Source organism: Klebsiella sp. GL120222-02, assembly GCF_003097195.1.
Lineage (GTDB): Bacteria > Pseudomonadota > Gammaproteobacteria > Enterobacterales > Enterobacteriaceae > Klebsiella > Klebsiella variicola.
Genome location: NZ_QEQO01000002.1, coordinates 372939 through 603624, shown reverse-complemented (window position 1 = coordinate 603624; position 230686 = coordinate 372939). Strand labels below are relative to the sequence as shown.

At 57.7% G+C, this 230686-nt stretch carries 202 protein-coding genes, 3 tRNA genes and 3 pseudogenes (2 of these 208 only partly in view); 88 read left to right on the top strand and 120 right to left on the bottom strand.

The features are described from left to right. From cobB to N438_RS27895, 6 genes and pseudogenes are all read right to left on the bottom strand, one after another. On the bottom strand, positions 1–417 hold the 5' portion of the coding sequence (gene cobB / locus N438_RS08170; RefSeq protein ID WP_008806007.1) for a Sir2 family NAD+-dependent deacetylase. It extends 414 nt beyond the left edge of the window; 417 of the gene's 831 nt are visible here — the first part of the coding sequence; the start codon lies at positions 415–417; the stop codon falls past the left edge of the window. Positions 418–431: 14 nt separating this feature from the next. Next, positions 432–1343 carry an N-acetylglucosamine kinase gene (gene nagK / locus N438_RS08165; RefSeq protein ID WP_008806006.1) on the bottom strand — a complete coding sequence of 304 codons (912 nt, stop codon included), beginning with the start codon at positions 1341–1343 and terminating at the stop codon, positions 432–434. Positions 1344–1391: 48 nt separating this feature from the next. Then, positions 1392–2636 carry a lipoprotein-releasing ABC transporter permease subunit LolE gene (gene lolE / locus N438_RS08160; RefSeq protein ID WP_116696211.1) on the bottom strand — a complete coding sequence of 415 codons (1245 nt, stop codon included), beginning with the start codon at positions 2634–2636 and terminating at the stop codon, positions 1392–1394. After that, entirely contained in the window at positions 2636–3337 is a 702-nt protein-coding gene (gene lolD / locus N438_RS08155; protein ID WP_002900798.1) for a lipoprotein-releasing ABC transporter ATP-binding protein LolD, read from the bottom strand. Before lolD ends, lolE begins: the two co-directional genes overlap by 1 nt. Next, a complete protein-coding gene (gene lolC, locus N438_RS08150) occupies positions 3330–4529 on the bottom strand; it encodes a lipoprotein-releasing ABC transporter permease subunit LolC (RefSeq protein WP_012542228.1) in 1200 nt (399 codons plus the stop codon). Before lolC ends, lolD begins: the two co-directional genes overlap by 8 nt. Positions 4530–4665: 136 nt before the next feature. Then, positions 4666–4794 (bottom strand): annotated as a pseudogene (locus N438_RS27895) (hypothetical protein); the annotation flags it as partial. 39 nt (positions 4795–4833) lie between these two features. On the opposite strand from N438_RS27895, the gene mfd reads away from it, so the two are divergent. Both mfd and N438_RS08135 read left to right on the top strand, forming a co-directional pair. After that, positions 4834–8280 (top strand): transcription-repair coupling factor, encoded by a 3447-nt coding sequence (mfd, locus tag N438_RS08140; protein ID WP_116696210.1) that lies wholly within the window; start codon positions 4834–4836, stop codon positions 8278–8280. Positions 8281–8443: 163 nt separating this feature from the next. Beyond that, the gene (locus tag N438_RS08135; protein ID WP_012542231.1) at positions 8444–9403 is read left to right on the top strand and encodes a L,D-transpeptidase family protein; all 960 of its coding nucleotides are present in this window, start codon (positions 8444–8446) and stop codon (positions 9401–9403) included. Positions 9404–9531: 128 nt separating this feature from the next. On the opposite strand, the gene bhsA is transcribed toward N438_RS08135, so the two are convergent. Then, positions 9532–9789: a multiple stress resistance protein BhsA gene (bhsA, locus tag N438_RS08130; protein WP_002900788.1), complete on the bottom strand. Its 258-nt coding sequence runs from the start codon at positions 9787–9789 to the stop codon at positions 9532–9534. Between the two features lie 133 nt (positions 9790–9922). On the opposite strand from bhsA, the gene N438_RS27890 reads away from it, so the two are divergent. Next, entirely contained in the window at positions 9923–10042 is a 120-nt protein-coding gene (locus tag N438_RS27890) for a hypothetical protein (RefSeq protein WP_046622381.1), read from the top strand. Next, positions 10039–10674 (top strand): TetR/AcrR family transcriptional regulator, encoded by a 636-nt coding sequence (locus tag N438_RS08125; protein ID WP_008806001.1) that lies wholly within the window; start codon positions 10039–10041, stop codon positions 10672–10674. The genes N438_RS27890 and N438_RS08125 overlap by 4 nt, the downstream gene beginning before the upstream one ends. A 52-nt stretch (positions 10675–10726) precedes the next feature. Here N438_RS08125 and N438_RS27885 read toward each other — a convergent pair whose 3' ends face one another. Then, entirely contained in the window at positions 10727–10849 is a 123-nt protein-coding gene (locus tag N438_RS27885) for a hypothetical protein (RefSeq protein WP_012542233.1), read from the bottom strand. A 69-nt stretch (positions 10850–10918) separates the two neighbouring features. Here N438_RS27885 and N438_RS08120 point away from each other — a divergent pair, with 69 nt between their 5' ends. Beyond that, positions 10919–13108, top strand: a complete 2190-nt coding sequence (locus N438_RS08120; protein ID WP_022065355.1) for a TonB-dependent siderophore receptor — start codon at positions 10919–10921, stop codon at positions 13106–13108. A gap of 57 nt (positions 13109–13165) precedes the next feature. Here the strand turns inward: N438_RS08120 and N438_RS08115 are convergent, their stop codons facing one another. The 22 genes from N438_RS08115 to yceD all read right to left on the bottom strand — a co-directional run bounded on the left by N438_RS08115 (position 13166) and on the right by yceD (position 32139). Further along, positions 13166–13705 (bottom strand): glycine zipper 2TM domain-containing protein, encoded by a 540-nt coding sequence (locus tag N438_RS08115; RefSeq protein ID WP_008805999.1) that lies wholly within the window; start codon positions 13703–13705, stop codon positions 13166–13168. A gap of 192 nt (positions 13706–13897) precedes the next feature. Further along, positions 13898–15202: an NAD(P)/FAD-dependent oxidoreductase gene (locus N438_RS08110; protein WP_008805997.1), complete on the bottom strand. Its 1305-nt coding sequence runs from the start codon at positions 15200–15202 to the stop codon at positions 13898–13900. A gap of 243 nt (positions 15203–15445) precedes the next feature. Further along, on the bottom strand, positions 15446–15988 hold the full coding sequence (ycfP, locus tag N438_RS08100; protein WP_002900775.1) for an alpha/beta hydrolase YcfP: 543 nt from the start codon (positions 15986–15988) through the stop codon (positions 15446–15448). 35 nt (positions 15989–16023) lie between these two features. Further along, positions 16024–17034, bottom strand: a complete 1011-nt coding sequence (gene nagZ, locus N438_RS08095) for a beta-N-acetylhexosaminidase (RefSeq protein WP_162494430.1) — start codon at positions 17032–17034, stop codon at positions 16024–16026. A gap of 23 nt (positions 17035–17057) precedes the next feature. Beyond that, positions 17058–17885, bottom strand: a complete 828-nt coding sequence (gene thiK / locus N438_RS08090; RefSeq protein WP_016160619.1) for a thiamine kinase — start codon at positions 17883–17885, stop codon at positions 17058–17060. Further along, entirely contained in the window at positions 17866–18504 is a 639-nt protein-coding gene (gene lpoB / locus N438_RS08085) for a penicillin-binding protein activator LpoB (protein ID WP_162493324.1), read from the bottom strand. Before lpoB ends, thiK begins: the two co-directional genes overlap by 20 nt. A 21-nt stretch (positions 18505–18525) precedes the next feature. Next, positions 18526–18900, bottom strand: a complete 375-nt coding sequence (locus N438_RS08080) for a YcfL family protein (protein WP_116696209.1) — start codon at positions 18898–18900, stop codon at positions 18526–18528. Between the two features lie 4 nt (positions 18901–18904). Further along, positions 18905–19261 (bottom strand): purine nucleoside phosphoramidase, encoded by a 357-nt coding sequence (hinT, locus tag N438_RS08075; RefSeq protein ID WP_004204571.1) that lies wholly within the window; start codon positions 19259–19261, stop codon positions 18905–18907. A 261-nt stretch (positions 19262–19522) separates the two neighbouring features. Beyond that, positions 19523–20956, bottom strand: coding sequence for a PTS glucose transporter subunit IIBC (gene ptsG, locus N438_RS08065; protein ID WP_008805993.1), 1434 nt, complete (start codon positions 20954–20956; stop codon positions 19523–19525). A gap of 296 nt (positions 20957–21252) precedes the next feature. Next, the gene (locus N438_RS08060; protein ID WP_008805992.1) at positions 21253–22047 is read right to left on the bottom strand and encodes a metal-dependent hydrolase; all 795 of its coding nucleotides are present in this window, start codon (positions 22045–22047) and stop codon (positions 21253–21255) included. Positions 22048–22057: 10 nt separating this feature from the next. Next, positions 22058–23062 carry a DNA polymerase III subunit delta' gene (holB, locus tag N438_RS08055; RefSeq protein WP_008805991.1) on the bottom strand — a complete coding sequence of 335 codons (1005 nt, stop codon included), beginning with the start codon at positions 23060–23062 and terminating at the stop codon, positions 22058–22060. Further along, positions 23059–23700 carry a dTMP kinase gene (tmk, locus tag N438_RS08050; RefSeq protein ID WP_008805990.1) on the bottom strand — a complete coding sequence of 214 codons (642 nt, stop codon included), beginning with the start codon at positions 23698–23700 and terminating at the stop codon, positions 23059–23061. Before tmk ends, holB begins: the two co-directional genes overlap by 4 nt. After that, entirely contained in the window at positions 23690–24712 is a 1023-nt protein-coding gene (yceG, locus tag N438_RS08045) for a cell division protein YceG (protein ID WP_016160617.1), read from the bottom strand. Before yceG ends, tmk begins: the two co-directional genes overlap by 11 nt. 1 nt (position 24713) lies before the next feature. Continuing rightward, positions 24714–25523 (bottom strand): aminodeoxychorismate lyase, encoded by an 810-nt coding sequence (pabC, locus tag N438_RS08040; RefSeq protein ID WP_101138974.1) that lies wholly within the window; start codon positions 25521–25523, stop codon positions 24714–24716. Positions 25524–25648: 125 nt separating this feature from the next. Further along, positions 25649–26890 (bottom strand): beta-ketoacyl-ACP synthase II, encoded by a 1242-nt coding sequence (gene fabF / locus N438_RS08035; protein ID WP_012542241.1) that lies wholly within the window; start codon positions 26888–26890, stop codon positions 25649–25651. An 89-nt stretch (positions 26891–26979) separates the two neighbouring features. Next, positions 26980–27216, bottom strand: a complete 237-nt coding sequence (gene acpP, locus N438_RS08030; RefSeq protein ID WP_000103754.1) for an acyl carrier protein — start codon at positions 27214–27216, stop codon at positions 26980–26982. A gap of 210 nt (positions 27217–27426) precedes the next feature. Continuing rightward, complete coding sequence (gene fabG, locus N438_RS08025) at positions 27427–28161, bottom strand: 3-oxoacyl-ACP reductase FabG (RefSeq protein ID WP_002899294.1); 735 nt, start codon at positions 28159–28161, stop codon at positions 27427–27429. A 12-nt stretch (positions 28162–28173) separates the two neighbouring features. Further along, the gene (gene fabD / locus N438_RS08020; protein ID WP_072126175.1) at positions 28174–29103 is read right to left on the bottom strand and encodes an ACP S-malonyltransferase; all 930 of its coding nucleotides are present in this window, start codon (positions 29101–29103) and stop codon (positions 28174–28176) included. Between the two features lie 15 nt (positions 29104–29118). Further along, positions 29119–30072 carry a beta-ketoacyl-ACP synthase III gene (locus tag N438_RS08015; RefSeq protein ID WP_008805985.1) on the bottom strand — a complete coding sequence of 318 codons (954 nt, stop codon included), beginning with the start codon at positions 30070–30072 and terminating at the stop codon, positions 29119–29121. A gap of 54 nt (positions 30073–30126) precedes the next feature. After that, positions 30127–31224: a phosphate acyltransferase PlsX gene (gene plsX / locus N438_RS08010; protein WP_012542244.1), complete on the bottom strand. Its 1098-nt coding sequence runs from the start codon at positions 31222–31224 to the stop codon at positions 30127–30129. Between the two features lie 203 nt (positions 31225–31427). Further along, positions 31428–31601, bottom strand: coding sequence for a 50S ribosomal protein L32 (gene rpmF / locus N438_RS08005; RefSeq protein ID WP_000290724.1), 174 nt, complete (start codon positions 31599–31601; stop codon positions 31428–31430). 16 nt (positions 31602–31617) lie between these two features. Then, a complete protein-coding gene (yceD, locus tag N438_RS08000) occupies positions 31618–32139 on the bottom strand; it encodes a 23S rRNA accumulation protein YceD (protein WP_008805983.1) in 522 nt (173 codons plus the stop codon). Positions 32140–32280: 141 nt separating this feature from the next. On the opposite strand from yceD, the gene N438_RS07995 reads away from it, so the two are divergent. Next, positions 32281–32865, top strand: a complete 585-nt coding sequence (locus N438_RS07995; RefSeq protein WP_008805982.1) for a nucleoside triphosphate pyrophosphatase — start codon at positions 32281–32283, stop codon at positions 32863–32865. 37 nt (positions 32866–32902) lie between these two features. Here the strand turns inward: N438_RS07995 and rluC are convergent, their stop codons facing one another. Further along, positions 32903–33856, bottom strand: a complete 954-nt coding sequence (rluC, locus tag N438_RS07990) for a 23S rRNA pseudouridine(955/2504/2580) synthase RluC (protein WP_116696264.1) — start codon at positions 33854–33856, stop codon at positions 32903–32905. A gap of 699 nt (positions 33857–34555) precedes the next feature. Here rluC and rne point away from each other — a divergent pair. Continuing rightward, a complete protein-coding gene (rne, locus tag N438_RS07980) occupies positions 34556–37786 on the top strand; it encodes a ribonuclease E (RefSeq protein WP_116696208.1) in 3231 nt (1076 codons plus the stop codon). A gap of 38 nt (positions 37787–37824) precedes the next feature. Here rne and N438_RS07975 read toward each other — a convergent pair whose 3' ends face one another. Then, positions 37825–38853: a LysR family transcriptional regulator gene (locus N438_RS07975; protein ID WP_162499987.1), complete on the bottom strand. Its 1029-nt coding sequence runs from the start codon at positions 38851–38853 to the stop codon at positions 37825–37827. Positions 38854–38869: 16 nt separating this feature from the next. Between N438_RS07975 and N438_RS07970 the strand changes: the two genes are divergently transcribed. Then, entirely contained in the window at positions 38870–40084 is a 1215-nt protein-coding gene (locus N438_RS07970) for an MFS transporter (RefSeq protein WP_008805977.1), read from the top strand. 53 nt (positions 40085–40137) lie between these two features. On the opposite strand, the gene murJ is transcribed toward N438_RS07970, so the two are convergent. From murJ to rimJ, 4 genes are all read right to left on the bottom strand, one after another. Continuing rightward, on the bottom strand, positions 40138–41673 hold the full coding sequence (murJ, locus tag N438_RS07965) for a murein biosynthesis integral membrane protein MurJ (protein WP_008805976.1): 1536 nt from the start codon (positions 41671–41673) through the stop codon (positions 40138–40140). 111 nt (positions 41674–41784) lie between these two features. Then, positions 41785–42696, bottom strand: coding sequence for a Gfo/Idh/MocA family oxidoreductase (locus tag N438_RS07960; RefSeq protein WP_155870612.1), 912 nt, complete (start codon positions 42694–42696; stop codon positions 41785–41787). 14 nt (positions 42697–42710) lie between these two features. After that, on the bottom strand, positions 42711–43364 hold the full coding sequence (locus N438_RS07955; RefSeq protein ID WP_049157723.1) for a YceH family protein: 654 nt from the start codon (positions 43362–43364) through the stop codon (positions 42711–42713). Between the two features lie 9 nt (positions 43365–43373). Continuing rightward, a complete protein-coding gene (gene rimJ, locus N438_RS07950) occupies positions 43374–43958 on the bottom strand; it encodes a ribosomal protein S5-alanine N-acetyltransferase (protein ID WP_008805973.1) in 585 nt (194 codons plus the stop codon). Positions 43959–44186: 228 nt separating this feature from the next. Here rimJ and mdtH point away from each other — a divergent pair, with 228 nt between their 5' ends. The 7 genes from mdtH to N438_RS07910 all read left to right on the top strand — a co-directional run bounded on the left by mdtH (position 44187) and on the right by N438_RS07910 (position 49558). After that, positions 44187–45395: a multidrug efflux MFS transporter MdtH gene (gene mdtH, locus N438_RS07945; protein WP_012542248.1), complete on the top strand. Its 1209-nt coding sequence runs from the start codon at positions 44187–44189 to the stop codon at positions 45393–45395. A gap of 115 nt (positions 45396–45510) precedes the next feature. After that, positions 45511–46071 carry a lipoprotein gene (locus N438_RS07940; protein WP_012542249.1) on the top strand — a complete coding sequence of 187 codons (561 nt, stop codon included), beginning with the start codon at positions 45511–45513 and terminating at the stop codon, positions 46069–46071. A gap of 125 nt (positions 46072–46196) precedes the next feature. Then, positions 46197–47243 carry a dihydroorotase gene (gene pyrC / locus N438_RS07935; protein WP_008805970.1) on the top strand — a complete coding sequence of 349 codons (1047 nt, stop codon included), beginning with the start codon at positions 46197–46199 and terminating at the stop codon, positions 47241–47243. A 73-nt stretch (positions 47244–47316) separates the two neighbouring features. Beyond that, entirely contained in the window at positions 47317–47568 is a 252-nt protein-coding gene (gene dinI / locus N438_RS07930) for a DNA damage-inducible protein I (RefSeq protein ID WP_002898994.1), read from the top strand. A gap of 304 nt (positions 47569–47872) precedes the next feature. Next, a complete protein-coding gene (gene bssS / locus N438_RS07920) occupies positions 47873–48127 on the top strand; it encodes a biofilm formation regulator BssS (RefSeq protein ID WP_008805969.1) in 255 nt (84 codons plus the stop codon). 126 nt (positions 48128–48253) lie between these two features. Next, positions 48254–49372, top strand: coding sequence for an N-methyl-L-tryptophan oxidase (solA, locus tag N438_RS07915; protein WP_008805968.1), 1119 nt, complete (start codon positions 48254–48256; stop codon positions 49370–49372). 72 nt (positions 49373–49444) lie between these two features. Next, positions 49445–49558 carry a DUF2770 family protein gene (locus N438_RS07910; RefSeq protein ID WP_002898988.1) on the top strand — a complete coding sequence of 38 codons (114 nt, stop codon included), beginning with the start codon at positions 49445–49447 and terminating at the stop codon, positions 49556–49558. On the opposite strand, the gene N438_RS07905 is transcribed toward N438_RS07910, so the two are convergent. After that, positions 49544–50608, bottom strand: a complete 1065-nt coding sequence (locus N438_RS07905; protein ID WP_008805967.1) for a rhodanese-related sulfurtransferase — start codon at positions 50606–50608, stop codon at positions 49544–49546. The two genes, N438_RS07910 and N438_RS07905, sit on opposite strands and share 15 nt — an antisense overlap. A 205-nt stretch (positions 50609–50813) precedes the next feature. Between N438_RS07905 and N438_RS07900 the strand changes: the two genes are divergently transcribed. From N438_RS07900 to N438_RS07885, 3 genes are all read left to right on the top strand, one after another. Then, on the top strand, positions 50814–51734 hold the full coding sequence (locus tag N438_RS07900) for a Kdo(2)-lipid IV(A) acyltransferase (RefSeq protein ID WP_116696207.1): 921 nt from the start codon (positions 50814–50816) through the stop codon (positions 51732–51734). 170 nt (positions 51735–51904) lie between these two features. Beyond that, the gene (mdtG, locus tag N438_RS07890) at positions 51905–53143 is read left to right on the top strand and encodes a multidrug efflux MFS transporter MdtG (protein WP_008805966.1); all 1239 of its coding nucleotides are present in this window, start codon (positions 51905–51907) and stop codon (positions 53141–53143) included. A gap of 91 nt (positions 53144–53234) precedes the next feature. Continuing rightward, positions 53235–53621: a MysB family protein gene (locus N438_RS07885; RefSeq protein WP_012542251.1), complete on the top strand. Its 387-nt coding sequence runs from the start codon at positions 53235–53237 to the stop codon at positions 53619–53621. Here N438_RS07885 and N438_RS07880 read toward each other — a convergent pair whose 3' ends face one another. The 3 genes from N438_RS07880 to mdoG all read right to left on the bottom strand — a co-directional run bounded on the left by N438_RS07880 (position 53622) and on the right by mdoG (position 57990). Further along, positions 53622–53849: a YceK/YidQ family lipoprotein gene (locus N438_RS07880; protein WP_008805964.1), complete on the bottom strand. Its 228-nt coding sequence runs from the start codon at positions 53847–53849 to the stop codon at positions 53622–53624. It lies immediately after the preceding gene. A gap of 66 nt (positions 53850–53915) precedes the next feature. Next, complete coding sequence (gene mdoH / locus N438_RS07875) at positions 53916–56444, bottom strand: glucans biosynthesis glucosyltransferase MdoH (RefSeq protein WP_008805963.1); 2529 nt, start codon at positions 56442–56444, stop codon at positions 53916–53918. Next, the gene (gene mdoG, locus N438_RS07870; protein WP_012968580.1) at positions 56437–57990 is read right to left on the bottom strand and encodes a glucans biosynthesis protein MdoG; all 1554 of its coding nucleotides are present in this window, start codon (positions 57988–57990) and stop codon (positions 56437–56439) included. The genes mdoH and mdoG overlap by 8 nt, the downstream gene beginning before the upstream one ends. Before the next feature lie 251 nt (positions 57991–58241). Here mdoG and mdoC point away from each other — a divergent pair, with 251 nt between their 5' ends. Beyond that, positions 58242–59402, top strand: a complete 1161-nt coding sequence (mdoC, locus tag N438_RS07860; protein ID WP_012968581.1) for a glucans biosynthesis protein MdoC — start codon at positions 58242–58244, stop codon at positions 59400–59402. A 34-nt stretch (positions 59403–59436) separates the two neighbouring features. On the opposite strand, the gene N438_RS07855 is transcribed toward mdoC, so the two are convergent. The 6 genes from N438_RS07855 to ghrA form a co-directional block, all read right to left on the bottom strand. Further along, positions 59437–60030 (bottom strand): TetR/AcrR family transcriptional regulator, encoded by a 594-nt coding sequence (locus N438_RS07855; RefSeq protein ID WP_012968582.1) that lies wholly within the window; start codon positions 60028–60030, stop codon positions 59437–59439. Between the two features lie 66 nt (positions 60031–60096). Then, positions 60097–60624 (bottom strand): O-acetyl-ADP-ribose deacetylase, encoded by a 528-nt coding sequence (ymdB, locus tag N438_RS07850; RefSeq protein WP_008805959.1) that lies wholly within the window; start codon positions 60622–60624, stop codon positions 60097–60099. A 152-nt stretch (positions 60625–60776) separates the two neighbouring features. Then, the gene (locus N438_RS07845) at positions 60777–61259 is read right to left on the bottom strand and encodes a DUF1097 domain-containing protein (protein ID WP_016160611.1); all 483 of its coding nucleotides are present in this window, start codon (positions 61257–61259) and stop codon (positions 60777–60779) included. A gap of 103 nt (positions 61260–61362) precedes the next feature. After that, positions 61363–61917, bottom strand: coding sequence for a molecular chaperone (locus N438_RS07840; protein ID WP_008805957.1), 555 nt, complete (start codon positions 61915–61917; stop codon positions 61363–61365). A 22-nt stretch (positions 61918–61939) separates the two neighbouring features. Next, the gene (locus tag N438_RS07835; protein ID WP_008805956.1) at positions 61940–62677 is read right to left on the bottom strand and encodes a phosphatase; all 738 of its coding nucleotides are present in this window, start codon (positions 62675–62677) and stop codon (positions 61940–61942) included. 88 nt (positions 62678–62765) lie between these two features. Next, positions 62766–63704 (bottom strand): glyoxylate/hydroxypyruvate reductase GhrA, encoded by a 939-nt coding sequence (ghrA, locus tag N438_RS07830; protein WP_008805955.1) that lies wholly within the window; start codon positions 63702–63704, stop codon positions 62766–62768. 268 nt (positions 63705–63972) lie between these two features. Here ghrA and N438_RS07825 point away from each other — a divergent pair. The 3 genes from N438_RS07825 (at position 63973) to N438_RS07815 (ending at position 66120) form a co-directional block, all read left to right on the top strand. Continuing rightward, a tRNA-Ser gene (locus N438_RS07825) sits at positions 63973–64060 on the top strand. 529 nt (positions 64061–64589) lie between these two features. After that, a complete protein-coding gene (locus tag N438_RS07820) occupies positions 64590–65453 on the top strand; it encodes an arginase family protein (protein ID WP_032735182.1) in 864 nt (287 codons plus the stop codon). A gap of 94 nt (positions 65454–65547) precedes the next feature. Then, entirely contained in the window at positions 65548–66120 is a 573-nt protein-coding gene (locus tag N438_RS07815) for a TetR/AcrR family transcriptional regulator (protein WP_086070752.1), read from the top strand. A 189-nt stretch (positions 66121–66309) separates the two neighbouring features. Here N438_RS07815 and N438_RS07810 read toward each other — a convergent pair whose 3' ends face one another. Further along, a complete protein-coding gene (locus tag N438_RS07810) occupies positions 66310–67215 on the bottom strand; it encodes a LysR family transcriptional regulator (protein WP_004141420.1) in 906 nt (301 codons plus the stop codon). A gap of 114 nt (positions 67216–67329) precedes the next feature. Here N438_RS07810 and N438_RS07805 point away from each other — a divergent pair, with 114 nt between their 5' ends. The 3 genes from N438_RS07805 (at position 67330) to N438_RS07795 (ending at position 69118) form a co-directional block, all read left to right on the top strand. Continuing rightward, on the top strand, positions 67330–68190 hold the full coding sequence (locus N438_RS07805) for a pirin family protein (RefSeq protein ID WP_008805952.1): 861 nt from the start codon (positions 67330–67332) through the stop codon (positions 68188–68190). Positions 68191–68208: 18 nt separating this feature from the next. After that, on the top strand, positions 68209–68886 hold the full coding sequence (locus tag N438_RS07800; RefSeq protein ID WP_086070753.1) for an isochorismatase family protein: 678 nt from the start codon (positions 68209–68211) through the stop codon (positions 68884–68886). 144 nt (positions 68887–69030) lie between these two features. Continuing rightward, positions 69031–69118: transfer RNA gene (locus N438_RS07795), tRNA-Ser, on the top strand. A gap of 456 nt (positions 69119–69574) precedes the next feature. On the opposite strand, the gene phoH is transcribed toward N438_RS07795, so the two are convergent. From phoH to efeU, 4 genes are all read right to left on the bottom strand, one after another. Further along, a complete protein-coding gene (phoH, locus tag N438_RS07785; RefSeq protein WP_002898923.1) occupies positions 69575–70363 on the bottom strand; it encodes a phosphate starvation-inducible protein PhoH in 789 nt (262 codons plus the stop codon). 504 nt (positions 70364–70867) lie between these two features. Continuing rightward, a complete protein-coding gene (gene efeB / locus N438_RS07780; RefSeq protein ID WP_040975248.1) occupies positions 70868–72151 on the bottom strand; it encodes an iron uptake transporter deferrochelatase/peroxidase subunit in 1284 nt (427 codons plus the stop codon). A gap of 4 nt (positions 72152–72155) precedes the next feature. Further along, positions 72156–73283 carry an iron uptake system protein EfeO gene (gene efeO / locus N438_RS07775; RefSeq protein ID WP_080928804.1) on the bottom strand — a complete coding sequence of 376 codons (1128 nt, stop codon included), beginning with the start codon at positions 73281–73283 and terminating at the stop codon, positions 72156–72158. 51 nt (positions 73284–73334) lie between these two features. Further along, positions 73335–74165, bottom strand: a complete 831-nt coding sequence (gene efeU / locus N438_RS07770) for an iron uptake transporter permease EfeU (RefSeq protein WP_008805948.1) — start codon at positions 74163–74165, stop codon at positions 73335–73337. A 270-nt stretch (positions 74166–74435) separates the two neighbouring features. Between efeU and N438_RS07765 the strand changes: the two genes are divergently transcribed. Then, positions 74436–75620 (top strand): nucleoside transporter C-terminal domain-containing protein, encoded by a 1185-nt coding sequence (locus tag N438_RS07765; protein ID WP_012968585.1) that lies wholly within the window; start codon positions 74436–74438, stop codon positions 75618–75620. A 31-nt stretch (positions 75621–75651) separates the two neighbouring features. Here N438_RS07765 and N438_RS07760 read toward each other — a convergent pair whose 3' ends face one another. Further along, a complete protein-coding gene (locus tag N438_RS07760; protein WP_008805946.1) occupies positions 75652–76086 on the bottom strand; it encodes a DUF3574 domain-containing protein in 435 nt (144 codons plus the stop codon). A 134-nt stretch (positions 76087–76220) separates the two neighbouring features. Next, positions 76221–77729 (bottom strand): sodium/proline symporter PutP, encoded by a 1509-nt coding sequence (putP, locus tag N438_RS07755; protein ID WP_008805945.1) that lies wholly within the window; start codon positions 77727–77729, stop codon positions 76221–76223. A 421-nt stretch (positions 77730–78150) separates the two neighbouring features. Here putP and putA point away from each other — a divergent pair, with 421 nt between their 5' ends. Further along, the gene (gene putA, locus N438_RS07750; protein ID WP_110220574.1) at positions 78151–82113 is read left to right on the top strand and encodes a trifunctional transcriptional regulator/proline dehydrogenase/L-glutamate gamma-semialdehyde dehydrogenase; all 3963 of its coding nucleotides are present in this window, start codon (positions 78151–78153) and stop codon (positions 82111–82113) included. Positions 82114–82295: 182 nt separating this feature from the next. After that, positions 82296–82691, top strand: a complete 396-nt coding sequence (locus tag N438_RS07745; RefSeq protein WP_072125329.1) for a lysozyme inhibitor LprI family protein — start codon at positions 82296–82298, stop codon at positions 82689–82691. On the opposite strand, the gene rutR is transcribed toward N438_RS07745, so the two are convergent. Beyond that, a complete protein-coding gene (gene rutR, locus N438_RS07740; RefSeq protein WP_002898883.1) occupies positions 82688–83326 on the bottom strand; it encodes an HTH-type transcriptional regulator RutR in 639 nt (212 codons plus the stop codon). The two genes, N438_RS07745 and rutR, sit on opposite strands and share 4 nt — an antisense overlap. A 285-nt stretch (positions 83327–83611) precedes the next feature. Between rutR and rutA the strand changes: the two genes are divergently transcribed. From rutA to rutG, 7 genes are read left to right on the top strand one after another with little or no spacing between them, the layout of a single operon-like run. After that, the gene (rutA, locus tag N438_RS07735) at positions 83612–84703 is read left to right on the top strand and encodes a pyrimidine utilization protein A (RefSeq protein WP_004204507.1); all 1092 of its coding nucleotides are present in this window, start codon (positions 83612–83614) and stop codon (positions 84701–84703) included. Beyond that, on the top strand, positions 84703–85413 hold the full coding sequence (gene rutB / locus N438_RS07730) for a pyrimidine utilization protein B (protein WP_008805941.1): 711 nt from the start codon (positions 84703–84705) through the stop codon (positions 85411–85413). The genes rutA and rutB overlap by 1 nt, the downstream gene beginning before the upstream one ends. Beyond that, the gene (rutC, locus tag N438_RS07725) at positions 85406–85798 is read left to right on the top strand and encodes a pyrimidine utilization protein C (RefSeq protein ID WP_004204505.1); all 393 of its coding nucleotides are present in this window, start codon (positions 85406–85408) and stop codon (positions 85796–85798) included. The genes rutB and rutC overlap by 8 nt, the downstream gene beginning before the upstream one ends. Beyond that, entirely contained in the window at positions 85795–86598 is an 804-nt protein-coding gene (rutD, locus tag N438_RS07720) for a pyrimidine utilization protein D (protein ID WP_023339873.1), read from the top strand. Before rutC ends, rutD begins: the two co-directional genes overlap by 4 nt. Further along, on the top strand, positions 86595–87185 hold the full coding sequence (locus N438_RS07715; RefSeq protein ID WP_023339872.1) for a malonic semialdehyde reductase: 591 nt from the start codon (positions 86595–86597) through the stop codon (positions 87183–87185). Before rutD ends, N438_RS07715 begins: the two co-directional genes overlap by 4 nt. A gap of 10 nt (positions 87186–87195) precedes the next feature. Continuing rightward, positions 87196–87690, top strand: coding sequence for an NADH-dependent FMN reductase RutF (rutF, locus tag N438_RS07710; RefSeq protein ID WP_012968592.1), 495 nt, complete (start codon positions 87196–87198; stop codon positions 87688–87690). 21 nt (positions 87691–87711) lie between these two features. Continuing rightward, positions 87712–89034: a pyrimidine utilization transport protein G gene (rutG, locus tag N438_RS07705; protein ID WP_008805937.1), complete on the top strand. Its 1323-nt coding sequence runs from the start codon at positions 87712–87714 to the stop codon at positions 89032–89034. Between the two features lie 686 nt (positions 89035–89720). On the opposite strand, the gene N438_RS07695 is transcribed toward rutG, so the two are convergent. Both N438_RS07695 and N438_RS07690 read right to left on the bottom strand, forming a co-directional pair. After that, positions 89721–90659, bottom strand: a complete 939-nt coding sequence (locus tag N438_RS07695) for a DMT family transporter (protein ID WP_116696206.1) — start codon at positions 90657–90659, stop codon at positions 89721–89723. Between the two features lie 162 nt (positions 90660–90821). Continuing rightward, the gene (locus N438_RS07690) at positions 90822–90995 is read right to left on the bottom strand and encodes a general stress protein (RefSeq protein WP_002898708.1); all 174 of its coding nucleotides are present in this window, start codon (positions 90993–90995) and stop codon (positions 90822–90824) included. A gap of 117 nt (positions 90996–91112) precedes the next feature. On the opposite strand from N438_RS07690, the gene N438_RS27865 reads away from it, so the two are divergent. From N438_RS27865 to N438_RS07680, 3 genes are all read left to right on the top strand, one after another. Beyond that, positions 91113–91214, top strand: coding sequence for a hypothetical protein (locus tag N438_RS27865; protein ID WP_224224868.1), 102 nt, complete (start codon positions 91113–91115; stop codon positions 91212–91214). A gap of 217 nt (positions 91215–91431) precedes the next feature. Next, complete coding sequence (gene wrbA, locus N438_RS07685) at positions 91432–92028, top strand: NAD(P)H:quinone oxidoreductase (RefSeq protein ID WP_008805935.1); 597 nt, start codon at positions 91432–91434, stop codon at positions 92026–92028. A 20-nt stretch (positions 92029–92048) separates the two neighbouring features. Further along, positions 92049–92276 carry a YccJ family protein gene (locus N438_RS07680; RefSeq protein WP_008805934.1) on the top strand — a complete coding sequence of 76 codons (228 nt, stop codon included), beginning with the start codon at positions 92049–92051 and terminating at the stop codon, positions 92274–92276. Between the two features lie 67 nt (positions 92277–92343). Here N438_RS07680 and agp read toward each other — a convergent pair whose 3' ends face one another. Next, entirely contained in the window at positions 92344–93591 is a 1248-nt protein-coding gene (gene agp / locus N438_RS07675; RefSeq protein ID WP_116696205.1) for a bifunctional glucose-1-phosphatase/inositol phosphatase, read from the bottom strand. A gap of 152 nt (positions 93592–93743) precedes the next feature. Here agp and N438_RS07670 point away from each other — a divergent pair, with 152 nt between their 5' ends. Both N438_RS07670 and N438_RS07665 read left to right on the top strand, forming a co-directional pair. Beyond that, positions 93744–94193 carry a helix-turn-helix domain-containing protein gene (locus N438_RS07670; protein WP_012542276.1) on the top strand — a complete coding sequence of 150 codons (450 nt, stop codon included), beginning with the start codon at positions 93744–93746 and terminating at the stop codon, positions 94191–94193. A 115-nt stretch (positions 94194–94308) separates the two neighbouring features. Further along, positions 94309–95097: an SDR family oxidoreductase gene (locus tag N438_RS07665; RefSeq protein ID WP_008805931.1), complete on the top strand. Its 789-nt coding sequence runs from the start codon at positions 94309–94311 to the stop codon at positions 95095–95097. Positions 95098–95117: 20 nt separating this feature from the next. Here N438_RS07665 and N438_RS07660 read toward each other — a convergent pair whose 3' ends face one another. After that, entirely contained in the window at positions 95118–95339 is a 222-nt protein-coding gene (locus tag N438_RS07660; RefSeq protein WP_116696204.1) for a hypothetical protein, read from the bottom strand. 256 nt (positions 95340–95595) lie between these two features. On the opposite strand from N438_RS07660, the gene N438_RS07655 reads away from it, so the two are divergent. After that, complete coding sequence (locus N438_RS07655; RefSeq protein WP_002898600.1) at positions 95596–95718, top strand: small membrane protein; 123 nt, start codon at positions 95596–95598, stop codon at positions 95716–95718. A 119-nt stretch (positions 95719–95837) separates the two neighbouring features. On the opposite strand, the gene N438_RS07650 is transcribed toward N438_RS07655, so the two are convergent. Beyond that, positions 95838–97229 carry an APC family permease gene (locus N438_RS07650; protein ID WP_008805929.1) on the bottom strand — a complete coding sequence of 464 codons (1392 nt, stop codon included), beginning with the start codon at positions 97227–97229 and terminating at the stop codon, positions 95838–95840. A 353-nt stretch (positions 97230–97582) separates the two neighbouring features. After that, entirely contained in the window at positions 97583–99004 is a 1422-nt protein-coding gene (locus tag N438_RS07640; protein WP_008805927.1) for a glutamine synthetase family protein, read from the bottom strand. 225 nt (positions 99005–99229) lie between these two features. Between N438_RS07640 and puuD the strand changes: the two genes are divergently transcribed. The 4 genes from puuD to N438_RS07620 all read left to right on the top strand — a co-directional run bounded on the left by puuD (position 99230) and on the right by N438_RS07620 (position 103656). Then, the gene (puuD, locus tag N438_RS07635; protein WP_162493279.1) at positions 99230–99982 is read left to right on the top strand and encodes a gamma-glutamyl-gamma-aminobutyrate hydrolase; all 753 of its coding nucleotides are present in this window, start codon (positions 99230–99232) and stop codon (positions 99980–99982) included. 25 nt (positions 99983–100007) lie between these two features. Next, positions 100008–100565, top strand: a complete 558-nt coding sequence (puuR, locus tag N438_RS07630; protein ID WP_002898590.1) for an HTH-type transcriptional regulator PuuR — start codon at positions 100008–100010, stop codon at positions 100563–100565. A 320-nt stretch (positions 100566–100885) separates the two neighbouring features. Then, complete coding sequence (gene puuC / locus N438_RS07625) at positions 100886–102373, top strand: aldehyde dehydrogenase PuuC (RefSeq protein WP_116696203.1); 1488 nt, start codon at positions 100886–100888, stop codon at positions 102371–102373. A gap of 2 nt (positions 102374–102375) precedes the next feature. Next, positions 102376–103656, top strand: a complete 1281-nt coding sequence (locus N438_RS07620) for an FAD-binding oxidoreductase (RefSeq protein ID WP_039103053.1) — start codon at positions 102376–102378, stop codon at positions 103654–103656. Here N438_RS07620 and N438_RS07615 read toward each other — a convergent pair. After that, positions 103653–104615, bottom strand: a complete 963-nt coding sequence (locus tag N438_RS07615; protein WP_008805923.1) for a LysR substrate-binding domain-containing protein — start codon at positions 104613–104615, stop codon at positions 103653–103655. The two genes, N438_RS07620 and N438_RS07615, sit on opposite strands and share 4 nt — an antisense overlap. A gap of 82 nt (positions 104616–104697) precedes the next feature. On the opposite strand from N438_RS07615, the gene N438_RS07610 reads away from it, so the two are divergent. The 5 genes from N438_RS07610 (at position 104698) to N438_RS07590 (ending at position 111638) form a co-directional block, all read left to right on the top strand. After that, entirely contained in the window at positions 104698–105783 is a 1086-nt protein-coding gene (locus N438_RS07610; RefSeq protein WP_060619940.1) for a tartrate dehydrogenase, read from the top strand. A 597-nt stretch (positions 105784–106380) separates the two neighbouring features. Beyond that, a complete protein-coding gene (locus N438_RS07605) occupies positions 106381–107988 on the top strand; it encodes a BCCT family transporter (RefSeq protein ID WP_060619939.1) in 1608 nt (535 codons plus the stop codon). 36 nt (positions 107989–108024) lie between these two features. Next, the gene (gene yeaW, locus N438_RS07600; protein WP_110198367.1) at positions 108025–109149 is read left to right on the top strand and encodes a carnitine monooxygenase, oxygenase subunit YeaW; all 1125 of its coding nucleotides are present in this window, start codon (positions 108025–108027) and stop codon (positions 109147–109149) included. A gap of 18 nt (positions 109150–109167) precedes the next feature. Then, a complete protein-coding gene (locus tag N438_RS07595; protein WP_060619937.1) occupies positions 109168–110616 on the top strand; it encodes an NAD-dependent succinate-semialdehyde dehydrogenase in 1449 nt (482 codons plus the stop codon). A 56-nt stretch (positions 110617–110672) separates the two neighbouring features. Beyond that, positions 110673–111638: a PDR/VanB family oxidoreductase gene (locus N438_RS07590; protein ID WP_039103051.1), complete on the top strand. Its 966-nt coding sequence runs from the start codon at positions 110673–110675 to the stop codon at positions 111636–111638. Positions 111639–111675: 37 nt separating this feature from the next. Here N438_RS07590 and ptsP read toward each other — a convergent pair whose 3' ends face one another. Then, positions 111676–114177, bottom strand: coding sequence for a phosphoenolpyruvate--protein phosphotransferase (ptsP, locus tag N438_RS07585; RefSeq protein ID WP_080928798.1), 2502 nt, complete (start codon positions 114175–114177; stop codon positions 111676–111678). Positions 114178–114486: 309 nt separating this feature from the next. On the opposite strand from ptsP, the gene N438_RS07580 reads away from it, so the two are divergent. From N438_RS07580 to N438_RS07560, 5 genes are read left to right on the top strand one after another with little or no spacing between them, the layout of a single operon-like run. Further along, a complete protein-coding gene (locus N438_RS07580) occupies positions 114487–115563 on the top strand; it encodes a PTS fructose transporter subunit EIIC (protein WP_008805917.1) in 1077 nt (358 codons plus the stop codon). Positions 115564–115583: 20 nt separating this feature from the next. Then, on the top strand, positions 115584–115904 hold the full coding sequence (locus tag N438_RS07575; RefSeq protein ID WP_004179264.1) for a PTS fructose-like transporter subunit IIB: 321 nt from the start codon (positions 115584–115586) through the stop codon (positions 115902–115904). Between the two features lie 49 nt (positions 115905–115953). After that, positions 115954–118251 (top strand): formate C-acetyltransferase, encoded by a 2298-nt coding sequence (locus tag N438_RS07570; protein WP_060619935.1) that lies wholly within the window; start codon positions 115954–115956, stop codon positions 118249–118251. Further along, positions 118217–119092: a [formate-C-acetyltransferase]-activating enzyme gene (locus N438_RS07565; RefSeq protein WP_032735162.1), complete on the top strand. Its 876-nt coding sequence runs from the start codon at positions 118217–118219 to the stop codon at positions 119090–119092. Before N438_RS07570 ends, N438_RS07565 begins: the two co-directional genes overlap by 35 nt. A gap of 15 nt (positions 119093–119107) precedes the next feature. Further along, entirely contained in the window at positions 119108–119449 is a 342-nt protein-coding gene (locus N438_RS07560) for a PTS fructose-like transporter subunit IIB (RefSeq protein WP_004179260.1), read from the top strand. Positions 119450–119462: 13 nt separating this feature from the next. Here the strand turns inward: N438_RS07560 and N438_RS07555 are convergent, their stop codons facing one another. After that, on the bottom strand, positions 119463–120230 hold the full coding sequence (locus N438_RS07555; protein ID WP_004183607.1) for a phytanoyl-CoA dioxygenase family protein: 768 nt from the start codon (positions 120228–120230) through the stop codon (positions 119463–119465). A gap of 261 nt (positions 120231–120491) precedes the next feature. On the opposite strand from N438_RS07555, the gene N438_RS07550 reads away from it, so the two are divergent. Continuing rightward, positions 120492–121325 carry an AraC family transcriptional regulator gene (locus N438_RS07550; protein ID WP_023297344.1) on the top strand — a complete coding sequence of 278 codons (834 nt, stop codon included), beginning with the start codon at positions 120492–120494 and terminating at the stop codon, positions 121323–121325. Here the strand turns inward: N438_RS07550 and N438_RS07545 are convergent. The 4 genes from N438_RS07545 to N438_RS07530 form a co-directional block, all read right to left on the bottom strand. Next, positions 121322–122242, bottom strand: coding sequence for a GGDEF domain-containing protein (locus tag N438_RS07545; protein ID WP_008805910.1), 921 nt, complete (start codon positions 122240–122242; stop codon positions 121322–121324). The two genes, N438_RS07550 and N438_RS07545, sit on opposite strands and share 4 nt — an antisense overlap. A gap of 243 nt (positions 122243–122485) precedes the next feature. Further along, entirely contained in the window at positions 122486–123514 is a 1029-nt protein-coding gene (locus N438_RS07540; RefSeq protein WP_023297343.1) for an ABC transporter ATP-binding protein, read from the bottom strand. Position 123515: 1 nt separating this feature from the next. After that, entirely contained in the window at positions 123516–125090 is a 1575-nt protein-coding gene (locus N438_RS07535) for an iron ABC transporter permease (protein ID WP_023297342.1), read from the bottom strand. 21 nt (positions 125091–125111) lie between these two features. After that, complete coding sequence (locus N438_RS07530; RefSeq protein ID WP_004179245.1) at positions 125112–126128, bottom strand: iron ABC transporter substrate-binding protein; 1017 nt, start codon at positions 126126–126128, stop codon at positions 125112–125114. 402 nt (positions 126129–126530) lie between these two features. Between N438_RS07530 and N438_RS28740 the strand changes: the two are divergent. Together N438_RS28740 and N438_RS28735 are read left to right on the top strand one after the other, a co-directional pair. Further along, positions 126531–127145, top strand: a pseudogene (locus tag N438_RS28740) (CSS-motif domain-containing protein); the annotation flags it as partial. Then, positions 127122–128066: a cyclic diguanylate phosphodiesterase gene (locus tag N438_RS28735; RefSeq protein ID WP_223861311.1), complete on the top strand. Its 945-nt coding sequence runs from the start codon at positions 127122–127124 to the stop codon at positions 128064–128066. The pseudogene N438_RS28740 and the gene N438_RS28735, both read left to right, overlap by 24 nt. A 38-nt stretch (positions 128067–128104) precedes the next feature. Here the strand turns inward: N438_RS28735 and N438_RS07520 are convergent, their stop codons facing one another. The 4 genes from N438_RS07520 to N438_RS07505 form a co-directional block, all read right to left on the bottom strand. Beyond that, on the bottom strand, positions 128105–128443 hold the full coding sequence (locus N438_RS07520) for an STAS domain-containing protein (RefSeq protein ID WP_012968602.1): 339 nt from the start codon (positions 128441–128443) through the stop codon (positions 128105–128107). 64 nt (positions 128444–128507) lie between these two features. Beyond that, a complete protein-coding gene (locus N438_RS07515; protein WP_110215516.1) occupies positions 128508–130934 on the bottom strand; it encodes a glycogen/starch/alpha-glucan phosphorylase in 2427 nt (808 codons plus the stop codon). Between the two features lie 303 nt (positions 130935–131237). Further along, positions 131238–131325: transfer RNA gene (locus N438_RS07510), tRNA-Ser, on the bottom strand. A 147-nt stretch (positions 131326–131472) separates the two neighbouring features. Then, the gene (locus tag N438_RS07505; protein ID WP_082228323.1) at positions 131473–133098 is read right to left on the bottom strand and encodes an ABC transporter substrate-binding protein; all 1626 of its coding nucleotides are present in this window, start codon (positions 133096–133098) and stop codon (positions 131473–131475) included. Positions 133099–133366: 268 nt separating this feature from the next. Here N438_RS07505 and yccA point away from each other — a divergent pair, with 268 nt between their 5' ends. Beyond that, positions 133367–134026 (top strand): FtsH protease modulator YccA, encoded by a 660-nt coding sequence (gene yccA / locus N438_RS07500; protein ID WP_002898458.1) that lies wholly within the window; start codon positions 133367–133369, stop codon positions 134024–134026. An 88-nt stretch (positions 134027–134114) separates the two neighbouring features. Beyond that, positions 134115–134444: a sulfurtransferase TusE gene (gene tusE / locus N438_RS07495; RefSeq protein WP_002898457.1), complete on the top strand. Its 330-nt coding sequence runs from the start codon at positions 134115–134117 to the stop codon at positions 134442–134444. Here tusE and yccX read toward each other — a convergent pair. From yccX to N438_RS07480, 3 genes are read right to left on the bottom strand one after another with little or no spacing between them, the layout of a single operon-like run. Beyond that, positions 134441–134722, bottom strand: a complete 282-nt coding sequence (gene yccX / locus N438_RS07490; RefSeq protein ID WP_012542291.1) for an acylphosphatase — start codon at positions 134720–134722, stop codon at positions 134441–134443. The two genes, tusE and yccX, sit on opposite strands and share 4 nt — an antisense overlap. Before the next feature lie 48 nt (positions 134723–134770). Next, positions 134771–135559 (bottom strand): AraC family transcriptional regulator, encoded by a 789-nt coding sequence (locus tag N438_RS07485; protein ID WP_012968605.1) that lies wholly within the window; start codon positions 135557–135559, stop codon positions 134771–134773. Positions 135560–135576: 17 nt separating this feature from the next. Continuing rightward, a complete protein-coding gene (locus N438_RS07480; RefSeq protein WP_012968606.1) occupies positions 135577–136131 on the bottom strand; it encodes a YbhB/YbcL family Raf kinase inhibitor-like protein in 555 nt (184 codons plus the stop codon). A gap of 190 nt (positions 136132–136321) precedes the next feature. Between N438_RS07480 and rlmI the strand changes: the two genes are divergently transcribed. After that, positions 136322–137524 (top strand): 23S rRNA (cytosine(1962)-C(5))-methyltransferase RlmI, encoded by a 1203-nt coding sequence (gene rlmI / locus N438_RS07475; RefSeq protein ID WP_008805900.1) that lies wholly within the window; start codon positions 136322–136324, stop codon positions 137522–137524. A 59-nt stretch (positions 137525–137583) separates the two neighbouring features. Beyond that, complete coding sequence (hspQ, locus tag N438_RS07470) at positions 137584–137901, top strand: heat shock protein HspQ (protein ID WP_002898441.1); 318 nt, start codon at positions 137584–137586, stop codon at positions 137899–137901. A 29-nt stretch (positions 137902–137930) separates the two neighbouring features. Here the strand turns inward: hspQ and N438_RS07465 are convergent, their stop codons facing one another. After that, positions 137931–138344: a CoA-binding protein gene (locus tag N438_RS07465; protein ID WP_002898434.1), complete on the bottom strand. Its 414-nt coding sequence runs from the start codon at positions 138342–138344 to the stop codon at positions 137931–137933. A 153-nt stretch (positions 138345–138497) separates the two neighbouring features. Here N438_RS07465 and mgsA point away from each other — a divergent pair, with 153 nt between their 5' ends. Continuing rightward, complete coding sequence (gene mgsA / locus N438_RS07460) at positions 138498–138956, top strand: methylglyoxal synthase (RefSeq protein ID WP_008805898.1); 459 nt, start codon at positions 138498–138500, stop codon at positions 138954–138956. Positions 138957–138967: 11 nt separating this feature from the next. On the opposite strand, the gene helD is transcribed toward mgsA, so the two are convergent. Then, positions 138968–141022 carry a DNA helicase IV gene (gene helD / locus N438_RS07455; RefSeq protein WP_116696202.1) on the bottom strand — a complete coding sequence of 685 codons (2055 nt, stop codon included), beginning with the start codon at positions 141020–141022 and terminating at the stop codon, positions 138968–138970. A 124-nt stretch (positions 141023–141146) separates the two neighbouring features. On the opposite strand from helD, the gene N438_RS07450 reads away from it, so the two are divergent. Then, the gene (locus N438_RS07450) at positions 141147–141593 is read left to right on the top strand and encodes a YccF domain-containing protein (protein ID WP_012542294.1); all 447 of its coding nucleotides are present in this window, start codon (positions 141147–141149) and stop codon (positions 141591–141593) included. Positions 141594–141610: 17 nt separating this feature from the next. Further along, positions 141611–143746, top strand: coding sequence for a YccS family putative transporter (gene yccS / locus N438_RS07445; protein WP_008805895.1), 2136 nt, complete (start codon positions 141611–141613; stop codon positions 143744–143746). A gap of 13 nt (positions 143747–143759) precedes the next feature. Here yccS and N438_RS07440 read toward each other — a convergent pair whose 3' ends face one another. Then, a complete protein-coding gene (locus tag N438_RS07440) occupies positions 143760–144356 on the bottom strand; it encodes a TfoX/Sxy family DNA transformation protein (RefSeq protein ID WP_012542296.1) in 597 nt (198 codons plus the stop codon). A 350-nt stretch (positions 144357–144706) separates the two neighbouring features. Between N438_RS07440 and sulA the strand changes: the two genes are divergently transcribed. Together sulA and ompA are read left to right on the top strand one after the other, a co-directional pair. Then, the gene (sulA, locus tag N438_RS07430; RefSeq protein ID WP_008805893.1) at positions 144707–145216 is read left to right on the top strand and encodes an SOS-induced cell division inhibitor SulA; all 510 of its coding nucleotides are present in this window, start codon (positions 144707–144709) and stop codon (positions 145214–145216) included. Between the two features lie 352 nt (positions 145217–145568). After that, entirely contained in the window at positions 145569–146621 is a 1053-nt protein-coding gene (gene ompA, locus N438_RS07425) for a porin OmpA (protein WP_008805892.1), read from the top strand. A gap of 110 nt (positions 146622–146731) precedes the next feature. On the opposite strand, the gene matP is transcribed toward ompA, so the two are convergent. Next, positions 146732–147184 (bottom strand): macrodomain Ter protein MatP, encoded by a 453-nt coding sequence (matP, locus tag N438_RS07420; protein WP_008805891.1) that lies wholly within the window; start codon positions 147182–147184, stop codon positions 146732–146734. 185 nt (positions 147185–147369) lie between these two features. Between matP and N438_RS07415 the strand changes: the two genes are divergently transcribed. Both N438_RS07415 and fabA read left to right on the top strand, forming a co-directional pair. Next, entirely contained in the window at positions 147370–149127 is a 1758-nt protein-coding gene (locus N438_RS07415) for a Lon protease family protein (RefSeq protein ID WP_008805890.1), read from the top strand. A 69-nt stretch (positions 149128–149196) separates the two neighbouring features. Next, on the top strand, positions 149197–149715 hold the full coding sequence (gene fabA, locus N438_RS07410) for a bifunctional 3-hydroxydecanoyl-ACP dehydratase/trans-2-decenoyl-ACP isomerase (RefSeq protein ID WP_012542300.1): 519 nt from the start codon (positions 149197–149199) through the stop codon (positions 149713–149715). A 68-nt stretch (positions 149716–149783) separates the two neighbouring features. Here the strand turns inward: fabA and rmf are convergent, their stop codons facing one another. From rmf to rlmKL, 6 genes are all read right to left on the bottom strand, one after another. Next, on the bottom strand, positions 149784–149951 hold the full coding sequence (gene rmf, locus N438_RS07405) for a ribosome modulation factor (RefSeq protein ID WP_002898396.1): 168 nt from the start codon (positions 149949–149951) through the stop codon (positions 149784–149786). A 254-nt stretch (positions 149952–150205) separates the two neighbouring features. Further along, positions 150206–150769 (bottom strand): membrane integrity-associated transporter subunit PqiC, encoded by a 564-nt coding sequence (gene pqiC, locus N438_RS07395; RefSeq protein WP_008805888.1) that lies wholly within the window; start codon positions 150767–150769, stop codon positions 150206–150208. After that, positions 150769–152406 carry an intermembrane transport protein PqiB gene (pqiB, locus tag N438_RS07390; protein ID WP_008805887.1) on the bottom strand — a complete coding sequence of 546 codons (1638 nt, stop codon included), beginning with the start codon at positions 152404–152406 and terminating at the stop codon, positions 150769–150771. The genes pqiC and pqiB overlap by 1 nt, the downstream gene beginning before the upstream one ends. Beyond that, on the bottom strand, positions 152396–153664 hold the full coding sequence (gene pqiA / locus N438_RS07385; RefSeq protein WP_012542302.1) for a membrane integrity-associated transporter subunit PqiA: 1269 nt from the start codon (positions 153662–153664) through the stop codon (positions 152396–152398). Before pqiA ends, pqiB begins: the two co-directional genes overlap by 11 nt. Positions 153665–153678: 14 nt before the next feature. Beyond that, positions 153679–155586 carry an ABC transporter ATP-binding protein gene (locus N438_RS07380; protein ID WP_012542303.1) on the bottom strand — a complete coding sequence of 636 codons (1908 nt, stop codon included), beginning with the start codon at positions 155584–155586 and terminating at the stop codon, positions 153679–153681. Positions 155587–155598: 12 nt separating this feature from the next. After that, positions 155599–157704: a bifunctional 23S rRNA (guanine(2069)-N(7))-methyltransferase RlmK/23S rRNA (guanine(2445)-N(2))-methyltransferase RlmL gene (gene rlmKL / locus N438_RS07375; RefSeq protein ID WP_008805884.1), complete on the bottom strand. Its 2106-nt coding sequence runs from the start codon at positions 157702–157704 to the stop codon at positions 155599–155601. A gap of 99 nt (positions 157705–157803) precedes the next feature. Here rlmKL and N438_RS07370 point away from each other — a divergent pair, with 99 nt between their 5' ends. Beyond that, a complete protein-coding gene (locus tag N438_RS07370; protein WP_022066080.1) occupies positions 157804–158913 on the top strand; it encodes a YcbX family protein in 1110 nt (369 codons plus the stop codon). On the opposite strand, the gene zapC is transcribed toward N438_RS07370, so the two are convergent. Next, complete coding sequence (gene zapC / locus N438_RS07365) at positions 158910–159452, bottom strand: cell division protein ZapC (RefSeq protein ID WP_023297330.1); 543 nt, start codon at positions 159450–159452, stop codon at positions 158910–158912. The genes N438_RS07370 and zapC overlap by 4 nt on opposite strands. 169 nt (positions 159453–159621) lie before the next feature. Continuing rightward, positions 159622–160632 carry a quinone-dependent dihydroorotate dehydrogenase gene (pyrD, locus tag N438_RS07360; protein WP_002898303.1) on the bottom strand — a complete coding sequence of 337 codons (1011 nt, stop codon included), beginning with the start codon at positions 160630–160632 and terminating at the stop codon, positions 159622–159624. A 248-nt stretch (positions 160633–160880) separates the two neighbouring features. Here pyrD and ssuE point away from each other — a divergent pair, with 248 nt between their 5' ends. The 5 genes and pseudogenes from ssuE (at position 160881) to ssuB (ending at position 165125) form a co-directional block, all read left to right on the top strand. After that, positions 160881–161456, top strand: coding sequence for an NADPH-dependent FMN reductase (gene ssuE / locus N438_RS07355; RefSeq protein ID WP_008805880.1), 576 nt, complete (start codon positions 160881–160883; stop codon positions 161454–161456). Continuing rightward, positions 161449–162448 (top strand): annotated as a pseudogene (locus N438_RS07350) (sulfonate ABC transporter substrate-binding protein). The gene ssuE and the pseudogene N438_RS07350 overlap by 8 nt, the downstream one beginning before the upstream one ends. After that, complete coding sequence (gene ssuD / locus N438_RS07345; RefSeq protein WP_008805878.1) at positions 162408–163553, top strand: FMNH2-dependent alkanesulfonate monooxygenase; 1146 nt, start codon at positions 162408–162410, stop codon at positions 163551–163553. Before N438_RS07350 ends, ssuD begins: the two are co-directional and overlap by 41 nt. A gap of 10 nt (positions 163554–163563) precedes the next feature. After that, positions 163564–164355, top strand: coding sequence for an aliphatic sulfonate ABC transporter permease SsuC (ssuC, locus tag N438_RS07340; RefSeq protein WP_008805877.1), 792 nt, complete (start codon positions 163564–163566; stop codon positions 164353–164355). Further along, positions 164352–165125: an aliphatic sulfonates ABC transporter ATP-binding protein gene (ssuB, locus tag N438_RS07335; RefSeq protein ID WP_012542307.1), complete on the top strand. Its 774-nt coding sequence runs from the start codon at positions 164352–164354 to the stop codon at positions 165123–165125. The genes ssuC and ssuB overlap by 4 nt, the downstream gene beginning before the upstream one ends. A 97-nt stretch (positions 165126–165222) precedes the next feature. Here ssuB and pepN read toward each other — a convergent pair whose 3' ends face one another. Beyond that, complete coding sequence (gene pepN / locus N438_RS07330; RefSeq protein WP_008805875.1) at positions 165223–167838, bottom strand: aminopeptidase N; 2616 nt, start codon at positions 167836–167838, stop codon at positions 165223–165225. A 326-nt stretch (positions 167839–168164) separates the two neighbouring features. On the opposite strand from pepN, the gene pncB reads away from it, so the two are divergent. Then, positions 168165–169367 (top strand): nicotinate phosphoribosyltransferase, encoded by a 1203-nt coding sequence (gene pncB, locus N438_RS07325; RefSeq protein ID WP_080923583.1) that lies wholly within the window; start codon positions 168165–168167, stop codon positions 169365–169367. Between the two features lie 42 nt (positions 169368–169409). On the opposite strand, the gene N438_RS07320 is transcribed toward pncB, so the two are convergent. The 4 genes from N438_RS07320 to dpaL form a co-directional block, all read right to left on the bottom strand. Beyond that, on the bottom strand, positions 169410–170576 hold the full coding sequence (locus N438_RS07320; protein ID WP_044614240.1) for a M20 aminoacylase family protein: 1167 nt from the start codon (positions 170574–170576) through the stop codon (positions 169410–169412). Positions 170577–170594: 18 nt separating this feature from the next. Continuing rightward, positions 170595–171833 (bottom strand): Zn-dependent hydrolase, encoded by a 1239-nt coding sequence (locus N438_RS07315; RefSeq protein ID WP_044643099.1) that lies wholly within the window; start codon positions 171831–171833, stop codon positions 170595–170597. A gap of 24 nt (positions 171834–171857) precedes the next feature. Beyond that, the gene (locus N438_RS07310; protein WP_044613214.1) at positions 171858–173147 is read right to left on the bottom strand and encodes an aromatic amino acid transport family protein; all 1290 of its coding nucleotides are present in this window, start codon (positions 173145–173147) and stop codon (positions 171858–171860) included. Between the two features lie 122 nt (positions 173148–173269). Next, on the bottom strand, positions 173270–174481 hold the full coding sequence (gene dpaL, locus N438_RS07305) for a diaminopropionate ammonia-lyase (protein WP_004199498.1): 1212 nt from the start codon (positions 174479–174481) through the stop codon (positions 173270–173272). A gap of 311 nt (positions 174482–174792) precedes the next feature. Between dpaL and N438_RS07300 the strand changes: the two genes are divergently transcribed. From N438_RS07300 to N438_RS07285, 4 genes are all read left to right on the top strand, one after another. Further along, the gene (locus N438_RS07300) at positions 174793–175254 is read left to right on the top strand and encodes an Lrp/AsnC family transcriptional regulator (protein ID WP_116696263.1); all 462 of its coding nucleotides are present in this window, start codon (positions 174793–174795) and stop codon (positions 175252–175254) included. A gap of 175 nt (positions 175255–175429) precedes the next feature. Further along, on the top strand, positions 175430–176830 hold the full coding sequence (asnS, locus tag N438_RS07295; RefSeq protein WP_012542310.1) for an asparagine--tRNA ligase: 1401 nt from the start codon (positions 175430–175432) through the stop codon (positions 176828–176830). Positions 176831–177421: 591 nt separating this feature from the next. Continuing rightward, on the top strand, positions 177422–178501 hold the full coding sequence (ompK35, locus tag N438_RS07290; RefSeq protein WP_008805872.1) for a porin OmpK35: 1080 nt from the start codon (positions 177422–177424) through the stop codon (positions 178499–178501). A gap of 187 nt (positions 178502–178688) precedes the next feature. Continuing rightward, a complete protein-coding gene (locus N438_RS07285) occupies positions 178689–179879 on the top strand; it encodes an amino acid aminotransferase (protein ID WP_116696201.1) in 1191 nt (396 codons plus the stop codon). A 76-nt stretch (positions 179880–179955) separates the two neighbouring features. Here N438_RS07285 and N438_RS07280 read toward each other — a convergent pair whose 3' ends face one another. The 7 genes from N438_RS07280 to cmoM all read right to left on the bottom strand — a co-directional run bounded on the left by N438_RS07280 (position 179956) and on the right by cmoM (position 190715). After that, positions 179956–180603: an MBL fold metallo-hydrolase gene (locus N438_RS07280; protein WP_008805870.1), complete on the bottom strand. Its 648-nt coding sequence runs from the start codon at positions 180601–180603 to the stop codon at positions 179956–179958. Between the two features lie 13 nt (positions 180604–180616). Further along, on the bottom strand, positions 180617–181168 hold the full coding sequence (locus N438_RS07275; protein WP_004201403.1) for a YcbK family protein: 552 nt from the start codon (positions 181166–181168) through the stop codon (positions 180617–180619). 303 nt (positions 181169–181471) lie between these two features. Next, positions 181472–183262, bottom strand: a complete 1791-nt coding sequence (ldtD, locus tag N438_RS07265; protein ID WP_012542312.1) for a L,D-transpeptidase — start codon at positions 183260–183262, stop codon at positions 181472–181474. Positions 183263–183462: 200 nt separating this feature from the next. Beyond that, positions 183463–187911, bottom strand: coding sequence for a chromosome partition protein MukB (gene mukB / locus N438_RS07260; RefSeq protein ID WP_023339852.1), 4449 nt, complete (start codon positions 187909–187911; stop codon positions 183463–183465). Then, on the bottom strand, positions 187911–188615 hold the full coding sequence (mukE, locus tag N438_RS07255; protein WP_004150840.1) for a chromosome partition protein MukE: 705 nt from the start codon (positions 188613–188615) through the stop codon (positions 187911–187913). Before mukE ends, mukB begins: the two co-directional genes overlap by 1 nt. Further along, positions 188596–189918, bottom strand: a complete 1323-nt coding sequence (gene mukF, locus N438_RS07250; protein ID WP_008805866.1) for a chromosome partition protein MukF — start codon at positions 189916–189918, stop codon at positions 188596–188598. The genes mukE and mukF overlap by 20 nt, the downstream gene beginning before the upstream one ends. Beyond that, positions 189915–190715 carry a tRNA uridine 5-oxyacetic acid(34) methyltransferase CmoM gene (cmoM, locus tag N438_RS07245; RefSeq protein ID WP_016160569.1) on the bottom strand — a complete coding sequence of 267 codons (801 nt, stop codon included), beginning with the start codon at positions 190713–190715 and terminating at the stop codon, positions 189915–189917. The genes mukF and cmoM overlap by 4 nt, the downstream gene beginning before the upstream one ends. Before the next feature lie 121 nt (positions 190716–190836). Between cmoM and elyC the strand changes: the two genes are divergently transcribed. Next, complete coding sequence (elyC, locus tag N438_RS07240) at positions 190837–191616, top strand: envelope biogenesis factor ElyC (RefSeq protein ID WP_008805864.1); 780 nt, start codon at positions 190837–190839, stop codon at positions 191614–191616. Here elyC and N438_RS07235 read toward each other — a convergent pair. The 13 genes from N438_RS07235 to N438_RS07175 form a co-directional block, all read right to left on the bottom strand. Beyond that, positions 191593–192486 (bottom strand): YcbJ family phosphotransferase, encoded by an 894-nt coding sequence (locus N438_RS07235; RefSeq protein ID WP_008805863.1) that lies wholly within the window; start codon positions 192484–192486, stop codon positions 191593–191595. The two genes, elyC and N438_RS07235, sit on opposite strands and share 24 nt — an antisense overlap. 137 nt (positions 192487–192623) lie before the next feature. Continuing rightward, positions 192624–193370 (bottom strand): 3-deoxy-manno-octulosonate cytidylyltransferase, encoded by a 747-nt coding sequence (kdsB, locus tag N438_RS07230; RefSeq protein WP_012542315.1) that lies wholly within the window; start codon positions 193368–193370, stop codon positions 192624–192626. Continuing rightward, positions 193367–193549 carry a protein YcaR gene (gene ycaR / locus N438_RS07225; RefSeq protein ID WP_012542316.1) on the bottom strand — a complete coding sequence of 61 codons (183 nt, stop codon included), beginning with the start codon at positions 193547–193549 and terminating at the stop codon, positions 193367–193369. Before ycaR ends, kdsB begins: the two co-directional genes overlap by 4 nt. A 63-nt stretch (positions 193550–193612) precedes the next feature. Further along, positions 193613–194842, bottom strand: a complete 1230-nt coding sequence (locus N438_RS07220; RefSeq protein WP_110233699.1) for a winged helix-turn-helix domain-containing protein — start codon at positions 194840–194842, stop codon at positions 193613–193615. A gap of 54 nt (positions 194843–194896) precedes the next feature. Continuing rightward, positions 194897–195877 carry a tetraacyldisaccharide 4'-kinase gene (gene lpxK, locus N438_RS07215; RefSeq protein ID WP_023297322.1) on the bottom strand — a complete coding sequence of 327 codons (981 nt, stop codon included), beginning with the start codon at positions 195875–195877 and terminating at the stop codon, positions 194897–194899. Further along, positions 195874–197622: a lipid A ABC transporter ATP-binding protein/permease MsbA gene (gene msbA / locus N438_RS07210; RefSeq protein WP_004201387.1), complete on the bottom strand. Its 1749-nt coding sequence runs from the start codon at positions 197620–197622 to the stop codon at positions 195874–195876. The genes lpxK and msbA overlap by 4 nt, the downstream gene beginning before the upstream one ends. Positions 197623–197658: 36 nt before the next feature. Beyond that, positions 197659–199923 carry a ComEC family protein gene (locus N438_RS07205; protein WP_023297321.1) on the bottom strand — a complete coding sequence of 755 codons (2265 nt, stop codon included), beginning with the start codon at positions 199921–199923 and terminating at the stop codon, positions 197659–197661. 205 nt (positions 199924–200128) lie between these two features. Continuing rightward, entirely contained in the window at positions 200129–200416 is a 288-nt protein-coding gene (ihfB, locus tag N438_RS07200; protein ID WP_004100704.1) for an integration host factor subunit beta, read from the bottom strand. Positions 200417–200567: 151 nt separating this feature from the next. After that, positions 200568–202241 carry a 30S ribosomal protein S1 gene (gene rpsA / locus N438_RS07195; RefSeq protein ID WP_002898162.1) on the bottom strand — a complete coding sequence of 558 codons (1674 nt, stop codon included), beginning with the start codon at positions 202239–202241 and terminating at the stop codon, positions 200568–200570. 133 nt (positions 202242–202374) lie between these two features. After that, entirely contained in the window at positions 202375–203058 is a 684-nt protein-coding gene (gene cmk / locus N438_RS07190; protein WP_012542319.1) for a (d)CMP kinase, read from the bottom strand. A gap of 174 nt (positions 203059–203232) precedes the next feature. Next, positions 203233–204516, bottom strand: coding sequence for a 3-phosphoshikimate 1-carboxyvinyltransferase (gene aroA, locus N438_RS07185; RefSeq protein ID WP_008805857.1), 1284 nt, complete (start codon positions 204514–204516; stop codon positions 203233–203235). 73 nt (positions 204517–204589) lie between these two features. Further along, on the bottom strand, positions 204590–205678 hold the full coding sequence (gene serC, locus N438_RS07180; RefSeq protein ID WP_087498243.1) for a 3-phosphoserine/phosphohydroxythreonine transaminase: 1089 nt from the start codon (positions 205676–205678) through the stop codon (positions 204590–204592). A gap of 188 nt (positions 205679–205866) precedes the next feature. Continuing rightward, positions 205867–206559 (bottom strand): DUF421 domain-containing protein, encoded by a 693-nt coding sequence (locus N438_RS07175; protein WP_012542321.1) that lies wholly within the window; start codon positions 206557–206559, stop codon positions 205867–205869. 116 nt (positions 206560–206675) lie between these two features. Here N438_RS07175 and ycaO point away from each other — a divergent pair, with 116 nt between their 5' ends. The 4 genes from ycaO (at position 206676) to pflA (ending at position 212945) form a co-directional block, all read left to right on the top strand. Continuing rightward, positions 206676–208436: a 30S ribosomal protein S12 methylthiotransferase accessory factor YcaO gene (ycaO, locus tag N438_RS07170; RefSeq protein ID WP_012968619.1), complete on the top strand. Its 1761-nt coding sequence runs from the start codon at positions 206676–206678 to the stop codon at positions 208434–208436. A gap of 385 nt (positions 208437–208821) precedes the next feature. After that, complete coding sequence (gene focA, locus N438_RS07165) at positions 208822–209679, top strand: formate transporter FocA (RefSeq protein ID WP_008805853.1); 858 nt, start codon at positions 208822–208824, stop codon at positions 209677–209679. Between the two features lie 51 nt (positions 209680–209730). Beyond that, positions 209731–212013, top strand: a complete 2283-nt coding sequence (gene pflB, locus N438_RS07160; RefSeq protein ID WP_008805852.1) for a formate C-acetyltransferase — start codon at positions 209731–209733, stop codon at positions 212011–212013. A gap of 191 nt (positions 212014–212204) precedes the next feature. Then, positions 212205–212945, top strand: coding sequence for a pyruvate formate lyase 1-activating protein (gene pflA, locus N438_RS07155; protein WP_002898145.1), 741 nt, complete (start codon positions 212205–212207; stop codon positions 212943–212945). A 165-nt stretch (positions 212946–213110) separates the two neighbouring features. Here pflA and N438_RS07150 read toward each other — a convergent pair whose 3' ends face one another. The 9 genes from N438_RS07150 to lrp form a co-directional block, all read right to left on the bottom strand. Continuing rightward, a complete protein-coding gene (locus N438_RS07150; protein ID WP_008805851.1) occupies positions 213111–214259 on the bottom strand; it encodes an MFS transporter in 1149 nt (382 codons plus the stop codon). A gap of 275 nt (positions 214260–214534) precedes the next feature. Continuing rightward, complete coding sequence (locus N438_RS07140) at positions 214535–215398, bottom strand: dimethyl sulfoxide reductase anchor subunit family protein (RefSeq protein WP_022066091.1); 864 nt, start codon at positions 215396–215398, stop codon at positions 214535–214537. Position 215399: 1 nt separating this feature from the next. After that, the gene (locus tag N438_RS07135; protein WP_004201375.1) at positions 215400–216017 is read right to left on the bottom strand and encodes a DMSO/selenate family reductase complex B subunit; all 618 of its coding nucleotides are present in this window, start codon (positions 216015–216017) and stop codon (positions 215400–215402) included. Between the two features lie 10 nt (positions 216018–216027). Continuing rightward, positions 216028–218466 (bottom strand): dimethylsulfoxide reductase subunit A, encoded by a 2439-nt coding sequence (gene dmsA, locus N438_RS07130; protein WP_116696200.1) that lies wholly within the window; start codon positions 218464–218466, stop codon positions 216028–216030. 200 nt (positions 218467–218666) lie between these two features. Then, positions 218667–219959, bottom strand: a complete 1293-nt coding sequence (gene serS, locus N438_RS07125) for a serine--tRNA ligase (RefSeq protein ID WP_008805848.1) — start codon at positions 219957–219959, stop codon at positions 218667–218669. Positions 219960–220050: 91 nt separating this feature from the next. Further along, positions 220051–221394 (bottom strand): replication-associated recombination protein RarA, encoded by a 1344-nt coding sequence (gene rarA / locus N438_RS07120; RefSeq protein ID WP_012542326.1) that lies wholly within the window; start codon positions 221392–221394, stop codon positions 220051–220053. Positions 221395–221402: 8 nt separating this feature from the next. Beyond that, on the bottom strand, positions 221403–222014 hold the full coding sequence (lolA, locus tag N438_RS07115; protein ID WP_004201368.1) for an outer membrane lipoprotein chaperone LolA: 612 nt from the start codon (positions 222012–222014) through the stop codon (positions 221403–221405). 122 nt (positions 222015–222136) lie between these two features. Next, positions 222137–226111 (bottom strand): DNA translocase FtsK, encoded by a 3975-nt coding sequence (gene ftsK, locus N438_RS07110; RefSeq protein WP_116696199.1) that lies wholly within the window; start codon positions 226109–226111, stop codon positions 222137–222139. Between the two features lie 135 nt (positions 226112–226246). Next, positions 226247–226741: a leucine-responsive transcriptional regulator Lrp gene (gene lrp / locus N438_RS07105; protein ID WP_000228469.1), complete on the bottom strand. Its 495-nt coding sequence runs from the start codon at positions 226739–226741 to the stop codon at positions 226247–226249. 532 nt (positions 226742–227273) lie between these two features. Here lrp and trxB point away from each other — a divergent pair. The 3 genes from trxB to cydC form a co-directional block, all read left to right on the top strand. Continuing rightward, positions 227274–228242 carry a thioredoxin-disulfide reductase gene (gene trxB / locus N438_RS07100; RefSeq protein WP_012542328.1) on the top strand — a complete coding sequence of 323 codons (969 nt, stop codon included), beginning with the start codon at positions 227274–227276 and terminating at the stop codon, positions 228240–228242. 114 nt (positions 228243–228356) lie between these two features. Next, positions 228357–230123: a cysteine/glutathione ABC transporter permease/ATP-binding protein CydD gene (gene cydD, locus N438_RS07095; protein ID WP_116696198.1), complete on the top strand. Its 1767-nt coding sequence runs from the start codon at positions 228357–228359 to the stop codon at positions 230121–230123. Further along, positions 230124–230686 carry the 5' end (the start) of a cysteine/glutathione ABC transporter ATP-binding protein/permease CydC gene (gene cydC / locus N438_RS07090; RefSeq protein ID WP_116696197.1) on the top strand. It continues 1159 nt past the right edge of the window, so 563 of the gene's 1722 nt are visible here — the first part of the coding sequence; it begins with the start codon at positions 230124–230126; its stop codon lies off the right edge, out of view. It abuts the gene before it with no gap.

Genomic DNA, 230686 nt, shown 5'->3' with positions numbered 1-230686 from the left:
GGCGCGCTCGTGCAGATTATCAATATTCTGGGTGACCAGCAGGAAATGGTCGCCCAGTAGATCTTCCAGACGCGCCAGCGCCAGATGCGCCGCGTTCGGCGCGATCTCCGGGCTCTGCAGCTGGCGACGACGGGCGTTGTAGAACGCCTGCACCAGCGCCGGATCGCGGGCGAAGCCTTCCGGCGTCGCCACATCTTCCACCCGATGCTCTTCCCACAGGCCATCCGCCGCGCGGAAGGTTTTGATCCCCGACTCTGCCGAGATGCCCGCGCCGGTTAACACCACCACTCTCGGTTTTGCCATCGCTTCAGGTTTCATCCTGTCCTCCCTAAAGAAAATCCGCTGACGCAGACGGTCACGCAACCGACGTTTATTGCGACGAAAACGGCTCAATCGATGTAAACGGCGCGACTGCATAGCTACCTCTGTGATTAATGGGTCAGGTGAAGGAAGGCCGCACCGCGCATTCCCCCGGCATCGCCGTGGCGTGCGCGCTCAATGCGCGGAACCCTGGCGACCGGCAGAAGATGGCGCGGCAATCGTTGCGCCAGCCCTTCGCTAATGGCCGTAAAGTTAGATAATCCACCGCCGAGCACCAGTAAATCCGGGTCGACAATGGTCAGTATATTCCCCAGACACACCGCCAGCAGATCGAGATAGCGCTCAACGTGCGCCTGGGCGCGCGGATCGTGCTGCTGCCACTGCGCCACTATCTCCGGCGAGGAGAGCGGTTGCTGGTAAAAATGTTCGTACAGCCAGGCGAAACCGCGGCCGGAGAGATAATTTTCAATGCAGCCCAGCTGGCCGCAGCCGCAGCGCAGCAGCGGAAAATCGCGCCCGACCACCTCCAGGGCATCCACCGGCAGGCGAATATGGCCGAACTCGCCGGTGATATAGCTATGTCCGGTAATCGATTTACCGTTCAACACCAGGCCGCCGCCCACGCCGGTGCCGAGGATCAGCCCCATCACCAGCGGGTATTGCGTAAACTCATCGTCCCACGCTTCAGACAGCGCGAAACAGTTGGCGTCATTATCGAGACGCACATCGCGCCCCAGCCGCGCGCTGAGGTCGGTGCGCAGCGGCCGGCCGCTGGCGGCTGGCACGTTAGCGGCATACAGCGTGCCGTCTGCCGTTTCCGGCATCCCCGGAATACCGATCCCGACCGACCCCTGCTGGTCGAAGCGCTCATCGGCCTCGCGGACCAGCGCCTCCACCGCCTGGAGAAAATCCTCATAACTGCTTTTCGGCGTGGCGACGCGTTTTTCCCACTGCAGTCGCCGCTCCTGATTAAATACGCCCAGCGCTATCTTGCTGCCGCCAATGTCAAATCCATAATACATTTCAGCAATTCCTCTTGTGTCGTCAGCAAAGCCGACGATGACGATAAATTACTGGCCACTCAGCACCCTCGCCGGGTCGATGCGGCTGGCGCGGCGGGCGGGATACCAGCTGGCCAGCAAACTCAGCAACAGTGCTGTCACCAGCACATAAAAGACGTCCAGCCAGTGCAGTTCTGACGGCAGGAAGTCAATAAAATAGATGTCGCCGGAGAGGAATTTATGCCCAATCAGGTATTCGATACCGTTGATGATTGACGTCAGGTTCAACGCGCAGATCACGCCGATCACTACCCCGAACAGGCTGCCTACCGATCCGGCTAATAAACCATACCACACGAAAATCGCGCGAATTAAGCCGTCTTTTGCGCCAAGCGTGCGCAGCACCGCAATATCGCCGCTTTTGTCTTTGACCGCCATCACCAGCGTCGAGACGATGTTAAAGCAGGCCACGCCGATCACCAGCACCATCGCCAGGTACATAATGGCGCGGATCATCTGGATATCGCGATACATATAGCCATAGGTGCCGATCCAGCTCTTGATGTAGACGTAGCTGTTGGTCACCTCGCCGGCGTCGCGCACCAGCTTGTTCGCGTGGAAAACGTCGTTGACCTTGATGGCGATGCCGGTCACGCTGCTGCCCATCTCCAGGTACTGCTGCGCATCCTGCATCGGGATCATGGCAAAACTATGATCGAGCTGGCCGCTCAGCTGTAAAATTCCGGTCACATGCAGCCTGACGCGTTTTGGCTGCAGCAGTTGATGGTCGGCGTCGGCGTTAGGGATCATGATCGACACCCAGTCCCCCTGCTTCACGTGCAGCGCATCGGCGACCCCTTTCCCCAGAATCACCTGCTGTTCGCCGGCCTTGAATCCGGCCCACGCGTTATTCTGCACAAAGGTGGGCAGCGCGCTGAGCCGGGTTTCCTGCTGCGGGTCGACCCCTTTCACCTGGATGGCGCGCATATTGCTGCCGCTCTCCACCAGGCCGGTGAAGTTAATATAGGGCGCTGCCGCGACAATCCCCTTCACCTTCTGCACCTTCGCCAGCGCCTCCTGCCAGTTATTCCACGGCTGGTTCACGGGTTCGATTTCGCCGTGCGGCACCACCGCCAGCACGCGGTTGTTCAGCTCGCGTTCAAAACCGTTCATCGCGCTGAGGCCGACGATCAGCACCGCCACCCCCAGCGCAATGCCGATGGTGGAGATCACCGAGATCAGCGACACCATGCCGCCGCGCCGCCGTCCGCGGCTGAAACGTAATGCAATCAGTAACGATAACGGAGACGCCATTACTCGGCCCCCATCAGGGTCAGGTCGGCGGTCAGACGGCCATCACGCATCTCCAGCTGGCGGCTCATGCGTTTCGCCAGCTGCAGGTCGTGGGTCACCACCAGAAACGCGGTGCGCTGCGCGACGTTCAGTTCGCCCAGCAGCTGAAAGATGCTGTCGGCGTTGCGAGCATCAAGGTTACCGGTCGGTTCATCCGCCAGCACCAGCCGCGGTTTATTCACCAGCGCGCGGGCAATCGCCACCCGCTGGCGTTCACCGCCGGAGAGCTCCGACGGACGGTGATGGCTGCGGTGTTCAAGCCCGACCGCCTGCAGCATCGCTTTCGCCTGGCGTTCAATGTCCGCCGGCTTCTTTTTACCAATCAGCAGCGGCATCGCCACGTTTTCCAGCGCGCTAAAGTCTGGCAGCAGATGGTGGAACTGATAGATAAAGCCCAGCTCGCGGTTACGCAGGTCGGCGCGCGCGGCGGTGGAAAGCTTACTCATCGGCTGACCGGAGAAAATCACGTCGCCAGAGGTGGGCGTATCCAGGCCGCCGAGCAGATGCAGCAGCGTACTTTTGCCAGAGCCGGAGGTGCCGACAATGGCCATCATCTCGCCTTCACCAATGCTGAAGCTGACATTGTGCAGGACATCGGTTTGCACATTGCCTTCCTGATAGCGTTTGCACAGGTTGTCGCATTGCAGCAGGATCTTATTCATAACGTAAAGCCTCAGCGGGTTGAGTGGCGGCAGCGCGCCAGGAAGGGTACAACGTAGACAACAAGGCCAGCACCATCGCCACCAGGGCGATAACAATAACCTGCAGCGGCTCAATCGCCACCGGCAGCGCCGCGCCGTCAAGGAAGGCGCCGATGATCGGCATTAAATTATTCAACTGGCTGGCGAGCAGCGCGCCAAGCACGGCTCCCAACAGCGCGCCGACGATCCCGGCGCTGGCGCCCTGCACCATAAAGACGGCCATGATCTGCCGCGGCGTCAGCCCTTGAGTTTGCAGGATAGCCACTTCGCCCTGCTTCTCCATCACCATCATCCCCAGCGAGGTAATAATGTTGAAGGCCGCGACGGCGACGATCAGGCTCAGCAGCAGGCCCATCATGTTTTTCTCCATGCGCACCGCCTGGAACAGTTCGCCCTTGCGCTCGCGCCAGTCCTGCCACTGGGTACCCGGCGGCAGCGTCTGCTGACTCAGGGTATCCACTTGCAGCGGTTTATCCAGCCACAAGCGCCAGCCGGTGATATTCCCCAGCGGATAACGCATTAAACGAGAGGCGTCGTCGATGTTGGTCAGCATCTGATAACCATCGACTTCGCTGTTGGCGGCGAAGGTGCCGATAACCGTGAACAGACGCTGGCTCGGCACGCGACCCATTGGCGTAAACTGACTGGCGGAAGGAACCATCACACGAATTTGATCGCCACGATTAACTCCCAGCTGGCCCGCCAGCTGTTCGCCGAGAATAACGTTATATTTGCCCGCCTGCAGATCGCTCTGTTTGACGTTCACCAGGTACGGAGTCAGGGGATCGTTCTGCGCCGGATCAATGCCCAGCATCACCCCGACCGCCACGCTGCGCGCGCTCTGCAGGACGACGTCACCGGTCGTGATCGGCGCCACGCGGGTCACCCCCTGGAGTTTCGCCTCGCGCTCCGGCAGTTGCTGAGGATTCACCGAGCCCTGTTTGGCGCTAAGAATGGCCTGCGGCATCAGCCCCAGGATATTGTTTTGCAGCTCGCGTTCAAAGCCGTTCATCACCGACAGGACCGTCACCAGCGCCATTACGCCAAGCGTAATGCCGATGGTTGAGAGCCAGGAGACGAATCGACCGAAGCGGTCGGCTGCGCGCCCGCGCATATAGCGCAGGCCGATAAAGAGTGCGGCAGGTTGGTACATGTCATCCATCTGGTTGCTGATAGCCGATGCCCGAGTATATAAGCGAATACGAGCAGCGTAAATGACTGATACCTGACGACTTTATTAGCAATAATCCTAAAAACCAAGCAAATACAATCGGATAGATAAGACCTTGCTGATATATCTTTACGCTTATCCGCAACCCGGATGTTTGTTGAACCAACACCTGATGGCAATTCGGGTTGGCGAATCCAGACCAATCGCGGATAATCTCACTATTGAATATCAGCGAGTTGCCCTCCATATCGGCAGAGCGAATCCCCAAGAGACCATGAAACCGTCTATGCCTGAACAATATCGATACTCATTGCCGGCCAAAGCCGGTGATCTGCGCCAGCTTGGCGAGTTGACCGGCGCGGCCTGCGCTACCCTGGTGGCAGAGATGGCCGAACGCCACAAAGGCCCGGTGGTGCTGGTGGCACCTGACATGCAAAACGCGCTGCGTCTGAACGACGAGATCAGGCAGTTCACCGACAGCATGGTGATGGGGCTGGCTGACTGGGAAACGCTCCCCTACGACAGCTTCTCGCCGCACCAGGATATCATCTCCTCCCGCCTAGCCACCCTTTACCAGTTACCCACCATGCAGCGCGGCGTACTGATCGTCCCGGTCAGCACCCTGATGCAGCGCGTTTGCCCGCACAGCTTCCTTCACGGGCACGCGCTGGTGATGAAAAAGGGCCAGCGCCTGTCGCGCGATGCGCTGCGCGATCAGCTGGAGGGCGCCGGCTATCGCCATGTCGATCAGGTGATGGAGCACGGCGAATATGCCACCCGCGGCGCGCTGCTCGACCTGTTCCCGATGGGCAGCGACCAGCCCTACCGCCTCGATTTCTTTGACGATGAAATCGACAGCCTGCGTCTGTTCGACGTCGACAGCCAGCGCACGCTGGAGGAAGTGGCGGCCATTAACCTGCTGCCGGCGCACGAGTTTCCCACCGACCAGACCGCCATCGAGCTGTTCCGCAGTCAGTGGCGCGACCGTTTTGAGGTGAAGCGCGATGCCGAGCATATCTATCAGCAGGTCAGTAAAGGGACACTGCCTGTCGGTATCGAATACTGGCAGCCGCTGTTCTTCAGCGAGCCGCTGCCGCCGTTATTTAGCTATTTCCCGGCCAGCACCCTGATCGTCAACACCGGCGATCTCGAGGCCAGCGCGGAACGTTTCCAGAATGAAGCCCGCGCCCGCTTCGAAAACCGCGGCGTCGATCCGATGCGCCCGCTCCTGCCGCCGGAACTGCTGTGGCTGCGCAGCGATGAGCTGTTCGGCGAACTGAAAAAATGGCCGCGCGTACAGCTGAAAACCGAGCGCCTGGCGGACAAAGCGGCGAATACCAATCTGGGCTACCAGACGCTGCCTGATCTCGCGGTGCAGGCGCAAAACAAAGCGCCGCTGGATAATCTGCGCCGCTTCCTCGAGTCCTTTACCGGCCCGGTGATCTTCTCCGTGGAAAGCGAGGGTCGCCGTGAAGCGCTGAGCGAAATGCTGGCGCGGATTAAAATTGCGCCAAAACACGTGCTGCGTCTGGAAGAAGCCACCGGCAATGGCCGCTATCTGATGATTGGCGCCGCCGAACACGGGTTTATTGACAGTCAGCGCGGCCTGGCGCTGATTTGCGAAAGCGACCTGCTCGGCGAGCGCGTGGCGCGCCGCCGGCAGGATTCACGTCGCACAATCAACCCTGACATCCTCATTCGCAACCTTGTCGAACTGCATATCGGCCAGCCGGTTGTCCATCTGGAGCACGGCGTGGGCCGCTATGCGGGAATGACCACCCTGGAAGCCGGCGGCATCACCGGCGAATACCTGATGCTGACTTACGCCAACGATGCCAGGCTATACGTTCCGGTATCCTCCCTGCATCTTATCAGCCGTTACGCCGGCGGGGCGGAAGAGAACGCGCCCCTGCACAAGCTGGGCGGCGATGCCTGGACCCGGGCGCGACAAAAAGCGGCTGAGAAAGTACGCGACGTGGCGGCAGAGCTGCTGGATATCTACGCCCAGCGCGCGGCGAAGGCGGGCTTTGCCTTTAAACACGACCGCGAACAGTATCAGCTGTTCTGCGACGGCTTCCCGTTTGAAACCACGCCGGATCAGGCGCAGGCGATTAACGCCGTCCTCAGCGATATGTGCCAGCCGCTGGCCATGGACCGCCTGGTGTGCGGCGATGTGGGCTTCGGTAAGACCGAAGTGGCTATGCGCGCCGCCTTCCTCGCCGTGGAGAACCACAAGCAGGTGGCGGTGCTGGTGCCGACCACCCTGCTGGCTCAGCAACACTATGACAACTTCCGCGATCGTTTCGCCAACTGGCCGGTACGCATCGAAATGCTCTCCCGCTTCCGCAGCGCTAAAGAGCAGGCGCAGATCCTCGAGCAGGCCGCGGAAGGCAAAATCGATATCTTAATCGGCACCCACAAGCTGCTGCAGAGCGAGGTGAAGCTGCGCGATCTCGGGCTGCTGATCGTCGACGAAGAGCACCGCTTTGGCGTTCGTCACAAAGAACGCATCAAAGCAATGCGCGCCGATGTCGATATCCTGACCCTCACCGCCACGCCGATCCCGCGGACGCTGAACATGGCGATGAGCGGGATGCGGGACCTGTCGATCATCGCCACGCCGCCGGCGCGCCGTCTGGCGGTGAAGACCTTCGTTCGCGAATACGACGCCCTGGTGGTGCGCGAGGCGATCCTGCGCGAAACGCTGCGCGGAGGCCAGGTCTACTATCTGTTTAATGACGTCGAAAACATCCAGAAAGCCGCCGACAAGCTGGCGGAGCTGGTGCCGGAGGCGCGGATAGCCATCGGCCACGGCCAGATGCGGGAGCGCGAACTGGAGCGGGTGATGAATGACTTCCATCACCAGCGCTTCAATGTGCTGGTGTGCACCACCATCATCGAAACCGGGATCGACATTCCCACTGCCAACACCATCATCATCGAACGCGCCGACCATTTTGGCCTCGCCCAGCTGCACCAGCTGCGCGGCCGCGTTGGCCGTTCGCATCATCAGGCCTATGCCTGGCTGCTGACGCCGCATCCGAAAGCGATGACCACCGATGCGCAAAAGCGCCTTGAAGCCATTGCGTCGCTGGAAGATCTCGGCGCCGGCTTTGCGCTGGCGACCCACGATCTGGAGATTCGCGGGGCCGGGGAACTGCTCGGCGAAGATCAGAGCGGTCAGATGGAAACCATCGGTTTCTCTCTGTATATGGAGCTGCTGGAGAACGCAGTCGATGCGCTGAAAGCCGGACGCGAACCCTCGCTGGAAGATCTCACCAGCCAGCAGACGGAGGTCGAACTGCGCATGCCTTCCCTGCTGCCTGACGATTTCATCCCTGACGTCAATACGCGGCTGTCATTCTATAAGCGCATTGCCAGCGCCAAAAACGAACTCGATCTGGAGGAGATCAAAGTCGAGCTGATCGATCGTTTTGGCCGCCTGCCCGATGCCGCCCGCAACCTGCTGGATATTGCCCGTCTGCGTCAGCAGGCGCAGAAACTGGGGATCCGCAAACTGGAAAGCAACGAAAAAGGCGGCGTGATTGAATTTAACGAGAAAAACAACGTCAATCCGGTGTGGTTGATCGGCCTGCTGCAGAAGCAGCCCCAGCACTTCCGGCTGGACGGGCCGACGCGCCTGAAATTCATGCAGGATCTGGAAGAGCGTAAAACGCGGATGGACTGGGTTCGCCAGTTTATGCGTCAGCTGGAAGAGAACGCCGTCGCCTGACTGGCAGGAGATACGGCCCCCTGGCCGTATCTCCCTTCTTACATACCTGGCAATCTTTACAAACATTTTGCAATCCGCCTGGATTTCCCCACACAGACTCACGCCATAATCTCATCTGCTTTTCATATAAAAATAACCACTTATATATTTTGGAGTTATGGTAATGAGAAACCGTTTCCCCGTTACGCTCTGGCTGGCGCTGGTCGCGCTGGTCGCCGCGCTGGCTCTGCCCGCGCGCGCCAACACCTGGCCCCTTCCCCCGCCGGGCAGCCGGCTGGTAGGTCAGAATACGTTCCACGTGGTGCAGGATAACGGCGGTTCGCTGGAGGCGATTGCCAAAAAGTACAATGTCGGCTTTCTGGCCCTGCTGCAGGCCAATCCCGGGGTTGACCCCTATGTTCCCCGCGCCGGCAGCGTGCTGACCATCCCCCTGCAGACGCTGCTGCCCGATGCGCCGCGCGAAGGGCTGGTGATTAACCTTGCCGAACTGCGCCTCTACTATTACCCGCCGGGTAAGAATGAAGTGACCGTCTACCCGATCGGCATCGGCCAGCTGGGCGGAACCACCATCACGCCGACGATGGTCACGACCGTGTCTGACAAGCGGGCCAATCCGACCTGGACGCCCACCGCTAACATTCGCGCCCGCTATAAGGCAATGGGGATTGAGCTGCCGGCGGTGGTGCCAGCCGGTCCTGACAACCCGATGGGCCATCACGCCATCCGCCTCGCCGCCTATGGCGGAGTCTATCTCCTGCACGGCACCAATGCCGATTTCGGCATCGGCATGCGCGTCAGCTCCGGCTGTATTCGTCTGCGCGACAACGATATCAAGGCGCTGTACAACGCCATTTCGCCAGGCACTAAGGTGAATATCATTAACACGCCGATCAAGGTATCGGTAGAGCCGGATGGCCGCCGTCTGGTTGAAGTCCATCAGCCGCTGTCTGAGCATATCGATGACGACCCGCAGACCTTGCCCATTACGCTTAACGCGACCATGACGGAGTTCAAACAGGCGCCGCAAACCGACGGGACGGTGATGGAGCGCGCGATGAATTACCGCTCGGGCATGCCCATTGACGTCACGCGTCATGCTGCCCCTGGACCGCAGTCGTTGTAGTCTTACGCTGCACAAAACAAAAAACCCGCCTGATGGCGGGTTTTTTGTTGGCAAGGGTCAAACAGGGGTACAACAGGGTCTTACTCATCGCTGTCCGGTGAAGGGGGCCGGGCAACGACGCATCGGGCTTACTTGTAGATAACAGCGGTGCCGTGAAGGGTATTCGGACCGGTTACCGAAGTAATACGGTATGAAGTGGCGCCCATCTCATCCGCTTTCTGCGCCAGCTGATCTTCCAGCGAACCCAGATTGGTCCCGGCAGAAGCAGAGATGGTGCCCACTTTATGCTGACCCGCTGGGGTGGATTGCACCTCTACAGCGGCAAAGCTGGCGAAAGAAAGTGAGCTAAGAACGGCGGCAATAGCCAGAGTATTAACGGTTTTCATGATTATTATACCTGTGCAGATGAATTTTTTAGTAGGGTCGCAAGTATTAACTTAACGATCGATAGGTAAATAGTAATGTGATCTACATCACACGTCAACGTATTTTTATAACGATCGTTTAACTATTTATAAAATGCTTAAATTTCATACGCATATGATTTATTTATTTTTAAACCAACAGCGCTGGCCCCGGCGATCGTTTATTTTTATAATGGCCTTTCACCAAACCAACATAGGTACAACGGCACCATGACAACTGACGTTCAAAGTTGCGCCAAAAAAAGCCGTGGCCGACCGAAGGTGTTCGACAGGGATGCGGCGCTGGACAAAGCCATGACACTCTTCTGGCAGCACGGCTATGAGGCGACCTCGCTCGCCGATCTGGTCGAGGCGACAGGAGCAAAAGCCCCCACCCTGTATGCGGAATTTGTGAATAAAGAAGGCCTGTTCCGCGCAGTGTTGGATCGTTACATTTCGCGCTTTGCCGCGAAGCACGAAGCCGTGCTGTTGGCCGAAGGTAAATCCGTCGATCAGGCGTTGCGCGACTACTTCACGGCGGTCGCCACCTGCTTTACCAGCAAAGAGACGCCGGCCGGCTGCTTTATTATCAATACCTCCGCCGCGCTGGCCGCCTCCTCGACGGATATCGCCAATACCATCAAATCCCGCCATGCGATGCAGGAGCAGGCGCTCACTCAGTTTCTGCAGCAGCGGCAAGCGCAGGGCGAACTCCCCGCGGGCCGCGACGTCGCGCCGCTGGCGCAGTTTCTCAACTGTGTCCTGCAGGGGATGTCGATTAGCGCGCGGGAAGGCGCGGATTTCGACAAGCTGATGCAAATCACCGACACCACTCTCCGTCTCTGGCCGCAGATCCTCGAGTCCTGATGTGCCCTGCCTCCGGCGGTATTCTGCCGCCGGATCCACTCTCCTGTTGGCTTTATCCCCACAAAATAGATTGATTTTTATTACCTTTTCTCGTGCAAGATAAACGCAAATGATATTGATTGCGATATTCATTATGTGCAAAATCCTTTTTTGAGTTTTTCCAGATGTTTCGCATTGTAACTAATGCCGACCCGGCGTCGGCCTATAACAACGACAAAGCAACTTGCTCATAAAAGGAATGGATATGAAAAAGCGCCTCTGGGTGCTCCACCCCCTGCTGCTGGTCAGCTCGCTGCCTGCGCTGGCGGCTCAGTCTGATGAAGACAGCATCATCGTTAGTGCAAACCGCACCCATCGCACCGTGGCCGAAATGGCCCAAACCACCTGGGTCATTGAGGGCCAGGAGATTGAGCAGCAGGTCCAGGGCGGGAAAGAGTTCAAAGACGTGCTGGCGCAGCTGATCCCGGGCATCGATGTCAGCAGCCAGGGGCGCACCAATTACGGGATGAACATGCGCGGGCGCGCCATCGTCGTGCTGATCGACGGCGTCCGGCTCAATTCCTCACGCACCGACAGTCGCCAGCTCGACGCCATCGACCCCTTTAACATCGAACATATCGAAGTGATCTCCGGGGCGACCTCGCTGTACGGCGGAGGCAGTACCGGCGGGCTTATCAACATCGTCACCAAGAAAGGGCAGCAGGATCGCCAGGTCGATCTCGAGGTGGGCAGCAAGAGCGGGTTTGCGAACAGTAACGATCACGATGAGCGCATCGCGGCGGCCGTCAGCGGCGGGACAGACCATGCATCCGGGCGCTTATCGGTAGCCTATCAGCGTTTCGGCGGCTGGTACGATGGCAATAACGATGCGCTGATCCTCGATAACACCCAAACGGGGCTCCAGCACTCTGACCGCCTCGACGTGATGGGGACGGGGACGATTGAGATCGATGACAATCGCCAGTTGCAGCTTGTCACCCAGTATTATAAAAGCCAGGGCGATGATGACTACGGCCTGTGGCTCGGGAAGAACATGTCCGCTGTCACCAGCGGCGGCAAAGCGTACACCACCGACGGGCTCAATTCCGACCGTATCCCCGGCACTGAGCGCCACCTGATCAGCCTCCAGTACTCCGATGCTGACTTCTTCGGCCAGAATCTGGTGAGCCAGGTGTACTATCGCGATGAGTCCCTCACCTTCTATCCGTTCCCGACGCTTACGAAAGGCCAGGTCAGTAGCTTCTCCTCGTCGCAGCAGGATACCGATCAGTATGGCGCAAAGCTGACCCTCAACAGCCAGCCGCTGGCGGGATGGGATCTTACCTGGGGTCTCGACGCCGATCATGAGACCTTCAATGCCAACCAGATGTTCTTCGATCTGCAGCAATCGCTGGCGTCCGGCGGGCTGCATAACGAATCGATCTACACCACCGGCCGCTATCCGGGATACAGCATCTCCAACGTCGCGCCGTTCCTGCAGTCCAGCTACGATCTGAACGAGATCTTTACCGTCAGCGGTGGGGTACGCTACCAGTGGACCGAAAACCGGGTTGACGACTTTGTCGGCTACGCCCAGCAACAGGATATCGCCAACGGCAAAGCGCGCTCCGCCGACGCCATCAAAGGCGGCAAAACCGATTACGATAACTTCCTGTTTAACGCCGGGATCGTGGCGCATCTGACCGAGCGTCAGCAGACCTGGTTTAACTTCTCGCAGGGCGTCGAGCTGCCGGACCCCGGTAAATACTACGGCATCGGTAAATACGGCGCGGCGGTCAATGGCCATCTGCCGCTGATCTCCAGCGTCAACGTCGATGACTCGCCGCTGCAGGGGATCAAAGTTAACTCGTATGAGCTGGGCTGGCGCTACACCGGCGATAACCTGCGCACCCAGCTGGCGGCATATTACTCGACTTCGGATAAGACCATCGTCGTCAACCGCACCGACATGACCATCGACGTGCAGTCCGACAAACGGCGTATTTACGGCGTTGAGGGAGCGGTCGATTACTTTATTCCGGACAGCGACTGGAGCGTCGGCGGTAACTTCAACGTGCTGAAATCACAGGTGCAGACCGACGGCCGCTGGCAAAAATGGGATGTCACCCTCGCCTCACCGTCCAAAGCCACCGCCTGGGTGGGTTGGGCGCCGGATCCGTGGAGCCTGCGCGTGCAGAGCCAGCAGGTGTTTGACCTCAGCGACGCCGCCGGTAACAAGCTGGAAGGCTATAACACCGTTGATTTTATTGGCAGTTACGCGCTGCCGGTGGGGAAACTGACCTTCAGTATCGAAAACCTGCTTAACGAAGACTATGTCACCATCTGGGGCCAGCGGGCGCCGCTGCTCTACAGCCCGACCTACGGCAGTTCATCGCTGTACGAATACAAAGGCCGTGGCCGTACCTTCGGTCTGAATTACGCGTTAACCTTCTGATAAAAAAAGCCCCTCAGCCTGAGCGATTGAGGGGCTAATCAATACATAAATCTGTTTTTAGATTTTGTTGTTCAGGACCAGCTGGCCGTTGTTGTCCAGCGGGATCTGGCTGCCAGGATTGTGATCCATACGGATTTTCCCCTGCTGATCGCCTATTTTATAGGTCACATCGTAGCCCAGCATTTTATCGGATTTGTCATACACCGTTTTACAACGCTGCTGGGTGGTAGTGTAGGTATCGTTGTCCTGCATCGCCCCCTGCAGCTGGTTGCCGGCATAGCCGCCGCCCAGCGCACCTACCACCGTCGCTACACTACGTCCGCGACCGCCGCCAAACTGGTGGCCAATCACCCCACCGGCCACCGCGCCGAGTACCGAACCGGCGATACGGTTTTCATCCTGGACCGGACGACGATGGGTCACCGTGACATTGCGGCATTCCTGACGCGGCGTTTTCACGGTTTCTTTAATCGGTGTACTGGAGACCACTTGCGCATACTGCGGGCCGCGATCTAACACGTTGAGACCAGCGACAGCTGCAACGCCCAGCGCGGCAGCCACGCCTATCCCTATACCCGCCAACATAGATTTATTCACGGGAGATCCTCCTTTGTTGCTGTTGATACAATTTTGCAACCGGAGCCGGGAGGGCGCAAATCAGATAGCGGATGAAAAGTGCGAGAATTCGCAGCAAATCAAGGGGATTCAGAGGATTCCGAGCGGGATCGCCGCGGTTTCAGCAGAAGAGCCCGGAGCGCCGTCAGGGCGGCTCCGGGTAAAGACAGCGTATTAGTGCAGCTTAAGACGCGGGCGAATGATGCGGTTGATACGCCCTACCAGCATCATCAGGCCGGTTTTGAAATAGCCGTGCAGGGCGATCTGGTGCATACGGTACAGGGAGATGTACACGAAGCGCGCAATACGCCCTTCCACCATCATCGAGCCGCGCATCAGGTTACCCATCAGGCTGCCGACGGTGGAGTAATTGGACAGTGACACCAGCGAGCCATGGTCTTTATAGGTGTACGCCTTCAGCGGTTTGCCTTTCATCTGCGCCAGGATGTTGTTCAGCGCGCAGGTAGCCATCTGGTGCGCCGCCTGGGCCCGCGGAGGGACAAAGCCGCCTTCCGGACGCGCACAGGAGGCGCAGTCGCCGATGGCGAAAATATCCGCATCCCGGGTGGTCTGCAGCGTCGGCTCGACCACCAGCTGATTGATACGGTTGGTTTCGAGGCCGCCGATCTCTTTCATGAAATCTGGCGCTTTGATCCCGGCCGCCCAGACCATCAGATCCGCTTCAATATATTCGCCATCTTTGGTGTGCAGACCGCCTGCATCCGCGCTGGTGACCATGGTCTGCGTCAGCACCCGTACGCCCAGCTTGGTCAGCTCATTATGCGCCGCCCCGGAAATGCGCGGCGGCAGTGCGGGCAGAATACGCTCGCCCGCCTCGACCAGCGTGACGTTCAGCGCTTCGTTAGTCAGCCCTTTGTAGCCGTAGCTGTGCAGCTGTTTCACCGCATTATGCAGTTCAGCGGAGAGTTCCACGCCGGTGGCGCCGCCGCCGACAATGGCGATGTTCACTTTACCGTTGGCACCCAGGTTGGCGGAGTATTTGAGGAACAGGTTGAGCATTTCCTGATGGAAACGACGCGCCTGATGCGGGTTGTCGAGGAAAATGCAGTTCTCTTTCACGCCAGGGGTGTTGAAGTCATTCGAGGTACTGCCCAACGCCATCACCAGCGTGTCGTACGGCAGTTTACGCTCAGCCACCAGCAGCTCGCCTTTTTCATTACGCAGCTCGCCGAGGGTGATGGTCTTCCCTTCGCGGTTGATATCCACCACCGAGCCCAGCTGGAACTGGAAACCGTGGTTGCGGGCATGGGCCAGATAGCTCAGCGCATCGACACCTTCATCCAGAGAACCGGTCGCCACTTCATGCAGCAGCGGCTTCCACAGATGGCTGTGGTTACGGTCCACCAGGGTGATTTTCGCTTTTTTATGGCGCCCTAACTTTTTCCCCAGCTGAGTTGCCAGTTCCAGTCCGCCAGCGCCGCCACCCACAATTACGATTTTTTTCAATGGCGTAGTCATGTGTACCCCTAAAATTATTAACCAATTGTTAAATAAAAGTTATGATAATAGCCTTTATTTAACAACAAGTTACGTCAATGAAACCATTCAGCACCGTCGAGAATACCATGAACGGTGCATTGGTCATACCAAAATTGATATGCATCAAGTTTTTCGCGTATTTTTTCAGCGAAACCAATAAGTGTAGGCATAAAAAAACCCGCGCGGTGAACACGGCGCGGGTTTGGCGACAGGGGAAAAGGCTTAACCGAGGGTTTTAAACGCTTTCAGCCGCTGCAGGTGCGGCGAGATGTTTTTAAATTTATGGGTCTGCTCTTCATCCCAGATAATTTCATAATAGTGGTGCAGAAGATCGGCGGAACGCTGGCTGTCCAGCGCTTCGTCCTGCCGGGAAAGCACCACCAGACAGCGATCGCGATTCTTCTCACGGAAGTTGGTTACACACTTGGTGGCGATGTCAGCATACTCTTCCGGGCGGTCGATTTTGCCTTCCATGTTCTCATGCGGAAACAGGTTTGGATTGAACACCGCCTGGCGGATATCGCACAGAAAACCAATCCGCTCCGCCCAGTAGCCGCCAAGGCCGACGCCGCAGATCAGCGGCCGGTCATCGGCGGTAAGCTGCAGCATTTTATCGACCTCTTTCAGCAGATGCTGCATGTCGTGCTTGGGGTGGCGCGTGCTGTAGCTAATCAACCGCACGTCCGGGTCGATAAACTGCAGCTGCATCACCTTCTCATGGTTACCGGGGCTGTTCGAGTCAAAACCGTGTAAATAGATAATCATCGCATCCTCACCAGACAACAACGCCCCGCAGAGCGTTACGCGGACTTCGCCTCTTGCCAGCGCGCATGAAGCTGCTCCAGCTGGGCACTCACCGTTTTCCAACGGGCTGAATCCCTTAACTCCTGACGGGAAAAGGAACCTTTATGATACAATTTCGTAACACGCTCTGCTTTGATCGGCGACAGGTTATCCAGCACACTGACCGCGCCTTTACGATTATTGCAGACCAGTATCATATCGCAACCGGCGTCAAGCGACGCCTGACCGCGTTCGGCATAGCTGCCCATGATCGCCGCCCCTTCCATCGACAGATCGTCGGAGAAAATCACCCCGTCGAAGCCCAGCTCGCCGCGCAGCACCGTTTTTAACCAGTACGCTGAGCCGCTGGCCGGACGCGGGTCGAGCTCCGGGTAAATCACATGCGCGGGCATGATGGCATCCAGACGCTGTTCGGCGATGAGGCTTTTGAATACCGCCATATCGTGGTCGCGAATCACCGATGCCGGCCGCGGATCGAACGGGGTCTCTTTGTGCGAATCGGCAGTCACCGCCCCGTGCCCCGGGAAGTGTTTACCGGTGGTTTTCATACCCGCGGCGTGCATCCCGTCAATAAAGTGACGCGCCATCGTCAGCGCTTTCTGCGGATCTTCATGATAAGAACGTTCGCCGATCGCGGCGCTGATGTGGCCCACGTCCAGCACCGGCGCAAAGCTAATATCGATGTCCATGGCGATCATTTCGCTGGCCATCAGCCAGCCGGCCTCGGCGGCCAGTTTACCCCCCTCTTCCATCCCCAGCAGCGCGGCGAAAGACTGGGCCGCCGGTAAACGGGTAAAGCCTTCGCGGAAACGCTGAACGCGTCCCCCTTCCTGATCGACCGCCACCACCAGATGGTTCCGGGAGGCATCGCGGATCTGGCGCACCAGCTCCCGCAGCTGCGCCGGATCGTGATAATTACGGGTAAAGAGGATCAACCCTCCCACCAGCGGATGCGCCAGAATCTCTCGCTCTTCCGCATCCAGTTCATACCCTTCGACATCCAACATGACTGGGCCCACACTGACCTCTCTTATCCTTTACGTTCGTTGTCTAACTGACACCATATTTCATCTGCCAGCGTGATAAATTGCCGATCGCCGCTCTGCTGCCAGCGCATTTCATACCATCCCGCCATCAGCAGCAATACCCACGGGCGCCAAAGTACAACCTGCCGCCAAAGCTGCTGCGCGTCGATGGCCGCCCGCCGGGCATACGCCGCCACCAGCTGGCGGCGCTGGTGAGGGGAAATCCACACCGCGGCCAGCTCCAGCGCGATATCGCCATCGCCGGCATATTCCCAGTCGATCAGCCTCAGGCCGGACTCGCTGTGGATAATATTGCCGGCATGGACGTCCATATGCAGCGGCGCCAGCCGCAGAGGACGGGGCTCGCCCCGGCGGCGCAGCCGCTGATGCCAGCGCAGCCAGCGCGGCGTGCGCCGTGCCGGATCGCACGTCTGCCAGTACTGGGCCAGCAGCGGTGCGAGGGTAACACGCCAGCCGAATCGCGGTTGCTGATGCACGTCATACAATAAGTCTGACAGCATAGGGCAGGCCGGTAACTCGCTTTTCACCTCCCCTGCGCAATATTCCACCACCATCCAGCAGGGTGAGTAAAACAGCGGGGCTGGCGCCAGCCTGGCAGGCAGTCGGCGGAGCGCGCGATACTGACGGCGGAAATAACAGGAAGCGGCTGACGGGTCGTGCGGCTGACGTAGCACGTGCCGCTGGTCGCCGTCGCTGATAATCACACTGCCGCCGCTGAGGCCATTCTGGCTCAGCGAGGCGACAGGATGATAGCGGGGGAAGAAGCGCGACAAGAGCTCATCGCGCGTCAGCTTATTGTTGCTGAACAGCACCTTTACCTGACCAGATAATCTCGCCGGTTTGCACCAGCATCAACTGCATCTTCAGTTCAGGCGCGTTGACGTTGCCGGTGGCATTGGAGTAAAGCACATACTGCGCGCCCACGTTGCGGGCGATCCCCATGGCTTTGCTGCGGCTGCCGAGGCTGTCCTGCGGCGACAGGCCCAGCTGCTGTTTGGCGACCCCAAGCTGCTGCGCCGAGACCAGCGTAAACTTACCGTTGCCGGCCAGCGCATTACGCAGCGCGGTAGTGGCTTCTCCCGCATTCAGCGTACCATTGGTGCGGTTGTTCACGCTGTCAACCAGCAGAATACTGCCCGCATTGACGCCGCTGGCCTGCAGCATCTGCCCCACCAGCGGCTGGACCGCGCCGTTCCAGTCATAATGACGCACGCGCGGCGCCGGCTGACCAGACTGCTGATCCTGATGCTCAATGGGCCCCGGCTGCGACGGTACGGCAGGAACCGCCGGTACCGTCGGCACCGTGGGCTGCGGCTGCGCAGGCTGCTGCGGCTGCGGTTTGGCCTCTTCGACCGGCGCAGGCTGCTCACGTAACCCCGCACAGCCTGCGAGGAATATCGCCAGTGCTGTGATTAACGCATAGCGACACATTTTCATCATTATAATTACCCCTTACAGATAAAGATAAAGGCGGGCCTTATGCGCCCCCAGGATATTGGCGCTACCATACAATGTCACCGAAGAGCGTGCCGGAACCACGATGGTGCGCGGCGCGTCCAGCGGATGCATCTCCAGCCCTCGGGCGTCATACCAGAAAAAACGATAGTGCACGGTGACCGGCTGCTGGCGCTCGTTATACAGCGTTGAGGAGGCGGTAGCCTGAATCTCCGTCGCCACCACGGCAGGCTCGCTGGCGCTGATCCCGGCCGCCAGCACGCTCAACTCCATCACCAGCGCCTGCTGGTCAGAAACCGGGATCTCCGGATGTGAACTACACCCGGCCAGCAGTCCCGCCGCCAGGCAAGCGCCCAAAAGGGTCCTGAGCATGGCGTTAGCCTTTATGCGCCAGCATCGGGCCCAGCGGACGACCGCCCAGCAGATGCATGTGGATATGGTAAACTTCCTGGCCGCCGTGGCGGTTGCAATTAACGATCAAACGGTAGCCATCGTCGGCAAGACCTTCATCGCGGGCGATCTTCGCCGCGACGGTCATCATCCGGCCCAGCGCCAGCTCATGTTCGGTGGTGACGTCATTCACGGTAGGAATCAGAACATTCGGGACAATCAGAATGTGGGTGGGTGCCTGCGGGGAGATGTCGCGAAAAGCGGTCACAAGCTCATCCTGATAGACAATATCCGACGGGATCTCCCGGCGAATGATTTTGCTGAAAATCGTTTCTTCTGCCATGACTGATTCCTTATTAGTTTTATCCCATACGCTGGCCTGCTTCTGCAGATAAACGCGGACGCACAGGTTCAGATAAGAGTATGAGCGACATCCTCCCTCTCTTTCAACCTGAAAGCAGTTTTTCTTATTCAACTATAGACTTAGCTGCTGAGGGATTAAGCATTTGCCGGATACTCTTCAGGGTTATCGCCTCAGAAAACCTCACCTCGTAACGTAAAAAAGGCAGCCAATAGGCTGCCTTAGTCTCCCCGATACTACGTCTTAACTGTTACGGATGTACTCATCCATTTCAGTTTTCAGGTTATCGGACTTGGTACCGAAGATGGCCTGTACGCCAGAACCTGCCACTACCACGCCAGCGGCGCCCAGTTTTTTCAGGCCAGCCTGGTCAACTTTCGCTACATCCGCCACGCTAACACGCAGACGAGTAATACATGCGTCGAGGTTGGTGATGTTCTCTTTACCGCCGAAAGCGGCGATCAGAGCCGGAGCCATCTCGCTGGTTGCGCCAGCTTTGCTCTCTTCGGTGGTATCTTCACGACCCGGTGTTTTCAGATCCAGGGCTTTAATCAGCACGCGGAAAATGACGTAGTACACGATCGCATAGCAGATACCGACAATCGGGAACAGCCATAGCTTGCTGCTGTTACCGGACAGGACGATAAAGTCGATCAGGCCGTGAGAGAACGAGGTACCGTCACGCATACCCAGCAGGATACAGATCGGGAACGCCAGACCCGCCAGAATGGCATGGATAACGTACAGGATCGGCGCCACGAACATGAAGGAGAACTCGATCGGCTCGGTGATACCGGTCAGGAACGAGGTCAGCGCGGCGGAGATCATGATACCGCCCACTTTGGCGCGGTTTTCCGGTTTAGCAGAGTGCCAAATCGCGATTGCCGCTGCCGGCAGACCGTACATTTTGAACAGGAAGCCGCCAGACAGTTTGCCCGCGGTCGGGTCGCCTGCCATGTAGCGCGGGATATCGCCGTGGAACACCTGACCAGCCGCGTTGGTGTATTCGCCGATCTGCATCTGGAAAGGAACGTTCCAGATGTGGTGCAGACCAAACGGCACCAGGCAACGCTCGATGAAACCGTAGATACCAAACGCTACCACCGGGTTCTGATAAGCAGCCCACTGGGAGAAGGTCTGGATCGCGGAACCGATCGGCGGCCAAATGAAGGAGAGGATCACGCCGGTGAAGATAGCGGCCAGACCAGAGATAATCGGTACAAAGCGCTTGCCCGCAAAGAAGCCCAGGTATTCTGGCAGCTTGATACGATAGAAGCGGTTGAACATGTACGCGGCGATAGCACCGGAGATAATACCGCCAAGCACGCCGGTATCAGCCAGGTGTTTTGCCGCAATCTCTTCAGCAGGTAAATGCAGCACCAGCGGCGCAACCACCGCCATGGTTTTCACCATGATGCCGTAAGCCACGACTGCAGCCAGTGCGGATACACCGTCGTTATTGGTGAAGCCGAGGGCCACACCGATAGCGAAGATCAGCGGCATGTTGGCGAAAACTGAACCGCCTGCTTCTGCCATAACGTGGGAGACCACGGCTGGCAGCCAGCTGAAGTTTGCGGAACCGACGCCCAGCAGGATACCTGCGATAGGCAGTACGGATACCGGCAGCATCAGCGATTTACCGACCTTCTGCAGGTTAGCAAATGCATTCTTAAACATAATTGAGAGTGCTCCTGAGTATTTGGTACTTTTTTACGTTTTCACGCATTGGCCCGGGGGGAGAACCGTGCCGTGGACAGGACATCTAAGCGCCCTTTATTTATTACACAGAGTAAAATAATTAACGGGATGATTGTTTGACGGCTATCACGTTTCAATCAGCCTTACGGTAAAAATTTACATCAGCTTACATAAGTTGTATCCAGATGTTGCCAAAAAACCTTCACCGCCACTTTTGTGGCGGTGAACTTTACTCGCTTTGGTTATTAATTACGAGCCTTAAAATAATAAGCAGATCAAGCAGGTTGTAAGCGGGCGGGGTCAATATGGAACAGAGTGGCAAAATTATCGGTGGTCTGCTGGGCCAGTTGCTCCAGCGACACGCCTTTCAGTACCGCCATGTATTCCGCAACGTCACGGACCAGCGCCGGCTGGTTCTCTTTGCCGCGATGGGGGACTGGCGCCAGGTACGGCGAATCGGTCTCCACCAGCAGGCGATCCAGCGGAACATAGCGCGCCGCATCGCGCAGCTGCTCGGCGTTACGAAAAGTGACGATACCGGAAAACGAGATATAGAACCCCATGTCGAGCAATTTACCCGCTGTCTCCCTGTCCTCAGTGAAACAGTGTAGTACGCCACCGCAATCCGTCACCTTTTCTTCGCGTAAAATGGCCAGGGTATCGGCGCGCGCGTCACGGGTGTGGACGATCACCGGCTTATTCAGCTCGCGGCCAATGCGTATGTGGTCGCGAAACGAGGTTTGCTGCTGGGCTTTGGTTTCCGGGGTATAAAAATAATCCAGACCGGTCTCCCCCATCGCCACAACGCCCTCTTCCGCCGCCAGCGTGCGCAGGGTCTCCACCTCGTAGGCTTCGTCCTGGTTTAACGGATGCACGCCGCAGGAGAAGACGACGTTGTCACGCGTCCCCACCAGCTCACGCATACTGCGGTAGCCGGGCAAGGTCGTGGCGACCGCCAGGCAGAATTTCACATCGCGTGCGGCCGCTTTTGCCAGCACGTCGTCGACGTTTTTGTGCAGAGTTTGATAATCCAGACCATCAAGATGGCAGTGGGAGTCGACTAAAAACATAATGTCTCACTCAGAGGTGGGATACGGGTAAAACCGTCCCGGGTTGCAGGTAATGTTCCCAGCGCAGCAGGCGCTCGGTGAGCAGCAGTTCGCGGTTGACGCCGACGACGTTCAGCAATTGCTCACGGCAGGTACAGACGTCATGGGCGATCGCCTGCAGCCGGGCGGCGGGCAGGCTGTGCGCCAGCTGCTCCAGCAGCGGCCAGACGTCCGGGTTACTCACCAGGGCAATCCCCTGCTGTCGTTTTTGCGCATCGACCAGCAGCGATGCCAGCCAGTGCAGGCGAACCGCCGCCTGTTCATGATTGAGTATCGGCAGCAATGCCAGCCAGTCACCACTCGCCAGGGTGGCCGCCAGCGCCTGACACAGCTGCTGCCGCGCCGTCCACTGCGGTTCCTGTAATAGTTCGAGCGCCGCGGCCGGCGCGCTGGCGCACAGACGCAACGCGGTCAACAGTGACTCCTGCGGCAGGTTCACCTCTCGCTCCAGCCAGGCCAGGGCATAAGACTCCGACGGCGGCGCCAGGTGGTGCAGGCGACAACGGCTGCGCAGAGTCGTCAGCAGACGCGCCGGCTCCTGGCAGGCGAGGAAGAACCAGGTATTCTCCGGCGGCTCCTCCAGCGTTTTCAGCAACGCGTTGGCGGCGGCATCGGTCAGCAAAGCGGCATCGCTAATCCACACCACTTTCGCCCCACCGAGGCGCGCGCGCTCATAGAGCTTTTCATTGACATCGCGCACCGCATCAATGCCCAGCGCACTCTTGCCCTTTTCGGGGATCAGCGGATAGTAATCGGGATGTGTGCCGGCCTGCATCAGCTGGCAACTATGGCAGTGGCCGCAGCTTTTATGTCCTTCGGGCTGGCGGCACATCAGGAAGCGGCACAGCGCGTAAATCAACGCCTCACCGCCCATCCCGCTCAGAGACTGTAACAGCAAGGCGTGGTGGCCTCGTCCGGCCTGATAGCTTCCGACCAGTTGCTCGAACGACGGGCGCAGCCACGGATACCATTTCATGCCGGTTGCTCCGCCATCCACTGGGCGATCGTGGCGCGAATGTCGCGAGCGACGGCGTCGAGCGGCTGGGTCGCGTCAACCGTGCGGATCGACGGGTCTGCAGCGGCCAGCTCAAGGTAGCGCGCGCGGGTGCGATTGAAGAAGTTCATGGACTCCTGCTCAATGCGATCCAGTTCGCCGCGGGCCCGGGCGCGCTGCAGCCCCACTTCCGGCGTGACGTCGAGGTACAGCGTCAGATTGGGGCGGAAATCGCCGAGTACCGCGTCGCGCAGCGTCGCCAGCATCGTACGGTCGATTCCCCGGCCGCCGCCCTGATAAGCCTGAGTCGACAGATCGTGACGATCGCCGATCACCCACTGGCCGCGGGCCAGCGCGGGCTTAATCACGGTCTCCACCAGCTGGACGCGCGCCGCGTAAAACATCAGCACTTCCGCTTTATCATTAATGACCTCATCACCCGTGGACTGGATATCCAGCACCAGGCTACGCAGTTTTTCGGCAAGGACAGTGCCCCCCGGCTCGCGGGTAAACACCATATCGTGAATACCTGCCGACTGCAGCGTCTCCACCACCAGCTGACGTGCGGTGGTCTTCCCGGCGCCCTCCAGCCCCTCGATGACGATATAGTTACTGCGCATTTTTTTCCTTAAGTACTTTCAGATAGTCCTGCACCGCACGGTTATGACTGACCAGGTTTGTGGTAAACGTATGGCCCCCTTTCCCGTCGGCGACAAAATAGAGGTATGACGTTTTCGCCGGATGGGCGGCCGCCTTCAGCGACGCCTCGCCCGGCACTGCGATAGGACCAGGCGGCAGGCCGCTGATGGTATAAGTGTTGTATGCGGTCGGCGTCTCGAGATCCTTACGCGTTAACTTACCAGTATACCCCTCGCCCATCCCGTAGATCACGGTCGGATCGGTCTGTAAGCGCATACCGATGCGCAGGCGATTGATAAATACCGACGCGACGCGGTCGCGCTCTTCCGCCACCGCGGTCTCTTTCTCAATAATCGAGGCCATGGTCAACAGCTGGTTCTGATCGGCATAGGGCAGATTGTCCATCCGTCCTTCCCAGATCTTCGCCACTTCGGCGACCATTTTCTGATGCGCGCGCTTGAGGATGGCGATATCGCTGGTATTGGCGGTGTACATCCAGGTATCCGGCCAGAACCAGCCCTCCACCCAGTCGGCATGCTCAAGACCCAACGCCTTAGCCACCGTCGCGTAGCTATCATCCTCGAGAGTGTGCTTCACGTACGGGGCATCGCGCAGCTGGCGCAGGTAGTCGCTAACGCGCATACCTTCGACAAAGCGCAGCGGAAACTGCGCCTCTTTACCGCTGGCCAGCAGCTGCAGCATCTCGCGCACCGTCATCTGCGGCGTGAAGCGATAGGTCCCGGCTTTGAAGTGAGACAGCTCAGGTTCCACCCGCAGCAGCCACTGGAAAACGCGCGGGCGGTTGATCACCTTCTCGCGATAAAGATCCTGGCCCAGCGCCAGACGGCCGGTACCGGGCTCCAGGGTGAAGATGGTCTCTTCTTTAATCAGCAGCTTGCTGTCCGCCAGCTGGCGTACTTTCCACATGCCTGCCGCCGCGGCGATGCCCAGCACCACCACCAACAGCAGAATAAAACGTAACATTTTCTTCATACTAACCAGACAGCTCACACAAAGGGGCTAAAAAATGGTAAAGCTCGCGCGAGGACCAGACGGTCTCCTCCCAGCGACGAACCGGCACCAGCGGCATCAGCGCATTGCAGATCAGCACTTCATCGGCTTCACGCAATACCTCAGGACGCGCTGTCACTTCGACAACGCGAAACGCCGATGGTGCCAGCTGTGCGATACAGCGCTGCCGCATAATGCCGTTGACCCCGGCGTAATCGAGCCGCGGAGTAAATACATCCCGTCCCTGACGCCAGAATAAATTCGCGGCACAGCATTCCGTAAGCCACCCATCACTGTCAAGGACCAGCGCCTCATCGGCGTCCGTCTGCTCAAGATGAGAGCGGATCAGCACCTGCTCAAGGCGATTAAGATGCTTCAGGCCGGCAAGCCAGGGGTTACGACCCAGGGGCACCGGGCTCTGGGTCAGGATAATGCCCTCCTCCCGCCAGCGCGCATAATGCGCCGGGAAAGGAGAGACACTGAGAATGCGGGTGGGCGACACGCAGCCCGCCGTACTGTATCCCCTTCCCCCAACGCCGCGGGTGAGGATCACCTTCAACACGCCCTGCGCGTGCGGCCGCGCCAGGCGCTGCATCTCTTCGCTCAGCGTCAGCCAGTCGTGAAATGGTATTTGTAATTTTTCACAGGTTGTCTGCAAACGCTGCAGATGGGCATCCAGTAGCGCAACCTGCCCCTGCTGAATGCGGGCGGTGGTAAAACAGCCGTCGCCAAACTGGGCGGCGCGATCGTTCGCCGCCAGCGTGTCCTGTTCAACGCCATTTATCAAGAACATAAAGGACTCCTTTTCACTGGTCGGTGAGTGTCTCAGGACACGGAGCAGAGGACAAGCGGAGAAAGCCGAATAAAAAAGGCCCGACGAACGGGCCTTTTGTTAAAGCAGTACCGGGGCAAGCCCTGTCACACTTTTTTGAAGATCAGCGAACCGTTAGTGCCGCCAAAACCGAAGGAGTTGCACAGGGTGTACTCCATACCGGAAACCTGACGCGCTTCGTGTGGCACGAAATCGAGGTCGCAGCCCTCATCCGGGTTGTCGAGGTTGATCGTCGGCGGAACCGCCTGGTCGCGCAGCGCCAGGATAGAGTAGATCGACTCTACGGCCCCTGCCGCGCCCAGCAGGTGCCCGGTCATGGATTTGGTGGAGCTCACCATGACGCGGCTCGCCGCATCACCGAAGACTGACTTAACGGCCTGCGCTTCTGCTTTATCGCCCGCCGGCGTCGAGGTGCCGTGGGCGTTGACGTAGCCAATCTGGCCCGGTTCGATACCCGCATCGCGAATGGCATTCACCATCGCCAGCGCGGCGCCCGCACCATCTTCCGGCGGTGACGTCATGTGGTAAGCATCGCTGCTCATGCCGAAGCCAACGATCTCGGCGTAGATTTTGGCACCGCGTTTTTTAGCATGCTCGTACTCTTCCAGCACCACCATACCCGCGCCGTCGCCCAGCACGAAGCCGTCGCGATCTTTATCCCACGGACGGCTTGCCGCCTGCGGGTTGTCATTGCGCGTGGAGAGCGCACGCGCCGCGCCGAAGCCGCCCACGCCAAGCGGGGTACTGGCTTTTTCCGCACCGCCTGCCACCATCGCATCGGCATCGCCATAGGCGATGATGCGCGCGGCCTGGCCGATGTTGTGCACGCCTGAAGTACACGCGGTCGCGATAGAGATACTTGGCCCACGCAGACCAAACATGATGGTCAGATGCCCGGCCACCATGTTAACAATTGTGGAAGGAACGAAGAATGGGCTGATCTTACGCGGTCCGCCGTTAACCAGCGAACTGTGGTTTTCTTCGATCAAGCCGAGACCGCCAATACCGGAGCCGATAGCGGCGCCAATACGGGTTGCATTCTCTTCCGTCACTTCAAGGCCAGAATCCTGCATGGCCTGAACGCCAGCGACAATTCCATATTGAATGAAGGCATCCATCTTGCGCTGTTCTTTGCGCGAGATAATGTCATCACAGTTAAAATCCTTTACTAAGCCAGCAAATTTCGTTGCATAGGCGCTAGTATCGAAATGGTCGATCAGGCTGATGCCACTCTGACCGGCAAGGAGAGCTTTCCAGGTAGACTCTACGGTATTGCCGACAGGAGACAACATGCCCAGTCCGGTCACAACTACACGACGCTTAGACACGTTTGTCCTCCAGGGAGGGAAAATAGATTCTTGTGGGACAATAAAAAGATAAAACTCAGGCGGTCGAATGACCGCCTGGAGATGTTCACTTACGCCTGGTGGCCGTTGATGTAATCAATGGCAGCCTGAACGGTGGTGATTTTCTCAGCTTCTTCGTCCGGAATCTCAGTATCAAACTCTTCTTCCAGAGCCATTACCAGCTCAACGGTGTCAAGAGAATCAGCGCCCAGGTCTTCAACGAAGGAAGCATTGTTGGTAACTTCTTCCTGCTTAACGCCCAGCTGCTCGCCGATAATTTTCTTAACGCGTTCTTCGATAGTGCTCATACTCTTAAATTTCCTATCAAAACTCGCTTTCGCGATGGTTTTCGTAGTGTATAAAATGTTGAAAAATTTGCAACTAAATCCCGGCAGGTCTTACCACGATTTTGCGCTATTTTGAGGCCGTTTGCCCTAAGAACGCAAATCTTTTCGCACAAAACCGCACAGGGAACCGTGCGAAGTGCGCGGTTCCTGAACGTTTTGCACAAATCTCGGTCAGACCATGTACATTCCGCCGTTGACGTGCAGCGTTTCACCAGTGATGTAACTTGCTTCGTCAGAGGCTAAAAATGCAACCGCGCTGGCGATTTCATTTGGGGTGCCAAGGCGCCCCGCAGGAACTGCCGCCAGCGTACCCGCACGCTGCTCATCGGTCAGCGCACGCGTCATGTCCGTTTCAATAAAGCCCGGAGCAACAACGTTTACAGTAATACCGCGGGACGCAACTTCACGCGCCAGTGATTTACTGAAGCCGATCAGACCCGCTTTCGCCGCAGCGTAGTTGGCCTGACCCGCATTTCCCATGGTACCAACCACAGAACCGATAGTGATAATACGTCCATGACGCTTTTTCATCATAGCGCGCATTACCGCTTTTGACAGACGGAAAACCGATGACAGGTTGGTTTCGATAATATCGTTCCACTCGTCATCTTTCATGCGCATCAACAGATTGTCGCGAGTGATCCCGGCATTATTCACCAGGATATCCACTTCGCCAAACTCTGCGCGCACATTTTCCAGAACAGATTCAATAGATGCCGGGTCGGTCACATTCAACATCAGACCTTTACCGTTGGCGCCTAAATAGTCGCTGATGGCCTGCGCGCCGCTTTCGCTGGTCGCAGTACCGATAACTTTCGCGCCACGAGCGACGAGCGTTTCAGCGATTGCACGGCCAATACCGCGGCTTGCACCGGTAACCAGCGCGATTTTTCCTTCAAAACTCATGGTTTTCCTCTTTTATTGCTCAAGCGCCGCAGACATCGCCGCCGGCTCGTTAAGCGCGGAAGCGGTCAGGGTGTCAACAATACGTTTGGTCAGGCCGGTGAGGACTTTACCCGGGCCAACTTCATACAGATGCGTTACGCCCTGCGCCGCCATAAACTCAACGGTTTTGGTCCACTGGACCGGGCTGTACAGCTGGCGTACCAGCGCGTCGCGAATGGCGTCCGGCGTGGTTTCGCATTTCACGTCGACGTTATTCACTACCGGAATCGTCGGCGCGTTGAAGGTGATTTTCTGCAACTCCAGCGCCAGTTTTTCTGCAGCTGGCTTCATCAGCGCGCAGTGGGACGGCACGCTCACCGGCAGCGGCAGCGCGCGTTTGGCGCCGGCGGCTTTACAAGCGGCGCCAGCGCGTTCAACGGCCTCTTTATGCCCGGCGATAACCACCTGGCCCGGGGAATTGTAGTTCACCGGAGAGACAATCTGCCCTTCGGCCGATTCTTCACAGGCTTTGGCGATAGAAGCGTCATCCAGGCCGATAATCGCGGACATGGCGCCGGTACCTTCCGGTACGGCTTCCTGCATGAATTTCCCGCGCAGTTCAACCAGACGAACGGCATCAGCGAAACCGATAACCCCTGCGCAAACCAGCGCGGAGTATTCGCCGAGGCTGTGGCCCGCCAGCAGGGTCGGCGCTTTGCCGCCCTGCTGCTGCCAGACGCGGTATAGCGCCACGGAGGCGGTCAGCAGCGCCGGCTGAGTCTGCCAGGTTTTATTCAGTTCTTCTGCCGGGCCCTGTTGAGCCAGCGCCCACAGATCGTAACCCAACGCTGCGGACGCTTCACCGAAGGTCTCTTCAATCACCGGCCAGGTGGCAGCCATATCGGCCAGCATGCCTACGGCCTGGGAACCTTGTCCCGGGAACACAAAAGCAAATTGCGTCATGTTTAAATCCTTATACTAAAAACGAACCAGCGCGGAACCCCAGGTGAAACCGCCACCAAAGGCTTCCAGCAGAATCAACTGACCGCGTTGGATACGGCCATCGCGAACGGCTTCATCCAGCGCGCAAGGGACCGACGCCGCGGAGGTGTTGCCATGGCGGTCGAGGGTCACAACGACGTTATCCATCGACATGCCCAGTTTCTTCGCCGTCGCGCTGATAATACGCAGGTTTGCCTGGTGCGGCACCAGCCAGTCCAGCGCTGAACGTTCAAGATTATTCGCTGCCAGCGTTTCATCAACGATGTGCGCCAGCTCGGTGACCGCCACTTTGAAGACTTCATTGCCGGCCATCGTCAGATAGATCGGGTTTTCCGGATCGACGCGATCGGCGTTCGGCAGGGTCAGCAGTTCGCCATAGCTGCCGTCAGCATGCAGATGCGTCGAGATAATGCCTGGCTCTTCAGACGCGCCAAGCACTACCGCGCCCGCGCCGTCACCGAAAATAATGATCGTGCCGCGATCGGTGGGATCGCAGGTACGCGCCAGCACATCGGCGCCAATCACCAGCGCATAATCCACCGCGCCGTTCTTCACGTACTGATCGGCGACGCTCAGCGCATAGGTGAAACCGGCGCAGGCGGCCGCGACATCAAACGCCGGGCAACCCTTAACGCCCAGCATAGACTGGATCTGGCATGCCGAACTCGGAAACGCGTGCGTGCCGGAGGTGGTCGCAACGATAATCAGACCAATCTGCTCCGCGGACACGCCCGCCATCGCCAGCGCCTGCTTTGCGGCTTCAAAGCCCATCGTAGCAACTGTTTCATGCGCTGCGGCAATACGACGCTCACGGATACCTGTGCGGGTGACAATCCACTCGTCAGAGGTCTCTACCATTTTTTCCAGGTCGGCGTTTGTACGCACTTGCTCGGGCAGATAGCTGCCGGTACCAATAATCTTCGTATACATGTACGCTCAGTCACTCTTGGGTAATATACCCGCCTCTTTCAACCTGCCGCGGCGTCAATCGTGGCCATTCGTCCCGCTTTGCTGTCGGGAGTTCACGTCACTGTCGCTTTCCGGCAGCGCGAAACCAGCTGGGTATAAAGATTCCAGGCGCGCGGCGATCCGTTGAGGAATTTGCCGCTGCACCGCCTGCACTGCCTGCTCTATCGCGACGCTAAAGGCGCGTTGATTGGCAGCACCATGACTCTTGATCACGGAACCGCGCAATCCTAACAGACAGGCGCCATTATACTGGTCGGGGTTGAGGTGACTGAATCGCCTCGCCAGGCTTTTTTGTAACCAACGTTTTAATAACAGCAGCCACCACGACCGTTTTTTGCCCTCTCCCTGAGATTTCAGCAGCGAAAGGAACATTCTGACAACACCTTCCATGGTTTTTAATGTGACGTTGCCCGTGAATCCATCACAAACCAGCACATCGGTTTTTCCAGTCAACAGTTCATTGGCTTCAAGATAGCCGATGTAGTTGAGGGAAGGCAGCGTTTTCAGCACTGCGGCAGCATCGCGAATGCTGCTGAGGCCTTTCATCTCTTCTTCGCCGATATTCAGCAAGGCGACGCGCGGGTTGGTCATGCCAACCACTTCCTCCGCCAGCACCGCGCCCATGACGGCGAACTGCACCAGCATCGTGCTGTCGCAATCGACGTTGGCGCCGAGATCCAGCACCACGGTTTTGCCCTTCTGCTGGTGCGGCAGAACCGTCACCAGCGCCGGCCGCTCAATACCTTCGATCGGTTTGAGCAACAGTTTCGCCAGTCCCATCAGCGCGCCGGTGTTGCCGGCGCTGACGCAGGCTTCCGCCCGCCCTTCTTTCACAAGCTCCAGCGCCACGCGCATTGAGCTTCCGCGACTGCTGCGGATAGCCTGTGCGGGTCGCGCATCACTGGCAATAACTGACTGCGCAGGAATAATCTGCAGACGCGAACGTTGTTCGAAGTCAGCTTTGGCAAGTAATGGCGTGATGGCGTCGGGGTCGCCGACTAAAAGAAGTGTGAGTTGCGAATTAGAGTTCAGTGCCTGCAGTGCTGCAGGCACCGTCACGGATGGGCCAAAATCGCCCCCCATGACATCTAACGCCAGGGTTAGACGTGTCAAGGTATCGTCGCTGCCCGGTTCGGTGATTCCCCAGTTGCCCGGGGAGTCCTCACTAAGCTTCATCACGCTGGCACTCGCGAATGTTCACGCTGCAGACGCAACAATTTGGGCATTGATGCCCCTGGTGATCGGGTTAACCGAATGTCCAGGGACGCACACGCCCGCCATGGCCTGCAACGGGAAATCCTGCGAGTATCGCGTGATTACTTAGCGATAACCTTGCGACCGCGGTAGAAACCGTCGGCAGTGATGTGGTGACGCAGGTGTTTCTCACCAGAAGTTTTGTCTACAGACAGGCTGGTGACTGCGGTCAGCGCGTCATGGGAACGACGCATGCCACGTTTGGAACGGGTTGGTTTATTCTGTTGTACGGCCATGGACCTTACTCCTCAATTACTTACGCTTTAAGCTGGCTAATACGGCAAATGGGTTTGGTTTTTGTGCCTCTTCAGGCAGTTCGCCAAAGACCATGTCCGCGTCGGACACTTCACAGTGTTCAGAATCATGCACCGGAACTACGGGCAGGGAGAGGATAATTTCATCCTCGACCATTGCCTGCAGGTCGATTTCACCGAATTCGTTAACCTCAATCGGCTCATACGCTTCCGGTAGTGCTTCGGCCTGTTCGTCATTTCTGACGGGGCTAAAACAATACGTGGTGTGGACGTGATGAGGGAACGGTTTCCCGCAACGCTGGCATTCGAGGGTTACCGTTACCTTTGCATCGCCAGTAATGACGGCGAGACGCTGGTTATCGATAGCGAACGACATGCTGCATTCCACATCGCTGTCCACGCTGACTACAGAATCGGCTACACGTTCAACCTGATCGCGGGCATAGATGCCTTCGTAATCAAGGCGTTTTTGAGCCGTGCGGACCGGATCAAGAGTCAGGGGTAATTTTACCTTTTGCATAGGGCGCGCATATTAACTTTGTAATGTCATAGAGTCAAAGAAAAAGGCAGCCTCAGGTTGCCTTTTGCCATTTATTCGCACACATTGCGGCGCATAGTTTAAGATGATGCTCTGCGAAGCGCTATATGTGGATGAAAAAATATGTCTGAACTTATCCTCGCGTCAACCTCTCCCTGGCGGCGCATGCTGCTGGAAAAACTGGGGTTACCGTTTGAATGTGCCGCGCCTGACGTTGACGAAACGCCGTTGCCGGAAGAATCCGCGCGTCAGCTTGTCGCCCGACTGGCGCAAGCCAAAGCGCAAAGCCTGGCCTCCCGCTATCCGCACCACCTTATTATAGGCTCCGATCAGGTTTGCGTATTAGACGGTGAAATCACCGGCAAACCGCACACCGAAGAAAATGCCCGCCGGCAGTTGCGAAAGGCCAGCGGGACCATCGTCACCTTTTATACCGGTCTGGCGCTATACAACTCCGCCACCGGCCATCTGCAAACCGAATGCGAGCCCTTTGACGTTCACTTTCGCCATCTCAGCGATAAAGAGATTGAAGGCTACGTCCGCAAAGAGAACCCGCTGCAATGCGCCGGGAGTTTCAAGAGCGAGGGGTTAGGGATTACGCTATTTGAACGACTGGAAGGCCGCGACCCGAACACTCTGGTCGGTTTACCCTTAATCGCGCTCTGTCAGATGCTGCGCCGCGAGAATAACAATCCGCTGTTAGGTTAAAGCAAAAAAAACGGCGGAACTGATTCCGCCGTTGCGCTTATTTGCTCTTACGTAGCACCTGTAAACAGTGCTTCAGCTGGTTATCCGGCGGCGCCTCAACGCGCATCACCTCCCCGCTCCCCGGGTGGGTAAACTTCAGCGCCGCAGCGTGCAGGAACAGGCGGTTTAAGCCGGTACCGGACAGCTGCTTGTCGAACTCGCGGTCGCCATAGCGATCGTCAAAAGCGATAGGATGCCCGGCATACTGGGTATGAACGCGGATCTGATGCGTGCGGCCGGTGACCGGGCTGCAGCGCACCAGCGTGGCGAATTCGTAACGCTCTTCCACTTTAAAGCGCGTCTCCGACGGCTTGCCTTCCTGACTCACGCGAACGATACGCTCCCCACTCTGCAGAATATTCTTCAACAGCGGGGCCTGGACCACTTTGGTATGCGACTGCCACTGGCCGCGCACCAGCGCCAGGTAGTCTTTCTGCATGCCTTTATCGCGCAGCTGCTCGTGCAGCGAACGCAGCGCCGAGCGCTTTTTCGCCACCAGCAGCACGCCGGAGGTATCGCGGTCGAGACGATGCACCAGCTCAAGGAAACGTGCCTCCGGGCGCAGGGCGCGCAGCCCTTCAATCACGCCAAAGCTCAGTCCGCTGCCGCCGTGTACCGCAGTACCGGAAGGTTTGTTGAGTACCAGAATATGATCGTCTTCATAGAGGATCACCTCAGAGAGCGCGGCCACTTTCTGCAGATGCGGCGATACCGCCTCTTCTTCACGCTCCGCCACGCGCACCGGCGGGATACGGACTTCATCACCCGCTTCCAGCTTATACTCCGGCTTCACGCGCTTTTTGTTTACCCGCACCTCGCCTTTACGCAGGATGCGATAAATCATGCTCTTCGGTACACCTTTCAATTGGGTACGCAAAAAGTTGTCGATACGTTGCCCCGCTTCATCAGCAGCAATGGCAACCATTTTTACGGTTGGGGTCTCAGTTTTCATGGTGCGCGATTCTAAATAGCCGGACGCATTAGCGCCACTCATTTTTATATGCTTATATTTATCATTATCCTGTTTTCACGGTTTACCTGACCGCCATTTTGTTTGTTATTAGAACAATCTGTATGGGCAGGTGATAAAACTGTGAGTAACCGGGTGATAAAAGGTGAAAGTCAACTTGCTATAACAAGGTTAGCAATGGAATAATGAGACCGTTTTCCGTATTGCATCTTGTTAGAACAAGACATTAGCGGAATGACCAATTTTGTCTGACCGATCGCCCACGCAGCAATGGCGTAAGACGTTGTGATCTTTCAGACAGTTAGCGGGCTGCGGGTTGCAGTCCTTACCGGTACAGGCTCTATGGATTTCAAGTCGCAGGAAGGCGTCAACTCCGGGACTCCCGGGAGCTCATCTGGATCCTTTGATCGAGGTGAGCAGGTTAAGCCACCATGCCTGCAACGCGAAAGACGACGAGTATAAATGGAATATTCTCTGGTGATACATCCCAGGCTGTTCCCCTGAATAATTGCGCTGTGTTTCCGTTTGAAACACAGGCGACCGACACTCTGCGCCTCTTAAGCGCGCGACAACCGTGAGGTTGGCGACGTGAACCAGACACGAGGCCATCGGTTTTCCCCCGGAAAGGCATTACTCTGCCCGCAGCTTAGTCGTCAATGTAAGAATAATGAGTAAGTTACGATGAAAAGAATGTTAATCAACGCAACTCAGCAGGAAGAGTTGCGCGTCGCCCTTGTTGATGGGCAGCGCCTGTACGACCTGGATATCGAAAGCCCCGGGCACGAACAGAAAAAAGCGAACATCTACAAAGGCAAAATCACCCGCATTGAACCTAGCCTTGAAGCCGCGTTTGTCGATTACGGCGCCGAGCGTCATGGTTTCCTCCCCCTCAAAGAAATCGCCCGCGAATACTTCCCTGCTAACTACAATGCGCACGGTCGTCCTAATATCAAAGACGTGCTGCGCGAAGGTCAGGAAGTTATCGTGCAGATTGATAAAGAAGAACGCGGCAACAAAGGCGCTGCGCTCACCACCTTTATCAGCCTGGCAGGCAGCTATCTGGTCCTGATGCCGAACAACCCGCGCGCGGGGGGAATTTCCCGCCGTATCGAGGGCGACGACCGCACTGAACTGAAAGAAGCGCTGGCGAGCCTGGAGCTTCCGGACGGCATGGGTCTTATCGTTCGCACCGCTGGCGTCGGCAAATCTGCCGAAGCCCTGCAGTGGGACCTGAGCTTCCGCCTGAAGCACTGGGAAGCGATTCAGAAAGCCGCGGAAAGCCGTCCGGCACCGTTCCTGATCCACCAGGAAAGCAACGTGATTGTCCGCGCATTCCGCGATTATCTGCGCCAGGACATCGGCGAAATCCTGATCGATAACCCGAAAGTGCTCGAGCTGGCGCGCCAGCATATCGCCGCACTGGGTCGTCCGGATTTCAGCAGCAAAATCAAACTGTACACCGGTGAAATCCCGCTGTTCAGCCATTATCAGATTGAATCGCAAATTGAGTCCGCCTTCCAGCGTGAAGTGCGCCTGCCTTCCGGTGGGTCTATCGTTATCGACAGCACCGAAGCGCTGACCGCGATCGATATCAACTCCGCCCGCGCCACCCGCGGCGGCGATATCGAAGAGACAGCCTTCAATACCAACCTTGAAGCGGCTGACGAGATTGCCCGCCAGCTGCGTCTGCGCGACCTCGGCGGCTTGATCGTTATCGACTTTATCGATATGACCCCGGTTCGCCACCAGCGTGCGGTGGAAAACCGTCTGCGTGAAGCCGTTCGTCAGGACCGCGCGCGCATTCAGATTAGCCATATTTCGCGCTTCGGCCTGCTGGAGATGTCTCGCCAGCGCCTGAGCCCGTCGCTGGGCGAATCCAGCCATCACGTCTGCCCGCGCTGCTCCGGCACCGGTACCGTGCGTGATAACGAATCGCTGTCGCTCTCTATTCTGCGTCTGATTGAAGAAGAGGCGCTGAAAGAGAACACCAAAGAAGTCCACGCCATCGTTCCGGTACCGATCGCCTCTTATCTGCTGAACGAAAAACGTGCCGCAGTGAGCGCAATCGAATCCCGTCAGGGCGATGTCCGCGTCATTATCGTGCCAAACGACGAGATGCAGACGCCGCACTACTCCGTCCTGCGCGTGCGTAAAGGTGAAGAGACCTCAACGCTGAGCTATCTGCTGCCGAAGCTGCATGAAGAAGAGATGGCGCTGCCTGGTGACGAGGAGCCAGCAGAACGTAAACGTCCGGAGCAGCCTGCGCTGGCCGCCTTTGTGATGCCTGACGCCCCACCGGCACCGATGCTGGAAGAGCCTGTGGCTGCCCCTGCGGTCGCCGCTGCCCCGGTCGCGGCCGCCGCGCCGGCCCAGCCGGGACTACTCTCACGCTTCTTCAGCGCGCTGAAAAATATCTTCTCTGGCACTGAAGAAGCCAAGCCGGTTGAAGTTCCGGTCGAGAAGAAAGCGGAAGAAAAACCGGAGCGTCAGCAGGAGCGCCGTAAACCGCGGAGCAACAACCGCCGCGACCGCAACGATCGCCGTGATAACCGCGACAATCGTGACAACCGTGATAACCGTGACAATCGCGACACCCGTGCGGACAATGCCGAGGGTCGTGAGCCGCGCGAATCGCGTGAAGAAAACCGTCGCAATCGTCGCGAAAAGCAGCCGCAAAACGTAGAAGCGCGTGACGCTCGCCAGACCGTCGGCGATGACGCGGACAAAGCCAAATCCCGCGACGAGCAGCAGCCGCGCCGCGAACGCTCCCGCCGCCGCAATGACGATAAACGCCAGGCGCAGCAGGAAGCCAAGGTGCAGACGCGTGAAGAGCCGGAAGTACAGGAGACTGAGCAGGAAGAGCGTGTGCAGACTCTGCCGCGTCGTAAACCGCGTCAGCTCTCCCAGAAAGTACGCATTGAGTCAGCCGTTGCCGAGCAGACTGCCGAGATCGCGCCTGAGACCGTTGTGGCTGAAGTCGCCACCCCGCGCAGCGAGCCGGTGAAAGCCGAACTGCCGGCGGTAGTGGAAAACGTAGTGGAACACGATGAAAACGGCGAATCCCGTGAAGCGAACGGTATGCCGCGCCGCTCTCGTCGTTCCCCGCGTCATCTGCGCGTGAGCGGTCAGCGCCGTCGTCGCTATCGTGACGAACGCTATCCGACCCAGTCGCCGATGCCGCTGACCGTCGCCTGCGCCTCGCCGGAGATGGCTTCCGGTAAAGTCTGGATCCGCTACCCGGTCGTTCGTCCGCAGGACCAGCAGCCGGAAGAGGTTCCGGTTCAGGACACCAGCGCCATTGAAGCCGTCGAAGCTATTGCGACACCGGTTGCCGTAGTTGAAACCGTCACTGCCGCGCCAGTTACCGTCGAGCCGGCGACCATGGAGCCCGTTACCGCTGAGCCGGTGGTCGTCGAACCCGTCGCGGCCGCCGAGCCGGTTATCGTTGATACTCCGGAAATTGTCGAGCCAGCCGCTGTCGAGCCAGCGCCGGTCGAAGCGCCAGCTGTCGAAGCGCCTCAGGCTATTGCGCCAGTGACGATCGACGCCGAGCCGGTCACGGTTGAACCTGAAGTGGTGGAAACGGCGCCTGTCGTTGAAGCGCCAGTGGAAACCATCGTTCCGGCCACGGAAACCGTGGTGGAAGCACCGGTGACCGAAGCCGCCCCAACAGCCCCTGCCGAACCGGTCAAAGCTGAAACGCCGGTAAGCAAACCCGTGGTTATGGCTGGCGATCGCCATGCTACCGCGCCGATGACCCGGGCGCCTGCTCCGGACTATGTCCCGGAAGCGCCGCGCCACAGCACCTGGGTGCGCCCGCCGTTCGCTTTTGAAGGTAAAGGCGCCGCCGGTGGTCATAGTGCGACGCGTAAAGCCACCGCAGAACCGACCCGCCCACAGCCCGTCGAATAAGCGTGCTTAATAAAAAAACCGGCCTCTGGCCGGTTTTTTTATGCGCTTTGCGGACGCTGCATCCCGGCCAGATCCGGCATGATCTCCCGCATCAGGTCAAGAAATTTACGCAGGCGCGTCGGATAATAGCGCGCCCAGGGATAAACCAGATGAACCGGTAGCGAGGCGGGACGCCACTGCGGGAACAGCTCAATCAGTCGTCCGGCGGCAATATCCTCCACGACCGTCCAGCTGGACACCATCGCAACCCCCAGCCCCGCCAGCGCGGTATTTCGCGCGACGTACAGGCTGTCAGTGCTCAGGCAGGGGGTGATGGCCGTCGAGACGATTTGCCCACTTTCCAGATGCCGGAGCCGTACCTCATGCTGATAAAAGGTATTAATGGCGATCCACGGCAGGCCGGATAGCGCCTCCAGCGAGGTTAACGGCGGGTACTTCGCCAGGAGTTCAGGGGAAGCCACCACGCAGCGCGGCACTTCCGCCAGCAGCACGGATACCGTGGCCGGATCCACCTCCGCGCCAACGCGGATGGCGCAGTCGATATTATCGCTGAGAAAGTCGACGGTATTATCATTCAGCATCCACTCGACCGACAGTTGCGGATGACGCTGCAGAAATGCGACCAGCGGCGCCAGCAGCTGTTGCTGGCCAAAAGCATGGGGAGCCCGTACCCGCAGCACCCCCACGGGCTGATCGTCGGCAATACGCAGATCATCCTCCAGCGCCAGCCAAGCGTCCACGACCTGACGGGCATGGCGATAACAGCGTTCGCCATCGTCAGTGAGCTTCATCGCATGAGTGGTGCGCAGGATCAACTTCACCCCCAGCAGTCCTTCCAGGGACTGCAGGCGGCGGCTGACGGTTGCCTGGGTGGTATCCATCTGCCCCGCGGCGGCGGAGAGTGAGCCGGCCTCTATAATACGAATATAGGTGCGCATCAGCTCAATGCGGTCTATACGCTCCTGTCTTTTCATTTTTCTTTTGCCTATACGTACTACGTATAACCGTTTTACCACCAGCCCGGCTACCGCGCCAGCTGCATTCAGGGAAAAATAGCGCCATCGCATCCATGAGGTACTGATCATGACACCGACTTCCCTTTCCACCCGCGACGCAGGCTGGATTATCTTCATTCTCGCACTCGGCGCCGGCTTTAGCGTCGCCTCTATCTATTATGCGCAGCCGCTACTGCCGCTGATGGGCGCCAATCTCCATCTGTCGGTAGAAGGGATGGGGCTGGTTCCTACCCTGACGCAGGCTGGCTACGCGCTCGGCATTCTGTTCCTGCTCCCGCTCGGCGACCGTCACGATCGCCGCCGGCTGATCCTGCTGAAGAGCGCAATGCTGGCGATCCTGCTGTTCCTGTGCAGCCTTACCGGCCAGCTCACCTCACTGCTGGTGGTCAGTCTGCTGATCGGTATGGCGGCCACCATGGCGCAGGATATCGTCCCGGCGGCGGCGATCCTCGCTCCGGCAGGCAAGCAGGGAAAAATGGTGGGCACGGTGATGACCGGGCTGCTGCTGGGGATCCTGCTTTCCAGGACGGTCAGCGGCGTAGTGGGCGCCGTATTCGGCTGGCGGGTGATGTATCAGGCGGCTGCAGTCAGCGTGGCGCTGATTGGCCTGGTGATGTGGCGGGTCCTGCCGCGCTTCGCCATTCACTCGACGCTGAGCTATCCGCAGCTGATGGCCTCAATGGCGCATCTGTGGCTGCGTTATCCGGCGTTACGCCGCGCTGCGCTGGCTCAAGGGGCGCTCTCTGTCGCCTTTAGCGCTTTCTGGTCGACGCTGGCGGTGATGCTCTCAGAACACTATCACATGGGGAGCGCAGTAGCGGGTGGCTTTGGTATCGCCGGTGCCGCCGGGGCGCTGGCGGCACCGCTGGCCGGCGGACTGGCCGATAAGTTTGGCGCCGGTAAAGTGACTCAGATGGGCGCGGCGCTGGTCACCCTCTCCTTCGCCCTGATGTTTATGCTGCCGCTGCTCCCTCTGCATGGCCAGCTGGCGCTGATTGCTCTCTCGGCTATTGGCTTCGATCTCGGCCTGCAGTCAAGCCTGGTGGCACATCAGAACCTTGTTTACAGCCTGGAGCCGCAGGCCCGTGGCCGCCTGAACGCTCTGCTGTTCACCGTGGTCTTTATCGGGATGTCGCTGGGGTCGGTGCTGGGCAGCAAGTTGTACGTGCTGGCGGGCTGGAACGGAGTGGTCACCCTCGCCGTCGTCAGCGGGGCAATTGCCCTGGCGATCCGCCTGCTGGAGAATGCGCGCCTCATCGCAGCCGAACGCCGCACATCATAAAAAAAACCCGCTTCGCCTGAGCGAAGCGGGTTTCCTCTTTCCCTCGCAATGGCTTACGCTGTGCGACGGGCAAACTCTTTTACGCGGAAGCCCAACACCAGTAGCGTAGCGAAATAAGCCACTACTCCGGCGACCACCACCACCAGCAGGCGCATCAGGCGGAACGGCATTGTCCCCTGAGACCACTCCGGCATGAGATGCATGACGCCCAGCAGCGCCGCGGCCATCACCACCACCGCCGCGACCAGACGCAGCAGGAAAGTCAGCCAGCCGGGCTGTGGGGTGAAAATTTTCTGTTTACGCAGTTGCCAGTAGAGCAGCGCGGCGTTCAGGCAGGCCGCCAGCCCTATGGACAGTGACAGGCCCGCGTGCTTGAGCGGGCCGATAAACGCCAGGTTCATCACCTGGGTCATAATCAGGGTGACAATGGCAATTTTCACCGGCGTTTTGATGTCCTGACGGGAATAGAAGCCCGGCGCCAGCACTTTCACCACGATAAGCCCCATCAGTCCCACGGAATAGGCCACCAGCGCGCGCTGGGTCATCGCCGCGTCAAAGGCGCTGAATTTACCGTACTGGAACAGGGCCACGGTCAGCGGTTTAGCGAGGATCCCCAGCGCCACCGCGCTCGGCAGCGCCAGCAGGAAGCAGAGTCGAAGGCCCCAGTCCATCAGGCGGCAATACTCGTCATGGTTACCACTGGCGAAGCTTTTCGACAACGACGGCAGCAGGATGGTGCCAAGGGCCACGCCCAGGACACCTGACGGAAACTCCATCAGACGGTCGGCATAGTACATCCATGACACCGATCCCGACACGAGAAACGAGGCGAAGATGGTATTGATGATGAGGGAGATCTGGCTTACCGACACGCCAAGGATCGCCGGCCCCATCTGCTTCACTACCCGCATCGCGCCAGCATCTTTCAGATTAATTCTGGGCAGAACCAGCATGCCAATCTTCTTCAGGTGCGGCAACTGGTAGGCCAGCTGCAGCACGCCGCCGACCGTCACCGCCCAGGCCAGCGCCAGCACCGGCGGATGGAAGTACGGCGCGGCAAACAGCGCAAAGCCAATCATGCTGACGTTGAGGAACGTCGGGGCAAAGGCCGGCACCGAGAAACGGTTCCAGGTATTGAGGATCGCCCCCACCAGCGAGGCCAGGGAGATCAGCAAAATATAGGGGAAGGTAATGCGCAGCAATTGGGTGGTCAGCGCAAATTTATCGGCGGTATCAGCAAACCCGGGGGCGGTGATGGTGATCACCCACGGCGCCGCCAGCATCCCGATAACGGTGACGATCGCCAGGGCCAGGGTCAGTAATCCGGAGACATACGAGACAAACACCCGGGTGGCATCTTCGCCCTGCTTGCTTTTATATTCGGCAAGGATCGGCACAAACGCCTGCGAGAAGGCGCCTTCGGCAAAAATACGCCGCAGCAGATTAGGCAGTTTGAAGGCGACAAAAAAGGCATCGGTCGCCATCCCGGCACCAAAAATGCGCGCCACAATCGCATCGCGGGCAAAGCCCAGCACGCGCGAAAACATGGTCATCGAACTGACGGCCGCCAGTGATTTTAAAAGATTCATTACGCTGTTATTCCAAACCCTGGAGTAAAACGCCCGCAAATGCGGGCGCTGGAAAGTGGCGATAGTCTACCGGGTTCAATATGAATTACTACTGTCAGTTGTTACAACGGATTATTCGCTGATGGCGTCACGCCAGAGTTTGTCAACCACCCGCTGAGCCAGCAGCGCCTGTTCGCCAGCGGTTTCCGGAACCGTCTGATTTTGCACGCATTCGATGAAATGTCGCGCGCAGCCGACAAAACCGCGCTGCTCGAGGGTGGTTTGCCAGCCCGCCACCGGGCGCTGGACCACGCCAAGACCACACTCCTCCTGCCATTCGCGCATCTCACTCACCGCATATAACCCGCCATCGGTGACCGCCTGCACCCACTCACGCTGGCTTCCGGCACGGCGGTGCATGCTGGTGGTAACCTGCAGCCGGGGCGAACTGAACTGGTGTTCGGCATAGAGCATTTCACCCTGAGGAGTGATCTGCAACGTGCCGCCGCGCAGGCGCGCCTGACCATCAGCCAGCCACAACGCAGTATCCACCACGTGCAGATAGTCATCGAGAAGGGTAAAGCGCAGATCGTTGCCTACGCTGTCGCTACGATGCTTATCCATCCGCAGCGAGGCCGCCTCGCCCAGCCGCCCCTTCAGTTCACGATAGAGTGGCGCAAAGCGGCGATTGAAACCGACCATCAGCGTCAGATGACGCCGGGCAGCCAGCTCGACCAGCGCTTCCGCCTCGCTCAGCTTGTCCGCCAGCGGTTTATCCACACAAACATGAACCCCGGCATTCAACAAGTGATTCACGACTTCATAATGTGAAGCCGTCGACGTATGGACAAAGACCGCATCGCACTGCGCCGCCAGGGCATCCAGCGAATCAGCATACGGGATCCGCCAGGTTTCGCAGATGCGCAACGCCTTCTCTTTTCCCGGCGACCATGCTGCCTGCAGCGTCCAGCTTTCCGCAGCGCCTAACACCGGCAGCCACGCTTTCTGCGCGATGCCCCCTAAGCCAACCACCCCAATGCGCAGTCTTGTCCCCACGTTTAGTCCCCCAGATGGTGTAACAGCGAGTCAAGGCGCGCTTTCAATTCCGCCACCTCGCCTTCCAGTGCTTCAACCCGGGCACGCAGATCGTCATCGTCTTCCAGCGGCGAGAGTGTTTCCACCGTGGTGATCAGCGTGTCCATGTCATCGCAAAACAGATGCATATAGCGGCTTTCCCGTTTCCCCGGTTCCCGTGGCAGGCGGGCAACAAAAGGACCATCCTCGCGCGTCGCTAACCCTTCCAGCACGCTTTCCACTTCCGCCATATCGCTGAACTCATGCATCCGCTGCGCGCGGCTACGGAGTTCACCCGGCGTCTGGGCGCCGCGCAGCAGCAGCGTCGTCACCACCGCTACTTCGCCGGCGCTGAGTTTCAGATCGCCAAATTCAGAGTTGCAAAAGCGCTGCTCATACTTGGTCACTCGATTGCCGAATCCGCTGACCGTGCGTAAATAGTGGCGCTTCACCAGGGTATCCAGCAGCGTCTGGACCTCGCCTTCGCTCAGCGACATCACCGGTTCGCGGTTGGTTTTCTGATTGCAGGCGGTCACCACGGCGTTCACCGACAGCGGGTACTGCTCGGGCGTGGTAACCTGCTTTTCCAGCAGACAGCCAATGACGCGCGCTTCGTGCGCGGTTAACTGATATTTCATCCTCTCTCCTTAGCGCCCTGCTGACCAGTCCGGCGTCGTTAGCGCCGTCAGTACATGGTCACGCCACTGCCCGTCAATCAGCAGATAATCTTTGGCGTAACCCTCTTTTTCGAACCCCAACCGCGCCAGCAGCGCGCCGCTGCGCTGATTATGCGGCATATAGTTGGCCATAATGCGATGGATATGCTGCGTGCGCTGCATATAGCGAATCGCGGCGGTCAACGCTTCAAACATCAGCCCCTGCCCTTGCCACTTCTCGCCAATGGAGTAGCCGAGATAACAGGCATGGAATGATCCGCGAACTACGTTGGAGAAATTCGCCACGCCAACGATCTCTTTTTCCTCCGCATCGAGCAGCGCGAAATAAAATGCAGACCCCTGCTTATGAAACTCGCCGATCATTGACAGACGCGCCTGCCACCCGGAGGGATAGCAGTGGCTGTCGTCACGTACCGGCTCCCAGGGTTTTAAGAACACTTTATTCTCGGCGTAATAATCGGCCAGACGCCAGGCGTCACGATCGTGGACCAGGCGCACCACCAGCCGGTCCGTCGTCAAACGCACCTTCGGCACGTTACTGCGATAGCCAAACATTTCCTTTTCAGTCCCCCTGACTTCAATCTTGCTCTCATCACTATACCTGTCCTGCACGATAGTGTGAAAACAGCAACATACCATTTTCTGCGCCATCTCCTCTTTTCGATGAATAGGCTCAATCGAACTTGCTTTTTGATAAAAAAATATTGTCGCAAGGGTGCTGGGAAAAGCAGCAGATTGCCCGCAGAATATCCTCGCTTATCTCTATTTTTCCCTGGAGGGGAAATGTCCCGCGTCTCGCAGGCAAGGAGCCTGGGTAAATATTTCCTGTTAGTCGATAACATGCTGGTCGTACTGGGCTTTTTTGTCGTTTTTCCGCTGATTTCCATCCGCTTTGTCGATCAGATGGGTTGGGCAGCGCTGATGGTCGGCATTGCGCTCGGCCTGCGCCAGCTGGTGCAGCAAGGATTAGGCATTTTTGGCGGCGCCATTGCCGACCGCTTCGGCGCGAAACCCATGATTGTCACCGGCATGCTGATGCGCGCCGGCGGCTTCGCGGCGATGGCCGTCGCCCATGAGCCCTGGGTGCTCTGGCTCTCCTGTATCTTGTCCGGGTTAGGCGGCACGTTGTTCGATCCGCCACGAGCCGCGCTGGTGGTCAAACTGGTGCGCCCGCATCAGCGCGGCCGCTTTTTCTCCCTCCTGATGATGCAGGACAGCGCCGGCGCGGTGATTGGCGCCCTGCTGGGCAGTTGGCTGCTACAGTATGACTTCCGTCTGGTGTGCAGCGCCGGCGCCGCGCTGTTTATCGCTTGCGCCGCGTTTAACGCCTGGTATCTGCCAGCATGGAAACTGTCCACGGTGAAAACGCCAGTCCGCGAGGGGCTGGGACGGGTGCTGCGGGATAAGCGCTTCGTCACCTATGTCCTGACGTTAACAGGCTATTACATGCTGGCGGTGCAGGTGATGCTGATGCTGCCGATCATGGTGAACGACATTGCCGGTTCGCCGGCCGCCGTGAAGTGGATGTACGCCATCGAAGCCACCATTTCGCTGACCCTGCTCTATCCCATTGCCCGCTGGAGCGAGAAACGCTACCGCCTTGAGCACCGGCTGATGGCCGGTCTGCTGGTGATGACGCTGGCGATGCTGCCGATTGGCATGACCAGCAGTTTGCAGCAGTTATTTACCCTGATCTGCCTGTTTTACATCGGTTCGATCATCGCGGAACCCGCCAGGGAGACGCTGGGCGCCTCGCTGGCGGATGCCCGGGCGCGCGGCAGCTATATGGGGTTCAGCCGCCTGGGTCTCGCCTTCGGCGGCGCGCTGGGTTACGCGGGCGGCGGCTGGCTGTTTGATGCCGGCAAAGCCGTGGGCCAGCCCGAACTGCCGTGGCTGATGCTCGGCGCCATTGGGTTTATCACTTTCCTTGCCCTGTGGTGGCAATTCAGTCCAAAACGCTCCGCCTCCGGTATGCTGGAGCCGCGCACCTAAGCGCGTAGGTCCGCGGTTTCTCCTGCCTTTCAGCCTATTCTGCTGGCATGAAGAATGCTGACAGGTCATGATGCTTTGTGTCAGGATGAATGATGGTACGAGCTTGAGGAACCCCATGAAAAAGATATTGATCGCCGCGGCGCTGATTGTCAGCGGTCTGCTGAGCGGCTGTAACCAGTTGACCCAATACACGGTAAGCGAGCAGGAGATAAACCAGGCGCTGCAGAAGCGTAACCATTTCGCCAAAGATATCGGTCTGAAAGGCGTTGCCGATGCCCATATTGAGCTGCAGAACCTGACCAGCGCTATTGGCCGTGAAGAGCCGGGTAAAGTCACGCTGACCGGGGTCGCCAACGTCGATCTGAACTCCCTGTTCGGCACCCAGAAAGCGACGATCGATCTGAAGCTCAAAGCGCTGCCAACCTTTGACAGAGAGAAAGGCGCTATCTTCCTGCAGGAAATGGAGGTGGTCGATGCCAAAGTGGCGCCCGAGAAGCTGCAGTCGGTGATTCAGGCCCTGCTCCCCTATCTGAACCAGTCGCTGCGCAGCTACTTCAGCCAGCAACCGGCCTATGTCCTGCGTGAAGACGCCAGCACCGGCGAAGCGCTGGCGAAGAAATATGCCAAGGGCATAGAGGTGAAACCGGGCGAAATTGTCATCCCCTTTACCAATTAATCTTCAGGGCGCTACGGCGCCCTGAATTTTTTACGGAAATGAGTGCAAAGGAAAACGTTTACGCTTATCCTTAGTGCCCGGCAAAAAACAGCCCTGATGACTGAACCTATTAGCCGGAGCCTTCCATGACAGCACAACCCCAGGTATTGAAAATCCGCCGCCCAGACGACTGGCATATCCATCTGCGTGATGACGATATGCTGAAAACCGTCGTGCCTTACACCAGTGAGTTTTATGGCCGGGCGATCGTGATGCCGAATCTGGTGCCGCCTGTCACCACCGTCGCGGCGGCTATCGCCTATCGCCAGCGCATTATGGACGCCGTCCCGGCCGGGCACGATTTTACCCCGTTGATGACCTGCTATCTGACAGATTCCCTCGACCCGGCGGAGCTGGAGCGCGGCTTTAACGAAGGTGTGTTCACCGCCGCCAAGCTCTACCCGGCCAACGCCACGACCAACTCCAGCCACGGTGTCACCAGCACCGACGCCATTATGCCGGTGCTGGAGCGGATGGAAAAACTGGGCATGCCGCTGCTGGTACATGGGGAAGTCACCCACGCCGAGATTGATATTTTCGATCGTGAAGCGCGCTTTATTGACACGGTGATGGAGCCCCTGCGCCAGCGCCTGCCCGGTCTGAAGGTGGTCTTTGAGCATATTACTACCAAAGATGCCGCCGAATATGTGCGTGACGGTAATGAACTGCTGGCGGCCACTATTACCCCGCAGCACCTGATGTTCAACCGCAACCATATGCTGGTCGGCGGTATTCGTCCTCACCTGTACTGCCTGCCGGTACTCAAACGCAATATTCATCAGCAGGCGCTGCGCGAACTGGTCGCCAGCGGCTTTAGCCGCGCCTTCCTTGGCACCGACTCCGCACCACACGCCCGCCATCGTAAGGAAGCCAGCTGCGGCTGCGCCGGCTGCTTCAACGCCCCGACCGCCCTCGGCAGCTACGCCACCGTGTTTGAAGAAATGAACGCTCTGCAGCACTTTGAAGCCTTCTGCTCGCTGAACGGCCCGCGCTTCTACGGTCTGCCGGTCAATGAAAGCTATGTTGAGCTGGTGCGTGAAGAGACCACGGTCGTTGACAGCATTGCGCTGCCCAATGATAGCCTGGTCCCGTTCCTGGCGGGTGAAACCGTTCGCTGGACGATGAAGCGATAAAAAACGTAGCCCCCTGTTGTCAACGCCCACCAGATACTGTATAAATAACCAGTACCAAACACAGGGGGCAATTATGCGCATCGAAGTGTCTATCGCCAAAACGACCGCCTTACCCAACGGCGCGCTGGAAGCGCTGAATAACGAACTCTCCCGGCGTATCGCCGAGCAATTCCCGGCCATCGACAGTCAGGTGAGCGTGCGCTACGCCACCGGCAACCAGCTCTCGGTGTTCGGCGCCCTGAAAGAAGACAAAGACCGGATAAGCGAAATCCTGCAGGAAACCTGGGAAAGCGCGGACGACTGGTTTGTCCACGATCTCTCCTGAAGCATGGCGGGATCCAGTTACTCTGGTTTGCTCCCTCATTGTGCTTTTCTTTGCCGGGTCGCCCCGGCTTTTTTCTCCCCGCCTCTTGTTCAGAATATTCCTGATTATTCTGCTTAATATCGGCTAAAATGGCCATTTCCCGCGCTTATTTTGCGTAAAAAAGCGGCGAAAACAAGAAAATCATGCTGCCTTTCATTTAATTTCTCGAGTTTATTCTTGATCCCTGATATAATTAACTTGCTTCAAAAAACATGCATTAAACCTCGAGAATTGTTGTCTTTTAACATATGAATAAGGGGTTATGATGGAAAAAAATAATGAAGTCATTCAGACCCATCCCCTCGTTGGATGGGACATCAGCACCGTTGATAGCTACGATGCGCTGATGTTGCGCCTGCACTACCAGAACCCCACTCAAGAAAACAGTCATGATGCTGAAATTGGCCAGACGCTATGGCTAACGACGGACGTCGCACGTCAATTTATTTCAATCCTGGAAGCAGGCATTGCGAAGATTGAATCTGGCGAATACCAGGAAAACGAGTACCGCCGACATTAACGCGATACGGGGAATGACTAAACAATAGTCTTAACAGGCACCTGCGGGTGCCTGAATTATTTTCGGGCTTGTATAAGCGCAGGGAGTTAATTACCCTGCTAATAAGGCAATTACCCGGAACTCACCATGCAATACGATCTTATCATTATCGGCAGCGGATCGGTCGGCGCTGCCGCTGGCTATTATGCGCGTCGTGCCGGACTCAATGTTCTGATGACCGATGCCCACCAACCTCCCCATCAGGAGGGCAGCCATCATGGCAGTAGCCGTCTTATCCGTCACGCTTATGGCGAAGGTGAAAAGTATGTTCCGCTGGTGCTGCGCGCCCAGCAGCTGTGGGATGAACTGGCTGAAATCAGCGGCGAAGCCGTTTTTGAACGCACCGGCGTCATTAACCTCGGCCCCGCCAGCTCTCCTTTCCTGGCCAACGTCGCCGCCAGCGCCAGGGCGTTCGATCTTGAGGTTGAAGAGTTAGATGCTCAGGCCGTCATGCAGCGCTGGCCGGAGATACGCCTTCCCGACGACTATCGGGCGATTTTCGAACCGGCGTCCGGCGTACTGCGCAGTGAGCTAGCTGTCGAGACCTGGATACGTCTGGCACGGGAAGCTGGCTGCGCGCAGCTATTCAACTGCCCGGTCTCAGCCATTCATCACCATGCAGACGGGGTCACCATTGATACCCTTGACGGTGAATATCACGGCAAGAAATTGCTGATTAGCGCCGGTACCTGGGTCACCCGCCTGCTTCCGGACCTCCCCATCCAGCCGGTACGTAAGGTTTTTGCCTGGTTCCAGGCCGATGGCCGTTACAGCAGCAAGAATCATTTCCCGGCATTCACCGGCGAGCTACCCAACGGCGATCAATACTACGGTTTCCCGGCGGAAGATAACGAGCTAAAGATCGGCAAGCATAACGGCGGTCAGCCTGTCTCCACGCCGCAGGAGCGATCGGCGTTTGGCGCTGTCGCCAGCGATGGTTCCGAATCCTTTCCGTTTTTACGTAACGTCCTGCCCGGGATCGGCGGCTGTCTGCACGGCGCCTCCTGCACCTATGACAACACGGTCGATGAAGATTTTATTATCGATACGCTCCCTGGCAGACCAGACACACTGCTGATCACCGGTCTGAGCGGCCATGGCTTTAAGTTTGCGCCGGTGCTGGGAGAAATTGCCAGTCAGTTTGCCCAGGGACAGACGTCGACCTTTAACCTGACGCCTTTCTCGCTGGCGCGCTTTAGCTCATAACGGAATGCGGCACGCTTGCCGCCGGAAAAAAAACGGCCTCTGTGTCGAGGCCGTTAGTCATTGAGAACGGTTATGCGTCGCCTGTTTAATATGCTGGTTAACAACGTGCGCGAGCACTTTATGATCTACCTTGCGCTGTGGTTGCTGCTGGCGATCATCGATCTCGTCTGGTTATGGTTTTTCTGACGACTCCGGCTCGGGGATCCCGAGTTTGGTGTTCAGTCGGCCACGCGATTTGTTAAAGATTTTATTGCCGTTTTCGCGTCCGGCGCGCAGTTTGCGCTGCTCCTCTTCCGGCAGCTTATGCTCTTCCATGCACGCTTCGCTACAGCAACCGGCAAACTTCTCAGCGCAGCTCGGGCACTGAATAAACAGCAGATGACAGCCATCATTCAGGCAATTGGTATGGGTATCGCACGGCGCGCCACACTGATGACAGTGCGCGATGACGTCATCGGAGATACGCTCGCCCATCCGCTCATCAAAGACAAAGTTTTTGCCAATAAAACGGACCGGCAGCCCCTGCTCACGTGCGCGGCGGGCGTACTCAATAATCCCGCCCTCGATATGCCAGACCTTATTGAAACCGTTATGCTTCATCCAGGCGCTGGCTTTTTCACAGCGAATACCGCCGGTGCAATACATAACAATTTTCTTGTCTTTGTGGTCCTGCATCATTTCCACGGCTTTCGGCAGCTGGTCGCGGAAGGTATCCGCCGGGATCTCCAGCGCGTTTTCGAAATGACCCACCTCATATTCATAGTGGTTACGCATATCGATAAATACCGCATCCGGATCGTCAAGCATGGCATTGACGTCCGCCGCCTTGAGATAATCCCCAACATTGGAGGCATCGAAAGAGGGATCGTCGATGCCATCGGCGACAATACGGTCGCGCACTTTCAGGCGCAGAACCCAGAAAGATTTCCCATCGTCCTCAAGGGCGATATTGAAACGCAGCCCCGCCAGCGCCGGATCGAAGCCATAGAGAAACTCACGCAGGGCTTCAACGTTGCTTTCCGGCACGCTGATTTGCGCGTTGATCCCTTCCCGGGCCAGATAAATACGGCCAAAGACCTTCAGCTGGGTTAAGGCAACCCATAACGCATCGCGAGTGGCCTGCGGGTCGACAATGGTGAAATATTTATAGAATGAGATCGTCGTGCGCGGCTCGGTCTCAGCCAGCATTTGCGCCTTTAACGTCTCATTTGAAATGCGGTTGTGTAACACTGGCATGGTGTACCTGCTCGACATAGAAATGAGGAAATAAACGGCGGGCATGATATAGCAAAGCTAATTAATTTACATCCCTACATTTTACGCTACATTTCTCTCACCCGGTCGCGCCCCGCTTAACAAAACGAGCTGACTGTCGCCGCCTTTGGCTGGCCGGTAAAAAAATGCGATAATATAAGACGTTGCTCACTGATACGGGTATGAAATGACTCATTTGCCTAAATTTTCTCCGGCGCTGTTGCATCCGCGCTATTGGCTGCTGTGGCTGGGTATCGGCCTGCTGTGGCTGGTTGTCCAACTGCCCTATCCGCTGATTTACCGCCTGGGAAATGCCATCGGCCGGCTGGCCATGCGCTTTATGAAGCGTCGGGCGAAGATCGCCTATCGCAACCTTGAGCTCTGCTTCCCCGACAAAAGCGAGCAGGAACGTCACCGAATGGTGGTGATGAACTTTGAATCGGTGGGTATGGGACTGATGGAGACGGGGATGGCCTGGTTCTGGCCGGTTCGTCGTATCGCCCGCTGGACCGACACCATCGGCTTTGAGCATATCCGCGATGTGCAGGCGCAGCAGCGCGGCATTCTGCTAATCGGTATTCACTTCCTGACTCTCGAGATGGGCGCGCGGATGTTCGGCATGAACGAGCCGGGGATTGGCGTCTATCGCCCCAACGACAACCCGGTGATCGACTGGCTGCAGACCTGGGGTCGGCTACGATCCAATAAGGACATGATTGACCGTAAGGATCTGAAAGGGATGATCCGGGCGCTGAAAAAAGGCGACGTGGTCTGGTATGCGCCGGATCACGATTACGGTCCGACCGCCAGCGTCTTCGCCCCACTGTTCGCTGTCGACCAGGCGGCGACCACCTCCGGCACCTGGATGCTGGCGAAAATGTCCAAAGCCTGTATCGTCCCCTTCGTCCCGCGTCGCAAACAGGATGGTAAAGGTTATGAACTGATTATCCTGCCGCCAGAGTGTTCCCCGCCGCTGGACGACGCGGAAACCACGGCCGCCTGGATGAACAAGATTGTTGAGCAGTGCATCATGATGGCCCCGGAACAATATATGTGGCTCCACCGCCGCTTCAAAACCCGCCCCGAGGGCATGCCCTCCCGCTACTGATCCCTTTTCCCGGCCGCGCATGTGGCCGGGAATGCGCTTCTCGCTCATGCTTTAGGCTCTGCTTTAGCTTTAAAAGCTCTCCTCCATTGCGGCATTTATTTCCCAGGCGCATAATTAGCAGGCTCATATTTTCTCTTAATTTGACCTGCCGCGCAGGCCAGTGGAACCCTATGTCCTCTGCTGATACCCCTATTAACTGGAAACAAAATCTGACCGTGACCTGGCTCGGCTGCTTTTTAACGGGCGCCGCCTTCAGTCTGGTTATGCCCTTTCTGCCACTCTATGTCGAACAGCTCGGGGTCACCGGGCATAGCGCGCTGAACATGTGGTCCGGGCTGGTCTTTAGTATCACCTTCCTCTTCTCCGCCATTGCCTCACCGTTCTGGGGCGGTCTTGCTGACCGCAAAGGACGAAAAATTATGCTGCTGCGTTCCGCCCTCGGAATGTCCGTAGTGATGATGCTAATGGGGATGGCACAGAATATCTGGCAGTTTCTGCTGCTACGCGCACTGCTCGGCCTGCTGGGCGGCTTTATTCCCAACGCCAACGCCCTGATTGCCACCCAGATCCCGCGCCACAAAAGCGGCTGGGCGCTGGGCACGCTGTCAACCGGCGCGGTGAGCGGCGCCCTGCTCGGCCCGCTGGCGGGTGGCTTCCTGGCCGACCACTGGGGCCTGCGCACCGTCTTCTTTATGACCGCGGCGGTGCTGTTTATCTGCTTCCTGTTTACCCTGTTTTTAATCCGTGAAAATTTTGTGCCGATCGCCAAAAAAGAGATGCTCAGCGCCAGAGAGGTTTTCTCCTCGCTACAGAATCCCAAGCTGGTGCTCAGCCTGTTTGTGACCTCGCTGATCATCCAGGTGGCCACCGGCTCCATTGCGCCGATTCTGACGCTTTACGTGCGCGATCTCGCGGGCAACGTCAGTAACATCGCCTTTATTAGCGGGATGATCGCCTCGGTGCCGGGGATAGCCGCGCTGATGAGCGCCCCGCGGCTGGGCAGGCTCGGGGATCGTATCGGGCCGGAAAAGATCCTCATCGTTGCGCTAATTATCTCTGTGCTATTGCTGATCCCGATGTCGTTCGTTCAGACCCCACTGCAGCTGGGTATCCTGCGTTTCCTGCTCGGCGCGGCAGACGGGGCACTGCTGCCGGCGGTGCAAACCCTGCTGGTGTATAATTCCACCAGCCAGATCTCCGGGCGTATCTTTAGCTATAACCAGTCGTTCCGCGATATTGGCAACGTCACCGGCCCCCTGATAGGCGCCTCGGTGTCCGCCAACTACGGTTTCCGCGCGGTATTCCTGGTCACCGCGGGCGTGGTGCTCTTTAACGCCATTTATTCTACCCTCAGCCTGCGCCGACCTGCCGCGGAAGCCTCGCAGCCTGACCGCCATTCAGTAAATTAATGTCCAGAGGGGCCCAGCCCCTTGACGCTTTGGCTACCGCCTTCTATAGATTGAATCGTGTTCAATTCATATTCTTCTCAGGAGATTCGCTATGCCAAAGGATTCGATGTTCTATGCCACGCTCGAAGAAGCTATTGATGCAGCACGCGAAGAATTTCTCGCCAATAATCCTGACAGCGATGAAGAGAGCGCTAACGTTGAGCAGCTTAATATTCAAAAGTATGTGCTGCAGGATGGCGATATCGCCTGGCAGGCCGAATTTTTTGCTGACGAAGACGAACAAGGCGAATGTTTACCGATGCTCAGCGGCGAAGCTGCGCAGAGCGTTTTCGACGGGGATTATGATGAGATAGAGCTGCGCCAGGAGTGGCTGGAGGAAAATACCCTCCATGAGTGGGATGAAGGCGAATTCCAGCTCGAGCCCTCGCTGGACACCGAAGAGGGACAGACGGCGGCCGACGAGTGGGACGAGCGCTAATCAGTTATAGGGCCCGTGGCTGGCATCCAGCGGCAGCAGCAGCGTATCGAACACCAGCGAGAACGGCAGGTCCAGAACGGTGAGATAGCGCCATGCCGAGTCGCGAACGTCCCACTGCACGCCCGGGTAATATTGATTGCCATGCCCCTGCCCGGGCACCGTCCGGCTGATAATGCTGCCGCAGCCGCTCAGCAGCAGCGCCATGGCAATGATCGATAATATTCGCATTCACAACCTCGTGTTTCAGATAAAAAAATACCGGCATCGCTGCCGGTATTTTCCTTTACGTACGGCTTATTTCGTTTTCAGCGCCAGCGGGTTAAGCGCTAACTGCTGATAGGCGTTGACCCACGATGAATATTTCTCCGGCGCGGCCCAGACGCGATAGTGCAGACGCGACATGGTCACCGGGTCGCTCAACAGCACCAGTCGACGATCGCGGTTCAGCTTATCCGGCGTTTCGTTCAGCGCCTGCTCAACGTGGCGCTCGCGAGCGATCTCAAGGATATGACCATGACGGTGGCGCGCGGTGGCCATCGCCGTGGCGAGGGCGTTAAACGACGGATTGAATACCGCGTGCATAAAGCCATCGTCCAGTGAACGCTGACGGTTCAGCGTCAGGTACGCGTCGGTATCCTTGAGCACCTGCGGCGGCGAATACTCTTCCGGGATCAGGAACAGCTTCCAGCGCTTGGTGCGCAGGCCCACGGTCGCCCGGCTGGAGATCGCCGACACGAACGGCGACAGGATCAGCGAGACGACGATCGGCGCCAGCCAGAACAGGAAGCGCAGATCCAGCCATGCCATTCCGACTGCCCATACCAGCCCCAGCAGCAGCTGCGAGCCGTGACGCATAAAGGCTTCTCCCCACGGCGTGGAGTCATCATCACGCTGCGGCGAATTCCACACCACTTCCCAGCCGAGGAAGGCGCTGACCACGAAGACGGTGTGGAACAGCATGCGAACCGGCGCCAGCAGGACCGAGAACAGGACCTCCAGCAGCAGAGAAAGCGTGACGCGGATAAATCCGCCATACTCTTTCGGCCCTTTACACCACACCAGAATAATACTCAGCAGCTTCGGCAGGAACAGCAGCACCATGGTCGAAGCGAACAGCGCGATGGCCAGCTCTGGACGCCACTGCGGCCACACCGGGAACAGCTGACGCGGCTGCAGGAAGTACTGCGGCTCGGTCAGGGCATGCACCACCTGTAGCGCCGTCGACAGGGCAAGGAACATAAACCACAGCGGCGCCGACAGGTACGACATCACGCCGGTGAGGAACACCGCCCGGTGAACCGGGTGCATCCCTCTGACGAGGAACAGGCGGAAGTTCATCAGGTTGCCCTGACACCAGCGACGGTCGCGTTTCAGCTCGTCCAGCAGGTTCGGCGGCAGCTCCTCATAGGAGCCCGGCAGATCGTAGGCAATCCACACCCCCCAGCCGGCACGGCGCATTAGCGCGGCTTCGACGAAGTCGTGCGACAGAATCGACCCGGCAAAGTTACCCTCGCCCGGCAGCGGCGCCAGCGCGCAGTGCTCAATGAACGGCTTCACGCGGATAATGGCGTTGTGTCCCCAGTAGTGAGACTCCCCCAGCTGCCAGAAGTGCAGACCGGCCGTAAACAGCGGACCGTACACCCGGGTGGCAAACTGCTGGCAACGCGCATACAGCGTGTCCATGCCCGAAGCGCGCGGGGATGACTGGATGATCCCGGCGTTCGGGTTCGCTTCCATCAGGCGCACCAGGCTGCTCAGACACTCGCCGGTCATCACCGAGTCTGCGTCCAGCACCACCATATAGCTGTACTGGCTGCCCCAGCGGCGGCAGAAATCATCGATGTTGCCGCTCTTACGCTTCACGCGACGACGGCGACGACGATAGAAAATCTGCCCTTCGCCCTGCACTTCGGCAATCAGCTCCATCCACGCCTTTTGCTCAGCCACACAGATATCGGGGTTATAGCTGTCGCTGAGAATATAGACGTCGAAATGAGCGGCGTTACCGGTCGCTTTCACCGACTCCCAGGTCGCCCGCAACCCGGCGAAAACGCGGTCAACGTCTTCGTTACAGATCGGCATAATAAGCGCCGTACGGTGCGCCGGGTTCAACGGTTCGTCACCAACCGTCGAGGCGGAAATACTGTACTTGTCGCGGCCAATCAACAGCTGCAGAAAGCCCATTAACGCAGTCCAGAAGCCGGCGGAAACCCAGCAGAACAGCACCGCGAAGAGGATCAGAATGCCGCTCTGCAACACGTACGGCAGCAGCTGCATGAACGAGATCCACAGGTTCTGCCCCACCATGTCGGCCGGGTTGATCAGCGCCCAGCCCTGATAAGGCAGAATGGTTTTCATATACCAGGTGGCCACCACGGTCTGCGACAGCGTCAGCAGCAGCAGGATGTAGCGACGAATGGTGCCGACGGTACGCCATTTTTGCTCACTCTCGCGCTCTTCTTGCGTCAGGCGGGAGAGATAGCGCGGCGTGACATCGCGGCCGCGCAGACGATCCCAGAAGCGGCCGACCGGGTTAGTCCGCCACGGGTCCGGGATCATCGAGGAACGCCTGGCTTTCGGCATAGCATGCAGCTGGGTACGACCTTCGTCATCCTTCACCAGTTGATCGCCAGAAAGCGAATCCGGCCAGCTGTGCGCCAGACGCGCCTTCACCGACCCCAGCGGAGAGTCGTCTTCGCGAGCGAAGGTCTGATGTTCGTCATCCAGGGCCTGATGAACGGCCTGCAGGCTGGTGTCCGGCAGCGCCGATTTTTCGGCGTCCGACAGCGGCAATGCGTCAATGTACTTCGTTATCTTATTCATTGGCAGGCAGCTGATAGCTCCAGGTTTCGCTCAACGTGTCATCACCGTTAACCAGTGCGGCACGCATTTCCGTCGTTTTCTTCGGATCTTTGACCTTCAAACGCAGGATCATCCGCCAGCCTTTGGTCACTGGATTGTAACGCACGGTATTTTCAACGATTTCCGCGTTATCGCCGGTGCTCGCCTGAGCAGCGACCGGGGTATCCGCTGGCAGTTTCTTCATATCGGCGCCGGTGAAGTCGACAATGAAGGCAACCGTACCGTCCGGCTGACGGATCAGGTTCGACTGCTTCACGTCGCCGGTAGAGCGGCGGGTCTGCATAACGTAAGCGTTATCTGGCGCATGCAGCTTGTCTTCATCGCGGCTGAAGGTGATGGTGTATTTGAAGTTCATCTCCTTGCCCGGCTCCGGCAGCTGATCCGGCGTCCAGTAAGTCACGATGTTATCGTTCGTTTCATCGTTGGTCGGAATTTCAACCAGCTCGATTTTCCCTTTGCCCCAGTCCCCTTTCGGGGTGATCCAGGCGCTTGGACGCAGGTCATAACGATCGTCGAGATCCTCGAAGCGCGAGAACTGACGGCCGCGCTGCAGCAGGCCGAACCCTTGCGGGTTTTCCATCGCATAGCTGCTGACAGCCAGGTGTTTCGGATTGTTCAGCGGACGCCAGATCCACTCGCCGTTACCGGCCAGGATAGACAGACCATTGGAGTCGTGCAGCGCCGGACGATAGTTGAGCGTCGGAGAAGGCTGGTTGGAACCGAACAGGAACATGCTGGTCAGCGGCGCCACACCCAGTTTGCCGACTTTGTCACGCAGGTAAACTTTGGACTGGACGTCCACGACGGTGTCGCGTCCCGGCATGATGACAAAGCGATAGGCGCCGGTTGCCCGTGGGGAATCCAGCAGCGCATAGATAGTCAGACGCTTGTCAGTGGCTTTTGGACGTTCGATCCAGAACTCACGAAAACGCGGGAACTCTTCGCCGGACGGCAGCGCGGTATCGATAGCCAGACCACGCGCGGACAGACCGTAAACCTGACCCTGACCCAGCACGCGGAAGTAGCTGGCACCGAGCATGCTGACGATTTCATCGTTCTTATCTTTGCTGTTGATCGGATACAGTACTTTGAAGCCGGCGAAACCGAGGTCTTTCACCGTGTCTTTATCGTGCTGGACGTTACCAAAGTTGAAATAGTCCGGACTATATTTAATTTTGCGCACGCTGGTCGCCGTCACTTCATTGATGGTGACCGGCGTGTCGAAGTACATCCCCTGATGGTAAAATTCAAGCTTGAATGGGGTTTTCTGGTTATTCCAGTAAGCTTTATCGTGATTAAACTGAATTTGCTGGTAGTCCGCGTATTTCATGTCGCGGAAAGCGGAGGGCAGGTTACTCTTCGGCGCTTCATAGCCTTTCCCGGCTAACGTTTTGGCCTCTTTTGCAACGTCATCAATGCTAAACGCCCATGCAGATGAAGTACACAGGGACAACATTACGGCTGCGCTTAACCAACGCATTTTCATCATCTGTGGTTTATGTTTCATATAAGTAAGCACTTCCCCCTTTGTGTGCTTAAATCGATCCGATCTATTTTAATGGAAACTCAGGCAATCCGACAACATAATCCCTGCTTTGTTCAGCCTGGCGGCACAGGGAATAAACAGTTCGCTGTCCCGTTTGCACTTTGAGTGCTTATCCTGGAGACAGATACCCCGAGTTCATGTAGGGTTGCTGATAATGTAAGCGTTATCACCTTGAGTGATAAGACGAATTATCTGAGATTGTCGTGAATCGTATGAATAATACTCCGGTACAGCGTGAATATTTCTTCGACAGCATCCGCGCCTGGTTGATGCTGCTGGGGATCCCTTTCCACATTTCGCTGATTTATTCCAGCCACAGCTGGCATGTCAACAGCGCCGAACCCTCGTGGTGGTTGACGCTGTTTAATGACTTCATCCATGCCTTTCGCATGCAGGTCTTTTTCGTCATCTCCGGCTATTTCTCCTACATGCTGTTCCTGCGCTACCCGCTGAAAAAATGGTGGAAAGTGCGCGTTGAACGGGTCGGTATTCCGATGCTGACCGCCATCCCACTGCTGACGCTGCCGCAATTTATTATGCTGCAATACGTCAACGGCAAGGCGGAAAACTGGCATACCCTTTCGATGTACGACAAATTTAATACCCTGGCCTGGGAGCTCATTTCCCACCTGTGGTTTTTACTGGTTCTGGTGGTGCTGACCTCGCTGGGGGTGGTGCTGTTTAAATGGCTGACGCGCCGTCCGGCTGGCCACGGCCTCGCCTTCAGTGACACTGTCACCATGGGCCAGCTGACGATGATTTTCCTCGCGCTGGGGGTCTTTTATGCGCTGATCCGCCGGTCCTTGTTCCTGCTCTATCCGCCCCTGCTGAGCAATGGTCTGTTTAACTTTGTGGTGATGCAGACGCTGTTCTATCTGCCCTTCTTTGTGCTGGGCGCGCAGACCTTTATTAACCCACGCTTAAAGACCATGTTCACCACTCCATCGCCGTGGTGCTGCGCCGCAGCGCTGCTCGGGTTTATCGCCTATCGACTGAATCAGCAGTATGGGTCCGGCGACGGCTGGATGTATGAAACCGAATCGGTGATTACTATGGTGTTGGGGCTGTGGATGGTCAATGTGGTCTTTTCGCTCGGCCATCGACTGCTGAACTTCCAGTCAGCGCGCGTGACCTATTTCGTCAATGCCTCGCTGTTTATTTACCTGGTGCACCACCCGCTGACGCTACTGTACGGGGCGTGGATCACCCCGGCCATCAAGTCCAATACCTTAGGCTTTATTGTCGGGCTGGTTTTTGTGGTGGGTATCGCGCTGATCCTGTATGAAATTCATCTGCGCATTCCGCTGCTGCGTTTCCTGTTCTCCGGTAAACCGATGAACAAACCGGCCAAAACCCCGGCTTCGGCCAGCTAATTTGCCGCGGGTGCGGCACGCCAGGCGTGTCGCATTACGCCTGCTCGTCAAAAAGCCGGTCGAAAATCATATTATACAGAGCTTCTAAATCTGCCTTATCGACCGGGGTCGAGGCGCTCAGCTCACAGCGATAGGCGGCCCCCTCGGTCAGAACGGCGATGAGCTCTGATGCGGCATTGCGTCGCGCATCGCTGAGCCCGGGATGGTAGCGCTGCGACAGACGCCCTCCTTCCTCTTTCAAACGCCGATCGGCCTGCACCAGGATCTCGCGCAAGCGTGGGTTACGCGAGGCTTCGGCGTTGATCTCCATCAGCAGATAATTGTCGCTTTTGGTGGCTGCCGACGTCGGGATCCTGCCGGCCAGCACCGCCGCTTTGCGCGCCAGATTGTGGTTCTCATCGATCATCTCCCCGACCCTGGCGTGGACGATTTCGCTGACAATCGCTTCGATGATCGCCTCTTTGCTGGCAAAAATACGATACAGCTGACCAACGCTCAGGCCCGCCTCGCGGGCAATATCGGCAACGGAAGCGCCATGCAGCCCCTTTTCAGCAAAACACCTTTGCGCAGCGGCAACGATCTCTGCGCGGCGCGCCTGCTGCTTCTGCTGTACTTTTCCTTCTGACACCCTGCTCCCTCCTGCTATCCATCTTTCCCGTCAATACCGGCGGTTATCATAGCCTATTCTGCTGGATCAGGGGTATGACGCCAGCAGGCGGCGATAGATAGCCGCCGTTTCCTCATCAAAACAGACGAACAGGACGCGCTCAAGGGGGTTATAGCGAGTGAGAAACGCGGTGACGGTGCGCACGGCGATCTCCGCCGCTTCCTCTTTTGGATAGCCATACACGCCGGTGCTGATCGCCGGAAACGCAATGGAGCGATAGTTGTTTGCCGCGGCCAGCTGCAGACTGTTTTTGTAAGCATCCGCCAGGGTTTGCGCTTCCATGCGGTCGCCGCCGTGCCAGACCGGGCCCACGGTGTGGATCACCGCGCTGGCGGGAAGATCGCCCGCAATAGTGATCACCGCGTGACCGGGAGGACATTCGCCCTGCTGCTGCAATACCTGTTTGCAAGCCGCCAGCAGCGCCGGGCCGGCCGCCCGGTGGATCGCGCCATCTACCCCGCCGCCGCCCAGCAGCGAGGGGTTTGCCGCATTAACAATCACATCGACTTCAAGCGTCGTAATATCGCCGAGAATTACCTCAGGTTGAACAGCCATTTCTCCTCCTGTCGGCATAGCGCGTGGATACGGCTTTCTGCCGATACTAGGGCATTCCCGCCCCCGGGAGCAAGATTATCCCTCAGCCCTGGCGACGGGAAGCTAAAAAAAACAGGACCCTAAGGGTCCTGTTGAGTCTGCTGTTTCGCCAGTCAGGCGTTGTCATTAGCGAACAATTTATGTTTGCCCGCGCGGGCCGCCAGCCACAGGCCACTATTCTTCATGGCATAGCCAAAAACCAGACCCAACGCCAGGGAGGGCACCACCAGGCGCCAGTCGCCGTCTGCCGCAAAAGTCGCGCAGGCGCCGATAAAGGTGCCCGGTACAAACGACAGCAATGTCTGTCGCGCCTGAATGCACATCAGGAAGGCGACGATACCGGTCATCATATAGCTGAGGATCTGCAGCTGCGGGGCCAGTGCGCTACCGTGGATAATCACTAATGCCCAGACCACGCCGCTCATTACCGTGCACGAGGAGATGGCCAGACCTTTCAGACCGCCCTGCGGGCAGGCGAAATAGGCCGTACAGCCGAGGAAACCGGCCCAGCTCAGCAGGCCGAGAGCGACCGCCACCCATCCCCAAATTCCGGAGAGAATGCCCGTCGTTAATGCGATTGCGAAGAGTATGTTCATGGCGCGTATCCTAGCAGATACGCGCCGGAAGAATGAGATCTAAAACACAGTATATGAATGAACCTAATTTCAGTTGCATTCAAATAGTGATTAAAATCACATATTATTGCTCATCTTCTTCCTGAAGCTCGTCCCACATCGCGGCGATGGCGTCGCGGGTCAATGGCGCCATGGTGCGCCAGAATGGCGTGTGCGCATGGGCTTCGACTTTGCCCAGCATCGTCCCGCACCATGGCAGGATATAGTCAGCAAACAGGAGCTCCAGCGTCTCGCTCTGGTCTTCTGTAGCATGATCCTCCAGCCAGGAGGCGGCCAACAGCAGCGATCCGAGATGATCCGCCGGACCTTCCCCTGTCGGGATACCGTGTTCGCTCATAAAAGCCCGTACTTCTGCTTCCGAGGAACCCTCCACCCACGCGCTACGGTACGGCGGCACGCTGCAGGCTTCACCGACGAACAGCGCATTATAGTCCGTCGCCAGGGACTGCATCTCACAGCTTTTCTGCAGACGCGCCAGCAGTTCATCCTGCTCAAGCGGCCAGCTGGCAGCCAGTTTGCCCTCACGGATCAGGGTAAACAGCGGCACCAGCAGCGGGTCCTGCGGTTGACGGTAATACAGCGAACCCAGCACGCGGCAGAGGATTGAAAACTCGTTCATTCAGTTATTCCAGTTATACAAATTAAAGGTCAGCAAATTCCGGGATCGCCGGCATGCCCCGCGACTCGAGGAAGTTGAGCAGGCGACGCGGAGAAACGTTGAGGATCCTCTCCTCCGGGAAATCGACCGCATCAAGGATCTTGCGGCATTCGGTAAATTCCCCGAGGGTAAAGGCAGTGTGAGAGTCAGAGCCCAGCGCCACCCATCCCCCGGCATCACGCACCGCCGCTGCGATAGCTCGACAGTTATCTTCACTGCCCACGCGCGATGAAATAAAAGAGGAGTTATTAATCTCCAGCGCCACCTGATAGCGGGCCGCCGCTTCGGCAATGGCCGGGATATCCACCGGGAATTTCGGATTACCCGGATGGCTAATCATATGCACCTTACCGCTGGCCATCGCGGCAATCATCGCCTGCGTATGGGTGTCTCGATCCTGCGGCGGGAACACCGGCTCATGGAATCCGGCAATGATCAGATCAAGCGAGGTTAACATCGGCCCGGAGCAGTCGATCTCACCTTCGATATTTTTAATATTCGACTCAATACCGCGCAGGATCCCCACCCCGTCTACCAGGCGAGGCCAGATGCGCATATTAACGAAGTGCCAGTAGTGCGGGGCATCCGCCATATCCGGGCCATGGTCGGTGATGGCGAAGAGTTTGATCCCTTTACGCTTTGCTTCCGCAATATAATCGTGCAGGGTGCTGTAGGCGTGGGTGCTGGCGACGGTATGCATGTGCAGGTCAACGGGATACATCACATTCTCCTCTTCTGTTTGCCGCAAGAATAGCAGGAAACCGGGCTATTGATTAGCAAAAACCCCGCCGTGGCGGGGTTCTCTCGTCTTAATAACCGCGCTGGCGGTCAACCTGACCGCTTACCGGTTCCCCTCGCTCAAGCCGGCTAATGGTCTCCGCAATGTAGGTGATAGCTTCCATTGGACGGGTCACTGCCGCCACATGGGGGGTCATGGCCACCCGCGGATGTGCCCATAGCGGGCTCTCCTGCGGCAGCGGTTCGCGACTGAAGACATCGAGCATCGCCCCTTTGAGCTTACCGCTGTTCAGCGCCGCCAGCAGATCCTCTTCAACGACATGCACGCCGCGAGCAAGGTTGAGGACATAGCTCTCATCCGGCAACTGCGCCAGCAGCGTTTGGTTAATAATACCGGCGGTTTCGGCGGTATTCGGCAGCAGGTTGATCAGCACGCGAGTGCCCTGCAGGAATTCGCCCAGTTCGGCCTGACCGGCGAAGCTCTGGACTTGTGGCCAGGATTTGCGGCTACGGCTCCAGACGCGAAGCGGGAACCCCCAGGGTTGCAGACTTTCCGCAACCTTCGCCCCCAACACGCCGGCGCCCATAATCCCGACGGTGAATTCGTCGGCGCGATACTCGGGCAGCGGCTGCCAGCGGGAAGCCAGCTTCAGCGCCTGATAGTCATCAAAGCGGCGGAACCAGTGCAGCACCTGGCTCACGGCATACTCCTGCATCTGCCGTCCCATACCGGTATCTTCGAGGCGAAACAGCGGGATCGACAGCGGCAGCATATCCGGATGGTCACGCAGCTTGCTGAGAATAGAATCTACCCCCGCCCCGAGGGCAAACACGGCCTTCAGCGCCCGGCCCTGCAGCATCTCTACCGGCGGATGCCAGACCAGGGCATAGTCCGCCGGCTGGTTGTCACCCGCTTTCCACTCGCGCACCCGCGCCCCGGGTAACTGTTTTTCCAGCTCACGGATCCAGAATGGGGTATCAAAGGTCTGATGGTAAAAAATAATCTCCATAGGGGCTCCTGATAGCAGACGCCTTTGGCCGATTGACGCTGGCGTCTTATTTTACTCATTGTTTTCTATTGGTTTGCCAGCATAACAAATTTCCCCCGAGCGAAAAGGGAAAAGGCACTGGCGACAAAAAAAACGGATTTCGCACGTTTAAGGAGCAAGTTGCTCGAAGTTTGTCTAAACGCGCTTTTTTTGCAAAAAGTTGATTGACGGGCGATACGTATTTCCCTACATTAGCGCCCGTTCCCGACAACAACGGGAAAGACAATATGGTGAGGTGTCCGAGTGGCTGAAGGAGCACGCCTGGAAAGTGTGTATACGGCAACGTATCGGGGGTTCGAATCCCCCCCTCACCGCCATATTTTAAGAAGAGCTCGTACGCAAGTACGGGCTTTTTTTTCGCATGTGGCACTCACCAGGGGGATGAGAACCCCCGACCGGGGTTCGACAACTGGCGCAGCCAGTTGGACAGACCGCGAGCCCGCGAGCGGGCTGCCCCGCAGGGGCGAGCGAAGCGAGTCAATCCCCCCCTCACCGCCATATTTTAAGAAGAGCTCGTACGCAAGTACGGGCTTTTTTTTTTCGCATGTGGCACTCACCAGGGGGATGAGAACCCCCGACCGGGGTTCGACAACTGACCACAGACATTACGCAGTATTGTCAAAGCCAGACTCTTCTTCACACGATTAACAGCGCAGCGAAGATGTTCGCCAACACTATCCCCTCTTCCGCTTTGAGCCACCCGGCATAACGAAAATCATATCGCTCCGGATGGTGTACGTTATGCATTAACGAAAAGTGCTTTGTTACTTGCGTATCGACCGTAATTCAATGTAAAAATGAATGAACGCTCATTCATTTTATCGCATGACAACACAGAAGGTACCAATGACTAGCAAAACACTGCGACTTATATTTCCTCAATGGCAAGGCGGTAACAATCCTCCCTACTATCTTGGCTCGCAGCTCCTCTCGTTTCTCTCTCCTGAAGCAAAAGGGCCCGTTGAGATCGTTCCTGTTGAGTTACCAACAACAGAGCCATTGCCAGGGATTAATGGCATCACGGCTAAGCCATCCCTCATCAGGCAACTCAATAATGCTGCCGCACTGATTGAAAAACATGATCCCAATAGCATTGTCATTTTAGGCGGAGACTGCCTGGTTTCGCTGGCGCCTTTCGCCCACCTGCTCGATAAGTTCGGAGACAAACTCGGTGTGCTCTGGATTGACTCGCATCCTGACGTGCAGACGGCTGAACAATATCCAAACGCGCATGCCCATGTGCTTGGTGCGCTAATGGGTACGGGTGATAACGATTTAGTTGCCCATGTAAAAACCAAACTTAATCCGTCAAAAATAATGATTGCCGGTATCCACGCGCCACTTCCTTATGAAGCTGAATACCTCACTCGCCATAACATGACGACGCTAGCACCTGAACAGGTTAAAAGCGGTGCAGATGAAGTCCTGGAGTGGATAGCGAAAGAAAAGATTGCGTATCTGGCGATCCATATCGATCTGGACGTACTCGACCCATCTCTGTTCCGCTCCATTCTTTTTGCAAAACCGGGGCGCGGAAAACACGATTTTGGCGACGTTGCTGAAGGCAAACTGACGATTGAGGATGTACTCAATCTGATAGCGGCAGCGACGACAAAAGCAGTCCCCGTTGGCCTGACAATCGCTGAACATTTGCCCTGGGACATGCTGAATCTCAAGAACATGCTCAGTGAATTACCCCTTCTAAAGTAAGACGAAATCCAGGAGCCAGACGACAGAGTTTAGCTCTGGCTCCTTGCATAAAAGCGCGTTAAAGTCTGGACACCGAATTTACCAAGATGCCGATATGTTAAAAAAAACCGAAACCTACCATAAGTTGATTACGGCTGCTGCTGCCTGCTTTGCGGAAAAAGGCTTTAGTGCGACAAGCGTACGTGAAATCTCTACCCGGGCAGGAATTAGTCAAGGAGCAATGTATACGTATTTCAAAAGTAAGGATGAGCTTGTTAAGGCTATTGTACTGGAAGAACAGAACTCCGCGCTGACTGCCCATAATGCGACCTATGCAGGCTCTTATTTTGATCGCCTTTGTGCACAAGTCACGTCCTGTATTAGCGAGATCGGTTACCCTATCACGCATCAACTTTGGGTTGAAATCATGGCTGAGTCTGCGCGTAATCCAGAACTGCGAAAAACGTATATCTCCAGTGATGACATCATGCGGAAAAGCTTCGCGCGGCTCATCCAGGAGGGTATCGCTGCCGGAGAGTTTCGCCGTGATATTAACCTTGAAGAAATCACGATCATTATTTTTGCCCTTATTGACGGTTTAATCACTCGTCAGGCAATAAACACGACCTTCTCATTCAAGGATGATCTGCCAATGTTTTTTGACGTTATGGCAAAATTGCTTAAATAATACCAGACGGTCATAGTAAAACGATGTATCGAAAAAACCAGAGGTTGCTTATAACAGCCAACGCTCTCAAGCGGCAAACGACTCACACAGTGAGCAATCTTTCACGAGCCTACGCGATTGCGAAGAGTGCGTGAAAAAGTACGGACGCTTTTCACATATGAGTTCCGGCAAAAAACCTCTGCCTACCCATCAATCTTCCTCCATCCGCTGATACTCTTCGCTGAGGTAGTCCACCAGCGCCCTGACGGAGGGCAGCAGCCCGCGCCGTGAAGCAAACACTGCATGGATCACTTCCCGCCGCGGCTGCCACTCATCCAGTACCACCTCTAATTCCCCTGACGCCAGCTGATCGCGCACCATTAATAAAGGAAGCTGCACCACGCCGACGCCGGCCATCGCCGCCTCGCGCAGCGCCAGCATATCGGTGGTCACCATTCGCGGCGTGAAATACACCTCCGCCCTTGCCCCCCCGGGCCCGGTAAGCTGCCATTTATGCTGATGCTTGTTCGCTCCCAGGCTGAGTCCCGGCCAGGCGCTCAGCTCGGACGGCGCCTGCGGGCGTCCGAGCCGGGAAATGAGATCAGGACTGGCCACCAGCCGGTGCCCGCGGTCCGCCAGCACGCGCATCACCAGATCGCTATCCTCGATGGGCCGGGGACGGACGCGGATCGCCACATCAATCCCCTCCCCGACCACATCCACCCGGCGGTTGGTCGCCTCAAGGTGCAGCGTTACCCCGGGATAGCGCGCCATAAATCGCGCCAGCATCGGTCCAATATGGACATGCAGCAAGGTGACCGGACACGTGATCCTGACGCTACCGCGCGGCTCGGCGCGCAGCGTCTCGACCGCCTGCTGCGCCGCCTCGGCCTCTATCAGCATCGCTTTGCAATGCTGATAAAAGGTCTGCCCGACCTCGGTGACCGCGAACTGACGGGTGGTTCGCTGGATCAAACGCACGCCCAGCCGCTCCTCGAGTTGCGCAATGCGGCGGCTGAGCTTGGATTTCGGCTGGTCAAGCGCTCGCCCCGCCGCGGCGAAACCGCCATGGTCTACCACCTGGACAAACCAGGCGAAGTCATTGAGATCCTGCATCCTTCCTCCATTGTTCCATTTTTGGAACAGTATAGGTCATTTTTGCTCACTATCGCATACGTCGTCCCGGATATAAGCTTATTCACATCAGATACCGATACACAGGAGAAAGCCATGAAACAGATTACAGGAGTCTACACCGCGCCTGCGCAGCATTGGGTAGGCGACGGCTTCCCGGTTCGTTCGATGTTTTCTTATCAGACGCACGGCCAGCAGCTGAGCCCCTTCTTACTGCTCGACTATGCCGGGCCGTACACCTTCCCGGCGGGCAGCGATAAACGCGGCGTCGGTGAGCATCCGCATCGCGGATTCGAAACCGTCACCATCGTCTACGCCGGTGAAGTAGAGCATCGTGACTCCACCGGACGCGGCGGGGTGATTGGCCCGGGCGACGTGCAGTGGATGACGGCGGGCGCCGGGATCCTGCACGAAGAGTTCCACTCGGAGGCCTTCACCCGCAGCGGCGGCGAGCTGAAGATGATCCAGCTGTGGGTCAACCTGCCCGCCAAAGACAAAATGACGGCCCCCGGCTATCAGAGCATTACCGCCGGGACGATCCCCACCGTCGCGCTGGCGAATGGCGCCGGACAGGTTCGGGTTATTGCCGGCCAGTATGACGACGTCAGCGGCCCGGCCCATACCTTCTCACCACTTAACGTGTGGGATCTGCAGCTGAATCAGGGGCGCGACCTCACGCTGCGCCAGCCGGAAGGCTGGAGTACCGCGCTGGTGGTGCTGGAAGGGGAAGTGATCATCAACGGTTCCGAGTCCGCCCGCGAAGGTCAGCTCGCCGTCCTGAGCCAGACAGGAGACGCCCTGCATCTGGAGGCGACCGCCCAGGCAAAAGTTCTGCTGATGGCCGGCGAACCGCTGCAGGAGCCGATTGTGGGCTATGGCCCCTTTGTCATGAATAACAAAACGCAGATCGCAGAAGCCGTTCGCGATTTTAACAGCGGCCGTTTTGGCCAAATCTAACTGATTGAGGTGAATACTATGTCTACTCCCGCTAACTTTAACGGTGCTCGTCCGGTGATTGATGTTAACGATACCGCCATGCTGTTGATTGACCACCAGAGCGGCCTGTTCCAGACCGTCGGCGATATGCCGATGCCAGAGCTGCGCGCTCGCGCCGCCGCGCTGGCCAAGATGGCGTCGCTTGCCGGGATCCCGGTGATCACCACCGCCTCCGTGCCACAGGGGCCGAACGGTCCGCTGATCTCGGAGATTCATGAAAACGCGCCGCATGCGAAATACATCGCCCGTAAAGGCGAGATTAACGCCTGGGATAACCCGGAATTCGTCGCCGCGGTGAAAGCGACCGGTCGTAAGACGCTGATTATCGCCGGGACTATCACCAGTGTCTGCATGGCCTTCCCGGCGATTGCCGCTGTCGCCGATGGGTATAAAGTGTTTGCCGTGATTGACGCTTCCGGCACCTACAGCAAAATGGCGCAGGAAATTACCCTGGCTCGCGTGGTACAGGCTGGCGTAGTGCCGATGGATACCGCCGCCGTCGCCTCTGAGCTGCAGCGCACCTGGAATCGCCCGGACGCCGCAGAATGGGCGGAGGTGTACACCAAAGTCTTCCCGGCCTACCAGCTGCTGATCGAAAGCTACAGCAAAGCGCAGGACGTGGTGAAGAATAACGAACAGCTGGATTCTCAGCGCTAAAACCCCGCCCCGCTGTACCGCAGCGGGGTGTTGTTCATTGCGTGAGCGAACGGTAGAGAAAGAAGAAAATATGCTTGACCGTTTTAACGCAACTCCCTATAGTAACGCCCCGTTGCCCACCCAAGGTGAGCAGCAAGACAATATGGTGAGGTGTCCGAGTGGCTGAAGGAGCACGCCTGGAAAGTGTGTATACGGCAACGTATCGGGGGTTCGAATCCCCCCCTCACCGCCATATTTTAAGAAGAGCTCGTACGCAAGTACGGGCTTTTTTTTCGCATGTAGCACCTGCCGGGGGGGATGAGAACCCCCGACCGGGGTTCGACAACTGGCAACGCCAGTTGGACAGACCGCGAGCCTGCGAGCGGGCTGCCCCGACAAAAACGCCGGGAGCGTTTTTGAACAACGCCTGCGTTGGCCCCGCAGGGGCGAGGCCCATGGATGGGCCGAGTAACGGCGAGCGAAGCGAGTCAATCCCCCCCTCACCGCCATATTTTAAGAAGAGCTCGTACGAAAGTACGGGCTTTTTTTCGCTTGTGGCACCGCAGACATCCCCGGGGTCGGCAGCAATGCCTCTCCCGGGCTACCAGACCCTACCCGCCAGGTAGCCCGGCTAAGCGCAGCGCCGCCGGGAGGATGCCCAAAAACAACAAAGCCCGGGCTAGCCCGGGCCTTGCTCACAGTATGACGATTAATAATAGGCTTTCAGCGTCCGCTGGCAGAGAGCCGAGCGCACGCAGTCATCGGTGGTGAAACGCACGATGCCGATCATCTCGTCTTCCTCAAAACGCGCCAGCGCATCACTCAGGCCAGATCTCACACCAGAGGGCAAATCGCACTGGGTGATATCGCCATTGACGATGACCGTCACGTTCTCCCCGAGGCGGGTTAAAAACATCTTCATTTGCGCAGCGGTCACGTTCTGGGCCTCGTCCAGAATCACCACCGCATTTTCAAAGGTACGTCCGCGCATATAGGCGAACGGCGCGATTTCCACCTTGCCGATTTCCGGACGCAGGCAGTACTGCATAAAGGAAGCCCCCAACCTTTTCACCAGCACGTCGTAAACCGGTCGGAAATAGGGCGCGAACTTCTCGGCGATATCTCCCGGTAAGAAGCCAAGATCTTCATCGGCCTGCAGAACGGGACGGGTAACAATAATTCTGTCCACATCCTTATGGATCAGTGCTTCAGCTGCCTTCGCCGCACTGATCCAGGTCTTGCCGCATCCGGCTTCGCCGGTGGCGAAAATCAGCTGTTTATTGTCGATGGCATTCAGATAATGCGCCTGAGCTTCATTGCGCGCCTCAATTGGGGAAGTATCACGGCTGTCCCGCGCCATGCCAATTGCTTCTACGCCACTCATTTGCACAAGCGATGTGACCGATTCTTCTTCACGCTGTTTATGGCTACGTGAATCCCGTCTCAGCACACGTTTTGCTTCACGACGAGCTTTGATCACTGCTTTTTGTCTTCCCATGGATAGCACCTTGCGTTGTAGGTTTACATCACACGCGTCAACATCGACGCGACTATGCGCACGAACGATTGAGGTTTGGCTTCCTTGTAAGCCATTGCTTGCCGGTAGAACTGACAACGAGTCGCGGCTACGCGCACCGCGTACCCTGCCAAGGTGGTAATAATTCGAAGCGGAGGGAGAAAGAGTAAGAAAATCGCTGCCGGAAGCGGGGCTTCCGTGCTGAAGAGTACGGTCTGTGGTTTTACGTTGTCCGGTACGGGACCTTACCATTCGCGATCTCCATAGTGAAACGTCACACTGCCGGGAACTACCGCGTATGTAATAAGTACATCAAAAAAGATTCTTAATGCAACTTATTTTTCACAATGACGCAACAAATAGTTCTTAAGCAAGTGTAGGAGACTATCGGTCATTTGTATTACAGAAATATAACACATGGCAGGAAATATAATAAAAAAGAGAAAAACAGCAGAAAACGCCCTGCCCTCACGGACAGGGTCGGTATCAGGCCTGCAGCAGCGACTCTCCCAGATAGTGCTTATCATCCACTACGCCGGGTAAAACAAAGAAGTAGCCCCCGCCGATGGGTTTGACGTACTCCTCCAGCGCCTCGCCGTTAAGCCGTTTCTGCACCGTCAGAAAACCCTTTTCCAGATCGTGCTGATAGCAAACGAATAACAGCCCCATATCCAGTTGTCCGGCGTTAGTGACACCCAGCGAATAGCTGTAGCCGCGGCGCATCATCAGGCTGGACTGGGTTTCCGGCGTGCGAGGATTGGCCAGACGAATATGGCTATCCAGCGCAATGACTTCGCCGCCAGGATCTTTACTGTAATCCGGGGTATCGTGTTCGTTTTTCATCCCCAGCGGCGCACCGCTGTGCTTGTCGCGGCCAAAGATCGTCTGCTGCTCCTTGAGCGGCGTCCGATCCCAGAACTCCACGTGAAACTGGATAATTCGCGCCGCCTGATAGCTGCCGCCCACGGTCCAGGCCGGCTCGTCCTGATCGGCTGTCACCCACACGACTTTATCCATCAGCGCGCTGTCGTGGCTCGGCGGGTTAGCGGTGCCGTCCTTGAATCCCAGCAGGTTGATCGGGGTCTCTTTGCCTTTACTGCGCGCCGCGCTGTCGGAGATAAACCCTTCCCGCTTCCAGCGCACGCTCAGCAGATCCGGCGTATGTTTGATGACATCGCGCAGGGCGTGGATCACCGTATCCTGAGTATTGGCGCAGATCTGCAGCAGCAGGTCGCCATGGCACAGGGCGGCATCCAGTGAATCGTTGGGGAAGCGGGTCATCGGCTGCAGTTTTTTCGGCGCTTTATCCGCCAGGCCAAAACGCTCATCAAACAGTGAATGGCCAACCGAGACGGTCATGGTCAGGTTATCCGGTGCAATCCACGCCCCTAAGATGCCGGAATCCATCGGCGGCAGCCGGGGATTCGGCGTATCCGGCGCCGGGCCGCCCTGGGTTAAAAAGGCGATACGCTGGGTCAGCAGCCGAAACAGACGCTCGAGGTCAGCTTTATCTGACGCCAGCACATCGAACGCCACCAGCATCATCGAAGCCTGCTGCGGCGTCAGGATGCCCGCCTGATGCGGGCCGTAGAAGGGCTGTTTTTCCTGACGGGCGTCGGGTGTGAGCGTCCCGGGGGAACTTTCTGCTTTTGCCGCATGCGCCACCGGGCAGCCGCCGGTGATGGCCAGCGCGCCGCCAAGCGCGCCGATCCCTTTCAGTAAGCGACGACGTGACGGCTCGTTCACGTCGTGTGGTTTCTGTTGTGCCATCGACTTAGTCCAGACCCAGGATCCCGCGCAGCTGAGCCAGATCTTCCGCCAGGGTGGTGATCGGCCCTTTCAGCGCATTACGGTCAGCGGTGGTCAGCTTATCGTAGGTCTCGAAACCGTCTGTGGTGCGATATTTGCTGAGGATGCTGTCCACTTTCTTAAAGTTGGCGTCCACTTTCGCCAGCAGCGCGCTGTTCTCTTTTTGCAGCTGCGGACGCAGCAGGTCGACGATTTTCTGTGCGCCGTCAATGTTGGCCTGGAAGTCCCACAGGTCGGTGTGGCTGTAACGATCTTCTTCGCCGCTGATCTTGCTGGCTGCGACTTCCTCAATTAATCCTGCCGCCCCGCCCACCACTTTTGACGGCGGGAACGCCAGCTCGCTGATGCGTTTTTGCAGCTCCAGCACATCGCTGTTCAGCTGATCGGCATATTTTCCCATGCCCTTGACGCTGTTATCGCCAAACAGCGCCTTTTCCAGACGGTGGAAACCGGTGAATTTCGGATCTTCCGCTTTTTTCTCGAAGTCGTCTTCGCGGGCGTCGATGCTGCCGTCAAGGTCAGAGAACAGCTCGGCAATCGGCTCAATGCGCTCGTAATGCTGGCGCGTCGGGGCGTACAGCGCTTTCGCTTTTTCGATATCGCCCGCTTTCACCGCGTCGGTAAAGGCTTTGGTGCCGCTGACCAGCTGCGCGGTTTCCGCCGTCACATAGGCCTTATAAGCGGTGATCGCGTCGCCGAGGCTCAACACCGCATCCGCTTTCGCCGCGTCTTTGGTTGCTTCGCCGGTGACAATCAGTTTCCCTTTCGGGTTGGTGAGCAGGCCGCAGGTCATATCATATTCGCCTGGCTGCAGGTTAGCGGTGAGCTTTTGGGTAAAGCCCGGCGCGATGTTCTCACGCTCTTCCACCACCATGACCCCTTTCAGAATTTCCCACTCCAGCGCTTTCTGGCTATGGTTCTGAATAATAAACTGGGTTTTACCCGCTTTAACGGTCACCTGCATCGGCTCGCACTGCTTGTCGTTGACGGTGACTTTGACCTGCGGGATATCCGCAGCCTGAGCACCCAATGCAGAGCTGAGCAGCGCGGCCACGGTCGCCCGCAGCGCATTACGGCGAAAATGAATCATCATGATCATCCCTTTCGGTAAGTAGAGTGTCGCTTATAAGCTCGCAGCGCCCGGTCAGGCAGCCCGCGAGGCAGTGGTATTATTCCGCGGCGGCAGGGCAAACAGCACCAGCGCCGGGATCAGATAAAGCAGATAGACCGCCACTTCGCTAACGCTCGGGGTCTCCTGGTAGCCGAAGATCCCTTCAAGCAGTGTGCCGAACAGCGTATGCGTCGACAGCACGTTGCTCAGATCGAAGGCCGTATCCTGGAACAGGTTCCACAGGCCAGCCTCGTGGAAGGCGCGGATCGCACCCGCGGCCAGGCCAGCGGCCACCAGCAGAATAAACAGGCTGGTCCATTTGAAGAACACGCCGAGGTTAAGGCGGATACCGCCCCAGTAGAGCAGGAAGCCCAGCACGATTGCCGTGGCCAGGCCCAGCAGCGCCCCCAGCGGCGGCCAGATGCCGACATCCTGCTGGAATGCCGCCAGCAGAAAGAAGACCGACTCCAGCCCCTCACGAGCAACGGCGAAAAAGACCATCATCACCAGCGCCCAGCCATGGTGATTACCGCGCTGCAGCGCCTTGTCCACGGCCTGCTCCAGTTGCTGTTTAACGTTGCGCGAGACATTGCGCATCCAGAAGACCATCCACGTCAGGATCACTACCGCGATGACCGCGACGATCCCCTCGAACAACTCCTGTTCGCGCTGAGGAAATTCCCCGGTGGTTTCGTTGATAAAAATGCCTAAGCCAAGACACAGCGCCGCCGCGAGGATCACGCCAATCCACATCACGCCAATCCAGTTGCCGCGCTGGGTGCGTTTCAGATAGCTGGCGATCAGGCTGACAATCAGCGCCGCCTCAAGGCCTTCGCGTAACATAATGAGAAATGGGACAAACATGCCAATACCCTTAAATGTAAAGCACCGTCAACGAATGCAAAAACAGGTAATATTTATGATAGTGATTATCATTACAATACTCAGAAACACAAGCGAAATGTTTAGAGAATGATGACTATCTGTAAATAAATCGCTGGCAAATAATGACTTACGAAAATATTCGCCTGTTATGAGGGAAAAGAATAAGCAAAGGATTTTTTACGCCAGATATTTACCCGTGGCGGCGGCTATGGCTAAATGGCGGCCTTATTGACCTGCGAAAAGAACAACATGACTGCATTTTTTCATTTCCTGCTGGCGCTGGTGGTGATCCTCGCCCTGGCCTGGCTTGTCAGCTACGACAGACAAAATATTCGTATTCGTTACATTCTCCAGTTGATTATTATCGAAATAGCGCTCGCCTTCTTTTTCCTGCACGCAGAAAGCGGCCTGTGGCTGGTGAAAAATATCTCCGGCTTTTTTGCTTCACTGTTAGGCTTTGCCGCTGAAGGGACCAATTTCGTCTTTGGCGGCATGAGCGAAAAAGGGTTAGCCTTTATTTTCCTGGGCGTCCTGTGTCCGATTGTGTTTATTTCCGCGCTGATTGGTATTCTTCAGCACTGGCGGATCCTGCCGATTTTCATTCGTGTCATCGGCACCCTGCTGTCGAAGGTAAACGGCATGGGTAAGCTGGAATCGTTCAACGCCGTCAGCTCGCTGATCCTCGGCCAGTCGGAGAACTTCATCGCCTACAAAGGCGTGCTGGGCGACCTCTCCTCACGGCGTCTGTTCACCATGGCGGCGACGGCCATGTCGACCGTATCGCTGTCGATTGTCGGCGCCTATATGACCATGCTGGATGCCAAATATGTCGTCGCGGCGCTGATCCTGAATATGTTCAGCACCTTTATCGTGCTGTCGGTGATTAACCCGACGCGGCCGGACAGCGAGCAGGAAATAAAACTCGAGAAGCTGCACGAATCGCAGAGTTTCTTTGAAATGCTCGGGGAATATATTCTGGCCGGCTTTAAAGTGGCGATGATTATTCTGGCGATGCTGATCGGCTTTATCGCCCTGATCAGCGCCATTAACGCGCTGTTCGCTACCCTGTTTGGTCTCAGCTTCCAGCAGATCCTCGGCTACGTCTTCTATCCGCTGGCCTGGCTTATCGGTATCCCGCTGAGCGATGCGCTGAACGCCGGCAGCATCATGGCCACCAAACTGGTCGCTAACGAATTTGTGGCGATGATTGAGCTGCAAAAGATTGCCGCCAGCATGACGCCGCGCGGGCTCGGCATTCTCTCGGTCTTCCTGGTGTCGTTTGCCAACTTTGCCTCGATCGGCATTATCGCCGGGGCGATCAAAGGCCTGAATGAACCGCAGGGCAATATCGTCTCCCGCTTCGGCCTGCGGCTGGTGTATAGCGCCACGCTGGTGAGCCTGCTTTCCGCCAGCTTCGCCGGGCTGGTGCTGTAAGACAAACGGCGGGGCTGCCCCCGCCGTTTACTCAGAACTGCACGCAGACCGGCTGGTCGACACGCATCACCGACTCCTGCGCGAAGCGTGATTTATAGCCCTGGCGCAGGGCTTCAATACCGGCCTCGCTCTGCGCATCGTTGCCATGGATCACCATCAGCGCCTTACTCTGCTCCCGCACCACCTGACCATTCTGGCCAAGCCACTGGCCGCGGGCATCAAACACCGTCAGCCCATCGCGAAAGCGCGGCGTGACGTCGCGGTCGACAAACTGTTGCCACTCTTCAGCAGTGATGTCTTTCCCCGCCGGGCGGCTCAGGCCGAAATAAAGCGTGGTTTGCACCATGGACCGATCCGCCGGGCAGGCGCCGGGCTTCGGCGCGCGGGTCGACGAACTTCCACCCGCCACGCAGCCGCTGAGTAACCCTGCCAGCACCAGCGCCATTGCACCCTGTCTGAACGTCATCTTTGCTATCCTCATTGTTATTAGTCAGGAAATATCAGCGGATTTTCAAATAATTAGCAAGGGTTATAATATTCCGGCCCGGCAACAGGCAAAAAAAAGCCCGCCAACGGCGGGCTCGTGAGCGTCAGATGACCTTACTCAGCCGTGGCGCGTACCGGCGGCGGCGTATGATAATGGGCATCCGCTTCGGCGAAGCGCTGCTGCATGCTGGCCGACGGCGCTTTATCCAGCAGGCTAAAGACCACAATCCCCAGGCTACCGAAGATAAAGCCCGGAATAATTTCATACAGGCCCAGCCAGCCAAACTGCTTCCAGACGATCACGGTCAGGGCGCCAATCACCATCCCGGCCAGCGCGCCGTTACGGGTCATGCGCGACCACATCACCGAGAACAGCACCACCGGACCAAAGGCGGCGCCGAAGCCAGCCCAGGCGTAGCTCACCAGTCCCAGCACGCGGTTTTCCGGATTGGCCGCCAGGGCAATCGCCACCAGGGCAACCACCAGCACCATCATACGGCCCACCCACACCAGCTCTTTCTGGCCGGCGTTTTTACGCAGGAAGGCTTTATACAAATCTTCGGTGATTGCGCTGGAGCAGACCAGCAACTGACAGCTCAGGGTGGACATCACCGCCGCCAGAATCGCCGACAACAGGATCCCGGCAATCCACGGGTTAAACAGGATTTGCGCCAGTTCGATAAACACGCGCTCGGCATTCTGATTAACCGCGCCCGCCAGGCTCGGGTTGTTATTGAAGTAGGCGATACCAAAGAAGCCGACCGCCACCGCGCCCGCCAGGCACAAGATCATCCAGGTCATACTGATGCGACGCGCGTGGACGATGCTGTGGTGCGAATCCGCCGCCATAAAGCGCGCCAGAATATGCGGCTGACCGAAATAGCCCAGCCCCCAGCCCATCAGCGAAATAATCGCCACGAAGTTCAGCCCCTTGAGCATGTCGATATTTTCGATGCTCTTTTGCTTAATGACTTCCAGCGAATCCCCAAAGCCGCCGACGGAAATAATCACGATCACCGGGGTGAGGATCAGGGCAAAAATCATCAGGCTGGCCTGCACGGTGTCGGTCCAGCTGACGGCGAGGAAACCGCCGACGAAGGTATAGATAATCGTCGCCGCCGCCCCGGCCCACAGTGCGGTTTCATAACTCATGCCGAAGGTGCTTTCAAACAGACGCGCCCCCGCCACAATTCCCGATGCACAATAGATGGTAAAGAACAGCAGAATAACCAGCGCTGAAATAATTCTCAGCACCCGGCTTTTATCTTCAAAACGGCCGGTAAAATAATCGGGCAGCGTCAGGGCGTTATTATTCACCTCGGTATGCACGCGCAGGCGCCCGGCTACCAGCTTCCAGTTAATCCACGCCCCCAGCGTTAAGCCAATGGCAATCCAGCTTTCGGAAATCCCGGAGAGAAAAATGGCGCCCGGCAGGCCCATCAGCAGCCAGCCGCTCATATCCGAGGCGCCGGCGGAAAGCGCGGTCACAAATGGCCCCAGACTCCGCCCCCCGAGAATATAATCATCAAAGTTTTTGGTCGAACGCCAGGCTATAAACCCTATTAAAACCATACCAAAAATATAAACAATAAATGTCACCAGCATCGGTGTGCTAATAGCCATGCAAAGTCTCCAGAATTTTTATCGACAGCATCCCGCTTCGTCGTTTTTTTCCACTACCGGAACGGGGTAATGGTGCGTTGTTTAATTGGGCGACCGTATCCTGACGGAAGCTTCGGTTTTTCACAAATGATTTAACACAGCATTTACACGAAAACCCGACAGCGCAAAACGTCATTTTTTTAGAGGTTGCACTCTCTCACGTTTTTAAAGGTTGCACCAAACAAAAGTGTTAACTCACGCATACAAATACCCTATGAGCACGGGGTTAAAATTCTGCTATTTTAGGCATTATTTTTAACAAATCCGCCATTTCACGGCTTGCGTCACAAGCCACAATTAACAAGGTTGCACAAAGTTGCAACATAGTGGATATTTCCATGCAACCGCATAAGCCTAACGATAAATGACAGGAGTTTTGAGCATGGGCACCACCACCATGGGTGTTAAGCTTGACGACGCAACTCGCGAGCGCATTAAGTCCGCCGCGAGCCGTATTGACCGCACGCCGCACTGGCTGATTAAACAGGCCATCTTCAATTATCTGGAAAAGCTGGAAAACGATGAGACGCTGCCTGAGCTGCCGGCGCTTCTGAACGGCGCCGCCAATGAAAGCGATGAAGCGGGTTCACCGGCGGAAGAGCCGTATCAACCGTTCCTCGAATTTGCCGAGCAGATCCTGCCGCAGTCGGTGAGCCGCGCAGCGATCACCGCCGCCTGGCGTCGCCCGGAAACCGACGCGGTGCCGATGCTGCTGGAACAGGCCCGACTGCCGCAGTCGCTGGGCGAACAGGCGCACAAGCTGGCGTATCAGCTGGCGGAAAAACTGCGCAACCAGAAGACCGCCAGCGGCCGCGCCGGCATGGTGCAGAGTCTGCTGCAGGAGTTCTCCCTCTCCTCACAGGAAGGGGTGGCGCTGATGTGCCTGGCGGAAGCCCTGCTGCGTATTCCGGATAAAGCCACCCGCGATGCGCTGATCCGCGACAAAATCAGCAACGGCAACTGGCAGTCGCACATCGGCCGCAGCCCGTCGTTGTTCGTCAACGCCGCCACCTGGGGGCTGCTGTTTACCGGGAAACTGGTGTCGACCCATAACGAGACCAGCCTCTCCCGCTCCCTGAACCGCATCATCGGTAAGAGCGGCGAACCGCTGATCCGCAAGGGCGTGGATATGGCGATGCGCCTGATGGGCGAGCAGTTCGTCACCGGCGAAACCATCGCCGAAGCGCTGGCTAACGCCCGCAAGCTGGAAGAAAAAGGGTTCCGCTACTCCTACGATATGCTCGGCGAAGCGGCGCTGACCGCCGCCGACGCTCAGGCCTATATGGTCTCTTATCAGCAGGCGATCCACGCCATCGGCAAAGCCTCCAACGGCCGCGGCATTTATGAAGGGCCGGGCATCTCCATTAAGCTCTCCGCGCTGCACCCGCGCTACAGCCGCGCGCAGTATGACCGGGTGATGGAAGAGCTTTACCCGCGTCTGAAATCGCTGACCCTGCTGGCGCGCCAGTACGATATCGGCATCAACATCGACGCCGAAGAGGCCGATCGCCTGGAGATCTCCCTCGATCTGCTGGAAAAACTCTGTTTCGAGCCAGAGCTGGCCGGCTGGAACGGCATCGGCTTTGTTATTCAGGCCTACCAGAAGCGCTGTCCGTTTGTTATTGATTACCTGATTGACCTCGCCACCCGCAGCCGCCGTCGCCTGATGATCCGTCTGGTGAAAGGCGCCTACTGGGATAGCGAAATCAAACGCGCGCAGATGGAAGGCCTCGAAGGCTATCCGGTCTACACTCGCAAGGTCTATACCGACGTCTCCTACCTTGCCTGCGCGAAAAAGCTGCTGGCGGTGCCGAACCTGATTTACCCGCAGTTCGCCACCCACAACGCCCATACCCTGGCGGCTATCTACCAGCTGGCGGGCCAGAACTACTACCCGGGCCAGTATGAGTTCCAGTGCCTGCACGGCATGGGCGAACCGCTGTACGAGCAGGTGGTGGGCAAAGTCGCCGACGGCAAACTGAACCGGCCGTGCCGGATCTACGCCCCGGTGGGCACCCACGAAACGCTGCTGGCGTATCTGGTGCGCCGTCTGCTGGAAAACGGCGCCAATACCTCTTTCGTCAACCGTATCGCGGACAATACCCTGCCGCTGGACGAGCTGGTGGCCGACCCGGTCAGCGCGGTAGAAAAACTGGCGCAGCAGGAAGGCCAGGCCGGCCTGCCGCATCCGAAAATCCCGCTGCCGCGCGATCTCTACGGCAGCGGCCGCAGCAACTCCGCCGGTCTCGATCTGGCGAACGAGCACCGTCTGGCCTCCCTCTCCTCTTCCCTGCTCAACAGCGCCCTGCATAAATGGCAGGCATTACCGATGCTGGAGCAGCCGGTGGCCGAAGGCGAAATGCAGCCGGTGGTTAACCCGGCAGAGCCGAAAGATATCGTCGGCTACGTCCGCGAAGCCAGCGACGCCGAAGTGCAGCAGGCGCTGACCAGCGCTATCAACAATGCGCCGATCTGGTTTGCCACCCCGCCGCAGGAGCGCGCCGCCATTCTTGAGCGCGCCGCGGTGCTGATGGAAAGCCAGATGCCGACCCTGATGGGGATCCTGGTGCGCGAGGCGGGTAAAACCTTCAGCAACGCCATCGCCGAAGTACGCGAAGCCGTCGACTTCCTGCACTATTATGCCGGCCAGGTGCGCGACGATTTCGATAATGAAACCCACCGCCCGCTGGGCCCGGTGGTCTGTATCAGCCCGTGGAACTTCCCGCTGGCGATCTTCACCGGCCAGATTGCCGCCGCGCTGGCGGCCGGCAACAGCGTGCTGGCGAAACCAGCCGAGCAGACGCCGCTTATCGCCGCCCAGGGCGTGGCGATTCTGCTGGAGGCCGGCGTGCCGCCGGGCGTTATTCAACTGCTGCCGGGCCGCGGGGAGACCGTGGGCGCCGCGCTAACCTCCGATGAGCGCGTACGCGGCGTGATGTTCACCGGCTCCACCGAAGTGGCGACGCTGCTGCAGCGTAATATTGCCAGCCGCCTCGACCCCCAGGGTCGCCCGACGCCGCTGATCGCTGAAACCGGTGGGATGAACGCGATGATCGTCGACTCGTCGGCGCTGACCGAGCAGGTGGTGATCGACGTCCTGGCTTCCGCGTTCGACAGCGCCGGCCAGCGCTGCTCCGCCCTGCGCGTCCTCTGCCTGCAGGAAGAGGTCGCCGACCATACGTTGACCATGCTGCGCGGCGCCATGAGCGAGTGCCGGATGGGCAATCCGGGCCGGCTGACCACCGATATCGGCCCGGTTATCGATGCGGAAGCGAAAGAGAATATTGAACGCCATATTCAGGCGATGCGCGCCAAAGGACGCACCGTCTACCAGGCGGTGCGCGAGAATAGCGAAGACGCAAGCGAATGGCGCCACGGGACCTTTGTGCCGCCGACGCTTATCGAACTCGATAGCTTCGACGAGCTGAAAAAAGAGGTCTTCGGCCCGGTGCTGCACGTGGTGCGCTATAACCGTAACGAGCTGGACAAACTGGTGGAGCAGATTAACGCCTCTGGCTACGGCCTGACGCTCGGCGTGCATACCCGCATCGACGAGACCATCGCCCAGGTCACCGGCAGCGCGAAGGTGGGCAACCTGTACGTCAACCGCAATATGGTTGGCGCGGTGGTCGGCGTGCAGCCGTTCGGCGGCGAAGGGTTGTCCGGTACCGGTCCGAAAGCCGGCGGTCCGCTGTATCTGTACCGTCTGCTCTCCAGCCGTCCGCAGGACGCGGTTGGCGTGACCTTCGCCCGCCAGGATGCGGAGCGCCCGCTGGACGCCCAGCTGAAAACGCTGCTGGAAAAACCGCTGCAGGCGCTGCAGCAGTGGGCGGCGGGCCGTCCTGAGCTGCAGGCGCTGTGCCAGCAGTACAGCGAGCAGGCGCAAAGCGGCACCCAACGCCTGCTGCCGGGGCCAACCGGCGAGCGCAACACCCTGACGCTGATGCCGCGCGACCGTGTGCTGTGCGTCGCGGATAACGAACAGGATGCGCTGATCCAGCTGGCGGCTGTGCTGGCGGTCGGCTGTGAAGTACTGTGGCCGGACAGCGCCCTGCAGCGCGATCTGGCGAAGAAGCTGCCGCGGGAGGTCAGCGAGCGCATTCGCTTTGCCAAAGCGGAGCAGTTACCTGACCAGGCCTTCGACGCGGTTATCTACCACGGCGATTCCGACCAGCTGCGCGAGCTGTGCGAGCAGGTGGCGGCGCGCGACGGGGCGATAGTCTCCGTGCAGGGCTTCGCCCGCGGCGAAACCAACCTGCTGCTGGAGCGGCTGTATATTGAGCGCTCGCTGAGCGTTAACACCGCGGCGGCAGGCGGTAACGCCAGCCTGATGACCATCGGCTAAAACAGGCGCCCCCGGTGGCGCTGCGCTTACCGGGGCTACATAACACCGCCAAAGAGTAGCCCGGATAAGGCGCTGTGCGCCGCCATCCGGGAAATCGGCGCTGTGATCAGCTAATGACAGCCGACGTCAGCTGTGTTTAATTAAGGCTCCCGGACGGGAGCCTTTTTTATGGGAGCAGAACAATGAAACGCAAGTTATTTGCCGTGATGGCCCTGCTGGCCAGCGGCGCGGCGCTGGCGGACGAGTGCAGCAACGCCAATACCCAAACCGAAATGAATCAGTGCGCGGCCGCGCAGTATCAGGCGGCCGACAAAAAGCTGAATGACACCTGGCAGCAGGCCCTGCAGCGGGCGGTGGGTAAGCAACAAACATTACTGAAGCAGGCGCAGCAGGCATGGATCGCCCTGCGCGACGCCGATTGCGCCTTTCTCGCGTCCGGCGCCGAAGGCGGCAGCATGCAGCCGATGCTGGTAAGCCAGTGCATGACCGATAAGAGCGTGGAGCGGGAGTCTTTCCTCGCCTCGCTGCTGCAGTGCGAGGATGGCGATCAAAGCTGCCCGCTGCCGCCGGCCAATTAACGGACGCGAATGCCTTCGATAATCATCCGCTGGACATTATCGACCGTTTGTTCAAAAAAGGCCGCATCCTGCAGCGTGGCGCCGGTGACCGCCTCCACCTGGGTGGCGAAGTCGGCGTAATGCTGGGTGGTGGCCCAGATCATAAAGATTAAATGCTGCGGATCGACCGGCGCCAGCTTGCCGCGGTCGATCCAGCCGGAGACAATCGCCGATTTCTCATCGACCAGCGCTTTCAGGTCCCCGGTCAGTTCGCCCATCAGCAGCGGCGCCCCCTGCAGCATCTCGAGGCAGAAAAGCTTCGAGGCCTGGGGGTGATCGCGGGACACCTCCAGCTTCAGGCGAATATATTCGCGGATCGCCACCAGCGGGCTGATATCCTCGCGAAACGCCTTCAGCGGCGCCAGCCAGATGGCGAGGATCTGCTGCAGGACAGCCACATACAGCGCCTCTTTCGAAGGGTAGTAATAGAGCAGATTGGTTTTCGATACCCCGGCGCGCTCAGCCACCTGCTCCAGTCGCGTACCGTGAATACCAAATTGCGAAAATGCCTCCAGCGCGGCGGCCAGGATGGCCTCCTTTTTGGCGCTGACCGCTTGTGAACGTTTGCCGCTTTTCTTCACCGCGCCCTGTGCCATACATCCTCTCCTTCAGTTGATGCCACCAGCATAGCAAAAGCCCTTCGCCGACACGACCCCATGCACCCTGATTGCGCATGACTGCCGTTTTTTCGTGCACTGATTTTGACCATCCAGTCCACTTTTTTATCGTCATTTTTGGCAACCCAATAGCAACACATTAATAACATTAGCATTTATAAAACTGGCATTGCCTTTGCTTTACCTTTTCTGCGAGGTGGTCCAGGGAGAGGCAGGATGCCGCACCACCGCAACTCCATCTTCCATGACTGCAGAGAGGTAGGTATGAAAATTGGTGTTTTCGTTCCCATTGGCAACAACGGCTGGCTGATCTCCACCCATGCCCCGCAGTATATGCCGACCTTCGAACTGAATAAGGCTATCGTGCAGAAGGCCGAGCACTACCATTTCGACTTCGCGCTCTCCATGATCAAGCTGCGCGGCTTCGGCGGGAAAACTGAATTCTGGGATCACAACCTGGAGTCCTTCACCCTGATGGCCGGCCTGGCCGCGGTGACCTCGAAGATCCAGATCTACGCCACCGCCGCCACCCTGACGCTGCCGCCGGCGATTGTCGCCCGAATGGCCTCCACTATCGACTCCATCTCCGGCGGCCGGTTTGGCGTCAATCTGGTGACCGGCTGGCAAAAACCGGAATATGACCAGATGGGCATGTGGCCGGGAGATGACTATTTCGCCAGCCGCTATGACTATCTCACCGAATACGTTCAGGTGCTCCGTGACCTGTGGGGCACCGGGCGCAGCGATTTCAAAGGTGATTACTTCACCATGAACGACTGCCGGGTCAGCCCGCGCCCTTCGCAGCCGATGAAGGTGATCTGCGCCGGGCAGAGCGATGCCGGTATGGCCTTCTCCGCCCAGCACGCGGACTACAACTTCTGCTTTGGCAAAGGAGTCAACACGCCAACGGCCTTTGCCCCAACCGCCGCACGCATGATGCAGGCGGCGGAAAAAACCGGCCGCGACGTGGGGTCCTATGTGCTGTTTATGGTGATCGCCGACGAAACCGACGAGGCGGCGCGCGCCAAATGGGAACATTACAAAGCGGGCGCCGATGAAGAAGCGCTGGCGTGGCTCACCGAGCAGAGTCAGAAAGACACCCGCTCCGGCAGCGATACCAACGTGCGCCAGATGGCCGACCCCACCTCGGCGGTCAACATTAACATGGGCACCCTTGTCGGATCGTATGCCAGCGTCGCGCGGATGCTCGATGAAGTGGCGAGCGTGCCCGGCACCGACGGCGTGCTGCTGACCTTTGATGATTTTCTTGCCGGCATCGACGCCTTTGGCGAACGCATTCAGCCGCTGATGCGCTGCCGGGACCACATTGCTCCTGTTACCCGTGAGGTGGCCTGATGATTACCCTTCCCGCTCGCCCGGAATCCCTGACCTTCGCGCCGCAGCAGAGCGCGCTGATTGTGGTCGATATGCAGAATGCCTACGCCAGTCAGGGCGGTTATCTGGATCTCGCCGGCTTTGACGTCTCCGCCACCCGGCCGGTTATCGACAATATTAATACCGCCGTCGCCGCCGCCCGCGCCGCGGGCATGCTGATTATCTGGTTCCAGAATGGCTGGGATGACCAGTATGTTGAAGCTGGCGGCCCGGGCTCGCCGAACTATCACAAATCCAACGCGCTGAAAACGATGCGTCAGCGTCCGGAGCTGCAGGGCAAGCTGCTGGCGAAAGGCGGCTGGGATTATCAGCTGGTGGATGAGCTGACGCCGCAGGAAGGCGATATCGTGTTGCCGAAACCGCGTTACAGCGGCTTCTTTAACACCCCGCTCGACAGCATTTTACGCAGCCGCGGCATACGCCACCTGGTGTTCACCGGGATCGCTACCAACGTCTGCGTCGAATCGACGCTGCGCGATGGCTTCTTTCTCGAATACTTCGGCATCGTGCTGGAGGATGCCACCCATCAGGCCGGCCCGGCCTTCGCCCAGCAGGCGGCGCTGTTCAATATTGAAACCTTTTTCGGCTGGGTCAGCGACGTCGAGAGCTTCTGCCACGCGCTGTCCCCCGCCACCCCGCTGTCTTTAGCCAAGGAGAAACGTTATGCCTAAACAGGTGATTATTCCGCCAGGCACCACCACGCCGATTGCCCCCTTTGTTCCGGGAACGCTCGCCGACGGGGTGGTCTACGTCTCGGGCACCCTTCCGTTTGATAAGCAAAACAATGTGGTGCACATCGGCGACCCAAAGGCGCAAACCCGCCACGTGCTGGAGACCATCAAGAGCGTTATCGAAACGGCGGGCGGGAGTATGGCGGATGTGACTTTCAACAGCATCTTTATCACCGACTGGACAAATTACGCCGCGATTAACGAGGTCTACGCCGAGTTCTTCCCCGGCGATAAACCGGCCCGCTTCTGCATTCAGTGCGGACTGGTGAAGCCTGATGCGCTGGTGGAAATCGCCAGCGTCGCCCATATCGGCACCCCGACATGATGAGGCTCAATATTGCTCCAGCCCCATGGCCCGGCGCGCCGGTGGTGGTCCTCAGCGCCGGTCTGGGCGGCGGCGGCGGCTACTGGCTGGCGCAGCGCGCGGCGCTGGAGGCACAGTATCAGCTGGTGAGTTATGACCATAACGGGACCGGGGAAAACGCCGGCCCGCTGCCCGCCGACTACAGCATGGCGACGATGGCCCAGGAGCTGCTCAGCGCCCTGCAGGCGGCGGGGATCACCCGCTTTGCGCTGGTGGGCCACGCCCTGGGGGCGCTGATTGGCCTGCAGCTGGCGCTCGATCGCCCCGAGGCGGTGAGCGCCCTGGTGCTGGTCAACGGCTGGCTGACGCTGTCGCCACACACCCGCCGCTGCTTCCTGGTGCGCGAGCGTCTGCTGCATGCCGGCGGCGCGCAGGCGTGGGTTGAAGCGCAACCGCTGTTTCTCTACCCGGCGGAATGGATGGCCGCGCGCCTGCCGCGCCTCGAAGCGGAAGATGCGCTTGCCATCAGCCATTTTCAGGGCAAGGAGAATCTGCTGAAGCGGCTGCAGGCCCTGAAGCAGGCTGATTTTTCACGCCGTGCTGCGGCCATCGCCTGCCCGACGCTGATTGTCAGCGCCGCTGACGACCTGCTGGTCCCGGCCTCCTGCTCCCGCGTGCTGCAGGCGGCGATCCCCGGCAGCCAGCGTGTGGAGATGCCGTGGGGCGGCCATGCCTGTAACGTCACCGACGCCGATACGTTTAATACCATTTTATGCGACGGGCTGGCCGCTATGCTGCCGGTCGCCAGGGAGATCCGATGAACGACGCGATAAACCACACGGCCTGCGAGATGCTGTTTACCCAGGCCCGGACCCATAACGGCTGGCTGGATAAACCGGTGAGCGACGCGCAACTGCAGGCCATCTGGGACCTGATGAAAATGGGGCCTACCTCCGCCAACTGTTCGCCGGCGCGCATCGTGTTCGTGCGCAGCGCGGAAGGCAAAGAGAAACTCCGCCCAACGCTCTCCAGCGGCAATCTGCAGAAAACCATGCAGGCGCCGGTGACCGCCATCGTGGCATGGGATAGCGCCTTCTACGATCGGCTGCCGACCCTGTTTCCCCACGGTGACGCCCGCAGCTGGTTTACCTCCAGCCCGCAGCTGGCGGAAGAGACCGCGTTTCGCAACAGCTCGCTGCAGGCGGCGTACCTGATTTTCGCCTGCCGCGCGCTGGGCCTCGACACCGGGCCGATGTCCGGTTTTGACCGGGAAAAAGTCGACGCGGCGTTTTTCGCCGACAACGGCTGGAAAAGCAACCTGCTGGTAAATATCGGCTATGGCGACCCCGGCAAGCTGTATGGTCGCCTGCCGCGTCTGTCCTTTGATGAAGCCTGCCTGCTGGCATAAGGAGTTTGCGATGGAGTTAGCGGACAAAGCGAGTTTTCGTGACGCCATGGCCCACGTCGGCGCCGCGGTTAACATTATTACCACCGATGGCCCGGCGGGCCGGGCGGGGTTCACCGCCAGCGCGGTCTGCAGCGTTACCGACACGCCGCCGACCCTGCTGGTCTGCCTGAACCGCTCGGCCTCGGTGTGGCCGGTGTTCAGCGAACACCACACGCTGTGCGTCAATACCCTGGCGGCCGGACAGGAGGCCCTGTCGACGCTGTTTGGCGGTAAAACGGCAATGGACGAGCGCTTTGCCGCCGCCGACTGGCAGACCGGCGCCACCGGCTGTCCGCGGCTGGAGGCGGCGCTGGTCAGCTTCGACTGCCGCATCGACCAGCGCGTCAGCGTCGGGACGCACGACATCCTGTTTTGTCACGTCGTGGCCATTACCCGTCACCCGGAGCCCCGGGGACTGATGTGGTTTGACCGCGGTTATCACACGCTTATGCGACCCGCTTGTTAACCTTTAACCCGGGATATCATCATGGCACTCTTCGATTTTCCTCGCTGGAAGTTGACCTCCCCGGCCGCTGAGTCCGGCGTTGTCGCCCCCGATGAACGCTTGTCGGCCGGACAAACGCTGGTGATGGGCGTGCAGCACGCCGTTGCGATGTTCGGTGCGACGGTGCTGATGCCGTTGTTGATGGGGCTCGACCCCAACCTGTCGATTCTGATGTCGGGCGTCGGCACTCTGCTGTTCTTTGTCGTCACCGGCGGACGGGTGCCGAGCTATCTCGGCTCCAGCGCCGCTTTTGTCGGGGTGGTGATCGCCATTACCGGCTTTAACGGCCAGGGGCTGAACCCTCATCTGAGCGTCGCCCTTGGCGGGATCATCGCCTGCGGGCTGGTTTACACCCTGATTGGTCTGGTGGTGATGAAGATCGGCACCCGCTGGATCGAGCGCCTGATGCCGCCGGTGGTGACCGGCGCGGTGGTGATGGCAATCGGCCTGAACCTGGCGCCGATTGCCGTGCGCAGCGTGTCCGCCAGCGCCTTCGACAGCTGGATGGCGGTGTTGACCGTGCTCTGCATCGGCATAGTCGCGGTATTTACCCGCGGGATGCTGCAGCGTCTGCTGATCCTGGTCGGCCTGATCGTCGCCTGCGCACTGTACGCCCTGCTGGCTAACGGCTTTGGCCTTGGCAAGCCGCTGGACTTCTCCCCCCTCGCCCAAGCGGCGTGGTTCGGGCTGCCGCACTTTACCACCCCATCCTTTAACGGTCAGGCGATGATGTTGATTGCGCCGGTCGCGGTGATCCTGGTAGCCGAGAACCTCGGGCACCTGAAGGCCGTCGCCGGGATGACCGGGCGCAATATGGACCCGTACATGGGGCGCGCCTTCGTCGGCGACGGGCTGGCGACCATGCTCTCCGGCTCGGTGGGCGGCAGCGGGGTCACGACCTATGCGGAGAACATTGGCGTCATGGCGGTAACCAAGGTCTATTCGACGCTGGTCTTTGTCGCCGCGGCGCTGATTGCCATGCTGCTCGGCTTCTCGCCGAAGTTTGGCGCATTAATCCACACCATTCCCGGGCCGGTGATCGGCGGCGCCTCGATCGTGGTGTTTGGCTTAATTGCCGTCGCCGGGGCGCGGATCTGGGTGCAAAACCGGGTCGACCTCAGTCAGAACAGCAATCTGATCATGGTGTCTGTCACCCTGGTGCTGGGCGCAGGGGATTTCGCGCTGTCGCTGGGCGGCTTTACGCTGGGCGGGATTGGCACGGCCACCTTCGGGGCGATCCTGCTGCACGCGCTGCTTCATCGCGGGACGCGCGAGGCGAAGGAGGCCAGGGTAACGCCGGTGTAAGCCACATTAGCGCGGTGTTGGCACGTGGGCCTGGGTGGTGTGAGCCTGTAGGTCGGATAAGGCATTTATGCCGCCATCCGGCACCGCCGCAGGTACGGAGCCTGACCGACCGGCGGCGCTGCGCTGGCGCGGGCCGACTGACCGTCAGGGCTGGATAATTTGATACGGTTATCGGTTTGCAACGGTTTCACCCCGGAAAATCGGTTGTTCTGTGTTATTTCCGGGCAGATGGCGCTCCCGATAGGTCTTCTGCGTTATGCCTCTCCTGGCGCAGGGAGCGCACAGGGGGCGGCCAGTCGCCGCCGCCCCCTGTACCCCCGGGCTCCGGCCAGCAACATCGCCACTGCGTGGTGCCTTCGACTTATCCCTGCAGGCTTCGGGTCGGGCCGAGGCAGCGTCCCTGCAAAACACGGCCCTCAGCCCGCATCCATGCGGGCTGCCCCGGCCTTCCGGGAACGTCTCAGCGATGTTGAGGCCGCCAACACCGGCAGTTTCAGCAGCCCCTACGCCAGCGGTGAGTTGGGGTTGTAGGCCGGGCAAGGCGTGAGCCGCCACCCGGCATAAAAGCGACGCCGTGCCTGATGTCATCGCCCGGCGGCGCTGCGCTGGCGCGGGCCTGGAGTCAATCAGAGCCGGACGAGTAGGCCAGCCAGGATAAGCGCCGCTGTAGGATCAGAAGCGTAAAATTATGGCTCGCGGCGATCGGCCAGGTCCGTGAGCGGCTGCGCATCGTCGTTTGTGGAAACCTGCGGCGGCGACTTGCGCTTCCACTTCAGCTCGCTTACCAGCACTCCCGCGAGGATCAAGACGCAGCCGAGCAGAGCCAGCAGCGGCAGACGCTCACCGGCCAGCCGGCCAAAAATACCGGCCCATACCGGTTCACCGGTATAGATAAGGGTGGCGCGCGTCGGCGAGACGCTGCGCTGCGCCCAGTTCATGGTCACCTGAATGATCGCGCTGAAAATCCCCAGCCCCAGCGCGACGCCGAGCAGGGCCGTCGTCAACGGCGGAACCGCCTCACCCGCCGGCTTCATGGCGGCGAAAGCCACCAGCGACGCGGTCGCCAGTTGCACGACCGTCACCCGGCGGACATCGACTTTCCCGGCCCAGGCGCTGATAAGGATAATCTCCGCCGCGATCGCCAGCGCGCTCGCCAGAGTAATCATCTCCCCCACGCCAAGCGCCAGCAGATTATTTTCCGGCCCGGCCAGCAGGATCAAACCGATAAACGCCAGCACAATCCCCACGCAGGACATCACCCCCGGCATACGACCCAGGCACAGCCACTGCAGCAGCGGTACCAGCGGCACATACATCGCCGTGATAAAGGCAGATTTACTGCTGGAGATCGACTGCAGTCCCCAGGTCTGCAGGCCATACCCCAGCGCAATCGCCACGCCAATCGCCACCCCCGCCTTCACCTCCAGCCACGTCAGCCCTCGCAGGGTGCGCAGCGAGAGCAGGCCCACCGCCAGCGCGGCAGTCGCGAAACGCAGACCGACAAAAAACAGCGGCCCGCTGAGGCTCACCGCATACTGCACGGCAAGGAACGTCCCTCCCCAGAACATGGTGATCATGATGAGAAGCGCTTCCTGGCGGGTAATGGAGAATTTTAACGAAGACATAAGGCAGCCATGACGATTAACGGGCGACCAGTGTGCAATCCGCCCGGCGGGAGCGCAACCACCGACAGATAAAAAAACCGCCGGCAGATGCCGGCGGCGAGGGCGATGCGGTTGGGTCGGGGAGATTAACACCGCATCAAAGAGAACAGTGCGAGTCGCGCGTTAACTTTCACGACTACCGTGACTGTTTTTACCCCCTTTTTTGCCAGCCTCTGAGGCGCGCTGAGGGTCATTTTTAAAATTCCCCCCGCTATGCTGGCCACCTTTACGTCCTGCTTCTGATGCTCTTTCACGGTCTTCAGCAAAGTTGCCAGAACCGCCACGATGGTTTGCCATTACTGACCTCCATTAGGTTAGACATCATAGTGCATTACGCGGGAGCGGCGACGCCGCTGTCTTACCGCGTATCTATAAGGTTAGTGAATGACTGCCGCTGACGGCGGCAAATGAAATATCCAGAAACAAACCCGGGCGAAAAAAGCCCCCTCGCGGCGCGTACGGGTTCTAACCTGCTCTGCTGGCGGAGAAAAAATAGTCGGCAAAAATGTATCCTGATGCTACACCCTTGCCACACCGGCCAAAATAGCAGGCACAACGCTTCCTCCTTCTCTCCCTTTCAGGCCGCGCGGTGCAAGGAAAAGTAAATAATGCTTTGTCATTTTGTTATAAATCAAATAAATGCCCGTTGGATTTGCACTCTCCGGCGGAGGCTTTATCTTTAAAGGTAACCAGCCATTTGGCTGGCTTATAACGCAACCGAGGAGTGATGGAAATGGCTAAAATTCTGGTGCTTTATTATTCCATGTATGGACACATTGAAACCATGGCTCACGCCGTCGCCGATGGGGCAAACCGGGTGGATGGCGTTGAGGTGGTTGTGAAGCGCGTGCCGGAAACCATGCAGGCTGAAGCATTTGCCAAAGCAGGCGGGAAAACGCAAAACGCGCCCGTCGCCACGCCGCAGGAGCTGGCAGAGTATGACGCCATCATCTTTGGTACCCCAACTCGTTTCGGCAACATGTCCGGTCAGATGCGCACCTTCCTCGATCAAACCGGCGGTCTGTGGGCGTCCGGCGCCCTGTACGGCAAGATCGCCAGCGTATTCAGCTCAACCGGCACCGGCGGCGGACAGGAACAAACCATTACCTCGACCTGGACGACGCTGGCCCACCACGGCATGATCATCGTCCCGATCGGCTACGGCGCCCAGGAGCTGTTTGATATTTCCCAGGTCCGCGGCGGTACCCCTTATGGCGCGACCACCATCGCCGGCGGAGACGGCTCGCGTCAGCCGAGCGAGGAAGAGTTAGCCATCGCCCGCTATCAGGGCGAACATGTCGCCAAACTGGCCGTTAAAGTCCACGGCTAATCTTCTGCAGGAGGAGTAACATGCCAACTCAAGAAGCAAAAGCACATCGCGTCGGCGAATGGGCAAGTTTACGTAACACCTCGCCGGAGATCGCCGAGGCGATTTTCGAAGTCGCCCACTACGATGAAAAACTGGCGGAGCAAATCTGGGAAGAAGGCAGCGACGAAGTGCTGGCGCTGGCCTTTGCCAAAACCGATAAAGATGCGCTGTTCTGGGGTGAACAGACGATTGAGCGTAAAAACGTCTAGGACGTTTATTTCCGCCAGGTCTCGCCCTAACCTGCTAAAAAACCCGGATTGCTCCGGGTTTTTTACATTATTTCGCCGCCTCGTTGATCACCTTTTTAAAGGTCTCCAGCGGACAGAATCCCTGATCGTCAACCGGGCAGCCGTTAAGCGCCAGGGTGACCCGCTGCGGCGGGGCCTGCAGGGTTAACGCGTCGGCGTTACGCAGCTGTTCAGTACTTTGATAGACATACTCAATCTTCATCAGATCGCGATTACCGGCGCTGTCATGCCAGCGCTGAAACAGCAGTTTGCCGCCAATGGGCGTGCGCTCGTACTGGCCAGGTAGTTGATAAGGCTTAAAGTCCAGGGCCGTCAGCAGCGAGGCGATATTCGAGTCGTGCCCCACCAGCAGCGTGACTTTCGCCTTGTTGGCCTCCTCGCCCACCAGCGCGTTATCGATATATTTAACCAGCGGTTTGGCGACGTTTTGCGCCACTGCCGTCGAGGTAAACAGACTATCCTGGTAGCCGTTTTTCAGCTTCGACAGCACCTGCCATTGCTTATCGCTGGTGATTTCCCCCCACGCCACCTGGTCTTTCGGGAAACCTTCATAATATTGCAGGGTGAAGGCGTCCACCAGCGAGTTGCCCACCTTCAGCGGACCGGAAACCCCCGGCTCCTGTTGATAACCGGCGCTAAAGGTATCCTTACCCTCGCTCAGCGAGCAGACCTGCTTCTCTTTGCAGGAGGGCGAGTTGCGGTAATCGATCATCGTCTCCAGCAGCTTATAGCTCTCGGTCAGTTGCATCCCCTGACGCTCTTTTTCCATCGCCTGCAGCGCTTTCTCGCGAAACGCGGGGGAGTCGTCGGTAATAACCGGGTTGAAGATCGGGTCCATGGTGCCCATCTGCGGCTGATGGTGCACCGTGATACCGCAGCCCGGGAACGCGCCGGTGATAAAGAACTGCGCGGTGGCGACGGTGCGCTGCAGGCTGTTGGCATAGGCGTAAACCGCGTTTTCCGGCGGGCACTCACCGCCGGTCACCAGCTTCTGCTGCGCCAGCCATTCGCGCATATAGTGGCCCATATACACCTCCAGCACGCCGCCTTTGGTGGTCAGCTGGCCGCCCGGCACATCCCACTGCGGCCAGGCCTTGGCGGTGGACTGCTCGAGCACGCTGCCGTTATTGGCCAGCGGCGCACGCAGGTTGTGACGGCTCATGATCAGCACCTGCTGCAGCTGATACCCCTCCGGGGCGGCCGAGTCCTGCGCCTGAGCGCCAGCGGATAACATCACCGCGCCGGCAACGGCGGCGGCAAGTAGACGTTTTTTCATCCCTTCATCCTTAGTCGTTTATTATCATCGCGTTAATTGTGACGGATTTATGACATTTTTCCTGGTAATCGCTCGCAAACTTAGACCGTAGCCGAAAATTTCCCCTGCCGGGCAAAGAGTTTTATAATGAAACAATTAACCTGGAGGCTTTCGTGAAACGTACCCGTCTGGAAAACAGCTGTTGCCCTATCGCCCGCTCCCTCGATGTTATCGGCGACTGGTGGTCGCTGCTGATCGTCCGCGATGCTCTACGCGGGGTGCGCCGGTTTAGCGAATTCCAGAAAAACCTCGGTATTGCCAAAAACATGCTCGCCGGGCGGCTGAAAATGCTGGTGGATGAAGGCATCCTGCGCCTGCAGCCGGCCTCCGATGGCAGCGCCTGGCAGGAGTATGTCCTGACCGACAAGGGCCGTGCCCTGCAGACGGTGCTGGTCGCCCTCTCCCAGTGGGCAGACGACTATCTGTTCGAGCCCGACGAACCGGCGACCCGGCTCATTGACCGTCAGCAGCGCCAGCCCCTGCGTAAGCTGGTCCTGCAGGCGGCGGATGGCCGTGAGCTGGCCCCGGCAGACATCACCATCGCTATTCCGCTGAACGACTAAACGCTGCCCGCGGCAGGCAAAAATGAAAAAGTCCGGACAAAATGGTTGCATTATTAAACCTAATATCTCATGCTGAATTTGGTTTAATAATGCAACCTTTTACGAGGCAATTCTCATGACCCAACCATCGCACACTGCTTTTATCACTGGCGCGTCCTCAGGTATCGGCGCGATCTATGCCGAACGACTCGCCGCCCGCGGCTACAACCTGATCCTCGCCGCCCGTCGTGAAGACCGGCTGCTGGCGCTCGCCGACCAGCTGCAGGCACGCTACGCCATCCAGGCCAGCATCCTCAAAGCCGATCTTAGCGAAGAGCACGGGATTGCCGCCGTAGAGCAGCGTCTGCAGCAGGATCCCGCCATCGACCTGTTCATTAACAACGCCGGCACCGCGAAAATGGCGGGTTTTCTCGCCAGTACGCCGCGGGAGCACCAGGCGATTCATACGCTCAATACCACGGCGCTGCTGCGCCTGAGCTATGCCGCGCTGGCCGCTTTCATCCCACGACGCCGGGGAACGCTCATTAATATTGCCTCCATCCTCGCGCTACATACGCTGCCAGGTAGCGCGGTCTACAGCGCCAGTAAAGCCTGGGTGTTGAGCTTCACCCGCGGTCTGCAGGATGAGTTTGCCGACAGCGGCGTGCGTATTCAGGCGGTATTGCCGGCGGCGACCGCCACCGATCTCTGGCCGACCTCCGGCGTGGCGTTGAACGCCCTGCCCACCGGCACGGTGATGACCACAGAGGATCTGGTGGACGCCGCTCTCAGGGGGCTGGAGATGGGGGAACAGGTCACCTTACCACCGGTTCATGACCTGGGACTATGGGAGGCTTTTGAGCAGTCCAGACTGGCGCTGTTTACCAGCGCACGAACCGGACAGCCTGCGCCGCGGTATCGCTAAGCGGCACCTTGCGGCGGGCATTACTCCGGTAGCGGAACCGCCGTCAGGGTACAAATGGCCTCGTGCTCGCCGCCGCGGCGATCGGTGATCACCACCTTATCGCCCGCTTTTTTGCCTTCACACGGCTTGAGGACCTGCTCCACGATCTGCTCGCGGCTCGCCTGACCTTCACTTTCAGCCTGGCTGGCAAAGGCAGACAGCGCCAGCACCACGCCCAGCAGGCTGAGGGATTTCTTATACATGACTGACTCTCAGATCGTTCTTATTCGCGGTCAGCGTAACCCGCTGTACGCCGCACTTCTGTAAAATCACTTAACGGAGTGTTACATCCTTTCAGGTGAAACCCGGGCGGTCACATTCCTGCGGGAAATATTTTATCACAACCCCGCCGCCGGATATTCTCGCGATGAGGCGTCATCTTTCAGACATATCCCGATGTTATCTTCAAACAGAGCCCTGTATCTTTTTCCCTTTCTAAACAGAATATTAGGTTGGTCTATGTCGGGTCTTATTCTCTTTATCGTCGCGGTGGCGCTGCTGGGCGTCGCCATCTACAGCCTGGTGTCGTACCTCAAAGAGCGGCGCGCCAGTCAGTTACCTGTCCATAAAAAGAAGAAATAATACCTTCCGTTCCCCGCCGTTTTCTGCTGATTTCTTTACCGTCCTGTACTGTCCCTTACCGAACCAAAAACGAAGGCAGGCCTGTGGGCCTGCCTTCGCTCAAGCGCAGTATCAAACGTTTATGACTCCCAGGCCTGCTCCGCTTTGGTGGCATCGAACTGCGGCGGCGGTTTACGGAAGCGTCGGGTCAGGTAAGCCAGGTACAGCAGGCCAAGCGCCGCCCACACCAGACCAAGCGTTAGCGAGGTGGCCTCGAGGTTGATCCACAGCACGCCCACCGTCAACGCGCCGACCATCGGCAACAGCAGATAGTGCAGCCGATCCTTCCAGGTTTTGTTATACCCCTTGCGCCGCCAGAAGTGGTTGAACACCGACAGATTTACGAAAGTGAACGCCACCAGCGCGCCGAAGTTGATCAACGCCGTGGCGGTCACCAGGTCGAAGAACAGCGCCGACAACGCAACGATGCCCACCATAATCACGTTCAGCGCCGGGGTACGCCATTTCGGATGCACATAGCCAAAAATGCGCTCCGGGAAGACGTTGTCGCGGCCCATCACGTACAGCAGACGGGAGACGCTGGCATGCGAGGCCAGGCCCGATGCCAGGGTGTTAACAAAGGTGGTGCACAGGAAAATCGACTGGAACAGCTTGCCGCCCACGTACAGCGCAATCTCCGGCAGCGCGGCATCGGGGTCTTTAAAGCGATGAATATCCGGGAAGAACAGCTGCATAAAGAACGACGCGACGATGAAAATAATGCCGCCGTACATCGCAGTAAGAAAAATCGCTTTCGGGATCACCCGTGCGGCGTCAGGGGTCTCTTCCGACAGCGTGGTCACCGCGTCGAAGCCGAGAAACGAGAAGCAGACAATCGTCGCGCCGGTAATAATCGGGATCAGATGCGCATTCTGGCTGATAAACGGCTGCAGCGACCAGACGGTCCCCACCCCCTCGCCTTTGTGCAGCCCCTGCACCACCAGAATGACAAACACCACCATGATCGAAATCTGCACGAGCACGAACAGGGTGTTGAAGTTGGCCACCAGGTTAACGCTTTTCAGGTTCGCGGCGGTCAGAATGGCGACAAAGGTGACCACCCACACCCATGGCGGCACCTCCGGGAACAGCGCCGAGAGATAGATCTTCGCCAGCAGGACGTTGATCATCGGCAGAAACAGATAATCGAGCAGCGACGACCAGCCGACCATAAAACCGACGTGCGGACTGATGGATTTTTGCGCGTAGGTATAGGCGGAACCGGCTTCCGGGAACTGACGCACCAGTTTGCCGTAGCTGATGGCGGTGAACAGCACCCCGGCCAGCGCCAACAGATAAGACGCCGGTACGTGGCCATTGCTGATGCCGGAGACGATGCCGAAGGTATCAAACACCGTCATCGGCGTCAGATAGGCCAGCCCCATCATCACCACTTGCCAGAGTTTGAGGGATTTACGCAGGCGTGGTCTGCCCGCCTGAGCGGCGTTATGCGCAGGAAGATTAATAGCCATCGCCCATTCCCCCCTTGCTGTTAACAGTTTGCGGACCCAACGTCCGCGTGACAAACCTGCTTAGCAAAGGGGTAAGGCATAGATAAAAGGGTAAGACGGACCGGTGAGCGGTAGCTGGCTGGCATTCCATACGGCCTGAGCGGCCTCCCTCTCCCTGCGGATATTTGAACATCTGCATCATCTCATTTCCTCGTCACACACTGTGTCGTTAACTGAAGCCCCGTTGCCGCCTGCGCTCCTTAACGCGACATCCGGGAAATGGCTGGGCTCCCAGCAAAAAGGACGACCAGGCTCCGCTCAGGCCGTATGATGCTACTGATTACCAAACTCATGGGCCCCTCGCGGGGCGACCATCAGGCGTTTTTCAACATCCACTCAATTTCGGTTTCTGTGATAAGACGCTCAAACTGCAGTAATTCATCATGCTTACAGGCATGGAAAACGTGGCAGAAACGCTCACCGAGGCGCTCGCGCAGATGATCGTTCTGCATAAACTCCCACAGCGCATCGCTCTGGCGGATCGGGAACGGCAGGCCCTCTTGTTCCAGACCGTTACCTTCCACCTCTTCCTGCAAAGGCAGCTGGGGGTTATCCAGCCCGTGCAGAATGCCGGCAAAAATCGCCGCCATCACCAGATACGGGTTGGCGTCCGCCCCCGCCACGCGATACTCGACGCGGTGGTTCTGCCGCTCGCCGCACGGAATACGCAAGGCCACGGTGCGGTTGTTATGCCCCCACGAAGCCTGCGTCGGGACGTACATCCCCGGCTGGAAGCGGCGATACGAGTTCACGTTCGGCGCCAGCAGCGCCATCGAGGCCGGCATCAGATCGATCATCCCGGCCAGCGCGCGTTTGAGCAGCACAGAGTCTTCCCCGTCGCCGTCCACCAGCACGTTTTCCCCTTTATTGTTCAGCATGCTGATGTGGATGTGCATCCCGCTGCCCGCATGCTCTTCATAAGGCTTCGCCATAAAAGTGGCGTGCATCTTATGCTTCTCCGCCATTAAACGCACGAGACGTTTTAACGCCAGCGCATCATCGCAGGCATCCAGCACGTTATCGGTATGGTGAAGGTTGATTTCAAACTGGCCCGGCGAGGCTTCCGCCACCGCGCCGTCGGCGGGGATCAGCTGCAGTTTGGCCAGCTCGTCGATGTCATAAAGCACGTCGGCAAAGTGGTTCAGGTTATCGACGGAGTAGACCTGGCTTTGGGTGTTGCGATCGTCGGTGCCCGGCGCGCACGGCGGCTGGAGGTAGCCTTCGGCGTCGCGTTTGCGGTCCAGTAAATAGAACTCCAGCTCTACCGCTACCACGGGGAACAGCCCGCGCTGGCGCAACTGCTGCCAGAGGCGGTTGAGTACGTTCCGCGGCTCAACGTCAAAGGGAGCGCCATCTTCATCAACCATGGTCAGCTGTACCTGGGCTATCGATTGTGGGTCAGCCGCCGAAGGCGTTAAGGTGCCGGGTACCGGAATGCAGCTGCGATCCGGTTCGCCCATATCCTGACCCAGGCCGGCCTCTTCCACCACATTGCCAAGAATATCCATTGCAAACACCGAGGCCGGGAAATAACAGCCTTTCTCCAGTTTGCTCAGGCCGGCAACCGGAATGCGCTTGCCGCGGAAGCAGCCGTTCAGGTCGGTAAGGAGGACATCGACATACTGGGTATCGGGGTAGGTTTCGAGGTAGCGCTTCACTTCTTTCGCGAACGCGCTGACCCGTCTCTCTTCCGTCTGCTGAACAAAGTTCTCAACTTCTACGATATTGGTTTCCATGATTCACCGCCGTTGGTTGGGTTTCGGTCCTGTGCTCAGACCGTTAAATATAATGTCCACCCCATCGACTGTGTATGCAAATAAATTGTTTGTCAAATGTTAAATTAAGTTTGCAAAGGGCTATTTCCACTGCTAGATTGAGAAAATATTGAACGATATGGCCGTTAAACCCGCTATAGCGGTCATAATTTAGTCCACTTTGTGAGGGCGATCATGGAAAATATAATGTACAAGCCAGTTGTTGGCGTCGTGATGTGTAGAAACAGGCTTAAGGGTCACCAGACCCAGACTCTGCAAGAAAAGTACCTGAATGCCATTGTTAACCACGGCGGACTGCCGATCGCCCTGCCGCATGCGCTGGCGGAGCCGGAGCTGCTGAACGCGTTAGTCGATAAACTGGACGGGATTTACCTGCCAGGCAGCCCCAGTAATGTGCAGCCGCACCTTTATGGTGAAAACGGCGATGAGCCTGACGCCGACCCCGGGCGTGATCTTCTGAGCATGGCGCTGATTAACGCCGCGCTCGAAAGGCGCATCCCCATTTTCGCCATCTGTCGTGGACTGCAGGAACTGGTTGTCGCCACCGGCGGGACTCTGTATCGTCGTCTGTTCGAGCAGCCTGAGCTCCTTGAACATCGTGAAGATCCTGAACTGCCCGTCGAGCAGCAGTATGCGCCGTCCCATCAGGTTGAGGTTCAGGAAGGAGGATTGCTGTCGCAATTGATACCGGGCTGCAACACGTTTTGGGTAAACTCGCTACATGGGCAAGGGGCAAAAACCCTGAGTCCGCAGCTGCGCGTGGAGGCGCGAGCGCCGGATGGACTGGTGGAAGCGGTCAGCGTGAACGATCATCCTTTCGCGTTGGGCGTACAGTGGCATCCTGAATGGAACAGTAGCGAATACGCCCTGTCGCGTATGTTGTTTGATGGTTTTATCACCGCCTGTCAGGGCCATCATGCTGAAAAGCGGCGGCGCTGACCACTACCGTTAAGGAAATGCAAATATGAGCGATGACGGACTGGCGCCAGGGAAACGTCTGTCAGAGATCCGCCAACAGCTGGGTCTCTCACAGCGTCGTGCCGCCGAACTGTCTGGGTTGACACATAGTGCCATCAGCACCATAGAGCAGGACAAAGTCAGTCCTGCCATCAGTACGCTGCAAAAGCTGCTGAAAGTCTATGGGCTGTCGCTCTCGGAATTCTTTTCTGAACCCGAAAAGCCGGACGAACCCCAGGTGGTCATTAATCAGGATGACCTGATTGAGATGGGAAGTCAGGGCGTTTCCATGAAGCTGGTTCATAACGGAAATCCGAACCGTACGCTGGCGATGATTTTTGAAACTTACCAGCCTGGAACCACGACCGGGGAGAGAATTAAGCATCAGGGTGAGGAGATAGGCACCATACTGGAAGGTGAGATCGTGCTGACCATTAACGGTCAGTCGTATCACCTGGTGGCTGGACAGAGCTATGCCATTAATACCGGCATCCCGCACAGCTTCAGCAACACCTCGGCAGGCATCTGCCGCATCATCAGTGCCCACACCCCCACCACATTCTGATTATTTAGCCTGAACGAGGTTCAGGCTTTCTTCAGGCCTGTCGCGGCGGAAAATCTATTTTCGTCGCGGCGAAGAAATCGTAGTAATTACGCCTGCGCCGTACGGAATATTATTTCCTGTTGGCCCCGAAATAATTAACGCCAGTGAATGGCGACTCGCTCCTGAATCATTCGGGTTGCAAACAACCTGTCGCCATTCAGGGGAATAAAACGGTATTCAACTCCGGGGATACATTATGCCCTGCGCCCGGCGCAGTGCCCCCGTGCAGCCTGAAAACGCCGAACTGATTAATGTGCCGATAATGTTTTTAAGGAGTCATGATGAATTTTCAGCACCTGGCTTACTGGCAGGAAAAAGCGAAAAACCTGGCCATTGAAACGCGCTTATTTATTAACGGCGAATATTGCGCCGCGGCCGATAATACCACCTTTGAAACGATCGACCCTGCCGCGCAGCAGACATTAGCGCAGGTCGCCCGCGGTAAAAAAGCCGACGTCGAACGGGCGGTGAAGGCCGCGCGCCAGGCTTTTGATAATGGCGACTGGTCGCAGGCCTCCCCCGCACAGCGTAAAGCGATCCTCACTCGCTTTGCTGATCTGATGGAGGCCCATCGTGAAGAGCTGGCGCTGCTGGAAACGCTGGATACCGGCAAACCGATTCGCCACAGCCTGCGCGACGATATTCCCGGCGCCGCCCGCGCCATTCGCTGGTATGCCGAAGCGCTGGATAAAGTCTATGGCGAAGTGGCCCCCACCGGCAGCAACGAGCTGGCGATGATCGTTCGCGAACCAATTGGCGTGATCGCCGCGGTGGTGCCGTGGAACTTCCCGCTACTGCTGGCCTGCTGGAAACTCGGTCCGGCGCTGGCGGCGGGCAACAGCGTGATCCTCAAACCCTCAGAAAAATCGCCGCTCACCGCCCTGCGTCTGGCCGGGCTGGCGAAAGAGGCCGGCCTGCCGGACGGCGTGTTGAACGTGGTCAGCGGCTTTGGCCACGAGGCCGGACAGGCGCTGGCCCTGCATCCTGATGTTGAAGTCATTACCTTTACCGGCTCCACCCGTACCGGCAAGCAGCTGCTGAAAGACGCCGGCGACAGCAATATGAAGCGCGTATGGCTGGAAGCGGGCGGCAAGAGCGCCAACATCGTCTTCGCCGACTGCCCGGATCTGCAAAAAGCGGTCAACGCCACCGCCGGCGGCATCTTCTATAACCAGGGCCAGGTGTGTATCGCTGGCACCCGCCTGCTGCTGGAGGAGAGCATCGCCGACGAATTTCTGACATTGCTGAAAGCGCAGGCGCAACACTGGCAGCCGGGTAACCCGCTCGATCCGGACACCACCATGGGCATGTTGATTGATAACGCCCATGCCGACAACGTGCACAGTTTTATCCGCGGTGGCGAAGCCAAAAGCACGCTGTTCCTCGACGGACGGAAAAATCCGTGGCCTGCCGCCGTCGGCCCGACCATTTTCGTTGACGTCGACCCGGCATCGCCCCTCAGCCGGGAAGAGATCTTCGGCCCGGTACTGGTGGTCACGCGCTTCAAAAGCGAAGAACAGGCGCTGCTGCTTGCCAATGACAGCGACTACGGTCTCGGCGCCGCCGTGTGGACCCGCGATCTGTCACGCGCCCACCGCATGAGCCGTCGCCTGAAGGCTGGCTCGGTCTTCGTCAACAACTATAACGATGGTGATATGACCGTTCCGTTCGGCGGCTACAAGCAGAGCGGCAACGGGCGCGATAAATCGCTGCACGCGCTGGAAAAATTCACCGAACTGAAAACCATCTGGATTGCCCTGGAGTCTTGATCATGACTGAACATACCACTAGCTACTACGCCGCCAGCGCCAATAAGTATGAACCGTTCCCGACGCTGGAGGGATCCATCAACTGTGACGTCTGCGTCGTCGGCGGCGGCTACACCGGCCTCTCCTCAGCTCTGCATCTGGCCGAAATGGGCTACGACGTGGTGGTGCTGGAAGGGGCGCGCATCGGCTTCGGCGCCAGCGGCCGCAACGGCGGTCAGCTGGTCAACTCCTATAGCCGCGATATCGACGTCATTGAGAAAAACTACGGCCCGGATGCGGCAAAAATGCTCGGCAGCATGATGTTCGAAGGCGGCGATATTATTCGCGAGCGCATCCAGCGCTACCAGATCCAGTGCGATTACCGCCCGGGCGGCCTGTTCGTGGCGATGAACCATAAACAGCTGGAAACCCTTGAAGAGCAGAAAGCCAACTGGGAGCGCTACGGCAACACCCAACTGGAGCTGCTGGACAGAGAGGCCATTCGTCGTGAAGTGGACAGCGACCGCTACGTCGGCGCCCTGCTTGACCACAGCGGCGGCCATATTCACCCGCTGAACCTCGCCATCGGTGAAGCGGACGCCATTCGCCTGAACGGCGGCCGGGTGTATGAGCAGTCGCCGGTCACCCGCATCCAGCACAGCAGCCCGGCGGTGGTCAGCACCGCGCGCGGCCAGGTCACCGCGCGCTACGTGATCGTCGCCGGCAACGCCTATCTTGGCGATAAACTGGAGCCGGAGCTGGCGAAACGCAGCATGCCGTGTGGCACCCAGGTGGTCACTACCGCTCCGCTGTCGGAAGAGATCGCCCGCTCGCTGATCCCGAAAAACTACTGTGTGGAAGATTGTAACTACCTGCTGGACTACTACCGTCTGACCGGCGACAACCGTCTGCTGTACGGCGGCGGCGTGGTCTACGGCGCGCGCGATCCGGACGACGTGGAGCGGCTGATTATGCCGAAGCTGCTGAAAACCTTCCCGCAGCTGCAGGGGGTGAAAATTGACTACCGCTGGACCGGCAACTTCCTGCTGACCCTGTCGCGGATGCCGCAGTTCGGCCGTCTCGATAACAATATTTACTACATGCAGGGCTACAGCGGCCACGGCGTGACCTGTACCCACCTTGCCGGACGCTTGATTTCAGAGCTGCTGCGCGGCGACGCCGAGCGGTTCGACGCCTTCGCCAAACTGCCGCACTACCCGTTCCCGGGCGGCCGCAGCCTGCGCATTCCTTTTACCGCCATGGGCGCGGCCTACTACAGCCTGCGCGACCGCCTTGGGGTTTAATCGCCTCTGCCGACGGCGCTGGCCGTCGGCTCATGCTGCGGATAGTGCTGCTGAAAGTAGTGGCGCAGAAACTCCACGGTGGTGCGAATTTTAGCCGACGTCGCCAGCCGGGAGACATAGACTGCCCAGACGTTGGCAGGCTGAAAGAATTCCGGCAGCACATGCACCAGATGGCCGCTGGCGATATTCTCCCGGACGTCCCACCATGAACGTAACGCAATCCCCTGCCCGTCCAGACACCACTGATGCACAATTTCACCATGGTTGGACGACAGCGGCCCGGTCACCTTGATCGCATGCTGCCCCTCTTTGCTGTGCAACTGCCAGATGCCAAACGGATGATCGCGTTCTTTAATCACCAGGCAGGGTAAGGCGGCCAGATCGCTCAGCTGTTTCGGCGGTGGATGGCGGGCAAGGAATTGCGGCGAGGCGCAGAGCACGCGGTGGTTGGCCGCCAGCTGGCGGGCAATCAGATTCGGCGCGATATCATCGCCCACGCGAATATCGAGATCCACCCCTTCATTGACTAAATCCACCAGCCGGTCCTGGACATCGAAACGCAGTTCCAGCTGCGGGTACTGAAGGGCCAGCGCCGACAGCGCCGGGGCCACCACCCGGCGACCAAAGCCGAAGCTACTGATAATACGCAGCGTTCCCTGCGGCACCTGGCGTACGTCGGAAAGCTCGTCCATCATCTCATCGACATCCTGCAAAATGCGCTGCGCCCATTCGTAGATCCGCTCCCCCTCCTCGGTAATGGTGACCCGGCGGGTGGTCCGGTGCAGCAACACCACATTCAGGGTTTGCTCCAGCAGCGAAACCCGCTTGCTGACGAACGCCGGTGATACGCCAAGCTCTTCGGCGGCGGCGGCGAACCCGGCCCGGCGAGCGACCAGCATAAAGACGCGTAAATCATTTAGCAGCGGCAGATTATTCATGATCTGTGTTTTATGTTTCACCAGTTAGCGTGATTAATTATGAACCAGTCAATTATAGGATAGGCAGGTGGTCAAACATCATCGCTAAAAAGTGAGAACCGGAATGAAAAAAACCTATCGTATTGCCGCCATCCCGGGTGACGGAATTGGCAAAGAAGTTCTGCCTGAAGGGATTCGCGTGCTGCAAGCCGCCGCACAGCGTTGGGATCTGTCATTGAGCTTCGAGCAGATGGAGTGGGCAAGCTGCGAATATTATGCCCATCACGGCAAGATGATGCCGGACGACTGGCGCGAGCAGCTGCAGGGCTTCGATGCCATCTACTTCGGCGCCGTCGGCTGGCCGGATACCGTTCCCGACCACATTTCGCTGTGGGGGTCGCTGCTGAAGTTCCGCCGTGAGTTTGACCAGTATGTCAACCTGCGTCCGGTGCGTCTGTTCCCCGGCGTCCCCTGCCCGCTGGCGGGTAAAAAGGCCGGCGATATCGATTTTTACGTGGTGCGCGAAAATACCGAAGGCGAATATTCCGCCCTCGGCGGCCGCGCCAATGAAGGCACCGAGCATGAAGTGGTGATTCAGGAGTCGGTCTTCACCCGCCGCGGCGTTGACCGGATCCTGCGCTACGCCTTTGAGCTGGCGCAAAGCCGCCCGCGCAAAACGCTGACCTCCGCAACCAAATCCAACGGTCTGGCGATCAGCATGCCCTACTGGGATGAGCGTGTGGAAGAGATGGCCAAAAGCTATCCTGAAATTCGCTGGGACAAGCAGCATATCGATATTCTCTGCGCCCGCTTCGTGCTGCAGCCGGAACGTTTCGACGTGGTCGTCGGCTCCAATTTGTTTGGCGATATTCTGTCGGATCTCGGCCCGGCCTGTACCGGAACTATCGGTATTGCGCCGTCGGCTAACCTGAACCCAGAGCGGACTTTTCCGTCGCTGTTCGAACCGGTTCACGGGTCGGCGCCGGATATTTACGGTAAAAATATCGCCAACCCGATCGCCACCGTGTGGGCCGGGGCGATGATGCTCGATTTCCTCGGAAACGGCGACGAGCGCTACCACGCCGCGCACAACGGCATCCTGGCGGCGATTGAGCAGGTGATTGCCAGCGGGCCGAAAACCCCGGATATGAAAGGCAGCGCGTCAACGCAACAGGTCAGCGACGCCATCTGCAAGGCCATTCTGGCGTAATTACCCCGCCGCTCCCCGGTGGCGCTGCGCTTACCGGGGCTACAAAAGGCACGATAATGTAAAAACACGGCCCTCAGCCCGCATCCCTGCGGGCTGCCCCGGCCTGCAGGGAACGTCTCAGCGATGTTGAGGCCGCCAACACCGGCAGTTTCAGTAGCCATAGGGACAAGGTAGAGATCTTAAGCTCGCAATGGCACGGACCGTAGGTCGGGTAAGGCGTTAGCCGCCACCCGACAAAAAAACGACACCGCGAGTAGCAAGCACGGGTAAGGCGCAGCCGCTACCCGGGAAAACCCGCGCGCCTGGTCCTCCAACTCCCCTCTCTTTTCGCTATGCAGAATCCCCCACGATTGACAAGTGGACCGCATCACAGCGGTGAACTTTATTAATTCCTGAAAGGACAGAACCTGCGCCAATTCACCTTTTATTATTTCCGTTCCGTGTTTTATTGCTTCACGAATCGGCCAATTGTTTAATTCATGTAACGAAGAAATAATCCAATTGTTAATAGCTTTTTGCTACGAACCTTGACCCTACAGCGTGATAACAACGACAGGCTAAAGCCACCGACGGGCAATCATGCCCAGGAGATCACCCATGTTGAGCAACGTAAAGAAAAAAGATGTGCCGCTGATTGCCATCAGCCTGGCGGCCATTGTTTTCATCGCCGCTACATTAAGTCTCTTCCCGCAGCAAACCGCGCAGGCGGCTGATTCGATTTTTAACGGCGTGACCCGCCTGCTGGGTTCCACGGTACAGGTACTGGTGCTGCTGGCGCTGGGACTGGTGCTCTATCTGGCGACCAGCAAATACGGCAATATCCGTCTCGGCGAAGGTAAAGTCGAATACAGTACCCTCTCATGGCTGTTTATGTTTATCTGCGCCGGGCTCGGCTCCTCCACGCTGTACTGGGGCGTTGCCGAATGGGCTTATTACTACCAGACCCCGGGCCTGAACATTGCGCCGCAATCGCCGAAAGCGCTGGAATACAGCATCCCTTATTCTTTCTTCCACTGGGGGGTTAGCGCCTGGGCGACCTACACTCTCGCTTCGCTGATCATGGCCTATCACTTCCACGTGCGGAAAAATAAAGGCCTCAGCCTCTCCGGGATCATTTCGGCAATCACCGGAGCGAGTCCGCAGGGCTTCTGGGGCCGTCTGGTCGACCTGATGTTCCTGATCGCCACCGTCGGCGCGTTAACCATTTCGCTGGTGGTCACTGCCGCCACCTTCACCCGCGGCCTGTCAGCGCTGACCGGACTGCCGGATAACTTCACCGTCCAGGCGTTTGTGATCCTGCTCTCCGGCGGTATTTTCTGCATGAGTTCGTGGATTGGCATCAACAACGGCCTGCAGCGCCTGAGCAAAATGGTCGGCTGGGGGGCGTTTCTGCTGCCGTTGGTGGTATTACTGGTTGGTCCGACCGAATTCATCACCAATAACATCATTAACGCCGTCGGCCTGACGACTCAGAACTTCCTGCAGATGAGCCTGTTTACCGATCCCCTCGGCGACGGCGCCTTTACCCGCAACTGGACCGTCTTCTACTGGCTGTGGTGGATCTCCTATACCCCGGGCGTGGCGATGTTCGTCACCCGCGTCTCCCGCGGGCGCAAAATCAAAGAGGTGATATGGGGACTGCTCCTTGGTAGCACCGCCGGCTGCTGGTTCTTCTTTGGGGTGATGGAAAGCTACGCCATGCACCAGTTCGTTAACGGCGTGATTAACGTACCGCAGGTGATGCAGACTCTCGGCGGTGAAACCGCCGTCCAGCAGGTCCTGATGTCGCTGCCGGCAGGTAAGCTGTTCCTCGCCGCCTATCTGTTCGTGATGATTGTTTTCCTCGCCTCGCACATGGATGCGGTGGCCTACACCATGGCGGCGACCAGCACCCGCAACCTGCGCGAAGGCGACGATCCGGATCGCGGCATGCGCCTGTTCTGGTGCGTGGTGATCACCCTCATCCCGCTATCGATTCTGTTTACCGGCGCTTCGCTTGAGACCATGAAAACCACCGTGGTGCTGACCGCCCTACCGTTCCTGGCCATTTTACTGATTAAAACCGGCGGCTTCGTGCGCTGGCTAAAACAGGACTACGCCCACGTGCCGGTCAATCAGATAGAAACCCATACGCCCGAGCCAATGATTAAAGCCGAGACGCTACCGGTTGGCACGGTACTCAAAGGCGACGGCCAGTCGCTGTAAAACCTCTTACTGACAATAATCACAAGGTGACCTTACATGAGCAATTTGAGCCCTGACTTTACTCTGCCGATTAACTTTTGCGCCAATCCGCAGGATGCCTGGACCATTCCGGCCCGTTTTTATACCGACAGCCAGGCGTTTGAGCACGAGAAAGAGCGCATCTTCGCCAATAGCTGGATTTGCGTCGCCCACGGCAGCGAGGTCGCCCGGCCGAACGACTACATCACCCGGGAGATCATTGGCGAAAATATCGTTATCGTCCGCGGCCGCGACAACATTCTGCGCGCTTTCTATAACGTCTGCCCGCACCGCGGCCACCAGTTGCTGAGCGGTGAAGGTAAAGCCAAAAACGTGATTACCTGCCCCTATCACGCCTGGGCCTTCAAGCTTGACGGCAATCTCGCCCACGCCCGCAACTGCGAAAACGTGGCGAATTTCGATAGCGAAAAGGCAACGCTGGTGCCGGTTCGCCTGGAAGAGTATGCCGGCTTTGTGTTTATCAATATGAAACCGCAAGCGGAGAGCGTGGAAACGCAGCTGCCGGGCCTGCAGGACAAAGTGCTGGAAGCCTGCCCGGACGTACATGATCTGAAACTGGCGGCGCGCTTTACCACTCTCACCCCGGCGAACTGGAAAAATATCGTCGATAACTATCTGGAATGTTACCACTGCGGCCCGGCGCACCCGGGCTTCTCGGATTCCGTACAGGTTGACCGTTACTGGCACACCATGCACGGCAAATGGACGCTGCAGTATGGCTTCGCCAAGCCGTCCGAGCAGTCGTTTAAATTCGAAGAAGGTACCGACGCCGCGTTCCACGGTTTCTGGCTGTGGCCGTGCACCATGTTCAACGTGACGCCGATCAAGGGCATGATGACCGTGATCTATGAATTCCCGGTGGATGAAGAGACCACTCTGCAGAATTACGACATCTATTTCACCAACGAAGAGCTGACTGACGATCAGAAAGCGCTGATTGAGTGGTATCGCGACGTGTTCCGCCCGGAAGATTTACGCCTGGTGGAAAGCGTGCAGAAGGGGCTGAAGTCCCGCGGCTATCGCGGCCAGGGGCGCATTATGGCGGATAACAGCGGCAGCGGTATCTCCGAGCACGGTATCGCGCATTTCCACAATCTGGTGGCCCAGGTGTTCCAGCCGTAATCGTTGAAGGAGTTGGCTATGTCCGTGTTTCACTCAGATCTGTTTCGCCAGCAGGCGCTGATTGCCGGAAGCTGGCGCGACGCCGCCGACGGCACGACGCTTGCCGTCAGCAACCCTTCCACCGGCGCGACGCTCGGCCTGATCCCCAATATGGGCCGGACGGAAGCGCAGCAGGCGGTGGATGCCGCCGCGGCCGCGCTGCCGGCCTGGCGCGCGCTTACCGCCGCCCAGCGCGCCGCGTTATTGAAGAACTGGCACCGCCTGATCCTCGAAAACAAAACCGCGCTGGCGCAGATCATGACCGCCGAGCAGGGCAAGCCGCTGGCGGAGGCGGAAGGTGAAATCGCCTATGCCGCCTCGTTTATCGAGTGGTTTGCCGAACAGGGCAAACGCACCAACGGCGAAATAATCCCCTCCCCTGGCGCGGATAAACGCCTGATGGTGATCCGCCAGGGCGTGGGCGTCTGCGCGGCGATCACCCCGTGGAACTTCCCGGCGGCGATGATCACCCGCAAGGCTGGCCCGGCGCTGGCCGCTGGCTGCACGATGGTGATTAAGCCGGCTAACGAAACGCCGTTTACCGCGCTGGCGATGGCGGAACTGGCGATTCAGGCCGGGATCCCGCAGGGCGTTATTAACGTCGTTACCGGCCAGTCGCGCGAAATTGGCGCGGTGTTCACCGGCGATGAGCGGGTGCGTAAACTCTCCTTTACCGGCTCGACCGAAGTTGGCCGCGTGCTGATGCGCCAGTGCGCGGAATCCATCAAAAAGCTCTCTTTAGAGCTCGGCGGTAACGCGCCGTTTATCGTCTTTGACGATGCCGATATCGATAAAGCGGTCGAGGGAGCGCTGATCGCCAAGTTCCGCAACGCCGGGCAAACCTGCGTCTGCGTTAACCGCTTCTATATTCATCGCGCCGTCTACGACCAATTCTGCGATAAGTTCGTGGCCCGCGTCGCCGCCCTGAAAGTTGGCGATGGCAGCGAGTCCGATGTACAGATTGGCCCGCTTATCAACGCCGACGCCGGGCGCAAAGTCCAGTCCCTGCTCGACGACGCCCTGACCCGCGGCGCAACGCTGTTAACCGGCGGTAAAGCGCACCCACTGGGCGGTAATTTCTTCACCCCTACGGTTATCGGCGACGTACAGCCGGGGTCACTGCTGCTGCAGGAAGAGATTTTCGGCCCGGTGGCCGCGCTGGTGAAATTTGACGATGAGCAGCAGGTCATCGAGCAGGCGAATAACACCATCTACGGCCTCGCCTCCTATTTTTACAGCAACGATGCCGCCCGTATCTGGCGCGTCTCCGAGCAGCTGGAATACGGGATGGTCGGCATCAATACCGGGCTGATTTCCAACGAAGTCGCGCCATTTGGCGGAGTGAAGCAGTCCGGCCTTGGCCGCGAAGGGTCGGAACACGGAATCGAAGATTACCTGGAGATGAAGTACCTCTGCCAGGGGTTGTAAATGTCCTCTCCCGGCGGCGGCGCTGGCCACGCCGGGATTTTTGATGGAGTTCAGCGATGTCTGATTATCAAATGTTTGAGGCGATCGTTCGCGATGTTGAACAGATCACCGCCCAGGTGAAGCGTTTTACGCTAGTGTCGCCGACCGGCGCCCCGCTGCCGGGATTCAGCGGCGGTAGCCATATTATCGTCCAGATGCAGGATGGCGAGCAGCGCTACAGCAATGCCTATTCGCTGATGAGCTCGCCGCTGGATACCACCAGTTGGCAGATTGCGGTGCGTCTTGAGTCGCCTTCCAAAGGCGGCTCGCGCTTTATGCACCAGCAGGTGCGCCCGGGCGATACCCTGACGGTGTCCACGCCCAACAACCTGTTCGCCATCGAACCACAGGCGCGAAAACATCTGCTGATCGCCGGCGGTATCGGCATCACGCCATTCTTGTCCCATATTCCGGAACTGGAACAACAGCAGGCCAACTGGCAGCTGCACTACTGTTTCCACGACGCCGACAATAATGCTTTCGTCGATGCGCTCAGCGCCGCGCCGTGGCGAGATCGGGTCAATATTCATGTATCAGCGCTCGGCAGCCGTCTCGACCTGCCGCGCCTGTTCGCCGACCTCGAGCCCGGAACCCACGTGTATACCTGCGGCCCGGCGGCGCTTAACGAGGCGGTGAAAGCCGCCGCCGAACGCCATCAGGTGCCCGCCAGTCAGCTGCACTTTGAGCAGTTTATCGTTGAGGATAAAGGCGGAGAGGCGTTTACCCTGGTGCTGGCGCGTTCCGGACGCGAATTTACCGTACCGCAGGACATGACCATTTTGCAGGTTATTGAGAATAACAAAGCGGCGAAGGTGGAATGCCTGTGCCGCGAAGGGGTGTGCGGCACCTGCGAAACGATGATTCTGGAAGGGGAAGCGGACCACCGCGATCAGTATTACAGCGAGGAAGAGAAAGCCAGCCAGCAGAGTATGCTGATCTGCTGCTCGCGCGCCAAAGGCGGCCGCCTGGTACTGGATTTGTAAAGCGCACACCGGCCGGCACCGCTGGCCGGTGTGCAGATCACAGTTCCAGCTCGCGGCGCAGCAGGTCGGCAATATCCTCGCTGCTCTCCGCGGATACCAGAGATTGGCGGAACTCCGCGTGCATAATGCGCCGCGCCAGCCGCGAGAAGATACGCATATGCTGATCGCCCGCCGAGTGCTTGTTCAGCGTCAGCATAATCACAAACTGCGCCTCTTCATCGCCCCACACCACCGGCTGCGCCAGACGGGCGACGCTGATGGTCGACTGCTCGATATGCTCGGATTTACTGTGCGGAATGGCGAAGCTAAAGCCCAGACCGGTGGAGAACACCGCCTCGCGGGCCCACAGGTCAGCCTCCAGCTTTCGCGGATAGCGGCAGCGTCCGGCCAGCAGCAGGTTATCCGTCATCCCTTTCAGCACCTCCTCCTTGCTGCGCCAGTCGCTATTGAGCGTAATGCACTCGGCGCTCACCAGCGGCACATCCTGCTGACGCATGCGGAACTGGGCCAACAGATGCTCCACTTCCAGTGAGGTACGGCACTGCATGGCCTGATTCAGCAGCTGGCGGCAGGCGCGGCTGTCCAGTTGCGCCAGGCGCGATTTGGTCGCCGGGATCGCCGGCGCGCTCATGCTCAATTCATCTAAACCGAGGCCTACCAGCAGCGGAAGCACCGATCCTTTGGCCCCCAGTTCGCCGCACAGACCGATCCATTTCCCCTGCCGATGCACCGCCTGTACCGCATAGTCCAGCGCGCGCAGGAAGGCGGGATTCAGGCTGTTGTAGTGGCGCGTCACTTTCGCGTTATCGCGATCCACCGCCAGCAGATACTGCGTTAAGTCGTTGCTGCCGATGCTAAAGAAATCCACCTCTTCACAACACTGATCGATGATAAACATCACCGACGGCACTTCCAGCATGATGCCGAGCGGGATCTTTTCATCAAACGGGATCTGCTCGGCGCGCAGCGACTGTTTGGCCTCCGCCAGTCGCTCTTTCACCCACAGGATCTCTTCCATTGATGAAATCATGGGGATCATAATCTTCAGCGAGCCGTGCGCCGAGGCGCGTAAAATCGCCCGTAGCTGAGTGTGAAACAGCGCCTGATACTCTTCATAGATGCGCACCGCGCGGTAGCCGAGGAACGGATTGTTTTCCGCAGGGATGTTGAGATAGGCCACCGGCTTATCACCGCCGATATCCATAGTCCGCACGATAATGCTGCGCCCGGCAGCGGGTTCCAGCGCCTGGCAGAAGATGTTGTAGAGCTCATCTTCCGACGGCGCGCTCGGGCGATCCATATACAGCATTTCAGTGCGGAACAACCCTACCGACTGCGCGCCCTGGTTGAATGCCGCCACCGCTTCCACCGAATGGGCGATATTGGCGGCGATCTCCACGCGGATACCGTCTTGCGTCTGCCCGGCTTTATCCAGCCATACCTGCTGCTGTTGCAGGATTTGCGCCTGTAGCCAGGCCTCCTGCTGATAGTAGCGCGCTACCGCCGGACTCGGATCCACCACCAGCAGCCCGGCGTTGCCGTCAATCTGCACCTGCGTATCCACCCACGGCAGCAGCGCGGCTAAATCCACGCCCACCAGAGTAGGGATATTGAATGAGCGTGCCAGAATCACGGTATGCGAGGTGGTGCCGCCGCTGCGCAGCAGCAGCCCTTTGAGATGCGTTTTATCCAGTTCCAGAAACTGGCTGGGGGTCAGCTCGTCGGCAAGACAAATGGCCGCTTCCCGCAACTGGCCCGGCGCCGGGAAACGGGCTTCGCCGTAGATATGCTGTAACAGCTGAAAGCAAACGTCGCGTACATCCAGTACCCGCTCCTGCAGATAGCTGTTGCCGGAGTCGCGGAACTGGGCGCAGAAGTGGTCGCCGGTGGCGACAATCGCCTGGGCGCAGCTCAACCCGGTGAGAATACCGCCAAGCAGGTGCTGGCGCAGCGAGGCATCCGTCGCCAGCGAACGGTGAGCTTCCAGGATCGCGCTGGCGGTGCCGTCATTGTCCAGCAGCCGCAGCTCGATATCTTTCACCAGCAGGCGCAGGCCATTATCCAGCGCCGCCTGCTCCTGTTCGGGACTGGCGGCGACGGGCAGTTCACCCAGCTCGTGCAGATCGCGTGATTTGAGATGAACCAGCGTCCCTCCCGCGCTGCCGGCGCACACCGGGTGGGCATGAAACAGCGTCGGGTTCAGCCGCGAAAGCGACTCTGGCACCGGCTGGACATCCAGCGTTGGCGCAGCGGGCAGCGGCGCGTCACAGTGGGGAAATTCATCGCGCATAAAAGCCGTTAACGCGGCGAATGCTTCAGCTTCATCTTCGCCGCTGATAAGCAGCTGGCAGGCGTCGCCCTTCAGGGTATTGCTGCCGATAATCGCCAGCGCGCTCTTGGCATTTCCGCCGGTCTCGCGGCGCAAGTTCCGCCACTCAACCGCTGATGAAAAACGGTTACACAGCGTTTCGACCAGACTGGCCGGACGCGCATGCACGCCGTTGGGCAAATCACATGTAAATTCAATGACCAGAGCCATCGCCTTCCTCCAGAGCAATCCATTATTTCCTCAAAAAGTAATAAAAGACGGCCCCAGGGACTAGGTGATAAAACTGGCAATTACTGGACTATTGTACACACAATATATTTTTATGCCCGCCATCACAATTCCACCCTGTTAGCGCTCATCTCTCCTGTCATCACTAAGATTTGAGGTGGATCGCAATTCTTTTCTCACCTTACAAATATCCAGTAAATGCACTTTTTCTCTACTGTTTTATGCGACGCCCTTTTTCTAATGTTTAGCCATCCATACTGTCACGGGCCCTACAGCGCTCAGGAGCAAGCAATGAACGAACTGGTGCAAATACTAAAAAATACCCGCCAGCATCTGATGACCGGCGTGTCACATATGATCCCCTTCGTGGTCTCCGGCGGGATCCTGCTGGCGGTCTCCGTCATGTTGTATGGCAAAGGCGCGGTACCCGATGCCGCCACCGACCCTAATCTGAAGAAACTTTTTGATATCGGCGTCGCCGGGCTGACGCTGATGGTGCCCTTTCTCGCCGCCTACATCGGCTACTCCATTTCTGACCGCGCCGCGCTGGCCCCCTGCGCCATCGGCGCCTGGGTGGGCAACAGCTTTGGCGCCGGTTTCTTCGGCGCGCTGATCGCCGGCATGATTGGCGGCCTGGTGGTCTATTACCTGAAAAAAATCCCCGTACATAAAGTTCTGCGCTCGGTGATGCCGATTTTCATCATTCCCATCGTCGGCACCTTTATCACCGCCGGGATCATGATGTGGGGGCTTGGCGAGCCGGTTGGCGCGCTGACCGCTAACCTGACCGGCTGGCTGCAGGGGATGCGCGAGGGCAGCATCGTGGTGCTGGCCATCATTATGGGTCTGATGCTGGCCTTTGATATGGGCGGCCCGGTGAACAAAGTAGCCTACGCCTTCATGCTGATTTGCGTTTCGCAGGGCGTCTACAGCGTGGTGGCTATCGCTGCCGTCGGTATCGCCGTACCGCCGCTGGGCATGGGGCTGGCGACGCTGATTGGCCGCAAATATTTCACCGCCGAAGAGCGGGAAACCGGCAAAGCCGCGCTGGTGATGGGCTGTGTCGGCGTGACCGAAGGGGCGATTCCCTTTGCCGCCGCGGATCCGCTGCGCGTCATTCCGGCCAATATGATTGGCGCCGCCAGCGGCTGCGTCACCGCCGCGCTGATGGGCGCCCAGTGTTACGCCGGCTGGGGCGGGCTCATCGTGCTGCCGGTGGTCCAGGGCAAGCTCGGATTTGTTGCCGCGCTGCTGGTCGGCGCCTGCGTCAGCGCTGCCTGCGTCATCCTGCTGAAAGCCTTCGCCAAAAAGAAACCCACTGACGTCGCCGCTGACGATGAACTAGACCTTGATTTCGAAATTAACTAACAGACTGGAAGGAACAGATTATGACCCACATTATCGCTGTCACCGCCTGCCCGTCGGGCGTGGCTCACACCTACATGGCCGCTGAATCGCTGGAAAGCGCCGCCAAAGCCAAAGGCTGGCAGGTCAAGGTTGAAACGCAGGGTTCCATTGGCATTGAAAACGAACTGACGGCGGAGGAGATTGCCGCCGCCGATATGGTCATTCTAACCAAAGATATCGGCATCAAATTCGAAGAGCGTTTTGCCGGGAAAACTATCGTGCGCGTCAATATCAGCGATGCGGTCAAGCGCGCCGACGCCATCATGAACAAGATAGACAGCCACCTTTCCCAGAGCGCCTGAAGCCTTAAAAGGGCGCCTTCGCGCCCTTCGCCACAACATGGAGTTTATCATGACGAATCGTACCCAACGCCTGAAAGCCAGCCTGTTCGCCCAGCCGCGCGAAATCTCCCTTGAGCGCGCATTACTCTACACTGCCAGCCATCGGCAGACGGAGGGCGAGCCGGTGATTATCCGCCGGGCGAAAGCCACCGCGTGGATCCTCGATAAGGTGATGATTTCGATTCGTGAGGATGAACTGATCGCCGGCAACCGCACCGTCAAACCGCGGGCAGGGATTATGTCGCCCGAGATGGACCCCTACTGGCTGCTCAACGAGCTCGACGCCTTTCCGACCCGCCCACAGGACCGCTTCGCAATAAGCGAAGAAGATAAGCAAATCTACCGCGAAACGCTGTACCCCTACTGGGAAAAGCGTTCAATGAAAGATTTCATCAACGGCCAGATGACTGAAGAGGTCAAGGCCGCCGTCAACACCCAGATATTCAGCGTGAACCAGACCGATAAAGGCCAGGGCCATATCATCATCGACTATCCACGGCTGCTGAATCATGGCCTTGGCGCCCTGGTCGCCGAACTCAAAACGCACTGCGCCCGGCAACCGGAGAACCCCTTTTATCAGGCGGTACTGATCCTGCTGGAAGCTTCCCAGCGCCATATTCTGCGCTACGCCGCGCTGGCCGAGGAGATGGCTGGGCACTGTCAGGACCCGCAGCGTCAGCAGGAGCTGTTAACCATCGCCGCTATTTCGCGCCACAACGCGCAGCACCGGCCAACGGATTTCCCCCAGGCCTGCCAGCTGTTCTGGTATATGAATATCATTCTGCAGTACGAATCCAATGCCAGCTCGATTTCGCTGGGGCGTTTTGACCAGTATATGCTGCCGTTTTATCAGGCATCGCTGAATCAGGGTCAGGATCCCGCGTATCTCAAGGAGTTGCTGGAGTCGCTGTGGGTGAAATGCAACGATATCGTCCTGCTACGCTCCTCCAGCAGCGCGCGCTATTTCGCGGGTTTTCCCACCGGCTATACCGCCCTGCTCGGCGGGCTGACGGAGACCGGGCGCAGCGCGGTCAACGTGCTGTCATTTTTATGCCTCGACGCCTATCAAAACGTTCAGCTGCCGCAGCCGAATCTGGGCGTGCGGGTCAACGAGCTGATTGATCGCCCGTTCCTGCGTAAAACCGCTGAGACCATTCGCCTGGGTACCGGGATCCCCCAGATTTTCAACGATGAGGTGGTGGTCCCGGCCTTCCTTAACCGCGGCGTGTCGCTGGAAGATGCCCGCGATTACGCGGTGGTCGGCTGCGTGGAGCTCTCTATTCCAGGGCGCACCTACGGCCTGCATGATATCGCCATGTTTAATCTGCTGAAGGTGATGGAAATTGTGCTGCAGGAAAATGAACATCAGCCTGACGTCAGCTGGGACGGCCTTATCTGCCAGATCCGCGACAAAATTCGCCATTACATCAAGCTGATGGTCGAGGGTAGCAACATTTGCGATATCGGCCACCGCGACTGGGCGCCGGTCCCGCTGCTCTCCTCGTTCATTGAAGATTGCGTGCAGCACGGCAAAGATATCACCGCCGGCGGCGCGCGCTATAACTTCTCCGGCGTCCAGGGTATCGGGATCGCTAACCTGAGCGATTCGCTGTACGCCCTGAAGGGTATGGTCTTCGACCAGCAGCGTCTCAGCTTTGACCAACTGATGGCCGTGCTGAAAGCCAATTTCCAGACGCCGGAAGGGGAAAAGATCCGCGCCCGGCTGATTAACCGTTTTGACAAGTACGGCAACGATATCGACGATGTCGACAATATTAGCGCCGATCTGCTGCGTTTTTACTGCAAAGAAGTCGAGCAGTATCTGAACCCGCGCGGCGGCCATTTTACCCCCGGCTCCTACACCGTCTCCGCGCACGTGCCGCTGGGTTCGGTGGTGGGCGCCACCCCGGACGGGCGACTGGCCGGCGAACAGCTGGCGGACGGCGGCCTGTCGCCGATGGTCGGTCAGGATTCCCAGGGGCCGACGGCAGTGCTGAAATCGGTCAGCAAGCTGGATAACTATCTGCTGTCGAACGGTACGCTGCTGAACGTCAAATTCACTCCGGCAACGCTGGCCGGCGACGGCGGCCTGAACAAACTGGCCGATTTTTTACAGGCCTTCTGCAAGCTCAAGCTGCAGCATATTCAGTTCAACGTGGTCAATGCCGGCACCCTGCGTGAAGCGCAGCAGCGGCCGCAGGACTTTGCCGGTCTGGTGGTACGGGTCGCGGGCTACAGCGCCTTCTTTGTTGAGCTGTCGAAGGAGATTCAGGATGACATTATCCGCCGCACCGCGCATCAGCTGTGAGGTCATCGACACGCGCGCCGACCGGGCGCGTATTTTTAACCTCCAGCGCTACTCGCTCAACGATGGCCAGGGGATCCGCACGGTAGTCTTTTTTAAAGGCTGCCCTCATACCTGCCCGTGGTGCGCCAATCCCGAATCAATTTCACCCAGGATTCAGACCCTGCGCCGGGAGAGTAAATGCCTGCGCTGCACCCGCTGCCAGCAGGACGTCGCCGAATGTCCGTCCGGAGCGTGGGAACAGATTGGCCGCGATGTGACGCTGGATAACCTGTTGCAGGAGGTGCTGAAGGATGAGGTCTTCTTTCGCGCCTCCGGCGGCGGCGTCACCCTCTCCGGGGGCGAAGTGCTCATGCAGGCCGGGTTTGCCGCCCGCTTTCTCCAGCGCCTGCGCCAGTGGGGGATCCGCACCGCCATCGAAACCGCGGGCGACGGCGCTTTTGACCGCTTCCTGCCGGTGGCCGAAGCCTGCAATGAAGTGCTGTTTGATTTTAAAATCATGGAACCTGAGCGGGCGCGGTCGCTGCTGCGAATGAATCAGCCGCGGGTGCTGGACAATTTTCGCCGGCTGGCGGCGAGAAAAATCAACCTGATCCCGCGGGTGCCGCTGATCCCGGGCTACACACTGAATACCGATAATTTTCGCCAAATTCTGGCGTTCCTCGCCCCTTTCGCGCTAAAAGAAATGCACCTGTTGCCGTTTCATCAATATGGCGAGCCCAAATACCGTCTGCTGGGCAAACCCTGGACGCTGGCCAGCGTGAAAGCGCCTGACGAAGCGGAAATTCAACCATATCGGGTGATGGCCGAAGCGGCCGGTTTCCACGTCACTATCGGCGGTTAACGCCAGGAGGATGTTATGGACTTCAATATTGTCGCCGTCACCGCCTGCGTCAGCGGGGTGGCGCATACCTACATGGCCGCCGAACGACTGGAAAAGGTCGGTCATCATGAAAAATGGCACCTGAAGGTGGAAACCCAGGGGGCGCTCGGCGTAGAAAATCGGATCACCGCGGAAGATATCGCCCGCGCCGAAGTGGTGCTGCTGGTGACGGATATCGAAATCGACGACCCTCATCGCTTTCGCGGCCTGCGGACGATTAAAACCAGCATCAAGAGCTTCCTGCTGCAGCCGCAGCAGATCGTCGAGGCCGTGAAAAGCATCATGAAAAAGCCGGTCGTCTATGTAGAACTTCCCTGACCGGCGACAGACCTTATTCTACATCCAGCAGCCACTTTTGCGCCGGCGTCAGGCGGCTTGCCGTCTCCGGCGTGAGCCAGCGCCGCTGGTCCTGCTGCGGCGTATCCGCACGATCGATATATAACCCATGCAGTACGCGTCTTCTGCTGCCTTCACGATTACGGGTGCCGCCGTGCCAGGCGTGGGCGTTGTAGATCATCACGCTGCCAGCCGGCGCGGCAAACACAATCTCATCGGGATGGGCCTGTTCCGGGTCGGCCAGCACCTCCTCTGGTAACTCGGGGCGGAGGTGGGTACCAGGAATGATCCGCGGCGCGCCGTTGGCGGCGCTCAAATCGTCTATCGCCCAGATGGTATTCACCAGGTGGACTTTGGGAAAATCCGGGCGCGGCTTTTTCCAGTCGGCGTGCAGCGGCTGGTGGCCGCCGTTATACAGCGCCTCGCGGGCGTTCAGGCTGGAGACTTTAAAATCCCCGTTGAAGATATAGCGACAAGCGGAGAGGATCAGCGGGTGTGACCAGACTTTCTCCCAGATAACCCCCTTATTAATCAGGTTAGCGATCCGCGTCGCCGTCGCCTCCTGATGGTGCTCCATCGCCAGATTATCGCCTTCGCGTTCAACCAGGGTGTCAATGAGCAGGCGCATTTCGCTCAGCCACTGGGCGTCAACGACGTTATGCACGACGGTGTAGCCGAGGGTGTCGAGCTCGTGTTTCATTTGCGCGCTGAGCGTCTGGCTGGCGCCTAACGCATCGAGAAAGTTAGCCGATGATGAGTTCATTTTACGTTCCTTTTTAACGTTCCGATAACACAAACAAACTCTACTGGTCCCTCCGCGGCATGACACGAGGCGAGCGCTACAAAAAACTGGACATACGTACGCGAGCCCACAAAGTGTGATGGACATCAATAATCTCTTTTCCGGCGATGCATGCGCTACAGCTGGCCGGCAATCCGCTGCGCAAAATGGCTAAACTAACGCTGCTGGGAAGGAAAAAATAGATTACCATCAACAGGATAATGCGCATGCTGAGGGCAAAGAATGATTGAAGATCTGCCGGATATACTGCATCGGTTAATCGGTCAAAAAGATCACCTACAGGTGAGATTTCCTGAGCCGGATATCTCCGTGCCTGCCCTCGCCTTCAACGTGCCGTTTCCGCGTCTGGAAATTGTGCTGGAGGGCCAACTGAATGAACAGGGACTGCCGCTGGCGGCCTCGACGTTAACCACGCTGCAGGTACTGTACGTGCAGGCGGGGAAGTGGACGCTGCCGCAGTGGACCGGTCCGGCCACTACCCTGAGCATTCTGTTTGGTCGGCAGAAACTGGGATTCAGTATTCAGCGCTGGGACGGAAAAAGCCTGTACACGGAAAAACAGAGCGTTTCCCGGCTTGGGCCGCGCGTGGGTTCCTACCTGTTGCTGAGCCTGAATGAAGTCAGCCTGCAGCCCGATCCGCTGACCGCGCGACTGGTGATCGCCGCGCTGCTGAGTCATTGTCGTGAACAGCTGGTCGGGCTGGAGATGCGCGTCAGCCGCAGCCGGGATCTGTTTCTCGCCGTCCAGGACTACCTCGAGGAAAATCTCAGTCTACCGCTGACGCGGGAATCGGTAGCCAAACGTTTTCACATCACGCCCAACTATCTTTCGCATATTTTTCAGAAATCAGGCTCGGTGGGATTTAATGAATATCTGACCCGTGTCCGTCTGGAAAAGGCGAAGCAGCTATTGCGCGGCTATGACCTGAAGGTGAAAGAGATTGCGCACAATTGCGGCTTTGTCGACAGCAACTATTTTTGCCGGGTTTTTAAACGCTACACAGAACGCTCGCCATCGGAGTATCGGCGACACTGCCGTAGCGCGCAGCAGGCCTAACCTGCCGCACCGGCAGATGGCGCCCACTCCACGCGGCCGCGGCCGTTATGCTTGGCCTTGTACAGCGCCTCGTCGACTTTACGGATAAACGTCTCCTGCGCTTCGCCTGGCCGCCAGGTTCCGACGCCAATGCTGATCGACAGCGGCGTCTGATGATTGATCAGGATGGTGCGAGCGTTAGCAAGGATCGACTGCGCCAGAGCGTGCAGCTCGGGCTCCGACAGGCCATCGACGATAATGGCGAACTCTTCCCCACCGATCCGCGCCGGCTGGACCTGCTCGCTGGTTAGTTTCGCCAGCTGTTTCCCCAGCGAAAATAACACTTCATCCCCCACCAGGTGGCCCCAGCTATCGTTGATTTTCTTAAAAAAATCGATATCCAGAATCATGAGTCCCAGCGCATGCCCGGACTTCTCGCGAATGGTATCAATGAAAAAACGCCGGTTGGGTAACTGGGTCAGTTCATCCTTCAGGGATTGCGAGCGCGCATCGACGTACAGCAAATTGATTCGCTCAATAATTTTGTAGACCCCCACCACGGTCAGCAGCATCCCGGAGAGGCGCAGCAGATCTTCGCAGTAGTAGCCCATCCAGCGCGGCTGAACCACGATCTCATCCATCACATCAAAGGTGCCGCCGGCAATCCACAACAGCAGCCCATAGCGTACCCAGTTGACGGCAATGTGGCTCATCCGCACCTTCGCCGAGCTCCACAGCATAAACACCAGAAACAACAACGCCAGCAGATCGATATAGAGGCCGGGGTTAGTCAGGATCTCGTGTCGTGTACCGACCGGAGGCGACACCAGGGCGCAGCCGACAGCAACAGCGACGATAACCAGCAGCGCAGGCAGGAGCGTCACCCGGGCCACAGCGGCCGGGCCGGGGCGATTCGCAGGAGTATGGAGTTCAGGCATAGCGGTGTCTCATGGTAACAACAGGGCCGATCGCGAGACAGGATAACAGTTAAGCGTAGCGGGACGAATGAAAAAGCGACGGTTCGGTAAAATGGCGGGAACTGGACTGACCCCGCGGAATTGTTCCAACGTACTACCACTCCATGGCGACGAGGTCAGTGGCGCGGATACTAGCGGCTTCATCCGCCATCTAATTAGCTTTCCGTGCGGCGCCGTCGATAGCCGGCGCCGCCTGCTCAGGGATTAGCCGCTAAACACTCGCGCCTTGCCGCTGACCGTCAGTCTCACCATCGCGCCGGGCTGCCACGCCGGCTGGCTCACGGTTCGCAGGACAATCGGCCGCTCGTGCCCAGCCATCGACAGCGTCAACGTGGAAAGCTGGCCTGAGAAATCGACATCGCGGATAATGGCGGTACTTTCCTGCGGCCCGCTCACACTGACGCTCAGCTGTTCCGGACGCAGCATCACCCTACCTTCGCCAGCAGGATGCAGTGCGTCCGTCGCCAGGTCCCCCAGCGCGCAGCTTGCCCGGCCGGGGCTAAGGCGTGCGGGGAGGATCAGGGCATCGCCAAGAAATAACGCCGTCTCTTCATCCACCGGCTGCGAGTAAACCGTCAGCGGGGTTCCAACCTGGGCGAAGCGCCCCTGACGCATTACCGCCACCTGCGTAGCGAACGACAGCGCCTCGTTCTGGTCATGAGTCACCAGAATCGAGGCGATCCCCGTCTCGGCCAGCAGGTCCGCCGTCGCTTTGCGTGTGCTGGCGCGCAGCCCGGTATCCAGTGCAGAAAACGGCTCATCCAGCAGCATCAGCGCCGGCTGCTGAGCCAGTGCGCGGGCCAGGGCAACACGCTGCTGCTGGCCACCGGAAATTTCGTGTGGCCAGTGACTCGCCAGACCAGGGTCGAGGGCGACCATCTCCATTAGCGCCCCCACGCGGCGACGCTTCTCCTCACGGCTGGCGTCGAGCCCCCAGGCGATATTGTCCGCAACATTAAGATGAGGAAACAGCGCCCCTTCCTGCGGAACATAGCCGATCCGTCGCTGGTGGGCGGGGACAAATACACCGTCGGCAAACAGAGACTTACCGTGCATGACGATCCGCCCGCGATCGGGCGTTTCAAAACCGGCGAGAATGCGCAGCAACGTGGTCTTCCCCGAGCCGGACGGACCAACAATGGCCGTCCGGCTCCCCGGCGCTACGGTCAGATTGAGATTATCGAGGACCAGCGCATCAGCGAAGGATTTCGAAATAGAAGACAATTCCAGCATGTTACAACCCTGCCATTTTTTTCGACTGCATATAAAGAACCGCGGTCAGCGGCAGCGAAATGACGATCATCAATAGCGCGTACGGTGCCGCCGCTACGTAGTCGATCTCACTGGTTAACGCCCAGAAACCGGTCGACAAGGTGCGGGTGCCTAACGGCGAAAGCAGTAGTGTGGCGGTGAGCTCATTGCTGACGCCAAGGAACACCAGCGCGGCACCTGCGGCCGCCCCCGGCGCGGCAAGCCGCATAGTGATACTCCACAGGGCGCGGGCCGGACTGCGTCCGAGACTACGGGCAACGTTTTCCAGCTCCACCGGCGCCTGCGCGATACCGGCGCGCAGGTTAATCAGCGCACGCGGCATAAACATCAACAGATAGGCCAGAAACAGCGTCACTTCGGTCTGGTACACCGGACGGGCGTAGTGGATGGTGACCGTCACCAGCGCCAGCGCGGTGACAATACCGGGCAGCGAGCTGGTGATGTAATTACACCCCTCCAGCAGGCGGAACAGCGGGCGCGGATAGCGCACGCCGAGCCACGCAATGGGGATCGCGCAAACCGTTGTCAGCAGCGCCCCGCCCGCCCCCAGGAGCAGGGTCTGGCGCAGAGAATGCCAGAGATCGGCATGCAGCCAGTTGTCGATGCCGCCCAGCCATAGCCAGCGGCACAGGACCAGTAAGGGAACCCCCATCGCCAGCATCACCAGCAGCAGAAGCAGTAGCTGCGCGCCAAAAGCGGCCCCTTTACCCAGCACAAGCCGCTTCTGCTCGCGGGCCGCCCCGGCGCCGATACGCGCGTAACGCGCTTTACCGCGTGAGGCGCTCTCAAGCAGCAGGATCGCCAGGCAGCACAAGGCCAGCACGCCTGCCAGCATATTGGCGGCCGGACCGCTGAAGGTCGACTGGAACTGATCGTAAATAGCGGTCGTGAAGGTATCGAAGCGGATCATCACATACAGGCCATATTCCGCCAGCAGATGCAGGGCCACCAGCAGCGCACCGCCGCAGATTGCCAGACGCAGCTGCGGGAGCACCACCCGGAAGAACACTTTCCACGGCGGCGTGCCCAGCGACGCGGCGACATCTTCAAGGGTGGGATCGAGGCGGCGCAGCACGGCCGCCACCGGCATATAAATAAACGGATAGTAGGCGAGCACCGAGAGAAACACCCCGGCGGAGAGGCCATGCAGCGAAGGCACGGCGCTGACCCAGGCATAGCTCTGGACAAAGGCCGGGATCGCCAGCGGGGCTACCGCCAGCGCCGACCACAGCTGCCGACCGGCAAGGGCAGTACGTTCCGTCAGCCAGGCCAGCGTCACGCCGAGCAAAATACTGATGGGGACCGCCAGCACCGTCAGCCACAGGGTATTGCTGAGCAGCTCCCCTACCCGCGGACGAAAGACCAGCGCTTTAATGGTCGGCCAGCCGGTGTCGAACCCAACCGCCACCACAAACCCTAACGGCAACAGCGCCAGCAATGAAAACAGCAGCGCTAACGCCACCATCGGAAATGCAGGACGCCTGCGCTCGGGCAGGCGTCCTGTTTTCTTTCCGAGCGACAAACTCAGAACAGACATAGCAACATCACTTCCTCAGGATCAGAGCAGGCCAGCCTGCGTCATCAGCTCAATGACCTTTTTACTGTTCAGCGAGGAAGGTTCTACCTTCGGTGCATCCAGATCTTTCAGCGGGGTCAGTTTCGGGTTAGAGGCCGCATCTACCCCCACGGCATACTCGAAGGCGTTATTGGTGCGCAGTGCATCCTGCCCCTGCTTGCCGGTGATCCATTTAATAAAGGCCTGCGCCTGCGCCTTATGTTTGCTGGAAGCCAGCACACCGCCTCCGGAAATGCTGACGAAGGCGCCCGGATCCTGGTGTTTGAAGTAATACAGTTGGGTGTTTTTGCTGTTCTCGCCGGTTTTGGACTGATCGACGAAGCGATAGTAGTGGTAGATCACCCCGCCGTCGATCTGTCCGGCGTTGACCGCTTTCATCACCGTGCTGTTGCCTTTATAGGCGACAAAGTTGGTTTTCATCGCCTTCAGCCAGTCGAGAGTCGCCTGCTCACCCTTCAGCGCCAGCATCGCGCTGACGATAGCCTGGAAATCAGCCCCCGATGGCGAAGCCGCCCAGCGCCCTTTCCACTCCGGTTTTGCCAGATCCATCAGGGAATGCGGCAGCTGCGCCTCGCTGATTTTCGCCGGGTTGTAGACAAAAACGGTGCTGCGCGCGGCAATGCCGATCCAGCGCCCATGCTGCGGACGGTACTGCGCCGGAACCTGCTGCAGGGTGGCGGCATCCAGCGGGGCGAAAAGTTTGGCATTATCGACCAGCACCATCGACGGCGAGTTCTCGGTCAGAAACACATCGGCCGGCGACGCGGAGCCTTCCTGAACCAGCTGATTACCCAGCTCACTGTCATCGCCATTGCGCAGCGTGACCTTAATACCGGTCTCTTTGGTGAATCCATCCACCCACGACTTCACCAGATTTTCGTGCTGGGCGTTGTAAACCACAATCCCGTTCTGAGCGTCAGCCGCCATCCCCTGCGGCGCCAGAAACAGAGAAGCGGCAACCAGCGCTGCCGTACGGAGGGGCGATAAGCGAAATTTCATGAACGCATCCTTAATGAAATAGGGCAATAAACGGTAAATAGCCTGAGCGGAGAGGATTAAATCACAGCAAAAAAAGAATGATAATGAAAACAATTATCATAAACTTAAAAAAGCAAAAAATAGCGCCGGTCGGTTATTAGGGATTAGAAAATGCTTAAAACCATCCATCCCCGAAATTTAGATTAAGAAAACATTAAGCTGCGATTTTTTTATTACCTTCGTGACAGAACAGCCGCCTCTGCACGTTATCTGCGGTCTTTGCTGGCGGGTATTGTGATACTGATCATGTTTTTAATATGCGCCGTCATCACGAAAGATATCCCCCTTCTACGATCATTAAAAAGCCTTTACCGTCAGAGGGATGATTAACTTTATGCACACTCACCCTGGCACGCACGATAAATGAAAGAGATAAAGCGGCGAAACGCATGGATTGCCTTTTCCCTGGCGCTGGTGGTGTTTCTTGCTGGCGTGTTCGTCATTAACTGGCAACTGTGGCATTCGGACCAGGCGACTCATGTCGCGGCCGCCCGTCAGGCGGCGAAAAAGATCGCAGCCATTCTGGATGAGGCCCATGCGGCGACGGCCACGGCGCTGAACGTTAGCCGCAGCGGTTGCTCTGGTCAGGGTCAATTTCAGCTCGGAACGGAGGCCGCCCTGCAGCCGCATCTGCGCACTATTCTGCTGATAAAAGATGGCCAGGTGTGGTGCTCATCACTCCCCGGCAACCGAGTCCTGACGCTCCATCCGGAATCCTTGCCTGATGAGAAGCTGCAGCTGCTGCCCGCCAGGATGATGGTTAACAAGCGGCCGGTGCTGATCTATCATACGCGTTCAGCGCAGGTGAGAGTCATTGTCAGTATCAGCGACATCCATTTGCGCGATGCCTTGTATAGCGATGAGGATAACGCCGGACTGGCGCTCTCGGTCAACCATCAGATGATCGCCAGATATGGCGATGTGGGGCCGCTGAAAGCCAGCCCGCATCAGGATATATTTAGCTCACCGGACTACCCGTTTCGCATTATCTATCCCGAGTCGCCTTTTTTTAGCCCCAGTCGCTTATTTCAAAATGGCTTCGGTCTGCTGATTTTCATTTTCTCTGTCTCGCTATTATTTTATTTCCTGCTGCGCAAATACCTGAATGTCTATACCTCTGAAGAAGAAAACCTGCGCTACGCCATCGCCCAAGGGTATATCGTTCCCTTCTACCAGCCCGTCGTGAATGGGAAAACGGGGGAGATATACGGTGTGGAAATTCTCGCCCGCTGGAAAAATGCTACCACACAGCGGCGTTCGCCCGCGGAATTTATTCCACTGGCCGAACGTACCGGCTTAATTATCCCGCTGACCCGCAGCCTGATGGCGCAGGTCGCCGCCCAGATGAATCCCATCTTCAGTAAGCTGCCGGATGGGTTTCATATTGGCCTGAATATCAGCGTGTCACACATTAACGCCCCGTCGTTTATCGATGACTGCCTGCACTATCAGCGCGGCTTTGAGGGGAAAGCGGTGAAGCTGATGCTGGAGATCACGGAGCAGGAGCCGCTGTTGCTCAACGACGCGGTCGTGGACAAGCTCAATACGTTACACTCCCGCGGGTTTTCCATCGCGCTGGACGACTTTGGCACCGGCTATTCCGGGCTTTCCTGTCTCCACGAGCTGATTTTCGACTATATCAAAATCGATCAGAGTTTTGTCGGCCGGGTAACCGGGGAGGCGCCGTCAAGCAAGCTGCTGGACTGCGTGATAGAGATGGCCCGGACGCTGTCACTGCGCATCATTGCCGAGGGTGTCGAAACCCAGGTCCAGCTGGAGTATCTCAATCGCCAGAATATTCATCTGCTGCAGGGCTACTATTTCTGGAAGCCGATGCCCTACGTCGCGCTGGTGATGCTCCTGCTGAGCAAACCGAAGGCGCGGATTGTCGAAGAATAAGCGAGCGACCCATCACCCGCGGGTCTGCACCAACGTCATCACTGAGTGAACGTGTTCAGCGCATCCTGTCGAGTCTCCTTAATAGAAAAGATGCGATCCATACGGGTGAGCTTAAACAGGTTTTTAATCGTGTCATTGAGCGAACACAGCACCAGCTCGCCCTGACCGTTGACGCTTTTCAGAATGGATACCAGCGCGCCAAGACAGCTACTGTCGATGAAATCGACGTGGCTCAGATCCAGCAGCACGTTTTTGGTATCCGGGTCGATAGCCTCCAGAACCTGCTGCTTAAACGCCTGCACGACGGAAGCATCCAGTCGGCGCACAAGAGGTACAATAATTTTTACGCCCTGCTCGGTATGTAATTCAACGTTCATGCTCATCCTCAATAGTGACTGATATCCGTCGACGAGTCCCTTTTTCGGCCGGCGTGTTCTCTCTTTAGCAGGTGATACCCCAAATATCCCGGGCGTAGCCACGTATGGTTCTGTCGCTGGAAAATTCTCCCATCCGACAAATATTGAGTAAGGCCCGACGGTGCCATTGTTCCGGCAGTTCAAAATCGGCCATCGCCTGCCGCTGGACCTGACAATAACTGTCGAAATCCAGTAAATGACAGTAATGATCGCCCTCAGTCAACATGTGGTGAAGTGGTGCAAACAGCTCACGATCGCTGGTGAACAACCCAGACACGAGGGTATCGACAACACGCGCCATAGCCGGGTTCTGATGATAGAAATCATGGTGATGCCCAAGGCGCCGGCTCTCTTCAATCTCTTCCGCCACGGCGCCAAACAGATAAAAATTATCGATCCCCACGGCCTCGCGGATTTCGATATTCGCCCCATCATAGGTGCCGATGGTTAACGCGCCGTTCATGGCAAACTTCATATTGCTGGTGCCGGACGCCTCGGTCCCGGCGGTGGAAATTTGCTCGGAGAGATCTGTGGCCGGAATGATTTTTTCCGCCAGCGAAACTTTATAATCTTCGAGGAAAACTACTTTAAGCTGCCCGGCAACCTGCGGGTCGCGGTTAATTTTTCGGGCGACGGTATTAATCAACTGAATAATCAGCTTCGCCATCCGATAGCCCGGCGCCGCTTTACCCGCAAACAAATGCACCTTAGGCGCGATAGTTTTCCCTGTCTCTTTGATATCCAGATAAAGAGCGATCACGTGAAGAATATTGAGCAACTGACGCTTATATTCATGAATACGTTTGACCTGACAATCAAACATCGCCAGCGGATCGAGGACGATGCCATAGCGTTGAGCGACCAGCTGGCTGAGCGCGGTTTTGTTGGCAAATTTAATGGCCCGGATATTATCAATAACAGCAGTATCATCGGCCAGGCTTTCCAGACTGGACAGCAAGGGTAAATCGGTTGGCCACCCTTCCCCCAGCTGTTGGTGCAAAAATGCTGCCAGGCCGGGGTTAGCCTGCTGCACCCAGCGTCGCGGCGTGACGCCGTTGGTCTGATTAATGAATTTCTCCGGGGTCATAAAATAGAAGTCCGGCACCAGTTGTTTCTTGACCAGTTCCGAATGCAGCCATGCTACCCCGTTCACGCGATGGCTACCGACAATCGCCAGATTGGCCATACGGATTTGCTTATCGTGATGTTCGTCGATTAAAGACAGCGAAGATAACAGATGATTTTTATCCGGCCAGCGCCGGGCTACCTCTTCAAGGAAGCGATGGTTGATCTCAAATATAATTTGCAAATGACGCGGCAGCAGTTTTTCAAACAGCGTCACCGGCCAGGTCTCCAGCGCTTCCGGCATCAACGTATGATTCGTGTAGGCACAGGTGTTTTGCGTTATCTCCCACGCCTGCTCCCAGGGCAGCCGGTATTCATCGACGAGGATACGCATCAGCTCCACCACCGCTAATGCCGGATGGGTGTCATTCAGCTGAATCGCCACATGCTGCGGCAGGAAAGTAATATCGTCATTAACCTCGGCATAGTCGCGAAATATATCCCGCAGCGTACAGGCCACCAGAAAATACTCTTGCGTCAGCCGCAGCTCTTTTCCGGTCAGCACCTCATCGGATGGATAGAGTATTTTTGAAATATTCTCCGACGCGATTTTATCACTCACCGCCTTGATATAATCACCGCGATTGAAAATATGGATATTAAAGGAGTCAGAGGCCACCGCGCTATAAAGCCGCAGCTTGTTGGTCGTCGTATCCCGGTAACCGGAAACGAAATAGTCATGGGGTATACCGACGATGGTTTTCCAACCCAGCCACATTGGATTGTAATTGCCATCAATATCTTCGCTGTGTTCAATATAGCCCCCCAGCGGGATCAGGATTTGCTGAGCATGGTGTTCGACCAGCCACGGGGAGTGCATCGAATGCCAGTCATCCGGATGCTCGATCTGCTGGTCATTTTGAAAGGATTGGCGAAAAAGGCCATATTCGTATTTGATGCCATGCCCGGATGCGGCAATATCAAGGGTAGCCATCGAATCGATAAAACAGGCGGCTAAGCGCCCTAACCCTCCGTTACCCAGCGCGGCGTCGGGCTCTTCGTCAAGAAGGTGGTCAAGATCAAACCCCAGGTCATTCACCACCTGGTGCATCTCCGCCAGTAAATTCATATTCAAAAGGTTATTACGCAGCGACTGTCCCAGTAAAAATTCCATCGACAGATAGTAAACACGCTTTTTATGCTCTTCACGTTGCCGCGTCTGGCTCAACAAAAAATGATCCTGTTGAAAATGACGAATGGCCAGCGCCACCGCGTTAAAAATATCGCCATGCGTAGCTTTATTTAAGCTAACACACAATGTGTACTGTAATTGCTGTTCAACCAACGCCCGTAATTCTTTGATATTTTGCGGGTTAATGTCAGGCATGCTGACCTCTCTGGTCTCTGTATCTGCGTAAAAACCATGGCAGGTAAATCATCATTTTTCCAAGTATAGACGAAGATATTTTGCCGAATGGTTTTTATTCCTCAGCACCATTGCCGTTTATAACGAGAGGCTGAATAATTAAAATAACAACCATTTGCAATGGATTGATCGTCACCTTTTCGCCAGCGATAACGCTACAGACATGGCGGGTTTGCGGAGTCGGGAGGTGAAGGTGAAGTGCAGTCAGGACGGCTACAGGTAAAAGCAAGAAGGGGTTACCTTTCGGTAACCCCTTCTTTTATATGGCGGAAGCGCAGAGATTCGAACTCTGGAACCCTTTCGGGTCGCCGGTTTTCAAGACCGGTGCCTTCAACCGCTCGGCCACACTTCCGGTGTGAGGCGCACTATAAACACCTCGGCGGATGCTGTAAAGCACCATTTTGTTCAACTGCCTTAAAAACAAACAATTTTGTGTTATTCGTCTGAATTTCAGGCAGTTCGCACAGAAAATCAGCGCCCATGACCGCTATCCAGAGGGCTATTTTTTAATGTACATGTCTTTGGTGTAGTAATACCCCAGCTTATCCGGCGTGAAACCGCCCACCCTGGGTTTCACTAAATGGGTACGCACATAGTGATAGACCGGAATGGCGGGAACATCCTGCGCCAGCAGATCTTCCGCCTGCTGATAGTATTTGCCCCGGGTCGCTACGTCGGAGGCTTTCGCCGCATTGCGCAGGGCCTCATCGTAAGCCGGGTTGCTGTACTGACTGGTGTTCTCGCTATCACCGGTACGGAACGTATTGAGGAAAGTGGCGGCATCGTCGTAGTCGGCAATCCACGCGTAGCGGACGGCGTCGAAGTTATGCGTATGCATGGTATCCAGCATCGTCTTCCACTCCTGGTTCTGTAGCTTCGCCTCGACGCCGAGGTTTTTCTTCCACATAGAGCTGGCGGCGATGGCGATACGCTGGTGCGACTCATAGGTGTTATACAGCAGGGTAAAGACCAATGGGTGACTGTCATCATACCCCGCCTGCGCCAGCAGTTTTTTCGCCTCAGCAATCCGCTTCTCGCGCGGCCAGCTGGCGTAGTCCGGGTTGTGCAGCGTCACGCCGCCGATATCCGGCTGGCTGATCACCCAGGCCGGTCGCTGCCCCTGGCCAAGCACTTTTCCGGCAATGATATCTTTATCAAGCGCCATATTCAGCGCGCGCCGCACGCGGGCGTCGTTAAACGGCGGGCGGGTAGTATTGAATTCGTAGTAATAGGTCGCCAGCTGCGGCGAAACGTCCAGCTGATCGCCCATGGTTTTCTGCAACTGCGCAAACTGATTGATCGGCACCGTATAAACAATATCGATCTCCCCCGCTTTGTAGCGGTTGACATCGGCAGCCTCCGAAGAGATGGGCAGGTAAGTCACTTTATTAATAACGGTGTGCGCATTATCCCAGTACTTCGCATTACGTTCAGCCACCAGCCGCTCATTCACCACCCATTGGGTCAGCTTATACGGGCCGCTGGTGACGATATGCTCTGGTCGGGTCCATTTATCGGCAAAACGCTCCACCAGCACTTTGTCGATCGGTACCAGCGAAGGGTGCGCCAGCATCGCCAGGAAAGCGGCATTCGGCTGGTTCAGAGTGACCTGCAGCGTGGAGTCGTTCAGCGCTTTTACCCCCAGCGTCTCGGGTCCCTTTTGCCCCAGGGCAATTTCGCGAGCGTTGGCGATATGCATATTGCCGGGATAGCTCGCATAGGGCGAGGCGGTGGCCGGCGAGACCAGCCGTTGCCAGCTCCAGACGATATCCTGCGCCGTGATGGCCGTGCCGTCGGACCAGGTCAGACCGGGGCGTAAATGGAAGGTCCATAACAGGTTGTCCTTGTTTTCCCAGCGCTCCGCCAGCCGGGGCTGGATCGCCCCCGCAGGCGTCACGCTGACCAGCCCTTCAAAGAGATCGCTAATGATGTTGAATTCAATGTCGCTCTCGACTTTATGCGGATCGAGTGAGGCAGGTTCACTGCCGTTATTTCTGACCAGCTCCTGCTTTTCCGCCAGCTGGGTGCCCGGCGGCACCTGTGCCGCCAGCGCCCCGCCGGTTATGACCATCAGACTCATTGCCAGGAACGTTCGCGTGATGTGATTGTTTTTGTGTAATGTCATTTCCCTTTGCCTTTAACGTACGGAGTTATTCCCCCTTCCACACTTAGTCGCAGAATTTCAATAAAGCAATATATTTCAGCAACCTATAAGATTTCGATCGGCTCACCGAAGCGAAACGCGAAAACATATCGCTTTTCCCAATCCATGTAGAATTTTATGCTGGGCAAAAGCGGCAAAAGCTAAGTAAAGATGGGTAAAAGCATTAGGGCTTCACGCTTGTTTTTCTTATTCTTTATCCCTAATTACATCTGTCATAAGAGAGTGACTCATGGATCGCATAATTACATCATCGCGTGACCGTTCCTCGCTGCTCAGCACGCACAAGGTTCTGCGTAACACCTACTTCCTGCTCAGCCTGACGCTGGCGTTTTCCGCTATCACCGCCACCGCCAGCACGGTGCTGATGCTCCCTTCCCCGGGGCTGATTTTAACCCTCGTGGGGATGTACGGTCTGATGTTCCTGACCTACAAAACGGCGAATAAACCCACCGGGATTATTTCCGCCTTCGCTTTCACCGGCTTCCTCGGCTATATCCTTGGGCCGATGCTGAACGCGTACCTTTCTGCCGGCATGGGCGATTTGATCGGCCTGGCGCTGGGCGGCACCGCACTGGTCTTCTTCTGCTGCTCGGCCTACGTGCTGACGACGCGCAAAGATATGTCCTTCCTCGGCGGAATGCTGATGGCGGGCGTGGTGGTCGTCCTGATTGGTATGGTCGCTAACCTGTTCCTGCAGCTGCCGGCGCTTCATCTGGCGATTAGCGCGGTGTTCATCCTGATCTCTTCGGGTGCCATCCTGTTCGAGACCAGCAACATCATCCGCGGCGGTGAAACCAACTACATCCGCGCCACGGTCAGCCTATATGTCTCGCTGTACAACATCTTTGTCAGCCTGCTGAGCATCCTGGGCTTCGCCAGCCGGGACTAACCGCTCCCCTGCTTCACCGAGGCCTCGCTTATGCGGGGCCTTTTTTTTTGCTACACTGCGGCCAGTTTCAGGCGGTATGTGAAAAATCATGTTTATTTTTGAAGGCAACGAAATTGAAACGGATAGCGAAGGCTATCTGAAAGATACCACCCAGTGGAGCGAGGCGATGGCGGAAGTCATTGCCGCGCAGGAAGGGATAACGCTCGCCGTTGAACACTGGGAAGTGGTGCGCTTTGTGCGCGAGTTTTACCTTGAGTTCAACACCTCTCCGGCGATCCGCATGCTGGTGAAGGCGATGGCCAACAAGTTTGGCGAAGAGAAAGGCAACAGCCGCTATCTCTATCGCCTGTTCCCGAAAGGCCCCGCCAAACAGGCGACCAAAATCGCCGGGCTGCCGAAGCCGGTGAAGTGCATCTAATAGAGAATCGCGAATTTTTCCCAGCTGCGGGTGGGTTGATGGGGCTCGGTTAACACCCGGTCAACCCGCGCGCTGCGCGGCCCCCCGGCTTTCAGCCAGGCGATGAGTTTCTCCACCTGCTCTGCCTCGCCGCAGGCAAGCACTTCCACCCCGCCGTCGTCCAGATTACGGGCATAGCCGGTCAACCCCAGTTGCAGCGCTTCCCGCTGTGTTGAATAGCGAAATCCCACGCCCTGAACCGAACCGTAAACCCATGCCATCGTGCAGATACTGGCCATTATCATCTCCTTTTCGCTCACACTTTACGCTGAGGATAGCAAATTCGCTCAGCGTACGTGCTTCGGCAGTAAACCATAATGCTGACGGAAGCGCGCGGTAAAGCGCGATCCCGACTGATATCCGCTGTTCTGCGCGATTTCGCCTATTGGCCGCGAGGTGGTCTGCAGCTGCCCCAGGGCGTGAGCCATCCGCACCTCCTCGACGATCTGGCGAAAACTCTGCGATTCCTGCTGCAGCCGACGGCGCAGCGTGGACTCGCCGAGAAAGAGCATTTTCGCCACCCGCGACACGCTCCATGCCTGCGCCGGCGACAGCATGACCAGTTGTCGAACCTGCGCCGACAGATCCTGCTGCCGCTCGACGAGCAGCGGGCCCGCATAGCCCGCCTCGTGCAGGGCCAGCAGCAGGCCCATAGTCTGGTGGAGCTGTAGAGAGGTGGATAATCCCTCCCGCACCGCCTGCAGAACGCTTTGCCACATAAACGCCAGCTCTGTCGTCACCGGGGCGCAGAGCGAGGTCAGACGCCCTGGGGGTGTTTCGCTGAGATAACGGGTCTTAAACGTCGTCAGCAGCTCGGGGGTCAGCGACAGCAGATCGGAGCAAAACAGGCCGTTCTCCGGCTGGTTAATCACCTCCAGCTCAACGTCAGCCGGCAACACAATCAGCTGTTGCGGCGTCGCCAGCACCCGGCTCTCCCCTTGCACAATCACTTTGCTGCCGCGTTTCACCCGACAGAGCGCCGGGGAGAACAGCCGCACCCGATGCAGTCTGCACAGCCGTCGGGTGGTGACCTCTGCCGCGGTTAAGGCGTTATGCTGAAAGTGGATACTCTCCATCGGATCGACCCTTTATTTTAGCGCCCGGCCATCGCCGTCAACTGTACGCTGGCGAGAGCATGGCTGTGTAACAGATAGCCGACCAGCGCCCCGCTGGCCCCGGCATCCACCGGCAGCGTAGGGACATCCAGCGCCCATACCGTAAAGCGGTAGCGATGCGGTTTATCTCCCGCCGGCGGACAGGCGCCGCCGAAACCTGCATAGCCAAAATCGTTGCGGCCCTGTACCGCTCCGCCCGGCAGTGTAGCGCTGTTTTTATCTCCCGCGCCAGCGGGCAGCGAAAAGACGCTGCTGGCGATATTGACCACCGTCCAGTGCCACCAGCCGCTGCCGGTAGGCGCATCGGGATCTCTGACAGTGACCGCGAAGCTTCGCGTCCCCGCCGGGGCATTTTTCCATGCCAGCTGCGGAGAGACATTGCCTCCGGTACAGCCGAAACCGGCAAACCAGTGCTTCCGGGCCAGCGCCTGCCCGTCATGTATATCATCGCTGCTCACGCTAAACGGCGCAGCCATCGCGCCACTACTCACTGCCGCGACCATCGCCACGGCCATGCGGATACCTGTTTTCATCGTCTGCTCCTCGTTGGGGTGAGAAAACAGGGTATGAGAGTCCGCACAAACTGAATGTGCCGAAGCGCCTGCATTTTGTGCCGAAACGCTCACCTGTGCCTGCCGGGCGAAAGATGCTTGCGTGCGCCAGGTGTGCTACTCTACGCGCCATTTTTCGGTGCCGACATTCCCGTTGCTTAAAGGTAGCTCCATGACAGATTCCCTATTCCCCCGCTTAGTGTTAGCCAAAGGACGCGAGAAATCCCTGCTGCGTCGCCATCCGTGGATTTTCTCAGGCGGCGTCGCCCGCATGGAGGGTAAAGCCCGCAGCGGTGAAACCATCGATATTGTTGACCATCAGGGAAAATGGCTGGCCCGCGGCGCTTACTCGCCGTCGTCGCAGATCCGCGCCCGCGTGTGGACCTTCGACCGCAATGAAGCCATCGATAGCACCTTCTTTGAACGCCGCCTGCAGCAAGCGCAAACCTGGCGGGCATGGCTGGCCGAGCGCGATGGTCTCGACAGCTACCGTCTGATCGCCGGCGAGTCCGATGGGCTGCCGGGCGTCACTATCGACCGCTTTGGCAACTTTTTCGTGCTGCAGTTGCTCAGCGCAGGCGCCGAATACCAGCGGGCCGCCATCATCAGCGCCCTGCAGAACCTGTTCCCGGACTGCGCCATTTACGATCGCAGCGATGTCGCCGTGCGTAAAAAAGAGGGACTGGAGCTGGCCCAGGGGCCGGTGGTGGGCGAGCTGCCCCCGGCGCTGCTGCCGATCACCGAGCACGGCATGAAACTATTGGTTGATATCCAGGGCGGGCACAAAACCGGCTACTACCTCGACCAGCGCGACAGTCGCCTGGCTACTCGCCGCTATGTCGCGGATAAGCGGGTGCTGAACTGCTTCTCTTATACTGGCGGCTTTGCGGTGTCAGCGCTGATGGGCGGCTGCCGCCAGGTCACCAGCGTGGATACCTCTCAGGAAGCGCTGGACGTCGCCCGACAGAACGTCGAGCTCAACGGACTGGATCTGTCCAAAGCGGAATTTGTGCGCGACGACGTGTTCAAACTGCTGCGTAAATACCGCGATCAGGGAGAGAAATTCGACGTGATCGTGATGGATCCGCCGAAATTCGTGGAAAACAAAAGCCAGCTGATGGGCGCCTGCCGCGGTTATAAAGATATCAATATGCTGGCGATCCAGCTGCTGAACCCCGGCGGCGTGCTGCTGACTTTCTCCTGCTCCGGCCTGATGACCACCGATTTATTTCAGAAAATCATCGCCGATGCCGCAATTGATGCCGGGCGTGATGTACAATTTATAGAACAGTTCCGTCAGGCTGCCGACCACCCGGTGATCGCAACCTACCCGGAAGGGCTGTATCTGAAGGGGTTTGCCTGTCGCGTCATGTAACTTGAAAAACGAAACATGAGCCTCATATAGGGAGTATTCATGTTTCCCAGGAGGTGCCTATGATAGCCAGCAAATTCGGTATCGGCCAACAGGTCCGCCATACGCTCTTGGGCTACCTGGGTGTCATCGTCGATGTCGATCCCGAGTATTCACTCGCGGAACCGGAAGAGGATGAGATTGCCGCCAATGACGAACTGCGTGCGGCGCCCTGGTACCATGTGGTGATGGAAGATGATGATGGTCAGCCGATCCACACCTATCTGGCAGAAGCGCAGCTGAGCAGCGAAACCCGCGACGAACACCCGGAACAGCCGTCCCTCGACGAACTGGCCAAAACGATTCGTCAGCAGCTGCAGGCTCCGCGCCTTCGCAACTAAAACAAAACCCCGCCAGGCGGGGTTTTTTGTTATTTTGCTAATCCCAGTCGCGGTAGCTCAATGGCCGGGCAACGATCCATCACCACGTTCAATCCGGCTTCTCTGGCCAGCACCGCGGCCTGCTCATTGATCACCCCCAGCTGCAGCCACAGCGTTTTCGCGCCGATGGCTATCGCCTCCTGCGCCACGCCCCACGCCGCTTCTGAATTACGGAAGACATCAACCATGTCGACCTTTTCCGGAACGTCGGCGAGCGTCGCATACCCTTGCTGTCCCAGCAGCGTCTTGCCCGCCACCTTCGGCGAAACCGGGATAACGTGATACCCCTGATCCAACAGATACTTCATGACCCGGTAGCTCGGGCGGTCAGGTTTATCGCTGGCGCCAACCAGCGCAATCGTCCGTGTCGACGTCAGGATGCCGGCAATATCGTTCTCTTTCATGGGTTCCTCCTGCTATTTCACCTAAGTGTATGCTAATCCGCAGCAGGCGGCCATCCAGGCTAACCCACAGATTCGACAAAATTTTCACCCCGATGCTTGCAGCGGCAGCCACATTCAGTAATCTGTCTGCAGGTCAAAATGTGGAATGAAAATATGGAACTGACAACTCGTACCCTGTCCGCGCAAAAACATATCGCGCTGGTGGCTCACGATCACTGTAAAGATATGCTGATGAAATGGGTCGCTCGCCATCAGGCGTTGCTGGCGCAACACGTTTTGTATGCCACCGGCACCACCGGTAACCTGGTCTCGCGGGCTACCGGACTGGAGGTCAATGCCATGCTGAGCGGCCCGATGGGCGGTGACCAGCAGGTTGGCGCGCTTATTTCAGAAGGCAAAATCGACGTGCTGATCTTCTTCTGGGATCCGCTGAACGCCGTGCCTCACGACCCGGACGTCAAAGCGTTGCTGCGCCTGGCCACCGTCTGGAACATTCCGGTCGCCACTAACGTCTCCACCGCTGACTTTATCATCCAGTCACCGCACTTTAATCAGCCGCTCGATATTCTGATCCCGGATTATCCGCGTTATCTTGCCGAGCGCCTGAAATAACCCACACGTGATTAGGGTTTCCTGGCCACCGGCACATCCAAGGCCTGCAGGATGTCGACAAACGGCGAAGGTTGCGCTTTGTTAAACAACAACCACACCCGATGACGTGCGCGGGTTATCGCCACGTACAGTAGTCGACGCTCCTCCGCATCAGGAAAATCTTCCGGCTGCGGCAGGAGCGCCTGCTCCATGATCGACTCGCGCGCCGGCGCGGGAAACGCATCCTCTCCCTCCTGCAGTCCCAGCACAATCACATAGTCCGCCTGCTGGCCCTTGCTGGCATGAATAGTCATAAAATCAAGCTGCAGATGCGGCCAGCGCGTCGCCGCCTTGTTGAGCGCGTCGGGCTTCAGATGATGGTAACGGGCAAGCAGTAGGATCCGCTGCTCGGGCTTAACGTAGCCGCTCAGTTTATCCAGTAAATCATCCAGCTTATCGTCGGCTAACAGCGTGACGGCCTTTTTATCGCCCGCCGTCAGGCTGTTCAGCGGCTTACTTAACTGATGCGGATTCTGCTGGATAAAGCCATTGGCGATTTCGCCAATGCGGCCGTTAAAGCGATAGGTGGTATCCAGCGCGCAGCTATCCCCTTCGCCAAAGTAATGATTAAACGCGGTGGTCAGGGAAAGCTGGGCCCCGCTGAACCGGTAAATCGCCTGCCAGTCATCCCCGACGGCAAAGAGCGTGGTTTGGCTGTTCTGCCGGCGTAATGCAGCCAACAGCGAGGCCCGCTGCGGCGAGATATCCTGAAATTCATCCACCAGAATGTGTTTCCATGGGCTGACGAAGCGGCCTTTATCGAGAATATTGACCGCCTGATGGATCAGGCCGGAAAAATCGACCGCATTCTCGGCCTTCAGCGCCGCCTTCCACTCTTTCATCAGAGGCGACATCAGTTTCACCCGTTTACTGAACTGATCGCGTACCGCCTCCGGCGCCCCGGCAATCATCTCTGCCTGGGAGCCGCCGTGCATACGCATCAGGCTGACCCAGCGGTCGAGCCGGCTGGCCATACGCCGCTGCACCTTCTTGTCCTGCCAGAAATCGCCTTCCGGCAGTTGCCAGCCCATCTCCTCTTCCAGCCACAGGCGCCAGCCTTTCGCCTGCGCTTTTTTCTCCTGACACTGCTGCTGCCAGCTTTTCACGAGCAGCGCCTGACGAACTGCGCTATCGCTTTCCAGTTTACTGATGGTGGGGACTTTTTTGCTGCCCTGCTGAATAATATGTAGCGCCAGCGAGTGGAAGGTACGCGCGGTGATATCGTCGGATGCAAGACGCTCGCGGATCCGCGCATCCATCTCCTGCGCCGCCTGGCGGCCGAATGCCAGTAACAAAATTTGCTCGGCTGCCGCTTCTCCCCTCGCCAGCAGCCAGCCTGCCCGCGCCACCAGCACCGAGGTTTTGCCGCTGCCCGCGCCCGCCAGCACCAGCAGGGAACGTTCGCCGTTCACTACCGCCCGCGCCTGTGAGGCATTAAGAGGGGACGACTCAACGCCGTCAAAAAAGCCGCGATACTGCTCAAGCATCGCCTCGGTGAAGGCCTGGTTATGGGCCAGGCGTGTCGCTTCAATATCCCCTAACCAGCGCTGACACTCCCGCCACAGCTCCCGACAGTTGTCAAAGGCCTCAAGCCGGCTGGTGGGCATCGGCAAACCAGTCAACGCCTGGCGAATGTTATCCTGCACATCCGCCACCTGCTGACGCGTCAACCATTTGCCTTCCGCACGGGTGCGCTCGATCGTCGCCAGCTGCCGCTTCAGTACGCCAGCGGCGATGTCACTCATTTCCGCGCTCCACTGCTCCCAGAGCGTTTGTAAATGGTGATAGAAGCGCTGCGTTTCGCTCCACTCGGTACCGTGCAAACGCACGACTTTGCTGTCAGGCAACACAAACTCCAGTTCGCCCCAGACCAGACCGCGCTTACAATGCACTGACAATAACTGATTGAAAGGGATAAGATACTCGTGACGGTCGCCGGAAACCTTTACGCCGGCGTTCAGTAACTGCACCCGATCATAAGGGTGCTGAGCCATGCGTTTGCCCAATGTTGTCGCTTTAAGTTCCATATAATGTCGATTTTCAATCAGGGTGGATTGTTTTTCAGTTTAACCGCCCGGGACCAGGTGCTCCAGCGCAAAAAAACGTTACAATTGTCAGGTCTTATTATCCACAGGGCAAAACCGAGGCTTTATGCGTACCATTCTGAATATTTTGAACTTTATCCTTGGCGGTTTCGCCACCACTCTAGGCTGGCTGCTCGCCACGCTGGTTAGCATCATTCTGGTCGTCACGCTGCCGCTGACCCGCTCCTGCTGGGAAATCACCCGACTCTCCTTATTCCCATACGGTAACGAGGCGATTCATGTGGATGAGCTGGAGCCGGGCCGTAAAAATGGCCTCCTCAACGCCGGCGGCACCGTGCTGAATATTCTGTGGTTCATTTTTTTCGGCTGGTGGTTGTGCCTGATGCATATTTTCAGCGGCATAGCTCAATGTCTGACCATTATTGGCATCCCGGTGGGGATCGCGAACTTTAAAATTGCTGCCATTGCCCTTTGGCCTGTAGGGCGCCGGGTCGTCTCTGTGGAAACCGCGCGTGCCGCACGTGAAGCCAATGCGCGTCGTCGCTTTCAGTAACCGAACGGAACACGGACATGATTAGCCCCCTGCTACGCCGCTATACCTGGAACAGTGCCTGGCTTTATAACGTACGGATCTTTATTGCGCTCTGCGGCACAACGCTGTTTCCCTGGTGGATCGGCGAAGTCAAACTGACCATCCCTCTCACCCTTGGCGTTGTTGCCGCGGCCCTGACCGACCTCGACGACCGGCTGACCGGTCGTCTGCGCAACCTCGCCATTACCCTGGTCTGTTTTTTTATCGCCTCCGCCTCCGTGGAGCTGCTGTTTCCGTGGCCGCCGCTGTTTGCCCTCGGCCTGACCGTGTCTACCATCGGCTTTATTTTGCTCGGCGGCCTCGGCCAGCGCTATGCCACCATCGCCTTCGGCGCCCTGCTCATCGCCATCTACACCATGCTCGGCGTCACACTGTACGATCACTGGTATCTACAGCCGTTGTTCCTGCTGGCGGGGGCCGTGTGGTACAACCTGCTGACGCTGTCCGGGCACCTGATTTTTCCGATTCGTCCATTGCAGGACAACCTGGCGCGTAGCTATGAGCAACTGGCTCGCTATCTGGAGCTCAAATCCCGGCTGTTTGATCCTGACCTGGAGGATGAGAGCCAGGCGCCGCTGTACGATCTGGCCCTCGCCAACGGCCAGCTGGTTGCTACGCTTAACCAAACCAAGGTCTCGCTGCTAACCCGACTGCGAGGCGATCGGGGCCAGCGCGGCACCCGCCGCACCCTGCAGTACTACTTTGTGGCCCAGGATATTCATGAACGCGCCAGCTCATCGCATATTCAGTATCAGACTCTGCGCGATCAATTCCGCTACAGCGACGTGATGTTCCGTTTCCAGCGCATGCTCTCGATGCAGGCCCAGGCCTGCCAGAAGCTCTCGCGGGCGATTTTACTGCGCGAACCCTACCAACATGACGCCCATTTTGAACGCGCGTTTATGCATCTCGACGCGGCGCTTGACCGTGTGCGCGCCAGCGGCGCGTCCGACGAGCAGATCAATGCCCTTGGGTTTTTACTCAATAACCTGCGCGCTATCGATGCGCAGCTGGCCACGATTGAATCGGTGCAAACGACCGCGCCTGCCGGGAGCAACACCGAGACGCTGTTGGCCGACGACAGACTCGGCGGGCTGAACGACATCTGGCTGCGTCTGCGGCGCAACATGTCACCGGAGTCCGCTCTCTTTCGCCACGCGGTACGTATGTCGCTGGTGCTCTGCGCCGGCTATGCCTTTATCCAGTTTACCGGGCTCCAGCATGGCTACTGGATCCTGCTGACCAGCCTGTTTGTCTGTCAGCCGAACTATAACGCCACCCGCCACCGACTGGCGCTGAGGATCATCGGCACGCTGGTGGGGGTGGCGATCGGCCTGCCCGTCCTGCTGCTGGTGCCTTCGATTGAAGGGCAACTGGTGTTGATCGTGCTCACCGGCGTGCTGTTCTTTGCCTTTCGTAACGTGCAGTACGCCCATGCCACCATGTTTATTACGCTGCTGGTGCTGCTGTGCTTTAACCTGCTTGGCGAAGGTTTTGAGGTCGCGCTACCGCGCATTATTGATACCCTGATCGGCTGCGCCATCGCCTGGGCGGCGGTCAGCTTCATCTGGCCGGACTGGAAATTTCGCAATCTGCCGCGCGTCCTGGACCGGGCGATGAACGCGAACTGCCGTTATCTGGATGCCATTCTGGAGCAGTATCACCAGGGCCGCGACAACCGTCTGGCCTATCGTGTCGCCCGCCGTGATGCCTACAACCGTGATGCCGAACTGGCCTCCGTGGTCTCGAATTTGTCGACTGAACCGCGCGCGGATGGCGCCCAGCGCGAGACCGCTTTTCGCTTGCTGTGTCTCAACCATACCTTCACCAGCTACATCTCCGCTCTCGGCGCGCATCGGGAAAAACTGTCCACCCCCGATATTCTTGCCCTGCTGGATGATGCTGTTTGTTATGTTGATGACGCCCTGCACCATACCCCCGCCGATGAACATCGGGTGCAGAAGTCTTTGACCAGCCTGCAAAGCCGGATCCAGCATCTGGAACCGCGCGCGGACAGTAAAGAGCCGCTGGTATTACAGCAGATTGGCTTGTTGCTTGCGCTGCTGCCTGAAATTTGCCGCCTGCAACAGCGCGTCCACGCTCAGACAGAATAACGGCGGCAGTCCGCTAGCGGGCTCCAGCCCATTCGAGCAGCTCCTGACGCCGCAGCGTCGGGAGCGCGGCGGCGTGAACGCCGACAATCGCCCCCTCCAGCGCCAGCAAGACGTTGAGCGACAGAGAGGCGTTGTTTTCTCGTAGCCGTTGCCAGGCCTGCTGAGCGCCTACCTCCCGAAGCGTCCTGACATCCGGTATGCCCGCGTGGATCAGCTGCAATTCCATATGAAAGCTGATATTGGGTAAATCCTTCAGACGGCCCGACGCCCGTCGGTGGTTCTTTTCACGCTGCGCACTCTGCCACGACAACAGCGACAGCCGAAAAAGCTGAGTCTCATCGCGCCACAATGCGTCGTCAATTTGATAATACTTCATCGGCACGATGCGCCCATGTCGGCGCAGCGTTAATAAAGGATTGCGATGTTCAACCCGATACGCGGCGCTCTGCTCGCAGGCCCTCAGGTAAATATCGCCCTCTGCCACCATCGCAAACACCGTATCATCAATGGCCAGGCTATAGCCGCCAAAAAGCGGACGAGAATGTAACTGACCCAGCGGCGAGACGCAGGCCTGAAATTGCGGGAACCGCGGACATACTAGTTTTCTCATGATCATTCCTTTGTTAATCATGTAATTAAACTTAAGTTGTTAACGGATCCGCTAAGAGAAAACATAAGGGACTTCCCGAACAGCAGCAAGATGATTTTCGCCGACTTTTCCACCAGAATGCGGTTTTGCGAGACGCTTTCAGAAAATCACTGACGTTGCTGCAATCAACAGGGTGGAAAGAAATCATTAGCCGGCATTAAGGATATCGTTGAGGAGAGGTGCGCATCGCTATAAATCAGACGCGGCGGGAAATGATTAAATTTCAGCCAGCAAAATGGCAAATTGCGGTTGATCTTTTCCCCAGGTAGATATACTGTATATGCATACAGTAACTACAGGCGGGATAGACTATGTTTACTTCAGCTCACGCAAATCGTTCAGCACAGGCTTCTGCTTCTGCAGGCCACTACGCTCATCGTTCTGGCGAACAGACCGCCAATGGGCTGATCAGTGAAATTGTCTATCGTGAAGATCAACCCATGATGACACAGTTACTGCTGCTACCTTTATTACAGCAGCTGGGTCAACAGTCTCGCTGGCAACTGTGGCTCACGCCGCAACAAAAGCTTAGCCGCGAGTGGGTCCAGTCTGCCGGTCTACCGCTGTCTAAAGTCATGCAAATTAGCCAGCTGTCACCCTGCCATACCGTAGACTCAATGATCCGCGCGCTGCGCACCGGTAATTATAGTGTGGTTATCTGCTGGCTAACGGAGGAGCTAACCGCGGAAGAGCATGAGCGTCTGGTCAATGCCGCCCAGGAAGGTTGCGCGATGGGATTCATCATGCGCCCGGTGAGAAATCAAGGCACGCTCGGCAGACAACTCAGCGGGCTAAAAATTCACTCAAATTTGTATCATTGAGTGAAATTAGGATTATTCCTGGAATTTTTTTTACCGATGGTAAAGACACAGCGTTTTTCAGGGACTTTTTCGCGCAATGCCTGTCACACGGGGATTTCTGCCTTTTTTCTGCGTACGAAAATCAACCATATTTGTTAAATATTGTGTACACAACCCTTTTTTTTCATATGCCTGACAGAGTTCACACTTGTAAGTTTCGAACTAAGTTGTAGACTTTACATCGCCAGGGGTGATCGGCTTACGCTGCATGTATCAGCATAGTTAACAACAAGTCACGCCCCGGGTGAAGGATTTAACCGTGAGGTCTTTTGTAACTTCATGGCGAATTTTGGATGATAATGAGGCGCAAAAAATGAAAAAGACAGCTATCGCGATTGCAGTGGCACTGGCTGGCTTCGCTACCGTAGCGCAGGCCGCTCCGAAAGATAACACCTGGTATGCAGGTGGTAAACTGGGTTGGTCCCAGTTCCATGACACTGGCTGGTACAACAGCTCTCTGAACAACAATGGTCCGACACACGAAAGCCAGCTGGGCGCTGGTGCGTTCGGTGGTTACCAGGTTAACCCGTACCTCGGTTTCGAAATGGGTTACGACTGGCTGGGCCGTATGCCGTACAAAGGCGACCAGGTTAATGGCGCATTCAAAGCTCAGGGCGTTCAGCTGACCGCTAAACTGGGTTACCCGATCACTGACGATCTGGACATCTACACCCGTCTGGGCGGCATGGTATGGCGCGCAGACTCCAGCAACAGCATCGCTGGCGACAACCACGACACTGGCGTATCTCCGGTATTTGCTGGCGGCGTAGAGTGGGCTGTGACTCGTGACATCGCTACCCGTCTGGAATACCAGTGGGTTAACAACATCGGCGACGCGGGCACCGTTGGCGTTCGTCCGGACAACGGCATGCTGAGCGTGGGTGTTTCCTACCGTTTCGGTCAGGAAGATGCTGCACCGGTTGTAGCTCCGGCTCCGGCTCCGGCTCCGGAAGTGACTACCAAGCACTTCACCCTGAAGTCTGACGTTCTGTTCAACTTCAACAAAGCAACCCTGAAACCGGAAGGTCAGCAGGCTCTGGATCAGCTGTACACCCAGCTGAGCAACATGGATCCGAAAGACGGTTCTGCAGTTGTTATGGGCTTCACCGACCGTATCGGTTCCGAAGCTTACAACCAGCAGCTGTCTGAGAAACGTGCTCAGTCCGTTGTTGACTACCTGGTTGCTAAAGGCATCCCGGCTGGCAAAATCTCCGCACGCGGTATGGGTAAATCCAACCCGGTTACTGGCAACACCTGTGACAACGTGAAAGCTCGCGCTGCACTGATCGACTGCCTGGCCCCGGATCGTCGTGTAGAGATCGAAGTTAAAGGCTACAAAGAAGTTGTAACTCAGCCAGCGGCTTAAGTTATAACTGATGAAAAAACCCGCCTCGGCGGGTTTTTTTATGCCTTCTCTCCCGCTTTTGCGGTGGTGGGCCCCATATCAGGGTAGCCTCTGACAGGCCGCCGTAAAGACTACTCTTTGCCTAACAGTTCCTGCAGATCGTGTTTCAGGCTCGACATTTTGCTGGCGTACTTCTCTTTATGCTCAGCATCCTCAATCAGCTGCACGATGGTTTCGGACAAGGTTTTACCCCGCCGCTGCGCCAGGCCGGCAAGACGCTGCCAGACGACAAACTCCAGATCGATAGACTTCTTGCGCGTGTGCTGATGCTCCGCGTTAAAATGCCGTTTCCGTCGCGCGCGGATGGTCTGCTTCATGCGGTTCATCAGCGCCGGATTCATATGCTGCTCAATCCAGGCATGCACCAGCACAGGTTCATTCTCGAGCGTCAGCAAGTCATCTACCGCAGCTTGCGCAGCGCTGGCCTCAATGTAGCGGGTAATCAGCTCACCTTCCCGGTGCTTCTTTACCAGATATTTCCATTTCCAGCCGCTTTCAAGATTTTCCAGTTGTTGATATTTCATTGCGATCTCAATGTGACCGTGTAACTCATTTCAGGATATCAGTTTTTTCCTGATGTGCTGAATATAAATCATTATTCGTGATGTGTATGGCCGGGGAATCATCGGGGTAATCATAATCCTCCGTGTGCTCAGTCGCGGCATCAGGTATAATTGCGCGCTTTACATCTAACTAAAAAACAGCGACTTTGACCATTACGAAACTGACCCGAACCGACCTTGCGCCCGATATGGAACCTTATCAGGCGCTGTTTGCCCAAGCTGATCTCTCTCAACCGGCCCCCTCCCTCTCGGGCGATCTGCAGCCGCGTCTGTTCTACGCGCTTGAGCAATTGCTGTGCACGCCGGCAGTCTCCTCCTTCATGCTGGTGAAAGCCCCCGAAGAACCGGAGTATCTGCAATGGCTGACGGCAGAAACCCGTACGCTGCATGAACCTACCGCCCCGCTCTACGGGGTCCGCTATGACGTTGACGGCGCTCGCGTGACGCTCTCCCCGGCGCAACGGGCTGAGGATAATTTTGCCAGCACCGCCCCGGTCGTCGCGGCCGATTGGGTAGAGGCGGAACAGCTGTTTGGCTGCGTACGCCAGTTTAACGGCGACATCACCCTCCAGCCAGGCCTGGTTCATCAGGCCAATGGTGGCGTGCTGGTAATCTCGCTTCGCACACTGCTGGCGCAGCCGCTTCTGTGGGTGCGCCTGAAAAATATGGTGACCCGTCAGCGGTTTGACTGGCTCTCCATCGATGAGTCGCGCCCGCTGCCGGTCAGCATCCCCTCCATGCCGCTGAGCCTGAAAGTCATGCTGGTCGGCGAACGCGAATCGCTGGCAGATTTCCAGGAAATGGAACCGGAGCTTTGTGCTCAGGCGATCTACAGTGAGTATGAAGACACTTTGCAGTTTGCTGACGCCGAGACGCTGAAAGCCTGGTGCCAGTGGGTATGGCAAAATGCCCAGCAGCTGGCGCTGCCAGGTCCGGCGGCCGATGCCTGGCCACTGCTGATCGATGAGGGGACGCGCTACACCGGCGATCAGGAGACCCTGCCGCTCAGTCCGCTATGGATAGCCCGCCAGCTGCGGGAGGCCGCCGCCTTCTGCGAAGGCGAGGAGATTACTGGCGAAGAAATGCAGACGATGCTGGCACGCCGGGAGTGGCGTGAAGGCTACCTCGCAGAACGAATGCAGGATGAAATCCTGCAGGAACAGATCCTGATTGAAACCGAAGGCGAATGCGTCGGGCAGATCAACGCCCTGTCGGTGATTGAATTCCCCGGCCATCCGCGCGCATTCGGTGAACCTTCGCGCATCAGCTGCGTCGTGCACATTGGTGATGGCGAGTTTATTGACGTCGAACGCAAAGCCGAGCTCGGCGGCAATATTCATGCGAAAGGCATGATGATCATGCAGGCTTTTCTGATGTCCGAGCTGGAGCTGGAGCAGCAGCTTCCGTTCTCCGCTTCGCTGACCTTCGAACAGTCGTACAGTGAAGTGGACGGCGACAGCGCCTCCATGGCTGAACTCTGCGCCTTAATCAGCGCGCTGGCCAATGTGCCGATTAATCAGAGCATTGCGATTACCGGTTCTGTTGACCAGTTTGGTCGCGTGCAGCCGGTCGGCGGTCTGAACGAAAAAATTGAAGGTTTCTTCACTATCTGTCAACAGCGCGGGCTAACCGGTAAACAGGGCGTCATTATCCCTGCGGCCAACGTTCGTCATCTCAGTCTTAGCCATGAGCTCCGTCAGGCCGTTGCCGAAAACCAGTTTGCCATCTGGGCCATTGACGATATTACCGAAGCGCTGCCGATGCTGACCCAACTGATGTGGGACGGTGAAGGGCAGACGCTGCGACAAACCATTCAGGAGCGGATAGCGCAGGCGACCCAGCAAGAGACTCGCCATCGTTTTCCGTGGCCGCTACGCTGGTTAGGTGGGACAAGTTCTAACTGATCGGACTTGTTCAGCTTACACGTGTTAGCTATCCTGCGTCCCGAACTTAAAATAAGGCTTACTGAAAACATGGTAGATAAACGCGAATCCTATACAAAAGAAGATCTTCTTGCCTCTGGTCGTGGTGAACTGTTCGGCGCGAAAGGCCCGCAGTTGCCAGCACCAAACATGCTGATGATGGACCGCGTCATCAAAATGAGCGAAACCGGTGGTAACTATGACAAAGGTTATGTTGAGGCGGAACTCGACATCAACCCGGACCTGTGGTTCTTCGGTTGCCACTTCATCGGCGATCCGGTGATGCCGGGCTGCCTGGGCCTGGATGCGATGTGGCAGCTGGTCGGGTTCTATCTTGGCTGGCTCGGCGGCGAAGGCAAAGGCCGTGCGCTGGGCGTTGGCGAAGTGAAATTCACCGGTCAGGTTCTGCCGACCGCGAAAAAAGTCACCTACCGCATCCACTTCAAGCGCATTGTTAACCGTCGTCTGATTATGGGCCTGGCGGATGGCGAAGTGCTGGTTGACGATCGTCTGATCTATACCGCGAACGATCTGAAAGTCGGCCTGTTCCAGGATACTTCCGCTTTCTGATAATTATCGGCAGCGATTAAAAGGCGAAGCCCCCGCTATGCGGAGGCTTCTTTTTTAAAGAGACAGTGTCAGGCCGTTAGTACCCTGTCCTCCATGGCTTCTCGCCAGCCTCCCAGCCACCATGAGCGTTGATTCAAGCTCTGGTATGGACACATTTCTTTCGATCTCCCCGCGATACCCGCTTGATATCCACGTTGATGTGCCCGTTCCAGGCGATCTCGTTTTTGTCTCTTCATGCCTCGTTTCCCTCATTCTTTGATCTGGTGGAAAAGAAAACAGTGGTCGCAAATTGTGCAGCCACGGGTTACGAATACCGCGAAATGAAGACAACGTCAATGCGCAAAATTCACGCCAGTGTCATATTTGTGACCTATATAAGAGTTCATTTTTTGTTCATTCGGCGCAACGCTCGGTAACGAACTGACCTGGCAAAAAAAAATGCCGCGCGGCTCAGATGAACCGCGCGGCATATCACTTTTATGAAATTTACTTATGGCAGACGGTTAAGCTCGCCGGCAATGGCCACCGCCTCCTGGCTCCACGCCTGGGCCAGGGTCTTCACCATCGCGTCATAGCCATCCTGCTGCTGCTTGAGCACGATGTTAAACGGGCGCTTAATCAGCTGTCCCTGATGCTTCAATAGCCACTCGCCGCTGACGATAACCCGCCCGTCGTAGCGCCCGTGAAAGCCATTTACCGCCACATTGAGCGTATCCTGCTCGCTGCCCAAGGGTTGGGACGACACTACCCAGCCCGGCAACTGCTGGCTGAGGTTTGCCACCAGCGTAGTACGCAGCTGCTGGTCCAGCGGGCTGGCCCACAGATTATTATTGGCGATTACATACTGCACATCGGTGGTTTGATAGACCACTCCATTGCCCGCCAGATAATCCGGGATGCTGACCTGCTCAACCCACAGCAGACGTGCCCCCTGGCTGGCGGCGCTCTGCGCGCCGCCTTGCACCACCGGCAACTGGTAATATGTTTTGCTCTCACCGCCGCTACTGCACGCCGTCATCACGCAAACGGCTGCCACCAGTAACCATTTTTTCATTATTTCGCTCCCTTCGGCTGTGGGTCTTTTTTATCCTTCGCCTCAAATACCAGCGCATTGCTCTTATCATTGAGCGTTTTCAGGACCGGCTGCAGCTCACGCAGCACCTGATCCAGACGCTGCATATCGGCCACCATCTTATTGTAGGCCGCGGAGCCCGGCTGGAAGCCCTGCATGCTGCGGTTCAGCTCGCGCAGCGTCGTCTGCATATCGGCAGGTAGCTGCTGCATCGACTGACTGGAGGTGATCTTATTCAGACTATCCAGCGTGGTCTGTACATGCTGCATGGTCTTCTCGCTTTGCGCCAGCGTACTGGTTGCCTGTTCCAGTAGCGGATTGAGCGGCAGGTTATTGATTTTATCCAGCGCATCCATCAGACGCTGCTGGATCTGCGCCAGTCCACCGCTAATGGTCGGGATAATCGGATAGCCGTTAAACTCCTGAATTTTCCCACGCGGCGGCGCTTTCGGATAGAAGTCGAGATCGATATACAGCGCGCCGGTCACCAGGTTACCGGTTTTCAGCGAGCCGCGCAGTCCGCGGTTGATCAGATCGTCAATGTGAGCGCGAATATTCGGATCGCCGCCGAGCTGGTTGACCAGACGCTGCGGTTCAACCCGCACTTCCACCGGAATGCGATAGTCATCGTTCAAACGCTGCTTCAGCCCAGGAATAAAGAACGGCACTTTGCCGACGGTTCCCAGACGGATGCCGCGGAACTCCACCGGCGCGCCGGGCTGCAGGCCACGAACCGAGTCTTTGAAGAACATCACGTAATCGATATGCTCGGTAAAGACCGAATCCTGGATGCTCTTCTGATCGTCAAACAGGTGATATTCCGTTTTGTTCGCCACCGGCTCGCCGAGGTCCAGTCCTTCCGGAATATCGAAGCTCACCCCGCCGCCAAACAGCGTCGACAACGAGCCCATCTCGACGCGCATCCCCGCCGCGGTCAAATCAACGGCGATCCCGCTGTCCTTCCAGAAGCGAACGTTAGTGGTCACCAGGCGGTCATTAGGCGCGTTGATGAACAGCTGATAAGTGATATGACGTTTCTGCGCATCAAAGGTGCTGGTTTCCACCGACCCCACGCGATAACCGCGGAACAGCACCGGGTCGCCTGGCGACAGCTGGCCTGCCTTGCTGCTTTCCAGCAAAATCCGGATCCCCTTGGCATCCGGCGAGGCCAGCGGCGGAGAATCCAGCAGCGGATACTGCGCCGGCACCGAACCTTTCGACCCCGGCTGCAGTTCAATATAGGCCCCGGACAATAATGTCCCGAGACCACTGATCCCCTCGCGCCCTACCTGCGGTTTCACCACCCAGAAGACGGAATCGTTATGCAGTAATTTCTGCATGCCGGAATTGAGGCGAGCTTTGATTTCCACGTGGGTTAAATCGTCGGTCAGCGTCGCGCTCTCTACCACCCCAACATCCACGCTGCGGCTCTTGATCCGGGTTTTTCCCCCTTCAATGCCTTCCGCGTTAGTGGTGATCAGCGTGACCTCTGGTCCCTGATGGCTGTAATGATAAAACAGGATCCACGCTCCGATCAGCGCAGTGACGATAGGGAAGATCCACACCGGTGACCAGTTCTTCACCTTCTGCACTTTCGCTTCTCCGCTCTTATTTTCCATGTTGTTGTATTTCCTCATGGCTTGAATCTGGCTCACGATCCCACAGTAAACGGGGATCAAACGTCATCGCTGAAAACATGGTCATCACCACCACCAGCGCAAACATGACCGCGCCGATGGCGGGATAGATATTCATCAACCCTCCCATGCGCACCAGCGCAGAGAGCACGGCGATGACAAAAACGTCAATCATTGACCAGCGGCCAACAAATTCCACCACTTCATAAATCAGATGCATGCGTTCCGAATCGCGCGCGCCGTTGCCGTTAGCATTCCAGCACAGCCAGGCGATAGCGATCATCTTCAGCGTCGGCACCATAATACTGGCGATAAAGATCACCAGCGCCACCGGATAGGAGCCCTCGCTCCACAGTAACACCACCCCGGCCATAATGGTCGACGGCATTTTATCGCCCAGCAGATCGGTGATCATGATCGGCATAATATTGGCGGGAAGATAGAGAATAAATGAGGTCACCAGCAGCGCCAGCGTCCACTGCAGGCTATTTTTACGCCGCGCCGTCCCTTTGCTGTGACAGCGCGGGCAGACGGTCTGGTCGGCCGGTAACACCGCCGTGCAGCAGCCGCAGGAGCGCAGCCCCTGGCGGATCCCGGCTACCCCGACCTTCAGCGGCTGGGTAATCGCCGGCATAGGGGCAATATCATCCCACAGCCAGCGGCGGTCGACGCACTGGAAGGTGCGTAACTGCAGCAGGCAAAACATGCACCAGGGAATAAAGCTCAGGCCGATGCCGATATCGCCGTAGGCCATCAGTTTGACGAAGCTCACCAGCACGCCGGCAAGAAAGATCTCCGCCATGCCCCAAGTCTTGAGGTGAAACAAAATGCGCGCCAGAAACGCCTTCAGCCCAGCGGGCATCCTGACCCGATTGACCAGCAGCAAAATGGTGACCAGACAAAAGGCCGGTACCAGTTGTACAAAGAGTAAAAAGAAGGTGCCGAGGCTGGCGTAATCCTCGGTAAACAGCACGTTGGGAATTTCCAGCAGCGCTATTTCGCTGCTGATGCCACCCACTTTCATATAGATAAAAGGAAACAGGTTGGCCAGCAGCAGCATAAACAGCGCGACCAGCGCGTAAGCCGTGGGACGCTGGCGAGGCGCGTCCCACGTGGTGGTTAACGTTGTACCGCAGCGCGGGCAGGCGGCTTTCTGGCGATGCTCAAGCTGCGGCAAAGCCACCAGCAAATCACATTGGGGACATAAAATATGTCGCGCAGCATGATGGTGATCGCACATGACAACTCCTCGGCTCAGGCGCCGTTCTTTAATCCTTCGAGATATTCCCAGCGTTCAAAGGCGGCTTCCAGCGCCTGCTCCGCTTCGGCCAGCTGCGCCAGCACTTGCTGCGTACGATCGTGCGATTGGCCAAAGAAGTCAGGATCGGCTACCTGCTCCTGCAGCGTTTGCAGTTCGGCCTCAAGCGTTTCCAGCTTCTGCGGCAGTTGCTCCAGCTCGCGCTGCAGGTTATAGCTTAGTTTGTTCCCGCCGCGTTTGACAGTTTCTGCTTTTGGCTGAGCGACTTCCGTCGTTTTTTTAACGATCGTCTGCTTTTGCGCCAAAGACTGGGCCTGCTGACCGCGGGCGTCGTGATAACCGCCGACGTACTGACCAATATGGCCGCCGCCTTCGAAGATCCAGCACTCGGTCACGGTATTGTCGACAAACTGACGATCGTGGCTGACCAGCATCACGGTGCCCTGATAGCCATCGATCAGCTCTTCCAGCAGCTCCAGCGTTTCGACATCAAGGTCGTTTGTCGGTTCATCGAGAATCAATAAGTTACTGGGTTTCAGGAACAGTCGCGCCAGCAGCAGACGGTTACGCTCCCCGCCGGACAGCGCGCGGACTGGCGTCATCGCCCGTTTCGGATGGAACAGGAAGTCCTGCAGATAGCCCAGCACGTGCCGCGGCTTACCGTTAACCATCACCTCTTGCTTACCTTCGGCGAGGTTATCCATCACCGTCCGGTCCGGATCCAGCTCTGCACGGTGCTGGTCGAAGTAGGCGACTTCCAGCTTGGTGCCAACGTGAATCCGCCCGCTGTCGGCCTGCAACTGGCCAAGCATCAGCTTCAGCAGCGTGGTTTTCCCGCAGCCATTGGGGCCGATCAGGGCAATCTTATCGCCGCGCTGGATTTGCGCGGAGAAATCTTTCACCAGCACTTTGCCGTCAACCTGATAGTTGACGTTCTCCATTTCGAAAACGATTTTGCCGGAGCGCGAAGCCTCTTCCACCTGCATCTTCGCACTGCCCATCACTTCCCGGCGCTCGCCGCGCTCGCGACGCATCGCTTTCAGGGCGCGAACGCGGCCTTCGTTGCGGGTACGACGCGCTTTAATCCCCTGGCGGATCCACACCTCTTCCTGGGCCAGCTTGCGGTCGAATTCAGCATTCTGCAGCTCTTCAACCCGCAGCGCTTCTTCTTTATCCAGCAGATACTGATCGTAATTGCCCGGATAGGTCACGAGCTTGCCGCGATCGAGATCGACGATGCGCGTCGCCATGTTGCGGATGAAGGAGCGGTCGTGCGAAATAAAGATAATGGTGCCTTTAAAGCTTTTCAGGAACCCTTCCAGCCAGTCGATAGTTTCGATATCGAGGTGGTTCGTCGGTTCATCCAGCAACAGCACGCGCGGCCCGCTGACCAGGGCACGGCCCAGCGCCGCTTTACGCAACCAGCCGCCGGAAAGCGAAGCCAGCTGCGCGTCGGCGTTAAGACCAAGCTGCTCGATCACTTCATTGATGCGGCTATCCAGCTGCCACAGGCCCAGGTTATCCAGCTGTTCCTGCAGACGGGCCAGTTCATTTAAATTTTTGTCGCTCGGGTCGGTCATCACCTGATGCGAAACATCATGGTAGGCCTTCAGGTAAGCGGCCTGTTCGGCGATCCCTTCGGCGACGAAATCGTACACCGTACCGGCAACGTTGCGCGGCGGATCCTGCTGCAGACGCGCGACGATCAGATCCTGTTCATAAATAATACGCCCGTCATCCAGCCCCTGTTCACGGTTAAGGATCTTCATCAGGGTCGATTTACCGGCGCCGTTGCGCCCAACCAGACAGACGCGTTCGTTATCTTCGATATGCAGTTCAGCATTATCCAGCAGCGGCGCATCGCTGAATGAAAGCCAGGCGCCGTGCATACTAATCAGTGACATTCTTTATTCCTTTCAGGCTGCAGTAATCAGCCAGCAGTTGTGGATCTGACGGTTGCGGGCAAAATCCTGCGACAGCGTTTTTTGCGAAATCTCTTGCGCCTTCAGGCCAAGCGCCGCCAGCCCGTCATGATCCATACGGAAACCGCGTTTGTTGTTCGAGAACATAATGGTGCCGCCTTTACGCAGCAGACGTTTCAGATCGGTCATCAGGCGAATATGATCGCGCTGCACGTCAAAGGCATCTTCCATTCGTTTGGAGTTAGAGAAAGTCGGCGGATCGATAAAGATCAGATCGAACTGCTCGGTGCTTTCCCGCAGCCAGCCCAGCACGTCAGCCTGCATCAGGCGATGCGCACGACCGGTCAGGCCATTGAGACGCAGGTTGCGCTCCGCCCACTCCAGATAGGTACGCGACATATCCACCGTGGTCGTAGAGCGCGCGCCGCCCAGACCGGCGTGGACGCTGGCGCTGCCGGTATAGGAGAACAGGTTAAGGAAATCCTTACCCTTGCTCATCTGGCCGAGCATACGACGGGCGATACGGTGGTCGAGGAACAGACCGGTATCGAGGTAGTCGGTGAGGTTAACCCACAGGCGCGCGTTGTACTCCTGCACCTCGATAAAGTCGCCCTTCTCCGCCATCTTCTGATATTGGTTTTTACCCTTTTGCCGCTCGCGGGTCTTCAGCACCAGCTTGTTGGGGGCGATTTCCAGCACGGCGATGGTCGCCGCGATAATATCAAACAGACGCTGGCGCGCTTTGTGCGCATCGACGGTTTTCGGCGGCGCATACTCCTGGACCACCACCCAGTCACCGTAGCGATCGATCGCCACGTTATATTCCGGCAGATCGGCATCGTACAGGCGATAGCATTCAATGCCTTCCTGACGGGCCCACTTTTCAAATTTCTTCAGATTCTTACGCAGACGGTTGGCAAAATCTTCCGCCAGCATCGCCGGCTTGCCGCCTTCGCTTTCCGCCAGGTGATAGTTTTTCTGTATGCAGTCCAGCGGGCCGTTCTTCGCTTTGAACTGTTTATCGGCACGCAGCTGCAGGCAGCTCAGCAGTTCCGGCGAGGCGCTGAACACCGACAGGTTCCAGCCGCCAAACTGACTTTTCATGATCCGGCCCAGCAGGCTGTGCAGGGCAATCAGCGCCGGTTCGCTTTCCAGGCGCTCGCCGTACGGCGGGTTGCTGATCACGGTGCCGTACGGGCCTTTCGGCAGCGGGTTATTCAGCTGGGCGACGTCTTTGACTGCAAAATCGATCAGCTCGCCGATGCCGGCGCGACGGGCGTTGCGGCGCGCGCGCTCAATGACGCGCTCGTCGACGTCAGAGCCATAGAAGCGCGACCCATAGGCCGCCAGCCCCTGACGCGCGCGGGTTTGCGCTTCCGCCTTCACCTCTTTCCAGATAGCGTCATCGTGCTGCGCCCAACCGCCAAAGCCCCAGTGGCCGCGGTGCAGACCCGGCGCACGATCGGTCGCCAGCATCGCCGCTTCAATCAGCAGGGTACCGGAGCCGCACATCGGATCGAGCAGCGGCGTACCCGGTACCCAACCAGAGCGCATGACGATCGCCGCCGCGAGGTTTTCTTTGATCGGCGCCATACCGGTACCATCGCGGTAGCCGCGCAGATGCAACCCTTCCCCGCTCAGATCCAGGGAGATATGCGCCGTCTCTTTGTTCAGCCAGACGTTGATCCGCAGATCGGGCGACTCACGATCGACATTCGGGCGCGGCAGGTTTTTACGCGTGAAGCTGTCGACGATGGCGTCTTTGACTTTTAATGCACCATACTGGCTGTTGCGGATCTCGTCATTGAGGCCGCTAAAATGTACCGCGAAGGTGGCGCCAGGGTTAAACATCTCCGTCCACGGAATGGCCTGTACGCCGAGGTACAGATCCAGATCGCTGTATACGCGACACTCGCCCAGCGGCAGCATGATGCGCGAAGCCAGCCGGCTCCACATCAGGCTTTGATACAGCAGGCGCGTATCCCCCTGAAAATGGACCCCGCCCTGGACGACCTGGCAGTCCGTCGCGCCAAGTCCTTCCAGTTCAGTTTTTAACAGCTCTTCCAGCCCACGAGCCGTACTGGCAAACAGAGAATTCATATCGTCACTTTTACTTAAAGAAAATTGGTGCGCATTATAGCCAATATGTGCCCTATGTCATAAAGTTATAGGCTTATTTTTGGAACCCGGAGGCAGCGTATGGTAACGCTCTCGCGACTTTTTATTCATCCCGTTAAATCCATGCGCGGCATGGGCCTGACCCACGCCTTTGCTGATATCAGCGGCCTGGCCTTCGATCGCCTGTTTATGGTCACCGAAAACGACGGGACCTTTATTACCGCCCGCCAGTTTCCGCAAATGGTAAAATTTATTCCGGCGCCGCTGCATGATGGCCTTCACCTGACCGCGCCGGACGGCAGCAGCGCCGTGGTGCGTTTTAGCGATTTCGCCCTGCAGGCCGAGCCGACCGAAGTCTGGGGCAACCATTTCACCGCCCTCATCGCGCCCGCCGCCGTTAACCAGTGGCTCAGCGGCTTTTTCAAGCGCGATGTCCAGCTGCGCTGGCTGGGGCCGCAGTTAACCCGCCGGGTGAAGCGTCACGATGCGGTACCGCTCTCCTTCGCCGACGGCTACCCGTACCTGCTGGCTAACGAGGCCTCGCTGCGCGATCTGCAGCAACGCTGCCCGGCCAGCGTAAGCATAGAACAGTTTCGTCCTAACCTCGTGGTCACCGGCGCGGCCGCCTGGGATGAAGATAGCTGGAAAGTGATCCGCGTCGGCGAAGTGGTGTTTGACGTCGCTAAGCCATGCAGCCGCTGCATTTTTACCACCGTCAGTCCAGAGCGCGGGCAGAAGCATCCCACCGGGGAGCCGCTGGAAACCTTAAAGCGTTTTCGTACTGCGCTGGACAATGGCGATGTCGATTTTGGCCAGAACCTGATTGCCCGCAACAGCGGGGTGATCCGGGTGGGTGATGAAGTCGAAATCCTCGCCCGCGGCCCGGCGAAAGCCTACGGCGCCGGCGAGAGCGACGATACTCCGGCCCCGGAAGCGCAGCAGCAAGCTACGGTTGCCATCGAATGGCAGGGTCAACAGTTTAGCGGGAATAACCAGCAGGTGCTGCTGGAGCAACTGGAGCAACAGGGCATTCGCGTACCCTATTCGTGTCGGGCAGGGATCTGCGGCAGCTGCCGCATTCGGCTGGAAGAGGGCGAAGTCAGCGCGTTAAAGAAAAATGCGGTCGCCGGGGACGGCACCATTCTCGCCTGCAGTTGCGTACCGAAAACGGCGCTGCGCCTGGCGCCTTAAACCGCCTGTCCCAGGCTGTAGCTGACCGTGCTCTGCGCCGGCTGCAGCCGGTCGTTCATGATTTTAATAACGTCGCCTAACTGCATCACGCGCCCGGCAAGGGTGAGACCCGGCTGGGCCAGCAGACAAAGCGCGGCGTTATCTCCCGGCTCCACCACCAGCAAATTCACCTGCTCCCCGGTATCGCTCAGCCAGACGCAGGCGGCGTCGCCGCCGCTCGGCTGCCACTGGTGGGGATGAGCGATAAAGTGCCAGCTTTTCGGCATCTGCGGTTTGAGAAAACGGATCGCGGTTAACGCATTGAGGACTAATTCCGCTCGCTGTTCTTTCGACAGTTCGAGATCGCGACATTTTTCTTCAAAGGAGAAATAGAGCGCGGCGTCATCGACGCAGAATCCCGACGGCGCAAAGGCATCCGGGGTCAGCATTCGCCGGGCGAAGCGCGAGCGAAATAACATGCCATTGGCCAAATCGAGCATCATGCGGTCGTGCTCTTCATCGTAATACCAACGCCAGTTATCGTCAGGTTTAATGCGCATTTTTCCCCCTGTCCCCTTTCATACGCCTCTGCAAAGTTGTTGCGACTTGCCGCAGAATATTTTCTAAAATTAAGAAAAGTCTAAAATGTTTAAATAAGCAACAGTGAGGGAATATAAAACAACCAGGGCCGGAAATAAAGCCCTGGGTGGGTTTCAGCGGAGGAAAAGATTAGATGTGGGTAACAATTTCTTTAATCAGCGGCGGACCTTTAAAAATAAATCCGGAATAGATCTGCACCAACGATGCTCCGGCGGCTATCTTTTCTCGCGCAGCAATCACCGAATCAATACCGCCCACGCCGATGATAGGCAAACGACCATTCAGCTCAGCGGAGAGCATACGGATAATTTCAGTGCTCTTTAATTGTAATGGACGACCGCTAAGCCCACCGGTCTCATCACAATGTTTCATTCCCTGCACCAGAGAACGATCGAGGGTGGTATTGGTTGCAATTACCCCATCAATATTATGACGCACGAGGCTATCGGCAACCTGGATCAATTCCTCTGGTAAAAGATCCGGCGCGATCTTCACGGCGACCGGAACATATTTCTGATGCTTTTGCTGCAGCTCAAGCTGCTTATTTTTAATACCGGAGAGTAAATCATCGAGCGCTTCACCGTATTGCAGCGTACGCAGCCCCGGGGTATTCGGTGAGGAGATATTAATGGCGATATACCCGGCGTAAGGATAGACTTTTTCCATACAAATCAGGTAATCATCTTTACCGTGCTCCACCGGCGTATCTTTATTTTTGCCGATATTGATGCCCAGCACGCCGTCAAAATGCGCCTTTTTCACGTTCTCAACCAGGTTATCAACGCCATGGTTATTAAAGCCCATGCGGTTGATCAACCCCTCGGCATCCACCAGACGGAAGATCCTCGGTTTATCGTTGCCCGGCTGCGGACGCGGGGTGACGGTGCCGATCTCAATCGAACCAAAACCCATCGCGCCCAGCGCGTCAATGCATTCCCCATTTTTATCCAGCCCGGCCGCCAGACCCAGCGGATTTTTAAAGGTCAGCCCCATGCAGGTAACGGGCCTGGCCGGTACCTTCTGGCGAACCAGCATTTCCAGCGGCGTCCCGGTGACACGGCGTAATTGTTGAAAGGTAACTTCATGAGCGCGCTCAGGATCGAGCTGAAAAAGGGCTTTACGAACGAAGGGGTAGTACATGAACTCTCCTGGATTCCCGGTGTGCAAACCGGGGGCGTATTATGTGCGATCCGCAGCTGAAAGGGAATTGACCTGCGACAAAAAATCACCCATCAGCGCAAACGATTACCTCTTCCCGCGCCGTTATGCGCTTTTCGGCTATCTAACGGTGGATAAATCATTTAGGGAAATAATGGTGCTCTGTCACACTCACTGCAAATGTTATCAATTATAGATAAATGCAAACATTTAGTTATAAGGAGAGAGAGATGCGCGTCATTACGCTTGCGGGCAGCCCGCGTTACCCTTCCCGTTCCAGCGCCCTGCTGGAATATGCCAGAGAGACGCTCACCGCCGCCGATATCGAAGTCTGCCACTGGCATCTGCAGAACTTTGCCCCGGAAGACCTCCTGTACGCTCGCTTTGACAACCCGGCGCTACAAACGCTCAATGAGCAACTGGCCGGGGCCGACGGTCTGATTATCGCCACGCCGGTGTATAAAGCCTCGTTTTCCGGCGCCCTGAAAACCCTGCTCGATCTGCTTCCTGAGCGCGCGCTGGAGGGCAAAATCGTGCTACCGCTGGCCACTGGCGGCACCATCGCCCACATGCTGGCGGTGGACTACGCTCTGAAACCCGTCCTGAATGCCCTGAAGGCCCAGGAGATCCTCCATGGCGTCTTCGCCGATGACAGCCAGGTCACGGATTACCAGCATAAGCCGCAGTTCACCCCTAACCTGCAGCGGCGCCTGGATGAGTCCCTGGAGACCTTCTGGCAGGCGCTGCATCGTCCCAGCAGCCGCGCCCCGTCGTTAACGTCTCTGCGTGGGGTGGAACATGTTTAATCCTCTCCGCGCGCTGACCCTCGGCGGACTGCTGTTGTTCTCCGCGCTGGGCCACGCCGCCCCGGCGGCTCCCGATGCCCTGCGCATTGGTTATCAGAAAGGCAGCGTCAGCATGGTGCTGGCGAAGAGCCATCAGCTGCTGGAGCAGCGCTATCCGGGCACCCATATCTCGTGGATTGAATTCCCGGCCGGTCCGCAGATGCTGGAGGCGCTGAACGTCGGCAGCATTGACATCGGCAGTACTGGCGACATTCCGCCTATCTTTGCTCAGGCGGCGGGCGCCGATCTGGTCTATATCGGTTCGGAGCCGCCCAAGCCCAAAGCGGAAGTCATCCTGGTGGCGCAAGGCAGTCCTATTCACAACGTTGCCGAATTAAAAGGGAAAAAGGTCGCTTTCCAGAAAGGTTCCAGCTCCCACAATCTGCTGCTGCGCGCCCTGCAGCTGGCGGGCCTGAAATTTAGCGATATTCAGCCGGTTTACCTTGCCCCCGCCGATGCGCGCGCCGCCTTCCAGCAGGGTAATGTCGACGCCTGGGCCATCTGGGATCCGTACTACTCCGCCGCGCTGCTGCAGGGCGGCGCCCGGGTACTCACTGACGGAACCGATCTGAAACAGACGGGATCGTTCTATCTTGCTTCCCGCCCCTACGCTGAACGCAATGGCGCTTTCATTGAAGGCGTACTCGATACCTTTACTCAGGCCGATGCCCTGACCCATAGCCAGCGCGCGCAAAGCATTACGCTGCTGGCGAAAACGATGGGATTACCGGAAGCGGTGATCGCCAGCTATCTGGACCATCGTCCCCCCACCTCAGTAACCCCGGTGAGTGCCGAAACCGCCGCTCGCCAGCAGCAGACGGCCGACCTGTTCTATGAGAACAAGCTGGTGCCGAAAAAAGTTGATATCCGGGCCCGTATCTGGCAGCCCGTTGCCGCACAAGGAGCGAAATCATGAGTCTGAATATGTTCTGGTTTTTACCGACCCATGGTGATGGTCGTTATCTGGGCACCGAAGAGGGCGCCCGTCCGGTCGATTACGGCTATCTGCAGCAAATCGCGCAGACGGCGGATCGGCTGGGGTTCACCGGCGTGCTGATCCCGACCGGACGCTCATGTGAAGATGCCTGGCTGGTTGCGGCCTCGATGATCCCGGTGACGCAGCGGCTGAAATTTCTTGTCGCCCTCAGGCCTAGCGTGGTGTCGCCGACGGTAGCCGCCCGCCAGGCGGCGACCCTGGACCGACTGTCAAACGGCCGGGCGCTGTTCAATCTGGTCACCGGCAGCGATCCCGCCGAGCTGGCCGGCGACGGCGTCTTCCTCGACCACACCGAGCGCTATGAGGCCTCAGCTGAATTTACCCACATCTGGCGCAAGCTGATGGAGGGAGAAACCGTCACCTTTAACGGCAAGCATCAGCGCGTTCGCGACGCTAAGCTGCTGTTCCCGCCGCTCCAGCAGCCCCGTCCACCGCTCTATTTCGGCGGATCGTCTGACGTCGCGCAGGATCTGGCCGCCGAGCAGGTCGATCTCTATCTCACCTGGGGTGAACCGCCGAAGCAGGTGGCAGAGAAGATTGCTCAGGTCCGGGAGAAAGCGGCCCGGCATGGGCGCCGGGTGCGTTTTGGCATCCGTCTGCACGTGATCGTGCGGGAAACCAACGAGGAAGCCTGGCAGGCGGCGGACAGCCTTATCTCCCACCTTGATGATGAAACGATCGCCCGCGCCCAGGCGGCCTTCGCCAGAACCGACTCCGTCGGTCAAAAGCGAATGGCGGCGCTGCACAACGGTCGACGCGATCAGCTCGAGATCAGCCCCAACCTGTGGGCCGGCGTCGGCTTAGCGCGCGGCGGCGCCGGTACTGCGCTGGTGGGCGATGCCGCCACCGTTGCCGAACGAATCAATGAATACGCTGCGCTGGGTATTGATAGCTTTATCTTCTCCGGCTATCCGCATCTGGAAGAGGCGTATCGGGTCGGCGAGCTGTTGTTCCCCCTGCTCGACGTCGCCGTGCCGTCTATCCCGCAGCCGCAAAACCTGCGCCTGCAGGGGGAAGCGGTCGCCAACGAGTTTATCCCGCGTAAAGTGGCGCAAAGCTGAGGAGACACTGATGGCAAAATCAACCCATCCCCTGTTGTTACGCCTCGCCCCCTGGCTGCTGCCGGTGGGGACGGTCATTGTCTGGCAGCTGGCCTCGTCCGTCGGCTGGCTCTCGACGCGGGTGCTTCCCTCGCCGGAGGGGGTATTGAAAGCGTTCTGGACGCTCTCGGCCAGCGGTGAGCTGTGGCAGCATCTGGCCATCAGCTCGTGGCGGGCGCTGGTCGGCTTCGCCATCGGCGGCTCCATCGGGCTGGTGCTCGGCCTGATCAGCGGCCTGTCACGCTGGGGCGAGCGTCTGCTGGACACCTCGATCCAGATGCTGCGCAATGTCCCGCATCTGGCGCTGATCCCGCTGGTAATTCTGTGGTTCGGCATCGACGAGACCGCCAAGATCTTCCTTGTGTCGCTGGGCACCCTGTTCCCGATCTATATCAACACCTGGCATGGGATCCGTAATATCGACCGTGGGCTGGTAGAGATGGCGCGCAGCTATGGTTTATCCGGCTTCGCGCTGTTCCGTCACGTGATTTTACCCGGCGCCCTGCCCTCAATTATGGTCGGCGTGCGTTTCGCTCTTGGCCTGATGTGGCTGACGCTTATTGTCGCTGAAACCATCTCGGCGAATGCCGGTATCGGTTATCTGGCGATGAATGCGCGTGAATTTCTACAAACCGACGTGGTGGTGGTCGCCATCATTCTTTACGCCATCCTTGGCAAACTGGCCGATGTCTGCGCCCAGCTGCTGGAACGGCTCTGGCTGCGCTGGAACCCGGCGTATCATCTTCAGGAGGCTAACGCATGAACACTGCCCGTCTGACCCCAGGTATCCCGCTGCTGCTGAACGGGGTGACGAAACGCTATGGCGATAACACTATTCTTAACGAGCTGGATCTGCATATTCCCAGCGGCCAGTTTGTGGCGGTGGTGGGCCGCAGCGGCGGCGGCAAGAGTACCCTGCTGCGCCTGCTGGCGGGTCTGGAAAAACCGAACGCTGGCGAGCTGCTGGCGGGCGCGACACCCCTGGCGGCGATCCAGGACGACACCCGGATGATGTTTCAGGATGCGCGCCTGCTGCCGTGGAAAACGGTGATTGATAACGTCGGGCTGGGGTTAAAAGGCGCCTGGCGCGACGCCGCCCTACAGGCATTGGCCAGCGTCGGACTCGAGAGCCGTGCGCAGGAGTGGCCGGCGGCGCTGTCAGGTGGGCAAAAGCAGCGCGTTGCGCTGGCCCGCGCGCTGATCCATCGCCCGCGCCTGCTGCTGCTGGACGAACCGCTGGGAGCGCTGGACGCCCTCACCCGTCTGGAGATGCAGGAGCTGATCGTCTCCCTGTGGCAGGAGCATGGTTTTACGGTCCTGCTGGTGACGCACGACGTCAGTGAAGCGGTGGCCATGGCCGATCGGGTGCTGTTAATTGAAGAGAAGAAAATTGGCCTCGATTTGAACGTGGATATTCCGCGACCGCGGCGCACCGGGTCGGCGAAGCTGGCCGAGCTGGAGGCAGAGGTGCTGGATCGGGTGATGAAACGCGGCGACAGCGAGCGTGCGCCGCGTTTGTTTAGTCATGGCTAACTAACGTCCCCGGCCCGCGCTTCGCTCGGCCGGGCTACCAAATCGCACAGCGCTGTAGCCCCGGTAAGCGAGAGCGCAACCGGGGATTTTGCCACCGTTACGCCAGCGCCTTACTGATTTTCTCGAACAGATCGCCGGAGAGATTCTCCAGCCCCTTCAACTGCTCCAGCGCAGCGCGCATCAGCGCCTGTCGCTTCTCATCATAACGCTTCAGACGAATCAACGGCTCAATCAGTCGCGACGCCACCTGCGGGTTGCGCTGGTTAAGTTCGGTTAGCATCTCCACCAGGAACTGGTAGCCGCTGCCGTCTTCAGCATGGAACGCCGCCGGGTTGCTGCTGGCGAAAGCACCGATTAACGACCGCACACGGTTCGGGTTGCTCATGCTGAATGAACGGTGATTCAGCAGACCACGCACTGTTTCCACCACATTGGCCGCCGGGCTGGTGGACTGCAGGATAAACCACTTATCCATCACCAGACCGTCCTGATGCCATTTATCGTCATACTCCTGCATCAGCGCATCGCGGCTCGGCAGCTCGGCGGCAACCGCTGCCGACAGGGCGGCCAGCGCGTCGGTCATGTTATCCGCCTGGTGATACTGCGCCGACACCAGCTTATCGCCCAGCGTTGGCTCCGCAAACGCCAGATAGCGCAGGCAGGTATTGCGCAGGGCACGCTTACCAATATCGGCGTGCTCCACACGGTAGCTGTCGAGTTTATTGGCGTGATAAACAGCGAGGAATTCGTCCGCCAGTTCGTTCGCCAGAGTGCGGGTGAGCGCTTCGCGCACGGTGGCGATGGCGATCGGATCGATAATGGCGAACATCTCGGCGATTTCGTTGGCCGACGGCAGGGTTAAGATCTCGGCGGCCAGCGCCGGGTCAATCTTCTCGTCCAGCAGGATGGCGCGGAAGGCGTCCGCCACATGCACCGGCAGCGACAGCGGCTGTCCCTGCTGATGACGGTTGACGTTCAGCTTGATGTAGGTCGCGAGCAGGCTCTGCGCCGCATCCCAGCGCGAGAAATCATTCCGCGCATGGCGCATCAGGAAGGTGAGCTGCTGATCGCTCCACTTATATTCCAGTTTCACTGGTGCTGAAAATTCGCACAGCAGCGCCGGCACCGGCTGGAAATAGACGTTATCGAAGACGAAAGTCTGCTCGGCCTGAGTTACATTGAGCACCGGGTGCAGCGGATGGCCGCCCTTCTGCAGGGGGATCACCTTGCCTTCGTTATCGTACAGCTCAATGGCAAACGGGATATGCAACGGCTGCTTCTCGGCCTGCTCGGCGGTCGGCGGCGTACGCTGGCTGATGGTCAGCGTGTACTGCTCGGTTTCCGGGTTGTAGTCGTCATGCACGGTGACGATTGGCGTACCGGACTGGCTGTACCAGCGGCGGAAGTGTGACAGATCGACGTTAGAGGCATCCTCCATCGCCTGGACGAAATCATCGCAGGTCGCGGCGCTGCCGTCATGGCGTTCAAAGTACAGCTGCATCCCTTTCTGGAAGTTTTCTTCACCCAGCAGGGTGTGCAGCATACGGATCACTTCGGCACCCTTTTCATAAACCGTCAGGGTGTAGAAGTTATTCATTTCGATAACCATATCCGGGCGGATCGGGTGCGCCATCGGGCTGGCGTCTTCAGCAAACTGCAACCCGCGCATGGTGCGCACATTGTTGATGCGGTTAACCGCCCGTGAGCCGAGGTCGGAGCTGAATTCCTGATCGCGGAACACGGTCAGACCTTCTTTCAGGCTGAGCTGGAACCAGTCGCGGCAGGTGACGCGGTTGCCGGTCCAGTTATGGAAATACTCATGACCAATCACCCGCTCGATATCAAGATAGTCTTTATCGGTGGCGGTATCGGTACGGGCCAGGACATATTTGGAGTTAAAGACGTTGAGTCCTTTGTTCTCCATCGCGCCCATATTAAAGAAGTCGACGGCGACAATCATATAGATGTCGAGGTCGTACTCGAGGCCAAAGCGCTCCTCATCCCATTTCATGGAATTTTTCAGCGAGGTCATTGCCCACGGCGCGCGGTCGAGATTGCCGCGATCGACGTACAGCTCCAGCGCCACTTCACGACCGGAGCGAGTGGTAAAGGTGTCACGCAGGACGTCAAAATCACCGGCCACCAGCGCAAACAGGTAGCACGGTTTCGGGAACGGATCCTGCCACTGTACCCAGTGACGGCCATTCTCCAGCTCTCCCTGCGCCATGCGGTTGCCGTTGGAGAGCAGGAACGGGTATTTCGCTTTGTCGGCGATGATTTTGGTGGTAAACCGCGCCAGCACGTCCGGGCGGTCCAGGTACCAGGTAATATGGCGGAAACCTTCCGCTTCGCACTGAGTACACAGCGCTTCGCCTGACTGATACAGGCCTTCCAGCGCGGTGTTCGCCGCCGGGCTGATCTCATTGACGATGGTCAGGGTGAAATGCTCCGGCAGACCGCCGATCACCAGCTGATTGTTTTCTTCTTTATAGTCACTCCACGGCTGGCCGTTCACTTGCAGCGCGATCAGGGTCAGATCTTCGCCGTCGAGGCGCAATGGCACATCAGACGCAGCCGCGTGGCGGGAGACCTTGCTCTCGGCCGTAACGACGGTTTTTGCGGCATCCAGGTCAAAGGTCAAATCGATATCGCTAATCAGATACTCCGGCGCACGATAGTCGTGGCGGTATTTGGCTTGGGGCTGTTGTGTCATAAAAAACCTTTCGCATCTTGGGTAAAGTGTCGTCCCAGTCTATTCCCGTTGTGTCAATCGCGCTATGCAGAATCTTCATCTTTTCAATGTGAAACACGAAAACCGCTACATTTTGTTAACACGCGCGGCACGAAATGCCCTCGACCCGACGCAAAGCTTGTGGTGTGATCCATGTTCAATATATTAAACTAGGCCTCGCAAATGACCGTCAGCGTCGCCATCGCTCGCCATCGCGGGACAGAGCCGGGTAATAAAGGTATACTCCGCCTCCTTTTTTCGCGTTGGTTTGGATGGAACGCTCCAGTGAGAGGATGCTACTGCGCACCATGACACAATTCACTTCTCCTGTACTGCACTCGCTGCTTGATACGGATGCCTACAAGCTGCACATGCAGCAGGCTGTCTTCCACCGCTACGGCGATGTGCATGTGGCGGCGGAGTTTCGCTGCCGCGGAGACGACCTTCTCGGCATTTATGCCGACGCGATCCGCGAGCAGGTGGAGTCCATGCGCGACCTGAGACTGCGGGATGATGAATATCACTGGTTGTCCACCCTTCCCTTTTTCCGCCAGGATTATCTCGACTGGCTGCGCGATTTTCGCTATGACCCGAGCCAGGTCACAGTCAGCAATGACAATGGTAAGCTGAACATTCGCCTTACCGGCCCATGGCGGGAAGCCATCATGTGGGAAGTCCCGCTGCTGGCGGTGATAAGCGAGTTGGTCCATCGCTATCGTTCACCAGAGATGGGCGTCGATCAGGCGCTCAACACGCTGGAACATAAGCTAGGCGACTTCGCCACCATGACCGCTGACCTCGACATGAGCGCCTTCCGTCTGATGGACTTCGGCACCCGCCGTCGTTTTTCACGCGAGGTGCAGGAAGGTATTGTGCGGCGTCTGCAGCAGGAACCATGGTTTGTCGGCACCAGCAATTACGATCTGGCGCGCCGTCTGAATTTAACCCCGATGGGTACCCAGGCCCATGAGTGGTTCCAGGCCCACCAGCAGATCAGCCCCAGCCTTGCCAGCAGCCAGCGGGCGGCCCTTGCCGCCTGGCTGGAAGAGTATCCCGACCAGCTGGGCATCGCGCTGACCGACTGCATCACTATGGATGCGTTCCTGCGCGATTTCGGTCCGGAATTCGCCACCCGCTATCAGGGGTTGCGCCACGATTCCGGCGACCCGGTGGAATGGGGAGAAAAAGCTATCGCCCATTATCAGAAGCTGGGTATCGATCCGCTGAACAAAGTGCTGGTCTTCTCCGATAATCTCGACCTGGCCAAAGCCGTCGATCTGTATCGCCACTTCGCCTCGCGGGTGAAATTGAGCTTTGGTATCGGCACCCGTTTAACCTGCGATCTGCCGCAGGTTAAACCGCTCAATATCGTGATTAAGCTGGTGGAATGTAACGGCAAACCGGTGGCGAAACTCTCCGACAGCCCGGGGAAAACCATCTGCCACGATAAGGCCTTCGTCCGCGCCCTGCGCGAGGCGTTCGACCTGCCGCCGATTAAAAAGGCAAGCTAAAAAACATGGCCCGACGGCATTCTGCTATCGGGCCAATCAATATCACTCCTGCGGCAGACGGGTTCTGACGACCTCGGCAAAATACTCCGCGCCAGTTAGCAATATCTCATCATTAAAGTCGTAGCAGGCATTGTGCAACGGTGTATTGCCCTGAGCATCTGAACTATCGCCGTTGCCTAAAAAGATGAAACAGCCGGGGATTTTTTGCAGAAAAGCGCCAAAATCCTCCGAAATCATCATCTGTGCGACGTTGCCGTCCACCTTCTCAGCCCCTACCACGTTAATCGCAGCGGTGACCGCCACATCAACGCATTGCTGCCAGTTCACCGTTGGCGCAAATTCATGGGTATAGCTGAACTGGCACGTCGCACCGTGCATCGCGCAAATCGCTTCGCTAATGGTCCGCATGCGCGCTTCCAGCAGCGCCTGTACGTCAGCCGAGTAGCTGCGGGTATCCCCTTTAATTTCCACATGCGTGGGGATCGCATTGCGGATACCGTCAGTATGAAGCTCCGTACAGGAGATCACCGCCGGCACGTTCGGGTCGATATTGCGTGAAACGATGGTCTGCAGCGCCAGAATAATTTCTGCCGCAATCACCAGCGGATCCTTCGCCATATGCGGCCGGGCGGCATGCGCCCCCTGCCCCTTAATACGGATAATAAAGTTATCTTCGCTGGCCATAATACCGCCGACACGGGTGGCGATGGTCCCGGCCTTCATACCCGGCATATTGTGCAGGCCGTAAATCTCCTCGATGCCGAAACGCTCGATAACGCCGTCCGTCATCATCGCATTGGCGCCATAACCGGGTTCTTCCGCAGGTTGAAAAACAAAACAGACCGTGCCGTTAAAGTTTTGCCGCTGCAATAGCAACTGCGCCGCGCCCAGCGCAATGCAGGTATGGCCATCATGCCCGCAGCCGTGCATCCGTTCGGCGGTCGTGGAGCGGTAAGGCCGTTCACCCTGTTCGTTCAATTGAATAGCATCGATATCGGCGCGGATGGCGATAACACCGTTACCGTCGCCGCATTTCAACACGCCCACCAGCCCAGTTTTACCTATATTACGATGAACCTCAATGCCCATCGCTTCGAGTTTCTCGGCGATAAACTGCGAGGTTTTGACTTCTTCAAAGGCGCTTTCCGGATTGGCATGCAGGTGATGGCGCCAGGCAATAAGCTGCTGCTTTAGCTGTTGTTGATTCATTCTTCACTCCTGTAAAAATTATGCCGCACGCTGCGCGCGCTGTAATACCACCTGCAGCAGCACATTGGCGCCGGCAATGAGATCTTTGGCTTCGCTATGTTCATTGACGTTGTGGCTAATGCCGTCAACACAGGGGACAAAAATCATCCCTGCGGGGCATACCGAAGCCATAAATTGCGCGTCGTGGCCGGCGCCGCTCGGCAGGCGCCGATAACTGAGGGCTTGACGTTTCGCCTCCGCTTCAACGGCATTGACGATTTCATCGGCAAAAATGACCGGGTTAAAACGTACCAGTGAACGGCTGGCTATCTCCACCCCCTCTTCCTGCACCGTTGTGGCGACAAACTCGGCTAAGCGCCGTTCCGCTTCAATTAAGATAGCGTTATCGGTATTGCGTAAATCCACCGACATCACGACGTGATTTGGAATGACGTTAATCAGGTTGGGTTTAACGCTGATATGCCCGACGGTAGACACCTGATTGCCGCCGAGGCTCATCGCCAGTTCACGGGCAAAAACGGCGATTTTCGCCGCCGCCAGGCCGGCATCGCGGCGCATGGACATCGGTGTCGTACCGGCGTGATTCGACACGCCTGTTAGCGTAAATTCTTGCCATGAAATACCCTGCACGCCGGTGACGACGCCGATATCAATCCGTTCCTTATCGAGGATAGGTCCCTGTTCGATATGTAGTTCGACGTAGCTATCTACCGGCAGATTGCCCGGCTGATGTTCGCCTTTATAGCCAATCTCCCGCAGCGCCTCGTCAAGAGTAATGCCATTGTGGTCTTTTGCCGCCAGGGCCTGCGCCAGTGGATACTCCCCGGCAAACACCACGCTTCCCATCATATCGGGCTGGAAGCGCACCCCCTCCTCATTAGTAAAGAAGGTTACCGCCAACGGTCGTCGGGTGCGGATCCCGGCATCCTGGAGGGTGGCAATCACCTCAAGGCCGGCCATAACGCCGTAGTTGCCATCGTACAGGCCGCCAGTACCCACGGTGTCGATATGCGACCCCATCATCACCATCGGTAGCGCCTCTTCTCCGCGATAAACACCGGTAACGTTGCCGATAGCATCGATATAGATAGTCAGCCCCAGCGCGTTCATCCGGGCAACAACAAAGTCCCTACCGGCTTTATCTTCCGCGGTCGCCGCAAGGCGGCAGACGCCGCCGCCTTCCAACGCGCCGCATTCACCAAGCGCAAACAGGGAATCGATCAGCCGCTGGCCGTTTATCTGTAGATCATGACTCATAAAACATCTCGCTATTGTTCGGGGTTACTGGAACATGCCGTAAAAAATGGCGGATACGGTAATTAACCCAATCAGGGTGACGAAAACGTTGCTGGCTTTGCCGCGATACGGCGCCAGCACCGGTAACTTATGAATGGCATACATCGGCAACAGCAGTAGAATCGCAGCCCCGGTCGGGCCGCTGATGCACTCGATAATACCGAGGATGCTTGGGTTCTTATAGGCGGCGAACCAGCAGGTGAGGACCATAAAAACCAGAATAACGGCGTCAACTGCGCGGATAGTCGGTTTTTTCCCCCGCGCGGCGGCGGCCTCGATAATCAGATCGCGCAGCGATTCATAAGCGCCGATATAGTGGCCAAGAAACGATTTCGTAATCGCGACAAACGCAATGATTGGCGATAGCCAGGCAATAATCGGCGTCTCAAACTGGTTGGCAAGGTACGACAGGATCGACAAATTCTGCGCTTTTGCTTCCGCTAACTGCTGTGGTGACAGGCTCAACACGCAGCTGAGAACGAAAAATAGCACCACCACGGTCATTAAGAGGATGCCATAGCGCTGGATCTGCGCGCATTTGCGCTCGGCAAGCGCGAGTCCGTAGCGCTGCTTCTGGCGCACCACCATCGGCGAGACGATCGGATAGTGGTTAAACGACATAACCAGCACCGGAAAAGTCATCCACAGCGTCAGTAAAATGCCGCGCCCATCGCCCATTGCGCTGAAGCTCACGGTGTGCAAAATCGCGCCGTTCCAGTGCGGGATCAAAAACAGCGCCATAAAAATAAGTGAAATAATGAAGGGATAAACCAGGGTGCTCATCACGCGCATAATCAAACGCTGCCCGAGGCGGACAATAAACATCAGCCCGAGGATCAGCACAATCGACACCACTGCCCGCGGCGGCTCCGCCAGCCCCAGTTGATGGCTGATAAAACTTTGCGCAGTATTCGTAATGGCTACCGCATACATAATCAAAATGGTGTACACAGCGAAGAAATAGATAACGGTAAACACCTTCCCCGCTAGCGCGCCAAAATGCTCGCCAATGACATCGGTGATCGTGCTTTCCGGCGTGTTGGAAGAATAAATAAATCGTGCCAGCCCGCGATGCGCCAGATAAGTAATGGGAAAAGCGAGAGCAAAAACGATAAGCAGCGGCCAAAAACCGCCAATTCCGGCGTTAATCGGCAGAAACAACACCCCGGCGCCAATTGCCGTGCCGAACAGGCCAAGCACCCACACGGTATCTTCGCTATGCCACTTTGCGGGATCGGAATATCCTTTATTGATAATTATATTTTCAGTATTCATCGGTCAGGTTCTCTCTATGCATGACGCGAAAGCGCGTATGTTTTCGTTATGAGTCAGAACGCTTGTCATACCGAGGGCTTGTAGGGTAGGTAAGATGGCCCCCTTGTTATTGTCGATAGCGCTCAACCATTACGGCCAAACCAGACGATGTCTTCATAGACATCGGGTGATGTATCTCCTTCCGTGCTGATTAACAGAACCTGTGCATCGGCATTCAGGCGCAGCGATTCGGCAAGCTCGCGATACGCCGGTTGAGTCATCAGCGCATAAAGCACTCCTGTGCCAATAGCGCCGGATTCCCCGGAGACAAAAGGTTCGTCAGTACCTGGTCGCGGAGCGGCCAACAGGCGCATGCCGTTGGCCGCCAGACAATCGTCGGCGGAAATAAAACAGGTGGCATGGTCGCGGAGCATTGGCCAGCTGGTGATGTTAGGTTCACCACAGGCAAGCCCGGCCATCAGAGTTGACATATCCCCGCCGACGCTGTGCGGCAGTCCGTCATTAATGGTTGCCGAGCGATACAGGCAGTTCGCCTTGTGCGGCTCAACGATGATGATGGTGGGAGCCTGCTGCTGCATCTTTTCGATGAAATATCCCATGATGCTACCGGCAAACGACCCGACCCCGGCTTGTAAAAACAGATGCGTCGGCATCGGCGCTCCGCTTTCTGCCAGCTGCTGCCAGATTTCAACAGCGAGGGTCATATAGCCTTGCATGATCCATGTGGGGATCTGCTCGTAGCCCTGCCAGGCGGTATCCTGGAGTAGAACCCATCCCTGCTCGCGCGCGGTTTTGGCCGCCAGCCGAACTGTGTCGTCGTAGTTCAGTTCAGTAATCGTGCATTCGGCGCCATGCCGGCGAATATTCTGCGCGCGTACCGGCGACGAGCCCTTTGGCATATACACCACCGCACGCAGCCCAAGCTGCTCAGCCGCCCACGCCACGCCACGTCCGTGGTTACCGTCGGTAGCAGTCACAAATACGATGTCCTTGATACGCGCCTTAATCACTGGTGAATTAAGCTCGGCAAAGCTCAACGTATTAATATCTCGCTCAAGCAGAGCGGCGAGATATTTCCCCATCGCATAGGACCCGCCTAGTCCTTTAAACGCATTCAAACCGAATCGCTGCGCTTCATCTTTTATATGGATCGATCCCAGCCCCAGCCGCTGGCTTAAAAATTCCAGCTTACGCAGCGGCGTGACCCGGTAATCAGGAAATTTTTGATGGAATGCCAGCACTTCGTTCCCCACGCTTTCATTCAGCAGACTCAAGTCTGCTCCCTGGCCATAGGGCTGCCGCCGGGCGTTAAGTTGAAATTTAATTGTGTCCACTATTCAGGCACCTCTATTTTCATATCGTCCTGCGACGATAACGTTATTTGCGACCATTCCGCCTAAACGACGGGTGCACGGATCCGTGCGGCCTGAGACAGGACGGTCGCTTTAAATTGGTTAAGTCAGAATGTGAGAGGCTTTTTGTCGCGATATACCGCTTTCCCACTGCCTGTGATGGTACACTGCGCCCGGCGGTTAATTGGCGCAAAGTTGCCCATCGCGCCGCAATTTTCACTCTGTTTTATCATTCTCACGCAACAACGTTGCATTAGTGAGGTTGATCACAGGCTTGCAGGACGAGATATATGATGAAACTTGACGCATGGGATAAAAAAATTCTTACGCTCTTGCAGCGTAATAATCGCTTGTCGCAACGGGAGATCGCCGATCGGATCAGCCTGTCTCCTTCGGCAGTCAATCGGCGTATCGCTGCACTGGAGGATGCAGGAGTGATTAAAGGCAGTGTTAGCTTAGTGGACGCCAGTAAAGTGGGAAGACCGATCACCATTATGGTGCAGGTGACCATTGAGAATGAACGTCTCGATCTGCTTGAGGAGGATATACAGCGTTTCGTAACCTGTCCGCAAGTGCAGCAGGTCTACTATGTCACTGGCGACTTCGATTTTCTGCTCGTGATCAACGTCCGTGATATGGCGGAATACGAAGCGCTAACCCGTGAACTCTTTTTTGCCTCGGGAAATATCAAGTCTTTCCGGACCATCGTGTCGATGCAAAATGCGAAGCAGGAAATGACGGTCATTATCGAGTAAGTCGTGTAAAAGTCGACATGGGGAGCCAAAGAACGCCCCGGAGGTGTATTTATTTCCGAAATCCACCCTTCCCTGTGCGAAATCTACTTGTCTGATGGAAGATGACAGGTAACATAGATATCCCCCCGCTGTAGGGGGAAGAGACTTTTTTATTGGACTACATAGAGAGATTATTATGAGCGTTGTGCCTGTAGCCGACGTACTCCAGGGCCGCGTTGCCGTTGACAGCGAAGTCACGGTCCGCGGATGGGTGCGTACCCGCCGAGATTCTAAAGCTGGCTTTTCATTCCTCGCCGTCTATGACGGTTCCTGCTTTGATCCTGTACAGGCCGTTATTAATAATTCTCTGCCCAATTACAATCAGGAAGTGCTGCGTCTGACCACCGGTTGCTCGGTGATTGTCACCGGTAAAGTCGTGGCTTCCCAGGGCCAGGGTCAAAGCTTTGAGATCCAGGCGACCAGCGTGGAAGTCACCGGCTGGGTGGAAGACCCGGACACCTACCCGATGGCGGCCAAGCGCCACAGCATCGAGTATCTGCGTGAAGTAGCGCACCTGCGTCCGCGCACCAACCTGATTGGCGCGGTAGCTCGCGTGCGTCATACCCTGGCGCAGGCGCTGCACCGATTCTTCGACGAACAGGGCTTCTTCTGGGTTTCCACCCCGCTGATCACCGCTTCCGATACCGAAGGCGCCGGCGAAATGTTCCGCGTGTCGACGCTGGATCTGGAAAACCTGCCGCGTAACGATCAGGGCAAAGTCGACTTCGATAAAGACTTCTTTGGTAAAGAGTCGTTCCTGACCGTATCCGGCCAGCTGAACGGCGAGACCTATGCCTGCGCACTGTCGAAAATCTACACCTTCGGCCCAACCTTCCGCGCCGAAAACTCCAACACCAGCCGCCACCTGGCGGAGTTCTGGATGCTGGAGCCGGAAGTCGCCTTCGCGAGCCTGAACGATGTTGCTGGTCTGGCGGAAGCGATGCTCAAGTACGTCTTTAAGGCGGTACTGGAAGAGCGTGCGGATGACATGCAGTTCTTCGCCGAGCGCGTAGACAAAGACGCTATCGACCGTCTGCAGCGTTTCGTCTCCGCTGATTTTGCTCAGGTGGATTACACCGATGCCGTCACTATCCTGGAAAACTGCGGCAAGCAGTTTGAGAACCCGGTTTACTGGGGCGTGGATCTCTCCTCCGAGCACGAGCGTTATCTGGCTGAAGAACACTTCAAAGCGCCGGTCGTGGTGAAAAACTATCCGAAAGACATTAAGGCCTTCTACATGCGCCTTAACGAAGACGGTAAAACCGTCGCGGCAATGGACGTGCTGGCGCCGGGCATCGGCGAGATCATCGGTGGTTCCCAGCGTGAGGAGCGTCTCGACGTGCTGGACGCGCGTATGGCAGAGATGGGGCTCAACAAAGAAGACTACTGGTGGTATCGCGACCTGCGCCGCTACGGCACCGTACCGCACTCCGGCTTCGGTCTGGGCTTCGAACGTCTGATCGCTTACGTCACCGGCGTGCAGAACGTCCGCGATGTCATTCCGTTCCCGCGTACCCCGCGCAACGCGACATTCTAAGTTTTTCTGACATCAACCTGAAAGGCCAGCGCAAGCTGGCCTTTTTTTATGTCAATTACTGTTAGCAAAATTCAACAAACTTAAACATCAAGGCCTGGAAATCACATTTATGTTACGCACTGTTTCGGTGCACACCGGTGATGCAGATCGCACTTTATGTTCATATCAGAGCAAAACCCCTGATAAATTTGCTCATTTTTTAACCATGTGCCGCACGTCTTGCCAAGACAGAGGCTGAATAAAAAGAAGACGAATTCAACACATAAAATGAACGAATTGCCGCTTATCCAAATTAATCATAAATAATTCATATAGATAGATAAGCAATGACGTTTTACCTCATCAGGTGGAACGGAATTTTGATTAAGTTCACAAAGTTCCCCGAAATACACATTTAGTTACATGATTTTTCGTTTTATTACTCATATGAGATATTCGTAGCATTTTCCGGCTAGCGAAACGTTGTCGCGGATGGAAAGATGCCTTCAGACACCAAACTCTCATCAATGGTTCTGTAAGTTTTTATTGACAGAACTTATTGACGGCAGTGGCACGTGTTCATATAAAAAATATTAATGAGGGTAATAAATAATGATGAAGCGCAATATTCTGGCAGTGGTGATCCCTGCCCTGCTGGTAGCCGGTGCAGCCAACGCTGCAGAAATCTATAACAAAAACGGCAACAAACTGGACTTCTATGGGAAAATGGTCGGCGAGCACGTCTGGACCACCAATGGCGACACCAGCAGCGACGATACCACCTATGCCCGTATCGGCCTGAAAGGCGAAACTCAGATCAACGATCAACTGACCGGTTACGGCCAGTGGGAATACAACATGGATGCGTCCAATGTTGAAGGTTCCCAGCCGACGAAAACCCGTCTGGCGTTCGCGGGTCTGAAAGCGGGCGAATACGGTTCATTCGACTACGGCCGTAACTACGGCGCGATCTACGACGTCGAAGCAGCAACCGATATGCTGGTTGAATGGGGCGGCGACGGCTGGAACTACACCGACAACTACATGACCGGCCGTACCAACGGCGTGGCAACCTACCGTAACTCTGACTTCTTTGGTCTGGTTGACGGCCTGAGCTTCGCGCTGCAGTACCAGGGTAAAAACGACCACGACCGTGCGGTTCGCAAGCAGAATGGCGACGGCTTCAGCACCGCAGCCACTTACGCGTTCGACAACGGTATCGCACTGTCTGCAGGCTACTCCGGCTCCAACCGTAGCGTCGATCAGAAAGCTGACGGCAATGGCGACAAAGCCGAAGCCTGGGCAACCTCTGCAAAATATGACGCCAACAACGTCTATGCAGCGGTCATGTACTCTCAGACCTACAACATGACTCCGGAAGAAGATAACCACTTCGCGGGCAAAACCCAGAACTTTGAAGCTGTCGTACAGTATCAGTTCGACTTCGGCCTGCGTCCGTCCATCGGTTACGTGCAGACCAAAGGTAAAGACCTGCAGTCACGTGCTGGCTTCTCCGGCGGCGATGCGGATCTGGTTAAATACATCGAAGTGGGTACCTGGTACTACTTCAACAAGAACATGAACGTCTACGCTGCGTATAAATTCAACCAGCTGGACGACAACGATTACACCAAAGCGGCTGGCGTAGCCACCGACGACCAGGCGGCCGTGGGTATCGTTTACCAGTTCTAATCTGCAGTACACCCCTTCGTGATATGCCTTCAAAGCAGGACTTCGGTCCTGCTTTTCTGTATTCGTGAGGCAAAGATCGTATCTTTCGAAAACCTTCTCGCTTTTTGTCGCAAACGGTTGGCAATTCGTTATTCTCCCGTTAACCTGATAGCGGATTTCCCTTCAGTAATCACAATGGAACCTCGTCATGTTTGAGAACATTACCGCCGCCCCAGCCGACCCGATTTTAGGTCTGGCCGATCTGTTTCGTGCCGATGACCGCCCTGAAAAAATTAACCTCGGAATTGGTGTTTACAAGGATGAAACCGGTAAAACACCCGTTCTGACCAGCGTCAAGAAAGCAGAGCAGTACCTGCTGGAAAATGAAACGACTAAAAACTATCTGGGCATCGATGGTATTCCTGAATTTGGTCGCTGCACCCAGGAGCTGCTGTTCGGTAAAGGCAATGCGATTATCGCTGATAAACGCGCCCGTACTGCGCAGACCCCAGGCGGTACTGGCGCTCTGCGTGTCGCGGCTGACTTCCTCGCCAAAAACACCGACGTGAAACGCGTGTGGGTGAGCAACCCAAGCTGGCCGAACCACAAGAGCGTGTTTACCTCTGCCGGGCTGGAAGTGCGCGAATATACCTACTACGACGCCGCTAACCATGCGCTGGACTTTGAGGGTCTGCTGACCAGCCTGACCGAAGCCCTGGCCGGCGACGTGGTGCTGTTCCACGGCTGCTGCCACAACCCGACCGGTATCGATCCGACGCTCGACCAGTGGCAGCAGCTGGCTCAGCTGTCAGTGGAAAAAGGCTGGCTCCCGCTGTTTGATTTCGCCTACCAGGGCTTTGCCCGCGGTCTGGAAGAAGATGCTGAAGGTCTGCGCGCCTTTGCTGCGCTGCACAAAGAGCTGCTGGTCGCCAGCTCCTACTCGAAAAACTTTGGCCTGTACAACGAGCGCGTCGGCGCCTGCACGCTGGTCGCCGCCGATCAGGAGACCGTGGACCGCGCATTCAGTCAGATGAAATCGGTGATCCGCGCCAACTACTCCAACCCGCCTGCGCATGGCGCCTCCGTGGTCGCCACCATTCTGAGCAACGATGCGCTGCGTGCGATCTGGGAGCAGGAGCTGACCGATATGCGCCAGCGCATCCAGCGTATGCGCCTGCTGTTCGTCAACACCCTGCAGGAGAAAGGCGCGAGCCGCGACTTCAGCTTTATCAGCCAGCAGAACGGCATGTTCTCATTCAGCGGCCTGACTAAAGAGCAGGTGCTGCGCCTGCGTGAAGAGTTCGCCATCTATGCGGTTGCTTCCGGACGTATCAACGTGGCCGGGATGACGCCTGACAATATGGCGCCGCTGTGCGAAGCCATCGTCGCAGTACTGTAAGCGACAGCGTGCTCTAAGCGAGATAAAAGAAAAAGGCCGCGAATGCGGCCTTTTTTATGTGTTCGCGTCATGTCTGTTACCAGACCGGCATCTCATCCTGCAGGAACGGGTTGTTACGACGTTCCTCACCCAGCGTCGACAGCGGACCATGGCCGGGAATAAAGGTCACGTCATCGCCCAGCGGCAACAGCTTATCCTTAATGGCCGCAATCAACTGTCCATGGTCGCCGCGTGGAAAATCGCTGCGCCCCACCCCGCCTTTAAAAATCACGTCTCCGGAAATGAGCAATCGGGAAGCGTCATCAAAGAAGACCACGTGACCCGGCGTATGGCCCGGACAGTGCAGTACCTGCAGCGCCACATTCCCTACATTGACCACATCGCCTTCATTGAGCCAGCGATCCGGACGCAGCGGCTGGCAATCCTCCAGGCCGAACATCCGGCTTTGCGCCGGCAATCCTTCCAGCCAGAACTCATCTTCTTTTTCCGGACCAATAACCGGTACGCCATAATGCTGCGCCAGTTCCGCAGCGGCGCCGACGTGATCGAGATGGCCATGCGTCAGCAGGATCTGCATCAGCGTGACGCCCGCCTCCGCCACCACCGCTTTGATACGTTCAGCATCGCCGCCAGGATCGACCAGCGCCGCCAGGCGGGTTTGTTCGCACCAGATGAGAGAACAGTTCTGCGCGAACGCGGTAACCGGAATAATACGATAGTTCATGACGCTCCTTTCGTTACCAGTGCCTTACGGGACCGGTATCAATATGCACAAAGTTACTACGTGGGTAATATCCTACACCACCTGCGCGCATAGATAACGCCGCTTTGCGAATATTGCTTAACGAAATACCTTCAATATGGAAATCCATTGCCTGCCCCTTGGTGTGATAGCTGTGTTTTGCCACACCACGGCTTCGTGCGCGAAGCTCATCATTGGTATCAAGGGAACGATAACCAGAAATAAGCTGGACAGGTTTGTTGGTGCCAAGCAATCCCTGCAACCGATAAAGATGATCGAACAGATTTGGATCGATGGACTTAATTTTATTCGCGCGGTAATCACGGAAAAAATGATTAAGTCTTGCTAATTCATCCTGAATATAGCCTCTGCCATCGAAAAACTCCGCCTTGAGCGATTCACCGGTATGCAGGTTATTCAGCGTCAAAATACGCGGACGGGGGGTCGAGAGGGTGGCAAATGCCGGCGCAGGGAGAATGGCGGCAGCACCCAGCGCAGCACCACCCAACGCCAGCAATCTGCGGCGATTAGCGTCAAATTTGTCCATGATAATCAGGTCTACAGTCAATGAATCGTTATATACTTTTTCCGCATCGCGCGAGGCTAACCGCCAGCTCGCCATCGCTCGCCACAGCCGTGATGCTGTCCGGCAAAGGAGAGCGTTCGCGCTGACCGCGCTACGCATTGAGCGGAATGATATGTATATGCACTTCTGGCGCACGAAAGGCACCTTACCGGGCATTATTGCCAACGTCAAGGCAGCCTCACCCCAGGAAAATCGGGCGCTGCAGAGGAGCAGCGCCCTTTTTTACCCAGTGCTAGGACAACAAAATCCATTGAACTACTTCATTTACCTGATTAATTGTTCCGCTTTCGTCAGAATTTGTGCACTGGATCGCGCGGTGAGATCGTAATTGTAAATATCTGTTCGATATTGTGTACGTCCATCAGCGTCCACAAAAGCCGTTAAGTAATATAAATTCACCGGTATATTTTGCCGAATATTGACATAGCGCGTGTCCCCTTGCTTCAGGGCATCGGAAATACGCGTGTCGTTCCAGCCCGCGTCCTGCAGCAACATATTGGCCAGCTCCGAGGCCTTATTGACGCGTACGCAGCCGGAGCTGAGCGCGCGAACATCTTTCTGGAACAGATTATGGTTCGGCGTATCGTGCAGATAAATAGCATCTGAACTCGGCATATTAAACTTGTAGCGGCCCAGTGAGTTACGCGCTCCAGGCGCCTGCTGAAAACGGAACGGTAAATTATTCTCGGTGATGGTCGACCAGTCGACCCGATAAGGATCGATGGTCTCTTTACTGTTCCAGCCGCGCATCACGGTGTAGCCATGCTGCTCCAGATAGCCCGGATTGTTACGCACCTTCGGCAGGATATCTTTGCGCGCCAGCGTCGGCGGCACGTTCCACGGTGGATTGACCACCACGTTGTTCAGCGCGCTGCTCATCATTGGCGTTTTGCGGTCCGGACGCCCGACGATCACCCGCGAGGCCAGCACCTGGCTGCCATCCTGGTAATAGACCAGCGAGAAAGCGGGAATATTCACCATAATGCCGGTCGACAGTTTGCCCGGTAGCAGGCGTAAACGCTGAATATTCAAGGCCAGCACCCCCGCACGCTGCGCGGAAGAGACGTTGAGCCAGTCGCGGGTGGACTGGCCAATGACGCCATCCGCACCCAGCCCCTGCATGGCCTGAAAGCGCTTAACCCCCTCCACCAGCTGGCGATCGTACACGCCGCGCGCCGCGGGTTTGCTCTTTTTCTTCGCCGACGGGCTCACCACATCGCCGGGCAGAACGATATTGGCGGTATTGTCCAGCATCCCGGTACGCTGGAGGATCTCGCGCAGGGCACCGATATCATTGCTCCATTCGCCGGGGCGCAGCGAGCCGCTACCGGTCATCTGCGGCCACGGGCGAGAATCAGCCACCAGCGCCAACAACGACTGGTGCATGGCCTCATACTGCGGATGATGCGGCGCCAGGCCAGCGATAAACGCTGGCAGGGAGCCATTGTCCAGCGCCAGCTGCCACTGGTTAATCACCGATAGCGGCGGGGTCGCCATCTTGTACGGCGTCGAGCTATATAGCCAGCGGGTCCCCTGGGTGGGGATGCCGCTGATAAAGTGCAGATAGCCCATCATGGCATCCGACAACACCACATCGCGCGCCATGCCGCTGACGGCGGGATCGGTCAGCAGGCTGACCCAGGTGGTAAACTGCGGCTGAAAACCGGCGATGGCGATCTCCGCCAGCTGCTGCTGGAACGCCTGCACCGCCTCGCGGTTCTCCCACATCGGTTTCATATCCCTGGCGGCGTACAGCGACACCAGCGGATTGATAAAGACAGGTTTGTACCCTGCCGGCAACAGCGCCTCGATCTGGGCGCGACTGTTTGCCGCCGCCTCCATCGACAGCGGCTGCTCACCGGCCAGCTTCGCGACCGCCGGCGATTGCCCATCGCTTTGCGTCAGCGCGACGGAAAGCTCTCCAGGCGTAGCGGAGCTATCACCAGGTACGACTTCAGGCTCTGCGGCCTGGACATTGAACAGCGGAGCAAATGCCAGTGCCAGGCTCAGGCTGAGCGCTGACAATGGACGACCATACCGTTTCTTTAGCAACATCCCTTGCCCCCTGTTGTCACACATTGCCGCCCACAAATTAGTGGGCTTTATCACAGTATATAAAGACGGAAAGGCTTTTGCCTTACCTAATGTAAAGAAGCTTAAAGATTATACCACCCAGGCATACCAGGCTGGATAGCAAAAAGGGCAACTTAACGTTGCCCTTTTCAGCGCTTAGCCGCCAGAATGTAGCCGCAGCCTCAGGAGGCGTCGGCCGTACCCGGCAGTGCTTCCGGTACCGGTGCGGCAAAACCGCGCAGGCCGACAACGTGTACGTGTTCGTGATTATTAAACACTTTACGCACCAGTTTATAGGTCGTGCCTTTTTCCGGGCTGATATTTTCCGGCGCCGCGATAATCAGCTGCATCTCCAGACGTTCGCACAGCTCGAACAACGTGGCGATGGAGCGGGCGTCGAGACGCGCCGCTTCATCGAGGAACAGCAGACGGCAAGGCGAGATATCCTTGCCGCGCAGGCGACGAGACTCATCTTCCCAGCTCTGCACCACCATTACCAGAATCGACATCCCGGTACCGATCGCTTCCCCGGTCGACAGCGCGCCGGACTCCGCGCGCAGCCAGCCGTCGGAGCCGCGGTTAACTTCCACTTCCATCTCCAGATAGTTGCGGTAGTCGAGTAGCTCTTCGCCGATGGTTTGCGGCGTGCGCTGCCCCATGTCGATCTGCGGGTTGAGGCGCTGATACAGCTTGGCCAGCGCTTCCGAGAAGGTCAGGCGATTGCTGTTAAACAGATCCTGATGTTGCTCATGCTGTTCAGACAGGACATCCAGCAGCGTCGAGTGGGTCTCGCGCACGTTGACGTTCAGACGCACGCTGTTGACCTGGCCGAACGAGACGCTCTGCAGCCCCTGGTTGAGCATCCGGATACGGTTCTGCTCACGCTGAATGGTTTTGCGAATAATGTTCGCCACGCTGCGGGAACTGATCGCCAGCTTCTGTTCGCGGTTGGTCAGCTCTTCGGTCAGACGACTGAGCTCGATCTCCATCTGCTCGATCGCTTCCACCGGGTCATCGGTACGAATAATATCCTGACGGATACGCTCGCGCAGATGCTGATAGACGGCGACGAAGAACTGGATTTTGCGCTCCGGACGTTTCGGATCTTCCGAAATACGCAGCACGTCGCGCAGATGTTCGTTATCGGCGACCGCCAGACGCAGCGCACCGAGCGCCTTATCCGACATCGAACGCAGTTCGTCGGCAGAGAGATAGGCCAGTTCGCGGCGATGCAGACGACGTTCGACGCCGTTGTCTTTCACCAGACGCATCACCGCGCACCAGCCCGCCTTGGCGCTGACAACCTGCTCACGCATTTCGCAGTAATCGCGTTCCAGCTTGCGCAGTTTACGGGTCAGGTTGTCCATTTCCGCTTCGCAGAAGGTCAACGCTTTTTCCAGCTGATTGCGACGGGAGCGGTTGTTGCTCAGCTGCGTGTGCAGCTCGTCACGACGCTGACGCGCGCGCTCTTCCGCCCCGGCATCGGCACGCACGCCGATATCCTGCAGCTCTTTATACAGATCGTTGAGCAGCTCTTTTTTGGTGTCATACGAGCTCTTCAGCGACGCCAGCACCTGGTTGTACTGGTTCAACTGCGCAACGTGGCTACGCATCGCTTCGCGCGCGCGGCTACGCTCAGATTCCGCTTGTTGCAGACGCTGGCGCAGCTTCTCGTTGAGATCGCTGTTGCCACTGAGCATCTCCGCCGAATCGGAGTAGCTGAAGTGGGCCCGGCGCTGCACGACTTCCGCCAGCGCAAAGGCCTGCTGACGCGCATCGCGCTGGGTTTGCTGCGCATAGGCGTAATCTTCTTTCAGCTGCTCAAACTGCTCCGGATCGCTCTGCAATACCGAGACGATCGGCTCCAGCTTCGCCAGCTGATTGCCATGCTGCTGAATAAAGCGCACTGCCTCCTGCGCTTCGTCCAGACGTTCCTGGATCTCGTCCACGCGGTCAGCCAGCGTATCATCCGCCAGCAGGTTCAGGCGCGGCAGCAGGCGGTTGAGCGCCGACACGCCCTCTTTCGCCTGCTCATACTGCACGCGGTTCTGTTGGTTATCGCTCTCATGGGCGTTCAGCGCACGCTCCAGCTCGCCGCGGCGGCTGTTAAGCTTGCGGATCTCTTCTTCCGGATCGTCCTCGAAAGCCACCGCCAGATGGCTGCCAATGAAGCGGCTGAAAGCCTGGTGAAGACGCTGGGTTTTCTGCACGTCGAACGACAGGGTCGCGAAACGCTCGGAGAGACTCTCACGCTCAGCATGCAGTGTTTCGATGCGATTTTCGCGCGCCGCGCGACCAAACAGCGGCAGCGTTGGGAAACGTGAATAACGCCACTGGCGGTCGGCAATCTTCACCACCACCGCTTTTTCCAGCTCGTCAACGCTGAACACGCTGTCGTCGAAGGACTGCGGATCGCCTTCGATCAGATACAGGTCTTCCGGACAATCTTCCAGCCCTTCGAGCTGCTCCGCCACCTGCGACAGATCCGGCACCACGATCGCATGGCGCGATGGGCCATACAGCGCGGAGAAGTACGGCGCATCTTCGAGGCTAACGTCGTCATAAATTTCCGACAACAGGACGCCGCCAAAGCGCTCCGCCAGCGCGTTCAGACGCGGGTCTTCAGAGCCGCCCGGCTGACTGAGTCGCTCGATCTCTTCGTCGATGGCACGCTTGCGGGCGCCGACCTCGTCACGTTCAACGATAGCCTCACGCTCACGCTCCAGCAGCTGCTGCAGGTATTCGGTGACCTCCTGGCCGGACTCAAACTGTTCGCCGCTCTGCTCGCACAGCTGGTTGAGACTGTTCTGCGCCGCCAGCCAGATCGGCGCCCGGCGCATCAGCGTCTGGGTGCGCGACTGCAGTTGCTCCAGCTCCTGACGCAGGGTCATGCGCTGTTCCTGAGCGTTAGAGACGCTGTCGGCCAGCGACGCGATGCGCGCTTCCAGCTCCTGATGCAGCGTTTCCAGATCGTCGATATCGTAGCGTTTGCCCTGGCGTTTGCAGAACTCAGCCAGCTGACGCTCGGCGTCCTGCTGCTCGCGCAGACGCTGTTCCAGCTCGTTGAGACGGCTGCGCAGCCCCTGCGCCTGCTCGGCCTGATGGCGTTGGTTAACGCCGTCGCGCAGTAATTCGCGCGCCACGTCCCAGGCTTCATTACGCGCCAGCGGGCCGTTAATCGCCGCCACCAGCTGGTACGCCTGTTCGAACTGGCTGTGCGCGGTTTGCGCCACGCTCATTTTCTGTTCCAGCGACAGCATTTTCTCCGTCGCTTCCTGCTCTTTCGCCTGGAAGGTTTCCAGCCACTCGTCGGCGCTCTCTGGCGTCAGATCCGGCAGATGGCACAGCGCCTTCGCGCGCTCCAGCGCCTGCAGCGCCTGGTTATACTGAATGGCGCGGGTCTGCTGGACGTCGAGCGCCTGCTGATAGTCGGCGAGCTGGTTTTTCAGCTCATCCACTTCCAGTTCGGCGGCTTCGGCGCGGGCTTCGTTCTCTTCCTGCTGGTCGGCGGCTTCCGCCACCACTTCATTCTGCTCTTCCAGACGGATCTGCAGCTCATCGAGATCCGCTTCGTAGCGCTCAATTTTTTCCTGCTGACGCAGGGCGGTCTGCACCAGGTTCAGGTGATCGCTGGCGGCCTGGTAATCGGCTTCCAGATCGCCCTCCGCGCCGTTGTGCTCCTGCAGCTCGCGCGCCATCTCGACGTGCTTATACTGCTCGGCCGCCAACTGCGAACGCGAGGTAAAGAGATCGCGACGATACTCCAGCGCCTTATCCAGGTGAATGCGCCGCTCGTTGGCGTGACGCATATAGTCCGCCGCCACGTAGTTGGTGGCTTCGCTGATCAGGTGTTTAAACAGATCGCGGTCAGACTGGGTTACGCGAATGGCTTCCAGCGTCATGCGGTTTTCCCGCAGCGCCGCTTCCATATCCTGGAACGCTTTACGCACGCCGCTGTTTTCCGGCAGCAGGTAGTCGCGCAGCGAGCGGGTAATGGTGCTGGAGATCCCGCCGTACAGCGAGGCCTCAATCAGGCGGTAGTATTTGCTACGATCGGAGGCGGAACGCAGACGACGCGCCACCACGCCCAGATCGAACATTAGCGAGTGATATTCGGTGATCGAGTTGAACTGTTTAAACTGGACGCCTTCCATCGCCTCGAGTTTGTCTTTCAGCTCATTGAGACTGACCACGCGCGCCTGACGATCGTTCAGCGTTTCGGTCAACAGCTGGGTCGGCAGGATAGAGGTCGGCAGTCCCTGAATGGCGAACGGCTTAATATCGACTTTACGATCGCGTCCGGCGACCTGTTGTAGGCGCACGCCGACCACCACGCGCTGGTGGCGGGAGTTGATCACATCGAGTACCGAGTAACACACCCCGGCGCGCAGCTTACCATGCAGGCCTTTATCGCGTGAGCCGCTGGTGGCCCCCGCTTCAGTGGTGTTACGGAAGTGCAGCAGGGTTAAATCCGGGATCAGCGCCGTGACGAAAGCCGCCATGGTCGTGGACTTACCCGCGCCGTTCCCCCCGGAGAGGGTGGTCACCAGTTCATCAAGATCAAAGGTCCGGGCAAAGAAACCGTTCCAGTTAACCAGCGTTAGCGAGCGAAACTTACCGCGTTCAATCATTACTCTTCCTCCCCGCTATCCGGCTGGTTTTCTTCATTCTCATCATTGAGCTGCAGGTGATTTTCCAGAGCCATTGCTTCCCCGTCGCGGATCAGGCGGCGCTGCGCCTCGCGCGGGTCGTCGCCGGCGCGCACATCGGCGCCAAAGCGGAATACCGATTCGGTAATGCGAAACTTGCTGCTGTCATGGCCCATAAACCACACCATCCCCAGACGGCGCAGGCGGTTTAGCGACGCGCGCATTTTTTCCTGCAGCTTCTGGCGGTCCAGATCCGAACCGGTGGAACGATTGTTCACCAGCTTCAGCAGCCTGGATTCATCCGCCAGGGTCAGCAGTTCGTCATAGAGCTCCTGCTGGGTGAAAATCCCTTCGTTTGCCAGGCGCTCCGGGCTGAGATAGAGATAGCAAAGAATTTTGCCCACCATCATATCCAGCTCCGACAGCACCGAGCGCGAAATCAGCGTGGTGGAGCGCGGGCGCAGATAGAAGAACCCTTCCGGTGCGCGGATCAACTCGACGTTATAGCGAGCGTAAAATTCTTCCAGGTAATCCTGGAAATCCATCAAAAATGCGTGATTATCCAGCTCGTCGAGACCGATATGACGGCCCGCGCGCAGGGCGCTGTCCAGCGCCGGAAATAACGGATTGGCCAACGCCTGCGCCAGCTTAACCGGCATCACTTGTTCAATATTTGTCAATGACATGCGCCTGTACCTTGGCTCCGTAATCATTAATCGGCTGCCATTTTGCCGGCAGTCCGGTGAAATCTGCCTGGGCGACGCCCAGCTGTACCGCCTGATCCACGACGATCCGCGCCACGTCGAAGTGACGCCCGCGCGGATACTGCGCCAGGAACTCCCGCGCCACCAGGCCGAGGTCCAGCGGTATTCCCTTCTCTTTATAGACCGCCAGCTGCGCTTCGATCAGCGCCGCCAGCTGCTCGCGAATTTCGTTAAACTCTTCAAATTCGAGATCCGCCGGCAGTTCACCGGTGACCTCTTCATCGCGCAGCGCCATCTCTTCATCGCGCATATCCAGCAGACGGTCGGCGTTGGCGTAAGTCAGCGCCCACGGTTCATCAAAATAGGTCTGTACCGACTGGCGCAGACGCTGGGCGAAGACGCGGTTCTTATCCATATCGATAGCGGTACGGATAAACTTGTGCACATGGCGGTCGTAGCCGATCCACAGGTCAATCGCCTGCTGACCCCAGCTGACGATGCGGTCGAGTTTGCTTTGCAGGTCGAATACCAGCCGGTCGACAAAATGCAAATCGTCGCGCGCCATGGTCGAATCCTGAATGCGCAGCAGATTCGCCTGCAGTTTATCCCCCGCCGCATCCAGCGTATCCTGCAGTTCGCGCAGGGTGCCGGAAGTTTCCGACAGCAACAGTTCACAGCTGGAAATCGCCGCGCGCCAGTCTTTATTTAACAACTGTGCGATATCGTCTTTCACCAGCTGCTGCTGCTCATCCATAATGCGCTGCGTCAGGTCGATGCTGTCGAAAATTTCCGCCACGGAATATTTCAGCGGAGCGAAAACATTGCGATGCCAGTGGAACTCATCCCCGCCCTCTTCTGCCGCATCCGCCGCACGCTTCAGCTCGCCGGCGACGATCGACAGCTGCATCGAGAGACGCAGCGTCGAGAATTCACGCTGACGGATATAGTAATCGGTGATCCCGATCCCCAACGGCGTCAGGCGATAGATCGCATTGCCTTCGGTAATTTCGCTGGTAAAGCGGTTCAGCAGACGCTGGCGCACCAAATCGTTGATCGCATTATTGGCGCGCTGGCTGATGGTTTCGCTGGTCTGCTCAAACGCATCACTGACGTGGCGGAACGCATCCACCAGTTCTCCCTCGCTCATTTCCCCTTCCAGCCGTTCGCCGTTCAGCGTGGCGACCGCCAGCAGAAAAGAGAGTCTGTCGACCGGCAGCGAGATAGAAAAATCATTTTTCCTGGCCCAGGCAACCAGTTCGGGGACTGTCTGGGAAAATTCACTCATACTTTATCCTTGCATCTGCGGCTATGAGCCTGGCTCTTAAGCGCGGTGACATGAATATAACGGCCCAGGCTGAGATACGGCTCCTGACGACAGTAGCGCGTTTCCAGCTCCAGCAGCGCCGCATAGCTGTCATGCTGTTGGCGTTTTTCACGCAGATAATCATGAAACACCCGCACGCCGGTTTTGCTGACAATCTGCCAGCCAATCTCTTCCAGCCAGTGATAAACCTGCTGCGGCTCACGCGGATAATCCGGCGACAGCGTGCGTTTTTTCTTTTTTGGCATGCCCAATTGTACGTAATCGAAATTACCGGCCACCATATTGTGCATCAGCAAGCCGTTAGCATTGTAGAACATCAACGACAGCCCACCGCCAGGACGCAGCGTCGACCACAGCGTACGCAGCACCTCCTGGGGCTCCGCCACCCACTCCAGCACCGCATGAAACAGTACCAGATCAACCGGGCTTTCCAAATGCTGCGCAATATCCTGAGCCGCGCATTGTACAAAATGCATGTTGTCGATCACACCTTTATCGACGGCCGCCTGGCGGGCGCGCGCCACCATTTCAGCGGAGAGATCGCACAGCGTCACGTGATGACCCAGTTGCGCCACTTTAATGGCCGTTTGCCCTTCGCCGCCGCCGGCATCCAGCACCCTCAGCGGTCCCGGCCCCAGCTGCGCCAGCAGCGGTTCCAGATCCTGCCAGAGGATCGCCTGGCGCAGCTGACCTTTTGTGGTGCCGTAAATATTGCGCGAAAACTTTTCAGCAATGTCATCGAAATTGCGATCCTGCACGGGCGACTCCACAAGCCAACACAAAACCGCTATTTTGTCATACCCACGCCGAGAATGAAGCGATCTGTTATAAGATCCGAACATAACTTTGGTTATATGGTTAAAAAAGGAACCATCTGGCATGCTTTTCACGCTAAAAAAGATCGTCGGCGGTCTGCTGTTGCCGCTTCCCGCCCTGCTGTTGCTGATCGGGATCGGGATCGCGCTGTTATGGTTCAGCCGCTTTCAACGTACCGGCAAGCTATGCGTGAGCCTCGGCTGGCTGCTGCTGGCGCTGCTGAGCCTGCAACCGGTGGCCGACAGCCTGTTGAAACCGATTGAAGATAGCTACCCCACCTGGCGCGGCGAGCAGCCGGTGAGCTACGTGGTGGTGTTGGGCGGCGGCTATACCTGGAATCCGGAGTGGGCGCCAAGCTCTAATCTTATCAATAACAGCCTGCCGCGCCTGACGGAGGGCATTCGCCTGTGGCAGGCGAATCCCGGATCGAAAATGATCTTCACCGGCGCGGCAGCGAAAACGAATCCCGTCAGCACGGCAGAAGCTGGGGCGAGAGTGGCCGAGAGCCTCGGCGTACCACGCAGCGATATCATCGTGCTCGATCGGCCGAAAGATACAGAAGAGGAAGCGCAGGCGGTGAAGCGCGCCATCGGCGATGCGCCCTTCCTGCTGGTCACTTCGGCGTCACACCTGCCACGGGCGATGATTTTCTTTCGTCATGCCGGTCTGGATCCCCTGCCCGCGCCGGCAAATCAGTTAGCGGTGACCTCGCCGCTTAATCCGTGGGAGCGAGCCATCCCCTCCCCGGTATGGCTGATGCACAGCGACCGGGTCGGCTATGAAACCCTCGGTCGCGTCTGGCAATGGCTGAAAGGTGGCTCAGGCGAGCCAGGGCAGGAGTGATTTTGTCGCGAGGTCGAAACGGGCGCGGTCAAAGCGCCCGGTATTGACCAGATTATCCACCTCATCCCACAGCAGATAGAGCCAGCGCCGCCAGACAAAGGCCTCGGAAACTGGCGCCTGCTGCAGGTAGCGCCACAGCAACTGTTCCGCCTGGCCGCCTTCTGCAAGGCGGAACAGTTCATACTCGCGTGGCGCCCACAGCATCATCCCCGGGCCCACCATCGCCAGCAGCTGATCGCTGCGTGGGTCTTTCAGCATACTGCGCAAGGTGAAATTACCGTGTACCAGCACGGCATTGTCATTAAAATCGCGAAACAGCTCCGGAAGGCACTCGCGGGAGCGGAACAAAATACGCTTATCCTGCATCGTCAGGCCGGTATCCTGATACAGGTTCAGGGTGCTCCACAGCATCTCTACCCGCTGGCGGTACCAGTTCGACCACAGATTGTCCTGGGTATTATCGACCATTCCTACGCAGCCGCCGCTGTCCTGACGATGCCAGGCGAGCAGCGCCTCGACGATTTGCTCCTGCAGTTGCTCCCAACGCGCTGGTGTGCGCGTGGGGGCCTCCACCGGAACGCCGCGCAAGCGCTCAAGCAGCAGCACATCCGGCCCGGGATGCTCTTCATGCGTCATCACGCCGTAAACCACCGGCATGCGCACTGTACCACTGCGCGCGAGGGTGGAGATCTTCCATGCCAGTTGCCGCGCCACACCGGGCGTGGTGAAACTGCGCGCCAGCAGCGGCATCGGGTTTCCCTGCGCGTCGTACAGGGACCACAGCGCCGTAGCGGGTTTTTCACTGACACACTCCACCCGGCTCAGCTTTTCGCCAAGCAGGTGACTGAGTTCGGTTCGCAACTGTTCCATTGTCGATTACCCCTATGAACACTACTGGTTTCATAATGAGCGCCCGCACCTGGGTTGTCATCGAATAAGATCAAAAAGGGACAAAAAAAGCGAAAAACCGGCGGGGATATCCCCCCCTGCAAGGAGGGGACAGGGGATTAACGCAGTTCAGCGCGGACGCGCTCCAGATCTTCCGGGGTATCCACACCGGTGCCGGGCACTTCTGCCGCCACGGCAACATGGATTTTCTCGCCATACCACAGCACCCGCAGCTGCTCGAGCATTTCAATCTGCTCCAGCGGGCTCGGCGCCCAGCTGACATAGCGGCGAATAAAGCCAGCGCGATAGCCATAAATGCCGATGTGACGCAGCAGGGAATCACCGATGGTCTCGCGGGAGTGAGCAAAGCGATCGCGATCCCAGGGTATGGTGGCACGGGAGAAATAAAGCGCATAACCTTGCGCATCCATCACCACTTTCACCGCATTTGGATTAAACGCCTCTTCCGCATCGTGGATCGGTACCGCCAGCGTCGCCATTCCACTGCTGCTGGACGCCAGATTCTCCGCCACCTGGCGGACGATCGCCGGGGGGATCATCGGCTCATCGCCCTGAATATTAACGATAATAGTGTCATCGCTGAACGCGCACTTCTCCACCACTTCCGCCAGCCGTTCGGTGCCGGACTGGTGATCGGCGCGGGTCATGCACACTTCACCACCCGCCGCTTCAACGGCGCTGGCCACGTCCGGATGATCGGTGGCGACAATAATGCGATCCGCGCCGGATTCGCGCGCGCGCTCCAGCACGTGGACAATCATCGGTTTGCCGTTAATGTCCTGCAGTGGTTTTCCCGGCAGGCGCGTAGAGGCGAAACGCGCAGGAATAATAACCACGAAACTCATGAGTGACTCTCTTCAACCGTCAGCGCTCGGGCCTCTGTCTCCAGCAGCACAGGAATACCATCGCGCAGCGGAAACGCCAGACTATCAAGTTTGCAAATAAGTTCTTGCTTATCCTGACTGTAATACAGCTTACCGTTACAGACCGGGCAGGCGATGATTTCAAGTAAACGGTGATCCATGTTTCCTCCTGATGGACCGGATAGATTTCACAGCAGCATATCACAGGAAGGTCGGCGCCGGGATCAATCGGCGTTGATTTCCCACCCCTGCTCCTGGCCGACAAACAGCCCTTCCGGCAAGCCTCGGCACAGGATCCGCTCCGCCGATTGCCAGCGCGCGAAGTCGTTAATCGCCCGGCGCAGCCCCTGCTCAAGGCCACGGGTGATCTTCACACCCTCCTCCAGCCACAGAGAGAAGATCTCCAGCTCCTGGCTTTTGCGATGTATTTTACTGTCCATCCGCCCAACCAGTTTTCCCTGGTGCAGCAGGGGCAGTACGAAGTAGCCATACTGCCGCTTCGGCGCTGGGGTATAGCACTCCAGGCGATAGCTGAAGTTGAAGAGTTGCTCCGCGCGTTTCCGATCCCAGACCACCGGGTCAAAAGGAGAGAGCACGGCGCTATGGCTGGCGATCAGCTTACCACCAGGCGCTGACTCAAGCTGCGCCAGCGCGTCGCGATGCAACCACATCTCGCCGAGTGCTTCCACGTTAACCGGCACCACCAGGCCCTCTTCCTGCCAGGCAGCCAGCAGACCCGGTAGCGACGGCTGGCGCAAGCGATAGTAATCGGCCAGCCACTGGGGACGAAAGATACCGAGGCTGCGGGCGCTGTTGCGCAGCATGATGGCCTCTGCGTCTTCGCGGGACAGCGCGTCGCGTTCGTCATCCCAGTCCGGCATCACCCGCCGGGTTAAATCATACACGCGGTGAAAATTGCGTCGTTCCACCACCATCACTTCGCCGGCGGTAAACAGCCCTTCCAGATGGCGCTTATGCGGTTTCCACTCCCACCAGCCGCTGGCGCCTTTGCGCGGGTGGGTAAAATCCGCCGAGCGAACCGGGCCGTTTTGCCCGATATGCGCCAGCAGCTCTGCAATACTCCCGGCATGCTCCTCCATCCACGCGCGATGGTATTTCCAGCCCATATTGTCGGGATTCAACATGCGATAGCGCACCAGGGCGAAATCGCTGCGCGGTAGAAAGCAGGCTTCATGCGCCCAGTATTCCATTAGCTCGCCGCTGCGCAACGACTCATCCAGCCAGTGCTGCGGATAGCTGCCGAGGCGGCTGAACAGCACCAGATAGGGGCTGCGGGCCACCACGTTGATGGTATCGATTTGCAGCAGCGACATCTGCTGGATGGTGGAAAGAATGTCTTTCGGGCGAGCGCGACGTCGGGGCTTCTTTAACAACCCCTGCGCCGCGAGATGGAGGTGGCGCGCCTCGTTAAGCGATAATTGCAATACCGACATGCAGGTTCTCCGTCAGGAATTCCAGCACAGCGGCGAGCAAAGCCGGCGCGTCAGTTAACGTTGCGCCAACGTCGCTAAGTCCGCAAGCAACCGCTGTGCGCGTTCATCGGCCATTATGGCGTCGACCGGTAAATACCACCAGTTTGCGGCGGCGAAATCGCGACATTTCACAGCGTCTTTCTCGGTCATTAGCAGCGTCTGCCCGGTGGTTACCAGGGCGGCGACATCGGCCTGGCTCAGCGCCTGATGGTCCGCCAGCGCCACGGTTTTGACCGGCTGGACGCCACAGCTTTCAAGGGTGGCGAAAAAGCGCGGCGGATGGCCGATGCCGGCCATCGCCACTACGTTCGTGAAAGTCGAGACATCGCGACGTTCGCCGGTAAGCAGGTTAACCGCCATCCCTGGACGCAGTTGCATCGGGATCTCCCCCGGACGCGCCACGCCGCCGTTAACGATAATCGCATCAACGCTTTGCAAGCGCGACGCCCGCTCGCGCATCGGCCCGGCAGGCAGCCACCAGCCGTTGCCAAAGCGGCGCACGCCGTCGATAACGACAATTTCTCTGTCCCGCGCCAGCTTATAGTGCTGCAACCCGTCGTCGGTCACGATAATCTGCAGATCGTGCGCGCTGAGCAGCGCTTTCACCGCGTCGCTGCGCAGCGGAGAAACCGCCACCGGCGCGCCGGTACGCTGATGAATTAACACCGGCTCATCACCCGCCTGCGCCGTACTGGTCCGGTCAGTTAATACCAGTGGGTAGCGGTCGGCTTTACCGCCGTAGCCGCGAGAGACCACCCCCACGCGAATACCGCGCTGCTGCAGCTGCTCCACCAGCCAGATCACCACCGGCGTTTTACCATTGCCGCCGGCGGTCAGGTTACCGACCACCACCACCGGCACCGGCGCGCGCCAGGCTTTTTGCCACCCCAGCTGATAGCTGAGGCGAATCACCGCGCTCACCAGGCCATACAGCCAGGAGAGCGGCAGCAGCAGGCGCCACAGCGGCGATTCCCCGGACCAGATGCGCGCGATCATTCGCCGAATTGCATCTTATGCAGCTGGGCGTACACGCCCTTATGCTCCAGCAGATCGTGGTGCGTTCCGCGTTCCACGATCCGCCCATCTTCAACCACCACGATTTCATCAGCCTGCTCAATGGTCGACAGACGGTGGGCGATAACCAGCGAGGTGCGGTTTTTCTGCAGCTCATCCAGCGCCGCCTGAATGGCTCGCTCGGACTCAGTATCCAGCGCCGAGGTGGCTTCATCAAGGATCAGGATCGGGCTGTTACGCAGCAGCGCACGGGCGATAGCAATACGCTGGCGCTGGCCACCGGACAGCATTACGCCATTTTCACCAATGATCGTATCCAGACCATTGTCCATCTTGTTGATGAAATCCATGGCGTAGGCCATTCGCGCGGCCTCTTCAATCTGCTCGCGGCTGTACTCTTCGGTACGGGCATAGGCGATGTTGTTGGCGACAGTATCGTTGAACAGATGCACGTTCTGTGAAACGAGTGCCACCTGGTCGCGCAGCGAGCTCAGCTTGTACTCGCGCAGGTCGTGACCATCCAGCAGGATCTGGCCGTCGTCAACATCGTAGAAGCGGGTGATCAGGCTGGCAATGGTCGATTTACCCGACCCTGAGCGCCCCACCAGCGCGACGGTTTTCCCTTCCGGGATATCGAGATTGATATTGCGCAGCGCGGCCACTTCGCGGCCCGGATAGGTGAACGTGACGTTCTCAAACTTGAGATTGCCTTTGGCCCGCTCAATGACCCGCGTACCTTCATCTTTTTCCTGCTCGGAATCGAGGATCGCAAACAGCGTCTGGCACGCCGCCATCCCACGCTGGAACTGGGCATTGACGTTGGTCAGCGACTTCAGCGGGCGCATCAGCGCAATCATTGAGGAGAAGACCACGGTAATGGTCCCGGCGGTCAGGGTGTCCATTACGCTCGGGAAGCTGGCGGCATACAGGACAAAGGCCAGCGCCAGCGACGCGATAAGCTGAATGATCGGGTCGGAGATAGACGAGGCAGAAACCATCTTCATCCCCTGCAGACGCATTTTATTGCTGACCTTATCAAAACGTTTGGTTTCCACCTCCTGGCCACCAAACATCAGCACCTCTTTATGCCCTTTCAGCATCTGCTCAGCGCTGGTGGTGACCTGCCCCATCGTGTTTTGCATATTCTTACTGATATTACGAAAACGCTTGGAGACCACGCGGATTGCTACCGACACGATCGGCGCCAGTACGATCAGGATCAGCGACAGCTGCCAGCTGTAATAGAACATCATCACGAACAGGCCGATAATCGATGCCCCTTCGCGGACCACGGTGATCAGCGCGCTGGAGGAAGATGAGGCGACCTGCTCAGAATCATAGGTAATGCGTGACAGCAGCGTCCCGGTAGACTGCTTGTCAAAGAAGGCCACCGGCATGCCCATCATGTGGCCGAACAGGCGACGACGCATGGTCATCACGACTTTGCCGGAAACCCAGGAGATACAATAGCTCGAGATGTAGCTGGTGATCCCACGCAGCACCATCAGCCCGATAACCACCAGCGGCATCCATAGCAGCACTGAGCGATCCGTTTTACCAAAACCATCATCCAATAACGGTTTAAGAAGCGATAACATGAAGGTGTCACTGCCCGCGTTAAGCACTAACGCCACCGCCGCGACGATTAGCCCGGCTTTAAACGGTGCAATAATCGGCCAAAGTCGGCGGAAGGTCTGCCACGTGGAGAGATCTTTATCGTTCTGCATTCAATAAACCAGCTTGTGTTGAAATAGCCGCATATTCTACCCGTTATCGGCGGGCGCGCCAAACCACTGATGATACCAACGTGGTAAAACTTGATCCCGTAAGCTATGGATTTGCCACCCTTCTGCGGAAAAAACCACCGTTATCTGTCCCTGCTGCGGCGTGGCGAACCAGCGATACCCCCGCTGGCGATAGCGCTGAACCACCTTGTACGAGGGCATCCGCCACGCATTGTAGCGCGAAGCGGATGCCAGCGCGGCCTCACCCTCTACCCGGTGGACCAGCAATTCGCTGGAGGAGGTGTTGCTACCGTGGTGGGGAACCTGGATAAGTGTAGACGTCAGATGCTGCCAGTAACGGCTGATCATCGCCTGCTCTGCCTGACGTTCTATATCGCCGGTGAGCAGGATGCTGGAGCGACCATCATCGATGCGCACCACGCAGGAGTGATTATTACCCTTTGCCGTGCTGCCCGGCAGCGGCCACAGGGCCTGGAAGTTGAGTCCCTGCCATTGCCAGCGCTCGCCGCGATGACACGGCAGATGACGCGCCCAGCCTAAAGGGCTGCGCACCCACGCCTGCGGCCATGCCTGTAGCACTGAATTAAGGCCGCCGCGATGATCCAGATGCTCGTGGCTTAGCACAATGCCCTGCAGCTGCAGATGATGCCAGCGCAGCCACGGGATAATCACCTGCTGACCGCTGTCGCCCTGCGGCCATGCTGGCCCGGTATCATAGAGGAGCGCCTTGCCGTGACGTTCGATAACCATCGCCAGCCCCTGCCCGACATCCAGCATCGTCACCCGCCATTCGTCCGCGGGAAACGGCCTCCAGAAGGGCCGCATCAGCAGGAGCAGCACGCTCAGACACAGGGCCGGGAAATGCCGCCAGCTCTGAAAACGCCAGCCCATCACCAGCAGCCAAGGCAGGCTACTGATCCAGAGCCAGCGGGCGTCCAGCGGTAGCCAGCCGTCCGGTAAATGTCGTAATCCCCAGAACAGCAGCGCCAGCACGCGATCGGCCGCCAGCCAGAGCAGCGACTCTACCATCCCCGGTCCCGTGAGATGCAGCAGCATCGCGCCGAGAATAAGCGGCACCGCCAGCAGGGTCACTAAGGGTACCGCCAGCAAATTGGCGGCCATGGACGTCAGGCTGACGCCATGGAAGAGCAGGAGCTGGAGCGGCATCAGCAGCAGCGTCACGCCAGCCTGCAAATGAACGAGGGCGAACAGTGCCTTCCATGGCCAGCGCCAGCGACCGGCAGGCAGCGGTACCCACTGAAACCAGAAGATCAGCCCCGCCACGGCGAAAGCGGATAGCCACAGGCTTTGCGACAGCACCGCCAGCGGGTCGGTAACGAGTATCGCCCCCAGACAGCAGAGCCACACCTGCCACGCCGTCCAGCGCTGGCCCGACAAGTGTAAGGCGCAGCACACGCCCAACCCTACGCAGGTGCGCAGCGCCGGCGGCTGCATGCCGGTCAGCCAGGCATAGCCGACGGCGCCGGCCAGCCCGGCCAGCAGCGGCAACCGCCAGCCGATCCAGCGGCCCGGGAGAATATACTGCACGCCGCGCAGCAGGAGCACGATAAGGGAAGCCGCGAGGGCGATATGGAGACCAGAGATGGCCATCAGATGGGAGGTGCCCGTGTTCTGCATCAGGACCTTAATCGCCGTCGGCAGGGTCAGTCGCTCCCCCATCCCTAATCCCAGCATCACCGCACGCCAGGGATAAGGCTCCAGACGCCGGGTCAACGACGCCAGGTAGCGGGCGCGCAGGCTGCAGCGGGGATCCAGCGCGGAAGCTGCAACAATCCCCCCGCTCAGCGGCCGGTGCTGCGCCAGCGCATAACGCTGGCTGTCGAAGCCCCCGTCGTTGAGCTGCCCGTGCACCGGGCGCAGGCGCAGCGTCATCAACCAGTGCTGCCCCGCACAGGCGGGCGCAGGTGTAAGTTCCCCGTACAGCGTCACGCCCACCGGGGGAAACAGGTAGTGGCCCGCCAGGCGCACAATCTGACCACGGTGCAGGGCCTGGCCATCCGTCTCGCTGAGGATCACTTCCGCCTGCCGGATGGCGCCGGTAAGGTGCCGGGTCGGCCACAGCGCCTGATGCGCGCTCAATACTCCCCAGATCATCAGCAGAAGCGTCATCGCCACACAAGCCATGGCCGTTCCGCGCAGGCGGGTCAGCAACAGCGCCGCAAGGCACGCGCTCGCCAGAACGTGCGGGCCCGGCAAGACGGGTAGCCAGAGTAGCGGCAGCATCGCGATGCTGGCGCATCCGGCAAGCCATGGTAGACGCATAAACACCTCCCTGTGAGCAGGCAGTGTTACGCAAAGCGACGGTGGCGTCCCGCCGCCGAATTCAGGCGTGCGTAGCGCCTTCCAGACAATCGTATCTGTTGCAGTCAGGCACGGTTTTTTTGCGAAGCTGGAGGTAAATCGCGGACACAAAAAAAGCACCCGCAGGTGCTTTTTTTATCATCAGGCAGGTTGCACGTCGTGCAACTTACTCTTCATAAATATTGGCGCGGTCACGTAATTCTTTCCCGGGCTTAAAGTGCGGAACGTACTTACCTTCCAGTTCGACTTTATCACCAGTTTTCGGGTTACGTCCGGTGCGAGGTGCTCGATAGTGCAGAGAGAAGCTGCCGAAACCGCGGATTTCAATGCGCTCACCTTGAGCAAGCGTTGAGGCCATATGTTCCAGCATTTCTTTAACAGCATCTTCCACCGCTTTCGCCGGAATGTGAGATTGCTGGCTGGCAAGTCTTTCAATCAATTCTGACTTGGTCATTATTCCTCCGGTTTCCTTCAAGGCAAAAATTAGCTAACAGCTTAAACAAGGGCGGCCGTAGCCGCCCTTTGTGCTTGATTACAGGACGAATCCTGCAATCTGTCAAGTAAACTCGTCACTATTCAGGTTGTTATTGCCTGAATGACAAAGATTACTCGCCTTTCGCTGCTTTGAACGCTTCAGCCATAGCGTTGTTGGAGAAGTTCGCGTCTTCCTGCTTGTTCACGGTAGCGATAGCGTCTTTTTCTTCCGCTTCGTCTTTCGCACGTACAGACAGGCTCACTACGCGGTTCTTACGATCCACGCCGGTGAATTTCGCTTCAACTTCGTCGCCAACGCTCAGAACCAGAGTTGCGTCTTCAACGCGGTCACGGGATGCTTCAGAAGCACGCAGGTAACCTTCTACGCCGTCAGCCAGTTCTACGGTTGCGCCTTTAGCGTCAACTGCAGTGACTTTACCAACAACGATAGCGCCTTTCTTGTTCAGAGCAACGTAGTTGTTGAACGGATCTTCCGCGAGCTGTTTAACGCCCAGGGAGATACGCTCACGCTCTGCGTCAACCTGCAGAACAACTGCTGCGATTTCGTCGCCTTTTTTGTATTCACGAACTGCTTCTTCGCCTGCAACGTTCCAGGAGATGTCAGACAGGTGAACCAGGCCGTCGATGCCGCCGTCCAGGCCGATGAAGATACCGAAGTCAGTGATAGACTTGATTTTACCTTCAACACGGTCGCCCTTGTTGTGGGTTTCCGCGAACTGCTGCCATGGGTTAGATTTGCACTGCTTCAGACCCAGGGAGATACGACGACGCTCTTCGTCGATATCCAGAACCATCACTTCCACAACGTCGCCAACGTTAACAACTTTGGACGGGTGGATGTTTTTGTTGGTCCAATCCATTTCGGAAACGTGAACCAGGCCTTCAACGCCTTCTTCGATTTCAACGAAGCAGCCGTAGTCGGTCAGGTTGGTCACGCGACCGGTCAGTTTGGTACCTTCCGGATAACGTTTAGCGATAGCTACCCACGGATCTTCGCCCAGCTGTTTCAGGCCCAGGGATACACGGGTACGCTCGCGGTCGAACTTCAGCACTTTAACAGTGATTTCGTCGCCAACGTTTACGATTTCGCTCGGATGCTTAACGCGTTTCCAGGCCATATCGGTGATGTGCAGCAGGCCGTCAACGCCGCCCAGATCAACGAATGCACCGTAGTCAGTGAGGTTCTTAACGATACCTTTGACTTCCATGCCTTCCTGCAGGTTTTCCAGCAGCTGATCGCGCTCTGCGCTGTTTTCGGATTCGATAACGGCACGACGAGAAACAACAACGTTGTTACGCTTCTGGTCCAGCTTGATGACTTTGAACTCAAGCTCTTTGCCTTCCAGGTGCAGCGTGTCGCGCACCGGACGAACGTCTACCAGGGAACCCGGCAGGAACGCACGAATACCGTTCAGCTCAACAGTGAAGCCACCTTTAACTTTGCCGTTGATAACACCGGTAACAGTTTCAGCGTCTTCGTAAGCTTTTTCCAGCGTGATCCAAGCTTCGTGACGTTTAGCTTTCTCACGGGACAGCAGAGTTTCACCGAAGCCGTCTTCTACTGCATCCAGAGCAACGTCAACTTCGTCACCAACCTGGATTTCCAGCTCGCCCTGGGCGTTTTTGAACTGCTCAGCCGGGATGGCGGACTCAGATTTCAGACCGGCGTCAACCAGTACTACGTCTTTGTCGATAGCAACAACAACACCACGAACGATGGAACCCGGGCGGGTTTCGATTTCTTTTAAGGATTCTTCAAACAGTTGAGCAAAAGATTCAGTCATGTTTAATCTTCAGGTTAATATTAACGTCCACCTGGCTCCGTGCCGGATGGGGTTGTTTCACATACCCGCTGACCATCCATTGCCGCGGGGTACTGCTATAATTCGGAGGCTTCGGCGCGCTACCGGTTAAGGCTCACGCAACGGCCAATTTTTCGCGCGCATATTGTAGCGCTTTTTCAATCACTTGCTCAATGTTTAGTTCTGTTGAATCGAGAACTAATGCATCGGCAGCCGGGACAAGCGGCGCCACTGCGCGATTTCGGTCGCGATCGTCACGCTCTTTTATCTCGGACAAAAGACGTTCAAAGTTAACATCAAAGCCCTTTTCCTGCAACTGCCGCATGCGGCGATGCGCCCGCTCATCGGCCGAGGCATCGAGGAAAATTTTCACCGGCGCGTCCGGGAAAACCACCGTGCCCATATCGCGCCCGTCGGCGATGAGCCCCGGCAGTTCACGGAAAGCACGCTGGCGGCGCAGCAGCGCTTCGCGAACGCGGGGGAAAGCGGCCACTTTCGAGGCGGCATTGGCGACCTCCTGAGTGCGAATTTCGCCGCTGACATCTTCCCCTTCCAGCACCACTTCCAGGGTGCCGTCAGTAGAAATAAAGCGCACGTCAAGATGGGCCGCCAGGGGCACCAGCGCCTCTTCGGACTCTACGTCAACATGATGATGCAGCGCCGCCAGCGCCAGAACGCGGTAGATCGCGCCTGAATCTAACAGATGCCAGCCCAGCGCTTCCGCCATTGCCTTGCACAACGTACCTTTACCCGCACCGCCAGGCCCATCAATGGTGATTACCGGAATATTCGCCGTCATCTTTTTCTCCTTCAGCAAGGCGCATGGAATATAAACGCCGCGCATTATACGCATCAATACGCCGGAAAGTGAGCATTGCTTGTAAATTACGGACTACAGGAAATGAAAAGCAGAAGTTTTGCGCAATTATAGCGGGCTGACAGGACATCAGCCCGCGGGATGACAAAGTTTTACTCAGGCGAGGGTACTGATCCGCGCCAGTTGCTCAAAATAGTCCGGGAACGTTTTGGCCGTACATTTGGGATCAAGGATGGTCACCGGCGTATCAGACAGCGCCACCAGCGAGAAGCACATCGCCATCCGGTGGTCGTTATAGGTGCCAATTTCAGCATATTTCAACTTTGCCGGCGGGGTGATGCGAATATAATCTTCACCCTCTTCCACCTCGGCGCCTACTTTACGCAACTCGGTCGCCATGGCGAACAGACGGTCCGTCTCTTTGACCCGCCAGTTGTAGATATTGCGCAGCGTAGTGGTCCCTTGCGCGAACAGCGCGGCGGTGGCGATGGTCATCGCCGCGTCCGGGATATGGTTCATATCCATATCGATAGCCTTGAGCTCGCCGCGGGTGCAGGCGATAAAATCGTCGCCCCAGGTCACGGTAGCGCCCATTTTCTCCAGGACGTCGGCGAAACGGATATCGCCCTGCACACTGCCGCGGCCGATACCGGTGACTTTTACCGTGCCGCCCTTAATGGCGCCAGCGGCGAGGAAATACGAGGCCGAGGAAGCATCGCCTTCCACCAGGTAATCCCCTGGCGACTGATACTGCTGCTTGCCGCGCACCACAAAACGCTGATAAGACTGATTGTCCACCTCAACGCCGAAGGTTTTCATCAGGTGCAGCGTAATGTCGATATAGGGTTTCGACACCAGATCGCCCTTAATGGCGATCACGGTATCCTGCGGCGCCAGCGGCGCGGTCATCAGCAGCGCGGTCAGGAACTGACTGGAGACGCTGCCGTCAACCTCGACGTTCCCGCCCTGAAAACCGCCGCGCAGGCGCAGCGGTGGATAATTTTCCTGCTCAAGATAGTCGATCTGAGCGCCGCCCTGACGCAGGGCATCCACCAGATGGCCGATCGGGCGCTCTTTCATCCGCGGTTCGCCGGTCAGCACAATATCGTTGCTGCCAAGGCACAGGGCCGCCGCCAGCGGACGCATCGCGGTTCCGGCGTTGCCGAGGAACAGCTCCAGCGCCGCAGCAGCGCGCAGCGGGCCGCCGTTGCCGGTCACTTCGCAGCGGGTGCGGTCGGCAGACAGGGTATATTGAACCCCCAGCGCACTCAGGGCATTCAGCATATGGCGCACATCGTCGCTGTCCAGCAGGTTGGTCAGCACCGTCGTGCCGCGGGCCAGAGCGGCCAGCAGCAGCGCGCGGTTGGAGACGCTTTTCGAACCTGGCAGGTTCACGGTGCCCTCTACGCGTGCGATGGGTTGTAACGTCAGGGATTCCATCAAACTTCACTCTCAAACAAACAGAATAAAAACCCCGCAGACAGGCCGCGGGGAGGAAGAAAGAAACAGGCGATTAACCGTGGCGGCGTTCGAAGTCCAGCATAAAGTCGGTTAACGCCTTCACGCCGTCCAGCGGCATCGCATTGTAGATGGAGGCGCGCATGCCGCCCACCACGCGGTGGCCCTTCAGCGCGTGCAGCCCGGCGGCAAATGACTCTTCGAGGAACAGTTTGTCCAGTGCGCTGTCCGCCAGCTGGAACGGCACGTTCATGCGTGAGCGGTTGGCTTGCGCCACATCGTTACGGTAGAACCCGCTGTTATCGATAACGCCATAAAGCAGTTCGGCTTTCTGCTGGTTGATTTTATCCATCGCAGCGACGCCGCCCTGCTGTTTCAGCCACTTAAACACCAGACCAGCCAGATACCAGGCGAACGTCGGCGGCGTGTTAAACATCGAGTCGTTCTCGCTTAACACGGTGTAGTCGAGGATCGACGGACAGGCCACGCTGGCTTTGCCCAGCAGATCTTCACGCACGATGACCAGCGTCAGCCCTGCCGGGCCAATATTTTTCTGCGCGCCGGCGTAGATTACACCGAAGCGGTTGACGTCAATTTCGCGGGACAGAATGGTGGAGGAGAAATCAGCAGCGACGATGACGTCGTCGCCGAAATTCGGCGTATCATCAATCGCGATACCGTCAATGGTTTCGTTCGGGCAGTAATGCAGATAGGCCGCGCCCGGCGTCAGCTGCCACTCGCTCATCGGCGTAACAGCTCGCTTGCCATCGACAGTGATTTTCGCGTCGATAACGTTCGGCGTGCAGTATTTCTTCGCCTCTTTGACCGCGCTGGCGGCCCAGTAGCCGGCGTCCACATAGTCAGCGACGTTTTTATCGCCGAGGATGTTCAGCGGGATCCCCGCGAACTGGCCGCGGCCGCCGCCGTGGCAGAACAAAACTTTATAGTTGGAAGGGATATTCAGCAGAGCGCGGAAGTCCTGTTCTGCCTCTTCTGCCACCTGGATAAACTCCTTACCACGGTGACTGATCTCCATGACCGACGTACCCAGACCGTGCCAGTCGCACAGTTCTTGCTGAGCCAGTTTGAGTACTTCCGCCGGCAGCATTGCCGGGCCCGAACTGAAGTTATAGACCTGAGCCATTTCCCCTCACCACGTTGCTATGTTGTTTTGCCCGCGAACCGCCGCGGGCATAAGTTATTCCTGTGGCTATCGGTTTTATCATTCAGTGACACGGTCCGCAATGGCTAAAACTCGCCGACGGTAAAACGCGGCCACCGTCACACAACAGAATCTATCGGCTTGACGTAATAAAACCGACATATTTGCTGTCAGGTGAGTCGTTTCGCTCGGCTGGCCTTCGACCATTCTGCATTTGCGCAGCGGGAACATATTCGCTTTTCTCCCGCCTGCATCGCCATCACGATGCTGCAGCGTACGCAGGCATAGATCCCCTCCTGCGGAATCGTGGTGTAACGCGCAGTACAGTGGGTAGGCAGGATAGACAACCCCGCTCTGACCTCTTCATCCGGATAATAAAACACGCTGATCTGCCCGTTGGTTTCAAGGATCGCCAGCCGGACCTGGCCAAGCTGCTCGACGCTGTTGACCCGCAGCTCCATAAAGAATTCGAATTCGGTCATGTTTTCCGCATGCAGCTTCTCCCACGCCAACTGCCCCTCCTCGACCACCACGATAGGTTTACCTTCCAGGAGATCCTCCAGCTTTTCGCTGTGCCCCATCAGCCACATGATACCGCGATACAGCAGCGCCAGTGTGATGAAGACCACCAGCACCGGCAGTAGCGGTACATCGTCATAAAACGCCACGTCCCCTGCCGCCGAACCGAGGGTCAGAATAATCAACACCTCGAACAGCGACATCTGCCGCACGCCGCGCCGTCCGGTAATCTTGAGGAAAATAAAGACCAGAACGAAGGTATAGAGGCTGCGCAACGCCACCTCGGCAAGAAACTCCACCGGCACTTTATCGAGCGCCATCCGCTGCCAGTCAAAGGCTTTCATCTATCATCTCCCTGTGGGTCATAAGTTGCCTCTAAGCATAGCCAGATGATGGAGATAGCACCTGTCAGATAAAAGCCGTATCATTGCGCGCTTTCCGTACGACAAAAGTGATCGCCATGACCCAAACGTTTATTCCCGGCAAAGATGCCGCCCTGGAAGATTCCATCGCTCGCTTCCAGCAGAAATTGCTCGACCTCGGATTTGATATCGAAGAGGCCTCGTGGCTGAACCCGGTGCCGCACGTGTGGTCCGTTCACATTCGCGATAAAGAATGCGCGCTGTGCTTTACCAATGGTAAAGGCGCCACCAAAAAGGCAGCCCTGGCCTCCGCGCTGGGCGAATATTTCGAGCGCCTGTCCACCAACTATTTCTTCGCTGACTTCTGGTTAGGCGACACTATCGCTAATGGCCCGTTTGTTCACTACCCGAACGAAAAGTGGTTCCCGCTGACCGAAAACGACGATGTCCCGGAAGGTCTGCTGGATGCCCGTCTGCTCGCGTTCTACGATCCGGACGATCAGCTGACCGCCAGCATGCTGGTGGATCTGCAGTCGGGGAACGATGAGCGCGGCGTATGCGGCCTGCCCTTTACCCGCCAGTCCGACGGCGAAACCGTCTATATTCCGATGAATATCGTTGGCAACTTGTACGTATCCAACGGTATGTCTGCAGGGAATACCCCGAATGAAGCACGTGTGCAGGGCCTGTCAGAGGTCTTTGAACGTCACATAAAAAACCGCATCATCGCAGAGAGCATCAGCCTGCCGGAGATCCCGGCGGAAGTCATGGCGCGCTATCCTGGCGTCGTGGAGTCGATCGCAAAACTTGAAGCCGAAGGCTTCCCGATTTTCGCCTACGATGGTTCGCTGGGCGGCAAATACCCGGTTATCTGCGTCGTGCTGTTTAACCCGACTAACGGCACCTGCTTCGCTTCCTTTGGCGCCCACCCGGACTTCGGCGTGGCGCTGGAGCGTACGGTCACAGAACTGCTGCAGGGTCGCAGCCTGAAAGACCTTGATGTCTTTACGCCGCCGACCTTTGATGACGAAGAAGTCGCCGAGCACGCGAACCTCGAAACCCACTTCATCGACTCCAGCGGCCTGATCTCCTGGGATATGTTCAAGCAGGATGCCGACTATCCGTTCGTTGACTGGAGTTTCTCCGGCACCACCGAAGAAGAGTTCGCCACCCTGATGGCCATCTTCAAGGCCGAAGATAAAGAAGTGTACATTGCCGACTACGAGCATCTGGGCGTTTACGCCTGCCGTATCATCGTTCCGGGCATGTCGGATATTTATCCGGCAGAAGACCTGTGGCTGGCAAACAACAGCATGGGCGCCCATCTGCGGGACACCATTCTGTCTCTGCCGGGCAGCGAGTGGGAAAAAGAAGATTATCTGGCGCTCATCGAACAAATGGATGACGAAGGCCTGGATGATTTCACCCGCGTTCGCGAACTGCTGGGCCTTGCCACCGGGAAAGACAACGGCTGGTATACCCTGCGCGTCGGCGAGCTGAAAGCGATGCTGGCCCTGGCTGGCGGCGATCTGGAACAGGCGCTGATCTGGACCGAATGGACCATGGAATTCAATGCCTCTGTCTTCAGCCCTGAGCGCGCAAACTACTATCGCTGCCTGCAGACCCTGCTGCTGCTGAGCCAGGAAGAGGAGCGTCAGCCGCTGCAGTATCTGAACGCCTTCATCCGTATGTATGGCGCCGATGCGGTCGAAGCCGCCAGCGCTGCGCTGAGCGGCGAAGCCCCGTTCTATGGCCTTCAGGCTGTCGACAGCGATCTGCAAGCCTTCCCGGCTCATCAGTCGCTGCTGAAAGCGTATGAAAAGCTGCAGCGGGCGAAAGCGGCGTTCTGGGCAAAATAAGCCCCCATTACGCCAACATGCTTGCCAACAACGGAGCCTGATGCGGCTCCGTTATTTTAACCTGGCGAGGGAGCCACTATAGTTTGTAGTTGTAAAGTTAATTAATAGTAAATATCGCACTTATATCATTTACCAATTGTTAATTTAAAATAAAATACTCCATTTTAATTAACTCAAATACTGGGGCAAAAACGAAAAAATTCAACATAACTTATAAATTTTAAAATTTATTTTCCATAAAAAATTCAAATAGTTAAGCATCAAACAAGCAAAAACCACACACTAAAAAGGCATATAGTTCCGGTGAGATATGATCTATATCAATTTCCCTTCTATAATGCTTTGTTAGTATCTCACCGCCAACTTATATAAAGAGAGAGTTAGTGTGAAAGCTGACAACCCTTTTGATCTTTTGCTCCCTGCCGCGATGGCGAAAGTCGCCGAAGAAGCAGGTGTCTATAAAGCAACGAAGCATCCGATGAAGACCTTTTATCTGGCGATCACCGCTGGCGTTTTCATCTCCATCGCTTTCGTATTCTATATCACCGCGACCACCGGCACTGCCGCGATGCCTTTTGGGATTGCCAAGCTTATCGGTGGGGTCTGTTTTTCCCTGGGTCTGATTCTGTGCGTTATCTGCGGCGCTGACCTCTTTACCTCTACTGTGCTGATCGTGGTGGCGAAAGCCAGCGGTCGAATCACCTGGGGGCAACTGGCAAAAAACTGGCTCAACGTCTATTTTGGTAACCTGGTGGGCGCACTGCTGTTTGTGCTGCTGATGTGGTTATCAGGCGAATATATGACTGCCAACGGCGGTTGGGGGCTAAACGTCCTGCAGACCGCTGACCACAAATTGCACCATACTTTTGTGGAGGCCGTGAGCCTGGGTATCCTCGCTAACCTGATGGTTTGTCTCGCCGTATGGATGAGCTATTCCGGTCGTAGCCTGATGGATAAAGCGATGATCATGGTCCTGCCGGTAGCGATGTTTGTTGCCAGCGGCTTTGAGCACAGCATCGCCAACATGTTTATGATCCCGATGGGTATCGTAATCCGCAATTTTGCGAGCCCGGAATTCTGGACCGCTATCGGTTCAACTCCGGAAAGTTTCTCACACTTGACCGTTATGAACTTCATCACTGATAACCTGATTCCGGTGACTATCGGAAACATTATCGGCGGAGGTTTGCTGGTCGGGTTGACATACTGGGTCATTTACCTGCGTGGCAACGACCATCACTAAGGGTTGTTTCAGGCAGTAAATAAAAAATCCACTTAAGAAGGTAGGTGTTACATGTCCGAGCTTAATGAAAAGTTAGCCACAGCCTGGGAAGGTTTTGCGAAAGGTGACTGGCAGAATGAAGTCAACGTCCGTGACTTTATTCAGAAAAACTACACCCCATATGAAGGCGACGAATCCTTCCTGGCTGGCGCAACTGAAGCGACCACCAAGCTGTGGGACACCGTAATGGAAGGTGTAAAACAGGAAAACCGCACTCACGCGCCTGTTGATTTTGACACTGCCCTGGCTTCCACCATCACCTCTCACGACGCTGGCTATATCGAGAAAGGTCTGGAAAAAATCGTTGGTCTGCAGACCGAAGCGCCGCTGAAACGTGCGATCATCCCGTTCGGTGGTATTAAAATGGTTGAAGGTTCCTGCAAAGCGTACAATCGCGAGCTGGATCCGATGCTGAAAAAAATCTTTACCGAGTACCGTAAAACCCACAACCAGGGCGTATTTGATGTTTACACCAAAGACATCCTGAACTGCCGTAAATCCGGCGTGCTGACCGGTCTGCCGGATGCTTACGGCCGTGGTCGTATCATCGGTGACTACCGTCGCGTTGCGCTGTACGGTATCGACTTCCTGATGAAAGACAAATACGCTCAGTTCCAGTCTCTGCAAGAAAAACTGGAAAGCGGCGAAGATCTGGAAGCGACCATCCGTCTGCGTGAAGAGATCTCTGAACAACACCGTGCACTGGGTCAGATCAAAGAGATGGCGGCTAAATATGGCTACGACATCTCCGGTCCGGCAACGACTGCTCAGGAAGCTATCCAGTGGACCTACTTCGGTTACCTGGCTGCCGTGAAATCTCAGAACGGCGCAGCAATGTCCTTCGGTCGTACCTCCAGCTTCCTGGATATCTACATCGAACGTGACCTGCAGGCCGGTAAAATCACCGAGCAAGACGCGCAGGAAATGGTTGACCACCTGGTCATGAAACTGCGTATGGTTCGCTTCCTGCGTACCCCGGAATATGATGAACTGTTCTCCGGCGACCCGATTTGGGCAACAGAATCCATCGGCGGTATGGGTGTTGACGGCCGTACTCTGGTCACCAAAAACAGCTTCCGCTTCCTGAACACCCTGTACACCATGGGGCCGTCTCCGGAGCCGAACATCACTATTCTGTGGTCTGAAAAACTGCCACTGAGCTTCAAGAAATTCGCGGCTAAAGTGTCCATCGATACCTCTTCTCTGCAGTATGAGAACGATGACCTGATGCGTCCGGACTTCAACAACGACGACTACGCTATCGCATGCTGCGTAAGCCCGATGGTTGTTGGTAAGCAAATGCAGTTCTTCGGTGCTCGTGCTAACCTCGCGAAAACCATGCTGTACGCTATCAACGGCGGCGTGGATGAAAAACTGAAAATGCAGGTAGGTCCGAAATCTGAACCGATCAAAGGCGACGTCCTGAACTTCGACGAAGTCATGGATCGCATGGATCACTTCATGGACTGGCTGGCGAAACAGTATGTCACCGCGCTGAACATCATCCACTACATGCACGACAAGTACAGCTACGAAGCCTCTCTGATGGCGCTGCACGACCGTGACGTTATCCGCACCATGGCGTGTGGTATCGCTGGTCTGTCCGTTGCTGCTGACTCCCTGTCTGCTATCAAATATGCGAAAGTTAAACCGATTCGTGACGAAGACGGTCTGGCTATCGACTTCGAAATCGAAGGCGAATACCCGCAGTTTGGTAACAACGATGCTCGCGTCGATGACATGGCCGTTGACCTGGTTGAACGTTTCATGAAGAAAATTCAGAAACTGCACACCTACCGCAACGCTATCCCGACTCAGTCTGTTCTGACCATCACCTCTAACGTGGTATATGGTAAGAAAACCGGTAACACCCCAGACGGTCGTCGCGCTGGCGCGCCGTTCGGACCAGGTGCTAACCCGATGCACGGTCGTGACCAGAAAGGTGCTGTTGCCTCACTGACTTCCGTTGCTAAACTGCCGTTTGCTTACGCGAAAGATGGTATCTCTTACACCTTCTCTATCGTGCCGAACGCGCTGGGTAAAGATGACGAAGTTCGTAAGACCAACCTGGCCGGTCTGATGGATGGTTACTTCCACCACGAAGCGTCCATCGAAGGTGGCCAGCACCTGAACGTGAACGTCATGAACCGCGAAATGCTGCTCGACGCGATGGAAAACCCGGAAAAATATCCGCAGCTGACCATCCGCGTATCTGGCTACGCCGTACGTTTTAACTCCCTGACCAAAGAACAGCAGCAGGACGTTATTACCCGTACCTTCACTCAGACCATGTAATTCCCAGTCTGACTGAAAAAGCGTACAATAAAGGCCCCACATCAGTGGGGCCTTTTTAACAAGTGATCCCCGCCCCAGCCTGCTTTGCCAGTTATCTATACTTTGGGTACCTGTCAAAACAGACTCGACGCAGCCGCTGAGCTGTGCACCAACACGGCCCCGGATGGGCCACATCTGGAGAAAACACCGCAATGTCAGTTATTGGTCGCATTCACTCCTTTGAATCCTGTGGCACCGTTGATGGCCCGGGCATCCGCTTTATTACCTTTTTCCAGGGCTGCCTGATGCGCTGCCTGTACTGCCATAACCGTGACACCTGGGATACTCACGGCGGCAAAGAAATCACCGTTGAAGAGTTAATGAAAGAGGTGGTGACCTATCGTCACTTTATGAATGCCTCCGGCGGCGGCGTTACGGCATCAGGCGGCGAAGCGATCCTGCAGGCGGAGTTTGTTCGCGACTGGTTCCGCGCCTGTAAAAAGGAAGGTATTCATACCTGTCTCGATACCAACGGCTTTGTCCGTCGCTACGATCCGGTTATCGACGAACTGCTGGAGGTGACTGACCTGGTCATGCTGGATCTTAAGCAGATGAACGATGAGATCCACCAGAACCTGGTCGGCGTTTCCAACCACCGCACCCTCGAGTTTGCCCAGTATCTGGCCAAAAAGAATATCAATGTCTGGATCCGCTACGTCGTGGTTCCGGGCTGGTCAGACGATGATGACTCCGCGCACCGCCTGGGCGAATTTACCCGCGATATGGGCAACGTCGAGAAAATTGAACTGCTGCCCTACCATGAGCTGGGCAAACACAAATGGGTAGCGATGGGCGAAGAGTACAAGCTGGACGGCGTTCATCCGCCGAAAAAAGAGACCATGGAGCGGGTGAAAGGCATTCTTGAGCAGTATGGTCACAAGGTGATGTACTAAGAGCCTCATCAGGGTCGGTGGTGCGCTTACGCCGGCCCGAAGCGACACTGGAAATCATTCCAGCCCCGCCGTTGATCCTCATGAAAAGCGCAATGCCGTCTCTCTGCAGTGGAAAACATGCGATAGAAACAGATGACGTGCAGCCTTCGCTGCACGTCAGAATGGTTATGCGTGCGCCACCGGCGTCGGATGATGCCCGGCTTTACGCAGCAGGGTCAGCAGATAGATAAACGACACGCTGGCGATCATGATAAATAACAGATTGTCTGAGAAATTCTGCATCAGCATTGCTGTCAGGGTCGGGCCCAGCAGACTGCCGATGGTATAACTCATCAGCAGCGCCTGATTCATCGCCACCAGTTGGTGATGTTCGACTTTTTCGCAGGCCCAGGCCATCGCCACCGGATACAGCGTGAAACCGGATGCCCCAAGCACAAACAGCGCCGGGGCCATTGCCGCCTGACTCAGCATCGCCATACAGCCCAGAATGACCACAAAGACCTGCACCCGCAGCACCAGCAGACGGCCATAGCGGTCAGCCAGGCGCCCTACCGGCCACTGGCCGAGGATCCCCGCGCTCACCATCACCGCCATCCAGAAGCCAATGCCGGCGTCGCTCACACCCTGATGGTTCAGCCACAGCGGCATCAGGCCATACAGCGAACCGAGGACAATCCCCGAGATAATACAGCCATTGACCCCGTGGCGCGCCTGGCGCAGCTTCAGCATTGGCCAGATACGAACTGTTTCGTGCGGCTCTTCAGCCTGTCCCATAATACGGGTGAACAGCAGCGGCAGGATCGCCGCCAGCGCCAGGCCAGTCACCCACGGCAGGACGCTCATTAAATCGGTAGGTAACTTACTGACCATCAGCTGGCCCAGTACGGTACCGACATAATAGACCATCATGTACGCCGCCAGCAGACGGCCGCGGCTGCGGGAAGTCCCGCTGCAGACCAGCGCGCTTTCCACCACCACCCAAATCATCGCGCAGCCTACGCCAGCGATAAACCGCCAGCTCAGCCACGTCCAGAAGCCAACGGTGATCCCCAGCCCTACGCAGCCGACGGCGAAAATTAACGACGCGAGATAATAGCTGCGGTTAAACCCAAGGCGCTTAATCACCCAACCAGCCAGCAACGTACCGGCCAGGTTGCCGGTAAAATAGGATGACCCCACCATGCCGACCTGCCAGGTTGGCATATTTTCATGGGCGAGCCAGAGCGGGACGAGCGTATTCAGCACCGCTATCGCCAGGGTCAATAAAAGCAGGCCACAGAGCAGCATTTGCACTGGCCGGGTGTAGATGGTCATGGGTAAAAAACCGTGAGGAATGTTCAGATCGCGAGCGCATCATGCCACCGCTAAAAACATTGTCAATCCACCTGAAATCAGGCGTGATGCGGTTTTGCAGGCTACGATAGAAGTTTTTTATCCACAGAATGGGTAAAGGTGAGGCAACAGATAATACACTGTTGTTTTTCTTAATTTATTAATAAATGTCGACGTTGATTTCAGTTGAAAAATTTCATCTATCGACAGCACGTTTTCATCATGCCGGCGTATGACCGCCGGCATGATGACGCCGATTAACTGGCGATAGCCATCCCCACGGTCATATGCAGACCATAGAATACGCCGCGGCCAATCATCTCTCCCGCCAGCACCAGAACAAACGCCAGGCTAAGCAGCGAGACCGCCGGCTTGCGGCCGCGGATCTGCGGCACGCACCAGCAGGCCAGGGCCAGCGCCAGCAGCACCATACGCCAGGCCATAAGCAACCCGTAATCCGGCACCAGAGCGGAGGCCTGCTGGATTGAACTGCGGATAGTGGCGAGTTCACTCCCCTGCATCAGGACCACGACAATACTCGCCAGCAGCGCCAACAAAGTAACCACCGGCAGCAAGCGCAGCGCCCAACCGTCAACGCCTGCCACGCGCAGCAGCAGGTAGCCCAGCAGCGGACCGCCGATAAACAGCGTCAGGAAGAAGCTCAGCGGCGTCCAGACGGTGTACCAGGTCGGCACCGTGTCGATAGTGTTGTATACCCGCACCATCATCCAGACGAAGATCACGCCCAGCACCATGGTGACTATCAGCCACAGGCTACGCAGGCCGGCAGGCAGTTTTTTACACACGGCCAGTAGCCAGCCAATCCCGCCGACGGCGAAGAAGATCGCCCCGCTGGCTATCTCATTACTCAGCGACGAGGCTCCCACGCGATTCAGCGAGTTAAAGGCCCGTAGCGGCGAACCGAGGTGCATTGTCGAGGCGATAAACCCGATCCCCATCAATACCCACAGGCCAAACATACTCCCAACCACGCGCTGCTCCTGCTCGCGAGAAAGATTGCCCGTCATCAGCGCCAGGGCCATGACGATAAACCCGCCCGCGACGCACTGGCCGAAGACAGTAAAGATCATCAGCGGCCATTCATGCCATCCGTTTCCCATCTCACACCTCCTTCGGATTCGCCAGGTAACCGGTGGTATCGCCACACGGCCGGGCATTGGCGTTAGGTTTAATAACGATACTCGGCCTGGTAAAGTGCGCCGACGGCAGCGGGGCTACCGCGGCCAGCTGGCCATGCTTAGCGCGCAGCTCGGCAATCGGCCCGAAATCAAGCGCCCGCAGCGGGCAGGACTCGACGCAGATCGGCTTTTTCCCCTCGGCGACGCGCTCATGGCAACCGTCGCACTTGGTCATGTGGCCCTTGTCGGCGTTGTACTGCGGGGCGCCGTACGGGCAGGCCATATGGCAGTAACGGCAGCCAATGCACACCTCTTCGTTGACCACGACAAAACCATCTTCACGCTTGTGCATTGCCCCGCTCGGACAGACCTTGGTGCAGGCCGGATCTTCGCAGTGGTTACAGGCGATGGAGAGGTAATAAGCAAAAACGTTCTGATTCCAGACACCGTTATCCTCCTGCCAGTCGCCACCGGCATACTCATAGATGCGGCGGAAGCTGACCTCCGGGGTCAGGTTCTTGTAATCCTTACAGGCCAGTTCGCAGGTCTTGCAACCGGTGCAACGGGCGGAATCAATAAAAAATCCATACTGAGTTGTCATCGGTTACTCCTTACAGCTTCTCAACCTGGACGAGGTTGGTATGCGACGGGTTCCCCTTCGCCAGCGGCGACGGACGCTGGGTGGTCAGCACGTTAATGCTGCCCGCCTGATCCACCCGTGAAGCGTCCGGGTTATACCAGGCCCCTTCCCCCAGCGCGACAACGCCCGGCATCATGCGCGGCGTCACCTTCGCTTCAATATGCACTTCTCCGCGGTCGTTGAAGATGCGAATGCGATCGCCGTTGGCAATGCCGCGTTGCTTCGCGTCGTTCGGGTTAATCCACATCTCCTGCCGACAGGCGGCCTTCAGTACATCGACGTTGCCGTAAGTTGAGTGAACGCGCGATTTATAGTGGAAGCCGGTCAGCTGTAGCGGGTATTTCGCCGTCAATGGATCGTTGTAGTTTTCGAAGCCCGGGGTGTAGATCGGCAGTGGATCGATAACATCCCCTTCCGGGAGTTCCCAGGTAGCCGCGATTTTCGCCAGCGCCTGCGAGTAGATTTCGATCTTGCCCGACGGCGTGGTCAGCGGATTGGCCTGCGGATCCTCGCGGAAGGCTTTGTAGGCCACATGGTGTCCTTGCGGATCGCGCTGCTTATAAATGCCCTGCTGGCGGAAGGTGTCGAAATCTGGCAGATCGGGAATCGCTTTCTGCGACTGCTCATACAGATGGCGCATCCAGCCTTCCTGGGTACGGCCTTCGGTAAACTGCTGCTCCACACCGAGGCGTTTTGCCAGCTCGGTGGTCATCTCATAGATAGTTTTGCATTCGAAACGCGGCTTGATGGCCTGATCGGCAAAGATGACGTAGGACATGTTGCCGCAGGAGGCATCCAGCGCGAAATCCATCTGCTCGGAGGCGGTGCAGTCCGGCAGCAGAATATCGGCGTATTTCGCGGACGAGGTCATATGGCAATCGATGACTACGATCATCTCGCACTTCTTGTCGTCCTGCAGGATCTCGTGGGTACGGTTGATCTCTGAGTGCTGGTTAATCAGGCAATTGCCCGCATAGTTCCAGATCATTTTGATCGGCACGTCGAGCTTATCTTTGCCACGAACGCCGTCGCGCAGCGCGGTCATTTCCGGACCACGCTCGATAGCGTCGGTCCACATAAACATCGAGATACTGGTCTGAACCGGATTCTCCAGCGTCGGCATGCGCTCAAAGGGCAGGCTGTAAGAGCCCTCGCGCGCGCCGCTGTTGCCGCCGTTGATCCCGACGTTACCCGTCAGGATAGCGAGCATCGAGATAGCCCGGGTGGCGATTTCGCCGTTGGCGTGACGCTGCGGCCCCCAACCCTGGCTGATATAGGCCGGTTTGGCGGTGGCAATTTCGCGCGCCAGTTTAACAATGCGTTCGCGCGGAATACCGGTAATCGTCGAGGCCCACTCCGGCGTTTTGGCGATACCGTCCGTGCCCTGGCCAAGAATGTAAGCTTTGTAGTGACCATTGGCTGGCGCACCGGCGGGCAGCGTTTTCTCGTCGTATCCCACGCAGTATTTATCGAGGAACGGCTGATCGACCAGATTCTCGGTGATCATCACCCACGCCAGACCCGATACCAGCGCCGCATCGGTGCCGGGGCGAATCGGGATCCATTCATCTTCACGCCCGGCGCCGGTGTCGGTATAGCGCGGATCGATGATGATCATCCGGGCATTGGATTTCTGCCGCGCCTGTTCAAGGTAGTATGTCACCCCGCCGCCGCTCATCCGCGTTTCGCCGGGGTTATTGCCGAACAGCACCACCAGCTGGCTGTTTTCAATATCCGATGGACTATTGCCGTCGGCCCAGCCGCCGTAGGTATAATTGAGGCCCTCGGCAATCTGCGCCGAAGAGTAATCGCCATAGTGGTTCAGATAACCGCCGCAGCAGTTCATCAGACGGGCAATCAGCGTTTTTCCTGGCGGCCAGGAACGAGTCAGCGTGCCGCCGAGCGTACCGGTGCCGTAGTTCAGATAGATGGATTCGTTGCCGTATTCTTTAATCAGCCGCTGCATATTGCTGGCGATAGTATCGAACGCCTCTTCCCAGCTGATTTGCTCGAATTTCCCTTCCCCGCGTTTGCCAACGCGCTTCATCGGGTACTTCAGGCGATCCGGGTTATAGACGCGGCGGCGCATCGAACGCCCGCGCAGGCAGGCGCGGACCTGGTGCAAACCGTCATAGTTATCGTCACCGGTATTATCGGTTTCGACGTATTTAATCGCGCCATCCACCACGTGCATGCGCAGCGGGCAGCGGCTGCCGCAGTTGACGGTACAGGCACTCCAGACCACCTTCTCGTTGGCGGGTGCCGGCGTATCGGCGGCATGCGCCAGTCGGGTAAAGGGTAATGTTAGTGCGTTGCTGGCCAGCGCCAGGCCGCCTATTGCCGTGGTTTTCATCAGACCACGGCGGCTTACCTCAGCAGCCAGTAAAGCATCGGGGGCTTTAATTTTCATGGATACTCGCTTTGGTTGCTCACAATAAACTGACAAGCGCTATATAGTCATATATATATTGCTTTGAAATATTATTGGTTTTTTATGCTGATTTAATCCAAAGGGAGTATCACTGCATTCGTAGAATGGATTATTGCCCGGTATCAATAAGGGCGTAAAAAAAGCGCCCGCAGGCGCTTTTAAAAGAGAGGAAGAAAAAATTACCCGATATATTCGAGGCCACGCATATACGGGCGCAGAATTTCCGGGATCTCAATACGGCCATCGGCCTGCTGATAGTTTTCCATCAGCGCCACCAGGGTACGACCTACCGCCAGACCAGAACCATTCAGAGTATGAACGAGGCGAGTCTTCTTGTCGGACTTGCTGCGGCAGCGGGCCTGCATACGACGCGCCTGGAAATCCCAGACGTTAGAGCAGGAAGAGATTTCACGGTAGGTGTTCTGCGCCGGAACCCACACTTCCAGGTCGTAGGTTTTGCAGGCGCTGAAGCCCATATCGCCGGTGCACAGCGCGACCTTACGGTACGGCAGACCCAGCAGCTGCAGCACTTTCTCGGCGTGACCGGTCATCTCTTCCAGCGCGGCCATGGAGTCTTCCGGACGCACGATCTGCACCATTTCAACTTTGTCGAACTGGTGCATGCGGATCAGACCGCGGGTGTCGCGACCATAGGAACCGGCTTCAGAGCGGAAGCACGGCGTATGGGCGGTCATTTTGATCGGCAGGTCGTCTTCGTCGATGATTTCATCGCGTACCAGGTTGGTCAGCGGCACTTCCGCCGTCGGGATCAGCGCGTAGTTGCTGCTGTCGGCTTCTTCTTCCAGCGGACGAGTATGGAACAGGTCGCCAGCGAATTTCGGCAACTGGCCGGTGCCATACAGCGTGTCCTGGTTCACCAGGTACGGGACATAGTTTTCGCTATAGCCATGCTGTTCGGTGTGCAGATCCAGCATGAACTGCGCCAGGGCGCGGTGCAGACGGGCCAGCTGGCCTTTCATCACCACAAAACGCGAACCAGTCAGCTTAACGGCGGCGGCAAAATCCAGCCCCCCGTGCATTTCCCCCAGCGTCACGTGATCGCGCACTTCAAAATCGAACTGGCGCGGCGTGCCCCAGCGGCTGACTTCAACGTTGTCGTTTTCGTCACGGCCAACCGGCACATCATCATGAGGAATATTCGGGATCGCCAGCGCGATATCGCGAATTTCCGCCAGCAGCGTTTCCAGCTCGGACTTTGCAGCATCCAACTGTTCGCCGAGTTTGTTCACTTCCAGGCGTAATGGCTCGATGTCTTCCCCGCGCGCTTTCGCCTGGCCAATGGATTTCGATCGGGAGTTACGCTCCGCCTGCAGGTTTTCCGTTTGCACCTGCAGAACTTTACGACGCTCTTCAAGCGCGCGAAGTTTATCTACATCCAGCTTAAAGCCCCGGCGTGCCAGTTTTTCTGCGACTGCGTCTGGCTCGGTACGCAGCAGATTGGGATCGAGCATGCTTATCCTGTGCTTATCGAATTAAATAAAGAAAAGTGGCCGCAGACTACGACCACGGAAATAGAGTAATAACCTTACCGCAACGCCTCAATTAGCGGTAGCGTTTTATCGGGCTATTTTGATCCTGTTCAGCGAGCCAGGCGAGCTTTTCGCCAATTTTGCCCTCAAGCCCCCGGTTTGTCGGGTGATAATAGCGCGTTTGCGCCATTTCCTGCGGGAAGTACTGCTCGCCGGCGGCGTAGGCGTTGGGTTCGTCATGAGCGTAACGATACTCCTGTCCGTAACCCATCTCTTTCATCAGCTTCGTCGGCGCATTGCGCAGATGCACCGGAACGTCGTAGTCAGGACGATCCCGCGCGTCGGACAGCGCCGCTTTAAAGGCGGTATAGACGGCGTTGCTTTTCGGCGCGCAGGCCAGATAGACAATGGCCTGGGCAATCGCCCGTTCGCCTTCCGCCGGCCCGACGCGGGTAAAGCAATCCCACGCCGAAATGGCGACCTGCATCGCCCGTGGGTCGGCGTTGCCGACATCTTCCGAGGCTATCGCCAGACAGCGGCGGGCAACGTACAGCGGATCGCCGCCGGCGGTGATGATCCGCGCATACCAGTAAAGTGCCGCATCCGGCGCGCTACCGCGCACCGACTTATGCAGAGCAGAAATCAAATCGTAGAACCGGTCGCCTTTGTTATCAAAGCGCGCGCTGCGCTCGCCAGCGATCTCGGTCAGCAGTTCCGCCTTCAGCACCCGCTTGCCCGAGTCATCGCTCTCGGCCATATCAGCCATCATTTCCAGGGTATTCAGCGCCCGCCTCGCGTCGCCGTTCACCAGTTCGGCGATGGCCTTGCGGGTCTCTTCCGGCAGAATAATATCCTGCCCGCCGTAGCCGCGGGACTTATCGTTCATCGCCTGGTCAAGCACCCGCTCGATATCGTCGGTGGTCAGCGATTTCAGTAAGTAGACGCGGGCGCGGGAGAGCAGCGCTGAATTAAGCTCAAAGGAGGGGTTTTCGGTGGTCGCGCCAATAAAAGTGATGGTGCCGTCTTCAATATGGGGCAGAAAGGCATCCTGCTGGCTTTTATTAAAGCGATGCACTTCGTCAACAAACAGGATGGTCCGCCGGCCGGCGTTGCGATTTTGCCTCGCGCGCTCAATAGCCTCGCGAATCTCTTTCACCCCTGAGGTCACCGCCGAGATCCGTTCGACATCGGCGCTGGCGTAGCGGGCAATCACTTCCGCGAGGGTGGTCTTGCCGGTGCCCGGCGGCCCCCAGAGGATCATTGAATGCAGATGCCCGGCTTCAATCGCCCGCGGCAGGGGTTTACCCGGCGCCAGCAGATGCTGCTGGCCAATATACTGCGCTAAATTTTCTGGCCGCATGCGAGCGGCCAGAGGTTGAAACGCGTTGTCGGAAAAATCGAGCGACAGATTGCTCACTTTCGCCTCTACTTACGTTGATCGTCCACCGTCACCCCTTTCGGCGGCGTAAAGGTGAACTTAGATGCGTCGACGGCGCCGTTCTGCTGCGACTTCAGCTGATAGCTGCTGCGCTGGTCATCCTGCTCGACGGCGCTGAACTGATGGATGGTGCCGTCCCGACCGACGTTGATCGTGAACTGCTTCAGGTTACCGCTGCCGCTTTTCGGCGTCAGCACAAAATCATCGCCGTTTTGTTTGATATTGTACTGCTGCCAGTCACTGGACTGGTTGCGGGCAATCAGCATAAACGGCGTGTTGCTGGTAGCATCTTTCAGCCAGGTCGCCGTAGCCTGCTCAACGAACGGGTTGTAGAACCACAGCGTTTTGCCATCCGAGACAAGAACGCTTTCATCTGGCTGGGTCATATGCCAGTTAAACAGGTTCGGACGTTTTACCCACAGGTCGCCCTGTCCGTCCTGGACGGCGTTACCGCTGCCGTCGGTGACTTTCTGCGTGAAGCTGGCATGGAAACTGCTCACTTTATCAAGACGGCTTTTTAAGTCACTGGCCGCATCTGCCCAGACCTGGCTGACGACCATACCAGACAGTAATGCACAGGTGATTGCGAGTTTTTTCATTGTTATTCCTTAATGTGCGTCACTCCCGACGCGGGAGCCTCTTCTGTCCCTAATGTAGGACCGCCGACGGCGGCGGAACAGAAGAATTGGCTGATTTTGCGCTTATTTACCCAACTTTGCACTCATTCAAAGGGCGGCGGCGCCAGCACTTCGCGGTTACCGTTATGGCCCTGTTCGCTGACGATCCCCTGCGCTTCCATCTGTTCGATAATGCGTGCTGCACGGTTATAGCCAATGCGGAACTGACGCTGGACCCCGGAAATCGACGCTTTGCGCTTCTCAGTCACAAAACTGACCGCTTGATCGAACAGCGGGTCCAGCTCTTCACCACCGTCGAAACCACCGCCGCCGCCTTCGCTTTCGCTGTCGGAGGTAATACCATCGACGTACTGCGGACGGCCGCGGGCTTTCCAGTCCTGAACCACAGCGTGGACTTCCTGGTCGCGTACAAATGCCCCGTGGACGCGCACCGGCGTGGTAGAGTTCGGTCCGGAGTAAAGCATATCCCCCATACCCAGCAGCGATTCCGCGCCGCCCTGATCGAGAATGGTACGCGAGTCAATTTTACTCGACACGGTAAAGGCGATGCGCGTCGGAATGTTGGCCTTAATCAGGCCGGTAATAACATCTACCGACGGACGCTGCGTCGCCAGCACCAGGTGGATCCCTGCCGCACGCGCTTTTTGCGCCAGACGGGCAATCAGCTCTTCCACCTTCTTGCCGACGGTCATCATCAGGTCGGCGAACTCGTCCACCAGCACCACGATATACGGCAGTTTTTCCAGCACCGGATGTACGGCATCCATGCTGTCGCCCGGCTTCCAGTACGGATCCGGAATCGGACGCCCCATGCGCGCGGCCTCGGCGATCTTCTCGTTATAGCCCGCCAGGTTACGCACGCCCAGCGCTGACATCAGCTTGTAGCGGCGCTCCATCTCGTTGACGCTCCAGCGCAGCGCATTGGCGGCGTCTTTCATGTCGGTGACCACTTCCGTCAGCAGATGCGGAATACCTTCGTAGACCGACAGCTCGAGCATTTTCGGGTCGATCATGATGAAACGCACATCTTCCGGCTGCGCTTTGTAGAGCATGCTGAGGATCATGGCGTTCACACCGACTGACTTACCGGAACCGGTAGTACCGGCAACCAGCAGGTGCGGCATTTTCGCCAGGTCGGCTACCACCGGGTCGCCAGCGATATCTTTACCCAGCACCACGGTCAGCGGCGATGGGTTATCGCGGAACTTGGCGTTGTCGAGCACTTCACGCAGATAGACGGTCTGACGCTTTTTATTCGGCAGCTCAAGACCGACATACGGTTTACCCGGGATCACTTCCACCACGCGCACGGCAACCGTCGACAGTGAACGCGCCAGATCGCGTGACAGGTTAGAGATTCGCGCCGCTTTGACGCCAGGCGCCAGATTCAGTTCGAAGCGGGTGATCACCGGCCCCGGCGAGTAGTTCACCACATCCGCTTTAATGCGGAAATCGGCCAGACGTGCTTCCACCAGTCGCGCCATCTGCTCGAGAGCAAAGGTATCCACCGGCTCGACTTCACTGGGTGGTGGGGTTAACAGATCCAGCGACGGCAACGGCGTGGTCGGTCTTTGCAGCGGACGGCTATCGCCATTGCGCATCAGCAGCGGGTGGATCAGGCTCTCCTGCGGCGCGGGCGCGGCAGGCTGCCCCTGCGGGACAACCGGCTGTTGCTGCTGCACGGGCTGCGGTGCAGTCTGGTAAGGCTGCGGCGGCACTGGCTGAGGGTGTACCGGCTGGTGCTGCGCAGGTTGATAACCCTGCTGCGGAGCGGCGGCCGGTTGTTGATAGTGCGGGGCCGGTTGTTGCGGCTGGACTTCCGGCGTCGGCGTAAACAGCGGCTCGCTCGGCCCCTCATTGACAAGCGTTTTCATCGGCGAGAATTCATAATCCGCCGGCGAGAACGGATTAGCGCCCGGCGGCTGCTCAGCGGAGTAGCGCTGCTGCTGGGTGGCGGCAAACTGGCGCGCCAGCTCCGCTTCCGCCGCAGTGTCGGCGTCATCGTCATCAGTCGCGTTATCGTCTTCCCAGCGATGGCCATAGCGCTGCTGCTGGGTGGCGGCGAACTGGCGAGCCAGTTCATCCTGCTCCATAGCATCCGCTTCCTCATCCGAGAGCAGCTCATCGTCATAATGGGGGTCGCGCTCCGCCTGCCGCGCACGCTGTTCCGCCTCCCGTTGCGACGGTAGCTTGATGCCGTAAGAGGCCAGCTCCCGACGCGTCGGGACACGAACGCGGTTTGGTCGCGGTAGTTTTGGACCAATACCTTCTTTCACCTGGACCCGCGGTCCGCTGGATGCCGGGCTGAACAATGGCGCAGCCGCAGCGGATGCGGCCGTCGCCGAGGTTGCCGCCGCCGCGCCGCCGCTGGCGGCCGTTGCCTGATGCACCCCTGCCGCGACCGCAGAGACCACGGTTGTCTCCACTGGCGGTTTAGACGAGGAGGCTGGCGGCGTCAGCGGTTTAGTGGCAATCGGACTTTCCGGCTCCGGAATTGGCTGATACCAGGAGGCCAGCAGCTCGCGTTCACGTGCCCGCTTCTCTTCGACTTCTTCGAAGTAATATAGCGGTGGACGTTTCACCTCTTCCGGCGCAACCTCTGGTTCTGGCTCCGGTGACGGCACTGGCGCGCTTTGCGGCTGATACGCCTGCGGCGCAGGCTGAGCGGCATGCGGATCGTAAGTCGGCTGCTGATACGGCGCCGGCTCTGGCTGATACGCTTGCGGCGCCGGCTGAGCGGCATGCGGATCGTAAGTCGGCTGCTGATACGGCGCCGGCTCTGGCTGATACCCTTGCGGCGCAGGCTGAGCGGCATACGGATCGTAAGTCGGCTGCTGATACGGCGCCGGCTCTGGCTGATACGCCTGCGGCGCAGGCTGAGCAGCATGCGAAGCATAAGCCGGCTGCTGATACGGCGCCGGCTGACCAGCATGCGGATCGTAAACCGACTGCTGATACGGCGCCGGCTCTGGCTGGTACGCCTGCGGCGGGTAACCCGCTTCCGGCTGATAAGCAGGCGCAGCGCCCTGATGGCCAGCCGCGGATTCAGCCCACGCCTGTGGCGCGGCAGTGGCCGCCGCCGCTGCACCCACGGGCTCAGCGATACTATGACCATTCAGCAACGGATCGTAAGGGTCGAAATCTCCAGGGCGCGCGGCGCTGGCGCCGGAAAACAGGACATCGTCGGCGGCGACAGGCGCACCGCTGGCGCTGTATTGCACCGCCTCTTCACCGTCATCCATCCGTTTGCCGGAGAAAAGCGCCGCGTCGGTTTTACGCCCCATGGGGTTGGTAAACTTCTCGGCCAGACGCTTACGTCGCGCCAACGCGCTGCGTAAAATACGGGCACGACGCGACTCCTGAGGGGTTGCCGCCTCTTCGTCGTCGTACTCTTCATCGTCGTCTTCGTATTCGCCTTCATCGACCCAGGTATCATCGCGACGGGTACGGTTGCTGGCAAAGGTGAGTACCGACAGGATGCCGCCGCCCAGTTTTTCCGCAATGCTGACCCACGACCAACCGGTGAACAGCGTCAGGCCGGCCGCCCAGATGCATAACAGGGCGATGGTGCCGCCGCTGCTGTGCAGCAGCGGTTGCAGCGTGGTGCTCAGCAGGCTGCCGATCACTCCGCCCGAGGCAAAGTACCAGATATCATCGGCGTTAATGGCTGCCAGACCACAGGAGGTCAGGATCAGGGCTAACGCGCCAATGAGGCGCAGGGAAACGGCGAAATAATCAATGTATTCGTCGTTTTCCTGATGCCGCCAGGCAAACCAGCATCCGCCAATAATGATGACCGGGATGGTGTAGGCCATGACGCCAAAAATGAAAAAGAGGGTATCGGCAAGCCACGCACCGGGGGCGCCGCCTAAATTATGAATAGGCTCATGCCACGCCGTCTGCGACCAGCTTGGATCCGAGGGGTTAAAGCTCAGTAGTGCCGCCATCAGCCAGATGGCGAAGAGGGAGCAAAGGATGAGCATCGCCTCAAGGAGTCGGCGCCCGCTGCTGAGTTTGGTTAGTTTGACTTCTTTGTCTTCGGTGTATTCCTGGCTCAAGAAAGGCTCTCCAGGTATCAGGCTGTTTCCTGCCTGCTGCTAAAACGGACAACAGCGCCGGGTCTCCCCGGCACTGTTGCTGTATGGATTAACAGGAGTGTAATCAAACTACGTCGATTTTGCACCTGTTCCGTGTTAGCGCGTCTTAATAACCAGACGATTACTTTGCTTGACTTCTTCCATCACCACGTAGGTACGGGTGTCGTTTACGCCCGGCAGGCGCAGCAAGGTCTCGCCCAGTAATTTACGATACGCTGACATATCCGGTACGCGGGTTTTCAACAGGTAGTCGAAATCACCGGAAACCAGATGACACTCTTGAATTTCTTCAAGTTTTTGCACTGCGGCGTTAAATTGCTCAAACACATCCGGTGCGCCACGATTCAGAGTAATCTCAACAAATACCAGAAGTGATGCATCCAGATAATGCGGGTTGAGCAGCGCCGTATAGCCCTGAATAAAACCCTGTCTTTCAAGACGACGCACGCGCTCAAGGCAAGGCGTCGGAGAAAGTCCCACCCGTTTAGAAAGCTCGACGTTAGAAATTCGCCCATCTTTTTGCAATTCATTCAGGATGTTACGATCAATGCGGTCGAGATCTTTGCCAGGGCGCTTCTTGCTATCTACCATTATTATTGTCTCTCTGTATTCCTTCCCTACTCCTGTTCCGGCTCTGTGCCTTCACTGCCAGAGCCCATCCTGTTATTACCCGTACGACAATGGGTAACCCAGGGGTACGTGAGAAGCCCGTTGCCTGACGGCAGTCACCGACATCACGCATGGCGTCTGTCCACACCATGCGTAGATTTCGTTAACCCGGATAAAAATGGCATTTGCGTGCATGAAAATTCGCCGCACGCTAAATACTGCTTTTCTTCTTCCATGAATGTTTTCGCAAAAGCACAGGGGATTGTCAAAGCAAAACATCGATTTTTAGTACAAGATGCCAGATATTCATCATCCCCCCTGGTTGATTCTCATTTTTTCGTCTTATAATTGTCCCGCTGACAGTAGAAATAGTTATATTCTTTGCCGGTAAAATCGCCAATTCATCGGTCGCTTCTATTGCACACATCGTTAACAAAATCGCTGCGCTCTTTTTTTACGTCAACAAATTCCCTACAATCTCTGCCCAATGTATGCCAATTATTATGGGGATCTCATGGGCACAGCCAAACACAGTAAACTGCTTATCCTTGGTTCTGGACCTGCGGGATACACCGCGGCGGTCTATGCCGCACGCGCCAACCTGCAGCCGGTGCTGATCACCGGGATGGAAAAAGGCGGTCAGCTGACCACCACGACGGAAGTGGAAAACTGGCCGGGCGATCCTAACGATCTCACCGGCCCGCTGCTGATGGAGCGCATGCACGAACATGCCGCGAAATTTGAAACGGAAATTATTTTCGACCACATCAGCCGCGTCGATCTGCAAAACCGTCCGTTCCGTCTGACAGGCGATAGCGGTGAGTACACCTGTGATGCGCTGATCATTGCCACCGGCGCATCGGCGCGCTACCTCGGTCTGCCATCGGAAGAGGCGTTTAAAGGCCGTGGCGTTTCAGCTTGCGCCACCTGTGACGGATTCTTCTATCGCAATCAGAAAGTGGCGGTGATCGGCGGCGGTAACACCGCGGTTGAAGAGGCTCTGTATCTGTCCAATATTGCCTCTGAGGTGCATCTGATCCACCGTCGCGACGCCTTCCGCGCGGAAAAAATCCTCATCAAACGTCTGATGGATAAAGTGGCGAGCGGCAACATCGTGCTGCATACCGACCGCACCCTCGAAGAGGTGACCGGCGACCAGATGGGCGTCAGCGGCCTGCGCCTGCGCGATACTAAAAACAGCGACAATGTCGAGTCTCTGGAAGTGGCAGGCTTGTTCGTTGCCATTGGCCACAGCCCGAACACTGCCATCTTTGAAGGTCAGCTGGAACTGGAAAACGGCTATATCAAAGTGCAGTCCGGGATCCACGGCAACGCCACGCAAACCAGTATCCCGGGCGTATTTGCCGCTGGCGATGTCATGGACCATATCTATCGTCAGGCGATCACCTCCGCTGGCACCGGCTGCATGGCGGCGCTGGACGCCGAGCGTTACCTGGACGGTTTGGCCGACGCTTGCAAATAATCTTTACAAGTCAGTAACAAAGGTAAAGAAGGCGACGAAAAGTCGCCTTTATTTTTGCCGCGATGTAACATTGCCGTGCCCAATATTCCCATAACGATACCTGCAAAGCGCGCAATGAATAAAACCCGTCAACAAGAGTTAACCCGCTGGTTAAAACAGCAAAGTATTATCTCCCGTCGCTGGTTGATGATTTCCCGCCTGCTTGGCGTGGCAAGCGGTCTGCTGATCGTCGCGCAGGCCTGGTTCCTGGCGCGGATCCTGCACCGAATGGTGATGGAAAATATTCCGGCAACCGCCCTGCTGCTGCCGCTGACGCTGCTGGTGCTGGTCTTTGTGCTGCGCGCCTGGGTGGTCTGGCTGCGTGAGCGGGTCGGTTTTCAGGCCGGGCAGCATATCCGCTATGAAATTCGCCGTCAGGTTCTTGACCGCCTCCAGCAGGCGGGCCCGGCCTGGATCCAGGGCAAACCGGCCGGCAGTTGGGCAACGCTTATCCTTGAGCAGATCGATGATATGCACGATTATTATGCGCGCTACCTGCCCCAGATGACGCTGGCGGCCTGCGTACCGCTGCTGATCGTTATCACTATTTTCCCGATTAACTGGGCCGCCGCGTTGATCCTCCTCGGCACCGCCCCGCTGATCCCGCTTTTCATGGCGCTGGTCGGGATGGGCGCCGCCGATGCCAACCGGCGTAACTTCCAGGCGCTGGCCCGCCTGAGCGGCCATTTCCTCGACCGCCTGCGCGGCATGGAAACCCTGCGTATTTTTCACCGCGGTCAGGCAGAAATCGATAATATTCGCGACGCCTCGCAGGATTTTCGCCAACGCACCATGGAAGTCCTGCGTCTGGCCTTCCTCTCCTCCGGGGTGCTGGAGTTTTTCACCTCCCTCTCCATTGCGCTGGTGGCGGTCTATTTTGGCTTCTCTTACCTTGGCGAGCTGAACTTCGGCCACTATGGCGCGGGCGTCACGCTGATGGCAGGCTTCCTGACGCTGATCCTCGCTCCGGAATTTTTCCAGCCGTTACGTGACCTGGGCACCTTCTACCATGCCAAAGCTCAGGCCGTGGGCGCCGCAGACAGCCTGAAAACGTTTATGGAAACCCCATTGACTCAGGTGGAGCGCGGCGAGAAAACCTTAAACGATAACGATCTGATTGGCGTGGAAGCGCGCGATCTGGTGATCACCTCTCCGGAAGGTAAAGTCCTGGCCGGGCCGCTTAACTTTTCACTGCCTGCTGGCGCACGCGTTGTGCTGGTCGGTCAGAGCGGCTCCGGGAAAAGTTCACTGCTGAACACACTGCTTGGCTTCTTGCCCTACGAGGGCTCGCTGAAGGTCAACGGCGCGGAGCTGCGCGAACTGGACGCCGATCGCTGGCGCCGCCTGTTAAGTTGGGTGGGACAGAATCCTCAACTACCTGCCGCCACGCTGCGGGAGAATGTGCTGCTGGCATGGCCCGAAGCCAGCGATGCCCAGCTTCGGCTGGCGCTGGATAAAGCCTGGGTCAGTGAGTTTATCGCCCTGTTGCCGGACGGGATCCATACCGCCGTGGGCGATCAGGCGGGTCGTCTGTCGGTAGGTCAGGCGCAGCGTATCGCGGTTGCTCGCGCGCTGTTGGTGCCCTGCCGCCTGCTGTTGCTGGATGAACCCGCCGCCAGCCTCGACGCCCATAGCGAACAACGGGTGATGCAGGCCCTGACCCATGCCTCCACCGAGCAAACCACGCTGCTGGTCACCCACCAGCTCGAGGGACTGGCTGACTGGGATGCCGTCTGGGTCATGCAGGACGGACAGATTATCGAACAAGGCGACTACGCCACGCTGGCCCGTGCCGGTGGGGTCTTCTCGGGGCTGCTGGCCCATCGTCAGGAGGAGATTTAAATGCGCGCACTTTTACCCTATCTGGCGCTCTATAAACGCCATAAATGGATGCTGCTGCTCGGCGTCGTGCTGGCCATCGTGACTCTGCTGGCCAGCATCGGCCTGCTGACGCTCTCCGGCTGGTTCCTCTCCGCCTCAGCGGTGGTGGGTGTCGCCGGGATCTACAGTTTTAACTATATGCTGCCTGCCGCGGGCGTCCGCGGCGCGGCGATTATCCGTACCGCCGGGCGCTACTTCGAGCGTCTGGTCAGTCATGACGCGACCTTCCGCGTGCTGCAGCACCTGCGCGTCTTCACCTTCAGCAAACTACTCCCCCTCTCTCCCGCGGGGCTGGCGCGCTTTCGCCAGGGTGAACTGCTCAACCGGGTGGTGGCCGATGTCGATACCCTGGATCATCTCTACCTGCGGGTGATTTCACCGCTGGTCGGCGCGCTGGTGGTGATTGTAGTGGTCACCTGCGGATTAAGCCTGCTCGACGTTACCCTTGCGCTGACGCTCGGCGGCATCATGCTGGTCACCCTGCTGGTTATGCCGCCGCTGTTCTATCGCGCAGGTAAACCAGC

What these genes read in the sequence shown, in the direction of transcription:
- ghrA (WP_008805955.1), bottom strand. Translation starts at nt 63,704, where the DNA reads ATGGAGATTATTTTTTACCATCAGACCTTTGATACCCCATTCTGGATC.
- serC (WP_087498243.1), bottom strand. Translation starts at nt 205,678, where the DNA reads ATGGCTCAGGTCTATAACTTCAGTTCGGGCCCGGCAATGCTGCCGGCG.
- mukB (WP_023339852.1), bottom strand. Translation starts at nt 187,911, where the DNA reads ATGATTGAACGCGGTAAGTTTCGCTCGCTAACGCTGGTTAACTGGAAC.
- N438_RS07565 (WP_032735162.1), top strand. Translation starts at nt 118,217, where the DNA reads ATGACATTATCCGCCGCACCGCGCATCAGCTGTGAGGTCATCGACACG.
- N438_RS07440 (WP_012542296.1), bottom strand. Translation starts at nt 144,356, where the DNA reads ATGAGAAAACTAGTATGTCCGCGGTTCCCGCAATTTCAGGCCTGCGTC.
- N438_RS07885 (WP_012542251.1), top strand. Translation starts at nt 53,235, where the DNA reads ATGCCAAAGGATTCGATGTTCTATGCCACGCTCGAAGAAGCTATTGAT.
- N438_RS07140 (WP_022066091.1), bottom strand. Translation starts at nt 215,398, where the DNA reads ATGGGAAACGGATGGCATGAATGGCCGCTGATGATCTTTACTGTCTTC.
- N438_RS07605 (WP_060619939.1), top strand. Translation starts at nt 106,381, where the DNA reads ATGTTGAGCAACGTAAAGAAAAAAGATGTGCCGCTGATTGCCATCAGC.
- N438_RS07205 (WP_023297321.1), bottom strand. Translation starts at nt 199,923, where the DNA reads ATGCGTCTACCATGGCTTGCCGGATGCGCCAGCATCGCGATGCTGCCG.
- pqiA (WP_012542302.1), bottom strand. Translation starts at nt 153,664, where the DNA reads ATGTGCGATCACCATCATGCTGCGCGACATATTTTATGTCCCCAATGT.
- N438_RS07715 (WP_023339872.1), top strand. Translation starts at nt 86,595, where the DNA reads ATGAACGACGCGATAAACCACACGGCCTGCGAGATGCTGTTTACCCAG.
- N438_RS07610 (WP_060619940.1), top strand. Translation starts at nt 104,698, where the DNA reads ATGAAAAAAACCTATCGTATTGCCGCCATCCCGGGTGACGGAATTGGC.
- N438_RS07150 (WP_008805851.1), bottom strand. Translation starts at nt 214,259, where the DNA reads ATGACCATCTACACCCGGCCAGTGCAAATGCTGCTCTGTGGCCTGCTT.
- msbA (WP_004201387.1), bottom strand. Translation starts at nt 197,622, where the DNA reads ATGCAGAACGATAAAGATCTCTCCACGTGGCAGACCTTCCGCCGACTT.
- N438_RS07175 (WP_012542321.1), bottom strand. Translation starts at nt 206,559, where the DNA reads ATGAAAGCCTTTGACTGGCAGCGGATGGCGCTCGATAAAGTGCCGGTG.
- hspQ (WP_002898441.1), top strand. Translation starts at nt 137,584, where the DNA reads ATGATAGCCAGCAAATTCGGTATCGGCCAACAGGTCCGCCATACGCTC.
- rluC (WP_116696264.1), bottom strand. Translation starts at nt 33,856, where the DNA reads ATGAAAACTGAGACCCCAACCGTAAAAATGGTTGCCATTGCTGCTGAT.
- N438_RS07275 (WP_004201403.1), bottom strand. Translation starts at nt 181,168, where the DNA reads ATGGACAAATTTGACGCTAATCGCCGCAGATTGCTGGCGTTGGGTGGT.
- yccS (WP_008805895.1), top strand. Translation starts at nt 141,611, where the DNA reads ATGATTAGCCCCCTGCTACGCCGCTATACCTGGAACAGTGCCTGGCTT.
- N438_RS07590 (WP_039103051.1), top strand. Translation starts at nt 110,673, where the DNA reads ATGTCTGATTATCAAATGTTTGAGGCGATCGTTCGCGATGTTGAACAG.
- N438_RS07665 (WP_008805931.1), top strand. Translation starts at nt 94,309, where the DNA reads ATGACCCAACCATCGCACACTGCTTTTATCACTGGCGCGTCCTCAGGT.
- acpP (WP_000103754.1), bottom strand. Translation starts at nt 27,216, where the DNA reads ATGAGCACTATCGAAGAACGCGTTAAGAAAATTATCGGCGAGCAGCTG.
- lrp (WP_000228469.1), bottom strand. Translation starts at nt 226,741, where the DNA reads ATGGTAGATAGCAAGAAGCGCCCTGGCAAAGATCTCGACCGCATTGAT.
- yceD (WP_008805983.1), bottom strand. Translation starts at nt 32,139, where the DNA reads ATGCAAAAGGTAAAATTACCCCTGACTCTTGATCCGGTCCGCACGGCT.
- ycaR (WP_012542316.1), bottom strand. Translation starts at nt 193,549, where the DNA reads ATGGATCACCGTTTACTTGAAATCATCGCCTGCCCGGTCTGTAACGGT.
- N438_RS07450 (WP_012542294.1), top strand. Translation starts at nt 141,147, where the DNA reads ATGCGTACCATTCTGAATATTTTGAACTTTATCCTTGGCGGTTTCGCC.
- pqiB (WP_008805887.1), bottom strand. Translation starts at nt 152,406, where the DNA reads ATGGAAAATAAGAGCGGAGAAGCGAAAGTGCAGAAGGTGAAGAACTGG.
- fabA (WP_012542300.1), top strand. Translation starts at nt 149,197, where the DNA reads ATGGTAGATAAACGCGAATCCTATACAAAAGAAGATCTTCTTGCCTCT.
- puuD (WP_162493279.1), top strand. Translation starts at nt 99,230, where the DNA reads ATGTACAAGCCAGTTGTTGGCGTCGTGATGTGTAGAAACAGGCTTAAG.
- N438_RS07695 (WP_116696206.1), bottom strand. Translation starts at nt 90,659, where the DNA reads ATGTCTTCGTTAAAATTCTCCATTACCCGCCAGGAAGCGCTTCTCATC.
- N438_RS07820 (WP_032735182.1), top strand. Translation starts at nt 64,590, where the DNA reads ATGACTAGCAAAACACTGCGACTTATATTTCCTCAATGGCAAGGCGGT.
- N438_RS07840 (WP_008805957.1), bottom strand. Translation starts at nt 61,917, where the DNA reads ATGAACGAGTTTTCAATCCTCTGCCGCGTGCTGGGTTCGCTGTATTAC.
- N438_RS07655 (WP_002898600.1), top strand. Translation starts at nt 95,596, where the DNA reads ATGTCGGGTCTTATTCTCTTTATCGTCGCGGTGGCGCTGCTGGGCGTC.
- N438_RS07580 (WP_008805917.1), top strand. Translation starts at nt 114,487, where the DNA reads ATGAACGAACTGGTGCAAATACTAAAAAATACCCGCCAGCATCTGATG.
- rutA (WP_004204507.1), top strand. Translation starts at nt 83,612, where the DNA reads ATGAAAATTGGTGTTTTCGTTCCCATTGGCAACAACGGCTGGCTGATC.
- matP (WP_008805891.1), bottom strand. Translation starts at nt 147,184, where the DNA reads ATGAAATATCAACAACTGGAAAATCTTGAAAGCGGCTGGAAATGGAAA.
- N438_RS07620 (WP_039103053.1), top strand. Translation starts at nt 102,376, where the DNA reads ATGACTGAACATACCACTAGCTACTACGCCGCCAGCGCCAATAAGTAT.
- mgsA (WP_008805898.1), top strand. Translation starts at nt 138,498, where the DNA reads ATGGAACTGACAACTCGTACCCTGTCCGCGCAAAAACATATCGCGCTG.
- rimJ (WP_008805973.1), bottom strand. Translation starts at nt 43,958, where the DNA reads ATGTTTGGCTATCGCAGTAACGTGCCGAAGGTGCGTTTGACGACGGAC.
- mukF (WP_008805866.1), bottom strand. Translation starts at nt 189,918, where the DNA reads ATGAGTGAATTTTCCCAGACAGTCCCCGAACTGGTTGCCTGGGCCAGG.
- N438_RS07550 (WP_023297344.1), top strand. Translation starts at nt 120,492, where the DNA reads ATGATTGAAGATCTGCCGGATATACTGCATCGGTTAATCGGTCAAAAA.
- dinI (WP_002898994.1), top strand. Translation starts at nt 47,317, where the DNA reads ATGCGCATCGAAGTGTCTATCGCCAAAACGACCGCCTTACCCAACGGC.
- putP (WP_008805945.1), bottom strand. Translation starts at nt 77,729, where the DNA reads ATGGCTATTAGCACACCGATGCTGGTGACATTTATTGTTTATATTTTT.
- N438_RS07970 (WP_008805977.1), top strand. Translation starts at nt 38,870, where the DNA reads ATGACACCGACTTCCCTTTCCACCCGCGACGCAGGCTGGATTATCTTC.
- rne (WP_116696208.1), top strand. Translation starts at nt 34,556, where the DNA reads ATGAAAAGAATGTTAATCAACGCAACTCAGCAGGAAGAGTTGCGCGTC.
- N438_RS07520 (WP_012968602.1), bottom strand. Translation starts at nt 128,443, where the DNA reads ATGAACGTTGAATTACATACCGAGCAGGGCGTAAAAATTATTGTACCT.
- N438_RS07640 (WP_008805927.1), bottom strand. Translation starts at nt 99,004, where the DNA reads ATGGAAACCAATATCGTAGAAGTTGAGAACTTTGTTCAGCAGACGGAA.
- ssuE (WP_008805880.1), top strand. Translation starts at nt 160,881, where the DNA reads ATGCGCGTCATTACGCTTGCGGGCAGCCCGCGTTACCCTTCCCGTTCC.
- rlmI (WP_008805900.1), top strand. Translation starts at nt 136,322, where the DNA reads ATGACAGATTCCCTATTCCCCCGCTTAGTGTTAGCCAAAGGACGCGAG.
- N438_RS08135 (WP_012542231.1), top strand. Translation starts at nt 8,444, where the DNA reads ATGAGAAACCGTTTCCCCGTTACGCTCTGGCTGGCGCTGGTCGCGCTG.
- N438_RS07760 (WP_008805946.1), bottom strand. Translation starts at nt 76,086, where the DNA reads ATGACGTTCAGACAGGGTGCAATGGCGCTGGTGCTGGCAGGGTTACTC.
- N438_RS07560 (WP_004179260.1), top strand. Translation starts at nt 119,108, where the DNA reads ATGGACTTCAATATTGTCGCCGTCACCGCCTGCGTCAGCGGGGTGGCG.
- N438_RS07135 (WP_004201375.1), bottom strand. Translation starts at nt 216,017, where the DNA reads ATGACAACTCAGTATGGATTTTTTATTGATTCCGCCCGTTGCACCGGT.
- rpmF (WP_000290724.1), bottom strand. Translation starts at nt 31,601, where the DNA reads ATGGCCGTACAACAGAATAAACCAACCCGTTCCAAACGTGGCATGCGT.
- N438_RS07575 (WP_004179264.1), top strand. Translation starts at nt 115,584, where the DNA reads ATGACCCACATTATCGCTGTCACCGCCTGCCCGTCGGGCGTGGCTCAC.
- helD (WP_116696202.1), bottom strand. Translation starts at nt 141,022, where the DNA reads ATGGAACTTAAAGCGACAACATTGGGCAAACGCATGGCTCAGCACCCT.
- ycfP (WP_002900775.1), bottom strand. Translation starts at nt 15,988, where the DNA reads ATGATTATCTATTTACACGGTTTTGACTCGAACAGCCCCGGTAACCAT.
- lpxK (WP_023297322.1), bottom strand. Translation starts at nt 195,877, where the DNA reads ATGATCGCGCGCATCTGGTCCGGGGAATCGCCGCTGTGGCGCCTGCTG.
- kdsB (WP_012542315.1), bottom strand. Translation starts at nt 193,370, where the DNA reads ATGAGTTTCGTGGTTATTATTCCTGCGCGTTTCGCCTCTACGCGCCTG.
- hinT (WP_004204571.1), bottom strand. Translation starts at nt 19,261, where the DNA reads ATGGCAGAAGAAACGATTTTCAGCAAAATCATTCGCCGGGAGATCCCG.
- N438_RS07300 (WP_116696263.1), top strand. Translation starts at nt 174,793, where the DNA reads ATGAAACTTGACGCATGGGATAAAAAAATTCTTACGCTCTTGCAGCGT.
- N438_RS07810 (WP_004141420.1), bottom strand. Translation starts at nt 67,215, where the DNA reads ATGCAGGATCTCAATGACTTCGCCTGGTTTGTCCAGGTGGTAGACCAT.
- ssuB (WP_012542307.1), top strand. Translation starts at nt 164,352, where the DNA reads ATGAACACTGCCCGTCTGACCCCAGGTATCCCGCTGCTGCTGAACGGG.
- tmk (WP_008805990.1), bottom strand. Translation starts at nt 23,700, where the DNA reads ATGCGCAGTAACTATATCGTCATCGAGGGGCTGGAGGGCGCCGGGAAG.
- ihfB (WP_004100704.1), bottom strand. Translation starts at nt 200,416, where the DNA reads ATGACCAAGTCAGAATTGATTGAAAGACTTGCCAGCCAGCAATCTCAC.
- yccX (WP_012542291.1), bottom strand. Translation starts at nt 134,722, where the DNA reads ATGGCCAGTATCTGCACGATGGCATGGGTTTACGGTTCGGTTCAGGGC.
- pepN (WP_008805875.1), bottom strand. Translation starts at nt 167,838, where the DNA reads ATGACACAACAGCCCCAAGCCAAATACCGCCACGACTATCGTGCGCCG.
- N438_RS07955 (WP_049157723.1), bottom strand. Translation starts at nt 43,364, where the DNA reads ATGAAATATCAGTTAACCGCGCACGAAGCGCGCGTCATTGGCTGTCTG.
- mdtG (WP_008805966.1), top strand. Translation starts at nt 51,905, where the DNA reads ATGTCCTCTGCTGATACCCCTATTAACTGGAAACAAAATCTGACCGTG.
- aroA (WP_008805857.1), bottom strand. Translation starts at nt 204,516, where the DNA reads ATGGAATCCCTGACGTTACAACCCATCGCACGCGTAGAGGGCACCGTG.
- elyC (WP_008805864.1), top strand. Translation starts at nt 190,837, where the DNA reads ATGCTTTTCACGCTAAAAAAGATCGTCGGCGGTCTGCTGTTGCCGCTT.
- N438_RS07530 (WP_004179245.1), bottom strand. Translation starts at nt 126,128, where the DNA reads ATGAAATTTCGCTTATCGCCCCTCCGTACGGCAGCGCTGGTTGCCGCT.
- bssS (WP_008805969.1), top strand. Translation starts at nt 47,873, where the DNA reads ATGGAAAAAAATAATGAAGTCATTCAGACCCATCCCCTCGTTGGATGG.
- mukE (WP_004150840.1), bottom strand. Translation starts at nt 188,615, where the DNA reads ATGTCATTGACAAATATTGAACAAGTGATGCCGGTTAAGCTGGCGCAG.
- pncB (WP_080923583.1), top strand. Translation starts at nt 168,165, where the DNA reads ATGACACAATTCACTTCTCCTGTACTGCACTCGCTGCTTGATACGGAT.
- N438_RS27890 (WP_046622381.1), top strand. Translation starts at nt 9,923, where the DNA reads ATGCTTAAATTTCATACGCATATGATTTATTTATTTTTAAACCAACAG.
- ssuD (WP_008805878.1), top strand. Translation starts at nt 162,408, where the DNA reads ATGAGTCTGAATATGTTCTGGTTTTTACCGACCCATGGTGATGGTCGT.
- N438_RS07595 (WP_060619937.1), top strand. Translation starts at nt 109,168, where the DNA reads ATGTCCGTGTTTCACTCAGATCTGTTTCGCCAGCAGGCGCTGATTGCC.
- pflB (WP_008805852.1), top strand. Translation starts at nt 209,731, where the DNA reads ATGTCCGAGCTTAATGAAAAGTTAGCCACAGCCTGGGAAGGTTTTGCG.
- serS (WP_008805848.1), bottom strand. Translation starts at nt 219,959, where the DNA reads ATGCTCGATCCCAATCTGCTGCGTACCGAGCCAGACGCAGTCGCAGAA.
- fabG (WP_002899294.1), bottom strand. Translation starts at nt 28,161, where the DNA reads ATGAGTTTTGAAGGAAAAATCGCGCTGGTTACCGGTGCAAGCCGCGGT.
- N438_RS07660 (WP_116696204.1), bottom strand. Translation starts at nt 95,339, where the DNA reads ATGTATAAGAAATCCCTCAGCCTGCTGGGCGTGGTGCTGGCGCTGTCT.
- N438_RS07310 (WP_044613214.1), bottom strand. Translation starts at nt 173,147, where the DNA reads ATGAATACTGAAAATATAATTATCAATAAAGGATATTCCGATCCCGCA.
- agp (WP_116696205.1), bottom strand. Translation starts at nt 93,591, where the DNA reads ATGAAAAAACGTCTACTTGCCGCCGCCGTTGCCGGCGCGGTGATGTTA.
- N438_RS07765 (WP_012968585.1), top strand. Translation starts at nt 74,436, where the DNA reads ATGACTGCATTTTTTCATTTCCTGCTGGCGCTGGTGGTGATCCTCGCC.
- N438_RS07650 (WP_008805929.1), bottom strand. Translation starts at nt 97,229, where the DNA reads ATGGCTATTAATCTTCCTGCGCATAACGCCGCTCAGGCGGGCAGACCA.
- ldtD (WP_012542312.1), bottom strand. Translation starts at nt 183,262, where the DNA reads ATGTTGCTAAAGAAACGGTATGGTCGTCCATTGTCAGCGCTCAGCCTG.
- N438_RS08120 (WP_022065355.1), top strand. Translation starts at nt 10,919, where the DNA reads ATGAAAAAGCGCCTCTGGGTGCTCCACCCCCTGCTGCTGGTCAGCTCG.
- holB (WP_008805991.1), bottom strand. Translation starts at nt 23,062, where the DNA reads ATGAAATGGTATCCGTGGCTGCGCCCGTCGTTCGAGCAACTGGTCGGA.
- rutR (WP_002898883.1), bottom strand. Translation starts at nt 83,326, where the DNA reads ATGGCACAGGGCGCGGTGAAGAAAAGCGGCAAACGTTCACAAGCGGTC.
- rutC (WP_004204505.1), top strand. Translation starts at nt 85,406, where the DNA reads ATGCCTAAACAGGTGATTATTCCGCCAGGCACCACCACGCCGATTGCC.
- N438_RS07905 (WP_008805967.1), bottom strand. Translation starts at nt 50,608, where the DNA reads ATGCCAGTGTTACACAACCGCATTTCAAATGAGACGTTAAAGGCGCAA.
- N438_RS07480 (WP_012968606.1), bottom strand. Translation starts at nt 136,131, where the DNA reads ATGAAAACAGGTATCCGCATGGCCGTGGCGATGGTCGCGGCAGTGAGT.
- lolD (WP_002900798.1), bottom strand. Translation starts at nt 3,337, where the DNA reads ATGAATAAGATCCTGCTGCAATGCGACAACCTGTGCAAACGCTATCAG.
- lolA (WP_004201368.1), bottom strand. Translation starts at nt 222,014, where the DNA reads ATGAAAAAACTCGCAATCACCTGTGCATTACTGTCTGGTATGGTCGTC.
- N438_RS07680 (WP_008805934.1), top strand. Translation starts at nt 92,049, where the DNA reads ATGCCAACTCAAGAAGCAAAAGCACATCGCGTCGGCGAATGGGCAAGT.
- rutG (WP_008805937.1), top strand. Translation starts at nt 87,712, where the DNA reads ATGGCACTCTTCGATTTTCCTCGCTGGAAGTTGACCTCCCCGGCCGCT.
- N438_RS07515 (WP_110215516.1), bottom strand. Translation starts at nt 130,934, where the DNA reads ATGCCTGACATTAACCCGCAAAATATCAAAGAATTACGGGCGTTGGTT.
- cydD (WP_116696198.1), top strand. Translation starts at nt 228,357, where the DNA reads ATGAATAAAACCCGTCAACAAGAGTTAACCCGCTGGTTAAAACAGCAA.
- N438_RS07285 (WP_116696201.1), top strand. Translation starts at nt 178,689, where the DNA reads ATGTTTGAGAACATTACCGCCGCCCCAGCCGACCCGATTTTAGGTCTG.
- N438_RS07940 (WP_012542249.1), top strand. Translation starts at nt 45,511, where the DNA reads ATGAAAAAGATATTGATCGCCGCGGCGCTGATTGTCAGCGGTCTGCTG.
- pyrC (WP_008805970.1), top strand. Translation starts at nt 46,197, where the DNA reads ATGACAGCACAACCCCAGGTATTGAAAATCCGCCGCCCAGACGACTGG.
- N438_RS07975 (WP_162499987.1), bottom strand. Translation starts at nt 38,853, where the DNA reads ATGCGATGGCGCTATTTTTCCCTGAATGCAGCTGGCGCGGTAGCCGGG.
- nagK (WP_008806006.1), bottom strand. Translation starts at nt 1,343, where the DNA reads ATGTATTATGGATTTGACATTGGCGGCAGCAAGATAGCGCTGGGCGTA.
- bhsA (WP_002900788.1), bottom strand. Translation starts at nt 9,789, where the DNA reads ATGAAAACCGTTAATACTCTGGCTATTGCCGCCGTTCTTAGCTCACTT.
- ompK35 (WP_008805872.1), top strand. Translation starts at nt 177,422, where the DNA reads ATGATGAAGCGCAATATTCTGGCAGTGGTGATCCCTGCCCTGCTGGTA.
- N438_RS27885 (WP_012542233.1), bottom strand. Translation starts at nt 10,849, where the DNA reads ATGCGAAACATCTGGAAAAACTCAAAAAAGGATTTTGCACATAATGAA.
- solA (WP_008805968.1), top strand. Translation starts at nt 48,254, where the DNA reads ATGCAATACGATCTTATCATTATCGGCAGCGGATCGGTCGGCGCTGCC.
- N438_RS07465 (WP_002898434.1), bottom strand. Translation starts at nt 138,344, where the DNA reads ATGAAAGAGAACGATATTGCCGGCATCCTGACGTCGACACGGACGATT.
- N438_RS07540 (WP_023297343.1), bottom strand. Translation starts at nt 123,514, where the DNA reads ATGCTGGAATTGTCTTCTATTTCGAAATCCTTCGCTGATGCGCTGGTC.
- N438_RS07880 (WP_008805964.1), bottom strand. Translation starts at nt 53,849, where the DNA reads ATGCGAATATTATCGATCATTGCCATGGCGCTGCTGCTGAGCGGCTGC.
- yccA (WP_002898458.1), top strand. Translation starts at nt 133,367, where the DNA reads ATGGATCGCATAATTACATCATCGCGTGACCGTTCCTCGCTGCTCAGC.
- N438_RS07910 (WP_002898988.1), top strand. Translation starts at nt 49,445, where the DNA reads ATGCGTCGCCTGTTTAATATGCTGGTTAACAACGTGCGCGAGCACTTT.
- N438_RS07320 (WP_044614240.1), bottom strand. Translation starts at nt 170,576, where the DNA reads ATGAATCAACAACAGCTAAAGCAGCAGCTTATTGCCTGGCGCCATCAC.
- lolE (WP_116696211.1), bottom strand. Translation starts at nt 2,636, where the DNA reads ATGGCGTCTCCGTTATCGTTACTGATTGCATTACGTTTCAGCCGCGGA.
- dmsA (WP_116696200.1), bottom strand. Translation starts at nt 218,466, where the DNA reads ATGAAAATTAAAGCCCCCGATGCTTTACTGGCTGCTGAGGTAAGCCGC.
- N438_RS07690 (WP_002898708.1), bottom strand. Translation starts at nt 90,995, where the DNA reads ATGGCAAACCATCGTGGCGGTTCTGGCAACTTTGCTGAAGACCGTGAA.
- N438_RS07280 (WP_008805870.1), bottom strand. Translation starts at nt 180,603, where the DNA reads ATGAACTATCGTATTATTCCGGTTACCGCGTTCGCGCAGAACTGTTCT.
- pflA (WP_002898145.1), top strand. Translation starts at nt 212,205, where the DNA reads ATGTCAGTTATTGGTCGCATTCACTCCTTTGAATCCTGTGGCACCGTT.
- mfd (WP_116696210.1), top strand. Translation starts at nt 4,834, where the DNA reads ATGCCTGAACAATATCGATACTCATTGCCGGCCAAAGCCGGTGATCTG.
- lpoB (WP_162493324.1), bottom strand. Translation starts at nt 18,504, where the DNA reads ATGTGTCGCTATGCGTTAATCACAGCACTGGCGATATTCCTCGCAGGC.
- rlmKL (WP_008805884.1), bottom strand. Translation starts at nt 157,704, where the DNA reads ATGAATTCTCTGTTTGCCAGTACGGCTCGTGGGCTGGAAGAGCTGTTA.
- N438_RS07835 (WP_008805956.1), bottom strand. Translation starts at nt 62,677, where the DNA reads ATGTATCCCGTTGACCTGCACATGCATACCGTCGCCAGCACCCACGCC.
- cmk (WP_012542319.1), bottom strand. Translation starts at nt 203,058, where the DNA reads ATGACGGCGAATATTCCGGTAATCACCATTGATGGGCCTGGCGGTGCG.
- wrbA (WP_008805935.1), top strand. Translation starts at nt 91,432, where the DNA reads ATGGCTAAAATTCTGGTGCTTTATTATTCCATGTATGGACACATTGAA.
- rpsA (WP_002898162.1), bottom strand. Translation starts at nt 202,241, where the DNA reads ATGACTGAATCTTTTGCTCAACTGTTTGAAGAATCCTTAAAAGAAATC.
- yeaW (WP_110198367.1), top strand. Translation starts at nt 108,025, where the DNA reads ATGAGCAATTTGAGCCCTGACTTTACTCTGCCGATTAACTTTTGCGCC.
- puuR (WP_002898590.1), top strand. Translation starts at nt 100,008, where the DNA reads ATGAGCGATGACGGACTGGCGCCAGGGAAACGTCTGTCAGAGATCCGC.
- murJ (WP_008805976.1), bottom strand. Translation starts at nt 41,673, where the DNA reads ATGAATCTTTTAAAATCACTGGCGGCCGTCAGTTCGATGACCATGTTT.
- efeB (WP_040975248.1), bottom strand. Translation starts at nt 72,151, where the DNA reads ATGGCACAACAGAAACCACACGACGTGAACGAGCCGTCACGTCGTCGC.
- pabC (WP_101138974.1), bottom strand. Translation starts at nt 25,523, where the DNA reads ATGTTCTTGATAAATGGCGTTGAACAGGACACGCTGGCGGCGAACGAT.
- trxB (WP_012542328.1), top strand. Translation starts at nt 227,274, where the DNA reads ATGGGCACAGCCAAACACAGTAAACTGCTTATCCTTGGTTCTGGACCT.
- N438_RS07370 (WP_022066080.1), top strand. Translation starts at nt 157,804, where the DNA reads ATGGTAACGCTCTCGCGACTTTTTATTCATCCCGTTAAATCCATGCGC.
- zapC (WP_023297330.1), bottom strand. Translation starts at nt 159,452, where the DNA reads ATGCGCATTAAACCTGACGATAACTGGCGTTGGTATTACGATGAAGAG.
- N438_RS07815 (WP_086070752.1), top strand. Translation starts at nt 65,548, where the DNA reads ATGTTAAAAAAAACCGAAACCTACCATAAGTTGATTACGGCTGCTGCT.
- mdoC (WP_012968581.1), top strand. Translation starts at nt 58,242, where the DNA reads ATGAATAATACTCCGGTACAGCGTGAATATTTCTTCGACAGCATCCGC.
- N438_RS07800 (WP_086070753.1), top strand. Translation starts at nt 68,209, where the DNA reads ATGTCTACTCCCGCTAACTTTAACGGTGCTCGTCCGGTGATTGATGTT.
- puuC (WP_116696203.1), top strand. Translation starts at nt 100,886, where the DNA reads ATGAATTTTCAGCACCTGGCTTACTGGCAGGAAAAAGCGAAAAACCTG.
- N438_RS08060 (WP_008805992.1), bottom strand. Translation starts at nt 22,047, where the DNA reads ATGTTTTTAGTCGACTCCCACTGCCATCTTGATGGTCTGGATTATCAA.
- rutB (WP_008805941.1), top strand. Translation starts at nt 84,703, where the DNA reads ATGATTACCCTTCCCGCTCGCCCGGAATCCCTGACCTTCGCGCCGCAG.
- pqiC (WP_008805888.1), bottom strand. Translation starts at nt 150,769, where the DNA reads ATGAAAAAATGGTTACTGGTGGCAGCCGTTTGCGTGATGACGGCGTGC.
- mdoH (WP_008805963.1), bottom strand. Translation starts at nt 56,444, where the DNA reads ATGAATAAGATAACGAAGTACATTGACGCATTGCCGCTGTCGGACGCC.
- N438_RS07380 (WP_012542303.1), bottom strand. Translation starts at nt 155,586, where the DNA reads ATGTCACTGATTAGTATGCACGGCGCCTGGCTTTCATTCAGCGATGCG.
- putA (WP_110220574.1), top strand. Translation starts at nt 78,151, where the DNA reads ATGGGCACCACCACCATGGGTGTTAAGCTTGACGACGCAACTCGCGAG.
- rutF (WP_012968592.1), top strand. Translation starts at nt 87,196, where the DNA reads ATGGAGTTAGCGGACAAAGCGAGTTTTCGTGACGCCATGGCCCACGTC.
- N438_RS07900 (WP_116696207.1), top strand. Translation starts at nt 50,814, where the DNA reads ATGACTCATTTGCCTAAATTTTCTCCGGCGCTGTTGCATCCGCGCTAT.
- N438_RS07220 (WP_110233699.1), bottom strand. Translation starts at nt 194,842, where the DNA reads ATGTCGGTATTGCAATTATCGCTTAACGAGGCGCGCCACCTCCATCTC.
- N438_RS07315 (WP_044643099.1), bottom strand. Translation starts at nt 171,833, where the DNA reads ATGAGTCATGATCTACAGATAAACGGCCAGCGGCTGATCGATTCCCTG.
- N438_RS07505 (WP_082228323.1), bottom strand. Translation starts at nt 133,098, where the DNA reads ATGACATTACACAAAAACAATCACATCACGCGAACGTTCCTGGCAATG.
- ompA (WP_008805892.1), top strand. Translation starts at nt 145,569, where the DNA reads ATGAAAAAGACAGCTATCGCGATTGCAGTGGCACTGGCTGGCTTCGCT.
- lolC (WP_012542228.1), bottom strand. Translation starts at nt 4,529, where the DNA reads ATGTACCAACCTGCCGCACTCTTTATCGGCCTGCGCTATATGCGCGGG.
- N438_RS08125 (WP_008806001.1), top strand. Translation starts at nt 10,039, where the DNA reads ATGACAACTGACGTTCAAAGTTGCGCCAAAAAAAGCCGTGGCCGACCG.
- ptsP (WP_080928798.1), bottom strand. Translation starts at nt 114,177, where the DNA reads ATGGCTCTGGTCATTGAATTTACATGTGATTTGCCCAACGGCGTGCAT.
- nagZ (WP_162494430.1), bottom strand. Translation starts at nt 17,034, where the DNA reads ATGTTGGATGTCGAAGGGTATGAACTGGATGCGGAAGAGCGAGAGATT.
- N438_RS07485 (WP_012968605.1), bottom strand. Translation starts at nt 135,559, where the DNA reads ATGGAGAGTATCCACTTTCAGCATAACGCCTTAACCGCGGCAGAGGTC.
- N438_RS07235 (WP_008805863.1), bottom strand. Translation starts at nt 192,486, where the DNA reads ATGGAACAGTTGCGAACCGAACTCAGTCACCTGCTTGGCGAAAAGCTG.
- ssuC (WP_008805877.1), top strand. Translation starts at nt 163,564, where the DNA reads ATGGCAAAATCAACCCATCCCCTGTTGTTACGCCTCGCCCCCTGGCTG.
- N438_RS07745 (WP_072125329.1), top strand. Translation starts at nt 82,296, where the DNA reads ATGAAACGCAAGTTATTTGCCGTGATGGCCCTGCTGGCCAGCGGCGCG.
- mdoG (WP_012968580.1), bottom strand. Translation starts at nt 57,990, where the DNA reads ATGAAACATAAACCACAGATGATGAAAATGCGTTGGTTAAGCGCAGCC.
- efeO (WP_080928804.1), bottom strand. Translation starts at nt 73,283, where the DNA reads ATGATGATTCATTTTCGCCGTAATGCGCTGCGGGCGACCGTGGCCGCG.
- N438_RS08110 (WP_008805997.1), bottom strand. Translation starts at nt 15,202, where the DNA reads ATGACTACGCCATTGAAAAAAATCGTAATTGTGGGTGGCGGCGCTGGC.
- tusE (WP_002898457.1), top strand. Translation starts at nt 134,115, where the DNA reads ATGTTTATTTTTGAAGGCAACGAAATTGAAACGGATAGCGAAGGCTAT.
- ycaO (WP_012968619.1), top strand. Translation starts at nt 206,676, where the DNA reads ATGACCCAAACGTTTATTCCCGGCAAAGATGCCGCCCTGGAAGATTCC.
- N438_RS07995 (WP_008805982.1), top strand. Translation starts at nt 32,281, where the DNA reads ATGTCTGAACTTATCCTCGCGTCAACCTCTCCCTGGCGGCGCATGCTG.
- efeU (WP_008805948.1), bottom strand. Translation starts at nt 74,165, where the DNA reads ATGTTTGTCCCATTTCTCATTATGTTACGCGAAGGCCTTGAGGCGGCG.
- rutD (WP_023339873.1), top strand. Translation starts at nt 85,795, where the DNA reads ATGATGAGGCTCAATATTGCTCCAGCCCCATGGCCCGGCGCGCCGGTG.
- rmf (WP_002898396.1), bottom strand. Translation starts at nt 149,951, where the DNA reads ATGAAGAGACAAAAACGAGATCGCCTGGAACGGGCACATCAACGTGGA.
- asnS (WP_012542310.1), top strand. Translation starts at nt 175,430, where the DNA reads ATGAGCGTTGTGCCTGTAGCCGACGTACTCCAGGGCCGCGTTGCCGTT.
- N438_RS07545 (WP_008805910.1), bottom strand. Translation starts at nt 122,242, where the DNA reads ATGCCTGAACTCCATACTCCTGCGAATCGCCCCGGCCCGGCCGCTGTG.
- sulA (WP_008805893.1), top strand. Translation starts at nt 144,707, where the DNA reads ATGTTTACTTCAGCTCACGCAAATCGTTCAGCACAGGCTTCTGCTTCT.
- ymdB (WP_008805959.1), bottom strand. Translation starts at nt 60,624, where the DNA reads ATGGCTGTTCAACCTGAGGTAATTCTCGGCGATATTACGACGCTTGAA.
- ptsG (WP_008805993.1), bottom strand. Translation starts at nt 20,956, where the DNA reads ATGTTTAAGAATGCATTTGCTAACCTGCAGAAGGTCGGTAAATCGCTG.
- N438_RS07805 (WP_008805952.1), top strand. Translation starts at nt 67,330, where the DNA reads ATGAAACAGATTACAGGAGTCTACACCGCGCCTGCGCAGCATTGGGTA.
- yceG (WP_016160617.1), bottom strand. Translation starts at nt 24,712, where the DNA reads ATGAAGAAAATGTTACGTTTTATTCTGCTGTTGGTGGTGGTGCTGGGC.
- mdtH (WP_012542248.1), top strand. Translation starts at nt 44,187, where the DNA reads ATGTCCCGCGTCTCGCAGGCAAGGAGCCTGGGTAAATATTTCCTGTTA.
- pyrD (WP_002898303.1), bottom strand. Translation starts at nt 160,632, where the DNA reads ATGTACTACCCCTTCGTTCGTAAAGCCCTTTTTCAGCTCGATCCTGAG.
- N438_RS08080 (WP_116696209.1), bottom strand. Translation starts at nt 18,900, where the DNA reads ATGCTCAGGACCCTTTTGGGCGCTTGCCTGGCGGCGGGACTGCTGGCC.
- N438_RS07555 (WP_004183607.1), bottom strand. Translation starts at nt 120,230, where the DNA reads ATGAACTCATCATCGGCTAACTTTCTCGATGCGTTAGGCGCCAGCCAG.
- N438_RS07570 (WP_060619935.1), top strand. Translation starts at nt 115,954, where the DNA reads ATGACGAATCGTACCCAACGCCTGAAAGCCAGCCTGTTCGCCCAGCCG.
- N438_RS08015 (WP_008805985.1), bottom strand. Translation starts at nt 30,072, where the DNA reads ATGTATACGAAGATTATTGGTACCGGCAGCTATCTGCCCGAGCAAGTG.
- N438_RS07535 (WP_023297342.1), bottom strand. Translation starts at nt 125,090, where the DNA reads ATGTCTGTTCTGAGTTTGTCGCTCGGAAAGAAAACAGGACGCCTGCCC.
- phoH (WP_002898923.1), bottom strand. Translation starts at nt 70,363, where the DNA reads ATGGGAAGACAAAAAGCAGTGATCAAAGCTCGTCGTGAAGCAAAACGT.
- N438_RS07845 (WP_016160611.1), bottom strand. Translation starts at nt 61,259, where the DNA reads ATGAACATACTCTTCGCAATCGCATTAACGACGGGCATTCTCTCCGGA.
- fabD (WP_072126175.1), bottom strand. Translation starts at nt 29,103, where the DNA reads ATGACGCAATTTGCTTTTGTGTTCCCGGGACAAGGTTCCCAGGCCGTA.